At 69.4% G+C, this 230686-nt stretch carries 171 protein-coding genes, 1 tRNA gene and 4 pseudogenes (2 of these 176 only partly in view); 71 read left to right on the top strand and 105 right to left on the bottom strand.

Annotated elements, in window-relative coordinates; genetic code table 11:
- The 13 genes from RAB70_RS07455 to RAB70_RS07395 all read right to left on the bottom strand — a co-directional run.
- A protein-coding gene (locus RAB70_RS07455) for a septal ring lytic transglycosylase RlpA family protein (RefSeq protein WP_148829352.1) crosses the window boundary here: on the bottom strand, positions 1–1437 show its 5' portion. It extends 51 nt beyond the left edge of the window; 1437 of the gene's 1488 nt are visible here — the first part of the coding sequence; the start codon lies at positions 1435–1437; its stop codon lies beyond the left edge, outside the window.
- Entirely contained in the window at positions 1434–2570 is a 1137-nt protein-coding gene (gene mltB / locus RAB70_RS07450) for a lytic murein transglycosylase B (RefSeq protein ID WP_017914484.1), read from the bottom strand. Before mltB ends, RAB70_RS07455 begins: the two co-directional genes overlap by 4 nt.
- Before the next feature lie 196 nt (positions 2571–2766).
- On the bottom strand, positions 2767–4158 hold the full coding sequence (locus RAB70_RS07445) for an NAD-dependent succinate-semialdehyde dehydrogenase (RefSeq protein ID WP_148829353.1): 1392 nt from the start codon (positions 4156–4158) through the stop codon (positions 2767–2769).
- Between the two features lie 65 nt (positions 4159–4223).
- Positions 4224–5630 carry an NAD(P)(+) transhydrogenase (Re/Si-specific) subunit beta gene (locus tag RAB70_RS07440; RefSeq protein WP_148829354.1) on the bottom strand — a complete coding sequence of 469 codons (1407 nt, stop codon included), beginning with the start codon at positions 5628–5630 and terminating at the stop codon, positions 4224–4226.
- 4 nt (positions 5631–5634) lie between these two features.
- Positions 5635–5949 carry an NAD(P) transhydrogenase subunit alpha gene (locus RAB70_RS07435; protein ID WP_017909700.1) on the bottom strand — a complete coding sequence of 105 codons (315 nt, stop codon included), beginning with the start codon at positions 5947–5949 and terminating at the stop codon, positions 5635–5637.
- 3 nt (positions 5950–5952) lie between these two features.
- Entirely contained in the window at positions 5953–7092 is a 1140-nt protein-coding gene (locus tag RAB70_RS07430) for an NAD(P) transhydrogenase subunit alpha (RefSeq protein ID WP_148829355.1), read from the bottom strand.
- A 274-nt stretch (positions 7093–7366) separates the two neighbouring features.
- Positions 7367–8797, bottom strand: coding sequence for a glycoside hydrolase family 28 protein (locus RAB70_RS07425; RefSeq protein ID WP_148829356.1), 1431 nt, complete (start codon positions 8795–8797; stop codon positions 7367–7369).
- Entirely contained in the window at positions 8794–10134 is a 1341-nt protein-coding gene (locus tag RAB70_RS07420) for a virulence factor family protein (protein WP_148829357.1), read from the bottom strand. The genes RAB70_RS07425 and RAB70_RS07420 overlap by 4 nt, the downstream gene beginning before the upstream one ends.
- A 326-nt stretch (positions 10135–10460) precedes the next feature.
- Positions 10461–11567 carry a rod shape-determining protein RodA gene (gene rodA, locus RAB70_RS07415; RefSeq protein ID WP_017907587.1) on the bottom strand — a complete coding sequence of 369 codons (1107 nt, stop codon included), beginning with the start codon at positions 11565–11567 and terminating at the stop codon, positions 10461–10463.
- Entirely contained in the window at positions 11564–13624 is a 2061-nt protein-coding gene (gene mrdA / locus RAB70_RS07410) for a penicillin-binding protein 2 (RefSeq protein WP_148829358.1), read from the bottom strand. The genes rodA and mrdA overlap by 4 nt, the downstream gene beginning before the upstream one ends.
- 1 nt (position 13625) lies before the next feature.
- A complete protein-coding gene (gene mreD / locus RAB70_RS07405) occupies positions 13626–14111 on the bottom strand; it encodes a rod shape-determining protein MreD (RefSeq protein ID WP_010343694.1) in 486 nt (161 codons plus the stop codon).
- Positions 14108–15211 carry a rod shape-determining protein MreC gene (gene mreC, locus RAB70_RS07400; RefSeq protein WP_148829359.1) on the bottom strand — a complete coding sequence of 368 codons (1104 nt, stop codon included), beginning with the start codon at positions 15209–15211 and terminating at the stop codon, positions 14108–14110. Before mreC ends, mreD begins: the two co-directional genes overlap by 4 nt.
- Before the next feature lie 170 nt (positions 15212–15381).
- Complete coding sequence (locus RAB70_RS07395; protein ID WP_010343692.1) at positions 15382–16428, bottom strand: rod shape-determining protein; 1047 nt, start codon at positions 16426–16428, stop codon at positions 15382–15384.
- Positions 16429–16688: 260 nt separating this feature from the next.
- On the opposite strand from RAB70_RS07395, the gene RAB70_RS07390 reads away from it, so the two are divergent.
- The 4 genes from RAB70_RS07390 (at position 16689) to RAB70_RS07375 (ending at position 22724) form a co-directional block, all read left to right on the top strand.
- Positions 16689–17621, top strand: coding sequence for a carbohydrate kinase family protein (locus RAB70_RS07390; RefSeq protein ID WP_017911561.1), 933 nt, complete (start codon positions 16689–16691; stop codon positions 17619–17621).
- 505 nt (positions 17622–18126) lie between these two features.
- On the top strand, positions 18127–18639 hold the full coding sequence (locus tag RAB70_RS07385; protein WP_148829366.1) for a hypothetical protein: 513 nt from the start codon (positions 18127–18129) through the stop codon (positions 18637–18639).
- Positions 18640–18688: 49 nt separating this feature from the next.
- On the top strand, positions 18689–20434 hold the full coding sequence (locus RAB70_RS07380) for an XVIPCD domain-containing protein (RefSeq protein ID WP_148829360.1): 1746 nt from the start codon (positions 18689–18691) through the stop codon (positions 20432–20434).
- 307 nt (positions 20435–20741) lie between these two features.
- The gene (locus RAB70_RS07375) at positions 20742–22724 is read left to right on the top strand and encodes a sigma-54-dependent Fis family transcriptional regulator (protein WP_170268083.1); all 1983 of its coding nucleotides are present in this window, start codon (positions 20742–20744) and stop codon (positions 22722–22724) included.
- Positions 22725–23169: 445 nt separating this feature from the next.
- Here the strand turns inward: RAB70_RS07375 and RAB70_RS07370 are convergent, their stop codons facing one another.
- From RAB70_RS07370 to ubiE, 12 genes are all read right to left on the bottom strand, one after another.
- Positions 23170–25566, bottom strand: a complete 2397-nt coding sequence (locus RAB70_RS07370) for a TonB-dependent receptor (protein ID WP_148829361.1) — start codon at positions 25564–25566, stop codon at positions 23170–23172.
- Between the two features lie 16 nt (positions 25567–25582).
- The gene (locus RAB70_RS07365) at positions 25583–26686 is read right to left on the bottom strand and encodes an S-(hydroxymethyl)glutathione dehydrogenase/class III alcohol dehydrogenase (RefSeq protein ID WP_148829362.1); all 1104 of its coding nucleotides are present in this window, start codon (positions 26684–26686) and stop codon (positions 25583–25585) included.
- Between the two features lie 53 nt (positions 26687–26739).
- Positions 26740–27759: a beta-propeller fold lactonase family protein gene (locus RAB70_RS07360; protein ID WP_148829363.1), complete on the bottom strand. Its 1020-nt coding sequence runs from the start codon at positions 27757–27759 to the stop codon at positions 26740–26742.
- Positions 27756–28343, bottom strand: coding sequence for a c-type cytochrome (locus tag RAB70_RS07355; protein ID WP_148829364.1), 588 nt, complete (start codon positions 28341–28343; stop codon positions 27756–27758). The genes RAB70_RS07360 and RAB70_RS07355 overlap by 4 nt, the downstream gene beginning before the upstream one ends.
- Positions 28344–28420: 77 nt before the next feature.
- Positions 28421–30127 (bottom strand): quinoprotein dehydrogenase-associated putative ABC transporter substrate-binding protein, encoded by a 1707-nt coding sequence (locus RAB70_RS07350; RefSeq protein WP_225851675.1) that lies wholly within the window; start codon positions 30125–30127, stop codon positions 28421–28423.
- A 38-nt stretch (positions 30128–30165) separates the two neighbouring features.
- Positions 30166–32184, bottom strand: coding sequence for a methanol/ethanol family PQQ-dependent dehydrogenase (locus tag RAB70_RS07345; RefSeq protein WP_148830306.1), 2019 nt, complete (start codon positions 32182–32184; stop codon positions 30166–30168).
- A 405-nt stretch (positions 32185–32589) separates the two neighbouring features.
- A complete protein-coding gene (locus RAB70_RS07340) occupies positions 32590–33228 on the bottom strand; it encodes an HAD family hydrolase (RefSeq protein WP_017914832.1) in 639 nt (212 codons plus the stop codon).
- A 5-nt stretch (positions 33229–33233) separates the two neighbouring features.
- Positions 33234–33953, bottom strand: coding sequence for a hypothetical protein (locus tag RAB70_RS07335; RefSeq protein WP_017910020.1), 720 nt, complete (start codon positions 33951–33953; stop codon positions 33234–33236).
- Complete coding sequence (locus RAB70_RS07330) at positions 33950–34969, bottom strand: alpha/beta fold hydrolase (protein ID WP_043094688.1); 1020 nt, start codon at positions 34967–34969, stop codon at positions 33950–33952. The genes RAB70_RS07335 and RAB70_RS07330 overlap by 4 nt, the downstream gene beginning before the upstream one ends.
- 33 nt (positions 34970–35002) lie before the next feature.
- Positions 35003–35353: a cupin domain-containing protein gene (locus RAB70_RS07325; RefSeq protein WP_148830304.1), complete on the bottom strand. Its 351-nt coding sequence runs from the start codon at positions 35351–35353 to the stop codon at positions 35003–35005.
- Positions 35354–35772: 419 nt separating this feature from the next.
- The gene (locus RAB70_RS07320) at positions 35773–37713 is read right to left on the bottom strand and encodes a M1 family metallopeptidase (protein ID WP_148830303.1); all 1941 of its coding nucleotides are present in this window, start codon (positions 37711–37713) and stop codon (positions 35773–35775) included.
- A 677-nt stretch (positions 37714–38390) separates the two neighbouring features.
- On the bottom strand, positions 38391–39152 hold the full coding sequence (gene ubiE, locus RAB70_RS07310) for a bifunctional demethylmenaquinone methyltransferase/2-methoxy-6-polyprenyl-1,4-benzoquinol methylase UbiE (protein WP_017910016.1): 762 nt from the start codon (positions 39150–39152) through the stop codon (positions 38391–38393).
- A gap of 113 nt (positions 39153–39265) precedes the next feature.
- Here ubiE and RAB70_RS07305 point away from each other — a divergent pair, with 113 nt between their 5' ends.
- The 3 genes from RAB70_RS07305 (at position 39266) to RAB70_RS07295 (ending at position 42584) form a co-directional block, all read left to right on the top strand.
- On the top strand, positions 39266–39721 hold the full coding sequence (locus RAB70_RS07305; RefSeq protein ID WP_010341927.1) for a nucleoside deaminase: 456 nt from the start codon (positions 39266–39268) through the stop codon (positions 39719–39721).
- A gap of 244 nt (positions 39722–39965) precedes the next feature.
- Complete coding sequence (locus tag RAB70_RS07300) at positions 39966–41153, top strand: DUF1624 domain-containing protein (protein ID WP_148830302.1); 1188 nt, start codon at positions 39966–39968, stop codon at positions 41151–41153.
- A gap of 66 nt (positions 41154–41219) precedes the next feature.
- A complete protein-coding gene (locus RAB70_RS07295) occupies positions 41220–42584 on the top strand; it encodes a DUF2252 domain-containing protein (protein ID WP_148830301.1) in 1365 nt (454 codons plus the stop codon).
- 736 nt (positions 42585–43320) lie between these two features.
- Here the strand turns inward: RAB70_RS07295 and hslU are convergent.
- The 9 genes and pseudogenes from hslU to RAB70_RS07250 all read right to left on the bottom strand — a co-directional run bounded on the left by hslU (position 43321) and on the right by RAB70_RS07250 (position 51725).
- A complete protein-coding gene (gene hslU / locus RAB70_RS07290) occupies positions 43321–44685 on the bottom strand; it encodes an ATP-dependent protease ATPase subunit HslU (protein ID WP_017912058.1) in 1365 nt (454 codons plus the stop codon).
- 113 nt (positions 44686–44798) lie between these two features.
- Positions 44799–45350 carry an ATP-dependent protease subunit HslV gene (hslV, locus tag RAB70_RS07285; protein WP_010341232.1) on the bottom strand — a complete coding sequence of 184 codons (552 nt, stop codon included), beginning with the start codon at positions 45348–45350 and terminating at the stop codon, positions 44799–44801.
- A 160-nt stretch (positions 45351–45510) separates the two neighbouring features.
- Positions 45511–45555, bottom strand: a pseudogene (locus RAB70_RS07280) (hypothetical protein); the annotation flags it as partial.
- 150 nt (positions 45556–45705) lie between these two features.
- Positions 45706–46536, bottom strand: coding sequence for a tyrosine recombinase XerC (xerC, locus tag RAB70_RS07275; protein ID WP_230979400.1), 831 nt, complete (start codon positions 46534–46536; stop codon positions 45706–45708).
- Between the two features lie 176 nt (positions 46537–46712).
- Positions 46713–47378 (bottom strand): DUF484 family protein, encoded by a 666-nt coding sequence (locus RAB70_RS07270; RefSeq protein WP_148829757.1) that lies wholly within the window; start codon positions 47376–47378, stop codon positions 46713–46715.
- Entirely contained in the window at positions 47375–48232 is an 858-nt protein-coding gene (gene dapF, locus RAB70_RS07265) for a diaminopimelate epimerase (protein WP_148829758.1), read from the bottom strand. Before dapF ends, RAB70_RS07270 begins: the two co-directional genes overlap by 4 nt.
- Complete coding sequence (lptM, locus tag RAB70_RS07260; protein ID WP_017914634.1) at positions 48225–48476, bottom strand: LPS translocon maturation chaperone LptM; 252 nt, start codon at positions 48474–48476, stop codon at positions 48225–48227. The genes dapF and lptM overlap by 8 nt, the downstream gene beginning before the upstream one ends.
- 61 nt (positions 48477–48537) lie before the next feature.
- The gene (locus RAB70_RS07255; protein WP_017910007.1) at positions 48538–48918 is read right to left on the bottom strand and encodes a YbaN family protein; all 381 of its coding nucleotides are present in this window, start codon (positions 48916–48918) and stop codon (positions 48538–48540) included.
- 716 nt (positions 48919–49634) lie between these two features.
- Positions 49635–51725 (bottom strand): S9 family peptidase, encoded by a 2091-nt coding sequence (locus tag RAB70_RS07250; protein WP_192578956.1) that lies wholly within the window; start codon positions 51723–51725, stop codon positions 49635–49637.
- Positions 51726–52182: 457 nt separating this feature from the next.
- Between RAB70_RS07250 and RAB70_RS07245 the strand changes: the two genes are divergently transcribed.
- Together RAB70_RS07245 and RAB70_RS07240 are read left to right on the top strand one after the other, a co-directional pair.
- Positions 52183–53394, top strand: a complete 1212-nt coding sequence (locus RAB70_RS07245; RefSeq protein WP_148829251.1) for a pyridoxal phosphate-dependent aminotransferase — start codon at positions 52183–52185, stop codon at positions 53392–53394.
- Between the two features lie 38 nt (positions 53395–53432).
- Positions 53433–53915, top strand: coding sequence for a GNAT family N-acetyltransferase (locus RAB70_RS07240; protein WP_225851666.1), 483 nt, complete (start codon positions 53433–53435; stop codon positions 53913–53915).
- Between the two features lie 162 nt (positions 53916–54077).
- Here the strand turns inward: RAB70_RS07240 and RAB70_RS07235 are convergent, their stop codons facing one another.
- Both RAB70_RS07235 and RAB70_RS07230 read right to left on the bottom strand, forming a co-directional pair.
- Positions 54078–56183: a prolyl oligopeptidase family protein gene (locus RAB70_RS07235; RefSeq protein WP_148829253.1), complete on the bottom strand. Its 2106-nt coding sequence runs from the start codon at positions 56181–56183 to the stop codon at positions 54078–54080.
- Between the two features lie 67 nt (positions 56184–56250).
- Positions 56251–56550 carry a hypothetical protein gene (locus RAB70_RS07230; RefSeq protein WP_017912049.1) on the bottom strand — a complete coding sequence of 100 codons (300 nt, stop codon included), beginning with the start codon at positions 56548–56550 and terminating at the stop codon, positions 56251–56253.
- 125 nt (positions 56551–56675) lie between these two features.
- Here RAB70_RS07230 and RAB70_RS07225 point away from each other — a divergent pair, with 125 nt between their 5' ends.
- Together RAB70_RS07225 and RAB70_RS07220 are read left to right on the top strand one after the other, a co-directional pair.
- Entirely contained in the window at positions 56676–57263 is a 588-nt protein-coding gene (locus tag RAB70_RS07225; protein WP_017912048.1) for a lipocalin family protein, read from the top strand.
- 243 nt (positions 57264–57506) lie between these two features.
- Positions 57507–57923, top strand: a complete 417-nt coding sequence (locus tag RAB70_RS07220) for a helix-turn-helix domain-containing protein (protein WP_017907669.1) — start codon at positions 57507–57509, stop codon at positions 57921–57923.
- A gap of 97 nt (positions 57924–58020) precedes the next feature.
- Here the strand turns inward: RAB70_RS07220 and RAB70_RS07215 are convergent, their stop codons facing one another.
- Positions 58021–58992 carry a YafY family protein gene (locus RAB70_RS07215; RefSeq protein ID WP_010341069.1) on the bottom strand — a complete coding sequence of 324 codons (972 nt, stop codon included), beginning with the start codon at positions 58990–58992 and terminating at the stop codon, positions 58021–58023.
- 180 nt (positions 58993–59172) lie between these two features.
- Here RAB70_RS07215 and RAB70_RS07210 point away from each other — a divergent pair, with 180 nt between their 5' ends.
- Positions 59173–59967 carry a YdiY family protein gene (locus tag RAB70_RS07210; protein WP_017907670.1) on the top strand — a complete coding sequence of 265 codons (795 nt, stop codon included), beginning with the start codon at positions 59173–59175 and terminating at the stop codon, positions 59965–59967.
- Positions 59968–60325: 358 nt separating this feature from the next.
- Here the strand turns inward: RAB70_RS07210 and hemC are convergent, their stop codons facing one another.
- The 4 genes from hemC to mdoH all read right to left on the bottom strand — a co-directional run bounded on the left by hemC (position 60326) and on the right by mdoH (position 64798).
- Complete coding sequence (gene hemC, locus RAB70_RS07205) at positions 60326–61249, bottom strand: hydroxymethylbilane synthase (RefSeq protein WP_148829254.1); 924 nt, start codon at positions 61247–61249, stop codon at positions 60326–60328.
- Between the two features lie 59 nt (positions 61250–61308).
- Positions 61309–62040: a LytTR family DNA-binding domain-containing protein gene (locus tag RAB70_RS07200; RefSeq protein WP_017907672.1), complete on the bottom strand. Its 732-nt coding sequence runs from the start codon at positions 62038–62040 to the stop codon at positions 61309–61311.
- Positions 62041–62143: 103 nt separating this feature from the next.
- Positions 62144–62809, bottom strand: coding sequence for an alpha/beta hydrolase (locus tag RAB70_RS07195; RefSeq protein ID WP_017907673.1), 666 nt, complete (start codon positions 62807–62809; stop codon positions 62144–62146).
- A gap of 39 nt (positions 62810–62848) precedes the next feature.
- Positions 62849–64798, bottom strand: a complete 1950-nt coding sequence (gene mdoH, locus RAB70_RS07190; RefSeq protein ID WP_043085478.1) for a glucans biosynthesis glucosyltransferase MdoH — start codon at positions 64796–64798, stop codon at positions 62849–62851.
- A 293-nt stretch (positions 64799–65091) separates the two neighbouring features.
- On the opposite strand from mdoH, the pseudogene RAB70_RS07185 reads away from it, so the two are divergent.
- Positions 65092–65613: pseudogene (locus tag RAB70_RS07185) on the top strand (isochorismatase family cysteine hydrolase); the annotation flags it as partial.
- Between the two features lie 107 nt (positions 65614–65720).
- Here RAB70_RS07185 and RAB70_RS07180 read toward each other — a convergent pair.
- Positions 65721–67028 (bottom strand): nitrogen regulation protein NR(II), encoded by a 1308-nt coding sequence (locus RAB70_RS07180; protein ID WP_148829255.1) that lies wholly within the window; start codon positions 67026–67028, stop codon positions 65721–65723.
- A gap of 115 nt (positions 67029–67143) precedes the next feature.
- On the opposite strand from RAB70_RS07180, the gene RAB70_RS07175 reads away from it, so the two are divergent.
- Complete coding sequence (locus tag RAB70_RS07175; protein WP_148829256.1) at positions 67144–67518, top strand: response regulator; 375 nt, start codon at positions 67144–67146, stop codon at positions 67516–67518.
- Between the two features lie 65 nt (positions 67519–67583).
- On the opposite strand, the gene RAB70_RS07170 is transcribed toward RAB70_RS07175, so the two are convergent.
- Complete coding sequence (locus RAB70_RS07170; RefSeq protein ID WP_198526560.1) at positions 67584–67808, bottom strand: hypothetical protein; 225 nt, start codon at positions 67806–67808, stop codon at positions 67584–67586.
- 408 nt (positions 67809–68216) lie between these two features.
- On the opposite strand from RAB70_RS07170, the gene glgA reads away from it, so the two are divergent.
- The 7 genes from glgA to glgX all read left to right on the top strand — a co-directional run bounded on the left by glgA (position 68217) and on the right by glgX (position 80999).
- Positions 68217–69842 (top strand): glycogen synthase GlgA, encoded by a 1626-nt coding sequence (glgA, locus tag RAB70_RS07165; protein WP_309252730.1) that lies wholly within the window; start codon positions 68217–68219, stop codon positions 69840–69842.
- Positions 69839–72085 carry a 1,4-alpha-glucan branching enzyme gene (locus RAB70_RS07160; RefSeq protein WP_148827651.1) on the top strand — a complete coding sequence of 749 codons (2247 nt, stop codon included), beginning with the start codon at positions 69839–69841 and terminating at the stop codon, positions 72083–72085. Before glgA ends, RAB70_RS07160 begins: the two co-directional genes overlap by 4 nt.
- Before the next feature lie 2 nt (positions 72086–72087).
- Entirely contained in the window at positions 72088–73875 is a 1788-nt protein-coding gene (treZ, locus tag RAB70_RS07155; protein ID WP_192578897.1) for a malto-oligosyltrehalose trehalohydrolase, read from the top strand.
- 148 nt (positions 73876–74023) lie between these two features.
- Entirely contained in the window at positions 74024–75991 is a 1968-nt protein-coding gene (locus RAB70_RS07150; RefSeq protein ID WP_148827653.1) for a 4-alpha-glucanotransferase, read from the top strand.
- On the top strand, positions 75988–78603 hold the full coding sequence (treY, locus tag RAB70_RS07145) for a malto-oligosyltrehalose synthase (protein WP_148827661.1): 2616 nt from the start codon (positions 75988–75990) through the stop codon (positions 78601–78603). Before RAB70_RS07150 ends, treY begins: the two co-directional genes overlap by 4 nt.
- A 14-nt stretch (positions 78604–78617) precedes the next feature.
- On the top strand, positions 78618–78824 hold the full coding sequence (locus RAB70_RS07140; protein ID WP_148827654.1) for a DUF2934 domain-containing protein: 207 nt from the start codon (positions 78618–78620) through the stop codon (positions 78822–78824).
- Positions 78825–78833: 9 nt separating this feature from the next.
- Positions 78834–80999 carry a glycogen debranching protein GlgX gene (gene glgX, locus RAB70_RS07135; protein WP_148827655.1) on the top strand — a complete coding sequence of 722 codons (2166 nt, stop codon included), beginning with the start codon at positions 78834–78836 and terminating at the stop codon, positions 80997–80999.
- A gap of 151 nt (positions 81000–81150) precedes the next feature.
- Here the strand turns inward: glgX and RAB70_RS07130 are convergent, their stop codons facing one another.
- Positions 81151–83058: a PEP/pyruvate-binding domain-containing protein gene (locus tag RAB70_RS07130; protein ID WP_225851519.1), complete on the bottom strand. Its 1908-nt coding sequence runs from the start codon at positions 83056–83058 to the stop codon at positions 81151–81153.
- A gap of 339 nt (positions 83059–83397) precedes the next feature.
- Between RAB70_RS07130 and RAB70_RS07125 the strand changes: the two genes are divergently transcribed.
- Positions 83398–84381 carry an NAD(P)-dependent oxidoreductase gene (locus RAB70_RS07125; protein ID WP_148827656.1) on the top strand — a complete coding sequence of 328 codons (984 nt, stop codon included), beginning with the start codon at positions 83398–83400 and terminating at the stop codon, positions 84379–84381.
- Between the two features lie 954 nt (positions 84382–85335).
- The gene (locus RAB70_RS07120) at positions 85336–86058 is read left to right on the top strand and encodes a hypothetical protein (protein ID WP_148827657.1); all 723 of its coding nucleotides are present in this window, start codon (positions 85336–85338) and stop codon (positions 86056–86058) included.
- 600 nt (positions 86059–86658) lie between these two features.
- On the opposite strand, the gene RAB70_RS07115 is transcribed toward RAB70_RS07120, so the two are convergent.
- From RAB70_RS07115 to RAB70_RS07085, 7 genes are all read right to left on the bottom strand, one after another.
- The gene (locus tag RAB70_RS07115) at positions 86659–87924 is read right to left on the bottom strand and encodes an MFS transporter (RefSeq protein WP_148827658.1); all 1266 of its coding nucleotides are present in this window, start codon (positions 87922–87924) and stop codon (positions 86659–86661) included.
- Between the two features lie 146 nt (positions 87925–88070).
- Positions 88071–88742, bottom strand: coding sequence for a hypothetical protein (locus RAB70_RS07110; RefSeq protein ID WP_148827659.1), 672 nt, complete (start codon positions 88740–88742; stop codon positions 88071–88073).
- 97 nt (positions 88743–88839) lie between these two features.
- Positions 88840–89631 (bottom strand): hypothetical protein, encoded by a 792-nt coding sequence (locus RAB70_RS07105; RefSeq protein WP_309252729.1) that lies wholly within the window; start codon positions 89629–89631, stop codon positions 88840–88842.
- A gap of 288 nt (positions 89632–89919) precedes the next feature.
- Complete coding sequence (locus RAB70_RS07100; protein WP_148827698.1) at positions 89920–91257, bottom strand: sigma-54 dependent transcriptional regulator; 1338 nt, start codon at positions 91255–91257, stop codon at positions 89920–89922.
- Positions 91242–92678 carry a HAMP domain-containing sensor histidine kinase gene (locus RAB70_RS07095; protein WP_148827697.1) on the bottom strand — a complete coding sequence of 479 codons (1437 nt, stop codon included), beginning with the start codon at positions 92676–92678 and terminating at the stop codon, positions 91242–91244. The genes RAB70_RS07100 and RAB70_RS07095 overlap by 16 nt, the downstream gene beginning before the upstream one ends.
- A gap of 75 nt (positions 92679–92753) precedes the next feature.
- Positions 92754–94463 (bottom strand): ubiquinone-dependent pyruvate dehydrogenase, encoded by a 1710-nt coding sequence (gene poxB / locus RAB70_RS07090; RefSeq protein WP_192578899.1) that lies wholly within the window; start codon positions 94461–94463, stop codon positions 92754–92756.
- Positions 94464–94590: 127 nt separating this feature from the next.
- Positions 94591–94929 (bottom strand): hypothetical protein, encoded by a 339-nt coding sequence (locus RAB70_RS07085; RefSeq protein WP_148827695.1) that lies wholly within the window; start codon positions 94927–94929, stop codon positions 94591–94593.
- Positions 94930–95126: 197 nt separating this feature from the next.
- Between RAB70_RS07085 and RAB70_RS07080 the strand changes: the two genes are divergently transcribed.
- On the top strand, positions 95127–95354 hold the full coding sequence (locus RAB70_RS07080; RefSeq protein ID WP_148827694.1) for a hypothetical protein: 228 nt from the start codon (positions 95127–95129) through the stop codon (positions 95352–95354).
- Between the two features lie 79 nt (positions 95355–95433).
- On the opposite strand, the gene RAB70_RS07075 is transcribed toward RAB70_RS07080, so the two are convergent.
- The 3 genes from RAB70_RS07075 to RAB70_RS07065 form a co-directional block, all read right to left on the bottom strand.
- Entirely contained in the window at positions 95434–95865 is a 432-nt protein-coding gene (locus tag RAB70_RS07075; protein ID WP_017910123.1) for a low affinity iron permease family protein, read from the bottom strand.
- A gap of 165 nt (positions 95866–96030) precedes the next feature.
- A complete protein-coding gene (locus RAB70_RS07070; protein WP_148827693.1) occupies positions 96031–97155 on the bottom strand; it encodes an acyl-CoA desaturase in 1125 nt (374 codons plus the stop codon).
- Positions 97156–97166: 11 nt separating this feature from the next.
- Positions 97167–98243, bottom strand: a complete 1077-nt coding sequence (locus RAB70_RS07065) for a ferredoxin reductase (protein WP_148827692.1) — start codon at positions 98241–98243, stop codon at positions 97167–97169.
- Positions 98244–98336: 93 nt separating this feature from the next.
- Here RAB70_RS07065 and fabR point away from each other — a divergent pair, with 93 nt between their 5' ends.
- The 5 genes from fabR (at position 98337) to RAB70_RS07040 (ending at position 102567) form a co-directional block, all read left to right on the top strand.
- Positions 98337–98981: an HTH-type transcriptional repressor FabR gene (gene fabR, locus RAB70_RS07060; protein WP_017912841.1), complete on the top strand. Its 645-nt coding sequence runs from the start codon at positions 98337–98339 to the stop codon at positions 98979–98981.
- 146 nt (positions 98982–99127) lie between these two features.
- Complete coding sequence (locus RAB70_RS07055) at positions 99128–99994, top strand: SDR family oxidoreductase (RefSeq protein WP_017910119.1); 867 nt, start codon at positions 99128–99130, stop codon at positions 99992–99994.
- 454 nt (positions 99995–100448) lie between these two features.
- The gene (locus RAB70_RS07050) at positions 100449–100961 is read left to right on the top strand and encodes a ferritin-like domain-containing protein (RefSeq protein WP_017910118.1); all 513 of its coding nucleotides are present in this window, start codon (positions 100449–100451) and stop codon (positions 100959–100961) included.
- Positions 100962–101032: 71 nt separating this feature from the next.
- Entirely contained in the window at positions 101033–101539 is a 507-nt protein-coding gene (locus RAB70_RS07045) for a ferritin-like domain-containing protein (protein ID WP_048491450.1), read from the top strand.
- Positions 101540–101664: 125 nt separating this feature from the next.
- Positions 101665–102567, top strand: coding sequence for a manganese catalase family protein (locus RAB70_RS07040; RefSeq protein WP_017912845.1), 903 nt, complete (start codon positions 101665–101667; stop codon positions 102565–102567).
- A 255-nt stretch (positions 102568–102822) separates the two neighbouring features.
- Here RAB70_RS07040 and RAB70_RS07035 read toward each other — a convergent pair whose 3' ends face one another.
- The 3 genes from RAB70_RS07035 to RAB70_RS07025 all read right to left on the bottom strand — a co-directional run bounded on the left by RAB70_RS07035 (position 102823) and on the right by RAB70_RS07025 (position 106600).
- Positions 102823–105087 carry a methyl-accepting chemotaxis protein gene (locus tag RAB70_RS07035; RefSeq protein WP_225851525.1) on the bottom strand — a complete coding sequence of 755 codons (2265 nt, stop codon included), beginning with the start codon at positions 105085–105087 and terminating at the stop codon, positions 102823–102825.
- A gap of 133 nt (positions 105088–105220) precedes the next feature.
- Positions 105221–106024: a YiiX/YebB-like N1pC/P60 family cysteine hydrolase gene (locus RAB70_RS07030; RefSeq protein WP_148827690.1), complete on the bottom strand. Its 804-nt coding sequence runs from the start codon at positions 106022–106024 to the stop codon at positions 105221–105223.
- Positions 106025–106129: 105 nt separating this feature from the next.
- Positions 106130–106600 (bottom strand): hypothetical protein, encoded by a 471-nt coding sequence (locus tag RAB70_RS07025; protein WP_039728364.1) that lies wholly within the window; start codon positions 106598–106600, stop codon positions 106130–106132.
- A gap of 391 nt (positions 106601–106991) precedes the next feature.
- Here RAB70_RS07025 and RAB70_RS07020 point away from each other — a divergent pair, with 391 nt between their 5' ends.
- The 6 genes from RAB70_RS07020 to RAB70_RS06995 all read left to right on the top strand — a co-directional run bounded on the left by RAB70_RS07020 (position 106992) and on the right by RAB70_RS06995 (position 113530).
- Positions 106992–107846 (top strand): IclR family transcriptional regulator, encoded by an 855-nt coding sequence (locus RAB70_RS07020; RefSeq protein WP_265531397.1) that lies wholly within the window; start codon positions 106992–106994, stop codon positions 107844–107846.
- Between the two features lie 104 nt (positions 107847–107950).
- Positions 107951–109363, top strand: coding sequence for an MFS transporter (locus RAB70_RS07015; RefSeq protein WP_309252728.1), 1413 nt, complete (start codon positions 107951–107953; stop codon positions 109361–109363).
- Positions 109364–109472: 109 nt separating this feature from the next.
- Complete coding sequence (locus RAB70_RS07010; protein ID WP_192578994.1) at positions 109473–110402, top strand: dihydrodipicolinate synthase family protein; 930 nt, start codon at positions 109473–109475, stop codon at positions 110400–110402.
- 364 nt (positions 110403–110766) lie between these two features.
- Positions 110767–111987 carry a carbohydrate porin gene (locus RAB70_RS07005; RefSeq protein ID WP_170268220.1) on the top strand — a complete coding sequence of 407 codons (1221 nt, stop codon included), beginning with the start codon at positions 110767–110769 and terminating at the stop codon, positions 111985–111987.
- A 118-nt stretch (positions 111988–112105) separates the two neighbouring features.
- Entirely contained in the window at positions 112106–113095 is a 990-nt protein-coding gene (locus tag RAB70_RS07000) for an MBL fold metallo-hydrolase (protein ID WP_148829965.1), read from the top strand.
- A gap of 195 nt (positions 113096–113290) precedes the next feature.
- Positions 113291–113530, top strand: a complete 240-nt coding sequence (locus tag RAB70_RS06995) for a DUF1653 domain-containing protein (RefSeq protein WP_148829966.1) — start codon at positions 113291–113293, stop codon at positions 113528–113530.
- Positions 113531–113569: 39 nt separating this feature from the next.
- Here the strand turns inward: RAB70_RS06995 and RAB70_RS06990 are convergent, their stop codons facing one another.
- Positions 113570–114514, bottom strand: a complete 945-nt coding sequence (locus RAB70_RS06990) for an IS481 family transposase (protein WP_265529716.1) — start codon at positions 114512–114514, stop codon at positions 113570–113572.
- Between the two features lie 83 nt (positions 114515–114597).
- The gene (locus RAB70_RS06985) at positions 114598–114753 is read right to left on the bottom strand and encodes a hypothetical protein (protein WP_017910105.1); all 156 of its coding nucleotides are present in this window, start codon (positions 114751–114753) and stop codon (positions 114598–114600) included.
- A gap of 422 nt (positions 114754–115175) precedes the next feature.
- Here RAB70_RS06985 and RAB70_RS06980 point away from each other — a divergent pair, with 422 nt between their 5' ends.
- The 3 genes from RAB70_RS06980 to RAB70_RS06970 all read left to right on the top strand — a co-directional run bounded on the left by RAB70_RS06980 (position 115176) and on the right by RAB70_RS06970 (position 117667).
- Entirely contained in the window at positions 115176–115769 is a 594-nt protein-coding gene (locus RAB70_RS06980) for a TetR/AcrR family transcriptional regulator (protein ID WP_148829739.1), read from the top strand.
- 44 nt (positions 115770–115813) lie between these two features.
- Positions 115814–116404 (top strand): cytochrome b, encoded by a 591-nt coding sequence (locus RAB70_RS06975; protein ID WP_148829740.1) that lies wholly within the window; start codon positions 115814–115816, stop codon positions 116402–116404.
- Positions 116405–116719: 315 nt separating this feature from the next.
- Entirely contained in the window at positions 116720–117667 is a 948-nt protein-coding gene (locus RAB70_RS06970; RefSeq protein ID WP_148829741.1) for a hypothetical protein, read from the top strand.
- A gap of 76 nt (positions 117668–117743) precedes the next feature.
- On the opposite strand, the gene RAB70_RS06965 is transcribed toward RAB70_RS06970, so the two are convergent.
- Both RAB70_RS06965 and RAB70_RS06960 read right to left on the bottom strand, forming a co-directional pair.
- Positions 117744–118859 (bottom strand): ATP-binding protein, encoded by a 1116-nt coding sequence (locus RAB70_RS06965; RefSeq protein WP_148829742.1) that lies wholly within the window; start codon positions 118857–118859, stop codon positions 117744–117746.
- Complete coding sequence (locus tag RAB70_RS06960; RefSeq protein WP_051064810.1) at positions 118856–119587, bottom strand: response regulator; 732 nt, start codon at positions 119585–119587, stop codon at positions 118856–118858. Before RAB70_RS06960 ends, RAB70_RS06965 begins: the two co-directional genes overlap by 4 nt.
- Positions 119588–119677: 90 nt before the next feature.
- On the opposite strand from RAB70_RS06960, the gene RAB70_RS06955 reads away from it, so the two are divergent.
- The 5 genes from RAB70_RS06955 (at position 119678) to RAB70_RS06935 (ending at position 129844) form a co-directional block, all read left to right on the top strand.
- Positions 119678–120886 carry an efflux RND transporter periplasmic adaptor subunit gene (locus tag RAB70_RS06955; protein WP_225851703.1) on the top strand — a complete coding sequence of 403 codons (1209 nt, stop codon included), beginning with the start codon at positions 119678–119680 and terminating at the stop codon, positions 120884–120886.
- Positions 120887–120901: 15 nt separating this feature from the next.
- On the top strand, positions 120902–124033 hold the full coding sequence (locus tag RAB70_RS06950) for an efflux RND transporter permease subunit (protein ID WP_148829743.1): 3132 nt from the start codon (positions 120902–120904) through the stop codon (positions 124031–124033).
- Between the two features lie 494 nt (positions 124034–124527).
- The gene (locus RAB70_RS06945) at positions 124528–125610 is read left to right on the top strand and encodes a macro domain-containing protein (protein ID WP_225851704.1); all 1083 of its coding nucleotides are present in this window, start codon (positions 124528–124530) and stop codon (positions 125608–125610) included.
- A gap of 264 nt (positions 125611–125874) precedes the next feature.
- The gene (locus RAB70_RS06940; protein ID WP_148829745.1) at positions 125875–127275 is read left to right on the top strand and encodes a 3' terminal RNA ribose 2'-O-methyltransferase Hen1; all 1401 of its coding nucleotides are present in this window, start codon (positions 125875–125877) and stop codon (positions 127273–127275) included.
- 16 nt (positions 127276–127291) lie between these two features.
- Complete coding sequence (locus RAB70_RS06935; protein WP_148829746.1) at positions 127292–129844, top strand: polynucleotide kinase-phosphatase; 2553 nt, start codon at positions 127292–127294, stop codon at positions 129842–129844.
- A gap of 126 nt (positions 129845–129970) precedes the next feature.
- Here RAB70_RS06935 and RAB70_RS06930 read toward each other — a convergent pair whose 3' ends face one another.
- The 7 genes from RAB70_RS06930 to RAB70_RS06900 all read right to left on the bottom strand — a co-directional run bounded on the left by RAB70_RS06930 (position 129971) and on the right by RAB70_RS06900 (position 143342).
- Positions 129971–131275, bottom strand: a complete 1305-nt coding sequence (locus tag RAB70_RS06930; RefSeq protein WP_192578979.1) for a sorbosone dehydrogenase family protein — start codon at positions 131273–131275, stop codon at positions 129971–129973.
- Entirely contained in the window at positions 131268–131711 is a 444-nt protein-coding gene (locus tag RAB70_RS06925) for a DUF2231 domain-containing protein (protein ID WP_148829747.1), read from the bottom strand. Before RAB70_RS06925 ends, RAB70_RS06930 begins: the two co-directional genes overlap by 8 nt.
- A 184-nt stretch (positions 131712–131895) precedes the next feature.
- Positions 131896–133071, bottom strand: a complete 1176-nt coding sequence (locus tag RAB70_RS06920) for a LacI family DNA-binding transcriptional regulator (protein WP_225851705.1) — start codon at positions 133069–133071, stop codon at positions 131896–131898.
- 75 nt (positions 133072–133146) lie between these two features.
- Entirely contained in the window at positions 133147–135591 is a 2445-nt protein-coding gene (locus RAB70_RS06915; protein ID WP_148829748.1) for a GH92 family glycosyl hydrolase, read from the bottom strand.
- A 139-nt stretch (positions 135592–135730) separates the two neighbouring features.
- Entirely contained in the window at positions 135731–138832 is a 3102-nt protein-coding gene (locus tag RAB70_RS06910) for a TonB-dependent receptor (protein WP_170268197.1), read from the bottom strand.
- A 247-nt stretch (positions 138833–139079) separates the two neighbouring features.
- Positions 139080–139852 (bottom strand): IS5 family transposase gene (locus tag RAB70_RS06905; RefSeq protein WP_148830478.1). Its coding sequence is split into 2 segments (ribosomal slippage): positions 139080–139510 and positions 139510–139852, totalling 774 coding nucleotides; the frame shifts between segments, so codons are not numbered across the junction.
- A gap of 97 nt (positions 139853–139949) precedes the next feature.
- Complete coding sequence (locus tag RAB70_RS06900; protein ID WP_408068864.1) at positions 139950–143342, bottom strand: GH92 family glycosyl hydrolase; 3393 nt, start codon at positions 143340–143342, stop codon at positions 139950–139952.
- A gap of 499 nt (positions 143343–143841) precedes the next feature.
- Between RAB70_RS06900 and RAB70_RS06895 the strand changes: the two genes are divergently transcribed.
- The 3 genes and pseudogenes from RAB70_RS06895 (at position 143842) to RAB70_RS06885 (ending at position 145737) form a co-directional block, all read left to right on the top strand.
- Entirely contained in the window at positions 143842–144252 is a 411-nt protein-coding gene (locus tag RAB70_RS06895) for a hypothetical protein (protein WP_148829830.1), read from the top strand.
- A 282-nt stretch (positions 144253–144534) separates the two neighbouring features.
- A pseudogene (locus RAB70_RS06890) lies at positions 144535–145060 on the top strand (RNA polymerase sigma factor).
- 20 nt (positions 145061–145080) lie between these two features.
- Entirely contained in the window at positions 145081–145737 is a 657-nt protein-coding gene (locus RAB70_RS06885) for a serine/threonine protein kinase (protein ID WP_148829829.1), read from the top strand.
- Positions 145738–145936: 199 nt separating this feature from the next.
- On the opposite strand, the gene RAB70_RS06880 is transcribed toward RAB70_RS06885, so the two are convergent.
- Positions 145937–146194: a helix-turn-helix domain-containing protein gene (locus RAB70_RS06880; protein ID WP_148829828.1), complete on the bottom strand. Its 258-nt coding sequence runs from the start codon at positions 146192–146194 to the stop codon at positions 145937–145939.
- A 380-nt stretch (positions 146195–146574) separates the two neighbouring features.
- A complete protein-coding gene (locus tag RAB70_RS06875) occupies positions 146575–147006 on the bottom strand; it encodes a SymE family type I addiction module toxin (protein ID WP_170268186.1) in 432 nt (143 codons plus the stop codon).
- A gap of 237 nt (positions 147007–147243) precedes the next feature.
- On the opposite strand from RAB70_RS06875, the gene RAB70_RS06870 reads away from it, so the two are divergent.
- Positions 147244–148359: a hypothetical protein gene (locus tag RAB70_RS06870; protein WP_148829826.1), complete on the top strand. Its 1116-nt coding sequence runs from the start codon at positions 147244–147246 to the stop codon at positions 148357–148359.
- 182 nt (positions 148360–148541) lie between these two features.
- On the opposite strand, the gene RAB70_RS06865 is transcribed toward RAB70_RS06870, so the two are convergent.
- Both RAB70_RS06865 and RAB70_RS06860 read right to left on the bottom strand, forming a co-directional pair.
- Positions 148542–148967: a type II toxin-antitoxin system VapC family toxin gene (locus RAB70_RS06865; RefSeq protein WP_148829832.1), complete on the bottom strand. Its 426-nt coding sequence runs from the start codon at positions 148965–148967 to the stop codon at positions 148542–148544.
- On the bottom strand, positions 148967–149221 hold the full coding sequence (locus RAB70_RS06860; RefSeq protein ID WP_148829825.1) for a type II toxin-antitoxin system Phd/YefM family antitoxin: 255 nt from the start codon (positions 149219–149221) through the stop codon (positions 148967–148969). Before RAB70_RS06860 ends, RAB70_RS06865 begins: the two co-directional genes overlap by 1 nt.
- Before the next feature lie 724 nt (positions 149222–149945).
- Here RAB70_RS06860 and RAB70_RS06855 point away from each other — a divergent pair.
- The gene (locus tag RAB70_RS06855; protein WP_230979401.1) at positions 149946–150281 is read left to right on the top strand and encodes a DUF3883 domain-containing protein; all 336 of its coding nucleotides are present in this window, start codon (positions 149946–149948) and stop codon (positions 150279–150281) included.
- A 100-nt stretch (positions 150282–150381) separates the two neighbouring features.
- On the opposite strand, the gene RAB70_RS06850 is transcribed toward RAB70_RS06855, so the two are convergent.
- From RAB70_RS06850 to RAB70_RS06830, 5 genes are all read right to left on the bottom strand, one after another.
- Positions 150382–150457: transfer RNA gene (locus tag RAB70_RS06850), tRNA-Ile, on the bottom strand.
- A gap of 239 nt (positions 150458–150696) precedes the next feature.
- Positions 150697–151062: a hypothetical protein gene (locus RAB70_RS06845; RefSeq protein ID WP_225851708.1), complete on the bottom strand. Its 366-nt coding sequence runs from the start codon at positions 151060–151062 to the stop codon at positions 150697–150699.
- Positions 151063–151182: 120 nt separating this feature from the next.
- Positions 151183–153366, bottom strand: a complete 2184-nt coding sequence (gene glgB, locus RAB70_RS06840; RefSeq protein ID WP_148829824.1) for a 1,4-alpha-glucan branching protein GlgB — start codon at positions 153364–153366, stop codon at positions 151183–151185.
- The gene (gene treS, locus RAB70_RS06835) at positions 153363–156716 is read right to left on the bottom strand and encodes a maltose alpha-D-glucosyltransferase (protein WP_148829823.1); all 3354 of its coding nucleotides are present in this window, start codon (positions 156714–156716) and stop codon (positions 153363–153365) included. Before treS ends, glgB begins: the two co-directional genes overlap by 4 nt.
- Positions 156713–159874 carry a maltotransferase domain-containing protein gene (locus RAB70_RS06830; RefSeq protein WP_148829822.1) on the bottom strand — a complete coding sequence of 1054 codons (3162 nt, stop codon included), beginning with the start codon at positions 159872–159874 and terminating at the stop codon, positions 156713–156715. The genes treS and RAB70_RS06830 overlap by 4 nt, the downstream gene beginning before the upstream one ends.
- 1001 nt (positions 159875–160875) lie before the next feature.
- On the opposite strand from RAB70_RS06830, the gene RAB70_RS06825 reads away from it, so the two are divergent.
- Positions 160876–161898 (top strand): IS5 family transposase, encoded by a 1023-nt coding sequence (locus RAB70_RS06825; protein WP_148829423.1) that lies wholly within the window; start codon positions 160876–160878, stop codon positions 161896–161898.
- A gap of 318 nt (positions 161899–162216) precedes the next feature.
- On the opposite strand, the gene RAB70_RS06820 is transcribed toward RAB70_RS06825, so the two are convergent.
- Positions 162217–164568, bottom strand: coding sequence for a GH92 family glycosyl hydrolase (locus RAB70_RS06820; RefSeq protein ID WP_148829384.1), 2352 nt, complete (start codon positions 164566–164568; stop codon positions 162217–162219).
- A 131-nt stretch (positions 164569–164699) separates the two neighbouring features.
- On the opposite strand from RAB70_RS06820, the gene RAB70_RS06815 reads away from it, so the two are divergent.
- The 3 genes from RAB70_RS06815 (at position 164700) to RAB70_RS06805 (ending at position 168427) form a co-directional block, all read left to right on the top strand.
- Positions 164700–165749, top strand: a complete 1050-nt coding sequence (locus RAB70_RS06815; protein ID WP_148829385.1) for a LacI family DNA-binding transcriptional regulator — start codon at positions 164700–164702, stop codon at positions 165747–165749.
- On the top strand, positions 165746–167050 hold the full coding sequence (locus RAB70_RS06810) for a sugar MFS transporter (protein ID WP_148829386.1): 1305 nt from the start codon (positions 165746–165748) through the stop codon (positions 167048–167050). The genes RAB70_RS06815 and RAB70_RS06810 overlap by 4 nt, the downstream gene beginning before the upstream one ends.
- Positions 167051–167140: 90 nt before the next feature.
- Complete coding sequence (locus RAB70_RS06805; RefSeq protein WP_148829387.1) at positions 167141–168427, top strand: AGE family epimerase/isomerase; 1287 nt, start codon at positions 167141–167143, stop codon at positions 168425–168427.
- Between the two features lie 260 nt (positions 168428–168687).
- On the opposite strand, the gene RAB70_RS06800 is transcribed toward RAB70_RS06805, so the two are convergent.
- From RAB70_RS06800 to RAB70_RS06750, 11 genes are all read right to left on the bottom strand, one after another.
- A complete protein-coding gene (locus tag RAB70_RS06800) occupies positions 168688–174372 on the bottom strand; it encodes an SdrD B-like domain-containing protein (protein WP_170268145.1) in 5685 nt (1894 codons plus the stop codon).
- Between the two features lie 107 nt (positions 174373–174479).
- Positions 174480–175517, bottom strand: a complete 1038-nt coding sequence (locus tag RAB70_RS06795) for an OmpA family protein (RefSeq protein WP_148829389.1) — start codon at positions 175515–175517, stop codon at positions 174480–174482.
- A gap of 56 nt (positions 175518–175573) precedes the next feature.
- A complete protein-coding gene (locus RAB70_RS06790) occupies positions 175574–178933 on the bottom strand; it encodes a hypothetical protein (RefSeq protein WP_148829390.1) in 3360 nt (1119 codons plus the stop codon).
- 561 nt (positions 178934–179494) lie between these two features.
- Positions 179495–180196 carry an aquaporin Z gene (gene aqpZ / locus RAB70_RS06785; RefSeq protein ID WP_148829391.1) on the bottom strand — a complete coding sequence of 234 codons (702 nt, stop codon included), beginning with the start codon at positions 180194–180196 and terminating at the stop codon, positions 179495–179497.
- Between the two features lie 290 nt (positions 180197–180486).
- Complete coding sequence (locus RAB70_RS06780; RefSeq protein WP_148829392.1) at positions 180487–180687, bottom strand: hypothetical protein; 201 nt, start codon at positions 180685–180687, stop codon at positions 180487–180489.
- A 121-nt stretch (positions 180688–180808) separates the two neighbouring features.
- Positions 180809–181690, bottom strand: a complete 882-nt coding sequence (locus tag RAB70_RS06775; RefSeq protein ID WP_148829393.1) for a LysR family transcriptional regulator — start codon at positions 181688–181690, stop codon at positions 180809–180811.
- Positions 181687–183144, bottom strand: a complete 1458-nt coding sequence (locus RAB70_RS06770) for a HAMP domain-containing sensor histidine kinase (protein WP_148829394.1) — start codon at positions 183142–183144, stop codon at positions 181687–181689. The genes RAB70_RS06775 and RAB70_RS06770 overlap by 4 nt, the downstream gene beginning before the upstream one ends.
- Positions 183141–183650 (bottom strand): Rab family GTPase, encoded by a 510-nt coding sequence (locus RAB70_RS06765; RefSeq protein ID WP_039729381.1) that lies wholly within the window; start codon positions 183648–183650, stop codon positions 183141–183143. The genes RAB70_RS06770 and RAB70_RS06765 overlap by 4 nt, the downstream gene beginning before the upstream one ends.
- Entirely contained in the window at positions 183647–185332 is a 1686-nt protein-coding gene (locus tag RAB70_RS06760; protein WP_170268146.1) for a hypothetical protein, read from the bottom strand. The genes RAB70_RS06765 and RAB70_RS06760 overlap by 4 nt, the downstream gene beginning before the upstream one ends.
- A gap of 9 nt (positions 185333–185341) precedes the next feature.
- A complete protein-coding gene (locus RAB70_RS06755; protein ID WP_148829395.1) occupies positions 185342–185998 on the bottom strand; it encodes a hypothetical protein in 657 nt (218 codons plus the stop codon).
- A 19-nt stretch (positions 185999–186017) separates the two neighbouring features.
- Positions 186018–186434: a transposase gene (locus RAB70_RS06750; RefSeq protein WP_167522089.1), complete on the bottom strand. Its 417-nt coding sequence runs from the start codon at positions 186432–186434 to the stop codon at positions 186018–186020.
- Between the two features lie 303 nt (positions 186435–186737).
- On the opposite strand from RAB70_RS06750, the gene RAB70_RS06745 reads away from it, so the two are divergent.
- Together RAB70_RS06745 and RAB70_RS06740 are read left to right on the top strand one after the other, a co-directional pair.
- Positions 186738–187346, top strand: a complete 609-nt coding sequence (locus tag RAB70_RS06745; RefSeq protein WP_148829397.1) for an ECF-type sigma factor — start codon at positions 186738–186740, stop codon at positions 187344–187346.
- Positions 187339–190155, top strand: a complete 2817-nt coding sequence (locus tag RAB70_RS06740; protein ID WP_148829398.1) for a serine/threonine-protein kinase — start codon at positions 187339–187341, stop codon at positions 190153–190155. The genes RAB70_RS06745 and RAB70_RS06740 overlap by 8 nt, the downstream gene beginning before the upstream one ends.
- 266 nt (positions 190156–190421) lie before the next feature.
- Here RAB70_RS06740 and rpoD read toward each other — a convergent pair whose 3' ends face one another.
- Together rpoD and dtd are read right to left on the bottom strand one after the other, a co-directional pair.
- Positions 190422–192284, bottom strand: a complete 1863-nt coding sequence (gene rpoD / locus RAB70_RS06735) for an RNA polymerase sigma factor RpoD (RefSeq protein ID WP_010340704.1) — start codon at positions 192282–192284, stop codon at positions 190422–190424.
- 114 nt (positions 192285–192398) lie between these two features.
- Positions 192399–192839 carry a D-aminoacyl-tRNA deacylase gene (gene dtd / locus RAB70_RS06730; RefSeq protein ID WP_017911891.1) on the bottom strand — a complete coding sequence of 147 codons (441 nt, stop codon included), beginning with the start codon at positions 192837–192839 and terminating at the stop codon, positions 192399–192401.
- Positions 192840–193013: 174 nt separating this feature from the next.
- Here dtd and RAB70_RS06725 point away from each other — a divergent pair, with 174 nt between their 5' ends.
- The gene (locus RAB70_RS06725) at positions 193014–193928 is read left to right on the top strand and encodes a lauroyl acyltransferase (RefSeq protein ID WP_148829399.1); all 915 of its coding nucleotides are present in this window, start codon (positions 193014–193016) and stop codon (positions 193926–193928) included.
- Positions 193929–193964: 36 nt separating this feature from the next.
- On the opposite strand, the gene RAB70_RS06720 is transcribed toward RAB70_RS06725, so the two are convergent.
- Positions 193965–194486 (bottom strand): GNAT family N-acetyltransferase, encoded by a 522-nt coding sequence (locus RAB70_RS06720; RefSeq protein WP_148829400.1) that lies wholly within the window; start codon positions 194484–194486, stop codon positions 193965–193967.
- Positions 194487–194766: 280 nt separating this feature from the next.
- On the opposite strand from RAB70_RS06720, the gene ribA reads away from it, so the two are divergent.
- The 3 genes from ribA (at position 194767) to RAB70_RS06705 (ending at position 198110) form a co-directional block, all read left to right on the top strand.
- Positions 194767–195891, top strand: coding sequence for a GTP cyclohydrolase II RibA (gene ribA / locus RAB70_RS06715; protein WP_148829401.1), 1125 nt, complete (start codon positions 194767–194769; stop codon positions 195889–195891).
- A gap of 150 nt (positions 195892–196041) precedes the next feature.
- Positions 196042–196575 carry a PH domain-containing protein gene (locus tag RAB70_RS06710; protein WP_225851677.1) on the top strand — a complete coding sequence of 178 codons (534 nt, stop codon included), beginning with the start codon at positions 196042–196044 and terminating at the stop codon, positions 196573–196575.
- Complete coding sequence (locus tag RAB70_RS06705; protein ID WP_148830394.1) at positions 196572–198110, top strand: PH domain-containing protein; 1539 nt, start codon at positions 196572–196574, stop codon at positions 198108–198110. The genes RAB70_RS06710 and RAB70_RS06705 overlap by 4 nt, the downstream gene beginning before the upstream one ends.
- A gap of 22 nt (positions 198111–198132) precedes the next feature.
- Here the strand turns inward: RAB70_RS06705 and RAB70_RS06700 are convergent, their stop codons facing one another.
- From RAB70_RS06700 to def, 8 genes are all read right to left on the bottom strand, one after another.
- Positions 198133–199170 (bottom strand): CDP-glycerol glycerophosphotransferase family protein, encoded by a 1038-nt coding sequence (locus RAB70_RS06700; RefSeq protein ID WP_148829199.1) that lies wholly within the window; start codon positions 199168–199170, stop codon positions 198133–198135.
- Positions 199170–200003 carry a glycosyltransferase family 2 protein gene (locus RAB70_RS06695; protein WP_148829200.1) on the bottom strand — a complete coding sequence of 278 codons (834 nt, stop codon included), beginning with the start codon at positions 200001–200003 and terminating at the stop codon, positions 199170–199172. The genes RAB70_RS06700 and RAB70_RS06695 overlap by 1 nt, the downstream gene beginning before the upstream one ends.
- A gap of 82 nt (positions 200004–200085) precedes the next feature.
- Entirely contained in the window at positions 200086–201360 is a 1275-nt protein-coding gene (locus RAB70_RS06690; RefSeq protein ID WP_148829201.1) for an O-antigen ligase, read from the bottom strand.
- A 54-nt stretch (positions 201361–201414) separates the two neighbouring features.
- Positions 201415–202449 (bottom strand): glycosyltransferase, encoded by a 1035-nt coding sequence (locus RAB70_RS06685; protein ID WP_148829202.1) that lies wholly within the window; start codon positions 202447–202449, stop codon positions 201415–201417.
- A 70-nt stretch (positions 202450–202519) separates the two neighbouring features.
- Positions 202520–204235: a glycosyltransferase family 39 protein gene (locus RAB70_RS06680; RefSeq protein WP_148829203.1), complete on the bottom strand. Its 1716-nt coding sequence runs from the start codon at positions 204233–204235 to the stop codon at positions 202520–202522.
- Positions 204236–204260: 25 nt separating this feature from the next.
- Entirely contained in the window at positions 204261–205580 is a 1320-nt protein-coding gene (gene rsmB, locus RAB70_RS06675; RefSeq protein ID WP_148829204.1) for a 16S rRNA (cytosine(967)-C(5))-methyltransferase RsmB, read from the bottom strand.
- A gap of 171 nt (positions 205581–205751) precedes the next feature.
- Positions 205752–206675 carry a methionyl-tRNA formyltransferase gene (fmt, locus tag RAB70_RS06670; RefSeq protein ID WP_148829205.1) on the bottom strand — a complete coding sequence of 308 codons (924 nt, stop codon included), beginning with the start codon at positions 206673–206675 and terminating at the stop codon, positions 205752–205754.
- Between the two features lie 109 nt (positions 206676–206784).
- The gene (gene def, locus RAB70_RS06665; RefSeq protein ID WP_148829206.1) at positions 206785–207297 is read right to left on the bottom strand and encodes a peptide deformylase; all 513 of its coding nucleotides are present in this window, start codon (positions 207295–207297) and stop codon (positions 206785–206787) included.
- Between the two features lie 138 nt (positions 207298–207435).
- On the opposite strand from def, the gene RAB70_RS06660 reads away from it, so the two are divergent.
- The 9 genes from RAB70_RS06660 to RAB70_RS06620 all read left to right on the top strand — a co-directional run bounded on the left by RAB70_RS06660 (position 207436) and on the right by RAB70_RS06620 (position 217338).
- A complete protein-coding gene (locus RAB70_RS06660; protein ID WP_148829207.1) occupies positions 207436–208569 on the top strand; it encodes a LysM peptidoglycan-binding domain-containing protein in 1134 nt (377 codons plus the stop codon).
- Between the two features lie 96 nt (positions 208570–208665).
- Entirely contained in the window at positions 208666–209805 is a 1140-nt protein-coding gene (gene dprA / locus RAB70_RS06655) for a DNA-processing protein DprA (RefSeq protein ID WP_192578953.1), read from the top strand.
- Between the two features lie 43 nt (positions 209806–209848).
- Positions 209849–210322: a DUF494 family protein gene (locus tag RAB70_RS06650; RefSeq protein ID WP_010340686.1), complete on the top strand. Its 474-nt coding sequence runs from the start codon at positions 209849–209851 to the stop codon at positions 210320–210322.
- A gap of 21 nt (positions 210323–210343) precedes the next feature.
- Complete coding sequence (locus RAB70_RS06645) at positions 210344–211066, top strand: pilin (protein WP_148829209.1); 723 nt, start codon at positions 210344–210346, stop codon at positions 211064–211066.
- Between the two features lie 39 nt (positions 211067–211105).
- Positions 211106–212047, top strand: coding sequence for an RDD family protein (locus tag RAB70_RS06640; RefSeq protein ID WP_148829210.1), 942 nt, complete (start codon positions 211106–211108; stop codon positions 212045–212047).
- 238 nt (positions 212048–212285) lie between these two features.
- Entirely contained in the window at positions 212286–214772 is a 2487-nt protein-coding gene (locus RAB70_RS06635; protein ID WP_148829211.1) for a DNA topoisomerase I, read from the top strand.
- Between the two features lie 288 nt (positions 214773–215060).
- Positions 215061–215621, top strand: coding sequence for a Sua5/YciO/YrdC/YwlC family protein (locus RAB70_RS06630; protein ID WP_148829212.1), 561 nt, complete (start codon positions 215061–215063; stop codon positions 215619–215621).
- A gap of 305 nt (positions 215622–215926) precedes the next feature.
- On the top strand, positions 215927–216682 hold the full coding sequence (locus tag RAB70_RS06625; protein WP_148828656.1) for a DUF4124 domain-containing protein: 756 nt from the start codon (positions 215927–215929) through the stop codon (positions 216680–216682).
- Entirely contained in the window at positions 216682–217338 is a 657-nt protein-coding gene (locus tag RAB70_RS06620; protein ID WP_148828657.1) for a DUF4124 domain-containing protein, read from the top strand. Before RAB70_RS06625 ends, RAB70_RS06620 begins: the two co-directional genes overlap by 1 nt.
- A 243-nt stretch (positions 217339–217581) precedes the next feature.
- On the opposite strand, the gene RAB70_RS06615 is transcribed toward RAB70_RS06620, so the two are convergent.
- The gene (locus RAB70_RS06615; protein ID WP_017914851.1) at positions 217582–218355 is read right to left on the bottom strand and encodes an SDR family oxidoreductase; all 774 of its coding nucleotides are present in this window, start codon (positions 218353–218355) and stop codon (positions 217582–217584) included.
- Positions 218356–218421: 66 nt separating this feature from the next.
- On the opposite strand from RAB70_RS06615, the gene RAB70_RS06610 reads away from it, so the two are divergent.
- Entirely contained in the window at positions 218422–218649 is a 228-nt protein-coding gene (locus RAB70_RS06610; protein ID WP_225851611.1) for a hypothetical protein, read from the top strand.
- Positions 218650–218731: 82 nt separating this feature from the next.
- Here RAB70_RS06610 and sppA read toward each other — a convergent pair whose 3' ends face one another.
- From sppA to RAB70_RS06595, 3 genes and pseudogenes are all read right to left on the bottom strand, one after another.
- A complete protein-coding gene (gene sppA, locus RAB70_RS06605; RefSeq protein ID WP_017911991.1) occupies positions 218732–220630 on the bottom strand; it encodes a signal peptide peptidase SppA in 1899 nt (632 codons plus the stop codon).
- A gap of 76 nt (positions 220631–220706) precedes the next feature.
- The gene (locus RAB70_RS06600) at positions 220707–222077 is read right to left on the bottom strand and encodes an MATE family efflux transporter (RefSeq protein WP_148828658.1); all 1371 of its coding nucleotides are present in this window, start codon (positions 222075–222077) and stop codon (positions 220707–220709) included.
- A gap of 655 nt (positions 222078–222732) precedes the next feature.
- A pseudogene (locus tag RAB70_RS06595) lies at positions 222733–223695 on the bottom strand (hypothetical protein); the annotation flags it as partial.
- Positions 223696–224392: 697 nt separating this feature from the next.
- Here RAB70_RS06595 and RAB70_RS06590 point away from each other — a divergent pair.
- Complete coding sequence (locus tag RAB70_RS06590; protein ID WP_148828659.1) at positions 224393–226582, top strand: primosomal protein N'; 2190 nt, start codon at positions 224393–224395, stop codon at positions 226580–226582.
- Between the two features lie 253 nt (positions 226583–226835).
- Here RAB70_RS06590 and RAB70_RS06585 read toward each other — a convergent pair whose 3' ends face one another.
- A complete protein-coding gene (locus RAB70_RS06585) occupies positions 226836–228569 on the bottom strand; it encodes a VanW family protein (RefSeq protein ID WP_225851613.1) in 1734 nt (577 codons plus the stop codon).
- Between the two features lie 194 nt (positions 228570–228763).
- Between RAB70_RS06585 and RAB70_RS06580 the strand changes: the two genes are divergently transcribed.
- Together RAB70_RS06580 and RAB70_RS06575 are read left to right on the top strand one after the other, a co-directional pair.
- Positions 228764–230068 carry an NAD(P)/FAD-dependent oxidoreductase gene (locus RAB70_RS06580; protein WP_148828660.1) on the top strand — a complete coding sequence of 435 codons (1305 nt, stop codon included), beginning with the start codon at positions 228764–228766 and terminating at the stop codon, positions 230066–230068.
- A 57-nt stretch (positions 230069–230125) separates the two neighbouring features.
- A protein-coding gene (locus RAB70_RS06575) for a trimeric intracellular cation channel family protein (RefSeq protein ID WP_026143642.1) crosses the window boundary here: on the top strand, positions 230126–230686 show its 5' portion. It continues 57 nt past the right edge of the window; only the first 561 of its 618 coding nucleotides appear in the window; the start codon lies at positions 230126–230128; its stop codon lies beyond the right edge, outside the window.

Below are 230686 nucleotides of genomic sequence, written 5' to 3'. Positions count from 1 at the left end.
GGCCAGCTCGGCGGCGCGCCCATGGTCCTCGGCCGCCACCCGCAGCCGCCACAGGGTGCGGCCACCGGAGACGATGTCGCTGATGCTGGCGCCGACGATGCCGGCCGAGGCCAACTGCGACAGCGCGCGGTTGGCGTTCTCGCGGCTGGCGAAGCTGGCCACCTGCAGCAGGATGCCGAGCGGCCCGCGCGCGCTGTCGTCCTCGCGCGGCGCGGCGGCGCTGGCGACCGGTGCGGGAGGCGCTGCCGGCGTCGCCACTGCGACGGTCGGGGCGGCCACGGCGGCAGTAGGCGCGGCAGTGGGCTTGGCCGTCGCGGTGCCGCGGGATCCGCGCACCGGGGTGTTCGCCGCGGCCACGCTGGGCGCGGGCGTGGCCGGCTTGCCGGTGGCCACGCGCACACCGCGCGACTTCATCCAGGCGTCGAAACGATCGGCATCGCCGACCCGGCCCGGCGCGTCCTGCACGCGATAGCGCCAACGCTCGCCTTCCGGCAGCGCCGCGGCCGTGGCGGTCGCCGCGGCGGCGGTAGGCGCAACGACCGCCGCCACCGGCACGGCGCGCGCCGGCACGGTCGCGGCGGCGGCCACGCTGCCGCCGGCCGATCCGACCGACGTCGCCGGCAAGGTCTTGACCAGATTGTCCATGTCCGCCGCGCGCCGCACCGCCGCGGGATCGCGTGTGGCGGTGGCGGTGGACGCGCTGGCCAGCAGCGTCGCAGGGCGCCGGCCGGTGCCGCGCCGCGCCAGCAGGTCGCCGTTGTCGGCCGGAGTGAGTCCGCGCACTTCCACGCGGCCGGTGCCCTTGCCGGTGATGCCGAGCTTGACCGCCGCCGCGTAGCTCAGATCGATCAGCCGATCGTCGTGGAACGGGCCGCGGTCGTTGATCCGCACCACCACCGACTCGCCGTTGTCCAGGTTGGTGACCAGGGCGAAGCTGGGCAGCGGCAGGGTCTTGTGCGCGGCGGTGAACGCGTACATGTCGTAGACCTCGCGGTTGGAGGTCAGCCGGCCATGGAACTTGCTGCCGTAGTACGAGGCGGTGCCGCGCTCGACGTAGCTGTGCGGATCGTCGATGACCACGTACTCGCGGCCCAGCACCATGTACGGGGAGCGGTTGCCGATCGCCGAGCGCGGTTCGTCGGTGACCAGCGGCTCGGGAATGCAGGCGACGTTGGGCACGTAGTCCGGGGTGCTGTCGCGCACGCCGGGCGCATACAGGCCGCCGGCGGTGTAGTTGCCGCGCTTGGACGGATCTTCCTTGGCCGGCGCGTAGGGCGAGGTCGACGGACAACCGGTGGCGACGTGCGCCGGCCCCTTGCCCTCGACCCGGATGCCGGGCCCGGCGCCGCCGGCGGTCTTCTTCGGGGCGCTGCTGCAGGCGGCCAGCGCCAGCACAGCGACGACGGGAGCGATCCGGAGCAGCGCGTTCGGGTTCATGCCGGGGGTAACTCCTTGCCGGCGATGGCCTGGGACAGTTGGTAGACGGCCATCGCGTACATCTTGGAATTGTTGTAGCGGGTGATCGCGTAGTAGTTCTGGAAGCCGAGCCAGTACTGCTTGCCGGCGCTGCCGTCGAGCGTGATCGGCGTGGCGCCGCCAGCGGCTGCCGGCACCGGCGCGGTCGGCGTGTAGCCGCGCGCGGCCAGGTCGGCCAGGGTGTAGGTCGGCGTCCAGTCGGTCGGATTGAATTCCTCGGCGCCCGGGCGCAGCGTCGCCGGCACCGCGACCACGCCGTCGCGCACCCAGCCGCCCTTCTTGACGAAGTAGTTGGCGATGGACGAGAACGCGTCGTCGTAGTCGGTGAACAGATTGCGCTTGCCGTCGCCGTCGCCATCGACCGCGAACTGGCGGTAGCTGGACGGCATGAACTGGCCCAGGCCCATCGCGCCGGCGTAGCTGCCGATCAGGCCGGTGATGTCCAGGTTCTCCTCGCGGGCCAGCGCGAACAGTTGGCCGAGCTCATCGCGGAAGAACAGTTCGCGGCGCACCTCGCGCTCGAGCTTGGCTGGATCGCCGCTGCGCGGATAGCGGAACGCCAGCGTGTACAGCGCATCCAGCACGCGGTAGGAGCCGGCGTTCTTGCCGTAGCTGGTTTCCACGCCGATGATCGCGACGATGACCTCGGCCGGCACGCCGGTGCGCGCCTGCACCCGCTGCAGTTCGTCGCGATGCGTGGCCAGGAACGCACGGCCGCCGTCGATGCGCGCCTGGCTGATGAACATCGGCCGGTACTCGCTCCACGGCTTGACCCGCTCGGCCGGGCGCGACATCGCCGCGACGATCGCATCCTTGAACTGGGCCTGCGCCAGGGTCGCCTCGATCTGCGCCGGATCCATGCCGTACCTGGCCGCGGTGTCGCGGACGAAGTTGGCGCGGGCGACCTCGAACGGGACCGGGGTCAGGTCCACCGGTGGCGCCTGCACCACTTCCGGCGCGGCCTCGGCCGGCGGAGCCGGACGCGGCGCAGGCGGCGGCGCGCTGGCCTGCGGCGGCGACGGAGGCGCCTTGGGCTGGGTCGCGCATGCGACCAGGCCAAGCGTGAGCAGGCAAATCAGCGAGCGTCGGATCATGCCGGCAGACTAACAGATTCAAGATGAATTTCTACCAATAACGCCATGAAACAAAAGAACTTTGCTCCAGGTCAAGTGCGCCTGCAGCATGACCTGCCGGCATGCACCGGGCACGCGCCCCGACCCGGGCGTGGCGACGGCACAAAAAAGCCGCCGGGGTTGCCCCCGGCGGCCTGGCCTGACGCATGACGCCCACTCAGAACGGCGCGTCGATGTCGACCACGTCGATCAGCTTGTGATTGACGAATTCCTTGATGCCCAGCCCGATCAGTTCGCGCCCGTAGCCGGAACGGCGCACGCCGCCGAACGGCAGGTCGGCCTTGACCATGGTCGGGTGGTTGACGAACACCATGCCGGTGGAGATGCGCCTGGCCACCGCCACGCCGCGCGCATCGTCGCCGGTGAACACCGAGCCGCCCAGGCCGAACGGCGAATCGTTGGCGATGCGTACCGCGTCGTCCTCGTCCCGGGCGCGGAACAGCATCGACACCGGGCCGAAGAACTCCTGGTGGTAGGCCGGGTTGTCCGGGGCGACGTCGGTGAGGAAGGTCGGCTGCACGAACGCGCCATGCACCGGCACCGGCGGCCCGACCTCGGTCGCGGTGGCGCCATGCCTGACCGCCTCGGCGATCTGCCGCTTCAGGTCGTCGGCGGCGCCCTGCGAAGACAGCGGCGCCAGGGTGGTCGCCGGATCCATCGGATCGCCGGCCCGCAGCGCCGCCACGCCGGCGCGGTAGCGCTGCAGGAACTCCTCGTACACCTCCTGCACCACGATCATGCGCTTGGACGACACGCAGACCTGCCCGCCGTTCCAGTGGCGGCCGAACACCGCCCACTTCACCGTCTTCTCCAGCGGCGCATCGTCCAGCACCACGAAGGCGTCGGCACCGCCCAGTTCCATGGTCGACTTCTTCAGCGCCTTGGCCGCCTGGGCCGCGACGATGGCGCCGGCACCTTCCGACCCGGTGAGCGCCACACCGTGCACGCGCGGGTCGTTGAGGATGGTCTCCACCTGGCCGCGGGTGGCGTAGAGATTGACGAAGGCCCCGGCCGGCAGCCCGGCTTCGGCCATCAGCGCTTCGAACTTGGCCGCGCACTGCGGCACGTTGGAGGCGTGCTTGAGCAACACGGTGTTGCCGGCCGACAGTTGCGGGGCGATGATCCGCGCGATCTGGTAGTACGGGAAATTCCACGGTTCGATCGCCAGCAGCACGCCCAGCGGCTCGTGCACCACCATCGCCCTGCCCTCGGCCGGATCGGCCACCGGCAGATGCTCCGGCGCCAGCAAGCGCTCGGCGTTGACCGCGTAGTACTCGAAGATGTCCGCCGACAGCCGCACCTCGGCTTCGGCCTCGCCGATCAGCTTGCCCATCTCCAGCGTCAGCAGGCATGCGTACTCTCGGGTGTTGGCGCGCAGCAGCCGCGCCGCGGCATGCATCACCCTGGCGCGTTCGGCGAACGGGGCCTGCTTCCATTGCTGGAACGCGGCGTCGGCGGCATCGATCGCGGCCAGTACCTGCGCATCGGTGGCCTCCGGGAAGCTGGCGAGCAATTCGCCGGTATAGGGATTGCGGGTCGCATAGGTCATGGTGGTGTCCTCGTGGAAGGTCGGAAAGCGCCGGACGCCTCGCGCCGGCGCGGGAAGCGGTTGGGTCAGGCGGCCAGCTCCTTCACCGCCTGCACCATGCGGTTGAGCACCGCGGCGGCGTCGCCGTAGACCATGTCGCAGTTGTCGCAGTAGAACAGCAGGTTCTCCACGCCGGCGTAGCCCTTGCCCTGGCCGCGCTTGATCACGTAGACCTGATGCGCCTGGTCGGCGTTGAGGATCGGCATGCCGTAGATCGGCGACGCCTTGTCGGTGCGCGCCGCCGGGTTGACCACGTCGTTGGCGCCGATCACCAGCGCCACGTCGGTGCTGGCGAAGCTGTCGTTGATGTCCTCCATGTCGTAGATCAGGTCGTAGGGCACGCCGGCCTCGGCCAGCAGCACGTTCATGTGCCCGGGCATGCGCCCGGCGACCGGATGGATGGCGAACTTCACGTCGACGCCGGCGGCCTGCAGCAGCTTCACCAGTTCGTATAGCCGCCCTTGCGCCTGCGCCACGGCCAGGCCGTAACCGGGCACGATGATCACGCTGGAGGCGTAGCGCATCGACGTCGCCGCATCGCCCGGCTCGACCGCGGTCATGCGGCCCTGCACGTCGCCCTGCACGACCGCGGCGCCGTCGCCGAAATTGCTGAACAGCACGTTGCCCAGCGAGCGGTTCATCGCCTTGGCCATCAGCACGGTCAACAGGGTGCCGGCGGAGCCAACCACCATGCCGGCGATCATCAGCGCCGGGTTCTGCAGGGCGAAGCCTTCCAGGCCCACCGCCAGGCCGGTGAAGGCGTTGTACAGCGAGATCACCACCGGCATGTCGGCGCCGCCGATCGGCAGCGTCATCAGCACGCCGAAGCCCAGCGCGGCGATGAAGAACGCTGGCGCCGCCCAGGCGCCGCCCGTGCCGGTGACCACCAGCGTGCCCAGCACCAGCGCGGCCAGGAACACCGCAGCATTGAAGGCGCTCTGGCCCTTGAACCGCCACGCGGTGTCGATGCGGCCATCGAGCTTGGCCCAGGCGATCACCGAGCCGGACAGCGAGATCGCGCCGATCAGCGCACCGAGCACGGTCACCGCCAGATGCAGGCCGCCCTGCTGCGGCTGCCGCGCGGTCAGCGCGACCCCGGCCACGGCCGCGGCGGCGCCGCCGCCCATGCCGTTGTACAGCGCCACCATCTGCGGCATCGCGGTCACCGCGACACGGCGGCCGCTGCGCCAGGCCCAGGCACCGCCCAGCAGCAACGCCAGCAGCGCCAGTGCCAGGTTGGTCAGCGCGTGCGGACGCGCCGCGGGCTGCAGGTCGGCGAGATAGCCGAAGGCGGCGGCCACCGCCACCAGCATGCCGATCCCGGCCAGGACGATGCCGCGCAGCGCGGTCACCGGCGAGGACATGCGCTTGAGGCCGAGGATGAAGAGCAACGCGGCGGCGAACCCGCTCAGTTCCACCAGGAGCGAGAGCATGGCGCTACTCCTTCGCGGCTGGCGCGGCGCTGGGCTTGAACATCGCCAGCATGCGGTCGGTGACCACGTAGCCGCCGGCGGCATTGCCGGCGCCCAGCAGCACGCCGACGAAACCGATCGCCTGGCCGGCGACGGTGTCGGCATTGAACAGCGCGTGCATCGCGCCGACCACGACGATGCCGTGGACGAAGTTGGACCCGGACATCAGCGGCGTGTGCAGGATCGACGGCACCTTGCCGATCACTTCGTAGCCGGTGAACGCGGCCAGCATGAACACGTACAACGCGATCAGCCAGCTCATCGACAGATCGAGAGACATGACTCAGGACTCCTTGGTGGGAACGGGCGCGGCGGCCGGCACCGGTGGGTGGCAGAGGCGGCCGTCATGGGTGAGCGCGGTGCCGGCGACCACCGCATCGTCGAAGTCCGGCGCCAGTGCGCCGTCGCGCACCAGCAGGTCGAGCAGCCCCAGCAGGTTCTTGGCGTACAGCTCGCTGGCGTGCTGGGCCAACGCCGAAGGCACGTTGCGCGGGGCGACGAGGGTGACCGGTCCGACGTCCACGGTCTGCCCCGGCACGCTGCCTTCGCAGTTGCCGCCGCTGTCGGCGGCGAGATCGACGATCACCGCGCCGGGCTTCATGCCGGCGATCTGCTCGCGGTCGATCAGGATCGGCGCGGTGCGCCCGGGCACGTTGGCGGTGGTGATGATCAGATCGGCCTGCTGGATGTGCTGGGTCAGCACCGCCGCGGCCTTGGCCCGCTCCTCGGCGCTGAGTTCGCGCGCATAGCCGCCCTCGCCGCGTGCGTCGATGCCGGTGTCGACGAAGCGCGCGCCGACCGACTGCGCCTGCTCGCGGGTTTCCGGACGCACGTCGTAGCCTTCGGTGATCGCGCCTAGCCGGTGCGCGGTGGCCAGCGCCTGCAGGCCGGCCACGCCCAGGCCCATGACCAGCACGCGCGCGGCGCGCAGCGAACCGACCGCGGTGGTCATCATCGGCAGGATGCGCGGCAGATGCACGGCGCCGAGCAGCGGCGCGTAATAGCCGGCCAGTGCGGCCTGGCTGGACAGCACGTCCAGCGCCTGCGCACGGCTGATGCGCGGCACGGTCTCCATCGCGAAGGCGGTGATGCGGCGTTCGCACAGCAGCTCCAGCAGGCCGGGCAGCTTGGCCGGGTACAGCATCGCGATCAGCATGCTGCCCGGGCGCAGCGCCGCCACCGTGCGCAGCGATGGCGCCTGCACGGCCAGCAGCAGGTCCGCACCGGCCACCACCTCTTGCGCATCGTCGAGCACGGTGGCGCCGGCATAGGCCGCATCCGGCAGTCGCGAACCGCTGCCGGCACCGGCCTGCAGGCGCAACTGCGCGCCCAACTTGGCCAGCTTCGGCAGCACCGCGGGCACCATCGCCACGCGGCGCTCCTCGGCCTGTTCTTCCCTCAGGACTGCAACAGTGAACGCCATGATCGCGGCTCGCTTGGAGGACGCGTGCACTGTGCGCGCCGGCCGACGCGCGGGCATTGATCCGGATCAAGCGCGCTGCCGCATCACGCGCAAAAGAACGCGCGCGATGTCCGCAGCTAGGCGGCGGAACGCTGCGGTGTGACAGGGCGATGGCATCACGTGCGGACGATTGCAGTGCGTGGCGGCGCACGCCATCAAAGCCGCAAGACGCGGGCACCGACCGCTCGCGCCACGCGGGCGCGCGCCGGGTGGCTGCCGGCGTTGCGCGCGCGGGCTACAGGGCCGGGAACACCGGCGCGCTGCTGCAGGCTGGAATCGACCCGGCGAGCGTGGTCGCATAGGTCGAGGCCGCGCTGCTGTCCTCGCTCAAGCGCAGGTCGGATTGGTCCACGCCGATGCGCGCATTGCTGGCATGCAGCGTGGCGACATCGGCGGCCACGTGCGCCAGCACCAGCTCGAGCGGTGTCGCGGCGCTGTAGCCCTGCACCGTACTGCCCTTGCCGGCGGGCGTGTCCTGCGCGCGCAATCCGTCGACCACGATCCCGGCGAAGGTCGGCACGCTGCCGCTGCGGCTGCCGCCGTGGTCGTGGCCGTACAGCGGCGTGATCACCAGGGGCTTGGCCACATCGAACAGGCAGGTGTTGCGGTAGAGCACGTCGCGCACCGGTCCGCCCTTGGCCAGGCCGGTCTTGATGCGCAGGCCGTTGCTGTCGGTGGCGACGATGCCGTCGGCGTCGTGGCCGACCAGGCGATTGCCGTCCACCAGCACGTTGCCGACGCCGTACATCACCTCGCTGCCGATGGAGATGCCGTGGGTGCCGTAGAAGCGCGAGTCGCGCACGGTGATGTCGGCCGAGCGCGCGGCGCTGGTCTTGATCGCGATGCCGTCGTCGCCGGCCATCACGTCGTTGTCGGCCAGGGTCGCATTGCGCACGCTGTCCAGATCCAGGCCGTCGGTGTTGGGGCTGTTGGCCGGCGCCCGGACCCGCACGCCCCACACGGTGACGCCGTCGCCGCCGTGCACGAAGACGTGGAAGTACGGCGCATTGACCAGGTTGACGTGGTAGAGCTGCAGATCGGCGACGTCCTGCGCGCGGATCAGGTCGGGCGCGTTCTGGGTCTGGCCGGCGGCCTTGGCGCTGCGCGCGAACTGCCACCAGCTGTCGCTGCCGCCGAGCATCGGCAGGTCGCCGCGGCCGTCGATAGTGCCCTGGCGGCCGGCGCCGTCGCGCACGCCCATCACCCCCAGGCTGCGCCCCTGCAGGGCGATCAGCGCCCGGCAGCCGCCGCTGCGCGCCGCGGCCTGGCCGCAGGCGTTGCGGCCGGGCACCTGGTAGTCGGCGGGCTGGCGCGAGGCGAACAGGGTCACGCCGCTGTCGATCGCCAGCGTGGTGTCGCTGCGGATCGTCAACGGTCCGCTGAGGAAGGCGTTGCCGCTGCCGGCGCGCAGCAGCACCGCGCCGTGCGCACCGGCAGCGCAGCGGTCGAGCGCGGCCTGGATGCGCGCAGTGTCCGGCGCGCTGCGCTCCTGCGCGTCGGCGAAGCGGCGCTGCTGCGCCTGCAGGGTGGCATCCAGCGCCACGCACACCGGCGGCAAGTGCGGTTCGACCACGTGGCGGGAATCGCCGGTCGCGGCGGCGCTGACGAACGCAGCGGCGGCGAGTACGCCGCCGGACACCAGCGCGACGCGCACAGGCTTGCTCATTGCCGGAGCGCGGCGTGCGACGGCGGCAGCGTGGCGGCGGGCGACGCCGCGGCAGCCGCAGGACGCGGCTCCGGCAGCTCGGCGACCGGCAGGCGCGCGTCGGCGGACAATTGCTGCCAGCGGTCGTCGACGATCGTCGCCAGCCCGGCCGGGTGTTGATCGAAATGGTGACCGCCGTGCAACACCACCACCTCCGCTCCGCGCGCGCGCAATTGCGGGCAGAGCGTATCTTTTTCCTTGTCGCCGTACACGCACAGCAACTGCGCCGCGGGAATGCGCGCCAGTTCCGGCTGCACCGGCAGTGCGTCGTCGTCATCGCCGAGGTTGAGCCAGCCGCGCACGCGGATCTGGAAATCGGCCTTGTGTTCCAGGCCCAACAACGCGACCAGGCCGACCTGCTCGCGCTGCGCCGGTGGCAGCCGGTTGACCATGAACGGCAGGGTGGTGGCGCCGAAGGAATAGCCGACCAGCAGGATCTTCTGCGGACGCCAGCGCTGCTGGTAGTAGGCGATGACCCGGCTCAGGTCGGCGCTGGCCCGCGCCGGCGGCTTGGCCCGCCAGAAGTAGCGCAGACTGTCCCAGCCGACCACGGCGATGCCGCGGCGCTGCAGCGCTTCGGCCATGCCCTTGTCGATGTCGCGCCAGCCGCCGTCGCCGGACAGCACGATGGCCAGCGGTGCGCCCGGGGTCGCCGAGGGCAGCTCGGTCAGCGGCAGATCGTCCAGCGCCCCGCCACGGCCGCGCGCATGCAGATGCGCGGCGACCCGCGCGGCCAGCGCGGCATCCACGCCGCCATCGGCCGGCGCGGCCACGGTGTCGACAAAGCCCTGCGCAGCGGTCGCGGCGGCGGTGCCGGCACAGACCTCGGTGGGTGCCGGCGCCACGCCGATCGCGCCTCCCAGGGTCGCGGAGGGCGCCGCGCCGACGATGCGCGCGGCCAGGGTCGCGGCGGTGCCGGTGCCAGCCAGCACCGGCAGGTAGTAGCTGTCGCCGTGCAACTGCCGCTGCAGCCGCCGGCTCAGCCGTTCGGCATCGTGCCAGGCCTTGTCGCAGCCGTGGCCGCCACGGCGCAAGTGCTTCAGATAGCGCTGGCCGTCGACCACCGCGACCAGCGCGCCGCTGGCGGCGATGCGCCGCGCGGCGTCCTGCCGCTGCGCCGGGCTGCCGCTGGCCAGCAGGATCACCAGGCCCTGCGGCGCCCCCTGCGGATGCACCAGGGTCGTGCGCCCGTAGCCACGGGCGTGCAGCGCCCCCGGCGGAAAGTAATAGCGCAGCAGTGCATAGCCGCTCAGGCCCAGCACCACGCTCGTCAACAGCAACACGCGCAGGAATTTCATCGACACGCATCCATCCCGGCCAACGCCGAGCCTCTGGACAACCACGGGAACGACGAGGCAGCGGCGGACGACGCAGACGGGTGGGCCGGAGCCCGGATCGGCGGATGCGCTGCGGAGGATGCCTCGGCGATGTGGGCTGGGATGGATGCGCGGGGTCGCACCTGCCTACCCGGAAGTTCCTGCACACCTGTGGGCCGGGGGGGAGCGGCGCGCGTCACGTGGCATCGACGCGCATTGTGCGGATGCACGACATGCGCCGCAATAATGCCGTCACCTGCCAGCAAGGTTGCGGTTAAGCCAGCGCGCGTCGAACGCTGTGCGCTGGTTCAGTAGCCGTGCACCGGACGGTGCGCCTTCACCGCCATCACCAGGCCCAGCCCGGCCAGCAGCGACACCGCCGAGGTGCCGCCGTAGCTCATCAGCGGCATCGGCACGCCGACCACCGGCAGCAGCCCGGAGATCATGCCGCCGTTGACCAGCACGTAGACGAAGAACGCCAGGCCGGTGGCGCCGGCCAGCAGCCGCGAGAAGGTGTCGCGCGCCTGCGAGGCGATCCACAGGCAGCGCCCGATCACGATCAGGTACAGGGTCATCACCGTGGCCACGCCGATCCAGCCGAACTCTTCGCTGAGCACGGAGAACGCGAAGTCGGTGGTCTGCTCGGGAATGAAGTTCAGGTGCGACTGCGAGCCCATGCCCCAGCCCTTGCCGTGCAGGCCGCCGGAACCGATCGCGATCTTGGACTGGATGATGTTCCAGCCGGCGCCGAGCGCGTCGTTCTCCGGGTTGAGGAACATCATGATGCGGTCCTTCTGGTAGGGCCGCAGCAGCCACAGCCAGGCCACCGGCGCGGCCGCGGCGACGCCGCCGACGGCGATGCCCACCCACCACCACGGCAGGCCGGCCAGCAGCAGCACGAAGCCACCGCTGGCGGCGATCAGCACGCCGGTCCCGAAGTCCGGCTGCAGCATGATCAAGGCGGTGGGAATGCCGATGATGACCGCGCTGACCAGCACGGTCGGGATGCGCGGCGGCAGCGGCATGCGGTGCAGGTACCAGGCCACCATCATCGGCATGCTGATCTTCAACAGCTCGGCCGGCTGCAGGTAGAACACCTTCAGGTCCAGCCACTGCCGCCCGTACTTGCCGGTGCCCAGCACGAACACCGCCAGCAACGGCAGCATCGACAGCGCGTAGATCAGCGGGGTCCAGGCGCGCAGGCGCAGCGCCGACACCCGCGACAGGCTCCACATCGCCGCCGCACCGATGGCGAAACGCGCGCCCTGCGCCATCACCAGGTGCATGCCACCGGCGCTCTTGAGCACCGCCAGCCCCATCGCCATCAGCGCGCCCAGGGCCAGGCACAGCGGCCAGTCCAGGGTGCGGGTGAAGCGGCCGCCGATGTCGACCAGCCAGCGCAGGAAATCCTTCATCGCTCGTCCGGAATCTCGTCGGGGATCGCCGGCGGCGCAGCCGGCAGCGGCACCGCCGCGGCGTCCACCTCGGCCTGGCCGATCAGCACCGGGCGTTCGCCGGCGGCCAGTGCGACCGCGTCGGCGGCGGCGCGCGAGCCGGGATCTTCTGCGTAGTACAGGTGGCTGCCGAACGCGGTGGCGCCGCGCAGGCTGTCCAGCGGCTCGACCCCGGGCGGCAGCCGGCCGAGCAGCCAAGCATCGAAGATCTTGCGCGCGATCGGTGCGGCGGTGCTGGCGCCGTAGCCGCCGCCTTCCACCGCGATCGCCAGGGCGATGGTCGGCCGCTCCGCCGGCGCGAAGCCCTCGAACAGCGAACGGTGGCGCAGGTGCATCGGCAGGCTGCGCGGATCGACCGCCGCCAGTCCCTTACGGCTGACCACCTGCGCGGTGCCGGTCTTGCCGGCCATCTGGTAGGGCGCGCCGACGGTGATCGAATAGCCGCTGCCGCCCGGGCGCATGGTGTCCATCATGCCTTCGCGCACCGCCTGCAGATTGCTGGGGTTGTCGCTGATCGGCTTGCTCGTGCCCGGCTGCACCGGCGCCCAGGGCTGGTCGAAGGCCTGGCGCGTGGCCATCACCAGGTGCGGCGTGCGCAGTTGCCCATCGGCGAGGCCGGCGACGCCGCGCACCAGTTGCAGCGGGGTCACCTTCCAGTCGCCCTGGCCGATGGCGATGTTGACCGTGTCGCCGGGGTACCAGGCTTCCTTGCGGCTCTTGGCCTTGTACGCCGGCGAGGGCACGATGCCGCCGGTCTCGCCGACCAGGTCGATACCGGTGGGCACGCCGAAGCCGTAGCGGGTCATGTACTGGTCGACCTTGGTGATGCCCATGTCGATGGCCAGCTTGTAGTAGTAGGTGTTCACAGACTGCGCGATCGACTTGCGCAGGTCGGTCCAGCCGTGGCCGCCGCGGTGCGAGTCGCCCCAGCCGCGGCTGACCCCGGGCAGGTAGAACATGCCGGTGGAGAGGATCTTGTCCTCCGGGCGGCGGGTGCCGCTGTCCAGGCCGGCCAGGCCCATGAACGGCTTGATGGTGGAACCGGGCGCCACGCCACCCAGCACCAGGCGGTTGAACTGCGGCCGCGACGGGTCGCTGTTGAGCGCCTGGAAATCGGCGTGGGAGATGCCGTTGACGAACAGGTTGGGGTCGTAGGACGGCAGGCTGACCATGGCCAGGATCTCGCCGGTGCGCGGATCGATGGCGATGGCCGAGCCCTGGTAGTCGCCGAACGCGGCGACCATGGCGCGCTGCAGGTCGGCGTCGATGGACAGGCGCAGGTCGGCGCCGGACTGCGCCGGCACCCGGCCGACGGTGCGGATCGCGCGGCCCTGCACGTTGGTCTCGACCTGCTCGTAGCCGACCTTGCCGCGCAGTTGCTCCTCGTAATAGCGCTCCAGCCCGGACTTGCCGATGTGGGTCAGCGCGGCGTTGCCCTCGCCCAGCGTCTCCAGGTCCTTCTCGTCGATACGGCCGACGTAGCCGATGATGTGCGCGAACAGGTCGCCGTAGGGGTAGTGCCGGGTCAGGTAGGGTTCCAGCTCCACGCCCGGGAAGCGCCAGCGGTCCACCGCGAAGCGCGCCCGCTCCTCCTCGCTGACACGCAGCTTCAGGGTGATCGGGCGGAAGCTGCGGCTGGCCTTGCGCGCGGCCTGGAACCGCTCGATGTCTTCAGGCGACAGCGCGATGACCTTGCCCAGCTCGGCCAGCAGCGCGTCCATGTCGGCGACCTTGTCCGGGGTCACGTCGAGCCGGAACGCGGGCACGTTCTCGGCCAGCAGGCGGCCGTTGCGGTCGTAGATCATGCCGCGCCCGGGCACCACCGGCCGTGGCTTGATGCGGTTGGCGTCCGAGCGGGTGGCGTAGATGTCGTGGTCCAGCACCTGCAGCTTGAAGTACCAGCCACCCAGGCCCAGCAACGCCAGCAGCACGGCGAGGAAACCCAGCGCCGCGCGGCGCCGGAACTGCTCGGCCTCGGCGTGCGGATTCTTCTGCGCGCGGCGCGGATGCAGGGCCATGCTACTTGCTCCGCCGGCCCAGCCGCAGCGCGTCCAGCAGCACGAACAGCGGCGGCCACAGCGCCATGCCCAGCAGCGGCGCCCACCAGTAGTTCCACGGCAGCGTCGGCTCGCCGACGGCCAGGTGCACCGCCGCGGCGACGATGCGGTCGTTGACCAGCAGGCCGCCGATCGCCAGCGCCTGCTGCGACATCGGGAAGAAGCGGATGCGCGCGCGGAAGCGCTGCAGGATGAAGCTCAGGATCACCAGGCGCAGCGCCTGCTCGCCCAGCACCCCGCCGTACAGCAGATCGGCCAGCACCCCGACCGCGAAGGCGAAGCCCAGCCCGACCTTGTCCGGCGTCTCGATCACCCAGTACGCCACCACCAGCGCCAGCCAGTACGGCCGCAGCGGCTGCACCACCAGCGGCAACGGCATCAATCCCAGCAACAGCGCCACGATCACGCTGACCGGGAGCACCCAGCCTTTGCTGCGCAGGCGGCTCATTGGCCCGTCTCCTTTGGAGCCGGGCGGGAATCGGGATTCGGGAATCGGGAATCGGATGTCGCGCGTGCCGGCTTGGTCGGCGGCGGGGTGGTCGCGTTGCCGGACGGGTGCGCGCTCGGCGACGCAGTGACCGCAGCTCCGGCTGCGGCCGGAGCCGCGCCCTGCGCTGGCTTGGTGTCACCGCCTTGCGCTGCTCCAGCCACGGGCGAGGCGCCTTCCGCTGCCGCGGACGCCGGCTTCGCCAATTCCCGATTCCCGATTCCCCACTCCCGGCTCTTCAGCAACAACACATCCCGCCCGCGGTCCAGCTTCGCCGCCGGCTTCAGTTCGCCGACTAGGAAGGCGTGGGTGTCGTCCGGGCGCAGGGCGGAGATGGTGCCGACCGGGAAGCCGGCCGGGAAGCGGCCGCCCAGCCCGGAGGTGACGATCTCGTCGCCCACCTCGACGCCGGCGCTGAGCGGGATGTCGCGCAGTTCCAGGCTGCCGCCGCGGCCGTAGACGATCAGGCGCACTCCGTTGCGCGCCACCGTCACCGGCACCGCGTGGTCGGGGTCGGTCAGCAGCAGCACGGTGGAGTGCAGCGGGGTCACCGCGATCACCTGGCCCATCAGGCCGCCGGCGTCGATCACCGCCTGGCCGACGTGCACGCCGTCGCGGCTGCCGGCATCGAGCACCAGGCGCTGCCGGGTCGGGTCCAGGTCGATGTCCAGGATCGGCGCCAGTTGCACGTCCAGGCCGCGGCGCTCGGCCACGCCCAGCAGTTCGCGCAGCTGCGCGTTGTCCAGCGCCGCGGTCTGCAGCCGGGTCAGGCGCGCCTTGGCGATCAGCAGTTCGTTGCGCAACGCGCGGTTTTCCTTGACCAGCTGCGCGTGGCTGGCCGCGTTCTCCTGCACCTGCGACCCCAGCCGCCCGGGCAGGCCGGCCAGCGCCCAGATCGGCTGCACCAGCACCGTGGCCTGGCTGCGCAGGCGGGCCAGCCAGTCGGCCTGCGCGTCGAGCACGATCAGCACCAGCGCCAACGCCAGGTAGGCCAGCAGGCGCGGCGTGCTGGCGGATTCGCCGGGGCGGGCGGTGACGGGAGGACCGGCGTAAGGAGGCACGGGCTAAAGCCGGGAATGGGGAATCGGGAGTGGGGAATCGGAAAGCAACGGCGCGCTCCCGGCGCGATCGGGCCGGGGCGCGGATATGGCGGTGAACGCGGGTACTGGGGCATCGGTGCGGATGGGGCATTCGATTGCCCATTCCCCATTCCCGATTCCCAGCCTCACCATCACTCCGGCGCGAAGAACTCGTTGCCGTGCATGTCCACCAGTTCCAGCGCACGGCCGCCGCCGCGGGCCACGCAGGTCAGCGGATCGTCGGCAACCTGCACGTGCAGGCCGGTTTCCTCGGAGATCAGCCGGTCCAGGTCGCGCAGCAGCGCGCCGCCGCCGGTCAGCACGATGCCGCGCTCGGCGACGTCGGCGCACAGTTCCGGCGGGGTCTGCTCCAGCGCCAGCTTGACCGCCGAGACGATGCCCGACAGCGGCTCGTGCAGCGCTTCCAGCACTTCGTTGGAGTTGATCTTGATCATCTTCGGCACGCCCTCGGCGAGGTTGCGGCCGGAGATCTCCATCTCCTGCACCACCGCCTGCGGGTAGGCGCAGCCGATTTCCAGCTTGATCCGCTCGGCCGTGGCCTCGCCGATCAGCATGCCGTGGTTGCGGCGCACATAATTGGTGATCGACTCGTCGAAGCGGTCGCCGCCGATGCGCACCGACTGCGAATAGACGATGCCGTTCAGCGAAATGACCGCGACCTCGGTGGTGCCGCCGCCGATGTCGATGACCATCGAGCCGCGCGCCTCGGTGACCGGCATGCCGGCGCCGATCGCCGCGGCCATCGGTTCCTCGATCAGGTACACGTCGCGGGCGCCGGCCTCCTCGGCCGATTCCTTGATCGCGCGGCGCTCGACCTGGGTGGAGCCGGCCGGCACGCACACCAGCACGCGCGGGCTGGGGCGCAGGAAGCGCGACTTGTGCACCTTCTTGATGAAATGCTTCAGCATCGCCTCGGTGTAGGTGAAGTCGGCGATGACGCCGTCCTTCATCGGGCGGATGGTGGTGATGTGGCCCGGCGTACGGCCGAGCATCTGCTTGGCCTCGGCGCCGACCGCGGCCACCGAGCGGGTGCCGCCGATCGCCCGGTCCTGGCGCACCGCGACCACCGACGGTTCGTTCAGCACGATGCCCTGGCCACGCACGTAGATGAGGGTGTTGGCCGTGCCCAGATCGATGGACAGGTCGTTGGAGAACATGCCGCGGAGTTTCTTGAACATCGGGGGATTGGGTCCTGGGGCGCGCGCCGTCGCCAGAATGGCGAAAAAATGGGCAGAAAACGAAGTCCGCTAGCCTAGCAACCCGCCTGGGTGCGGGCAAGGAAAATTCTCGCTAAAACCACGCGTTGCGTGGTATCGGCGGGACCGCGATGGATCGTGGTTCTGGCCCTGCCGGGCCGCAGCCGTTACCCTTTGCGCCGCGGCGACCCCGCCCCTCGCCCGCCTGAATGCGGGCTCATTCCTCCGCCAAGGCCTGCCCGATGTCTGCACTGATCTGTGGTTCTCTCGCTTACGACACCATCATGGTGTTCCCGGACCAGTTCAAGAACCACATCCTGCCGGACAAGGTGCACATCCTGAACGTGTCGTTCCTGGTGCCGCGGATGCGCCGCGAGTTCGGCGGCTGCGCCGGCAACATCGCCTACAACCTGCACCTGCTGGGCGGCCACCCGATCCCGATGGGCACCGTGGGCCAGGACTTCGGCCCGTACCGCGAGCATTTCCAGGCGCTGGGCATCGACCTGTCGCGGGTCAAGGTGATCGAGGAGCTGTTCACCCCGCAGGCGTTCATCACCACCGACCACGACAACAACCAGATCACCGCGTTCCATCCGGGCGCGATGATGCGCAGCTACGAGAACCACGTGAAGGACGTGCCGGGCGTGACCCTGGGCCTGGTCGGCCCGGACGGGCGCGAGGGCATGATCCAGAACGCCGAGGAGTTCAGCGCCGGCGGCGTGCCGTTCATCTTCGACCCCGGCCAGGCCATGCCGCTGTTCAACGGCCCGGAGCTGCGCCAGTTCATCGAGCAGGCCGACTACGTGGTGGTCAACGACTACGAGTCCAACCTGCTGCAGGAGCGCACCGGCTGGAACGAGAAGGACATCGTCTCGCGCGTGCAGGCCTACATCACCACCCAGGGCCCCAAGGGCGCCCTGGTCCACACCCCCGAGAAGACCTACGACATCCCGCCGGCGCACGAGCGCCGCGTGGTCGACCCCACCGGCTGCGGCGACGCCTTCCGCGCCGGCCTGATCTTCGGCATCCAGCGCGGCTGCGACTGGCTGACCATCGGCCGCATGGGCAACCTGATGGGCGCCCTGAAGGTCGAGCACCCGGGCACGCAGAACCAGCGCTTCGACTTCGACGAATTCAACGACCAGTTCAAGCAGCAGTTCGGTTACGCGTTGTAAGGCTGGGGCACTACCGGCGGAACGGCAGCGTCGACACCTGGCCATCGCGCTTGCCGGACGCTTGCCCGGCGGGCCGCCGTTCCACGACCGATTACGAGGCGGCATCCAGGCTTGCGGCGCCGATCCGGGCGGGGCTAGACTCGGCCGCCCGCGTCGATGGAATGATCGGATGGACACCGCGCCTCGCTGGACCGCCAGGATCCTGGCCGCCGCACCGATCCCGCGTGGACTGCTGCTCTCCCTGTGCTGCGCGGCGACCCTGTGCGCCTGTGGCAACGCCGCCCAGGCACCCGCGAGCGCGACGCCCTCCGTGCCCCCGACCGCCCCCGCGCCTGCCGCGAACGGCCTGACGGCGCCTGCTGCGACGCACGATGCGGCGGCCGCGCAAGTGCCCCCCGGCCACTATGCCACCCAGCCCGGCTGGGGCCAGCTGACCGTGCAGCCCGATGCGCGCTTCACCCTCGAAACGCAGAATGTCGATGCCGGTTGCAGCTTCAGCGGCACGCTGCACGGGACCCAGGCCGCGGTCGACGACGGCACCTGCACGCTGCAGTTCGCACCCAAGGCAGACGGCGTGGCGGTGTCCGCCACGGCCGGCGCCGAGAGCGCGTGCCGGGAGTACTGCGGCGGCAACGGCAGCTTCGCAGGCGACTATCTGAAACAGGCTGCGACCTGCACGCCTGAAGTCATGCAGCAAACGCGCAAGGCCTTCCAGGCATCCTACGATCGCAAGGACTATGCGGGTGCCGAAGCGGCGCTCGCGCCGCTCTATCGCGACTGCGTGGCGGCCCTCAGCTTCAGCGACGCCGGCGCCATCCGCAACGACTACGCGCTGACCCAGCATAAACTCGGCGACGATGCCGGATGCCGGCAGACGCTGGCGCCCTACCAGGACGACGCCAAGCGCAGCGACGACGCCATCAGCGATGGCATGACGCCCGCCCTCGTCGACGATTACCTCCGCGTGATCCGCGCCGCACGCACCAACCTCAAGCTCTGCGGAGAAGGCAGAGGCTAACGCGAACGCAAGCGTCTACAGGGACGACACACCATCGGGGAACAGCGACATGTCCGATCCAAACACCGCCCCCACCGCGGCAAGGCCGCAACTCACCGACGCGCAACTCAAGACCTTGGGTTACTTCGCCATCGGCGTGGTCTCGGAAGGCAGCCTGGGCTCCAAGAATGTGGCCTATCACCTGTCGTTCGCCGGATCGGTCGAGGGCAACACGCTCAAGCCGGTGGCCAACAGCGGCTTCAGCATCGGCACGCTGCAGACCGACCTGGGCGCACATCCGGACGTCGTCCCGACGCTGGTGGATGCCTACCAGACATGGGCCGCCCGGCAGACTCCGAGCCTGGCGCTGTCGGAAAACCAAAGAACACAGACGATCTCCGATCTGCAGCGCAATGGCGATGCCATCCGCGCGGACAACGGCCGCGCACCCGATGCAACCGTGCTCAAGAACCTCAATAGCTTCCTGGCCTCCGATGCAGGCGTGCAATTCGTACACGATCGCGACCGCACGCAGATCGACCATCTGATGCGCGAAGGCGACGGCAAGAAGGACCCTGGCGGCGCGCTGCACCAATTGCGCCAGACGGAGTTGTACAAGAACGCGAGCCTGGACGACCAGGCCAAGTACGCCACCGTGCTGATGAAGCTGGAGAACCAGGCCGGCAAGAGTCAGTATCCGAAGATCCTCAAGGACATCAACGACGGCAGCCTCGGCAGCGTCGAGGACGTGGTGAACAAGGTCGACGCGCTGCTGCCGAACAAGACCAACAAGAAAGGCGAGGTGGTGCCCGACTACATCGAGAGCGGCGTCCACCACGCGCTCGCAGGTACCGAGGTGTTCAACAAGCTCCGTGCGGCGCAGCCCGGGAATCCCCTGCATGACGCTTTTGCGGCGGTCTCCGCCGACCCATTGCGCAGCCCCGTCGACCTGAAGGGCGATACCGCCCACGCGGATGCGCTGCATCAGTACAACGCGACCAAGACCCTGTTCCTGCAGAACGGCCAGTCGCCAAAACTGATCGGCGCCCTCGACCAGGACAGTGCGTTCGGCTACAACCTCAAAGGCCGGAACGGTAAGACGGTCGCGCAGTCGTCGAGCCTGTTCGGCGCGGACAACGATGTGGTCGTCTTCGATGGGAACGGTCACGGTACCGCCTTCGTCGGCGGCAAGTGGAGCGCGGTGCAGCGCGACGAGGTCAAGCGCGTCGGCAATGCCGATCAGAGCGTGGATCTTCAACTGCGCAAGGACGGCAAGAGCGAAACGCTGCTGCACGTACCGACCCCGGCGCAGTTGCGCGAACGCAGCGAGCAGCAGCAACCGCAAACGCCTGCGCCGGATCGCGCTCCGGCGTCGGCGCCCGGCCCGAACGACGCCAGCCACCGGAATCATGCGCTGCTCGAGCAGATCCGCGAGGGCGTCAGAAGGATCGACCAGGATCTGGGCAAACCGTACGATGCGGCCAGCGAACGCCTGAGCCGTGCTGCGCTGGCCGCTTGCCGGGACAATGGCGGCCCCGGCAACGCGCCGCTGGCGTCGAACGCACTGGAACGGGCCGATCGCGTGGCGCTCACCGAGAAGGGCCATCTGGTGGTGGTCGAAGGTGAACAGCGCGACCCGGCGCAAAAGCGCGCCAGCGTGGATGTGCAAGTGGCGCTCGCCACTCCGGTGGAGCAGTCCGACCAGCGACTGCAGGCCGCGAACCAGGCGATCGACCGCGAACGGCAACTCGCGCAACAGCAGGAATTGGCGCGCGAGCGGGACGCACCGAGCCGCAACGGCCCGGCACTGGCATAACCCGACTTCGGCCGGGCGCATGCGGCAGCGCGCATCGCGCCGTCTGCGTAGCAGGCGATGCGGCACTCGATTCGCCCCGTCGCCGTTCCCCCCGCGCGACGGTGGATGCGGATGCACTACGACAGGGCGCTGCCGGGGCGCGGCGCGTCCTGCACACCCACCGACAGTCATGATGGAGCGAGGCTCCCAGCGCGACCGGGGGATCGACGGCGGGCAACGCCATCGCTTTGCTGCACTGCGGGTTGAGCCCAGGCCTGGTTTGTGCGTCACTTGCGCAAGGGCCCCTGGGGGGGACGAGAGCGCGCCCATGTCCGAGTCGACTGTCGCCAGCCTCGCGCAAGCCAAGGTCGTCGCACCATCCGCCACCGAGGCCGACTGCGCGCCGCTGGCGCGCATGCGCCATTTCCGCCAGATCGAGTCCTTGCCGCCGGCGCTGGCACGCTCGTGGCGGCGCTGCCTCGACGAGTACGGCCTGGCCCCGGACACCCACCCCTCGCCGATGGTCCATGACGACGGCGAGCTGCGCGAGCGCCAGCAGCGGCTGGAGGCGCTGCTGCGCATCGCCAAGGTGGAGATGGAAAATCTCTACGAACAGATCGCCGGCGGCAGCTACGCGGTGGTGTTCGCCGACACCGAGGCCACGGTCCTGCACAGCGTGCAGGATCCGGCGCTGCTGCGTGCGTTCCGCGAGACCGGGCTGTTCTGTGGCGCCAGTTGGGCCGAACGCTACCAGGGCACCAACGGCATCGGCACCTGTGCGGTGGAGGGCAGTGCGCTGAGCGTGCACCGCGGCGAACACTACCTGGAGCGGCACCTGCCGTTGTCCTGCAGCGGCGCGCCGATCCTGGACCCGCAAGGCCATCTGCTGGCGGTGCTGGACGCCTCCACGCCCGACCCGCGCGACACCAAGCTGGTGCAATGCCATACCGGCGCGCTGGTGCGCATGTCGGCGGCGCAGATCGCCCGCGCATACTTCCTGGAACAGTACCGGCATGCGTGGATCCTGCGCTTCCACAGCCGCCCCGAGTTCGCCGGGCTGCTGCACGAGGCGCTGATCGCGGTCGGCGGCGACGGCCGCGTGCTCGCGGTCAACGAGGCCACGCTGGAACAGCTCGGCAAGCCCGACCGTTCGCCACTGGTCGGGCGCGACATCGCCCAGGTGATGCAGCTGGATTTCGACACGCTGGAGCAGCGCGCGCGCAAAGACGCCAGCACGTTGTGGTCGATCCGCTGCGCCTGCCACGGCCGCCGCTTCTTCGCCCTGGCGCAGCCGCCGCGTGCGCGCAGCGCTGCCGGACGAACGCGCGCCGCGGGCGGGGACGGCCAGGCCGCGCGCGCCAACGATCATGTCGGTTCCGATCCGCGCATGCTGCACAACCTGGACAATGCGCTGAAGCTGGCCAAGCACCGCGTGTCGATCCTGCTATGCGGCGCCACCGGCACCGGCAAGGAAGAGTTCGCCAAGGCGGTGCACCGCAGCTCGCCCTGGGCCGACCGCCCGTTCGTGGCGGTGAACTGTGCGGCGATCCCGGAAGCGCTGATCGAGAGCGAGCTGTTCGGCTATGCGCGCGGCGCCTTCACCGATGCCGCGCGCGAAGGACGCCACGGCAAGCTGTTGCAGGCCAGCGGCGGCACCCTGTTCCTGGACGAGATCGGCGACATGCCGCTGCCGCTGCAGACGCGCCTGCTGCGGGTGCTGGAGGAACAGAGCGTGACCCCGCTGGGCAGCGACCGCGCGGTGCCGCTGGAACTGCACGTGATCAGCGCCAGCCACCGCGACCTGGCGCAGATGGTCGGCAGCGGCGGCTTCCGCGAGGACCTGTACTACCGCCTCAACGGCGTGGTGCTGCACCTGCCGCCGCTGCGCGAGCGCAGCGACAAGGCCGAACTGATCCGCACCCTGCTGCGCGAGGAGAGCGGCGAGCAGACGGTGCGCATCAGCGAGGACGCCCTGCACAAGCTGCTCAGCTATGCCTGGCCCGGCAACCTGCGGCAGCTGCGCAACGTGCTGCGTACCGCGGCGGTGCTGTGCGCCGATGGCGTCATCCGCATCCCCAACCTGCCGCAGGAAATCGTCGATGCCGACAGCGGCCCATGCCTGCTCGGCGACGATGCGCATGCCGGCGACGGCATGCCCGGCCGCGTCGCCCTGGACAGTGCCGAGCGCAGCGTGCTGCAGCAGCAGCTCGAGCGTCACCGCTGGAACGTCAGCCGCACCGCCGATGCGCTGGGCATCAGCCGCAACACCTTGTATCGCAAGCTGCGCAAGCACGGGTTGGCGACGGCTTGAGTGGCGGCGGCATCGCGATTCAATGGAGTTGCTGCGCGTCGCGAATGAAGCCTCGCCTGTCGCGGCCTGCCATTCGGTAGCGGCGTGAGTGCTGTGGGGTATTGGCGTCCCAACCGTTGAGGCCGCTGGAGGATGCCGGGCTTCGGTGTCGCGGCTGAAGCAGCTCCCACGACATCCGTTTTTACGACAACAGCTTGCGGGCCGCTGAGATCGCACACTGTGGAAGGGACTTCAGTCCCGACTGCGTTCGACGCCGGATAGGTTCCGTCCGAGGTCGCGGCTGACACCGCTCCTGCAGGAAGCCATGCGCCGGTGACCAAGCGCGGACCCAGGCAGGAGCGGCGTCAGCCGCGCCAGTCGCCCGCGCCGACTGGCGTGCAGCCGTGTTGGACACGGCGGATGGCACGCGCCGAGCGGTGCCACCACACGAACCGCAAACCGCCCGCTAGAAACGCCAGCGCAAACCGACCTGGTACTGCCGCGGGGCGCCGGGGGCGACGAAGCGCGAGGGGCCGTCTTCGACCGCAGCGTCCTGCGGGCGCGCCAGGACGCCGCCCGGGAACAGATCCTCGGCGATCGCCGCATACGTCTCGTAGCGGCGGTCGAACACGTTGTTGACCCGCAGGTACAACGACAGGCCTTCGGCGAGCTCCCAGGTGCCGTGCAGGTCGAGCAAGGCATAGCCGCCGGTGGACAGGTCGTGGCGCGCTGGCGCCTCGCCTTCCTCGGGGTCCTCGACCAGGCCGTCCTCGTTGCCGCTGGCCACGCGCCGCGACACCGCGCGCAAGTCGGCCCCCAGCGTCAGCTGCGCCAGCGCCTGCCAGTCCACGCCCAGCTTCAGCGTGTTGCGCGGCAGGCCAGCGATGCGCGTGCCCGGCCGCAAGGTCACAGTGCGCTCGCCGGAGAGCAGTTCGCCGGCGCTGCGGTAAGTGGCGTCCAGATAGCTGTAGCCGGCGAACCAGCGCAGCGCGCCGTGGCTGCCGCGGTAGCTGAGGTCGGCGCCCTGATAGCGGGTGCGGTCGACGTTGTCGAAATAGCCCTGCTGGGAATTGGGTGCGCGCAGGAACAGGATGTCGTCGCGGTTGTCGGCGCGGTACAGCGAGGCGTTCAGCGTCTGCGCCGGCGTCGGGTTCCAGCGCAGGCCGAGCTCGTAGGTGCGCGAGACGATCTGCTCCAGGCGCGGGTCGGCCTGCAGCCCGGTCGGCAACCGGCACGGCTGTTCCGGGTCGGCGCAGCCGAGTTCGATCGCGGTCGGCGCGCGGCTGTTCTGCGAGGCCGAGGCGAACGCGGTGAAGCCGTCGCCTAGGCGCTGGGTGATGCCCAGCGAGGGATTGGCCTTGGCGAACACGAAGCGCTCGCGCGGCAGCACGCCGTCGTCGGCGGTGGACAGGGTGTTGGCGACGGCGACGCGGTTCCAGCGCAGCGCGGCATTGAGGTGGGTGGCCTCGCTCAGCTCCCAGGTATCGGCGGCGAACAGGCCCAGGGTGCTGCTGCGCCCGTCGACGCCGGAGAAGAACTCCCGATCCTCGTCCGGATCGGCGACCACCGAGCGATCGTCCTGCACGAACGCCTCCTGCTCGTACTGCCGGTAGCGCACGCGGTTGCGGTCGTAGGTGGCGCCGATGCTCAGCGCGTGCGCGCCGGCCTGGTGGCTGAGGTTCAGTGCCACGCCCTCGGCGTGCTGGCGCATCTGCGTGGTGTTGAGCACGCCGCTGTGCAGCGCGTCGGCATCGGCGCGCGACACCGTGCAGCCGGCGTCCAGCGGCGTGCCGTCGGCGGCGTAGCCGTCGGCGCAATCGTCGACGAATTCCTCGTAGTCGTCGTTGATGTCGCCGTTGACGGTGTCGCGCCGCCCCTGGCGGTAGTAGGCGAGCAGGTGCAATGCGGTGCGCTCGTCGAAGCGATGGTCGAACTGTCCGGTGAGCAGCGTGTTGCGGTTGCGGGTCAGGTCCGGCGAGGTGTAGACCGCAGCGCGGTCGGCTTCGTACAGCCCCGGCTCGGTGCCCTCGTCGGTGTAGCGGTAGCTCGGCAGCAGGCCATTGCCGACCAGGCGGCTGCGCCCGTGCAGCAGCGACACGTCCCAGTCGGTGCGCTCGCCCTGCCGGCCGAACTTGCCGAACACGGTGCCCAGGCGGCCGGCGGAGGCGTCGCGCCAGCCGTTCTCGTCGAAGCCGGTGACCGCGACGAAGGCATGCAGGCCGTCGCGGCCGGCGTAGCCGTAGGACGCATCCAGGCGCTTGCGTGCGCCGCTGCCCACCGACAGGTCGGCGCGCAGGCCCGGCGCGGTCAGGCCGGACTGGGTGGTGAAGGCCAGCGCGCCACCGAGCGTGTTGGGACCGAACAGCGGGTTGGAGCCCGGCATCAGCGCGACGCTGCGGATCGCTGCTTCCGGCATCATGTCCCAGCTGACGATGTCGGCGAACGGCTCGTTCATGCGCACGCCGTCCAGGTACACCGACACGCCCTGCGAGGCGCCGGGCAGCGCCGAGGCGCGGAAGCCGCGGAAGGTCAGATCGGTCTGGAACGGACTGCCCTGCACCTCGTTGGTGTCCACGCCGTTCATCTCGCGCAGCAGGAAGTCGGTGAGGTTGCCGGCCTGGCTGCGCGCGATGTCGTCGGCATTGGCGGTCTGCACCGTGTACGGCAGCAGGTCGGCATCGATGAGCGTGCCGGGAATCGGTGTGGCGGTGACCTCGACCCGGTCCAGCGCGGTGATCTGCGCATCGTCGGCGTTGACCGTGGTCTGCGCGCGCGCCGGTGCGGCGAGCACGCCGATGGCAGTGGCGACGGCCAGGGCGAGCAGACTCGCCGACGGGGTGCTGCGTCCTGGGGTATGGGGCATGCCGGTTCCTTGAGGTTCAGTAGAGAACGATCGATTTGATGCCGCGGCCGGCGCGCATCGCCTCGAAGCCGCGGTTGATGTGGTCCAGCGGCAGGGTTTCGCTGATCAGTTCGTCGATGCGGATCTCCCCGGCCAGGTAGCGCTCGGCATAGGCTGGCAGTTCGCTGCGGCCCTTGACCCCGCCGAAGGCGCTGCCGCGCCAGGCGCGGCCGGTGACCAGTTGCAGCGGCCGCGTGCTGATCTCCTGCGCGCTCGGTGCCACGCCGAGGATGATGCTTTCGCCCCAGCCCTTGTGGCAGCACTCCAGCGCCGCGCGCATCGCGCGCACGTCGCCGACGCAGGCGAAACTGTGGTCGGCGCCGCCGTCGGTGAGGTCGACGATGACCTGCTGCACCGGCGCGCCGAAATCCTTCGGGTCCAGGCAATCGGTGGCGCCCAGCGCGCGCGCCAGCGGGAACTTGTCGCGGTTGATGTCGACCACGATGATGCGTTCGGCCTGCGCCATCACCGCGCCCTGCACCACCGACAGGCCGATGCCGCCCAGCCCGAACACGGCCACGCTCTCGCCCGGACGCACCCGCGCAGTGTTGAGCACCGCGCCGATGCCGGTGGTGACCGTGCAGCCGAGCAGGCAGGCCTTGTCCAGCGGCGCGGCCGGATGGATCCTGGCCACCGCGATCTCCGGCAACACGGTGTATTCGGCGAAGGTGCTGGTGCCCATGTAGTGCAGCAGCGGGCGCCCGTGCAGCGAGAAGCGACTGCTGCCATCGGGCATCAGCCCGCGGTCCTGGCTGCTGCGGATCGCCTGGCACAGGTTGGTGCGGTTGGAACGGCAGTACTTGCACACGCCGCATTCGGGCATGTACAGCGGGATCACGTGATCGCCCGGGCGCACGCTGGTGACGCCGACACCGACTTCCTCGACCACGCCGGCGCCTTCCTGGCCCAGGATCACCGGGAATGCGGTATCGGCACCGGACAGGGCGATGTCGTCGCCGTGGCAGATGCCGCTGGCGACCATGCGCACCAGCACCTCGCCGGCCTTGGGCGGCTGCAGATCCACTTCCTCGATGGCCAGCGGCTGGTTCGCCGCCCAGGCGACCGCGGCTCGCGTCTTCATTCCGGCTCTCCCCGCCTCCCGTCGCGGCGCCCGAGAGCGCCGCTCGCCTCACCTCACTGCGCCACGATCACACCCCATGGCATCTCGCCCACCGCGATCTGCTTGATCTCCTTCATCGCCGCCGTGTCGATGACACTGACGCTGTCGGAACGGCCATTGGCCACGTACAACTTTTTGCCGTCCGGGCTCAGCGCCGGGTTCCAGGGCCGCTGCCCCACCGGGATCTCCGCCAACGCACGGCGCGCGGCCGGATCGATCACGCTGACCGTGCCGGCGCCATTGGACGCGTACACGCGGCTGCCGTCGCGGGCGATGGCGATGCCGGCGGTACGCTGCCCGGCCGGAATGCTGGCCACGCGCGTGCGCGCCGCCAGGTCGATCACGTCGACCACGTTGGCCGCTTCCTGCGCCACGTACGCCGTCTTGCCGTCCGGCGCGAACGCCATGCCGCGCGGATGCCCGCTGGTGGCGATGACGCCGGTGGACGCGCCGGCCTTCAGGTCGATCACGTCGAGGTCGTTGGAGCCTTCGTTGCTGGTCAGCAGCAGCGCGCCATCCGGCGTGTAGACGCAGTGTTCCGGCGCCTGCCCGCGAGTGGCGATGTGCGCGTCGATGGTGAAGCTGGCCGGGTCGATCAGCATCACCTGGTTCTGCCCCTCCACGCACACCGCCAGCTGGCGGCCGTCCGGCGATGCGGCGACGCCTTCGGCGTTCTCGCCGATGTCGACGCTGCGCAGCACCCGGTCCTGCACGGTATCCAGGTCCAGCAGGCGATGGCCCTGCGCGTCGATGACGTACAGATGCCCGGGCGACCCCGGCACCACCTGCTGCAGGCGCTTGCCGAGCTGCCCCTGCGCCGACAGCGTGCGCACCACCTGGTCGCTGCCGGTGTCGATCACCGAGATGGTGCCGCTGCGCTGGTTCGGCACGTAGGCCAGCGCCGCGGTCGCGGCCGCAGGCGCTGGCGCGGCCGCCGCCGCATCGGCCCCCGCCGTCGGCGCGGCGGTGCGCTGGCACGCAGCAGCGAACAGCGACAGCGCGACGATGGCGGACACGCGCAACGCTTTCCTCATTGCGTGGCGCCCGCGGTCTTGTTGATGGAATGGATGAAGGCCAGCAGCTTCTCGGTATCGCCCGGCTTGAGCACCGGACCGAACGGCGGCATCTGCCCGACCACCTTCTCGTGGCCGATCCGGGTCTTGCCGTGCGCGGTCATGCCGGCGGTGCCTTCGGTGATCAGCGTACGCAAGGTGTCGTCGTCGCTGCCGTACACCCAGATGTCGTTGGTCAGCGGCGGACACATGCCGCCACCACCGGTGCCGCCGTGGCAGGCGGTGCAGCCGGCGGAGTTGAACAGCGCCTTGCCTTCGGCGACCAGCTCCGGGGTGACCTTGACCGGCGGTCCCTTCGGAATCGGCGTCACCGCCGCAGCGGGGGCCGGTGCGGCGGCAGGAGCGGCGGCAGGAGCGGCGGCGGGCGCGGTCGCCGCCGGCGCAGAGGCCGGTGCAGGCGCCGGCGCCGCAGCCGGCTCGGGTGTGGCCGCTGGCGCGGCGGGCGTCTCCTGCTTGCCGCAGGCGGCCAGCAACAGGAGCGAGGCGAACAGGGACGCGGGCAACAGCACGGAGACGGCACGACGACGGACGGAAGCAGAGCGCATGGGAGCAGAACCTTTGCGGAGTGCACGATGGGAGGAGCAGGCCGCGCGAGCGGCGTGTACGGAACGGCGGAAAGCGGTCATTGCGTGCGTCGGTGCTGGGCCTCCGTCAGCAGGTGGGCGAGTTCGGCATTGCCGCGTTGCTGGGCCAGCGCCGCCGGGGTCTTGCCGTCGGCGTCGCGCGCATCGGCGCTGGCGCCGGCGGCGAGCAGGCGCCGGGCACTGTCCTCGCGGCCGGCAGCGGCAGCCAGCATCAACGGCGTGACGCCGGCGCGGTTGGCACGGTCGGCTTCGGCACCGCGCTTGAGCAGCAGATCGAGGATCTTCGGGTCGTTGCGCGCCACCGCGAACATCACCGGGGTGAAGCCGGCCGGGTTGGCACGGCGCACGCTGGCACCCGCGGTGAGCAATGCCTGTACCAGGTCGGCGTCGGCGTAGGAGATGGCCAGGTCCAGCGGCGTCCAGCCGTCGGCGGACACCGCCTCGACCTTGGCGCCATGCGCCAGCAATTGCGCGGCGCTCTTGCCGTCGTTGGACCAGGCCGCCTTCATCAACGGCGTCCAGCCATTGCTGTCGCGGTTTTCGACCTTGGCACCGGCGGCCAGCAGCTCACCGACCAGCAGCGGCGCCTGGTTGCGGATCGCCTGCTGCAGCGGCGGCTCGCCGAGCAGGTTGGGCTTGTCGGCGCTGGCGCCATGCCGCAGCAGCCAGGCCACGCGCACGCCATCGCCGGCGTCCAGCGCATGCGCCAGTTCCTCGTTCGGATCGGCACCGCCGGCGATGCGCAACTGCAATTGCGCCAGCATGTCCGACGAGGCCTGCGCGCTCGGCGTATCGTCCTGGTCGTCGGGCACCGCGTAGGAGCCGTGCGAGCGCAGATCGCCGGCGACGATGCAATCGGCGCAGTCCACCAGCGGCACGTGATACTCGCGCAGGATCGCGCCGATCTTGCCGGCGCTGCGCTGCATCGCCGCGTTCAGCGCATCGCGCAGTGCCGCGTTCTTGCGCGACACCGCCCACGCCATCGAATACTCCAGCACCTCGTTGTCGATGACGTTCAACGGCACCACGCCCAGACCGCCGCGCGCGGCGTAGTAACCGGCCACCGGCCCCCAGGATTCGGCGGCATCGAGCTTGCCGGCGGCGACCTGCTCGGCGAGCTTGCCGGGATGCTCCTGCGGCGCGCTGGCCGAATCGTAGAACAGGTACTGCACTTCACCCTGCACGCCATGGTCGAACAGCGCCTGCCGCGCCGGCGAGCTCTGGAAAACGCCGACCTTGAGCTTTTTCAGCGCCGGATCGTCCAGCGAGGCAGGACGCAGGTCCAGGCCCTTGCGGGTGACCAGCACATAGGTGGAGCGATACAGCGGGCGCGTGGGCAGGCCCATTTCGAAATCGCTGTTCATGTCCATCAGCACGTCGCAGCGCCCGGCGTTGATCGTGCTGCGCGCCAGGCCGCGCTGGTAGTAGCTGCGCCACTCGTACTCCAGGCGCCGGCCCATCTCCGCGGCCACCACCTGGGCGATCTTGTTCTGGAAGCCGTCGCCTGCGCGATTGGACAACGGCATGTTGCCGGGATCGGCACAGACCCGCAGCACCGGCGCATCGGCCGGCAGCGTCGTGGCGGGCGCGGCGGATGCCGGTGCCGCAACGGCGGGCGGGGCAGCAGGAGCGCGAGCCGTCGCGGACGACGGCTCGCGCGTACAGCCTGCGGCGACGAGTCCGAGGCTGCACAACAGCAACACGGCGCGCGCGCCCGCAGGCAGGCGCCGCGAGGCGGGTGCCATGCGGCACCCGCTCGCACCCTGGACGCGGCGCCGCCGGCTCATCGCACCGACTTGGCGGCGACCGCCGCGCTGCCACCGCCGCCGGCCGTCGTGGCGGTCGCGTTGGGGGTCGGGGTGACGGTCTTGCCGGCGCCGTCGATGCGGAAGGTGTGGACCATGCCGCCCAACGGGATCTTGTCGAAGCCGTTGCTGAAGGCCAGGCCGGCCGCACCCAGCGCACCGTACGGATCGCCCGGATCCAGGCCGGCGGCGACCGGCAGGCCGATCCAGCCACCGATGCCCGAGAACACCGCCACGTACTGGTGGCCGTTGGCCTTGTAGGCGATCGGGTTGCCGATGATGCCCGAGGGCAGCTTGGTCTCCCACAGCTTCTTGCCGGTGTCCTTGTCCACCGCGCGGAACCAGCCGTCCAGCGTGCCGTAGAACACCAGCCCGCCGTCGGTGACCAGGGTGCCGCTCCACACCGGGAACTTCTCCTTGATCTCCCACTTGGACTTGCCTTCGACCACGTCGAACGCCTTGACAATGCCCAGCGCACCCGGCTCGTTCGGCTTCATCAGCACGTTGGCGAACACGTACGGCAGGCCCATCATGGTGTTGCCGCGCTCCTGCGGGTCGAGCTCCATGTGCCAGTTGTTGGTGCCGCAGAAGAACACCGCCGAATTGGCCGGATCCACCGAGCACGGCTGCTGGTCCTTGCCGCCCATCGCCGACGGGAACGCCTCGACCTTGCGGCCGCGTTCCAGCGGCGAATGCGCCGCGACCTTGACCGGACGCCCGGTCTTCATGTCGATGCGCTCGGCCCAGTTGGCCGGGACGAACTTGTTGGCGCGCAGCAGCGTGCCGTCGCGGCGGTCGAGCACGTAGGCAAAGCCGTTGCGGTCGAACTGCACCACCGAGGGCACCTGCTTGCCGTCGATGGTCAGGTCGACCAGGATCGGCTCGTTGATGCCGTCGTAGTCCCACTGGTCGAACGGGGTCTTCTGGTAGCCCCACACCGCCTCGCCGGTGTCGATCTTGCGCGCGAACAGCGTCATCGACCACTTGTTGTCGTACTCGCCGGTGTCGCATTCCTTCTGCGTGGTCTTGCCGCAGCGGTACGACGGGCTCCACAGGCCGGGATTGCCGGTGCCGTAGTAGACCAGCTTGAGTTTCGGGTCGTAGCTGTACCAGCCCCACGCCGCGCCGCCGCCGCGCTTCCAGCCTTCGTCGGGATAGGTCTTCTGGCCGAGGTCGCCGAGCTGGCCGTGCTGCGGATTGGCCTTGTTGAAGTCCGGGCCGAGGCAGATGTCCTTGTCGGTGCCGGTGGCCTCGCAGGACCAGGCCTGCTTGCCGTCGGCCAGCGCGTACGCGGCGACGCGCCCGCGCACGCCGAACTCGTTGCCGCTGATGCCGGCCACGACCTTGCCGTCGGCGATGATCGGGGCCATGGTGATGGTCTCGCCCTTCTCGGGATAGGCGAGCTTCTGCTTCCACACTTCCTTGCCGGTCTTGGCATCGAGCGCGATCACGTCGCCGCTGAGGCTGCCGAACACCACCTTGCCGTCGGCGTAGGACGCGCCACGGTTGACCGTGTCGCAGCAGGCCACCGCGACGGCGCGCTCGTCCTGCTGCGGGGTGTACTTCCACAGCACCTTGCCGGCGTCTTCCTGCGACAGGTCGATCGCGAACACGTTGTTCGGATAGGCGCTGACCATGTACATGGTGCCGCCCACCACCAACGGCTGGCCTTCATGGCCGCGGGTGGCGTCGGTCTTCATCTCCCACGACATCTTCAGGTTCTTGACGTTGTCGCGGTTGATCTCGGCCAGCGGGCTGTGCCGGGTCAGGCCGAAGTCGCGGCCGATGCCGCCCCAGTTGTCGGGGTTGGCGGCATTGCTGGCGAACTCGCTGTCGGTATCGGCGACCGCGGCCGGCGCAGCGGCCGGCGGTTGCTGTGCGGCGGCCGGTGCGGCCGGCGCCGGAGCCTCTTCCTGCTTCTTGCAACCCGCCAATGCCAGCGCAGTGGCCAGCGCGAGCAGCGTACAAGCCTGTGTATGACGTGAATGACTGTGCATCGTTCTACTCCCCTCGTTGAAGAGCCGCGTCACTTCACCTATCGGCGTGTGCCACGGAACCTGAAGCGTGGATGTATACGAGCAACGTCCATGCCATCGCGGCGCTGCGATGCAACATCCCTTGAGGTACGGATCACGACGCCGGTTGTCGTCGCGGAGACGCCCACCAGCGCTGTCGAAGGCGTCTCGGAAACGTGACACTTTGTGCCACACGGTTGCATCGGGCGTGGCGCAGTGTGAGCACATGTGCCGGTGGCACACCCTGCGCCATCGCTGCGCTTGCCACACTGGTGCACACGGATGCGCACGGCGGGGCGCGCGAAGGGGAGTGCGCATCCGGCACGCCTGCACCGATCTCGCTAAGGAGGGTGCGGCGCGCGGCGGCGGTCAGCCGCCGCGCAGCTGTCAGTGCGACTGCGGCCCGACGCGGTCCTGCCACCACGCCAGCAGCGCGGCGCAATCGGCGAAATGCAGGTCGGCCAGCGCCGGCCAGGGATTGTCCGGATGCAGCAGCACGGTGGTGGCGCCGGCATGGCGCCCGCACTGCAGGTCGTAGGCGTGGTCGCCGACCATCGCCAGTGCCTGCGGCGCCACGCCCCAGTGCTCGGCCAACTGCAGCAGGCCGCCGGGATGCGGCTTGGGCGGCGCCTCGTCGCGGCCGAGGATGGTGACGTCCTCGAACAGGTCGTCGACCTCGATCTCTTCCAGGGTCAGCTGCGCCAGCTCGCGCGCGTTGCGGGTGAGCACCGCCAGCCGGCAATCGGCCGCATGCAGGGTACGCAGCAGCGCCGGCGCGCCGTTGGCCGCGGTGGCCTCCTGGGCCAGCACGCGCTCGTGCTCCAGCAGCCAGGCGTGCTTGCTGGCGCGCTGCGCATCCGGCAGCGCCGCCAGGTGCTGCAGGATGTCGGCCTGCGGCGGGATCTGCAGTTCGCGGCGGATCAGCGCGAAATCGTGCACGGCGCGGGTCAGGGTGCCGTCCATGTCGAACACCCAGTGGCGCACCTGGCACAGCGCCTCGGCCGGCGGTGGCATGGCGGCATGCATCGCGCTCAATCCCAGCCCGGCATCTGCGCGCCGTCCAGGCCGCCGGTCTCGAACACCGCGGTGCGGGTGCCGCCGGCCTTCACCGGGAAGGTGATCTGCAGCACCGTGGTCTTGCGCGCCAGCTTCCACAGCGCCTTGTCGTCGCTGATGAACATGGCGATCGCCTCGTCGGTCTTGGGCCGCCAGGCCGCGGCAGCGTGCGGCGGCGCGTCGTCGGCCTTCAGTTCCACCTTGCAGCCGCCGGCGCAGCGGAAATCGCCGGACTGCAGCACAAGGTAGGCGCTGCGCTTCCATTCCGGATGGTCGCGGAACACCAGTTGCACCGGCTTGGGTCCGCTGCCGTCCACATCGACCTTGTCGCGGCTGTACAGCATCGCCGAGCGCTGCACGCCCTTGCCGGCCGGCACCTGCGAGTACTGCCAGGCCGCCTGCATGCGCCGCAGCTCGCGCGCCGCTTCGCCCTTGGCCTTGACCTCTGCGTAGCCGGGCTGGATGCGTTCGGCCGCGTCCGAGCCGGGGTACTGCTGCAGCAGCGCCGCGCCGTGGATCCGGGCCAGGTCCCAGTTGCCCGACTTCACCGCGGCGTCGTACTGCTTGGCCAGGTCGTCGGCGGCCTGCGCCTTGGCCTGCGCTTCGGCCGCGGCCTGCGCCTTGCGCTCGGCCTCGTGATCGCCGCAAGCGGCCAGGGCGACGGCGCACAGCGCGCCGAGCAGGATGCGTTTCATCGTGGGGTTCCTCGTTGGATCAGGGTGTCGATGGCCTGCGCGACCTCGGCGGGCTTCTCGACGATGGACATGTGGCCGCTGCCGTCCAGCAGTACCTGGATCGCCTGCGGCAGGCGTTGCGCGTACAGCGCCAGCGCGCTGGCGTCGATCACCGCGTCCTGCACGCAATTCAGCAGCAGCGCCGGCTGGCGGATGCGCGCGGCCTCCTCGAACGGCAGGAACGCCTCCTCGCCGCGGCCGATGCGCGCCAGCACCTGCTGCTCGAAATCGGCCTCGCGGCGACGCCAGGCCACCACCGCCGGCACCGCCCAGCGCGGGATGCGCGGCTTGGCGCGCTCGAGCAGGAACACGGTGTCGATGTAGCGCTGCAGCGATGCGGCATCGTGCACCGCGAACGGATTGTGCCCGTCCAGCACCGCCTGGCCGAACACGTTGTCGGCGAAGCGTACGCCGGCGGCGTTGAACAGGCCGACCCGGTCGAACACCGCCGGATGGCGCGCCGCGGCCAGCGCCGCGATGCCGCCGCCCATCGAATGCCCGAGCAGCACGCATTCGCTGCCCGCACGGCGCGCGCACTGCATGGCGAACGCGGCCACGCGCTCGGCCTGCGCCACAAAGCCGTAGTCCTGCCCGGCGATGCGCTGGCTCTCGGCCCAGCCGGGCAGATCCGGGATCACCAGGTGATAGCGCGTGCCCAGCGCGCGCGCCAGCGGCAGCCAGTTCTCCTTGCTGCCGGTGAAGCCATGCACCAGCAGCAGGGTCGGCGCGGCGGGATCGGCCGCGGCGCGCACCAGATAGGTCCAGGTGTGCCCGGCGACCTGCGACTGGCGCCGCCGCAGCCCGCTGCCGCGACGCTGGCGCAGGCTCTCCAGGCGCACCAGCAGGAAGGGATCGCGCGCCACCAGCAGCGCCCCGATCGGCATCGCCACGAGCGCCACGCACAGTAGCGACACCAGCAACGCCAGGGCGCCAGCCAGCAGCAGCAGCATCATCAAGACCAGGGTCGCCATCACCATGGGGACACCGCAGCGCGCAGGCCGGTCATGCGCTCACGCCACCACGTCGGCTTCGCCGAGATGGAGGGCCAGCCACACGGTCGGCTGCCCGGGATCGGTGAAGGTCACCCAATGCGGCGTATCGGCCGGGATGAACAGATGGTCGCCCGGCGCCAGCGCGACCTCGCGCTCGCACAGCGCCACCCGCGCGCGACCACGCAGCACCAGCACCCATTCGTCGTGCGCCTGCAGGTACGGCGACTCCTGCGGCGTGGTCTGCCCGTGCGAGACGATGCGCTCGACGCGGCAACCGGAGCGCCGCAGCAGTTCGGTGAAGATTTCGCCACCGCGGGCATCGGGCAATGCGTCAAGCAAGGAACCGGACAGCACGGGCGCGTCGGTCATCTCAGCAACCCCTCGGGAGGCGCACGCAGGCCCGCGCGCATCGGCGCCGGCAACGATCTGCCATGGCACTGGCGCTTGCAGCGGAGACCGGGGCAGCGGTGGCGAACGATGTCATGCGCGCATGGACCGAGGACCATCGGGACTGCCGAGGATATCGCGAATGCGTGGCAGCAGGTCGTGCTGATCGACGGCGGTGCGTGTGGAATCCGTTAAGGCGGCACTGCACAGGCACGCGCCTCATGCCGGCGTCGCATGCGACGCCGCAGATGACGACGTCCTGCAACGCGGGCGCGGCCATGCCGCCACCATCGCACCCTCCCCGCGCGACGCGATCGTCGCCACACGCCGGCCGCACACACGCACACGGCGCCGGGAGTGCTCCCGGCGCCGTGTGCGCGGTCTTTCGCGGGCGACTTGCGTCAGTGCGCGGTGCTGCCGGCCTTGGCCTTGTCCAGCATGTCCTGCACCGACACCGTGGTGATCGGGTGGTAGCCGGGCTTGGCCTTGGCGAACACCTCTTCGGCGAAGGCGAGCCCGTCCGGCGTCTTCACCAATTCGGCGTAGATCGGCAGGATCAGCTTGCGGCGGCCGACGCGGGCGATGAACTCGCCGGCGGCCGGGCGCGCGTCCACGTAGCCGCTGCGGATCGCCAGCGGATACCAGCGCATGGCGATCTCGCCGTTGGCGGTGCCGGTGAAGTGGTAGGCGTCGTCAAGTTGCTTGAGCTGCGCCGGGGTCAGCTTCTCGCCCAGGCCGCTGAGGAAGCGCGTCCACTCCTGGGTGCTCCAGGCGTCGGTCACCTGCTTGCCCGGCAACGTGCCGCTGCCGGTCCAGGCGATGCGCGCGGTGTCGACCATGGCGAAGTTGCGCGAACGCGCCTTCTGCGCGAACGCCGGAATGCCCGGCTCGTCCAGCCACGCATGCAGTTCCTGCGCGGTCACCGCATTCGGCTTCTTGGGCAGCAAGTGGGTCTTCAGGTAATCGACGAACTGGTCGGTGTTGGCGCTCTGGAACGCGTGGTCGTCGAACCAGCCGCGCAGGAACGGATCGAAGGTGTCGCGGCCGAAGCGCTGCTCCAGGAACTGCAGGAACCATGCGCCCTTGACGTAGGCGACCTGGCTCAGCGCCTCGTCCGGATCGCGTTCGGTCAGCGCCGGCAGCGCCAGCGCCTGGTCGGCCGGGCTCATGCCCTTCAGTTCGGCCAGCAGATCGGTCTGGTCGATCTCGCGCTCCATCTCCGCCGCTTCGGGGCCGTACAGCGCCTCGGTGATGCGCGCCTGCACGTAGGTGGTGAAACCTTCGTTGAGCCAGATGTCCTTCCAGCTGGCGTTGGTCACCAGGTTGCCGGACCAGCTATGCGCCAGTTCGTGCGCGATCAGCGACACCAGCGACTTGTCGCCGACGATCACCGTCGGGGTGGCGAAGGTCAGGCGCGGATTCTCCATGCCGCCGAACGGGAACGACGGCGGCAGCACCAGCATGTCGTAGCGGCCCCAGCGATACGGGCCGTACAGCGTCTCGGCGGCCACGATCATCTTCTCGGTGTCCTCGAACTCCTTGGCCGCCTTGTCGACCATCGCCGGCTCGGCCCACACGCCCGAGCGCGCCGAGATCGGCTTGAACACCAGGTCGCCGGCGGCGATCGCCAGCAGGTAGGACGGGATCGGCTGCGGCATCTTGAAGCGGTAGTCGCCGTTGCGCACCGCCTTGGGATCGTTGTCGGCGCTCATCAGCACCATCACGTCCGGACGCGAGACCACGTGCGCGCTGTAGGTGAAACGCACGCTCGGCGTGTCCTGCAGCGGCACCCACGAACGTGCGTGGATCGCCTGCGACTGGCTGAACATGAAGGGCAACTTCTTGCCCTCGGTCATCGACGGCTCCAGCCACTGCAGGCCCGAGGCGGTCGGCGCGGTGTGGTAGGTGATGCTGATCGTCTGCGGCTGGGTCGGCGCCTCGATGGTCAGCTTGCTGCCGTAGATCTTGTCCGCCGGCGCCAGCGCGTACTGCAGCGGCGCCTGCTGGCCCTTGCCGTCGTCGGCCTGCACCTTCTCGATGGTCAGGTCGCGCGTATCCAGCACCAGTTGCTTGGCGCTCTTGTCCTTCCAGTCCAGCGTGTAGGTGGCGGTGCCGCCGATCTGCTTGCTGTCGAAATCCAGCTTCAGATCCAGCGCCAGATCCTTGATCACGACCTTGGACGGCTCGGCGTAGGAGGTCTCGTCGTGGCTGCGGTCGGCCGGCTTGGCCGCGGCGGGTGCCGGCTTGGCGGCAGTGGCGGCCGCATCGGGCGCGGACGCTTCACGGGAACACCCGGACGCGATCACCGCGGCCAGGGACAACAACAGGAACGGGGAACGCATGGCAGTAACCGGTTCGAGGAAAACTCGCAGTCTACCGGAAGGCCGGGATTGGGGATTCGGGATTGGGGATTCGCAACAGCGGTGCGATGCGCACTGACGAATCCCGAATTACCACTCTCCAATCCCGGATCCACTCAGATCTTGTCGCCCGAATGGATTGCCACCATACCGCCGGCCAGGTTCTTGTGGTGGCTGCGGGCGAAGCCGGCCGCTTCCATCATCCCCTTCCGCGCGTCCTGTGGCAGATGCTTGCGCCGGCACCGTCGGACCGCGTCGGGACTGAAGTCCCTCCCACAAGAACAGCCCAGCGCCGCGATCGGCCTGCAACCGATCGTCCGCTTTTGCGATTCCCGAATCCCGATTCCCAATTCCCGGCTTTCTGTGGCAGATGCTTGCGCCGGCACCGTCGGACCGCGCGTCGGGACTGAAGTCCCTCCCACAAGAACAGCCCAGCGCCGCGATCGGCCTGCAACCGATCGTCCGCTCTTCCGATTCCCCAATCCCGAATCCCGAATCCCGAATCCCTGCTTTCTGTGGCAGATGCTTGCACCGGGCACCGCCGGACCGCGCGTCGGGACTGAAGTCCCTCCCACAAGGACGACACAGCGCCGCGATCAGTCAGTACCCGATCGCCCGCCTTTGCGATTCCCGAATCCCGATTCCCAATTCCCGGCTTCTCAGATCCTATAGCCCGAGTGGATCGCCACGATGCCGCCGGTCAGGTTCTTGTAGTGGCTGCGGGCGAAGCCGGCCTCTTCCATCATCGCCTTCAGCGCGTCCTGCGGCGGATGCTTGCGGATGCTTTCGGCCAGGTACTGGTAGCTGTCGGCGTCCTTGGCGAACAGTTGGCCCAGGCGCGGCAGCACCTTGAACGAATGGAAGTCGTACAGCGGCTTGAACCAGTCGGCGGTGACCTCGGAGAACTCCAGCACCCGCGCCTGGCCGCCGACCTTGAGCACGCGGTACATCTCGCGCAGCGCGGCGTCCTTGTCGGTGACGTTGCGCAGGCCGAAGGCGATGGTCACCAGGTCGAAGCTCTGGTCCGGGAACGGCAGCGCCTCGGCGTTGCACTGCACGTAGTCCAGGCCCGCGACCAGGCCGCGGTTGGTGAGGCGGTCGCGGCCCACCGAGAGCATGCCGGCGTTGATGTCGCCCAGCACGATCTCGCCGTCGGCACCGACCCGGTCCTTCAGCAGCGCGGCGATGTCGCCGGTGCCGCCGGCCAGGTCGAGCACGCGGTCGCCCGGCTTGACCTGCGCGGTGGCGACGAAATAGCGCTTCCAGACCCGATGGATGCCCATGCTCATCAGGTCGTTCATCAGGTCGTAGTTGCCGGCGACCGAAGTGAAGACCTCGCCGACCAGCTTCTGCTTGTCCTTGGCGGCGACGTCGCGGAAGCCGAAATGGGTGGTGCCGGATTTGTAGGGGGATTCGCTCATGCCGGGATTATCGCACTGCCGGCCGCTCCGTGCCGGTGAAGCGCCGCCCGGGATGACAGCCGCCGGCCGCCTGCGCCAGACTGCCGGCCGACTCCCTTTCCCCCGGCCATCCCATGCTGACCACGCCCGACTACCGCGCCCTGCTCGACACCGCCATCGCCGAAGCCCGCCAGGGCCTGGCCGAGGGCGGCATCCCGATCGGCGCGGCCCTGTACCACCGCGACGGCCGCCTGCTCGGCTGCGGCCACAACCGCCGCGTGCAGGAGGGCGACCCGTCCGTGCATGGCGAGACCGACGCCTTCCGCAAGGCCGGGCGCCAGCGCCGCTACAAGGACACCATCATGGTCACCACGCTGGCACCGTGCTGGTACTGCAGCGGCCTGGTACGGCAGTTCAACATCGGCACCGTGGTGGTCGGCGAATCGGTGACCTTCCAGGGCGGCATCGATTGGCTGCGCGAGAGCGGCGTGGAGGTCATCGACCTGCACAGCCAGGAGTGCATCGACCTGCTCGGCGGCTTCATCGCCGCGCACCCGGACGTGTGGAACGAGGACATCGGCGAGGACTGAGCGTCCCGCCGCGGGCGCCGCGCTCGGCCCACCGGGCTGGACGCCCACCGACGCGCCCACGGGCCGACACCAGGCCATGCCGAGCGACACCAACCTGGCGCGCCGGCTTGCCCCGCCCGAGCCTCGCCGCCGCCGCGCCAGCACCCCGGCGCGGCCAAGCCTCAGTACCCCAGCGCCAGCAGCGGCGGGAAGGGCTCTACGCCCGAATGTTATATTGTTTCAAAATTAACACCGATCGCACCGCATGCCGTCTGTTGCCCTCGCTTCGCCCGCATCCCTCGCCGTCCCCGCGACGCCCGCCGCGCGACTGGCCCCGATCGACCTGCTGCGCGGCACGGTGATGCTGCTGATGCTGCTCGACCACGTGCGCGAGACCTTCTACCTGCACCACCCGGTCGGCGACCCGATGGAGGTGGAGGGCACGGCGCCGGCGCTGTTCGTCGCGCGCACCCTCGCCCACCTGTGCGCGCCGGTGTTCGTGTTCCTCACCGGCCTGTCGGCCTGGCTGTACGCGTCCCGGCAGGCCGACGGACGCGCGGCGGCCGCCCGCTTCCTGCTCAAGCGCGGCCTGTTCCTGATCGTGCTGGAGCTGACCCTGGTCAACCTGGCTTGGAGCGGCGCCTTCCCGCCGCAGGCGCTGTACCTGCAGGTGATCTGGGCGATCGGCCTGAGCATGCTCGCCCTGGCCGCACTGCTGTGGCTGCCGCGGCCGGCGCTGGCCCTGCTCGGCGCGGCCCTGGTCGCCGGCCACCACCTGCTGGACGACGTGCAAGTGCAGGGCGACGGCCCGCTCGCGGCGGTCTGGGCGGTGCTGCACGACCGGCGCTGGCTGGAGTTGGGCGAGCTGCGTCTGCGCACCTCCTACCCGGTGCTGCCGTGGATCGGGGTGATCGCGCTCGGCTACGCCGCCGGCCCCTGGTACGGCGCCGCCGCCGAGCCGGCACAACGCCAGCAGCGCCTGCTGGCCTGGGGGCTGGGCGCGCTGGCCGGCTTCCACCTGCTGCGTTGGCACAACGGCTACGGCGATGCGCCCTGGCAGGCGCAGGACGACCTCGCGCATACCGCGATGAGCTTCTTCAACGTCACCAAGTACCCGCCGTCGCTGCAGTTCCTGCTGCTGACCCTGGGCGTGGGCCTGCTGTTGCTGCGCCTGTACGAGCATCCCGCCGTGGCCCGTACCCTGGCGCCGCTGGCGACGATCGGCGCGGCGCCGATGTTCTTCTACCTGCTGCACCTGTACGTGCTGAAGCTCGCCTACCTGGCCGCGCTGGCGCTGTGGGGCGCCAACCAGGGCGACCTGTTCGGCGTGGACAGCGTGGCCGCGCTGTGGGCGATCGCCGCCTTGCTGGGTCTGGCCCTGTACTGGCCCACCGCCGCGTTCGCGCAGCTGAAGGCGCGGCGCCGCGACCTGGGCTGGCTGCGCTACTTCTAGGTTCATCCGCGTGCAATGCAGGCGTGGTCGACTGCCGGTTCCCTCGTCCGCGCCTGGAGACCTGCGATGTCCACCCGCCTGCCGCAGTTGCTGCTGATCGGCCTGACTCTCGCCGCCTGCGCCGGATGCGCGACCGCGGCGAGCAAGCGCGACGCCTGGGTGGTGCAGCAGATCCACGACTACAACCATCCCTACGCCGCGCAGCACGCCGAGCTGGATACCAAGATGGCGACCATGGCCACCGGCGCCTACGCCTTCTACCGCGGCACCGACCACATTTTCTACCAGGACATGAAAACCCTGCCGGGCTCGCTGTGGACCTCGCCGCAGACCGGCTACACCTGGCTCGGCGGCGACACCCACCTCGGCAACTTCGATGCCGCGCGCGACAGCAGCGGCAAGGCGGTGTTCAAGGTCGCCGACTTCGACGAAGGCCACCTCGGCCAGTACGTGTGGGACCTGCGCCGGCTGGCCGCGAGCATGGTGCTGGCCGGGCGCGACAACGGCCTGTCCGACAGCGACATCGGCGACGCCATCGACACCATGGTCGGCGCCTACCTGGACAAGATCGCCGATTTCCGCGGCAGCGACGCCGAAGAAAGCTTCCAGCTGAGCAAGCGCAACACCAGCGGCGCGGTGGCCAAGATCATCGACAGCGCCGACGGCAAGAGCCGCAGCAGCCTGCTGTCCAAGTACACGGTGGTCAACGGCGGCAAGCGCCAGTTCCAGAACCTGGACAACCTGGTCGCGGTGGACGCCGGCACCGCCTCGGCGGTGGCCGCGGCGATGAACGGCTACATCGGCTCGATCGCCGCGTCCAAGCGTTATGCGGCCAGCTACTACAGCATCAAGGACGTGCGCCAGAAGCTGGGCTCGGGCACCGGCAGCCTCGGCCGCCTGCGCCTGTACGTGCTGATCGAAGGCCCGAGCGCGTCGACCAGCGACGACGTGATCCTGGAGTGGAAGCAGGAAGCGGCCAGCGTGGTCGCCGTGGCCGCGCCGTCGCAGATGCCGGCCTCCACCTACGACAACAACGAAGGCGCGCGGGTGGCGCGCACCGCCAAGGCGCAGACCATCGACGCCGACGTGCTGGTCGGCTACGCCAGCGTCGACGGCACCCCGTTCTACGTGCACGAGAAATCCCCGTTCCAGCAGGACCTGGACCCGACCGCGCTGGACAGCGCCGGCAAGCTCGCCACCGCCGCCACCTACCTGGGCCAGGCCCTGGCCTCGGCGCACGCCCTGGCCGACCAGGACTACGACCCGAACGTGGTGCCCTACAGCATCGACAAGCAGATCGACCAGGCGGCCAGCAGCAAGAGCGGCCTGAAATCGGAACTGCGCCAGTTCGCGTTCGACTACGCCGCGCAGGTGCAACTGGACTGGCAGTCGTTCGTGGCTGCGTACAAGGCGGGCACGCCACTGTATTGAACGCGGCGGGGGTGGCCGGGATCGCCCACGCCGTCTTGGCGCTGCGGGAAACATACCCCGGCCTGCGGCACGCTCTCCTGTCGGAGCGATTCTCGTCCCCTTTTGTGGGATCCCAGTCGCGACGAGGCCTTACCGGCAAGTCCCGTCACGACGGAAGTCGCTCCTTGTATCTGGACATGGAGCCCTGATGGCGTTATGTCTACCGTTCTTCTTTTCGTCCGACACGCAAATCTCAAGCGAAAGCAAAGGCTTTCTCCCTGACGGGCGAGTTACTTTTCTTTGCTCGCGCAAAGAAAAGGTAACCAAAAGAAGCGCTTTACCACAGCCGAAGGCTGGTCAAGCGCGCCCTGCCTCGCGCCCTCCGCGCTAACGCGCTCCGGGTCCGCGTCCATCACGGGGATCCGCGGAAGGGGCATCCTGCCCCTGCCGCGGACGGCGCACATCCCTGTGCGCCGCCCTTCGGGTTTTTCCCCGCGATGGCCGCCGCTTCGGAAGGGAACCCAGTAAGTCAAAAGCAAGGGCAAGGGCAAGAGCCAAAGCCAAGCGACCGCGACTCCCACACGGACTCGTGGTGATCGCTGTCCGGGCGCGATGTGGGAGGGACCTTCGTCCCCTTTTGTGGGATCAGGCACGACGGCTTCCGAGGCCAGATCGTCCGCCTACGCAGTTCGTCGTGGTTGCATGACAGTTGACTCCCACAAAGGGGAACGCATCGCGGGCGTGCGTCGACCCGGAATTACAGGATGTACCGGCTCAGATCCGGGTCCTGCACCAGTTCGCCCAGGTGCGCATCGACATAGGCCGCGTCCACGGTGACGCTCTGCCCATCGCGGTCCGGGGCTTCGTAGCTCAGCGTGTCGAGCAGGCGCTCGAGCACGGTGTGCAGACGCCGCGCACCGATGTTCTCCTGGCGCTCGTTGACCAGGAACGCGATCTCCGCCAGGCGCGCGATGGCGTCGTCGGTGAAGCGCAGGCTCACGCCCTCGGTCAGCAACAGCGCTTCGTACTGCTTGGTCAGCGCCGCTTTCGGCTCGGTGAGGATGCGGATGAAGTCGTCCTTCGACAGCGCCGACAGTTCCACGCGGATCGGGAAACGGCCCTGCAGCTCCGGGATCAGGTCGCTGGGCTTGGCGAGATGGAACGCGCCGGAGGCGATGAACAGGATATGGTCGGTCTTGACCGTGCCGTACTTGGTGCTGACGTTGGAGCCTTCCACCAGTGGCAGCAGATCGCGCTGCACGCCTTCGCGCGACACGTCGCCGCCGGTGGCGCCGGCCTCGCTGCGCTTGGCCACCTTGTCGATCTCGTCGATGAACACGATGCCGTGCTGTTCGCAGGCCTCGATCGCCGCGGCGCGCACATCGTCCTCGTTGACCAGCTTGCCGGCCTCTTCCTCGATCAGCAGCGGCCGCGCGGCCTTGATGGTCAGCTTGCGCGACTGCGACTTGCCGCCACCGAGGTTGGAGAACATCTGCCGCAACTGCTGGCCCATTTCCTCCATGCCCGGCGGGGTCATGATGTCCATGCTGACGTTGACCGCGACATCCAGTTCGATCTCGCGCTCGTCCAGTTCGCCGGCACGCAGCATGCGCCGGAACTTGCTGCGGGTGTCGCTGTCCTGCGCCGAGGGCTCGTTGCGTGCGGCTTCCGGATCGAAGCCGATGCCGGCGCTGCGCCGCGGCAGCAACGCATCGAGGATGCGGTCTTCGGCGCGCTCCTCGGCCTGCGTGCGCACGCGGGTCTTGGCCTGCTCGCGGTACAGCTTGACCGCGGTATCGGCCAGGTCGCGCACGATCTGCTCCACGTCCTTGCCGACGTAGCCGACCTCGGTGAAGCGGGTCGCCTCGACCTTGACGAACGGCGCATTGGCCAGCGTCGCCAGGCGCCGCGCGATCTCGGTCTTGCCGACGCCGGTGGGGCCGATCATCAGGATGTTCTTCGGCATCACTTCGTTGCGCAGCGCATCGGGCAACTGCATGCGCCGCCAGCGGTTGCGCAGCGCGATCGCCACCGCGCGCTTGGCCTCGTGCTGGCCGACGATGTGGCGGTCCAGCTCCTGCACGATCTCGCGCGGGGTCATGGTGCTATGGGTATCGGTCATGGTCGGGAAATCGAAGAGGGAATCGGGAATGGAGAATCGGGAATGGGAAAGCAGGCGTCATCGGTGACGGAGACGGGAACCGCTGTTGCGATTCCCCAGTCCCCATTCCCGATTCACAGCTCTTCCACCACCACGTTGCGATTGGTGTAGATGCAGATGTCGCCGGCGATGTTCAGCGCTTCGACGGCGATGGTGCGCGCGTCCAGCGTGGTGTGGCCGAGCAGCGCGCGCGCCGCCGACAAGGCGTAGGAACCACCGGAGCCGATGGCGATGATGCCGTCCTCCGGTTCGATCACATCGCCGGTGCCGCTGATGATCAGCGAGGTTTCCTTGTCGGCGACCGCCAGCAGCGCCTCGAGCTTGCCGAGGCGGCGCTCGGTGCGCCAATCCTTGGCCAGCTCCACCGCGGCGCGGGTCAGCTGGCCGTGCTTCTCCAGCTTGGCCTCGAACAGTTCGAACAGGGTAAATGCATCGGCGGCGGCGCCGGCGAAGCCGGCCAGCACCTGGCCCTCGCGGCCGAGCCGGCGCACCTTGCGCGCATTGCCCTTCATCACGGTGTGGCCCAGGGTCACCTGGCCATCGCCGGCCACGGCGACGCGACCATCGCGGCGCACCGACAGGATCGTGGTGGCGTGGAAAACATTGGGGTTCTGACTGGGATCCATGCGGCCTCCGGAGCGATGACTCAGGTGTGGGGGCTGGCGGCGCGCGGTTCAAGCGTCGCCGAGCCGGGCATGCGCCGGCCGTGCCGGAACCCAACGCGACGTACCAGTCCCCGCCCTGGATTTCGATCGGATGCAGGGTGCGCCCGGCGCCGTTGCCGCAGGCCAGGTCGTGTGCCGCGCAATCGCGGTCGCAGCCCCAGCACAGCCGTTCGGGGCGGCGCGGCGGCAGCGGAAAGGTTTGGCCATCGGTGAGCCCTTGCGACTTGGGAGGACAGTGTCCTCCCGCCTTTGCCGACTCGCCTTGATCCAGAACAAGCGCGGGTGCGATGGCAACCGTGCGGTCGCGATGCGGCGCTCAGGACTTGCGCTTGGCCCGCGGGTGCGATGCGTCGTAGACCTTGGCCAGGTGCTGGAAGTCCAGATGCGTGTAGATCTGCGTGGTGGCGATGTCGGCATGGCCGAGCAGTTCCTGCACGCCGCGCAGGTCGCCGGAGGATTCCAGGATGTGGCTGGCGAAACTGTGCCGCAGCATGTGCGGATGCACGTGCTTGAACAGGCCCTGGCGCCCGGCCAGTTGCTTGATGCGGATCTGCACCGCGCGCGCGCCGATCGGCGCCCCGCCACGGCCCGGGAACACCGGCGCGGCAGCCTCGCCCCGGCTTTCCTCGCGCCACGCCAGCAACGCGGCGCGCGCATGCGAGCCGACCGGCACCAGCCGCTGCTTGTTGCCCTTGCCCAGCACGCTCACCATGCCGGCGACGAAATCCAGATCGCGCCAGCGCAGCGCGCACAGTTCGCTCAGGCGCAGGCCGGAGGAATAGAACAGCTCCAGCAGCGCGCGGTCGCGCAGGCCCAGCGGCGCATCGGTCGGCACCTCGACCAAGCGCACCGCCTCGTCGGCGTCGAGCACCTGCGGCAGTTTGCGCGGCGCCTTCGGCGCGCGCAGTGCCGCGGCCGGGCTGCTGGCGATGTGGCCGTGCTTGAGCAGCCACGCATAGAAACTGCGGCACGCAGACAACCGCCGCTGCAGGCTCTTGGGCGACAGCCCGCGGCGGTGCTCGGCGGCGATGAAGTTGCGCAGTTGCGCGGCATCCAGCGCGGCCGGTTCGCCAAGCAGGTTGGCGGCCGCCCACGCCTCCAGCGCCGCCAGGTCGCGGCGGTACGCGTCCAGGGTATGCGCGGACATGCGCCGCTCGACCTGCAGGTAGGCGAGGAACCGGGACGCGGGACCCGGGACCCGGGACCCGGGAGACGTGGCCTCGCTTGCGGTGACAGCAGTGCCCTGCCCGGCTTGGTGATCGGCAGCGCCGGTTCCGGCGCTGTCCCGGGCCCCGGGTCCCGGATCCCGAGTCCCGGCCCCACTCATCGCTGCAACGCCACCGCCAGCGCCTCGCCCATCATGCGCAGGAACAAGGTACCCATGCCGGGATAGAACCGGTTCGGGTCGCGGCTGCCGACCGCGATCAGGCCCAGGCCGGGCAGCGGCAGCAGCGCGGTGGATTGCACTTCGTCCACGCGCTCGCCGTACAGCAGCGCCTGCTTTTCCGGTTGCAGGCGGCCGCAGATCGGCTCGCCGTCCTTCAGGCAATCGCGGAACGGCGCCAGCCGCGGATCGTCGGCCGCCAGCACCTGCAGCCACGGCGCCGGTTCCAGGCCGGGCAAGGGCTGCAGCAGCACGATGCTGACCAGGTCGCCCTGGAAATCCTCCTGCAGCGACGCGGCCATCGCGCGCACGCTGTCGGCGGCGCTGTGCTGGCGCATCAGCGCCAGGGTCAACTGATGGGTGCGCACCGCCAGCCGCTCGTTGACCTGCGCGTTGGCGGCCAGGTCGGCCAACCGCCGCGACAGTTCGCGGTTCTTGTCGCGCAGCACTTCCAGCTGGTAGCTGGCCAGCGACGCGGTGGGACCGTCGTCGCGCGGTACCACCAGGGTCAGCGCCAGGTCGGGAAACTGTTTGAGGAAGCCGGGATGGCGCCGCAGCCACGCCGCCACCTCGTGCGCACCGAGCTTGTCGTGGCTGTCGCTCATCGGATCCATTCTCCATCGAAGACGAACGTCGCCGGCCCGGACATCACCACCGGTGCGGTGTCGTCCGGCCATTGCACGCGCAGCTCGCCGCCCGGCAGGCTGACGCGCACGTCGCGCTCGACCCGGCCGCGCTGCATCATCACCGCGGCCGCCGCGCAGGCGCCGCTGCCGCAGGCCAGCGTCTCGCCGACACCGCGCTCGTACACGCGCAGGCGCAGGTGGCCGCGGTCGATCACTTGCACAAAGCCGACGTTGACCGAATCCGGGAACGAGGCGTGCTGCTGCAGCAACGGCCCCAGGCGTTCCACCGGCGCCGCATCGACCAGGCCCACTTCCAGCACCGCGTGCGGGTTGCCCATCGACACCGCGCCGAAGCGCACGCTGCCGCCCTGCAGCGGCAGCACATACTCCTCGCGCGCACGCGGGAAGCCGACCAGCGGCACGTCCTCCGGGGCGAAGCGCGGCACGCCCATCGCCACGGCGAATTCGCCGGTGGCGCTACGGGTGATGTGGTGGCTGCCGGCGGGGCTTTCGATGACGAAATCGTCCGTGGCCGGCGCACTGCCGTCGCGCACCAGCCAGGCCGCGACGCAGCGTGCGCCGTTGCCGCATTGCCCGGCGGCGCTGCCGTCGGTGTTCCAGATGCGGTAGCTGGCGACCGCCGCGGCGTCGCGCGGCGGTTCGATGGTCAGGATCTGATCGCAGCCGACGCCGAAGTGGCGGTCGGCCAGGCGCACCGCCAGTGCGGCGTCCGGCGGCGGGGTGCCGTCGCGCAGGTCGAGCACCACGAAATCGTTGCCCGCGCCCTGCATCTTGCTGAAACGCAGGCGCGCGTCGTGGCGGGCCTCACTCATTCCCATTGGTGGGCATGGTGGTGTCGTTTGCCGGCGGGCGCTGCCCGTCCACCGGCTGTGCCTGCCCGGCGGGATCGGTGGTCGCCGGCGGCGTCGCATCCGGCGCGGGCGTGGCGGGCGCGGCTTCCACCGGCACCGGCTTCTGCGGCATCACCAGCGGACCCTTGTTGCCGCAACCGGCCAGGGCCAGCAACGCAGCGGCGGAGAGAACGAGACGGATCGGAGAAGAGGACGATGTGCTCATCCGCCGAGTATAGCCACACCGGCATGAACCGGCTGTGCCGCGGTCGCGTGACGCGGCGCGCTCACGCGCGCGGCGGTTCCGGCCGCCACCACAGCCACAGCGCCACCGCGCTCATGCAGCCGATCGCCAGCACCTGCACCCACAGCCGGTGCACGAACAGCAGCAGCACCAGCGCGCATGCGGCCATGGTCAGCGTCGCCATCCACTTGCCGCGGCGGCTGACCGCGCCATGCCGTTCCCAGTCGCGGATGCTGCGGCCGAAACGCGGATCGCGCAGCAGACGCCGGCGCAGCCGCGGCGAACCGCGCGCGGCGGCGTAAGCGGCAATCAGCACGAACACCGTGGTCGGCAAGCCCGGCACGAAGATGCCGACGATGCCGGTCGCCAGGCTGGCATAGGCCAGCAGCCACCAGGCCCAGCGGAAACGGGAGTGCGTGCGCATGGCGGCATGATAAGCCTGCGCTGGCGCGGGCAGGTGGCGACCACCCGCCGACGCAACCGAGGTAGCCGTGCGGCAGCGGCTGTGGGAGCCGCTCCGGCCGCGATGGAAGAAGCCACCGGTGCGTCCGACTCTTTGCAGTCGGGACTGAAGTCCCTCCCACAAGGCATTGCCAATGCCGTCAGCGCTGCTGCATGGCATGGCGCACAGCCCATCGACCCTTCAGGTCCGAATCGGCCGCCATGCTCACTGTGGGAGCGGCTTCAGTCGCGACGCGCGAAGCCACTGGTGCATCTGATCTGATTGCAGTCGGGACTGAAGTCCCTCCCACAAGGCATTGCCAAGCCGTCAGCGCTGCTGCATGGCATGGCGCATCCGCCATCGACCCTTCAGGTCCGACTCGGCCGCCATGCTCACTGTGGGAGCGGCTTCAGCCGCGACGCGCGAAGCCGCTGGTGCGTCTGATCTCACAGCAGTCGGGACCGAAGCCCTCACACAAGGTATTGCCAATGCCGTCAACGCTGCTGCATGGCATGGCGCACCGCCATCGACCTTCAGGTTCGACTCGGCCGCCATGCTCACTGTGGGAGCGGCTTCAGCCGCGACGCGTGAAGCCACAGGCCATCCGCCATCCAACCAAACATCGGGATGGGCCGGCGTCACGCCAGCCCCTCACCTGCGCATCGGCCAGCCCGCAGGCCGGCCGATGCGCATGGCCCTCACTTGGTCGGCTGCTCCACGCCCAGCTGGTCCAGCATGAAGGCATAGGACTCGGCCATTTCGCGGTAGCGACGGAAGCGGCCGGACTTGCCACCGTGGCCGGCTTCCATGTTGACGCGGAACACGATCGGCTGGCTGCCGGTGTCGTTCTCGCGCAGCTTGGCCACCCACTTGGCCGGCTCCCAGTACTGCACCTGCGAATCCCACAGGCCGGTGCCGACGTACATCGCCGGGTAGGCCTGGCGGCTGACGTTGTCGTAGGGCGAGTAGCTGAGCATGTAGTCGTAGTACGCCTTCTGCTCCGGATTGCCCCACTCGTCGTACTCGTTGGTGGTCAGCGGGATGCTCGGGTCGAGCATGGTGGTGACCACGTCCACGAACGGCACCTGCGCCACCAGCACGCGGTAGTCCTTGGGCGCCATGTTCGCCACCGCGCCCATCAGCAGGCCGCCGGCGCTGCCGCCGGCCGCGGCGACGCGATCCGGTGCGGCGTAGCCCTGCTGCACCAGGCCGCGGGTGACGTCGATGAAGTCGGTGAAGGTGTTCTTCTTGTGCAGCAGCTTGCCCTGGTCGTACCAGTCGCGGCCCATTTCCTGGCCGCCGCGGATGTGCGCGATGGCGTAGACCACGCCACGGTCGAGCAGGCTCACCACCGGCAGGTTGAACGCCGGATCGGTGGACATGCCGTAGCTGCCGTAGGCGTACTGGTACAGCGCGGCGCTGCCGTCCTTCTTGAAGCCCTTCTTGTAGACCAGCGACACCGGCACCTTGACCCCGTCGCGCGCGGTCACCCAGACGCGCTCGGTCTGGTACTTGCTTGCGTCGTAGCCGATCACCGGCTGCTGCTTGAGCAGCTTGCGCTCGCCGGTGCGGGTGTTGAGTTCGTAGGTGGTGGCCGGGGTGGTCAGCGAGGTGTAGCTGTAGCGCAGCCACGGCGTGTCCGGCTCGGCATTGATCGACAGGCCCATCGAGTACGCCGGCTCGTCGGCCTTGACGTATTCCTCCTTGCCGTCGGCGAAGTGCAGGCGGATCCGCTCCAGGCCGTCGGAGCGCTCGGCGATGGCGGTGAAGCCGTCGAACAGTTCGAAGCCGTCGATGAACACCTTTTCGTCGTAGGGCAGCCAGCTCTGCCACTGGTCGCGCGAGGTAGCACCATCGGGCGCGGTCATCAGCGCGTAGTTCTTGGCCTTCCAGTTGGTGCGGATCACCCAGCGGCCGTCGAAATGATCGGCGTGGTACTCGACGTCGCGCTCGCGCGGCGCCAGCACGGTGAAGCGCTGCGGATCGGCGGCCGGCGCATAGCGCTGCTCGGAGGACACGGTGCTTTCGACGCCGATGACGATGTACTTGTCGTCGCGGGTGCGGCCCACGCCCATGTAGAAGCTGTCGTCCTTCTCCTCGTACACCAGCGCGTCCTGCGCAGCGGGCGTGCCGAGCACGTGCTTCTTGACCCGCACCGTCAGCAGCGTCTCCGGGTCGTTCTCGACGTAGAACAGGGTCTTGTTGTCGTCGGCCCACACCACGTCCGGCGACACGCCGGGGATACGGTCGGCATAGACCTCGCCGGTGTCCAGGTTCTTGAAGCGCACCACGTACTGGCGACGGCCGACGTCGTCCTCGGTCCAGGCCAGGATGCGGTTGTCCTGGCTGACCGCCGCGTCGCCGACGCTGAAATAGCCCTTGCCGGCGGCCATGGCGTTGACGTCGAGCAGGATCTCCTCCGGCGCCTGCATGCTGCCCTTGCGGCGCGCCTGGATCGGGTAGTCCTTGCCGCTCTCGTAGCGGGTGTAATACCAGTAGCCGCGCTCGCGGTACGGCACGCTGCTGTCGTCCTGCTTGATGCGCCCGACGATCTCCTCGTACAGCCGGTCTTCCAGCGGCTGCAGCGGCTTCAGCACCTGGTCGGCGTAGGCGTTCTCGGCGTTGAGATAGGCCAGCATCTGCGGGTTCTTGCGCGTGTCGTCGCGCAGCCAGTAGTAGGCGTCCTGGCGAACGGCGCCGAACGGCGCCTTGACCGCGTGCGGTTGCTTGGCCGGATGCGGCGGGGTCGCCGCGGCGGCGGAGGCGGAGGAAGCGAAGGAGGCGGTCATGAGCAGGACGAGGCTCGCTAGCAAGGGGCGGTGAGGCATCTAATGGGGCTCCGGCGGCAGTAACGCAACGGGACGCGCCGCCTTGGCCGGGCGGCGGCAGCGGGCGGGCGCCGCGCAGTGCCGGCCGAGTCTCCCTGCAACGCTGCGCCGTGGCAAGCGTGCCGAGGCAGTGCGGCCTGTGACGCAGGGCAATCGGCGGGCCGTGGTGCCGCGATGGCATCGCGGCGGGCAGCCGTGGCCAGCGAAGCCGAATGGCGCCGCATCGCACGGCACACGACCGATCACCAGGAAAGCAACGCCAGATGCACGGGGGTGCACGGCCCCGACCCACGCCCGATTCGCCCAGGTCCAGCGCCCATCCCGGGTCGCGCCGCCACAGCCACCGCGCAATCTGCCGGACCTCGCCGACTGGACGCGGCTAACACGCTCGGGAACACGCTCCTCTATCATCGGCCGCATGGCTTCCCTTCCCGGCGACACCCTCAGCGCCTCACCCGCCGCGTCCGGCTACAGCCGGCGCAGCCGCGAGATCGAACCCTTCCACGTGATGGCCTTGCTGGCCCGCGCCAACGAACTGGAACAGGCCGGCCACGACGTGATCCACCTGGAAATCGGCGAGCCGGACTTCACCACCGCCGCGCCGATCGTCGCCGCCGGCCAGGCCGCGCTGGCTGCCGGCCATACCCGCTACACCGCTGCGCGCGGCCTGCCGGCCCTGCGCCAGGCGCTGGCGGACTTCTACCGGCAGCGCCACGACGTCGACCTGGATCCGGCGCGCATCCTGATCACCCCCGGCGGCTCCGGCGCGCTGCTGCTGGCCAGCGCGCTGTTGGTCGATCCCGGCCGCCACTGGCTGATGGCCGACCCCGGCTACCCGTGCAATCGCCACTTTCTGCGCCTGGTCGAAGGTGCCGCGCAGTTGGTGCCGGTCGGTCCGGACAGCCGCTACCAGCTGACCCCGGAGCTGCTGCAGCGGCACTGGAACGCGGACAGCGTCGGCGCGCTGGTGGCGTCGCCGGCCAATCCCACCGGCACCGTGCTGTCGCGCGCCGAACTGGCCGCGCTGTCGCAGACGCTGCACGCCCGCGGCGGGCACCTGGTGGTGGACGAGATCTACCACGGCCTCAGCTACGGCATCGACGCGCCCAGCGTGCTGGAAGTCGACGACGACGCCTACGTGCTCAACAGTTTCTCCAAGTACTTCGGCATGACCGGCTGGCGCCTGGGCTGGCTGGTGGCGCCGCGCGCGGCGGTGCCGTCGCTGGAGAAGCTGGCGCAGAACCTGTACATCAGCGCGCCCAGCATCGCCCAGCACGCGGCGCTGGCCTGCTTCCTGCCGGAAACGCTGCAGATCCTGGAAGCGCGCCGCGCCGAATTCGCGCAGCGCCGCGACTACCTGCTGCCGGCGCTGCGCGCGCTCGGCTTCCGCATCGACGTCGAGCCGGAGGGCGCGTTCTACCTGTACACCGACGTGTCGGATTTCACCGACGATGCGCAGGCGTTCTGCGCGCACTTCCTGGAAACCGAGCACGTCGCGTTCACTCCGGGCGTGGATTTCGGCCGCCATCGCGCCCGCCAGCACGTGCGCATCGCCTACACCCAGAGCCTGCCGCGGCTGCAGGAGGCGGTGGCGCGGATCACGCGTGGGCTGGGGCGCTGGGCGCGCTGAGGCGACCAGCGGCGGGGGAGACGCGAGTGAAGCCAGCCTTGCTCATCTATCGCGAAGCCATCGAATCCGATCTGGCTGCCATCTGCGCGCTCGGCGAGGAAGTGAACGCTGTCCACCATGACGCGTTTCCCCACATCTTCGCCGGCCCAGGCGAGGCGGACCGCGACGTGGCGCACTGGAAGCGCAGCATCGGCCAGGACAATGCCACCACCATCGTCGCCGAAGCGCAGGGCGTCCTCGTCGGTTTCGTCACGGTCGGCATGGTGTCGGAATCGCACTCACTGCTGCAGCCCATGCGCTTCGGCCGGGTGGGCAGCGTGGGCATCACCCAACGCCATCGCGGCCAGGGGATCGGCCCGGCGCTGATGCAGCGTGCGCACGAGTGGGTGGCGCTGCGCGGCGGTGTCGAAATGCGCCTGAATGTCTGGGCCTTCAACACCCACGCACTACAGGTTTACGAAGAACTGGGTTATGACGTCCGTTCGCTGACCCTGGTCAAGTCGTTGGCCGACGGGGCCTGAGCACCCGCTGCGGCGACGACCTGAGATCACCTTGAGAACGCGGACAATGCCGGCTCGATCGTGACGCAACGCGACGCATTGCGCGCAGGCTCGACCGCTCATTGGATGGCGCGCCAGGCCAGGAGATGGTCCGCGCCCCAGCCGGGACGCGGACCACACCACTCACTTGGACAGCCGCTCCCACAGGAAGCTGTACGCCAGCGCCTGCATGTGCGCCGCCTGCGCATTGTTGGCCGCGCCGCCATGACCGCCTTCGATGTTCTCGTAGTAGGTCACGTCCTTGCCGGCATCGATCATCTTCGCCGCCATCTTCCGCGCATGGCCCGGGTGCACGCGGTCGTCGCGGGTCGAGGTCAGGAAGATCACCGGCGGATAGGTCTTCTTCGGATCGAACAGGTGATACGGCGAGAAGGTCTGGATGAACTTCCAGTCGTCGGTGTCCGGGTTGCCGTACTCGGCCATCCACGAGGCGCCGGCCAGCAGGTGGCTGTAGCGCTTCATGTCCAGCAGCGGCACCTGCACCACCACCGCGCCGAACAGCTGCGGGTACTGCATCAGCATGTTGCCGGCCATCAGCCCGCCGTTGCTGCCGCCCTGCACGCCCAGGTGCTTGGCCGAGGTGATCTTGCGCGCGACCAGGTCCTGCGCCACCGCCGCCATGTCCTCGTAGGCCTTGTGCCGGTTCTGCTTCAGCGCCGCCTGGTGCCAGCGCGGACCGTACTCGCCGCCGCCGCGGATGTTGGCCAGCGCGTACACGCCGCCTTGGTCGAGCCAGGCGCGGCCCAGGCTGCCGGAGTAGAACGGGGTCATCGAGATCTCGAAGCCACCGTAGGCGTACAGCAGGGTCGGCGCGCTGCCGTCGGCCTTGAGCTGCTTGGGCCGGACCAGGAAGTACGGCACCTTGGTGCCGTCCTTGGACACGGCGAAGTGCTGCTCGATCTCGTCCTTGGACGCGTCGAAGAAGCTCGGCATCGCCTTCAGCGTCTCGATGCTCTTCGGCCCGCGCTGCACGTCGGCCAGCATCAGCGTGGTCGGGGTCAGGAAGTCGGTGGAGGTCAGCCACACCTGGTCGTTCTCGTCGGCATCCACCGCATCCACGCTGGTGCTGCCGAAGGCCAGGTCGCCGACCGGGAACGCTGCACGCGCCCATTCGCCCTCGCCCGGGGTCAGCACCCACAGGCGGCTCTTGACGTCGTCGAGCACGTTCAGCACCAACCGCGACTTGGTCCAGGCGAAGGACGCCAGCGACGCGGTCTCGGTGGGCGCGAACAGCACCTGGAAGTCGCGCTTGCCGGCCATGAAGTCGTCGAACTTGGTCACCAGCAGCGCACCGGCCGGGTAGGTCGTGCCGCCCACCGTCCACGGATCGCGCAGTTCCAGGGTCAGCCACTGGCGGTGGACGCCCTTGTTGGCCGAGTTGGGCACGTCGATCTTGGTCAGGCGGCCGTCGGCGCCGCGCAGGTACATCTCGTCGTTGTAGAAGGCCAGCGTGCGGCTGACGAAATCGCGCTCGTAGCCGGGCGTGTCGTCGTGCATCGCGGCGATGTACATGTCGTCCGGCTTGCCCTCGTAGACCAGGGTGGCGCTGGTCATCGGGGTGCCGCGCTTCCACTGCTTGACGATGCGCGGGTAGCCGGAGCTGGTCAGCGAGCCGGGGCCGAAGTCGGTGTACAGGTAGACGGTGTCGGCATCGATCCAGCTCAGGCCGCCCTTGGCCTCGGGCCGGAAGAAGCCGTCCTTGATCCACTGCTTGGTGCTCAGGTCGAACTCGCGGGTGACGTCGGCGTCGGCGCCGCCGCGCGACAGCGCGATCAGGCAGCGGCGGTACTCCGGGCGCAGGCAGTTGGCGCCATGCCACACCCAGTTCTCGCCCTCGGCCTTGTTCAGCGCGTCCAGGTCCAGCACCGTCTCCCACTTCGGCTCGGGCTTGCGGTACTCATCGAGCGTGGTGCGGCGCCACAGGCCGCGCTCGTGGGCGCGGTCCTTCCACAGGTTGTAGTAGTACGGGCCGATCTTCTGCACGGCCGGGATCTTGGCGTCGGAATCCAGCACCTCGCGGATGCCGGCCTCGCGGGCCTTGAAGGCGGGGGTCTCGGCCAGCCGCGCCTCGGTCTTGGCGTTCTGCGCCTTGACCCAGTCCAGCGCCTTGGTGCCGGTGACGTCTTCGAGCCAGGCGTAGGGGTCTTGGGGCATCGCGGTTTCCTTGGCCGCGGCGGTGCCGGCGGCGAGCAGGCCGGCGATCAGGCAGGCGTGTGCGAGTGAGGACATGTTCGGATCCGTGGAAGGACAGCGCCGCACCGTAGCACGCAGCATCGCCGCCCTCCCCTGCCGAAGGTCAGGCCGGGCGCGCGGTCCGCAGCGCCGGCCGGCGCCGCCGCGCCTGCGCCCGCGGCCTGGCCCGCCACTGCCCCCACAGACGCCGCAGCGGCGGCAGCGGGAAACGATGCAGAGCCCACCAGGCACTCAACGGCATGCCCAACAGCCACAGGGGCCGCCAGCCCAGCCATTCGCTGTGGCCGCGCGCGGCCGGCCACACCAGGACCAGGGCCAGCCCGGCCAGGATCGCCTGGCGCAGCAGGCGGCGCAGGCCCGGGTGCGGGACGTGGGTGCGCGGGGAGGACGGAACGATCGGCATGACGGCAGCTCCTGGAAGTCGAGGCGCGCAGGTTGCCGCCACGACATCTCAGGGGCTGCGACGCACCATTGACATGGCGCACGCGCATACTTCACTGGCGTTCGCCCTTCGCCCCGGAATCTCCTATGCGCCTGCTCTCCCTGTTCGCTTCCGTGCTGCTGCTGGGCATGGCCGTCCCGTTGCCGACGGCCCGCGCCAAGGCGCCGGACCCGGAGCAGGAACCCGCGCAGCCGCCGATCGACCTGCAGCGCTTCATGGGCCGCTGGTACGTGATCGCCCACATCCCGTACTTCGCCGAGCGCGGCCACGTCGCCAGCAGCGACGAGTACACCCTCAAGGAAGACGGCAAGATCGCGGTGCGCTACGAGTACCGCAACGGCTTCGACGAGCCGGTCAAGGAGCTCAACTCGCGCGCCACGGTCAAGGAAGGCACAGGCAACCGCCGCTGGACCACCTGGTTCTTCAGAATGGTGCCCACCAAGTACCGCATCCTGGAAGTGGCGCCGGACTATTCCTGGGCGCTGATCGACTATCCGGGCCGCGATCTTGCCTGGGTGTTCGCGCGCTCGCCGAACATGAGCCACAAGCAGTACCGCGAACTGGTCGACAAGCTGGACCACCAGTACGGGGTCAACATCGACAAGCTCAAGCGCGTGGCGCAGCGCCGCGACCAGGTCGGCAAGCTCGGCTTCGAAGTGCCGAACAAGCCCTGAAGCAATTCCCGTCGCAGCCGGCTGCGACGCGGACGACCCGATCCGCATTGCGCTGGGCCGGCGCGCGCCGCGCGCCCGTGTGCCGTTCGGGCCACATCAGGCCCCTTACTGCGACCATCCAACGCCACCACGCCGCCGCACCGGGCATGGTCTGCACCGGCACCACGATCATCCTTCGCTCAGCGAAGCACCCGGCGCGGCCCGTATGATCGGGGCGCCCTCCCCCACAGACAGGTGCACCGCTTGGCCAGCGTCCTCTCCGAACCTCTCGACGAAGCACCGCGCGGCTGCGCGGACGCGACCCAGCTGCGCGGCCAGGTATTCGCGCAGAACTGCCCGTCCCGGGCCGTGCTCAGCCACGTCACCAGCCGCTGGGGCGTGCTGGTGCTGGTCGCCCTGCGCAAGGGCACCCATCGCTTCGGCGACCTGCGCCGCAGCCTGGAAGGGGTCAGCGAGAAGATGCTGTCGCAGACCCTGCAGGCACTGGAAGCGGACGGCCTGGTGCAGCGCACCGCCTATCCCGTGGTGCCGCCGCACGTGGAGTACGACCTGACCCCGCTCGGCGAGGAAGCCGCGGCGCACGTGCACGCGCTGGTGGACTGGATCGAACGCAACATCGGCGTGATCCTGGGTGGCGGCGCGCCACTGGATGCGGCGTAGGCGTCGACCTCCAGGCTGCGACACGCATTGGCGGTAAAGCCGCGGTCGCGGCTGGAGCCGCTCCGACGCGGGCTATTGCAGCGCGCGCGGCGACGCCTCAGTCGTCGCTGTAGTTGCTCAGCGCCAGCGACAGCAGCGCCTTGGCCTGCTCGCGTAGCGAGCGCGGCTCGACGATCTCCGCATCCGAGCCGTAGTGCAGCACGTCCATCAGCAGTTCGCGCGAGACGCTGTAGGGCACCTTCAGTTCGTAGCGGCCATCGGCCAGGAACCGGCCCTGCTGCTTGGAATGCCAATGCTCGTCGGCGACCCAGCGCGCGGCCTTGGGGCTGAACACGATGGTGGCCCAGCCCTTGGGCGCGCCGGAGAAGATGCCGTAGCTGGCCGCCAGCTGCGAATCCAGTTCGGCGTCGGCCACGTCCTGCGCCGGCTGGTCGAGCAGGCGCGCGTGGTTGATGCGGTCCACCGCGAAGCTGCGCACCGCGTCGCGACCATGGTCCCAGGCGTCCAGGTACCAGTTGTCGCGGTAGTGGGTGATGCGCTGCGGCGACACCGTGCGCTTGGTCGATTCGTCGGTGGAGCGGGCGCGGTAGTCGAAGGACAGGCGCTTGCGCTCCAGCACCGCCGAGGCGACGGTGCGGAAACTGGCTTCGTCGAGCTTGCGGCCGCGGTGCGGGATCACCCGCACCCGCTCCACCGGCCAATGGGTCGCCCCGGCCTGGGCGGCGAGCAGGCTCTCGATGCGCTGCTGCAGCGGCGCCAGCACCGAGGACAGCACCCCGCCGCCGGTGCGCGCCAGCAGTTGCTGCGAGGCCAGCAGCGCGTGCAGTTCCTCCGAACTCAGCCACAGCCCGGGCAACTCGAACCGGTCGCTCTCCCCGGACTCGTAGCGGAAGCCGGCCTCGCCGTCGCCCTCCACCGGCGCCATCAGCGCATCGCGCAGGAAGGCCAGATCGCGGTAGACGGTGGCGCGGGAGCAGCCCAGTTCGTCCTGCAGCCGCGCCACCGTCACCGGGTAGCGTGCGGACTTGAGCAGGCGGTGCAGTGCGTTGATGCGTTCGTAGCGGTCCATGGCCCCGATTATGTCTGAGTCGACGGCGGAAAACGCCTGCCTGGCGCGGCAGCCGGCTGCGCGCCCGAACCGCCGATGAAGCCGGCGCCCGGGGCCGGCCAGGGTGTCATGTGGATCCGGTATGATGAAATCGTTTCCATTTCGTTAGCCGAAGGCTGCGTCCTCATTCCCGGAGAAGCCATGTCCCGCCGTGCCACCCTCGTATCCGCCATCGCTTTGTTGCTGCTGAGCACGTCCCCGGCCTGGGCCGCCGACGTCGCCACCTCACCGACGGCCACGGACCCGGCCAGTTCGCCGTGGAGCGGATCGGGCGAACTGGGCTTCGCCTCCTCGCACGGCAACAGCACCAACGAAAGCCTCAACGGCCGGCTCAAGGGCCAGTACGTGGACGGCGACTGGATCCACAGCCTGGACCTGCTCGCTCTGCACGCCAGCGCCGAGTACACCGACACCAATCCGGACGGCACCACCTCGCGCAAGCGCCAGACCACCTCCAACCGCTACACCGGCAGCGCCGGCAGCGCGCTGCAGCTCGGCGAGCACCGCCAGCTGACCGCCTCGCTGCGCTACGAGCGCGACGACTTCGCCACCTACGACCGCCTGGCGACGATCGGCATCGGCTACGGCACCCGGATCATGGACGGCGACCGCCGCAGCATCGACGTGCAGATCGGTCCCGGCGTGCGCCGCGCCCACGACGTGGTCGAGGACCGCACCGAAACCGGCCTGATCGGCCGCGGCCTGGTCGACTTCAAGTACGGCCTGACCAGCAACACCGAACTGGGCAACACCCTGCTGGTCGAGTCCGGCGCGTACAACACCTTCGCACAGAACGACCTGGGCATCTCGGTGAGCATGAACGAGCGCCTGGCGCTGAAGGCCGGCTGGCAGGCGCGCTATAACAGCGACGTCAGCGACGACAAGAAGAAGACCGATACCTTGACCACGATGAATCTGGTCTACAAGTTCAAGTGAGCCGGGATTGGGGAGAGGCGGCGCGGCGCGGCGCGACGCCGCAGGGCTGACCCGTTGATTCGCTTCTCGCAGGAACCGCTGCAGCCGCGCCCCGCCAGCACGGCACGCAATGGCGTTGGCGCGCAGGGACCAATGCACCTCACCTGCAGGAGCGGGGTCAGCCGCGACAGGCTTTCCCGGTAACGCCTATCGCGGCTGCAGCCGCTCCCCCACGCGCGCAACCGGCACTGCCGGGATCTGCACTGTGGGAGGGACTTCAGTCCCGACGACGGAGGGTGTCAGTCCGCTTTCGGCTTCGCTTGTCGCGGCTGCATGACAGGTGACCGCCACCGTCGCTGGCGCGGCACTGCGCACGCCCTCAGGCCGGCAGATCGACATCCAGCAGTTCGCGCGCGCCGGCACCCAGCAGGGCCTCGGCCACGGCCTGGCCCAGCGCCTGCGGATCCTGCGCACTGCGCTGCAGGTCGGCGCGCACCAGGCGCCCGTCGGCGACGCCGCCGACCAGGCCCTGCAACAGCAGGTCCTCGCCGCGCCATTGCGCGAAGGCCGCCACCGGCACGTGGCAGCTGCCGTGCAGGGCGCGGTTCATCGCCCGCTCGGCCTCCACGCAGATGCGGGTCGGAGCGTCGTCCAGCGCGGCGAACAATGCCAGCGCGGCACTGGCGTCCTCGCGGCATTCCACCGCAATGGCGCCCTGCGCCGGGGCAGGCAGCCAGTCCGGCGCCTGCAGACGCTGGGTGATGCGCCCCTCCAGGCCCAGCCGCTGCAGGCCGGCGCAGGCCAGCACGATGCCGTCGTAGCCGCCGTTGTCGAGCTTGGCCAGGCGCGTGTTGACGTTGCCGCGCAGATCCAGCAGTTCCAGGTCCGGGCGCCGCGCGCGCAGCTGCGCCTGCCGCCGCAGCGAGGAGGTGCCGACGCGCGCGCCGAGCGGCAGCGCGTCCAGCGAGGCGTAGAGGTTGGAGATCAGCGCATCGGCCGGATCGGCGCGCGGCAGGATCGCCGGCAGCACGAACGGCGGATCCAGTTCCATCGGCACGTCCTTGAGCGAATGCACCGCGCAATCGGCTTCGCCGCGCAGCATCGCCAGCTCCAGTTCCTTCAGGAACAGGCCCTTGCCGCCGATCGCCGCCAGCGAGCGGTCCAGGACTTCGTCGCCGCGGGTGCTCATCGGCACCAGCACCACGTCCAGGTGCGGGTGCGCGCGGCGCAGGCAGGCGGCGACATGCTCGCTCTGCCACAGGGCGAGCGGACTCTTGCGGGTAGCGATGCGCAGGATCTTCATGCGCGCATTATCGCGGAAAGCCGGCGTCCGCCGCTGCACGCGGGCGCCCCCGGGCGGCGTCAGCGCTGGTGGATCTCCTTGCGCAGCTGCGCCACGCAGCGCCGGCTGACCTCCAGCGGCTGCTTGCCATGGCGCAGCACCGCCTGCACCTGGCCCTCGCCGAGCCGGCGCAATTCCACCAGTTCGTGGCGCGCGACCAGGCAGTTGCGGTGGATGCGCACGAAGCGCTCGGCGAACTCCTCCTCCAGCGCGCGCAGCGATTCCTCGATCAGGTCCTCGCCGCGCGCGTGGTGCACGACCACGTACTTTTCCTCGGCCTGCAGGTAGTGGATGTCGTCCACCGGGATCAGCCGCAGGCTGCCGCGCAGGCGCGCGCACAGGTGGGTGCGGCGCTGCGGGGCCGGCGCCGCGGCGTCGCCGTTGCCGCGTCCGGCCATGAAGGTACGGGCGCGCTGCAGGGCCGCGGCCAGGCGCTCGGCGCGCACCGGCTTCATCAGGTAGTCGATCGCCGCCGCCTCGAACGCGGACAGCGCATGCGCGTCGTAGGCGGTACAGAACACCACGGCCGGGCGCGGTTCGAAGGTGGCCAGGTGGCGTGCGGCCTCCAGGCCGTCGAGACCGGGCATGGCGATGTCCAGCAGCACCAGGTCCGGCTGCGCCGCGGCGCAGGCGTGCAGCGCGTCCATGCCGTTGTCGGCTTCGGCCACCACTTCCACGCCGGCATGCGCGGCCAGCAGCGTGCGCAGGCGTTCGCGCGCCAGGGGTTCGTCGTCGGCGATCAGCACCTTCACCCAGACCTCCCTCACTCGACTGGCGTGCGCTGCGGCCGATACTAGCCCTGGTTCTGCACGCCCGCCATCGGCATCGCACCATGCCGCCACGCGGCCGCTGCAATCAGCTGCCGGCGAGGCAGGCGTCCATCCAGTCGCCCAGGTCGGCGATTTCCTCGGCGCAGACCTGGTGCGCCATCGGATAGCGTCGCCACTGCACCGGCATGCCCAGCGCCTGCAGGGTCTGCGCGGTACGCTCGGCGTACGTCTGCGGGATCACCGGGTCGCCCTGGCCATGCGCCATGAACAGCGGTTGCCGCAGGGCCGCCGGGACGTGCCAGTTGGCGACGCTCTCCAGTTCCGGCAGGTAGGTGGACAGCCCGATCAGGCCGGCCAGCGGCCGTTCGCGGCGCAGGCCGGCGGCCAGGGTGATCGCGCCGCCCTGGGAAAAGCCGGCCAGCAGCAGGCGCTCGGCCGGCACGCCGCGCGCGTCCTCGCGCGCGATCAGTTCCTCGACCTGCGCCACCGATTCGGCGACGCCGGCACTGTCGGCGCGGTTGGAGAAGTCCATGCTGACGATGTCGTACCAGGCGCGCATGCGCACGCCGTTGTTGACCGTCACCGGCCGCACCGGCGCGTGCGGGAACACGAAGCGCAGCGCCGGCCAGTGCGGCCGCACCAGTTCCGGCACCAGCGGCGCGAAGTCGTTGCCGTCGGCGCCCAGGCCGTGCAGCCACAGGACGGTCCAGCGCGGCGCGGCGCCGGTCTCGTGTTCCACTGTCTCCAGCATGTCGGTTCCCGATGAATGAGGCCGGATAGTATGCCGGCCTCAGCCCTGGGCCTGCGCCTCGGCCTCGGCCCGGCGTGCGGCGGCCTCGCGGCGCAGTTCGGCGGCACGCAGCAGCACCGCTGGCGGCTGCGACTCCTCGGGAATGGCGAGGATGCGCAGCTTGCGCAGCCACAGGCCAGCGGCGCGCGAGGAGCTGATCGCCACCACCGGCACCGCCAGCGCCATGCCGATCACCACCGGCGCCATCCATGCCGCCAGCGACGGCGACACGGCATAGGCCATGCCGCCCATCAGCAGGCCGAACGCACTCAGTCCGCCGTAACTGCGCAACAGCGCCGACCACGAAATGCGCCCATCGTCGCGCTGCTGCGCGTCCCAGCCCGAGTCCTTGCCGGCCAGCACCTCGGCCACGCCGCGCGACTGCACGTACATCACCACCGGCGCCATCAGCGCGGCCAGCAGGGTTTCCAGCAGCATGCTGGCGAAGGCGCGCAGCCCGCCGCCGCAGCCGCGGCGTTCGCCGGGCTTGAGCAGCATCGCGAAGTAGCCCATCACCTTGGGCGCCAGCAGCACGAACATGGTCACCGCGAATACCCAGGCCACCCGCGTGGAGTCCTGCTGGTGCCAGTAGCGCGCCGGCGAGAACGGCGAGATCACCGAGGCGACCAGGTCGAAACCGCCGTTCTGCAGCGGAATGGCGATGCCGATCAGCATCAGCATGCCCCACATCGGTGCGGTGAAGTAATGACCGATGCCGATCAGCATGTGCATGCGGCTGACCCAGTGCAGGCCGCGCGCGCGCACCACCTTGGAGTGCTGCAGGTTGCCCTGGCACCAGCGGCGGTCGCGCACCAGCAGGTCGGTCAGCGTCGGCGGGCCTTCCTCGTAGCTGCCCTGCAGGTACGGCACCATGTGCATGGCCCAGCCGCCACGACGCATCAGTGCCGCTTCGACGAAGTCGTGGCTGAGCACGTGGCCGCAGAACGGCTTGCGCCCGGGCAGCGACGGCAGGCCCGCCTGCGCGGCGAAGGCCTCGGTGCGAATCATCGCGTTGTGGCCCCAGTAGTTGCTTTCCGCCCCGTGCCACCAGGCCACGCCGAAGGCGATCACCGGGCCGTAGACGCGCCCGCCGAACTGCTGCATGCGCGCGAACAGGGTGTTGCCGTTGACCACTTCCGGCAGGGTCTGGATCAGGCCGACGTCGGGGTTGGCCTCCATGCCGGCAGCCAGGCGCACGATGCTGTCGCCGGTCATCAGGCTGTCGGCGTCCAGGATCAGCATCTGCGGATAGGCGCCGCCGAAGCGGCGTACCCAATCGGCGATGTTGCCGGCCTTGCGCCCGGCATTGCTGGCGCGGCGCCGGTAGAACAGGCGGCCTTGGCCGCCGACGCGCTCCACCAGCTCGGCGTACACCTTCTCTTCTTCCGCGCCGATGGCCGGGCGCGTGGTGTCGCTGAGGATGAAGAAATCGAAGCGCTCGATCTGGCCGGTGGCCGCCACCGACTCGTAGATCGCCTGCAGGCCGGCCATCAGCCGGTGCGGATCCTCGTTGTAGGTGGGCATCAGCAGCGCGGTGCGGTTGCGCACCTGCGGCAGCGGCGCGTCCGGATCGATGCCGAGCTTGCGGCCCTTGCCGAACACCAGGGTGAAGAAGCCGGCCAGCGCGCTCACGAACGACAGCGCGATCCAGGCGAACAACGGGATGAACAGCACCATCAGACAGGCTTCGAGCACGCTCACGCCGCCGATCACCAAGACCTTGCCGATCAGCCAACTGGCGTAGGCGGTCATCGCCGCGGTGGTGCCGAACACGTAGAAGCGCCGCCAGCCGATCCCGACCGGGGTGCTGGGCAGGCGCGTGTTGCGCAGTTTGCCTTCCTGCAGCGACTGCAGCGGCATGGCCAGCGGCGCCTCGGGCGGCAGGACCGCGTGGCCGGCATCCAGGGGAGCATCGACGTGCACGGCCGGTGTGGGGGCGACCGTGCTCATGCGATCCGCCGACCGCGTCCGGCGCCGTAGCGCCATCGGGAAGTGCCGCGGGCGGACGGCACGGCGGATGCCGCCGCGGCCACGCGCGCCTGGTTGTGTTCGCCAGTTGGTACCACGTGCTCTCCTGTCGACGGGCAAGGACGCCGGTCAATGTAAACCCTAAATAGTAAGCTTTCGCGAAGGTGGCCAGCGGCGGCGCCGAGGTGGCGCCGGCCGATCCGTTCAGCCATGCCGCCGTCACCTGCGCTCACCCGCGTTTCACCCGTCGCGCCGACCATGAAGCCAGTCCGGCAATGGAGGATCGACGCATGCGCCAGCCCGCCCGGCGACGCACAGGCACCCAGCGGCAACCCGCGACGCCGCACGGAGCGCCGGCGCTGCTGATCGTGGACATGATCAGCCGTTTCGACTTCCCGGACGGCGCACGGCTGGCGGAGGCCGCACTCCCGGTGGCCGCGCGCATCGCCCAGCTCCGCGCGCGCTTCCATCGCCGCGGCTGGCCGGTGCTGTTCGCCAACGACAACTTCGCCGACTGGCGCACCGATTTCGAAGGCCTGTGGACGCTGTGCGCTGACCCGAAGCAGCGCGGCGCACGCATTGCCGCCTGCCTGGCGCCGCGCCCGCAGGACTACTACGTGCTCAAGCCCAAGCACTCGGCCTTCCTCGGTTCGGCTCTGGCCCTGCTGCTGGCGCGGCTGCAGACCACCCGCCTGCTGGTCACCGGCATCGCCACCGACGCCTGCGTGCTGGCGACCGCGATCGATGCGCGCATGCGCGATTTCCAGGTGCAGGTGCCGCCCTCGTGCTGCGCGGCGCTGGATGCCGGGCGCCAGCAACGTGCGTTGCAGGTGCTGCGCGAGGCCTTCGCGGTGCGCATCAGCGACCGGCTGCCGGCGCGCGCAGGCGGAGCGGATGAGCGGGGTTACTCCACCGTCGACACCGGCATCGGGTCGGCGCCCTCGCCCTCGTCGCCGAGCGGCCGCGCCACGAACGGGAACGCCAGGGTGATGGTGGTGCCGCGTCCCAGTTCCGATTCGACGTCGACGAAGCCGCCGGCCTGGCGCACCAACCCATAGACCTGGGCCAGCCCCAGGCCGGTGCCCTTGCCCTCGGGTTTGGTAGTGAAGTACGCCTCGAACAGGCGCGACTTGACCGCATCGGACATGCCCTCGCCCTGGTCGCTGACCGCCAGGGTCACGTAGCGGCCGGGCTGGCGCATCGCCGCCGCGCGCGACGGCGGCACCTCCAGCGCGCCGCAGCGGATCGTCACCGCATCGCCGGGGCGACTGGCGTCGCGCGCGTTCAGGGCCAGGTTCATGACCGCCTGCTCGACCGCGTTGCGGTCGGCATAGGTCGTGGTCACCTCGGCACATGCGAGCAATTGCAGGCGCATCTCGCCGCCCAGCGCCTGCGCCAACAACGGCTGCATCTGCGTCACCAGCGCGTTCAGGTCCAGCCAGATCGGCTTGACCGGGTGCGCGCGGGCGAAGCCGAGCAGGCGCCGGGTCATGCCCGCGCCGTGCTGCAAGGCCTCGTTGGCGATGGCGAGCAGCCGTTGCTGGTCCGGCTGCAGGCGCTGCGGATGGTCGGCGACCATGCTCACCGAGGTGATCGCCGTATGCAGCATATTGTTGAAGTCGTGGACCACGCCGGCAAGCATCTGCCCCACCGCCTCGCCCTTCTGCGCCTGGGTCATCGCGCGCTCGGCCACGCGCTGCGCGGCCAGGGCGATGTCCAGTTGCCCGCGCAGCTGCGACTGCTCGGTCTGCCAGCGATGGCCCAGCGCAGCGGCATCGTCGGCGTCCATCGTGTCGCCCCGGCCCTCGATCGGGGCGAGGTGACCCAGCGCGCGCAGGGCCTGTTCGACCTGGTGCTGCTGGGTGACGTCGCGGCTGATCACCAGCACGCTTTCCACCCGCGCCGAGGCGTTGGCCAGCGGACTGACCATCACGTGCCACCAGCGCCGCCGTCCATCCAGCGACGGGCGCTCCGCCCAGAATTCACGCTGCTCGTTGCCCAACGCCGCAGCAAAGGCGCCCTGGGTCAGCGAGCGCATGTCCTCGGGCCACAGCTCGACCCAGTTGTGGCCGACGACGTCGGCGGGGTCGGACACGCCGAGCAGGGCCAACCCGTGGGGATTGATCGAGCGCACGACGCCGTCGCGGCCGACTTCCTTGATGCAGTCGTGGGAGAGCTCGACGATCTGCCGATAGTGGGCGTGCGTGGTCAAGCTGCGTCTCGCAGTAAGTAAGGTCGAGAATATCGGGATTTGCGGGACGTCACCAGCGCTTCACCGACGAATCGTGAAGCTGCAGTGGATTATTTATTAATGCGATCCCTGCATTATGCGCGTCACCTCCGCCTCCACCACCATTCTTCTGGTGGAGGACGACCAGACGATCCGGGAGTTGGCCGCCGCCATGCTGGCCGCCGACGGCTACCGGGTCCTGTCGGCGGCGACCGCGCAGGAAGCACTGGCGGTGCTGGAACGGCATCCGGACGTGGCGTTGATCTTCAGCGACGTGCAGATGCCGCGCTGCGACGGCTTGAGCATGGTGCGCCAGTTGCGCCGCCGCGGCATCGTCACCCCGGCCCTGCTGACCTCCGGCATGCACGCACCGGAACCAGGGATGCTGCCGGAGCACACCGGCTTTCTGCCGAAACCTTACCGCCGCACCGATCTGCTGGCGGCCTTGGATCGTCTGCAGACCGGAGCCTGAGCGGGGCGCCATCCCATACCGCTTCACCGCGGCAATCGCACCCGGCAGATGGCCGGCCAGCGAACTCAGGCGAAGACCAGCTTTCCGTACCGTGCCGAACGGATCGCGGCCAGGCGCTCGGCGACGAAATAGGCCCCAGCGTTGGCATCGCGGAAATACACGCCGTCGAACGCATGCCGGCCGAGCACCGCCCCATCGTGGCCACTGATGCAGATCTGCGGCTCGAGCACGCCATCCGGGCACGCACGCAGCAGCCCGTCGAGGACGAAGCCGTCCAGCTCGCGGCGCATCTGCGGTTTCAAGACTGTCATGAGCACACTGCACCATAGACCGCATGAAGCTCGCACAACGGAGGTGGCGACCACGGTCGCACAGGGAGCGCGGCACGTGTCCGGCAACGGAAGCTAAACAATTCATTCGCACGTGCAACGCGATCCATGCTTGCGGCGTCTGACGTTCGGCAAATCCACTATGCGCCGCACTCTCCATTTCGCCGTAGACAAGCGCGCGCTTCACGCCTCTTTTATCGCGCCATTTGTACTTTGCTCGTGCATTATCGCACTGCAACATCGCCGTTCCGTTTCGACGCTGCCGTGCCTCTTTCTTCGTTTCGCGTCGCGCGCCCGCCAGGACGCGCGTCGGCAGTCGCTTTCCGCTTTTCGTGTGCCCCGTCCTCCCCCTTCCCAGACGGAACCGCCATGTCGCCCCCCACCCCCGCCGACCTGACCGACAGACAACGCGATACCCATCCGGTGCTGCATGCGCCGCGCCGCCGCTACCGCGATGCGCGCGGCCGCTTCGTCCGCAATGCCGAGGTGACCGTCAAGCTGCACCCGGCGCCGCGCCGGACCAGCCTGTTCGTGACCTCCGAGATGGCCGACTTCATCAAGGCCGGCGGCCTGGGCGACGTGGCCGCGGCCTTGCCGCGCGCGCTGCGCGGCAGCTGCGACATCCGCGTGCTGATCCCGGGCTACCCGGCGGTGCTGCGCACGACCGGGCCGCTGGAGATCGTCGGCCGCATCGCCGCACATGCCGGGCTGCCGGATTGCGCGCTGGGCCGGGCCGAGCGTCCGGATGGTCTGTGCGTCTACGTGCTGCTGTGCCCGCAGCTGTTCGAGCGGCAGGGTTCGCCGTACGTGTGCAGCGAAGGCCGCGACTGGGAAGACAACGCGCTGCGCTTCGCCACCCTGTCCCACGCTGCCGCGCAGATCGCCGGCGGCCAAGCCGGGCTGGACTGGACGCCGGAGCTGCTGCACCTCAACGACTGGCCGTGTGCGCTGGCCGCGGCCTACGTGCGCTGGTCCGGCGGCCGCACGCCTTGCCTGCTGACCATTCACAACCTCGCCTACCAGGGGCTGTTCCCGTATGCGATGGCCGGCGCCCTGGGCATCCCCGCCGAGGGCCTGCAGGACCTGGAGTTCTACGGGCAGATGTCGTTCCTGCGTGCCGGCATCGTCCACGCCGACCATGTGAACACGGTCAGCGTCAGCTACGCGGCGCAGATCACCGGCCCGGCGCAGGGCTGCGGCCTGGACGCGCTGCTGGCACGGCGCGCTGCCAGCGGCCGCCTCAGCGGGATCGTCAACGGCATCGACGCCAGTTGGGACCCGCGCACCGACACGCACCTGCCGGCGCACTTCGGTGTCGGCCAGATCCAGGGCAAGCGCGAGAACGCGGCGCAGGTGCGCCAGGCGTTCGGCCTGCTCGACAGCGACGGTCCGCTGTTCGCGGTGGTCTCGCGGCTGGTGCACCAGAAGGGCCTGGACCTGATCTGCGAGGTGGCGCCGCAGATCGTCGCCGCCGGCGGCCAGATCGTGATCATCGGCGGCGGCGAGCCGCAGATCGAGCAGGCGGTGGCGGCGCTGGCGCGGCGTTACCCCGGTCATGTCGGCGCGCACATCGGCTTCGAAGAGCCGCTGGCGCGGCGCATGTTCGCCGGCTCCGACTTCCTGCTGATGCCCTCCCGCTTCGAGCCCTGCGGTTTGAGCCAGATGTACGCGCAGCGCTTCGGCAGCCTGCCGATCGCCCACGCCACCGGCGGCCTGATCGATACGGTGGACGACGGCGTCACCGGCTTCCTGTTCGAGGAAGCCTCGGCCGACGGCCTGCGCCGCTGCCTGCAGCGGGTGTTCCGCACCTTCCGCCTGCCGGGTCTGCTGCAGGCGATGCGTCGCGCGGCGATGCTGCGGCCCAGCGGCTGGGAGTTGGCCGGGCGCAAGTACATGGCGCTGTACGAGCGCACCGCCGCCACGACCGCCGGCAACATCCCGGCCGCGGCCAGCGCCACGGTGTCGGCCACCGCGAGTGTCATGGCCGCCGCATGAGCGATCGGGAACACGCCGTGGACCCGGCCGCCGGCGGGGACCCGGCGGCGGACACGGAAGACGACGGCGACGGCCTTGCCCTGCAGGCACTGGCACGCGGCGAGGCGATCGATGCGTTCGCCTGGCTTGGCCCGCATCCACAGGCCGACGGCACGGTGCGGGTGCGTGTGCTGGCGCCGGGCGCCGAGGCGCTGGGCCTGCTCGATGCGCAGGGCAAGCTGATCGCGCGGATGCGTGCCCACCCGCAGGCCGATGGCCTGTTCGAGGGCGAGCTGAAGCAGCCCACGCCCTATCGGCTGCGCATCGTGTGGCCGGACGCGGTGCAGGAATGCGACGATCCCTATGCCTTCGAGCCGATGCTCGATCCGGCCTGGCTGCAGGATCTGGCCGCCGGCGACGGCGCCGCCCTGCGTACCGCGCTCGGCGCGCATCACGCCCGCGTCGGCGAGGTGGAGGGCGTGCGCTTCGCGGTGTGGGCGCCGCAGGCCAGGCGGGTGGCGCTGGTCGGCGACTTCAATGGCTGGGACGCGCGCCGGCATCCGCTGCGCCTGCATCCGGAGGCCGGGGTCTGGGAACTGTTCGTGCCCGGGCTGCACGGCGGCGAACACTATCAATACGAATTGCAGGCCGCCGACGGCAGCGTGCTGCCGCGCAAGGCCGATCCGGTGGCGCGCTGCAGCGCCCTGGCGCCGTCCACCGCCTCGGTTGTGCCGTACGCCGACAGCCACACCTGGGGCGATGCCGCCTGGCTGGCGCAGCGCGAGGCCCAGGCCGGCAGCGCGCAGCCGCTGAGCGTCTACGAGCTGCATGCCGGCTCCTGGCGCCACGACGGCAACGGCCAGCCGCTGCACTGGGATGCGCTGGCCGCCGAACTGATCCCCTACGTGCGCGGGCTCGGCTTCACCCATATCGAGCTGCTGCCGATCGCCGAGTACCCGTTCGGCGGCTCCTGGGGCTACCAACCGCTGGGCCTGTACGCCCCCACCGCGCGCCACGGCGACGCCGACGGCTTCGCGCGCTTCGTCGATGCCTGTCACCAGGCCGGCATCGGCGTGCTGCTGGACTGGGTCGGCGCGCACTTCCCCGACGATGCGCACGGCCTGCAGCGCTTCGACGGCAGCGCCCTGTACGAACACGCCGACCCGCGCGAAGGCGTGCACCGCGAGTGGAATACGCTGGTCTACAACTACGGCCGCCCGGAAGTGGTGGCTTACCTGATCGGCAGCGCGCTGGAGTGGATCGAGCGCTTCCACGTCGACGGCCTGCGCGTGGATGCGGTGGCGGCGATGCTGTACCGCGACTACGGCCGCAACGCCGGCGAGTGGATTCCCAACGCCCATGGCGGCCGCGAGAACCTGGAGGCGATCGCCTTCCTGCGCCGGCTCAACGACGAGATCGCGCAGCGCTTCCCGGGCGTGCGCACCATCGCCGAGGAATCCACCGCGTGGCCGGGTGCGACCGCGCCCACGGCGCAGGGCGGCCTGGGCTTCAGCCACAAGTGGAACATGGGCTGGGCGCACGACACCCTGCGCTACCTGCAGCGCGATCCGCTGCACCGGCAGCACCACCACAGCGAGATGAGCTTCGGCCTGGTGTACGCGTTCTCCGAGCATTTCGTGCTGCCGCTGTCGCACGACGAGGTGGCGCGCGGCAAGGGCTCACTGCTGGCGCGCATGCCCGGCGACGCCTGGCAGCGCTTCGCCAACCTGCGCGCCTACCTGGCCTTCATGTGGGCGCATCCCGGACGCAAACTGCTGTTCATGGGCTGCGAGTTCGGGCAGTGGCAGGACTGGGACCACGACCGGCCGCTGGACTGGGTGCAGGCGCAGCAGCCCGAGCACCGCGGCGTCGCGCGCCTGGTCGCCGACCTCAACCGGCAGTTGCGTGCGTTGCCGGCGCTGTACCGCAGCGACCGCAGCAGCGACGGCTTCGAATGGAGCATCGCCGACGATCACCACAACAGCGTCTTCGCCTTCGTCCGCCACGATCGCGATGACGATACGCCGCCGCTGCTGGCGGTGAGCAACTTCACGCCGACCGTCCACCACGATTACCGCGTGGGGGTGCCGCGTGGCGGACGCTGGCGCGAGATTCTCAACAGCGACAGCGGCTATTACGGCGGTTCCAACCAGGGCAACGGCGGTGTGCTGTCGACCCTGCCGCATCCGATGCACGGGCATGCGCAATCGCTGGCGCTGACCTTGCCGCCGCTGTCCACCCTTTGGCTGCAACCGGACCTTTGACCATGGCCACGACCGCTGTCTCGACCGACTCCCCTGCCGCCCCGCGCGCGGCGCTGCGCCCCGGCGCCTGGCCGGGCGCCAACGGCGAGGTCGCCTTCGCGCTGTGGGCGCCGGATGCCGAGCGCGTGGAGCTGGTGTTCGGCGACGATCGGCGGCAGCCGCTGCAAGCGATCGGCGACGGTTATTTTGCTGCCACCCTGGCGTGCGCGCCCGGCACCCGCTACCGCTACGCCATCGACGGCGGCACGCCGGTGCCGGATCCGGCCTCGCGTTGGCAGCCGGACGGCGTGCACGGCGCCAGCGCGGTGCTGGCCACCGACGGTTACGCCTGGCGCCACGGCGACTGGCGCGGCCGGCCCTGGGCCGAGACGGTGTTCTACGAACTGCACGTGGGCACTTGCGGCGGCTACGCCGGGTTGCGCGCGCAGCTGCCGACCCTGGCCGCGCTCGGCGTCACCGCGATCGAACTGATGCCGCTGGCCGAATTCCCCGGCCGCCACAACTGGGGCTACGACGGCGTGCTGCCGTACGCGCCGGCCTCGGCCTACGGCCATCCCGACGAACTCAAGGCACTGATCGACGAGGCCCACGGCCTGGGCCTGAGCGTGTTCCTGGACGTGGTCTACAACCACTTCGGCCCGGACGGCAATTACCTGGGCCAGTACGCCTCGACCTTCTTCCGCGAGGATGCGCCGACGCCCTGGGGCGCGGCGATCGACTTCCGCCTGGCGCCGGTGCAGCGCTACTTCATCGACAACGCGCTGATGTGGCTGCACGAGTACCGCTTCGACGGCCTGCGCCTGGACGCGGTGCACGCGATCGTGCCCAACGCCTTCCTCGACACCCTGCGCGAGGCGATCACGGCCAGCGTGGCCGACGGGCGCCACGTGCACCTGGTGCTGGAGAACGAGGCCAACCAAGCCGGCGTGCTGCAGCGCGGCTACAGCGCGCAGTGGGACGACGACTTCCACAACAGCCTGCACGTGCTGCTGACCGACGAGCACGAGGGCTACTACGCCGGCTTCGCCGACGCGCCGGCGCAGCACCTGGCACGCGTGCTCGGCGAAGGTTTCGCCTTCCAGGGCCAGGCCGACCACCGCGGGCACGCGCGCGGCGAGCCCAGCGGCCATCTGCCGCCGCACAAGTTCGTGATCTTCGCGCAGAACCACGACCAGATCGGCAACCGCGCCCGCGGCGACCGGCTGATCACCCAGGTGAGCGAACCGGCGCTGCGCGCGGCGCTGGCGCTGACCGCGCTGACCCCGATGATCCCGCTGTTCTTCATGGGCGAGCCGTGGGGCAGCCGGACCCCGTTCCAGTTCTTCACCGACTTCGCGCCGCCGCTGGACGAGGCGGTGCGCGAGGGCCGCCGCCGCGAGTTCGCGCACTTCGCCGCCTTCGCCGACCCGGAACAGCGCGCGACCATTCCCGATCCCAACGCGCCGGGCACCTTCCAGGCGTCCATCGCCGACATCGGCGACGCCACCCACGGCGACGGTGCGCGCTGGCGCGACTGGTTCGCGGCGCTGATGGCGCTGCGCCGCCAGCACTTGGTGCCGGCGCTCGGCCAAGCCAGCGCGCTGGGGGCGCGGGTGATCGGACCTAAGGCGATCGCCGCGGGCTGGCGCCTGGGCGACGGCGAATGGCACGTGGCGGCCAACTTCGGCGACGCGCCGGTGGCGCTGGACCTGCCCGGCAGCACCGTGCATGCGGAGAACGCCGGCGACGACGCCGCGCAGTTGCCGCCCAACGCCTTCGTCGCGCGCTACCGGCCCGGCAACGCCGCATGAGCGCCCGCTGTCGCGACGCCATCGCGACAGCGTCCCCGGCACGCTGGCCGCCTCGTTCGCTGCCCACCGCCGCGCACGCGCCGCCGGCGCGTGTGGGCGGGACCGCGGCGGATCCCTCTTTTGCCTTGCTGCCCGGTTCGCCCTGCCCATGACCGACACTTCCCTGCACACCCTGGCCGACGCCGCCGGCCTGCTGGTCGACTGGATCGATGCCGGCGACACGCCGCGCACGGTCGCCGACGACACCCTGCGCCACGTGCTCGGCGCACTGGGCCTGGACGCGCGCGACGCGGCCGCCTGCCGCGACAGCCTGCGCCGGCTGCAGGCCGATGCCGCGCTGCCGCCGCTGCTGACTGCCGACGTCGACGCGCCGGTCGAAATCGGCGCTGCCCCCGGCACGGCGTACCGGCTCGACAGCGAGGACGGGCGCGCACTGCACGGCCACTGCGACGCGCAGGGCCGCCTGGTCGCGCCCGATACCGCCGGTTACTGGACGCTGCAGCATGGCGACCGCCGCACCACCCTGGCGGTGGCGCCGCCACGCTGCTACGGCGTCGCCGACGCGGTGGGTGCGGCGCAGCCACGGCGCTGGGGCCTGTCGCTGCAGGTGTACTCGGCGCCGGGCGGCTACGACGCCGGCATCGGCGACGCCGCTGGCACCGCCGCCTGGGCCGCACGCATCGCCGCGGCCGGCGGCGATGCCATCGCGCTGAGCCCGGTGCATGCGGCGCGACCGATCGGTGCGCACTACAGCCCCTACTCGCCCAGCGACCGCCGCTTCCTCGATCCGCTGCAGGCGGCGCCGGCACGCGTGCTCGGCGCCGCCGCCGCGCAGCGCGCGCTGAATGCAGCCGGGCTGGCGCAGGCCTTCGCCGAGGCGCAGGCGCGGCCGCTGATCGACTGGCCGGCCTCGGCTGCGTTGAAGTGGCAGTGGCTGCGCCAGCTGCACGCCGACTTCGGCCAGGCCGACGCGGCCCTGCACGCCGACCTGGCCGCATTCGAACGCGACGGCGGCAGCGCCCTGCACGCGCATGCCGCGTTCGCCGCACAGGACTTCGGCGATGCCGATCCGGGTCTGCACCGCTTCGCGCAGTGGTTGGCCGCGCGCAGTTGGGCCGACGTGCAGCGGCAGTCACGCGCCGACGGCATGGGCATCGGCCTGATCGCCGACCTGGCGGTCGGCTTCGACGCGCAGGGTGCCGAGGCCGCGGCGTGGCCGCAGGCGGTGCTGCAGGGGCTGGAACTGGGCGCGCCGCCGGACGCGTTCAACGGCGACGGCCAGGCCTGGGGCATCTGCGGCTATGCGCCGATCGCGCTGCGCGCCAGCGGCTTTGCGCCGTTCATCGAACTGCTGCGCGCGGTGATGCGCGATCGCGGCGGCGTGCGCATCGACCACATCCTCGGCCTGCTGCGGCTGTGGGTGATTCCGCGCGGCGCACCCTCCTCCACCGGCGTGTACCTGCGCTATCCGCTGCACGACCTGCTGCGCCTGCTGGCGCTGGAATCCTGGCGGCACCGCGCGATCGTGATCGGCGAGGATCTGGGCGTGGTGCCGGACGGCATCCGCGCGGAACTGTCGCGCCGCGGGGTGATGGGCATCGACGTGCTGCTGTTCACCCGCGACCGCGCCGGCGCGTTCCTGCCGCCGGCGCAGTGGCGCCCCGACGCACTCGCCACCACCACCACCCACGACCTGCCGACTCTGCGCGGCTGGCGCCGCGGCGAGGACATCGACTGGCGCCGGCGCCTGCAACTGAGCGACGCCGCGCAGCAACATGCCGACCACCAGGCACGCACCGACGACGTCGCGCGCATGGACCAGGCGGTCGCCGCGGCGCTGCCGCCCGCCGAGGCCGCCGACCCGGAACTGGGCGCGCTGCGCTTCGTCGCCGCCACGCCGTCGCCGCTGGCCCTGCTGCCGGCCGAGGACGCGCTGGGCCTGGACCAGCAACCCAACCTGCCCGGCACCGTCGACGGCCACCCGAACTGGCGCCGGCGCCTGCCCGCGCCCGATGCCGCCGCGACCGCGGCCACCCTCGCCACGCGCCTGGACGCCTTCGTCCAGACCCGCCAATCCACCTCCACCGCCGCGCAAGGATCCGACGCATGCGCATGATTCCCCTGCGGGCCACCGCCCGCCTGCAGCTGCATGCCGGTTTCACCCTGCTCGATGCCGCCGCACAGGTGCCGTATTACGCCGGGCTGGGCATCAGCCACCTGTATCTGTCGCCGATCGGCACCGCGGTGCCCGGCTCCACCCACGGCTACGACGTCACCGACCCGCGCCAGGTCAATCCCGAACTCGGCGGCGAGCCAGCGCTGCTGCACCTGTCCGAGCGCGCGCGCAGCCACGGCATGGGCCTGATCCTGGACATCGTGCCCAACCACATGGCCACCCACCCGAGCAATCCGTGGTGGTGGGACGTGCTCACCCATGGCCGGCGCAGCCGCCATACCGGCTGGTTCGACATCGACTGGCGCGCGCCCGGGCGCGAGGGCAAGCTGTGGTTGCCGGTGCTGGACCGCCCCTATGCGCAGGCGCTGAGCGAAGGCGCGCTGCAGTTGCAGGTGGCCGAGGACGGCAGCGTGGTCCTGCTGCACCACGACCAGCGCTTCCCGATCCGCCTGGACGGCGCCATCGCCCAGGAACCGGCCAGCGCGCGCCCGGCCTGGGCGGCGCGGCTCAACGACGCCGCACGGCTGGGCGACGACGCCCTGCACCGGCTGATCGAACGCCAGTGCTATCGCCTGGCCTGGTGGCGGGTCGGCAACGACATGCTCAACTACCGCCGCTTCTTCGACATCACCTCGCTGGCGGCGTTGCGCGTGGAGCAGAACGACGTGTTCGCCGCGGTCCACGAGCTGCCGCTGCGGCTGGTCGCCGAGGGCCATCTGGATGGCGTGCGGGTCGACCACGTCGATGGCCTGGCCGATCCCACCGGCTACGTGCAGCGGCTGCGCACACAACTGGACCGCGCCGGCCGCCGCCGCGGCATCGCCCCGGGCGGCATCGCCCTGTATCTGGAAAAGATCCTGGCGCCGCACGAGCAGTTGCGCAGCGACTGGCCCTGCGACGGCACCACCGGCTACGACTTCATGGATCAGGTCGCCGCGGTGCTGCACGACCCGGCCGGCGCCGAACCGCTGACCGCGCTGTGGCGGCGCTGGAGCGGGCGCAGTGGCGACTTCGGCCAGGAGCAGCGCGCCGCGCGCGACGAGATCCTGCAGGGTTCGCTGCAGGCCGAGTTCGTGCGCACCGTGCAGGCGCTGGGCGCCGCCGCGCACCTGGATCCGCTGACCCGCGAGTTCAGCCCGCAGATGCTGGCGCGCGGGCTGATGGCCTTGCTGCGGCACTTCGAGGTGTACCGCACCTATGCCGGGCCCGATGGTCTGGACGACGACGACGCGGCGCGCCTGGCCCAGGCCGCGCAGCGTGCGCGTGCCGGCGCCGAGCCGCGGGTGTGCGCGGCGATCGATGCGATCGAACGCTGGAGCCGCGACGGCCGCGGCACCGGCAAGGCGCAGGTGGCGCTGCGGCGGATCGTGCGCCGGCGCCTGGAACAACTGTCGGCACCGCTCAATGCCAAGTCGGTGGAGGACACGTCCTTCTACCGCCACGGCGTGCTGCTCTCGCGCAACGAGGTCGGCAGCGAACCGGACGTGTTCGCGCTGACGCCGGAGGCGTTCCACGCGGCCAACGCCCTGCGCGCGCAGCGCTATCCGCGCGCGCTGCTGGCCACCGCCACCCACGACCACAAGCGCGGCGAAGACGTGCGCATGCGCCTGGCCGCGCTCAGCGCGCAGGCGCCGTGGTGGGAGGCGCAGGTGGCGCGGTTCCAGGCGCTGTCGGCCGACCTGCTGCCGGCCGGCAGCGCCGCGCCGCTGCCGGGCGACCTGCTGATGCTGTGGCAGATGCTGGTGGCGGCGTGGCCGCTGGAACTGGCGGTGGACGACGCCGACGGCCTGCGCGACTACGCCGAGCGCATCGGCGCCTGGCAGCTCAAAGCCGCGCGCGAAGCCAAGCTGCGCACCCACTGGACCTGGCCGGACGAGGACTACGAGCGCAATGCGCGCGCGCTGCTTGATGCGGCACTGGTGCAGCCAGCCGGCGCGGCACTGCGCGAGGCGCTGGCGCAGGCGGCCGCGGCGCTGGCCCCGGCCGGCGCGCTCAACAGCCTGGTGCAGACCACCCTGCGCCTGACCCTGCCCGGCGTGCCCGACCTGTACCAGGGCAGCGAGGGCTGGGATCTGTCGCTGGTGGATCCGGACAACCGCCGCCCGGTGGACTACGCGCTGCGCCAGGCCTGGCTGCGCGATGCCACCGCAGCGGACGCGCTGCTGCGGGACTGGCACAGCGGCCACGTCAAGGCCTGGTTGACCGCACAGCTGCTGCAGCTGCGGCGCGCGCATCCGGACCTGTTCGCGCACGGCCGCTACACGCCGCTGCAGGCGCAGGGCCCGCAGGCCCAACACGTGCTCGGCTTCGTGCGCGAACACGAGGGCGTCTCGCTGGTGGTCGCGGTACCGCGGCTGGGCGCGGCCGCGCAGGCGCCGCGGCCGGACGCGACGCTGCGGGCGCAGTTCGATTGGCGTAACACGGTTCTGACACTGCCGCAGGCACAGTATCGCCCGGTGCTGGCCAGTGCTACCGTCGACGCGACGTCGGCCATTGCGGTGTCGGCGCTGTTCGCCGAGTTCCCGGTGGCCGTGCTGGTCGCCTCCCCCTGATCTCGCAAGAAGCCATGGACGCAGAAACACGCCAACGCCGCATCCGCCAACTCGCACACGAAATCTGGGAAGCCGAAGGGCGACCCGATGGCCACGCCGCCCGCCATTGGGCCATGGCCGAACGCCTGGTGGCCGCGGAAGCGGCCGCCGAAGCCGATGCCGAGGCGCTGCAGCCGTCGCAACCGCGACGCAGCGCAGGCAACGGCAGCACCTCTTCCTAAGGATCCTTCATGCCCGTGCGCAAGCTCACCCGCCGTTCGCGTATCCGCGAGGGCCTGCCGTATCCGCTGGGCGCCACCTGGGACGGCCTGGGGGTGAACTTCGCCCTGTACTCGGCGCACGCCACCAAGGTGGAGCTGTGCCTGTTCGACGATCGCGGCCGCGAGATCGAACGCATCGCCCTGCCCGAGTACACCGACGAGATCTGGCACGGCTACCTGCCCGACGCGCGCCCCGGCCAGCTCTATGGCTACCGCGTGTACGGTCCGTACGCGCCCGACGCCGGGCACCGCTTCAATCCCAACAAGCTGCTGCTCGACCCCTACGCCAAGCAACTGGTCGGCGAACTGAAATGGGCGCCGGCCCTGTTCGGCTACACCATCGGCCACAAGGATGCCGACCTCAGCTTCGACCGCCGCGACAGCGCCGCCTACATGCCCAAGTGCGCGGTGATCGATCCGGCCTTCACCTGGGGCAAGGACCAGCGCCCGCAGACGCCGTGGGACAGCACGGTGATCTACGAGACCCACCTGCGCGGCACCACCATGCGCCACCCCTCGGTGCCCGAGGCCTGGCGCGGCACCTTCTCCGGGCTGAAGGTGGACGAGGTGGTCGAGCACATCAAGCGCCTGGGCATGACCGCGGTGGAACTGCTGCCGGTGCACGCCTTCGTCGACGACGAATACCTGCTCAAGCAGGGCCTGCGCAATTACTGGGGCTACAACACCATCGGCTTCTTCGCCCCGCACCCGCGCTACATGGCCACGCGCACGGTGTCCGAGTTCAAGCAGATGGTAGCCCGGCTGCACAGCGCCGGGCTGGAAGTGATCCTGGACGTGGTCTACAACCACACCGCCGAAGGCAACGAACTGGGGCCGACGCTGTCGTTCAAGGGCATCGACAACGCCAGCTACTACCGCCTGGCCGAGGACCGCCGCTTCTACATCAACGACACCGGCACCGGGAACACCTTCGACCTGACCAATGCCGGCGCGCTGCGCATGGTCAACGACTCGCTGCGCTACTGGGTCTCGGAGATGCACGTGGACGGGTTCCGCTTCGACCTGGCCACCATCCTCGGCCGCGAGCACCACGGCTTCGATCCCAAGGGCGGCTTCCTCGACGCCTGCCGCCAGGACCCGCTGCTGAGCCAGGTCAAGCTGATCGCCGAGCCGTGGGACGTCGGCCCCGGCGGCTATCAGGTCGGCGGCTTCCCGCCGGGCTGGTCGGAGTGGAACGACAAGTTCCGCGACAACGTGCGCGCGTTCTGGCGCGGCGACGAAGGCCAACTGGCGGAACTGGCCACGCGCCTGACCGGCTCGGCCGACCTGTTCCACCACCGCGGCCGCCGCCCCACCGCCTCGGTCAACTTCGTCACCGCCCACGACGGCTTCACCCTGCACGACCTGGTCAGCTACGCGCACAAGCACAACGAGGCCAACGGCGAGCACAACCGCGACGGCTCGGACAACAACATCTCCGCCAACTATGGCGTGGAAGGCGAGACCGACGACGAGCAGATCAACGCGCTGCGCCTGCGGCAGATGCGCAACATGCTGGCCACCCTGCTGCTGTCGCAGGGCACGCCGATGCTGCTGGCCGGCGACGAGTTCGGCCGCAGCAAGGGCGGCAACAACAACACCTACTGCCAGGACAACGAACTGACCTGGCTGAACTGGGAAGCCGGCCCGCGCGCGCATCAGCTCAGCGCGTTCGTCTCGCGCCTGACCCACCTGCGCGCGCACTACCCGCTACTGCACCGCGCACGCTTCTTCGACGGCGTCTACGACGAGGAACTGGGCATCAAGGACGTGACCTGGCTGGCCCCGGACGCCGAGGAGATGACCGAAGCTTCCTGGCACGACCCGCACGCACGCGCGCTGATGATGCGCCTGGACGGCCGCGCCCCGTCCAGCGGCCTGCGCCAGGCCGCGTCCAACGTGACCCTGCTGATGATCGTCAACGGCGCGGTCGAGGACGTCCCGTTCACCCTGCCGCTGGTCGAAGGCGAACACTGGCGCGTGCTGATCGACACCGCCGAGCGCAACGGCGAACACGGCCTGCCCGGCGGCTCGCAATGGCACGGCATCGGCCGCTCGCTGACCCTGCTGGCCGCCGAGCGCGACAGCAAGTCCACGGCCGCGCATCACCGCAATGCGGATGCGCCGACGGCGTGAGCTGATGGGAGCGCCCGACGATCTGCCGGGCGCTGCGGGTCGCGGCTTCAGCCGCGACCAGAGCTCGATGGAACTCAGATACCGCCGTAGCGCGCAGCTGCCCACCGCAAGCGGCCGCACCGATAACGCCTCCGGCAGCCACTGAGGGGGTTCACTGGCGCCCACCCCGCTCCACATACGGCCGCGCCTGCAGGATCACCACCTCGTCGCCGACAACCGCCCACTCGATGTCCTGGTCGGCGCCGCCCAGCGCCTGCTTGGTCATCGCGCCGACCTTGGCCAGTCGCGCGATGAGGGCATCGGTCAGTACCTGGCGGGTGCCGGTGATCGGCACCTCACGGACACCGCCGGCAGCGTTGGCCACGAGCTGGGTGTCCTCGGCCGAGCGGCTCAGCACCTGCACCGCCTTGGACCAGCTCGAATACATCACCTGTTCGGCCTGGCGCTTGCCCTCGACCACGCGGATGCCCAGGCCGCGCTTGGCCGAAATGTAGGTGACGTGGCGGCGCGCGGCATCGAACGGATCGCGGGTGATCATCACCCCGGAACTGTCGGACGGCGCGGCCAGCTGCACCAGTACCGCCATGGCCACCGCGTCCTGCGGCAAGCCGGCGGCGGCGCGCGCTTCGTAGGCCTCGAAGTTGTACACCGACGCCCACACCGTCTGCACCGCCTTGGCCAATGCGTCGGCATGGGTGACGTTGGGCACGGTGGTGTACAAACCGGCGCCGCTGAAGCCGGGCAGATCCTCGGAGTTGGACGAGCTGCGCACGAACACGCCAGCGCCGTGCAGTTGCGCCTGCCACTGCGCCTCCAGCGCACGCACGAAGGCGGGATCGGGCACGGCGTCGGCGATCTCGGCACGCAGCGTCGCCAGCGCGGCGCGACGCACCTCCGCATCGGTGGCGAAGCCGGGGCGTCGCTGCAGGTCGCGCAGGCGCTGATCGACCTGCAGACGCTGCAGCGTCGCCTGGTAGAACGCGAACGGAATGCAGAAGCCGTCCGGCACGCGCGCGGCCGGCGGCAGCACCGCCTTCAACGTGCCGAGATTGGCGGCCTTGGTCCCGCAGGCGCGGCTGTCGCGGGCGCGCAGCGCCGCCAGCGGTTTGAGCACGGCCACGCTTAGGTCCGGACGCGGCAGCGCGCGGGCCGCGGTGCGGGGAGCGGCAGCGGGTGCGGCCGCCGGCGGACCCGCCAGCGCTGTCACCCGGTAGTCGTTGTGGGTGACATCCAGTTGGACCCAGCGCCCGTCGTACTGGCGCAACGCCGCCTGCGCATCGCGCACGTACACATTGGGAATGCCCCAGCCCTTGGCCAGCAGGTTGACGTGCGACAACAGCGTGGACGGGCGCTGCGTGACCAGGCCGGCGACCGGTGCCAATGCGATCGGCACCTCGTCCAGCACCGGGATATCGCGCGGCGACAGGGCACGGAACTGCGCCTCCGAACGCACGATGCGCAGCCGTCCCTCGGCATGGCCGGTGTTCAACGGCAGGAAGCGCTGTTCGCGCAGCAGCGCTTCCTGTGTCACGAAGGCCAACCCGGCGGACTTGGCCACCTGTTCATGCAGCGTGGAGTTGGTCTTGAACCGCAGCGTGTCGAAGAACGACGCGCGCAAGGCGGCATCGGTCTGCTGCAACAAGGACGCGGTAAGGACGTCGCCCTCCCAGAACTCGTAGGTGTAGCCCGGCATATCCTGCTGCCAGCTCAGGGTGCCGAACAGGAAGCGGCGCTGCGGATCGCGGTACTGCGCCTTCAGCGCCGTCTTGCCCATGCCCGGCGCCAGGCGCTGGCGCACGAATTGCTCGTGCAGCGCGAAGCGCGGGGTGTTGAGGTAGTAGACGCGTCCACCCTGCTGCCGGTCGATCACGAACAGCAGATGCGGCAGCTCCAGCGCGGTGCCGGCGTTGTAGACCCGCGCGAGCTGCAGGAACTGCGCACGGCTGTCCAGGCGCGGCAGGGAATCCGGTCCCGTCGCCGGCTGCACGGTGGCATTGCTGCCAGGGCGTTGCTCGTAGGCCGACGGCTTGCGCGCGGTCTGCGCCAGCGTGGGTGCCACCTGCCACAGCAGCGCGAAAAGGACACACCACGCCGACACGCGTGGCCACGAAGGGGACGGACGGGCTCGATCCATGATGCCGGTTCGGAAGGGCGACGAGCGCGGATCATACGCCAGCGCCTGCGCGTTGGTTGCGCGGCGAGGCGCTGCCGGGCATGGTTCGGCGTTTGGTGCCGCCGCGGGCCGTTGGGATGACGGGGGAGAATGACATCCGCTGCGGACAGCTCCACCAGGCCGTCCTTTCGGTATCGTTGACCGACAGAACGCTTCGCAGCCGCGTGCGGTCCCGCCACGTGCCTGCCCGCGACCTGACGCACCTCGCCCCAGCCAGGAGTCCGCATGCCGCTGTATCCCCTGTTCGCCGACCTGGCCGGACGCCGCGTGCTGGTCGTGGGTGGCGGCGAGGTGGCGATGCGCAAGATCGAGGCGCTGCTGCACGCCGGCGCCGACGTGCTGGTGTACGCGCACGCGCTCAACCCCACCGTGGCGCAGTGGCTGGCGCAGGGCCGCCTGCAGCGCGCCGACGGCGCCTTCGACCCGCAGTGGCTGGACGAGGCCTGGCTGGTGGTGGCGGCCACAGACGACGACGCGTTCAACCGGCAACTAGCCGAACAGGCCGGGGCGCGGCGCAAGTGGGTCAACGTGGTCGACGACGCCGCGCTGTCGACGTTCCAGGTGCCGGCGATCATCGATCGCGACCCGCTGTTGATCGCGATCTCCTCAAGCGGTGCGGCACCGATGCTGGCGCGGCGCCTGCGCGAGCGCTGGGAAACCGAACTGGACCATTCCTACGCCGAACTGGCGCAACTGTTCGCGCGCCACCGCGCCGCCATCCGCGCGCGCCTGCCGGACCTGCCGCAGCGCCGCCGCTGGTTCGAACAGGTACTGGAGGGACCGGTGCAGACCCTGCTGCAGAGCGGCCAGCGCGATGCCGCCGAACAGGCCTTCGCCGAAAGCCTGCAGCGCAGCGACGCGGTGCCGCGGCAGGGCAGCGTGTGGCTGGTCGGCACCGGCAATGGCGACCCCGGCGCACTGACGCTGAAGGCGCTGCGCGCGCTCAACCAGGCCGACCTGCTGCTGGTCGGTGCGCAAGTGAGCGCGGCAGTGCTGAGCCTGGCGCGCCGCGATGCCAGCCGCCAGCCGCTGCCGGACGATCCGGCCGCGCATCTGGCGCTGCTGATCGAACGGGCGCAGGCCGGACAGCGCGTGGTCAGCCTGTTGCCGGGCGATGCGTTCCGGAAACCGCCACACTCGGCGCTGGCAGCGCAGTTGGCCGCCGCGGGGGTCGCCTGCGAGGTGGTGCCCGGAGTGGCATTGGATTGAGGCATGGCAGCGTAGCTGGCGCACTTGGCGAAGACCGTCGCACGGCGCAGACTCTGCACACTGCGGCGGCAACTCGGCGTCCACCATGTCAGGCAGCACTAGAGACCCGTGAACCGACTACTTCCCGCGTTGGGCTTCCTGCTTCTCTTGACCGGGTGCGATCAGGCCCGGGAGCACTGTCGTAAGGTCAAGCCTGGAATGACCCTTTCCCAGGTGACCGCGGCGATGGGTAAGCCTAGAGATTCTTTCCTGCTTGGAGACCCCCCTGTCGGCATTATGCTGATCTATGGCCCGAAGACCCGCGACAGGTGGCCACAAGACGCAAACGGCCCGATAGCCATCGAGATGCAGGACGCACCGTCACGCGACCCAGCTGACAGGATCGTGGTGGAGACATATTGCCGCGCCAACTGACACCGACCCAACAATCGTTCAAGCAGAAATTGAACCGCCACGCCAGCCACATGGCAGCAAGCACCAGCTATTTGTCCAGCTACGCACTGCAATTCGGCCTGAGTTATATGCTAGGCCGCATGCGAATCTTTATAGCAAGACCGGGAGTTGGCACGCATTACTCAGAAGATTTCTTCGATCGCATTAAAGAGTTGCTTGTTGCAGCACGCTCAGAGCCGGCTAATTGGGACCACGGCGCCCCGGGTCAGAGCTATCCTTGTTGAATCGGCTTATGCCGAGGACTGTGACGTGGGATGAGCACGAATCCCGGGGAAATCCATTGGCAGATATGCCACACAACGCATTACCTATATCATCGCAAAGAGCAATGGACGGGGCCCTCAGGCAGCCCTTGCTCAAATGAAGCTAGCTTTCTTGGAAAACATGACCTACAAAGAAAAAATCTCTCTGGCGGTTACGTTGACTAGCAGGCCATATAGCTATTCGTTCGAATCGATTCCGCCTCGTGGCACTTTTTAACTCAGGCGTTAGCGTGCAAAGATGACTACTCGCACATCGAAGGTAGAAGCCATCGCATCTCATCTTCTTGACGGCTACCTGTTGCTTCGCGAAAAGGTGGCACTGCTAGAGCCCATGCTATTTGATCAAAATGTGGTGACTCGTCATAGCCAGGGCTTCGCCAGGCGCGGGTTCAACACACTGAGGCACACACTGTTCCTAAGTTGCGTTCAAGACATTACCAAGCTATGTAAAGACGCCGATGCACGCTCCCCAAGCATTTGCAACGTCGTGCGCACGCTGCGGGATGGAGCTATTTGCAAAGACCTTCGCGATAAGTTCTCTATTTGGGGCCCACCGCTGGCCGAACCAGAAACGGACCCTCTTATTCTGGAGGCATTACATCGCATCAACCTACGGGAACAGGCCCAGCGCAAGGAGCAGTTCGATGAACTCCACGCTGAACTGGAATCACGGTGGGAAGAGCTGAACCAGTCCACCGTCCTTGGCGCGTTCCGCCAGGTACGCGATAAGGTCTCTGCTCACACCGAGATCCGACAGGTTGCAGACCAGTACGCGCCTGTGGATATCAGTTCGCTCGGCATCAAGTGGGGGCAGATCGGAGAGACCACTAGGAGAATGGAGCGCCTGGTGGAACTATGCGGGCTTCTCGTTCGAAACACGGGCTTTGCCTGGGAAGCGCTAGAGTCACAACTCACCCGCACTTCTTCTGGCTTCTGGCTCGTCGAAACGGGTGCACGCTAACAATTTTTCCAAGCCGAAGCCGCTTCGCAGCGCTGCTTAGTTCGAGTATTAATCCGCAGCGGATCGATAAGCACTGGTTCGTCAAAGCCAGCGAGCGGCGCCCGCTTACCGCAGTGCGCAGGACACCGTATCTTCTCCATCGAGAGCCCTCATCGTGGCGGGATCGCTCCCGGAAAAAACACACACTCGGCCCTCGCGCACGCCCACCATATAGAACAGCTCAAGCGAGTACTCGAAATATCCGCACCTCTAGTTCGCGATCAGCCATTCGCGATCGACGGCGTACCCGGGGTAACAGGGACACGAGGCGTCGGAAAGCATCGAGTAGATCAAGCCGACTTTTTAGCCGCTGACCTCAGCAGGGCATACAGCTATCCTTCTTGTGCTCGATGTGCATGAGCATCAGCTCCACCACATTCCCGTCGGGGAGCTCGCGGCGCAGGATCTTGCTTCTATGCAGACCTGCGCGTACTCCACTGCCTTCTGCGTACCGGTCAATCGACGCGTCGTTCGCCACGGCGTGGTCCATCCTGCGCATCGCGCCGTCAGCGTAACCGCGGCGTGTGCGGCAGCGCCATCGACGAGGCCAAGTAACGTGGATTAGGCCGGCAGCGGCGGCACCGGTTCGTCGGCCGTGCGACCCCGCTTCGCCGTCACCAGGTGCTTGCGCATGCCCACCCACAACGCCAGCGACAGCAGCGAGATGCCGCCCAGCAGCATGAACGCGGCACGGTAGCCGAACCCTTGCGCGATCCAGCCGCCCAGCGCGGGACTCAGCGCCGCGCCGACGCCCTGCATCGTCATCACCGCGCCCTGCCCGACGTTGACCCGGCCGGTGCCCTGCAACAGGTGCGCCACCAGCGCCGGCACTGCCACGCTCTGCAGGCCGGCGCCGACGCCATCGAGGATCTGCACCGGGAACACGCCCCAAGTGTGGATGACGCTGGCGGCGATCAGCCCGCGCAACGGCAGCGCCAGGAAGGTCAGCAGCAGCACCCACCAGTGCCCGCGCACGCGGATCAGGCGCATCGCCAGCAGCGAGGCGAGCACCATCGTGGACTGGGCGACGATGATGGTGGTGGCGGTCAGCGCGTTCGGGTCGCCCTGATGCGCGGCCACCACGGCCATGCCGTACAGCGGCAGCATCGCCGCATTGCCGAGGTGGAACAGCGCCAGCGCCGCGGCCAGGACCAGCAAGGGCTTGCAGGTCAGCAGTACCGACCAGCCGCTGACGTGGGCGCCGTTGTCGTCCTCGTCCTCGGCCTCGGCCATGCCGCGCGCCGCACGGTGATCGATCGCGTCGCGCGGAATCATCAACACCGAGACGATCGCCAGCACGCCGAAGCAGCCGGTCAGCACGAACACCGCGCCGAAACCGAATTTCCAGCCGAGCAAGCCCGCCAGCGCCGCCGCCACCACGTTGCCGGCATGGCTGCCGACCTGGTTGCGCGCGATCTGGTGATCGAAGCCGGCCTGGCGCACCAGGCCCAAGGTGATGCCGGACAGCGCCGGCCCCAGCGCGGCGGCGGCGAGCGCGGTCATCACCTGCGCGGCGATGACGCCCGGCAGGGTCGGCGACCACCACAGCAGCGCCGAGGCCAGCAGGATCATGCTGCAGCCGATCACCACGATGCTGCGCTTGCGCTTGGTCGCATCGACCAGCGCACCGCCTGGCGTGGTGGCGAGCATGCCGACAATGCCGCCGGCGGTCATTACCGAGCCGATCGCGCCGAGCGACCAGCCCTTGGATTGCAGGAACACGCTCAGGAACGGGCCGAGCCCGTCCTGCACGTCGGCCATGGTGAAGTTGAGCGCTTCCAGCGCGCGCGTGCCGCGCGGGCGCTGGCGCTTCTCGGCGCCGCTCATGTGCGCACCGCCGACGAGCGCGGCGACAAAGACAGGAGAGCGTGGTGCTGCGCAGGCGCGACGGGCGGCATGACGGTGTCCTGGATGAGCGCGGGAAACACAGGCGCGGCGGTGGCCAGGGGCACACCGCCGCGACGACTCGTGACTCAGTGGGGCTTGGGCTTCGGTTTCGGCTTGGGCCCGTCCTTCGGCGCAGCATCATCCGCATGCGCGTGCAACGGCTTGTGATGAGGCTTGGGCGGCTTCGGCTTCAACGGCTGCAGCGTCGCGTCGCTGGCGCCCAACGCCTGCGCATGCAGCACCTGGCCATGCGCGGACTCCAGCAATTCGCCCTGCGCCGTCAGCGGCTTGCCGGCGGCGAGCCAGCGCGCCGATTCCGGCACCGCGTGCGGCGGGAAGCGCACGATCAGCCCGTCCTCCAGCAGCGCGCCATGCACCTGCCCGTGCGGGCCGTGCAGCAGCCGTGCGATGGTGCCGGCGTGACGCACCGCGTCCTGCGCAGGTTTGTGCTTGGCCGGCGGCTTGGGCTTGGGTGTGTGCGGACCGGCATGCGGACCTTCATCGACGATGCGCGCGGCCCCATCCGGGTCCACCGCCAACGCCACCAGCACATCGGCGCCGCGCGGCTTGAGTCCGCGTACGCCGAGGCCGGCGCCCGGACGCAGCGCCTTCAGCAGTTGCGCCGACAGGTGCGGCGGGGTGTGCACTTCGGTGCCGTCGTCGAACAGCAGGCCGTCGACGTCGGCCTTGGGGTTGAGCAGGAAGCGCGCGAGCGTGCCACGGGTTTCCGGCAGGGAATCGGGATCGACCCAATGCATTGCATTCTCCAGACGAACAAGGGATGCCGGCGGGGGCCGGCAGCGCCCGCCGCGAGCGGCGGGCGCTGGGGTCAGGCGCGATGGAACCGCGCCCGGATCAACGCGGGGCTGGCGGCGGCGGCGGGGCGGCCGGCGCACCCGGCGCGCCCGGCGGCGGCGGAGCAGCCGGCGGCGCAGGCGGGGCCGGCGGCGCGAACACCGCCTGCAGCGAGTTGCGGTCGCGGCCGACCTGGGTGGCTTCCACCGAGCGACCCACCTGGGTCAACACGCCGAAGCCGTTGACGCTCAGGCGCGCGCCGGGCCGCAGCAACTCGCTGTACTGCACGGCGGCGTGCGGCGGCATGCGCACCACGGTGCCGTCGCTGAGCAGCACGCCGGCGGTGTCGCCGCGCGGGCCATAGACCAGCCGCTCGATGCGGCCATCGGCCTGCAGCGGGGTCAGGGCCGGCGGTGCCGGGGGCGCCGGCGGCGGCGTCATCGGGTTCGGCGGGCGGTCGATCACCTGCTTGCCGCTGCGGCGCGCGGTGACGGTGTTGGCCTGCAGCAGCGGCAGGCTGCCCAGGCGATAGCCCTGCACCGAGATCGCATCGCCACGACGCACGGCGGCCTGCAGATCGGCCGACAGGTGCGGCGGGAAGCTCACCTGGGTGCCGTCCATCAGCCACAGGCCATCGACGTCGCCGTTGGGGTTGAGCATGAAACGCTCGACAGTGCCGTCCACGCGCACCGGCGTGGCAGCGACGGGGGTCGCGGGCGGCGGCGGGGGTGCCGGGACACTGCCGGGCGCCGGCGGGGCGGGAGGTGCGGGCGGCGCCGGTACCTGCGCGGTGGCGGCAGCAGCGGCGGTGGCCAGCACCAGGGACAGAGCGAGTGCGCTACGACGGATCATGGGAGTTTCTCCTGAGCGGCAAGGGGGCGCCGCTCGCAGGAGAAATAATGCAGAGGCCGTGCCAACTTTTAAGTCATTGATTTTTAAATGAATCGAGTGCCGACCTGGCTTTGGCAGCGTCTCCATTCCATCCACATCTGTCCGCTTTGCGGACAGGTGTGGATGGAAGGGGATTGGGGATTAGGGATTGGGGATTCGTAAAAGCGGGTGTCGCGGCCTGATGTCAGGCGCTTTCACGAATCCCCAATCCCCAATCCCCAATCCCGGCGGCGCGCGCCAGCGCGCCGCCTACAACCCATACTCGTCGAGCTTGCGGTACAGGAGCTGGCGATGGATGCCGAGCCGGCGTGCGGCCTCGGCGCGGTTGCCGTGGGCCTGGGTCAGCGCCGCCTGGATCATCTGCCGTTCCAGTTGCGCGATCGCCTGCGGCAGGGTCAGCGCCTCGGTGTCGAGCGTCGTGGGCGTCTCGGCGGGCTGGGCCAGCAGTTCGTCCAGGTCGTGCGCCTCGACCACCGGTGCACGCACCAGCACCTGGCAGCGCTGCATGGCGTTGCGCAACTCGCGCACGTTGCCCGGCCAGGGATAGGCGCGCAGGCGCGCCTGCGCTGCCGTCGACAGGGTCTGCGGGGTGCTGGCACCGGCGGCGAGGAAGTGCTGGGCGAGCAGCAGGATGTCGTCGCCGCGCTCGCGCAACGGCGGCAGTTCGATCGGCACCACGTTGAGCCGGTAGCGCAGGTCGCTGCGGAAGCGCCCGGCGTCCACCGCCTGCAGCAGGTCGCGGTGGGTGGCGGCGATCACCCGCACGTCCACCTTCTGCGCGCCGCGCCCACCCAGCGGCGAGACCTCGCCTTCCTGCAGGAAACGCAGCAGCTTGGCCTGCATCGGCAAGGGCATGTCGCCGATCTCATCGAGAAACAGGGTGCCGCCGTCGGCGTCGCGGATCAGGCCGTTGCGGTCGCTCACCGCGCCGGAAAACGCGCCCTTGCGGTAGCCGAACAGTTCGCTCTCCATCAGCTCGGCGGGAATCGCCGCGCAATTGATCGCCACGAACGGCTGCGCGGCACGGGCGCTGGCACGGTGCAGTGCGCGCGCCGCCAGTTCCTTGCCCGTGCCGGTTTCGCCGGTGATGAGCACAGGCAGGTCGGACGCGGCGGCCAGGCCGATGCGCTTGTGCACGGTGCGCATCGCCGCGCTGTGGCCGAGCAGCGCGTCGTCTTCCTCGGCCGGCATCGCCGCTGCGGCGTCCGGCGCGGCGTCGCCGCGGCTGCGCAGGGCGCGCTCGACCACCTCGGCGATGTCGGCACGGCCCACCGGCTTGACCAGGTGATCGAAGGCGCCGAGCTTCATCGCCTCGATGGTGTTGCCGCTGGAGGCATGCGCGGTGAGCATCACCAGCGGCACGCGCATGGCCAGCGTATCGTCCTGGCGCGCACGCATCAGTGCGATGCCGTCCATGCCGGGCATGCGGAAGTCGACGAAGGCCAGGTCGAGCCCACCCTCGCCCAGGCGCGCCAGGCCCTCGCGCGGGTCGGCCACGGCCACCACCTCGTGGCCGAACGAGCGCAGCGTGGCCTGCAGGGTGCTGAGGAAGGCCAGGTCGTCGTCGATGATCAGGATGCGCGCCATGGCAGCTCCAGGCTGAACTCGGTGATGCCGTCGCGATGCGCGTAGTGCGCCTCGCCGCCATGGGCGCGGGCGATCTCGCGGACCAGCGCCAGGCCCAGGCCATTGCCGTCGCTGCGGCCGCTGGCGAACGGTTCGAACAGATGCGCGGCCACCGGCGCCGGCACCGGCTCGCCCTGGTTGCGCACGTGCAGGTGCAGCAGGTCGTTCTCGGCCTGCGCCGCCAACGTGACCTCGGTGCCGGGCATGGCGTGCTGCAGGGCGTTGCGCAGCAGGTTGTGCAGGGCGCGCGCGGCCTGCTGCGGATCCAGCATCCACTGCGCTGGCGCCGCTTGCAGGCGCAGCGCGATCGGCGGCGTCTGCCCGTCCCAGTCGGCCGGGTCCAGCAGCGCCTGCAGCCACGGTTGCAGCGCCACCGTCTGCCGGTGCAGGCGGATCGGCTGGACCATGCCGAGCAGGCTTTCCACCACGCCGTCCAGGCGCTGGATCTGCGCCAGCATCAGTTGCGCCTGGGCGTCGTCGGCGCCGTCCGCGTGCGCGGCGATCTGGTTTTCCAGCGCCAGGCGCAGGGTCGCGATCGGGTTGCGGATTTCGTGCGCCACGGTCGCGGTCATGCGCCCCAGCGCGGCCAGGCGTTCGTGCCGCGACAGCTCCTCGCCGAGCCGGCGGGTCTCGGCCAGCGCCTGCGCGTTGCGCTGCGCATAGTCGGTGACCGCGGCGCCGAGCCGGTCCAGCTCCGGCGCGCCGGTCTTGGGGATCTGCGGCACCTCGGCCGGCGTCGCCAGGGCCTGCTGGATGCCCTGCAGGCGCTGGCTCCAGCGCCGCACCACCCAGCCCAGCGCCAGCGCCGACACCACCACCAGCGCCAGGATCAGCGCCATCCCCAGCGCCAGCGGCAGACTGGCGGCGGCGTCGCTGGAAGCCACGCGGGTCATGGCCCAGGCCGCGGCGTTGCGGTCCAGCGGGCAGGCCGCGATCAGCAGGCTCTCGCGCTGCCCGTCGCGGCGGTAGTCGACCGGGTGCTGCGCCTCCACCCCGCGCTGCACGGTGGACACGATGACGTTGCGCTCGGCCGAGGGCACGTCGGTCTTGTGCTCGGTCCCGTCGTAGGTCGGATAGGCATAGGCGACGAAGCCGCGCTGGCGGTCCCAGAAGCCGCCTTCCACGCCGGCGGCATCGGCCAGCACCAGCTGCGACACCACCGCCGCCAGGCCGGTGCCGTCGCTACCGTGGGCGGCGGCGCTGGCGCCGTTGTAGCGCTGCACCATGCGCGTGCACACCTCGCGTAACCCGGCCTGCGCGCGTTCGCTGCGCACGCCCTCGCTGTGCCGGTACAGCCCGACCAGCACCACCGCCATGCCCACGCAGGCGGCGACGATGACGATCCAGATCAGCAGCAGTTGCCGCAACAGCGAACGGGGCATGGACGTCCTTGGGCGCGACGGAAGAGGCGGGGCGAACCGCGGCGATCGTAACCGCGCCGCGGTGCCTGCGGCGACTCAGCGCAGGTTGGTCTTGACCAGTTCCAGCACCTCGTCGCCGCGTCCGCTCATCACCGCGCGCAGCAGGTACAGGCCCATGCCCTTGGCCTGTTCCAGCTTGACCGCCGGCGGGATCGCCAGTTCCTGGCTGGCCACGCGCACGTCCACCAGCGCCGGGCCGGGATGCGCGAACGCCTCGCGCAGGGACGGCTCCAGTTGCGCCGACTCGTCCACGCGCAGACCCAGGATGCCCATCGCGTTGCTCATCGCCGCGAAGTCCGGATTGCTCAGGTCGGTGCCGGTATCCAGGTAGCCGGCCGACTTCATTTCCATCGCCACGAAGCCGAGCGAGCCGTTGTTGTAGACCACCACCTTCACCGGCAGGCCGAGCTGGGCCAGGGTGATGAAGTCGCCCATCAACATGGTGAAACCGCCATCGCCGGACAGCGAGATCACCTGCCGGCGCGGGAACTGCGCCTGCGCGCCCAACGCCTGCGGCATCGCATTGGCCATCGAGCCGTGGTTGAACGAGCCGAGCAGGCGGCGCTGGCCGTTCATGGTCAGGTAGCGCGCCGCCCACACCGTCGGCGTGCCGACGTCGCAGGTGAAGATCGCATCGGCGTCGGCGAGCGCATCGACCATGCGCGTGACGAACTGCGGATGCAACGGCTCGCCGGGGGCCGAGGCCACCGCTAGGTCGTCAAGGCCCTCGCGCGCCTTGCGGTAGTGAGCCAGCGACTTCTCCAGGAAGCCGCGATCCTCGCGACGCTGCAGGCGCGGCAGCAGCGCGGCGATGGTCTCGCGCACGTCGGCGGCGATGCCCAGTTGCAGCGGCGTGCGCCGCCCCAGCGCTGCCGGGTCGTTGTCGACCTGCACGATGGTGGCGTCCTTGGGATAGAACTGCCGGTACGGGAAATCGGTGCCGAGCATCAGCAGCGTGTCGCAGTTGAGCATGGCCTGGTAGCCGGAACTGAAGCCGATCAGGCCGGTCATGCCGACGTCGAACGGGTTGTCCCACTCCACATGTTCCTTGCCGCGCAGCGCATGCACGATCGGCGCGCCGAGCGCGTCGGCCAGCGCCACCACCTCGTCGTGCGCGCCGGCGCAGCCGCTGCCGCACAGCAAGGTGGTGGCCTTGCTCGCCTTCAGCAGATCGGCCAGCTTCGCCACGTCGGCGTCGGCCGGCAGGATGCGCGGCGCGGCCAGCGCCGGCCACGTCGTCGGCGTGCCCTTGGGCATTTCCTGCAGGGCGACGTCGCCGGGGATCACCACCACCGCCACGCCGCGGCGCAGGATCGCGGTGCGCATCGCCCGCTGCAGCACTTCCGGCATCTGCGCCGGGTTGGTCACCAGTTCGACGTAGTGGCTGCACTCGCGGAACAGTTCCTGCGGATGCGTCTCCTGGAAATAGCTCAGGCCGATCTCCGAGGACGGAATGTGCGCGGCGATGGCCAGCACCGGCTGGTGGCTGCGGTGGCAATCGAACAGGCCGTTGATCAGATGCAGGTTGCCCGGGCCGCAACTGCCGGCGCACACCGCCAGCTTGCCGCTCACCGCGGCTTCGGCGCCGGCAGCGAAGGCGGCCACTTCCTCGTGGCGCACGTGCATCCACTCGATGCTGTCCATCTGCCGCAGCGCGTCGGTCAAGCCGTTGAGGCTGTCGCCGGTCACGCCCCAGATCCGCTCCACGCCCGCGCTGTGCAGGGTTTCGGCGAGCAGGCGAGCCATGGTCTGCCTGGACATACGTGCTGATCTCCGGGTGGGGAGCGGCATGGTCGCACCGCGCGCGTTACCGACGCGTGGCGCAGCAGATGCAGCCCGCGCCTGCCGCCCCCATGTTCAGCGCACGGTGCGGCTAGTCTTCGCCGCGTGCAGCGGCGGCATCGTGTACCGCATCGCCATCGTCCTCGTGATAGCGGCCGGGCGTGGCCGCCTTGCCGTGTGCGCCGCCGGCATGCTCGCCAGTGGCGCCGTAGGTGGCGGCCTGGCCGAGGTTGGGCTGGCTGCGCCCGCTGCGGTCCTCGCCGTGGTCCTGCGGTGTCCGTGCGTGCGGCGACGGCATGGGCTGCGACGGCACGCCGCGGTCGCGGCCGCGCGGCACGCCGCTGTCGGCGGACGCATCGCCCTGCGTGCCGCGGTAGGCGGCCTGGCGGACATCGTGCGTGCCGGTGGGAGGTGAAGTGCGCTGCGCCATGACGATCTCCTGCAGAAGCCTGGAAACTCGTCACGCTAGGCCGGCAGGTGTTAGCCAACCCGCAAGGCGCCATGAAGAGCACGCGAGCAAGCACTGCGCTGCGAATCCGCGCCACCACGCCGCACGCACGTAACCTGCACGCCTGCGCCACCCGCGCTGGCCGACGCTGGCCGTTCCTTCCACATTGGAGCCCTGCGATGTCCGGTCTACTCTGGAAACTTGCCCTGGCCGGCACGGCCTATGCCGCCATCCGCGCCTATCGCCGCAACACCCACACCACCATGGCCGACGCGGCCTCGTCCATGCCACCAGCCGAACTGGATGACGGTCGGGCCACGCCGCCGCACGGCGACACCCTGCATGGCGCCGAGCGCGCCTCGACGACTGCGACCACAGACGATCCGGACGGCGCCGTGCCGGCCTGATCCCTGCAACGCGCAGCGGCGTGTCGCGCGCTCACCGCCGACACGCTGCTTCCGCCGTCCGCAGGGCGCGGGCGTCAGCTCAACCTTTGGGGCGATCGTGGGTTTCGCGGCCATCGCCGTGGCGCGCATTGCGCGCACGCAGTTCCTCGCTGGCCTTGCGCGCCAGTTCCTCGTATTGCTTGCGGATTTCTTCCAGCCGCTTCTCGTCCAGCTCTTCCAGGTCCAGCAGCTCGTTGTTGGCCTTGGCGCTCACCCGGATCAGCTCGTCGAGCTTGATCTGCATCGCCGCGGTGTCGGCGTTCTGGGTGTGCTGGATCAGGAACACCATCAGGAAAGTGATGATGGTGGTGCCGGTGTTGATGACCAGTTGCCAGGTGTCGTTGAAGCCGAACACCGGGCCGCTGAGGCCCCACACCAGCACGATGCATAGCGCGATGCAGAAGGTCCAGGGCGTGCCGGCGGCATACGACGCCTTCTTGGCGACGACGTTGAACAGCTTGGCAGGTTTCATCGCAGGCCCTCGCTCGACGGGAGACGCCTGCACTGCCGCCGGCGTCTGCAGGCGGCTAAGGATGATCGACAGCCTCCCGTGAGCGAGACGTGCACATCGCGCCAGCGCCGGGCCAATGAAAAAGGCGGGGTCGCCCCGCCTTTTTGCTTGACCTGTGCGCGAGGCTCAGCCGGCCTGTTGCGTCGCCGGCTGCAGCGCCCGCACCGGGCGCGGCCGGCTTGGGAAGGCGTGGCGCAGGATCCGCCACACCACCTGGCCGAACTGCTTGGGCAGCGAGCCGGTGTTGTAGTGCTGGCCGTAGCGCGCGCAGATCTCGCGCACCTGCACCGCCAGCGCCGCATAGCGGTTGGCCGGCACGTCCGGGAAGAAATGGTGCTCGATCTGGTGGCTGAGGTTGCCCGACAGCACGTTCAGCAGCTTGCCGCCGGCCAGGTTGGAGGAACCGCGCAGTTGCCGCAGGTACCAATGGCCGCGCGACTCGTTCTTGATCGACTCCTTGGGGAAGGTCTCGGCGTCGGCGGTGAAGTGGCCGCAGAAGATGATCACGAAGGTCCAGATGCTGCGCAGCACGTTGGCGGCCAGGTTGCCCAGCAGCACCGGCAGGAAGAACGGGCCGGCCAGCGCCGGGAACAGGATGTAGTCCTTGAAGATCTGCCGGCCCATCTTGCGCCCGACCGGCAGGAACGTCCGCTTCAATTCGCCGCGCTTCATCTTGCCGGCCAGCCAGCGGCCCAGGCGCAGGTCCTGGATCGCCACGCCCCATTCGAACAGCAGCGCGAACACCACCGCGATGAACGGCTGCGCCAGGTAGAACGGGCGCCAGCGCTGCTCGGGGAAGATGCGCAGCAGGCCATAGCCGATGTCGTCGTCCATGCCGCGCACGTTGGTGTAGGTGTGGTGCTTGAAGTTGTGCGTCTTGCGCCAGTTGTCGCCGGTGGCGACGATGTCCCACTCGTAGGTGTTGCCGTTCAGGTGCGCATCGCCCATCCAGTCGTACTGGCCATGCATCACGTTGTGGCCCAGTTCCATGTTCTCCAGGATCTTGGACAGGGTCAGCAGCAGCACGCCGGCGATCCACGCCGGCACCAGCACGCTGTGCACGAAGGCGCCGAGGAACAGCAGCGCACGGCCGGCCACGCCGGTGTAGCGCACCGCGGCGACGATGCAGCGGATGTAGCGCGCGTCGCGCGCGCCCAGGTCGGCCAGGGTGCGCATGCGCAGCGCATCCAGTTCGTCGCCGAAGGTCTGCAGTTCGGCCGGGGTGAGTGCGCGGTTGCGGGGAGCCGCCATGGGAAAGTCCTTCAGAGGTCCAGGGTCAGGTCGCTGCTGGCGCTGTTGACGCACAGCTTCAGCGAACCGGGTTCGGCGGCGTGGGCGCCGCTGAGCAGATCACGGGTGATGCCGGCCTGCTTGCCGCAGGCGCAGCTGTTGCAGATGCCCATGCGGCAGCCATGCTTGGGCCGCAGGCCTTCGGCTTCCAGCGCGGTGAGCAGCGACTGGCCGCGCGGCAGCTGCAGCACGCGGCCACTGCGCGCCAGGGTCACCGCCACGGTGCCCTGCTCGACATCGGCCGGGGCCGGTGGCGGGCTGAACGCTTCGGCCTGGAAGCGGGCCACGCGGTGCTGCAGGCGCGCGCGCGCCGCCTGCACGAAGCCGCCCGGGCCGCAGGCCAGCACCTGCGCCTGCCCCAGGTCGCCCAGGGTATCCAGCGGCAGCGTGTCCACGCGCGGCGCCGGCGTCTCGCCTTCACCGGTGATGGCCAACTGCAGGCGGAAGCGCGGATGCGCCGCGGCCAGCGCCTGCAGTTCGTCGCGGAAGCAGACCTGGTCGTGGCGCCGCGCCCAGTACAGCAGGTCGACGTCGGCCGGCATGCCGGCATCGGCCAGTTGCCGCAGCAGCGCACGCATCGGGGTGATGCCGCTGCCGGCGGCCAGCAGCAGCCAGCGGCCGTGCGGCGCGGTCGGCAGCACCATCTCGCCATAGGCCTGGCCGAGTTCGAACACCTCGCCGATGCGCGCGGCGCCGGCCAGGTACTGGCTGACCCGACCGCCGTCGATGGTCTTGACCGTGATCGCCAGGCGCCCGCCCGGCAACGGCGTGGGACTGTAGCTGCGCAGCAGCCGGCGGCCGTCGATCTCCACGCCCAGTTCCACGTGCTGGCCGGCACGCAGGCCGCGCCAGTGGCGGTTGGGCTGCAGCACCAGGGTCACCGCATCGCTGCTGGCGGCCTCGCGCTGCACCAGGCGCGCACGTGGGCGCTGCCAGGTCCACAACGGATGCAGCCGGGTCGACCAGAAATCGAACACGTCCGGCTTGACCCAGGCGCGCAGGGCGCGGGCGGCAGGGCGGAGTTTGGCAGGACGGCGGGCAGCGTTCATGGGGTCCACTATACAGATGAAGATACAGATGTCTATACAGTTGTGCATTCAGCAATGGCGTTATCATCCCCCATTGCCTGGCCCGGTCTGCCCATGACGACGCTCTCCCCTCCCCCGTCCGCGGACACGCCGAACGCTCGCAAGGGTGCGATCTCGCGCGAGGACCTGCTGGCCGCGGCGCTGAAGCTGATCGGGCCGCACCGCAGCGTGTCCACGCTCAGCCTGCGCGAGGTGACCCGCGAAGCCGGCATCGCCCCCAACAGCTTCTACCGCCAGTTCCGCGACATGGACGAGCTGGCGGTGGCGCTGATCGACCTGGCCGGCAGCTCGCTGCGCACCATCATCGGCCAGGCGCGGCAGCGTGCCGCCGGCAATCGCCGCAGCATCATCCTCAGTTCCGTTGAGACTTTCATGGAACAGTTGCGCGCCGACGACAAGCTGCTGCACGTCCTGTTACGCGAGGGCACGGTCGGCTCGGACGCGTTCAAGCATGCGGTGGACCGCGAGCTGAACTATTTCGAGGACGAACTGCGGGTGGACCTGATCCGCCTGGCCGCGCTGGAAGGCGCGCCGCTGCACGAGCCGGCGCTGGTGTCCAAGGCGATCACCCGGCTGGTGTTCGCGATGGGCGCCACCGCGATGGACCTGCCGCCGGAGAAGGATCCGGAGCTGATCCGGCAGATCACCGCGATGCTGCGCATGATCATCGTCGGCGCGCGCACGCTCGCCGCCGGCTGAGTTCGCGGCGCAGCGGCGTCGCCACCGCAGACAGCCATCGGCACGGGCGCTTGCCCGCATCGTGACATGCCGCCGACATGGCCTTGGCCCCGGCTTTACCTGCGCCTGCCCACCCTCGTCGGACACTCCCCCAACGAGGCATGCACATGGCCGTTCCGAACTATCCCTCGCCGCCGTTCAAGGCGCAGCAGCAATCCTTTCCCGGCAAGACCCAGGCCATGGATCCGAAACCGGACCACGGTGAAGACAGCTATGTCGGCCACGGCCTGCTGCAGGGCAAGCGCACCCTGATCACCGGCGGCGACAGCGGCATCGGCGCCGCGGTGGCGATCGCCTATGCGCGCGAAGGCGCCGACGTCGCCATCGCCTATCTGCCCGACGAGCAGGACGACGCCGAGCGCATCGGCAAGCTGGTCGAGGATGCCGGCGTGCGCGTGCTGCTGCATCCGTGCGACATCAGCGACCGCGCGCAGGCCGAAACCCTGATCAAGACCGTGACCGACGCCTTCGGCGGCCTCGACGTATTGGTCAACAACGCGGCCTACCAACGCTATTTCCATAGCTTCGACGAGATCACCCTCGACGAATGGGAGAAAACCTTCGCCACCAACGTGCATGCACCATTCCACCTGGTGCGGCTGGCACTGCCGCACATGCCCGAGGGCGGGTCGATCATCAACACCGCCTCGGTGAACTCGAAGAAGCCCACGCCCAACATCCTGCCGTACTCGGCGACCAAGGGCGCGCTGGCCAACCTGACCATCGGCCTGGCCGGCCTGCTCGCCGAGAAGAAGATCCGCGTCAACGCGGTGCTGCCGGGCCCGATCTGGACTCCGTTCATTCCCACCGGCATGGATGAGGAATCGGTGCGCACCTTCGGCGAGCAGACGCCGTTCGGCCGTCCTGGCCAGCCAGCGGAACTGGCCTCGGCCTATGTGCTGTTGGCTGCGGACACCTCGAGCTATACCTCGGGCACGTTGCTGACCATCTCGGGTGGCGCGGTGACGCTGTAAGGCCGGGAATCGTAAGTGGGGAATCGGGAATGGGAAAAGCGCTGCGGGCTGGCGGCGCTGTAGGTGCGGCTCTCGCCGCGAGAGGCCTTCTCCTGATGTTGTCGCTGTGATCCTCACGCAAGCACACGCATCGCGCCTGCGGCTGTCTCGTTAGCAGGCCACAGATCCAGCGCACTCCCCTCTTCAGGAGCGGCTTCAGTCGCGACAGGCATTCCCATGAAGGCCTGTCACGACCGAAGCCGCTCCTTCGAGCGCAAGCGCAAAAGACATGCAGCACCCGCGCATCACGCGTATCGCCACCGTGTACATCTCCTCACACGGCATCTCGCACGGCATTCACTCTGCGCTGCAACTGCTCTAACGGCGGCGAGTCTAGGTTGATCGCACAGGGGAAAAACACACGGACGCGCGATGCGATGCAGGTGCGTCGCGCACACCATCTGGAGCGATACCCATGACCCGAAGCAACACCGAACGCTTGTTGAAGTGGCTGCAGGACGCCTACGCCATGGAGCAGGAGGCCAACACCATGCTCACTGCCACCGCCGGCCGCCTGGAGCACTACCCGCAGCTGAAGGCGCGCATCGAGCAGCACGTCAACGAAACCCGCGATCAATCCGAACAGGTCAAGCGCTGCATCGAGATCCTGGACGGCTCGATCCCGACGATCAAGGGCACCGTCGCCAGCGTGATGGCCTCGGTGCACGCCGCCGGCAATTCGATGATGAGCGACGAGGTGGCCAAGAGCCTGGGTGTGAGCTACGCCTTCGAGCATATGGAGATCGCCAGCTACCGCTCCCTGGTGATCGCCGCCAAGGAAGCCGGGCAGACCGAGATCGCCGACATCTGCGCCGCCATCCTCGACCAGGAAATCGCCATGGCCGAATGGCTGATCGAGCACCAGGAAGCCACGATCCTGGCGTTCCTGAAGCGCGAACGCACCGAAGGCGAAACCGCCAAGCACTGAGCGTCGTCGTGCACCGCACGACGCGTGCGCATTCCCCCGCAGCACCCACCATCATCGACCGGAGACTCCCCATGGCCGTCAAGACCATCGACGAATTGTTCATCCACGAGCTGTCGGACATCTACAGCGCCGAGAAGCAGCTGACCAAGGCCCTGCCGCGGCTGGCGCGCGCCTCCACCAACCCGGCGCTGCGCGCGGCGTTTGAAGCGCATCTGGAGGAAACCCAGGGCCAGATCGAACGCATCGACCAGATCGTCGAGAAGGGCAACCTGCGCCTGAAGCGGATCAAGTGCGCCGCCATGGAAGGCCTGGTGGAAGAAGGCAAGGAAGTGATCGAGTCGATCGAAGCCGGCCCGGTGCGCGATGCCGCGTTGATCGGCGGCGCGCAGAAGGTCGAGCATTACGAGATCGCCTCCTACGGCACACTTGCCGCCATGGCCAAGCAGTTGGGCATGGACGATGCGTTGAGCCTGCTGTTGGAAACGCTCAATGAAGAGAAGTCCACCGACGAGAAGCTGACCCTGCTGGCCGAGCAGGGGGGCAACGAAGAAGCGGCACGCAAGCGCAAGGCGGCCTGACCGCCCCGGCTGCGGCCCGCCGGCGCGGGTCGCAGCGTCCGTCCCAGACGCCTATCCCCCACGCGCGACCGTCGGTCGCGCCATTGCGTCGTCACGACGTTCGGGCGGGACTCCAGGAGAACCCCATGTTCATGCACAACAAGCGGCTGATGTACACGGTCCGCGTGGCACAACCCGATCCGGCGCTGGCCTCGCTGATGCTGGAACAGTTCGGCGGCCCGCAAGGCGAGCTCGCCGCGGCGATGCGCTACTTCACCCAGGCCATCGGCGAGGTCGATCCCGGCCGCAAGGATCTGCTCTACGACATCGCCACCGAGGAGCTCAGCCACCTGGAAATCATCGGCTCGATCATCGCCATGCTCAATCAGGGGCCGAAGGCGGTGCTGTCCGAAGGCATGGCCGAAGCCGAGGACATGCGTAACCTCACCCTCAACAACAACACCAGCCAGACCCAGCAGATTCTCTACGGCGGCGGCCCGGCGCTGGTCAATTCCAGTGGCGTGCCGTGGAGCGCGGCCTACGTGGACAGTATCGGCGAGCCGACGGCCGACCTGCGCTCCAACATCGCCGCCGAAGCGCGCGCCAAGATCGTCTACGAGCGCCTGATCAACGTCACCGACGATCCGGGCATCGTCGATGCGCTGACCTTCCTGATGACCCGCGAGGTAGCGCACCAGAAATCCTTCGAGAAGGCGCTGTACGCGATCGAGCCGAACTTCCCGCCAGGCAAGCTGCCGGGCGATCCGGCCTTCACCGACCGCTACTACGACATGTCGCAGGGCGACGGCGACATGCAGGGGCCCTGGAACAGCGGCAGCCAATGGGAGTCCATTGCCGACCGCAATCGCCAGGTGGCGGTGGATGGCGGCAGCGGGATGCCCAGCGTGGGCCTGAGCGAACTGGAACAGAGCGCAGTGCAGGCGCTGGCGGCGCGTACGCTGTCGCAGCCGGACAGCGACCCGACCACCGGTGCCGATCTGGGTGCCGGCCCGGGTGCCGGTTCGACCAAGGGCAGCGTGGCGCGCTAGCGCGCCATTGCAGGCCCCCTCGCACGAACTCCGCGATGCGCAAGCATCGCGGCGTTCGTGCGAGAGAGCATGGGCTGTGATCGCCCCTTTCGCGGCAGCCCCCGTTCAGTCGCCGGTCTGCCGGTGCGGCACATGCACCGGCTTGGATTGCCAGCCCCAGCGAGATGCATGACCTCATCGCGCGTTCGCCAGCCCCTGGCATGCAACGACTGGGCGAAAACGGCGTGGCGGCAGGCGCCACCACGCCGCACTGGCTCAGAACTCTTCCCACTCCGCGCTGTCCGCCGGCACGCCCTGGATCGGGCGCGGCTTGGCCGCCGCTTGCCGCACCGGGACCGCCGGCTTGGGCTTGGCGGCGGCAGCGACAGCCCGCATTGCCGGCCTGGCCGGCTGCGGCCTTGCCGCGAAGGCCGGTGCCACGCTGATGGCGGCACCGCCGGCGAGGCGGAACACCGCCACCGCGCGTGCCAGTTCCGCCGCCTGGTCTTCCATGCTCTTGGCCGCCGCGCTGGCTTCTTCCACCAATGCCGCGTTCTGCTGGGTGCCCTCGTCCAGCTGCATCACCGTCTTGCTGACCTGGTCGATGCCCGCGCTCTGCTCGGCGCTGGCCGCGGAGATCTCGGCCATGATGTCGGTGACCCGCTTCACCGAGGCGACCACCTCGGTCATGGTGGTGCCGGCCCGGCTGACCAGGGTCGAGCCCTGCTCCACTTCCTGCACCGAGTCGGAGATCAGGGTCTTGATCTCCTTGGCCGCGGCTGCCGAACGCTGCGCCAGCGAGCGCACTTCCGAGGCCACCACCGCGAAGCCGCGGCCCTGTTCGCCGGCGCGTGCCGCTTCCACCGCCGCATTGAGCGCGAGGATGTTGGTCTGGAAGGCGATGCCGTCGATCACGCCGATGATGTCGGCGATGCGCGCGGACGCGGCGCTGATCGAGGCCATGGTCGCCACCACTTCTTCCACCGCGCGGCCGCCGTGCTCGGCCACCTCGCCGGTGCTCAGCACCAGCTGGTTGGCCTGGCGCGCGCTGTCGGCGTTCTGCTTCACGGTGGACGTCAGTTCCTCCATCGAGGCGGCGGTTTCTTCCAGGCTGGCCGCCTGCTGCTCGGTGCGTACCGACAGGTCGCTGTTGCCGCTGGCGATCTCGCTGGCGGCGGTGTTGATCGAGCCGACCGCGCGCTGGATGCCCTGCACGATGCCGGTCAGTTGCTCGGCGGTGCGGTTGGCGGCGTCGGCGAGCTTGCCGAACGCGCCTTCGTAGCGCACGTCCACGCGCTGCGACAGGTCGCCATCGGCGATCGCCCCCATGATCCGGCCGACGTCGGCCAGGCCGCTGTCGGCCTGGCGCATCAGCCGGTTCAGCGCTTCCACCATTTCCTTGAACGCGAACGCGTAGCGCGCCTCGTTGCCACGTGCAGTGAAGTCGCCGCGGGCGGCCGCGTCGGCCAGCCGCGCGATGTCGCCGTTGACCGCCGACAGGTTGGCCTTGACCACGTCCAGCGCCTCGTGCAGTGCGGCGCGCTGTCCCGGCAGCCGGCGCATGTCGCGGCGCAGGTCGCCGCGACCGTACTCGTCCATGATCGCCATCGCCTCGACGATCGCGTCCAGGTGCTCGAACAGCGCCGTGTTCATGCCGTGCGCGAGCGTGCCGTAGTCGCCGGGGAAGTCCTCCGGCATGCGGTGGCTGATGTCCTCGCCCTGCTGCAGCCGCACCAGGGTCTGCATCTCGCCGTTGAAGCGCTGCAACTGGGTCTGCATCTGCTGCATGCTGGCCATCAACTGCCCGGTCTCGTCGCGCGACTCGACCTTGATCGGATTGTCGAAACGGCCGGAGGCGATCGCCTCGGCGGTGCGCGTGGCGCCGCGCAGCGGCGCGACGATGGCGCCGGCGATCAGCCAGCACAGGCCCACGACCAGCGCCACCAGGCCACCACCGATCACGGTGAGGATCTTGGTGAAGCCCATCGCCTGGGCCTGGATGTCCTCGGCATACACGCCCATCGCCAGCACCCAGTTCCACTGCGGGTACAGCGCGGCGTAGCTGATCTTCGGCAGCTGCACCGACTTGCCGGGCTTGGGCGCGGTGTAGTAGCTGAAACCGTCGCCGCTGCGCACCGCCGTCTGGATGTCGCGGTACACGTACTCGCCGGCATCGCTCCTGTAGCCGCTCATGTCGGTGCCGACCGCGCGCTTGGGATGCATGACGATGCGCATCTGCGGGTCGACGATGAAGAAGTAGTCCACGCCGCCGTTGGTCTTCATGTCGGCCAGCGCGCCCTTGGCCGCTGCCTGCGCCTGCGCCTGCGTCATCTCGCCGCGCTTGGCCAGATCGGCGTAGTGCTGCATCACGCTCAGGCCCATGTCGACCTGGGTCTTGACGCTTTGCTTGCGCGCATCGATCAGGTTGAGATATTGCAGGCGCGCCGCGGCAACGGCGAGCAGGATCACGCCTAGCGCGATCAGCGTGCACAGCACGATGAACTTGCGCGCCATGGGCAGATTGGCGATATGGCGGCGCAGAAATTGGATGGGATTCATGGCGTAGAAAGCAGAGAACGGAATTTTGTATCGGCCAGCGCGCGCTCGAACTTGAACTGCGAAGTGCTTCGCCAGAGCAACGCGCACCACAGTTTCACGCTGCAGCCGGCTTCCGTCAGGCCAGTGCGGCATCCATCGGCGCGCTCGCGGACGGCACGCCGGCGGCGTGCGGCTCCCACACCAGGCGATGGAAATCGAAGCCCTGCTGCAAGCGCGGCTTGACCACGTTGAAGTACGGCGAGACGTCGAAATCGCGCGGCAGCGTCAGGCTGTGATGGCGCGGATGCAGGATCTCCACGTCTTCTCCGGCATCGCTTCCCGTCGGCGGCGCCTGGTCGATTTCCGGCAGGATGGGATAGCGGATCGCGCCGAACGCCTGCGCCAGCAACGTCGAGCAGATCGCCCGGGTCGGCTCGCCGCTGCCCAGCTCCAGGAAGCGCCGCTTCACCGACGACGGCAGCGGCGGCGTGCGGATCAGGTAGCGCGCCAAATCGAAGATGTTCTTCAGGTCGTAGCTGTTGCCGACCCGCGAGACCATGTACTCCACCACGGTCTCGATCTCCTGCACGCTCAACCCGACCGGACGGCAGATGCGGGTGTGCAGGCCGGCGAACTCGCTCAATCCCACCAGGCGCACGCCGACGTTGATGTCGACATCGCAGAACAGCGGCGCTTCCTCGCCGGGAAGCGCGTCCACGTGGTCGCCGATGTACAGCGCCGCGTGCGACCAGGTGGACTGGCTCAGGTACTTGATGGCGGTGGAGAAGCGGCTGTTGCCCTCGACCAGCAACACGTCGCCCTTGCGCAGCGTGGCACGCAACAGCTGCGGCGGGCTGGTCGGCAGTTGCGAGCCATGGCGGCGCGGCTTGGACAGGAACTTGGCCAGGTGGCGGCCCAGCAAACGTGGCAAGGACAGCATGCGCGTTCCCCCGAGGGACGGCCGCTTCGGCGAAACGGCTCCGCTATCCGCAATGGCGGCCATGCGCTGGATTTCTTGAATGGCGTGCCGGCGCCAGCGACCGGCTCACGGTTGCCGCAGGATCGACAGCTCCACGAACTGCGCGCTGCTGGAACGCAGGTAGACCGCATAGCGGCCACGGCCCGGCACTTGCACCAGAAAGCGGTCTCCCGGCACCGGCTGGAGCTTGTCGACCGCGGCCGCACCCAGCGGCGCGATCCGCAGCCGCACCTTGGCATCGTCCTGCGCTGGCGTGAGATTGGCGATGGTCAGCGCGCCATCGAAGAGGGTGCGGCTCTCGCCCGGCAACAGACTCAGCATCAGCGACATCGCCGCGGCCTTGGCGTCGCAGGCACCGGCCTGCGCCTCGGCCAGCTGCCGCTGCAGCGGCTTGACCTCCACGTACTGCACGAAGCCGTAGGTCGCGCCGATCACCACCAGCACTGCCGAGACCTCGGCGGCGGTGCGCTTGAACGAGAGTGCTTGCCACCATGTCTGCGCCGGCGGGGGCGGCGTCTGTCGGGTCGTTCGAGCCATGCATCACGGTATCGATGCCGCCATGCCGCTGTCTGCCAGCACGGCTGACATCGCCGCGCACGGCCGCGTTCGTCTACCTGGCGATACAGACGCGACGCCACGTGCCTCGCGATAGGCGCCGCCCCAAGCACGGACATCGCGCGATGGCGCGGCATGGCCTCGCGCCTACGCAACTCCCAGCAGGCGATGACGCGTCTTTCGGAGGTTTCGAAACCACGGATCGTCAACCGCCCACGCATGTTGCGCCGCAACTTGACGCATCGAGCGCCCGGGCGGAGTCTTGGCATGAAATTTCGAAATTATTTTCGCAATCCGAAATTCACTTGTCAAGCGACAGGATCGGGCGGGTCGAGCAAGCTGGCGATTCCCCCGGGTCCTCCAGGAACTGCAGATGATCAAGACGACTTCCCAGCGCGCGGCCGGCGCCGCGCCCGACGACGGCGACGAGGCCGGGGACAAGAAGCTGCGCAGCACCGTGCAGTCGCTGGCCAAGGGCTTCCGCGTGCTCGAGGCGTTCTCGTCCGAGCACGAGGAACTGTCGCTGAGCCAGATCGCGGCCCTGGCCCGGCTCGATCCCGGCACCACCTTCCGCATGCTCAACACCCTGGTCGAGCTGGGCTACGTGCACCGCGTGCCGGAGAGCCGCCGCTTCCGCCTGACCCTGAAGGTGCTCGACCTCGGCTTCCACGCCATCGCCCGCCGCGATCTGCGCAGCGTGGTGCGGCCGCTGCTGCGCACGCTGGTCAGCGACGTCAACGAAGCGGCCAGCTTCGCGGTGCTGCAAGGCCCCGACGTGCTCTACATCGAGCGCGTGCGCGCCGGCATCACCCGCCTGGGCGTGGACATCCGCATCGGCACCACCGTGCCCAGCACCCGTACGGCGATCGGCCTGGCGATGCTGGCGCACCTGGCGCCGGCGGAAGTGACGCGGGTGACCGGGGTCGACGTGCAGGGTGCGCAGACGCCGGAGATCGCCACGATCCGGCGCACCTTCGACAGCATCCGCCGCGACCGCTACGTGATCCTGGAGTCGATGCTGACCGAGGGCCTGCGCGTGCTGGCGGTCCCGGTGCTGGATGCGGACGACTATCCGCTCGGCGCGATCAGTGTCGCCGCGCCGTCGGTGCGCACCAGCCACGCCGAACTGCTGGAAACCGCCCTGCAGCCGACGCTGCAGGCCGCCAAGGACATCGCCTTCGCGATCCAGGCCAGCGGGAGTGTTGCCGTGACCGCCCCCAGCACCTGATCCGCCCGGGCCACCGCCCGGCCCTCCCTGTCGGTCTCGCTGCGTGGACGCTTCGGCGCCCGCGTCGGGGTCCCCTTGTCCTGCGAAAGGCAGCCACGATGCTCATGCCCACCACAGCCCCTGCCCCCACCGCCAACGCCACCGCCACCGCCCGCACCCCCTCCATCGCCGAGGCGCAGGCGGAGATCGGCGCACGCCTCGAACGCCTGCCGATCACCCGCAACGTGTGGTGGGCGCGCAACATCGTCGGCGCCGCCACGTTCTTCGACGGCTACACGGTGATCGCCATCGCCTACGCGATGCCGGTGCTGACCAAGGAATGGCAGCTATCGCCGGCACAGATCGGCACGATCCTGTCGGCCGGCTACCTGGGCCAACTGCTGGGCTCAGTGTTCTTCGGCTGGCTGGCCGAGCGCATCGGCCGCCTGCACGTGCTGCTGTTCACCATCCTGCTGTTCGTGTCGATGGACGTGGCCTGCCTGTTCGCCGGCAGCGCCGCGGCGATGATCGCGTTCCGCTTCGTCCAGGGCATCGGCACCGGCGGCGAGGTGCCGGTGGCCAGCGCCTACATCAACGAACTGATCGGTTCGAAGAAGCGCGGCCGCTTCTTCCTGCTGTACGAGGTGATGTTCCTGCTCGGCCTGGTCGCCGCTGGCGGCATCGGCTACTTCCTGGTGCCGGCCTACGGCTGGAAAGCGATGTTCATGGTCGGGCTGATCCCGGCGGCGATCATGATTCCGCTGCGCTTCTTCATGTTCGAATCGCCGCGCTGGCTGGCCGCCAAGGGCCGCTACGCCAAGGCCGACACCATCGTCGCCGAACTTGAACGCAGCGCCGAGCGCCGCCATGGCCCGTTGCCGGCGCCGGTGTTCGACCGCAGCGCGCTGCCCAAGGCGCAGCGCTCGGACTGGCGCGAGCTGTTCGGCAGCGTCTATCGCAAGCGCACCCTGGTGATCTGGAGCCTGTGGTTCTGCTCCTACCTGGTGGCCAACGGCATCATCACCTGGCTGCCGACGCTGTACCGCACGCACTTCGGGCTGTCGCTGCAGCAGAGCATCGCCTATGGCTTCTTCACCTCGCTGGCCGGCGTCGCCGCCGCAGTGGCCTGCGCGCTGTCGATCGACAAGGTCGGGCGCAAGCGCTGGTACGGGCTGGCGTTCGCCGCCGGCGGGCTGCCGCTGCTGGCGCTGGCGGCGCTCGGCGGCACCTCGGCGCCGCAGGTGCTGGTGTTCGCGGCGCTGGGCTACGCCGCGGTGCAGACCATCACCTTCTCGCTGTACCTGTACTCGGCCGAGCTCTACCCCACCCGCATCCGCGCCATCGGCACCGGACTGGGCAGCGCCTGGCTGCGCCTGGGCTCGGCCTGCGGGCCGCTGCTGGTCGGCGCGGTCGTCGCCGGACTCGGCATCCGCTACGTGTTCGCGGCCTTCGCTGCCGTGCTGCTGGTCGGCGCCGTCGTGACCTGGCGCTTCGCCCTGGAAACCAAGGGCAAATCGCTGGAGCAGCTGTCGCCCTGAGCGTATCGCCGGCACTGCCGCCGGCGCATCGCACAACACCTCCGCACCACCCCCGTCGGACCCCGCGTTCGATTCCATCCCCCGTTGATCCAAAGAAGAGGAAATGAGCATGAGCACCATCGACCTGAAAGGCCTGGTCCCCGCCCCGGTCACCCCGTTCACCCGCGACGGCGCCGTCGACTATCCCGCGATCAAGCGCATCGGCGCCTGGCTCGGCGGCATCGACGGGGTCAAGGGCCTGACCGTGCTCGGCCACGCCGGCGAAGGCACGTTCCTGGAGCGCGACGAACAGGCCAAGGTGATCACCGCCTTCCGCGACGCCGTCGACGGCCGCATCCCGATCATCGCCGGCATCACCCTGGAAGGCACCCGCGTCGCCGCCGACGAAGCCAAGCGCGCGGTCGCCGCCGGCGCCTCCGCCGGCCTGATCTATCCGTCGCACGGCTGGCTGCGCTTCGGCTACCAGAAGGGCGCGCCGCAGGACCGCTACAAGGCCATCCACGAGGCCAGCGGGCTGCCGATGATCCTGTTCCAGTACCCGGACGCGACCAAGGCAACCTACGACCTGGAGACGTTGCTGGAGATCGCCGCGCTGCCGGGCGTGGTCGCGATGAAGAACGGCGTGCGCAACATGAAGCGCTGGGACACCGAGATCCCGGTGTTCCGCAAGGAGCGCCCGCACGTGCCGGTGCTGACCTGCCACGACGAGTATCTGCTGCACACCATGTTCGACGTGGATGGCGCGCTGGTGGGCTACGGCTGCATCGCCCCGGAGCCGCTGCTGGAGATGATCGCCGCGGGCAAGGCCAAGGACTACGCCAAGGCGCGTGCACTGCACGACCGCCTGCTGCCGGTGACCAAGAGCGTCTATCACCGCGGCTCGCACATGGAAGGCTCGGTGGCGCTGAAGTGGGCGCTGGTCGCGCGCGGCCTGCTCGACCACGCCACGGTGCGTTCGCCGCTGCTGCCGCTGGCCGAGGGCGCCGACAAGGAGATCGCTGCGGCGATGGCCGCCGCCGGCCTCGGCAAGATGGGCTGACCCGCACGGGTTGCCTCCAGCTCGATGGGCCGCGCAGTTGCGCGGCCCATCCGCTGCGGCGATGGCGTGCGCCTCGGCGCCGCGCAACGCGTTCCGGTCTGCCCTCGCGTTTCTTTGCCGGTCCCCCACAGGTCTGCACACAGGCGTGCCCGTCGCCGACGGACGCGACGCCGTGCTGCGGCTCCACGACCGGAAGGTGTCTTCCCTTCGCGCACTGCCGCGTCGCCGCGCACCCACCGCGCACGTCCGGCGAGTGCTTCGTCTCGTCCGTGGAGCGTCCCATGTCCCGTTCTCTTTCCTGCGTCTCGTTGCTGGCGGCTGCGGCCGCCCTGCCGGCCTCCGCCATTGCCGCCGACACCACGCAATGGCTCGACGACCACGGCATCGCGCCGCGCCTGGTCTGGTCTGGTCCAACGACTATGCGCGCAACGTCGACGGCGGCCTGTCGCGCGGCGACCGCAACGCCGGCGGCGTGGTCGCCGGCGCGGACCTGGATCTGCAACGCCTGTTCGGCATTTCCGGTGCCACGCTACACGCCACCGGCGCCCGGTACTACGGCGACAGCCTCTCGCAGCGGCAGATCGGCAACGGCGTCAAGGTGCAGGGCTATTGGTACCCGCAGCAGCAGGCGCAACTGGCGCAACTGACCTGGGAACAGACCTTCGCCGACGGGCGCTGGCAACTGGTCGCCGGGCGCATGAACACCACCTGGCAATTCGCGCGCAGCCGCTACGGCTGCCGCTTCGTCAGCGCCTCGGACTGCCCGTTCCAGCTGAGCCAGGCCGATGGCGGCTTCGTCGGCTTTCCCTACGTGAACTGGGGCGCGAAGCTGCGCTACAAGCCCGAGGCCACCTATGTCTCGGTGGGCGCATTCGAACTGAACCCGCAGCGCAAGAACAACCACGGCCTGGACTGGAGCACCGCCGACAGCACCGGCGTGCTGGGCACGCTCGAGGTCGGCTACGAACCCGATCCCGCACGGGGCAAGGGCGCACCGCGCTACCTCGCCGGCCTCTGGTACAACTCGGCCGACTACAGCGACCTGCGCTACAACCAGGCCGGCGGCTTGCGCGGGCTGGTCGGCGGCCCCGCGCGCCTGTACGACGGCGGGCGCTGGGGCGCCTACGCGCTCGGCGAACGCGCGCTGTACCGGCCGCAGGGCATGGCCAGCAAGCGCATGCTGGTCGCCTTCGGCAACATCACCGCACCGTTCGACAAGCACCAGGTCTACGACCTGCAGGTCACCGCCGGCCTGTACTACAGCGGCCCGTTCGCGGCGCGGCCCGGCGACGGCATGGGCGCGATCGCGCATTACTACCGCTTCAGTGCGGACCAGCAGGGCTACATGAACGACCTGCTGCGCAAGCGCGGCGCGGCCGCGGAAATCGCGCGCAACGAACTCATGTTCGAACTCAACTACAGCTACCGCATCGCGCAGACGCCGCTGTTCCTGGTGCCGAACGTGCAGTACATCGTCCATCCCGACATCCTGGGCAATCCCGCGGCGCGCCGTGCGCCCGACGATGCGTTGGTGATCGGCTTGCGGGTGATGCTCAACATGGGTGGGCTGGGCACGCCGAAGTGAGGCCGCACTTGGCACCGGCCGGGGACCGATATCGCGGCAGCCGAGGCAGGCGCGCACGCACGCTTGCGCCGCTGGCGGTTAACCTTCCCTCCCCTTGCGTCATCCGGATCGCGCCTCAATGGCCAACCCCTACTACCGCGGCCCCGTCAGCGACCATTTCGACGGTGTGCGTTTCTTCAACCCCGGCCAGCCCACCATCGACAACGCGCTGGGCAAGGTCCTGCGCTGGAAAGCCGCCATGGGCGCGGTGCGCTGGCCCGCGCAGGTCGCGGTGACGCCGGCCATGCCTGCACCGCGGCACGACGGCCTGCGCATCACCATGGTCGGCCACGCCACGCTGTTGATCCAGGCCGCCGGCCTCAACCTGCTCACCGACCCGGTGTGGTCGCAGCGCGCCAGCCCTTCGCAGATCGCAGGGCCCAAGCGGGTAACGGCACCGGGCATCCGCTTCGCGGACCTGCCGCCCATCGATGCGGTGCTGCTGAGCCACAACCACTACGACCACTTCGACCTGGCGACCTTGCGCACGCTGCACGACGCGCACCAGCCGCTGTTCGTGATGCCGCTGGGCAACGACGTCCTGCTGCGCAAGCGCGTGCCCGATGCGCGCATCGCCACCGGCGACTGGCACGACCGGCTGCCGATCGGCGACACCGCGACGGCGACACTGACCCGCGCCAACCATTGGTCCAGCCGCGGCATCGCCGACCGCAGGATGGCCCTGTGGTCCGGCTTCTTCGTCGAGACCGCGCGGGGATCGGTGTGGTTCGCGGGAGACACCGGCTACGGCGATGGCGCCATCTTCCGCGAGATCCGCGACCGGCACGGCGCGCCCGACGTGGCGTTGATCCCGATCGGCGCCTACGCGCCGCGCTGGTTCATGGCGCCACAGCACATCGACCCCACCGAAGCGGTGCGGATCTTCCGCGACACCGGCGCGCGGCGCGCGCTCGGCATCCACTGGGGCACCTTCCAGCTCACCGACGAAGGGCGTGATGAGCCGCGCGAAGCGCTGGCCGCCGCACTGTACCTGGCCGGCATCGCCGCAGCGGACTTCGTCGCCGCCGAGCCGGGGCAGGCGTTCGACTTCGGCGATTTGGTGCCTTGACGTGCGCAGAAGTGAAGCGTGCGGGCGACAATGGACGCTGCTTCTTATAAGGCCGGTTGCCTGAGATCCCCCCGTAGGAGCGTTCCGTCGTCACGACGCGGCGAACCGCCGGGGTCGCGCAATTCGCCCTCGCGACGCAGAGAGAGCGCAGGTGCAGACCGCTACACTCGCGCTCCCGCCCACCAGGACACCGTCATGCTCGACCTCAGCCCGCTGCCTTCCATCGCCCTCGGCCGCTACCGCCACTTCAAGGGCGGCGAATACGAGGTGCTGGGCATGGTCCGCAGCAGCGAAACGCTGGAACCGCTGGTGCTGTACCGGCCGCTGTACGGCGAAGGCACGCTGTGGGTGCGGCCGTATCCGATGTTCGTCGAGCAGGTGGAGATCGATGGCGTACGCCGCCCGCGCTTCGCGCCGATGGACGCGGACGCCTGAGCACGGCGCAGGCGACCGCGCCGCGCCCGACGCGAGACGCTAGCTGTGTAAACCCACCACGTTGTTCAGTGGAATTCGGGAGATGGGCGGTTTGTAGCCGAGGCTGGCGTGTGGTCGATGCCAGTTGTAATGATGCAGCCAGCCCGAGAAGGCGTTGGCGCGTTGCGTGGAGTCGATATAGGAGCGCGCATAAGCCCATTCTCGCAGGCTGGTCTGCACCAGCCGCTCGGCCTTGCCATTGGTGCGTGGCGTGTAGGGTCGGGTTCGCAGATGGCGCAGGCCGAGCCGTCGGACAAGGCGTCGAAAGCGGCGTGATTTGTAGCAGGCGCCGTTGTCGGTCAACACGCGCTCCAAGCGCACGCCCAGGCTGCGGTAGTAGCGAACCGCCTGCATCAGGGCCCTGCAGGCACTGAAACCGCGCTCATCGGGCTCGATGGTGCCGAAGGCCACGCGCGAGTGATCGTCGATGGCTAGGTGGACGTACTCCCAGCCAATGCCACGGGAGGTGACCGTCCGATCATCGGTCACGCGGTGGCCGGGCTGGCGGAAACGGGCCAGCTTCTTGATGTCCAGATGCAGCAGTTGGCCGGGTTGGGCGTATTCATAGCGATTGTCCGGCAGCGCCGGTTCCAGCTCGGCCAGCCGGTGCAGGCCGGCGCGGCGCAGCAACCGGGCGATGGTGCTCGGCGCCACAGGCAGCTGCTCGGCGATCTGCCGATACGTGTGGCGTGAACGGCGCAGCGCGATGACCTGATCCACCACGCCCCGAGGCGTGGCATGGGGGCAGTCGTGAGGCCGGGAGGTGCGGTCGCTCAGCCCTTGCGCCCCCTCTTCCTTGAAGCGCTTGAGCCATTTGTAGGCCGTTCGGACGCTCACACCGGCCGCATGCGCCGCTTCTTCCACGCGCAGCCCATGAACAAGGATGCGATCCACCAGCAGGGCTCGACCGCGAGGGCTCAAACGGGCATGTTTATGCAGGTTCATCCGGGGCTCCTGGGGCTGGGTTGGCTTGGTAACCCCCATCTTCCAGAGATGCCCCGGATGAACAACCTACTGAGAGATCACAGCTAGCGCTTGGCGGCGCTGTCCACGTCGCTCTTGGTCGCGGCGTGATCCTGTGCCGGGCGGTTGCGGTTCTTCTTGGCGCGCGTGACCAGATACAGCATCGCGGCGATGAGCAGGACGAACAGTCCGGCGACCCAGGGCATCAGCGTGGTGTCCATTCGACACTCCAATTCGGTTGCACAGCGGTCACCAGACCACACCCGCAGTGAAGGCCTTGGCTAGTGCGACGGTGCGTCGGCGTCATGCCGGTGCATCGCATGCGCACGATGGGCGGTTCCGTCGCGCAGTCCTGAGCCGCCGCGACGGCGCCCTTTACGACGGCCTTCGCGACAGGCACCAGCATCATTTGGGTTTGCGACCAGGCGCATCCCACACGCCGCCGCGATCGCGCTGTCGATGCCTGAGAGGCGCTGGCCGAGACGTTCGCAGGACGGGCAAGCCACTCGAATCCCAGGCCTTCGGAGCGCACCGGCTGCCGTGCCGGCCAAGCCGCCCAGCGCACGCCGAATCGACCGTGACACATTGACATACGCCCTGTACGCAAATAACGTACGCCACGTATGTGAATGAAGGCCCGCCCATGCGCCAGCGCCGCAGCCGCCGCGAGATGATCGAGACCACCCGCGCCAGCCTGCTGGCTGTGGCGCGGCAGGCGTTCGCCACGCACGGCTTCGCGCACACCTCGATGGACGTGTTGACCGCCGAGGCCGGTCTTACCCGCGGCGCGCTGTATCACCACTTCGGCAGCAAGGACGGCCTGCTGATCGCGGTCATCGAGCAGATCGAGGCCGAGGTGGGCCTGCGCCTGCAGGCGGTGTCCGACGCCGCGCCCACGCCGTGGGACGGTTTCCGCCGCCGCTGCCGCACCTACCTGGAACTGGCGCTGGAACCGGAGATCCGCCGGATCATCCTGCAGGACGCGCGCGCCGTGTTCGGCGACGTGCCGCCGGCGGCGCAGTCGGTGGGCATCGCCGCGCTACAGGCGGCGCTGGAAGCCCTGATCGCCGCCGGCACGGTGGCGCCGCTGCATGCCGGGGTGATGGCACGCATGCTCTACGGCGCGATCACCGAGGCGGCGTTCTGGATCGCCGAGCCGGACGCCGACCTGCACGCACGGCTGGCCGACGCGCTGGACGCCCTGGACCGGCTGCTCGACAGCCTGCGCACGCCCTGATTCCGCAGCACTCCCCGCCTCGCCACTCGACCAGGATCACGCACATGCACTGGCGCAATACCGAACAGCGCTTCGGCGCCCTCGCCAAGCTGTTCCACTGGACCACCGCCGCCGCCTTCATCGGCGCCTATGCGGTGGTGTACTACGTCATCTGGTTCATGGACGACACGTCGGACGCCTCGCTGCCGGTGCTCAACCTGCACTGGGTGCTGGGCCTGCTGGTCGGGTTCCTGGTGCTGCCGCGGCTGTTGTGGCGCTGGCTGGACGTGCAACCGGACGATCCGCCGGGCTCGGCGCTGGAACACCGGCTCGCGCATCTGGCGCATTGGGGTCTGTACGCGCTGCTGATCGTGATGCCGCTGACCGGCTACATCGGCACCGGCGCGCCGACCGACCTCGGCCTGTTCCGCATTCCCGGCTTCAACGAGACCGCGCTGTTCGCCTGGATCAGCCGCACCTGGCACCTGAGCTGGGAGGCGTTCGAAGCGCCGATCGACGTGGTGCACCACTTCATCGGCAAATGGATCGCATGGGTCGTCGTACTGCTGCACGTGGCCGCCGCGCTGTTCCATCACTGGGTCCGCCGCGACGAGGTGCTGACCCGCATGCTGCCGGGGCGTATGCCATCTCCATGATTGCAGAGCAACATGGCGCACTGCACGCCGCGCTGCGAGATCGTCCTTGACGTGGTTGTGGCGGTGTTGAATGACCGCAACTTGGCTCGTTCACAAGACAGCCTATCGATAGCGAACCGTACGCGACAGCATCCCATGCCAACTATGCACTCCCAGCAGGAGCGCAGGCCTTCCCTGGGAGGCAGCAAAGCGTTGCCATGCTCACTCCGCATGCGGTAGAACAGGCAAGACACGTCGCTGCCGCCGCATGGCAACCGGTGACGAGGGTTCGTCAATCTGACTCAAGCACATTGCGTTGCAGGACGCCAAACGCCAATGGGAAGAATCTTAGACCTCGTTCTTTTCGCGGGAGCCCTTCTCTTCCTCGAGCAAGCCCAGGCATCCCAGCATTTCTGGGTCCAACCCGATGGCAAAGGCCTGAAAGACGTCGTTGTTGCCAACGACGAAGGAGGAGGCGCCGATGGCTTCTACACTTACAGCTTCGGGAAAGCCATGCAGCGTCACGCAAGCTGGAATGTCGGCGATTTTTCGCATCTGAACACGCCCACCCCCTGGTCAGATTTTCAGGCGTCGATCGATCCAAATGGATACGGCTCGACATCGGTGCAAAAGCAGGGAGCCCAGGCGACCATTCACTTGCATTCCTACAGTCTGCCCAATCCATCCCCGATGGGGTGGTATTACGTAGGCTGGAACCACCAAGTAAACCGACGCCCCTGGGATTCCAACCAATTCGGTTCCGATCCGAAGATGTGTCTGGAGCACTCGGAGACCGTCATCGACAGCTATAGCGAAGGAGCCGTCTTCTACAACGGTGTCGTCTTGTGGCTCACGGACAAGAATGGGAGGCCCTTCAGCTACAGCATCAAGACCTGGGATAGCCGCTGGCCCGACATCGGAATCAGCGAAGGTGCCTATTATGACGCTGGGCTCTCCAGCTATTACGTGGGAAGCGCTTACACCGAAGGCAGAAAATATCTCTCGCTAATGCCATTCAGCCATGCCGTGACCGGTGCCAAGGGCGAGGATCTGAGATGGTATGGCATGTGCATCTCGAAAGAGCAACTCGCCCTCGCGATCGCGGACATGAACGCAAAAAACAGCGATTCACAAACGCAGCTGGATGCCGATACCACTGGCTACCAGGTCACGGCAGTGCAACTGTCTTCCGAGATCGCGAATCTCAGCACCCCCAAAGCCCAGGGCGGCGCCGGCTGGTATACGAGCCGGTTCGCCGGGATCTATCTTTACACCGACTATTGAGGGCGAGCCACGCGTCGACAAACCGCCGTGTGCCACCAACGAGCGACGACGACAGCTAGCACACGCCCCTGGTAACTCACATAGCGTGCCGGCTCGGCGATGTCCGCGACTGGGAAGTACCGCTGGCCTCCAACGAGACCAGCGGCCAGCGCACTTCGAATCGTGTCCCGCTGCCGGCCGGCAGACACAGCGCATCGCCGCCATGCGCCACGGCAATGGCCTTGACCACCGCCAGGCCCAGGCCGCTGCCGCCGCTCTTGCGCGAACGCGACGGATCGCCGCGGCGGAACGCATCGAACACCCGCGCGGCGATCTGGGGCGCGATGCCGGGGCCGGTGTCTTCCACGAACAGCACGCATTGGCCGGCGTCCGCCTGCACGCCCACCCGCAGCGGGCCCGGCTCGGCATAGTGCTGCGCGTTTTCGAGCAAGGCCATCAGCGCCTGGCGGATGCGCACCGCATCGCACAGCACCGGCGTGCGCAGCGCCAGCACGGGTTCCAGCACCAGCCCGCGCGCGTCCAGGCTGGCACCGAAGGCATGCAGCACGGCCTCCACTTCCCGCGCCAGGTCGGCCGGCGCCGGCTGCAACTCCAGGTGCCCGCTGTCGGTGAGGCTGAGCACGCGCAGGTCCTCGATCAGCCGGTTCAGGCCTTCCACCTGCCGCAACAGGCTCTCGAACGCCGCCACGTCCGGCGCGAACACGCCCTCGGCCAAGCCCTGCAGGCGCCCGCGCAGGATCGTCACCGGCGTGCGCAGTTCGTGGGCGACGGCGGCATTCCAGAATGCGCGCTCGCGGGTCATCGCCTGCAGGCGGTCGGCCATGGCGTTGAAGTCGCGCACCAGCTGCGCGGTCTCGCCCAGCGCATGCGCATCCATGCTCGCGCGTGCGTGCAAGTTGCCCTGGGCGACTTCGCGCAGGCTGTGCGCCACCGAGTTCAACGGGGTAAGGATGCGCCGCGACAGCCGCACCGCCACCGCCACCGCGATCGCCACGGCCAGTGCGGCGGTGGCGCCGATCCACATCATCTCCACCCGCGACGGCACCCAGGTGTCGGAGATGCTGCTGGGCTGGTAGGCCGCCGCCAGCGCGTAGAACACGTAGGAGCCGACCACCGACAGCAGGATGATCCACAGCGCCAGCGCGCCCAGCGACAGGATGACCTGGCGGCGCAGCCCGGGGGCGCGGCTCATGCGCCGGATCCGAACCGGTAGCCGACGCCGCGCACGCTGGCCGGCGTGCCCTGCACGCCCAGCGCCTCCAGCTTCTTGCGCAGCTTGCTCATGTGGCTGTCGATGGTGCGCTCCTGGGTGTCGCCTTCCGGCAGGCAGGCGTCGAGCAGTTCGGCGCGGCTGAACACCCGCTTCGGCGCGCGCATCAGCCGCACCAGCAGCTTGAACTCGGTGAGCGTGAGGTCCAGCGTGTGCCGCTGCTCGCCCACGCGCACGCTGGCCTCGTGCTGGTCCAGATCGACATGGAAGGCGCCCACGCGCAGGCTGCGCGCCTCCTCGGCGCCATTGCCGCGGATGCGCCGCAGCACCGCCTGCACCCGCGCCACCACCTCGGCCGGGTTGAACGGCTTGACCACGTAGTCGTCGGCGCCCAGGCGCAGGCCCATCAGCTTGTCGATGTCCTGGTCCAGCGCGGTGAGCATGATCACCGGGGTCTCGCCCCGGTGGCGCAGTTCGGCAAGCACCTTCCAGCCATCCGCCGCCGGCAGTTGCACATCCAGCAGGATCAGATCCGGATCCAGCGCCAGGTGCAGGTCCAGCGCGGCGCGGCCATCGGCGGCGTGGGCGCTGCGCAGCCCGCTGCGCGCCAGGTAGGCGCTGAGGATCTCGGCGATCTCGCTCTCGTCTTCGGCGATCAGGACCAGCGGCGCGGACGCGGGCACGGCGGCGCCCGGAGAGGAAACGGACATGGAGGCAGCGAAGGCGCATCGGCCCGGACGGGCGGATCTCCATCATATCTCCACATCGCATCGAACGCCGCGCAACCCGCGGCCGCGACCATGCGCGGCTTTGGCGTCCGCCGCATCCGCGGCGGCAGCGACGAGGCACGAGGCATGGGCATGCGGCAACAGGTACGGACTCTGGGACTCGGCGGCGCGCTGGCGTTGGCCCTGGCGGGCTGCGGCGGCGGCGCGCAGCCGCAAGCGGTGGCCGCGCCGGTACAGGTCACCGCGGTGACCCTGCACCCTGCGTCGATGACGGTGAGCGTGGACCTGCCCGGCCGCGTGGCCGCGCTGCGCAGCGCGCAGATCCGCCCACAGGTCGGCGGCATCGTGCAGCGTCGCTTCTTCGAGCAGGGCGCCGATGTGCGGCGCGGCGACGCGCTGTTCCAGATCAACCCGGCACCGTTCAAGGCCGACATGGACACCGCCGCGGCCGCACTGCACCGTGCCGAGGCCGCGCAGGTGCTGGCCGACGTGCAGCATGCCCGGCTACAGCGGCTGGTCGAATCCGGCATGGTCAGCCGGCAGATGTACGACGACGCCGCCTCGCAGCGCAGCCAGGCCGCCGCGGCGGTCGCCGAGGCCAAGGCGACGCTGTCGCGGCGGCGCCTGGACCTGGCCTTCGCCACCGTCGACGCGCCGATCGACGGCCGCATCGACCAGGCACTGCTCACCGAGGGTGCGCTGGTCTCGCCCAGCGACAGCGCGCCGATGGCGGTGATCCAGCAGATCGACCAGGTCTACGTCGACGTGCGCCAGTCCGCCAGCGACCTGGATCCGCTGGATCCGGCCGCGCGCGCGCAGGCCACCGGCGACGACGGCCTGCCGGCGCAGATCCTCGACCGCAGCGGCACGCCCTCGGGACTGAGCGGGCGCGTGCTGTTCTCCGGCATCAACGTCGATGCCGGCACCGGCGATGTGCTGCTGCGCATCCTCGTCGACAACCCGCAGCGGCGCCTGTTGCCCGGCATGTACGTGCGGGCGCGGGTGCCGCGCGCCCACTACGCGCAGGCGCTGCGCGTGCCGCAGCAGGCGGTCACCCATGTCGGCAAGCGCGCGCAGGTGTGGGTGCTGGACGCCAATGCGCAGGTGCGCAGCGCGACGGTGCAGCTGGGCGAACTGGTGCAGGGGCACTACCGTGTCGTCGCCGGCCTGCAACCCGGGCAGCAGGTGGTGGTCGAAGGCATCGACCGGCTCAGCGCCGGCGCCCGGGTGAAGGCGCGTGCGTGGCAGCCGCCGGTGGTCGCCACCGCCGCCGCGGACTGAACCGGGAACGCCGCCATGCCACAGTTCTTCATCGAACGCCCGGTCTTCGCCTGGGTGATCGCGCTGTTCATCGTGCTGTTCGGCACCCTGGCCATCGGCCAGCTGCCGGTGGCGCGCTATCCCTCGGTGGCGCCGCCCTCGGTGTCGCTGATCGCGTCCTACCCCGGCGCCACGCCGCAGACCCTCAACGATTCGGTGGTGAGCCTGGTCGAGCGCGAGCTGTCGGGGGTCAAGAACCTGCTGTACTTCGAGTCCACGGTGGACACCTCGGGCAGCGCGCAGATCACCGCCACCTTCAAGCCCGGCACCAATGCGGAGCTGGCGCAGGTGGACGTGCAGAACCGCATCAAGGCGGTGGAGCCGCGCCTGCCGCAGGCGGTGCGGCAGAACGGCCTGCAGGTGGAATCGGCCGCGTCCGGCTTCCTGATGCTGGTCGGCCTGACCTCGCCGGACGGCCGCTACGACGAGGTGGCGCTCAACGACTACCTGGCCCGCAACATCGTGCAGGAACTGCGGCGCATCGACGGCGTCGGCCGCGTGCAACTGTTCGGCGCCGAGCAGGCCATGCGCGTGTGGGTGGACCCGGACAAGCTCGTCGCCTACGGCATGACCATGACCGAACTGGCACAGGCGATCGAACAGCAGAACGCGCAGATCGCGCCTGGCCGCCTCGGCGACGAGCCGACCGTGCGCGGACAACGCCTGACCGTGCCGCTGACCGTGGCCGGACAACTGACCACGCCCGCGCAGTTCGCCGCCATCGTGCTGCGTGCCGACAGCGGCGGCGCGCGGGTGACCCTGGGCGACGTGGCGCGGGTGGAGCTGGGCGCACAATCCTATGGCTTCTCCAACCGCGAGGACGGCGCTCCCGCCACCAGCGCGGCGATCCAGCTCTCGCCCGGCGCCAATGCGGTGCGCACTGCGCAGGCGGTGAAGGCACGGCTGGCGGAACTGGCCGCGAGCATGCCGACCGGCATGCGCTATTCGATCCCGTTCGACACCGCGCCGTTCGTGAAGCTCTCGATCAAGCAGGTGGTCAAGACCCTGCTCGAAGCGATGGTGCTGGTGTTCCTGGTGATGTACCTGTTCCTGCAGAACGTGCGCTACACGCTGATCCCGGCCATCGTCGCGCCGATCGCACTGCTGGGCACCTTCGCGGTGATGCTGCTGGCCGGTTTCTCGATCAACGTGCTGACCATGTTCGGCATGGTGCTGGCGATCGGCATCATCGTCGACGACGCCATCGTGGTGGTGGAGAACGTCGAGCGGATCATGGCCAGCGAAGGCCTGCCGCCGCGGGAAGCCACGACCAAGGCGATGCGCGAGATCACCGGCGCGGTGGTCGGCATCACCCTGGTGCTGACCGCGGTGTTCATCCCCATGGCCTTCGCCAGCGGCTCGGTGGGCGTGATCTACCAGCAGTTCACCCTGGCGATGGCGGTGTCGATCCTGTTCTCGGCGTTCCTGGCGCTGACCCTGACCCCGGCGCTGTGCGCCACCCTGCTGCGCCCGATCGCGCCCGGCCATCACGCCAAACGCGGGTTCTTCGGCGCATTCAACCGCGGCTTCGAGCGCCTGACCGGCAGCTATGCCGCACGCGTGGCGCGGCTGCTGCGGCGCAGCGCGCGTGTGCTGGCGGTGTTCGCGGTCCTGTGCGTTGCGCTGGCCTTCGCCATGCGCGTGCTGCCCTCGGCGTTCCTGCCGGAAGAGGACCAGGGCTACTTCATGACCTCGATCCAGTTGCCCACCGATGCCACCAGCGAGCGCACGCTGGCGGTGGTCGAGGCGTTCGAGCGGCACGTCGCCACGCGCCCGGCGCTGGCCTCCAACCTGGTGATCCTGGGTTTCAGCTTTTCCGGCTCGGGCACCAACGCGGCCATGGCCTTCACCATGCTCAAGGACTGGGACCAGCGCGACGGCGCCACCTCCAGCGACGAAGCCGACCGCGTGCAGCAGGCCATGGCCGACCTGCCCGAGGGCACGGTGATGAGCCTGCTGCCGCCGGCCATCGACGAGCTCGGCACCTCTTCCGGCTTCACCCTGTACCTGCAGGACCGCGGCAACCGCGGCGAGGCCGCGCTGATGGCGGCGCAGGCGAAGCTGCTGCAACTGGCCGCGGACAGCAAGGTGGTCAGCGGCGTGTATCAGGACGGCCTGCCGCCGGGCAAGAGCATCCGCCTGGAGATCGACCGCCAGCATGCCGAAGCCATGGGCCTGCCGTTCTCCGCGATCAGCAACACCTTGTCGGCGGCAATGGGCTCGCTGTACGTCAACGACTTCCCCAATGCCGGGCGCATGCAGCAGGTGATCCTGCAGGCCGACGCCGCGTCGCGCATGCAACTGGACGACGTGCTGGGCCTGCGCGTGCGCAGCACCGAGGGCGGCATGGTGCCCCTGCGCGAAGTGGTGACCGCCACCTGGACCGACGCGCCGCAGCAGCTGGCGCGCTTCCAGGGCTTCCCGGCCGTGCGCATCACCGGCGGCGCCGCGCCTGGCGTGTCCAGCGGCGCGGCCATGGCCGAGATGGAACGGCTGGCCGCGCAACTGCCGCAGGGCTTCGCCGTGGCCTGGACCGGGCAATCGCTGCAGGAGCGGCAGTCGGCCGCGCAGGCGCCGCTGCTCATGCTGCTGTCGGCGCTGGTGGTGTTCCTGGTGCTGGCGGCGCTGTACGAGAGCTGGACGATCCCGCTGTCGGTGATGCTGGTAGTCCCATTGGGCCTTCTAGGCGCGGTGGCCGCGGTAATGCTGCGCGGCCTGCCCAACGACGTGTTCTTCAAGGTCGGCCTGATCACCATCATCGGCCTGTCGGCGAAGAACGCCATCCTGATCGTCGAGTTCGCCCGGCAACTGCACCGCGACGGCCAGGGCCTGCTCGAGGCGGCGACCAACGCCGCACGCCTGCGCCTGCGCCCGATCCTGATGACCTCGCTGGCCTTCGCCCTGGGCGTGGTGCCGCTGATGCTGGCCAGCGGCGCCAGCGCCGAGACCCAGCACGCCATCGGCACCGGCGTGTTCGGCGGCATGGTCAGTGGCACGGTGCTGGCGATCTTCTTCGTGCCGGCATTCTTCGTCTGCGTGGTGGGACTGCAGGAGCGGGTGGCGCGCTGGCGTGCGCGACGCGGCGGGGGTGCGTCTGCCGAGAACTAAACCGGCGCTGCCGCTGCCATTGTGGCCGTCGACTGTCGTGCAGCCGGGCCGCTCGACGTGGTGTGCTTTTCCGATGGCGCAATGCGTCGGGACTGAAGTCCCTCCCACAGTGCACACGACTGGCTCGCCGCAAGCGCCTGCGGGAGCGGCTTCAGCCGCGACGAGGCATTACTGGGAATGCCTGTCGCGGCTGAAGCCGCTCCCACGAAAAAGAATCGCTGCCATCGATCGGCGCTGAGCCGCAACTCTTCTCCTGGCCTCGCCCGATCTCAGGAGGTGAGACGCCGCTGCCGCATGCTTGCGCGCTCCCCGCTGCTGCCCTGGCCGCCCCTTGCTGCAGGACAGCCAGGTGCGCACATGCGCTGACGTCGGCAGCACCTCGCCAGGCCTCTCTCGGCCAGGCGGTAGGCAGCGCTATCCGCACACGCGGTGCCCTTCAGTGCGGGCAAGCGACAGGCGCCACCACGGGGATCTCTTCATCGATGGATCGCACCATGTTCAAGGCACGAATCGGCGACCTGTTCGCCAGCCACGCCCACGTCCACGCGAATGCGGTCAATTGCGCCGGCATCATGGGCAAGGGCATCGCGCAGGCGTTCAAGCGGCGCTATCCGGCGATGTTCGAGGACTATGCCGTGCGCTGCCGGGAAGGCCGCGTGCGCATCGGCGAGCCCTATCTGTACGACGACGCCAGCGGCATCCGCATTATCAACTTCCCGACCAAGCGCCATTGGCGCTCGCCGTCGCGGCTGGAGGACATCGCGGCAGGGCTGGACCACCTCGCCGCGCATCTGCGCGAATGGGACGTGCACAGCCTTGCCCTGCCGCCGCTGGGCTGCGGCAACGGCGGACTGGCCTGGGAGGAGGTCGGCCCGTTGATCTACCGCACGCTGGCGCACCTGCCGGTCGACATCGAGGTCTATGCGCCGTACGGCACGCCGCTGGCGCAACTCGAAACCGCCTTCCTGACGCGGCCGGCAAACGCCTCGACCGAGGGCGTTGGCAAACGCACGGCGCCCCAGCCGGGCTGGATCGCGATCATGGAAGTGCTGCGGCGGCTGCAGGCCCGGCCGGAGGCGCGGCCGATCGGGCGCACGCTGTTCCAGACGCTCTGCTGGGCCATGACCGAACTGGGCGTACCGACCGGGCTGACCTTCGGCACTGCCGGCCGCGGCCCGCGCCAGGGCGACGTCCGGCCGATCCTGACCGACCTGGCCAACCGCAACTGGCTGCAGGAGCAGCCGCAGGGGCGGACCATGGCACTGCGGGCCTCGCCGCAGTACGACAAGGAGCATGCGCGATTCGCCGCGGCGTATGCGCCCTACGACACCGAGATCGCGAAAGCCGTGGACCTGTTCGCACAGATCAGGAACATCGACCAGGCCGAGGACATCATGACGGTGTTCCAGGCCGCGCGCCGGCTGCAGGTGGCGCATCCCGAACAACGGCACGATGCACAGCAGCTCCTTGCCCTTCTGCGGGATGCAAACACGAACGGGGCGTCGGAAGAACAGCAGCGCACTGCGAAAACGGCGATCGATACGCTACTGGCACTGGATTGGATTCGCTTGCGCTGAGCGCGGCGCTGCAAGGTTCGCCGACACGCATTCAATCCAGCGCGAATTGCGGCAAGGTGCCACCGCATCGCGGCGACTGCGGGTCGACAATCGGCACCCTCGGTCGGCCTGACAGACACGGCCGAGTCACCGGTGGCGTGCCACATCCGGCGCCATGCGGACTCGCCATCCAAGCCAGCAGTGGCCAGCCCACCTGCCCAGCCCCCGCACATTGGCAATGGCAGCACGGTAGACTCACGGCCTTTCTCGCGAAGCCATCACACCGTGCTGCTGTCCCTGTCCACCACCACTCAGCCCGCCACCGATCTCGGCTACCTGCTGGTCAAGCATCCCGAGCGCGCCCACGAGGTCGACCTGCCGTTCGGCACTGCCCGGGTGTTCTACCCGCAGGCCGACGACACCCGTTGCACCGCAGTGCTGATGCTGGACATCGATCCGGTGGGACTGGTGCGCGGTCGCGGCGAAGCCGAAGGCAGCCTGTCGCAGTACGTCAACGACCGGCCGTACGTTGCCAGTTCCTTCCTCTCGGTCGCGCTCAAGCGCGTGTTCGGCACCGCCATGGCCGGCACCAGCAAGAATCGCCAGGCGCTGGCGGACACGCCCATTGCGCTGGAAGCGGAGATTCCGGTGCTGCGGTGTCGCGGCGGCGAGCAACTGCTGCAGGCCTGGTTCGAACCGCTTGGCTACACCGTAACGGTCGAGCGCCTGCCGCTGGATCCGCGCTTTCCCGAGTGGGGCGACAGTCCGTATGTGCGCCTGCAGCTCGCCGGAACCGTCCGCCTGCAGGATCTGCTGACCCACCTGTATGTGCTGCTGCCGGCCATCGATGGCGACAAGCACTACTACGTCGGCCACGACGAAATCGAGAAGCTGCTCGACAAGGGCGGCACCTGGCTGTCCGCGCACCCGCAACGCGAGGCGATCGTCGGCCGCTACCTGCGCCGCCACAAGCCGTTGGTGCGTGCGGCGCTGGCGCGCCTGCTGGACGATGAAGAGGAGGCGATCGACGCCCAGGAAGAGCGCAAGGAAGCGGCCGAGGACGCGATCGAACGTCCGCTCAGCCTCAACGACCAACGCATGCAGACCGTGGTCGAGACGCTGCGCACCCTGGGCGCGCGGCGCGTGGTCGACCTGGGCTGCGGCGAAGGGCGCCTGCTTGGCCTGCTGCTCAAGGAGCCACAGATCGAGCACCTGCTCGGCATCGACGTGTCGCTGCGCTCGCTGGATCATGCTGCCGATCGGCTGCACCTCGAACGGCTGCCGCCGCTGCAGCGTCAACGCATCACCCTGGCCCACGGCGCGCTGACCTACCGCGATCGCCGTATCGAAGGCTTCGATGCGGCCTGCGCGATCGAGGTGATCGAACACATGGACGCGCCGCGCCTGCCGGCGTTCGAGCGCGCCCTGTTCGGTTTCGGCAGGCCGCCTGCAGTGGTGATCACCACGCCGAACAGCGAGTACAACGTGCGCTTCCCGACCCTGCCGGCCGGGCGTTTCCGCCACCCCGACCACCGCTTCGAGTGGACGCGCGCGGAATTCCGCGCCTGGGCCGATGGCGTGGCGCAGCGCAACGGCTACAGCGTGCGCCATGCCCCCATCGGCCCGGACGATCCGGAGGTCGGCCCGCCGACCCAGATGGCGGTGTTTACCCGCGACATGGCCTGACCTTTTCGGCATCCTCATGACGATACGCATTCCCAAGCTCAGCCTGGTCGCCCTGATCGGCCCGTCAGGCAGCGGCAAGTCCACCTTCGCCCGCACCCACTTCCTGCCGACCGAGGTGATCTCCTCCGATGCCTGCCGCGGCCTGGTCGCCGACGACGAAAACGACCAGACCGCCACCGGCGACGCCTTCGAGGTGCTCTACTTCATCGCGCGCAAGCGCCTGGCCGCCGGCCGCCTGACCGTCGTCGACGCGACCAACGTGCGCCCGGAAGACCGCAAGCGCCTGGTCGAACTGGCGCGCGAGTTCCATGTCCTGCCCTGCGCCATCGTGTTCGACCTGCCCGAGCGCGTATGCCAGGACCGCAACAGTGCGCGTGCGGACCGCAACTTCGGCCCGCACGTCATCCGCAACCAGCAACAGGCGCTGCGCAAGGGCCTGCGCGGCCTGGAACGCGAGGGCTTCCGCCACGTCAGCGTGCTGCGCTCGGTGGAGGACGTGGCGGCCGCCACGATCGAACGTATCAAGGTCTGGAACGACCGCCGCGAGGAGCACGGGCCGTTCGATCTGATCGGCGACGTGCACGGCTGCCGCGACGAACTGGTCGCCCTGCTCGGCCGCCTGGGCTACACCGTCGGCGGCACCCGCGAGGCACCCGAGGTCGCCGCGCCGGAAGGACGCAAGGCGGTCTTCGTCGGCGACCTGGTCGACCGCGGCCCGGATTCGCCCGGCGTGCTGCGCCTGGTCATGCACATGGTCGGCAACGGCACCGCATTGTGCGTGCCCGGCAACCACGACGTGAAGCTGCAGCGCAAGCTCGCCGGACGCGACGTGCGCATCAGCCACGGCCTGGCCGAGACGTTGGAACAACTGCAGGCCGAGCCGGAGGATTTCAGCCGCGAGGTCGCCGCCTTCATCGACAAGCTGGTCAGCCACTATGTGCTCGACGACGGCAAGCTGGTGGTCGCCCACGCCGGTCTCAAGCAGGAGCTGCAGGGCCGCACCTCGCAACGCGTGCGCGAGTTCGCGCTGTACGGCGAGACCACCGGCGAGATCGATGCGTTCGGCCTGCCGGTCCGTTCCGACTGGGCGCGCGACTATCGCGGCCCGGCGATGGTGGTGTACGGCCATACGCCGACGCCGGAGCCGGAATGGGTCAACCGCACCATCTGCCTCGATACCGGCTGCGTGTTCGGCGGCAAGCTCACCGCGCTGCGCTATCCGGAGAAGGAACTGGTGTCGGTCGCGGCCGCGCGCGAGTACTACGCGCCGGTCAAGCCGCTGCTTCCGGCCGAGGACGCGAGCGCCGCGGCCATCACGCCGCGCGAGGCCTTGCTGCTCGACCTGGACGATGTGGCCGGCAAGCGCGTGATCGACACCCGCGCCTTCCGCAGCGTCACCATCCGCGAGGAGAACAGCATCGCCGCGCTTGAGGTGATGAGCCGCTTCGCCATCGATCCGCGCTGGCTGGTGTACCTGCCGCCGACCATGGCGCCGCCGGAGACCGCCAAGTCCGGCGACCTGCTCGAACGCCCGCAGGAAGCGCTCGACTTCTATCGCCAGGAAGGCATCGCCACGCTGGTGTGCGAAGAGAAGCACATGGGCTCGCGTGCGGTCGTCGTGCTGTGCCGCGATGCCGGTGTCGCGCAGCGACGTTTCGGCATCGGCGACGATGGCCGTGGCGTCGTCTACACCCGCACCGGTCGCCGCTTCTTCGGCGAGCGCGAACTGGAAAACGCCCTGCTCGACCGCCTCGACGCGGCACTGCAGCACGCGGGCCTATGGGAGGAACTGCATACCGACTGGATCGTGCTCGATGCGGAACTGCTGCCGTGGTCGGCCAAGGCCCAGGAACTGCTGCGCGAGCAGTACGTACCGACCGGCGCCGCCGCCACCGCGGCGCTTGCCACCGCCCGCACCTGGCTGGACGCGGCCGCCGCGCGTGGCATCGACGTGCAGTTCTGGCAGCAGCAGGCGCAGGCGCGCCACAGCGACGCCAGCCGCTTCGTCGATGCCTATCGCCGCTACTGCTGGGCAGTGAACGGCCTGGAGGACCTGAAGATCGCGCCGTTCCACGTGCTGGCCTGCGAAGGCGTGGTCGGCCTGGAGCGCGACCACCGCTGGCACCTGGACATCGCCCGTCGCCTGGCCGACGTCGAACCACTGGTGCGGCTGACCCGGCACGTATTCGTCGATCTGGCCGACCAGGCCAGCGTGGCCGACGCCATCGCATGGTGGGAGGCGCTGACCGCACAGGGCGGCGAAGGCATGGTCATCAAGCCGGTCGAAGGCCTGGTGCGCAGCAAGCGTGGGTTGGTACAACCGGCGATCAAGTGCCGCGGCCGCGAGTATCTGCGCATCATCTACGGACCCGAATACACCGAACCACAGAACCTCGACCGGCTACGCCAGCGCGGCCTGCGCACCAAGCAGTCCCTCGCCATCCGCGAGTTCGCGCTGGGCCTGGAAGCATTGCAGCGTTTCGTCGCGCAAGAACCGCTCTACCGCGTGCACGAATGCGTGTTCGGCGTACTGGCGCTGGAAAGCGAGCCGGTGGACGTGCGGCTGTAATTCCATGTCGGTGCTGTTCCGCCATCCAGCCACGCGCCCGGGCGATCCACAGACCGCACCGCGCCCAGGCGGCATCGCGTACAGACGACGCCACCCACATACCGGTGGGCGGCGTCGTGCACCCGGTCAGAAGCGCACGCGCCAGACGCTGTTGCCGACGTCGTCGGCAATCAGCAACGCGCCGTCCTTGTCCTGCGCCAGGCCGACCGGGGCGCCGTATAGCTGCGACTCGTCCTGCGAGTGGAAGCCGCTGACCACGGTCTGCGGTCGGCCGACCGGCCGGCCCTGCTGGAACGGCACGTACACCACCTGATAGCCGCTGAGCGGCGAGCGGTTCCAGCTGCCGTGCTCGGCCACGAACGCACCTTCGCGGTACTTCGCGGGCAGCGTATCGCCGCGGGAGAACCACAGGCCCAGCGCGGCCACGTGCGAGCCCAGCGCGTAGTCCGGCTTGATCGCCTTGGCCACCAGGTCCGGGCGCTGGTCCTTGACCCGCACATCCACGTTCTGTCCGTAGTAGCTGTACGGCCAGCCGTAGAAGCCGCCGTCCTGCACCGAGGTCAGGTAGTCGGGCACCAGGTCGGCGCCGATCTCGTCGCGCTCGTTGGCGATCGCCCACAGCTTGCCGGTGCGCGGCTCCCACTGCAGTCCGGTCGGATTGCGGATGCCCGAGGCGAAGATGCGGCTGCTGGCCGAGGCCACGTCCACTTCCAGGACGGTCGCGCGGCGGTATTCCACATCCAGCCCGTTCTCGCCGATGTTGCTGTTGGAGCCCACGCCGACGTACAGCTTGCGTCCGTCGGGGCTGGCCAGCAGTGCCTTGGTCCAATGGTGTTCGATCGTGCCGGGCAGATCGGCGAACAACGTGCCGGGCGCGGTGATCTCGGTCTGGCCGGGGACGTAGGGGAACTTCATGATGTTGTCGGTGTTGGCGACGTACAGCGCATCGCCGATCAGCTGCACACCGAACGGCGAGTGCAACCCCTTCAGGAACGCATGCTGTTCCCACTTGCCGTCGGCGGTCCTGCGCAGCAGGGTGATGCGGTTGCCGCCCTTGGCGCTCTTGCCGGAGCGGCTCTGGACCAGCCCTGCGATCAGTTGCTTGGGCGTGGTGACGGGCTCCATCCCCGGCGAATTGGCCTCCACCACCAGCACGTCGTCGTTGGGCAGCACGTACAGCTGGCGCGGATGTTTCAGGCCGCCGGCGATCTTCTCGATCTTCAGGCCAGCCGCCACGGTGGGCGCCTGCCCCTCCTTCCAGCCTACCCCCTCGGGAACCTGCATCGGCGGCAGCAGGAAGTTGCGCGGCTGCGGCAGCGGTGGCGCGTTGCCCGCCTGCTGGGTGGGCTCGAGCGAGGCCTTGCCGCCGCAGGCGGCCAGGGCCAAGGCGCAACTCAACGCGAAAACCGACAGGCTCAGGCGCTTAGCCATGGACGTAACCCTCGCGCGGCGTGGTGCGGATGGCGATGAGCACATGCCCGATCGCCAACAGCGCGACCGTGACGATCGAAAGCCAGAGCCCGGCCGGGACTACCGCATACGCGTCGCGGCTGTGCACGAAGGAATTGAAGATGGCGGCGACGATGGCGAGCAGGTTCAGCCAGAAGTCGAGCCGCTCCACCGGCAGCGTGGAGCGCCGCGCAGTGATCCAGACCTGCACCAGGTTGATCAGGCGCGGCACGATGACGATGACCAGCCCGATCGCGATCAGCCAGGCCGCCGCCTTGGTCCACAGGATCACGCCGCTGCGGGCATAGACGATGTCGAAGATCAGCGCGGCGACGAAGCAGCCGAACGGAATGGGATTGAGCAGGCCGTAGAAGGCGTTGGCCACCACGGAACGGCGCGGTGCAGTCTGCAGATGCATGAGACGGCTCTCGACGAAAGGAAGAAGGGAGCGAAGCGCTCACTCGGCACGAACCCGCGGGACGCGCCGCTGTGAGGGTGCAACCCACTATCTGCCCGCCTCTGTCTAGAGGGCGTCGCGATGGCACTGCGCGCACCGAGTGCCATCGCGCATCGTCGCGGCGGCCGCCGCCGCGTTCGCCGCGCTAGGTACGCTTGCGCGCGATCGGCGCGCCGCTGCTCTCGCGCACCGACAGGCGCACCGGCACGATCGTCCTGCGCGGCGGTACGGCCGCATCCAGCCGCTCCAGCACCAGTTGCGCCGCCTGGCGGCCGCGGGCGCGCGGCTGCGCGGCGAGCGTGGTCAGCGCGGGCGTGCTCACCGCGGCCTCGGGGATGTCGTCGAAGCCGGTGATCGCGAAGTCCTGGCCCGGACGGATGCCGCGCGCGAGCAGGCCCAGCATCAGGCCCAACGCGACCGTATCGTTGTAGCAGACCGCTGCGGTGGGCGGTGCGTCGTGGGCGAACAGGTCACCGTGGCGCGCCGCCGCTTCCAGGCGATTGGGCGCGGACTCGATCAGCCAGGCCGGATCGACCGGCAGCCTGGCCTGCCGCATCGCCTGCGCGTGGCCGGCGCGACGCTGCCGGCAGGAACTGGAATCGGCGTGGCCACCGTAGAAGGCGATGCGGCGGTGGCCGAGCGCGATCAGGTGCTCGGTGGCCAGTTGCGCGCCGCACTGGTTGTCCAGGCCGAGGAAACCCCAGTCGTCGGCGCCGGCAAGTTCGCGGTTGAACAGCAGCACGTTCGCGCGTGCGTCCAGCACCGTGTGCAGTTCGGCGGCGTCGCTGCCCTCGGCCGGCGACAGGATCACGCCGGCCGGCGTGTGTTCCATCAGCGAGGCCAGTACGGCCTGCTGCCGCGCGGGCGATTCGCCGGTGCTGCCGAGCAGGGTCACGTAGCCCTGCTCGCCCAGCGCTTCGTCCACGCCGGCGGCGAATTCGGCGAAGAACGGATTGGCCAGGTCGTTGATGACCAGGGCCACGCAGGTCGAGGTGCGCCGGCGCAGATTGGCGGCGCCGCGGTTGTAGACGTAGCGCTGCCGCTTCAGTTCCGCTTCCACGCGCGCACGCGTGTCGGCATGCACCAGCGGGCTGCCGCGCAGCACCAGCGACACGGTCGCGCGCGAGACGCCGACCGCATCGGCGATGTCGGTGACGGTCACCACCCGCTGGCGGTCGCGCGCGGCGGAGACAGGTGCGGTCTTTGTGGCCTTTTTCCCCTTGTCCGCATGCTCCGCCGCAACCGGCGCCGCCTTGCGCGCGGCGGCCTTGGCAGCCTTGGAACCTGCGGATCCGGTTCCGGGTGGACGCTTCTGGCTCATCGGATCGCTTCCCTTCGGACGAGACGCGCAGCGTAAACCATCGGCTGCGCGCGCCTGCCGCGCGACGGCACGGACTCAGCGCCAGCCCAGGCTGGCGGCGGACGGCGGCGCCGCGCACGGCGACACCGGCAGGTCCTGCGGCTGCGTGCCCCAGCCCTGCGGCTGCGGCGCGTCGCGCAGGTCGAAGCGCAGACGCCCGCCCTGGTGCAACTGCGCCCAATCCAGCCACACCGGCGCGTGCGCGCGGCCGTCCAGCGACACGCCACCGACGTAGCGCAGCTTGCCGTCGCCGGCCTGCGGCGCATCGATACGCAGCGTGCGGCCCGGCCCCACGTCCAGTTCGATGCGCGAGAAGCGCGGCGCGTGCAGCAGGAACTGCCCGGTGCCGGGCACCGCCGGGTACAGACCCATCACGCTGAACAGGTACCACGCCGACATCGTGCCCAGGTCGTCGTTGCCGGTCACGCCGTTGGGCGCGTTGGTGAACAGCGTCTGCGCCGCATGCAGCACGGTGCTGGTCTTCCACGGCTGGCCGATCAGCGTGTACATCCACGGCGCATGCAGGTCCGGTTCGTTGTTGGGGTTGTAGCGGAACTGGCTGTAGTAGCTGTACGGCCCCATCACCCATTCCTTGCGCGCGGCGCCAGCCGGGTCGGCCAGCAACGCGTCGTAGGCGAAGAAGGTATCCAGGCGCCGCGCGGTCTGCTCCGGCCCGTGCATCGCCTCCACCAGGCCCGGCACGTCCTGCTGCGCCAGCCACTGGTACTGCCAGGCCGTGCCCTCGTGGAAGCCGTGTTGCGAACGCGGATCGTAATGCCCATCCGGCGGCGTGTACCACGCCCCGTCCTCGGTGCGCGGCCGCGGGAAACCGGTGAAGCCGGTCTGCGTATCGCGCACCGACGGATCCCAGATCGAACGCCAGTTGCGCCCGCGCCGGTTCAGCACCGCCGCGTCCTCGGCATGCCCCAGCGCACCGGCCATCGTCGACAGCGCACAGTCGGCCAGTGCGTACTCCAGCGTCGCCGAGCCGCCGTGATGAGGGTCGACATCCATGCCCTTGGACGGGAACGCGCGGTCGTACTCCACGAAGCCCTGCGCCAGGTAATTGGCATTGCCGGAACGCCCCGCGTGCCGCGAGTTCATCGGCGGCATCTCGAACGCATTGCGGCGCAGCGCGGTATAGGCCTCGGCCTCGCGCCCCTGCAGCGCGCCGAAGCGCCACAGGTCGACCAGGAACGGGGTGACCGGATCGCCGGTCATCACGTTGGTCTCGAAGTTGGCATAGCCCCAGCGCGGCAGCCAGCCGCCTTGTGCATTGATCGCCAGGATCGAGCGGCCGATATCGGCGGCGCGCTGCGGCCGCAGCAACGCCAGCAACTGGTTCTGCGCACGATAGGTGTCCCACAGCGAGAAGAACTCGTGGTAGGTCCAGCCGTCGGCGTGGTGGATGCCGTCGTCGTAGCCGCGGTAGCGGCCATCGGCGTCGCTGCCGGTCAGCGGCTGCAGCAGCGCGTGGTAGAGCGCGGTGTAGAACACCACGCGGTCGTCGCCGCTGGCGCCTTGCACGCGCACGCTGGCCAGTTCCTTGTCCCAGGCCTGCTGCGCGCGGGCGCGCATCGCATCGAAGCCGAGCAGGCGGCCATTGGCCATGCCCTCACTGCGCAGGTTGTTGCGCGCGCCCTCGGCATCCACGTGCGAGATCGCCGAAATGGCGGTCACCGCGCGGCCCTTGCTCAGGTCGAAGGTGAGCCACGCGCCGCTGGGCTTGCCCTCGCCCTCCATGCCATGCCGCGATCCGGGCACGCCGCCGGCCTCGCCCCAGGTGCCGAAGGCCTTGAACGGGCGGTCGAACTCCAGGCGGAACCAGGTGGTGTACTGGTGGCCGCCGCAGAAGCTCTGGGTCACCAGCTTGCCTTCCACGACGCGGTCGCCGACCACGTCCAGGGTGCTGCCGGTGACCGTGTGGCGGGCGTTGGCCTGGCCGATGTTGACCAGCACGTGGCCCTCGCCCGAGGTGGAAAAGGTGTAGCGCTCGGCCGCGGCGCGGGTCAGTGCGGTGGCTTCGGCGTCGATGCCGCCGTAATCGGTCAGCCGCACCTTGTAGTAGCCGGCCTGGCCGCGCTCGCCGTCGTGCTGGTAGCGCGCGCCGTAGCGGGTGTGGTCGAACGCCTTCGGGTCGCCCGTATCGAACTCGCCACCGGGGCCGATGCGCCCGGTGACCGGCAACACCGAGACCTGCCCGCCCTGCTCCCAGCAACCGGCGCCGGACAGGAAGGAATGGCCGAAGCCGCGGATCTGCGGATCGTCGTAGCGCCAGCCGGCGTAGTGCGCACCGATCGGGCTGACCTGGATCATCCCAAACGGAGCGGACGCACCGGGGAAGGTGTTGCCGTCGTCCTTGCTGCCGATGAAGGTGTTGACCTCGGCACTGAGCCGCGGCGCGGCGGCCAGTGCCGGCGTCACCAGCAGCAAGGACAGGGCGAACGTGCGCAGCAGGGAGGGCAGCGGGGAAGACGTCATGCGATGGATCCTGTAGTGGACGACCGCGGCAAGCGCGACGGCGCGGTCGTGGACGGCGAAAACGTTGGCCCAGCCGTCGCCGGACCATCGCGCCCATGCCGACCGCCGCGCGGCAGGCATGGGCACGACAGGCTGCAGCCTAGAACTTGTAGGTCAGCCCCAGGTACGCCAGCCGCCCGGCGTAGCCGCCGGTGTAGAAGCGCGTCCGGGTGTCGTCGCCCAGGTGCTGGCGCGACTCCTGCTTGGTCAAATTCAGCACCGACGCGGTGAGACTGAGCGCCGGGGTGATGTTGTACGCCGCATTCAGATCGATCTGGTAGTACGGTTCCTCGTAGACGTTCAAGCCGTTGACCAGGCCCTGCACCAGCTCGCCGCGACGGTTGTACGAGGCGCGCAGCAGCAGGCGGTCGGTCTCGTAGAACACGGTGAGGTTGGTCTGGTTCTTGGCGCTGCCCGGCATCGAGGTCTTGCCGACCTCGGTGCCGTCCTCCAGCCGCACCGCGGCCTTGCTGGCATCGTTGTAGGTGTAGTTGAACTGCACGCCGAGGCCGGAGGGCAGCGTGTGCTGCGCGTACAGCTCCACGCCCTGCGACACCGCGTCCTGGCCGCCGGCCTTGGTGCTGTAGTTCTGCACCGTGACCGTCTGGCCGTTGATCAGCATGTTGACGTCGCTGATCACGTCGACCGAGAAGTTCTCCACGTTCTTGCGGAACAGCCCCACGCCCGCCACCGAGCCCGGCTGGAAGTACCACTCCAGCCCCAGGTCGAACTGGTTGGCCTTGTACGGCTCCAGCTTCTTGTTGCTGCCCGAACCGTACCAGCCCTGCTCGCTGGCGCCGCCGGTCAGGCGCCGGTCGGCCACGTATTCCGGGCTGTAGTACTCCAGGCTGCCGGGCGCGGCGATGGCGTTGTAGCTGGGCCGCGCGATCACCTTCGACGCCGCCGCACGCAGCAGCAGGTTCTCGGTCAGGTCGTAGGCCAGGTTGAAGCTCGGCAGCACGTCGGTGTACTTGCGGTCCAGCGCACTGACCACGAACGACTCGGTGCGCTGCTCGGTGTCGGACAGCCGCCAATAGCCTTCGGTGCCGCAGTAGGTATCGGCTGGCGCGCCCGCGGGCATGGCCGCGCCCTGCTGACAGGCCAGCGGATTGCCGTCGGCACCATCGAAGAAATAATCGTTGTAGGCGGTCACCTTGTCGGTGGAATCGGCATGCTGACCGGTGCGCGCCACCCGCACGCCGACGTTGCCGCGCAGGCGCTCGGTATGGAAGTTGAGCTGCAGGTAGGTCGAATAGATCTTCTCGTCGACGTTGTAGACGAAGTTGTCTTCGTTACGGGTCTGCATCGCGCCGTAGGTGTTGTTCAAGTAGCCGATGTAGCCCGGGAAGTTGATCGCCGGGAACGCGCTGGACTTCACCCCGCCGGCCAGGTTGTCCAGCGGGAACAGCAGATCCGGCGAGAACTGCGTGGCCAGCGCGTTGCAGCGCCCGTTCCAGTAGCGGTTGTTGTAGTCGCTCGGGTCGGTGCCCGGGCACACCCAGTAGTTGTTGCCGGTGTTGCGGTGGATGCCGCCGTCGCGGCGCTTGAGGCCGAACTGCAGCGAGTCGAAGAACTCGCCGTCCATGTGCCAGGTGGTATCGATCTGCGCGTACTGCTGCTGGTTGGTGTTGCGGGTCCAGGACGAGCCGGTCGAACCCAGGTCGACCTGCAGGATGCCGTCGCGCAGGTTCTGCATCAGTTCCGGCGAGAAGATCATGGTCGGCGTGCCGGTCAGGTCCCAGGCGCTGGTGAAGTTGCCGTTGCTCCAACTGCCGTCGGCGTTCTGCCGGCGCGGCTTGATCGGCAGCGAGAACTGCAGTTCCGGCCCGCCCTTGGCCCAGGTGCGGCCGGCCTTGAACGACACGTCCACCTTCTCGCCGCGCCACTCGCCGCCCAGGTCCACCGTCTGCGACAGCGACTTCTCGATGTTGTAGCTGCCGGTGATCTGCGGCGTGGGCACCGTGCAGTCGTCCGAGCCCCAGCCGCCCGGCGGCAGGCCAGCGGCGGCGGCCTGCGCCTCGCTGCAGTAGTAGGCCTTGCCCGGATGCAGGCTGTAATTGGCGCCGGTGACGATGGTGCCGCTTGGATCGAACTGCAGCCCGTCGAGCAGGCGGCCGCCGCGCCAGTTGCCGTCGCCGTAGTAGCGGGCGATGTTCCACTCGGGGATCTTGACCGTGTTGGTCTGCGAGTTCTGCGACAGATCGAAGCGGAAGTAGTTCGCGGTCAGGGTCAGGTCGTCGGTGGGCTTGAACTGGAAGGTCAGCTGACCGCCCTTGCGCTCGCGTTCCTCCTGCTTGACGTCCAGGCTGACGGCCGTCGGCATCATGAAGCGAGTGTAGTACTTGCCGTTCTGGTCCCAGAAGCCGGTGCCGCCCCACCAGTTGGCGTTGAAGTCCGACGGATTGCCGTTGACGTCGACCGCCGGGCCGCCTTCGTCGCGGCCGTACCACTGCCAGCTCTCGGTACTGGCGTTGAGCGTGCGCGCGGTGCGCTTCTGCTGCGTGTAGCCGACGAACACGCCGAAGCGGTTGTCCTGGTCGTGCCACGAGTACGAGCCGGAGAACTGGCCGTCGGTCTTCTTGCTGCTGTCCGACCACACGCCCTCGGCAGACAGGAAGCCGGAGTTGGGCTCCAGCTCCAGCGGGCGCCGCGTCTGCAGGATCACCGTGCCGCCGATGCCACCTTCGTCGATGCGCGCTTCCGGTGTCTTGTACAGCTCGGCGCTGCCGAGCAGGTTCGATGGCAGCAGCGTGTAGTTGAACGAGCGCGTCGGGTCGCCGTTGGACTCGGCGGTGGCGATGTAGTTGCCGTTCAACTCGGTCAGCACCAGCTCCGAGGACAGGCCGCGTACGCTGACGTTCTTGCCTTCGCCGCCGTCGCGGGTGATGACCACGCCGGGCACGCGCTGCAGCGCATCGGCCACGTTCTTGTCGGGGAACTTGCCCACGTCCTCAGCGGTGATCACGTCGACCACGGCGTTGGCGTTGCGCTTCTGCTCCAGGCTCTTCTCGATCGCGTAGCGGTAGCCGGTGACCGTCACCGCATCCAGGTCGGTGGCCTTTACCTCGGCCTGACCCGTGGGGGCCGGCGTGCCGTCGGCCTGCTGGGCGAAGGCGGTGGTGGAGGCGGCCGTCGCGAACAAGGCGATGGCGATGCCGGCGGACAGCGTGCTGCGGTTGCGTGCGGATGGCATGCAGTTCATTTCAATCATCCTCTCCCAAAGATTGATCGGCTGCGGCGGGTTTCTATCGATCCAAGGATCGGGCGAGAACCCCGCGCGGTGTGACACGAAAACTCTCCGGCGCCCTTGCGGCAAGCCGGCTTCCCTACGTCTCCCTCCCCCTTCTGCGCAGATGCGATTGGATCGTTCTAATACTGTGGAAAACTAAGTATCACAGCCCATGCAGCAGCGCATGTTGCCGCGCAACAGGCCTAGGCTGTATCGACATTCATTTCAGCCACATTGGGATAGAGGCCAGATACAGGAAAGCCAAGAAATGAGTTGGCTTGCGATCGAAGCGCGTGGCGATACGGCGGAACTGTTTGAGCTTGGCGAAGCAACGTTCGATGCGATTGCGTAACCGGTAGCGTGCTTTGTCGTAGCGGCGCGGCCGCTGGCAACTGCGTGGAGGGATCACCGCCTTGGCGCCTCGTGACCTGATCAACGCCACCAGTTCCCGACTGTCATAACCCTTGTCGGCTAGCACATATTTCGGCTTGAACCCGGCCAACAAGGCGCGCGCTTGCGTGATGTCGTTACGCTGCCCACCTGTCAGCACGACCCGCACCGGCCGGCCCTGGCTGTCCACGGCCAAGTGGATCTTTGTGCTCAGGCCTCCTCGGGAGCGCCCCAGAGCCGAGTCCGAAGCCCCCCTTTTCCGGTCGCCGCTTGTGCATGCGCCCGGACGATGCTGCTATCGATCATCAGGTACTCGTTGTCTCGAGCCCGAGTCAGGCTCTGGAAAATCCGCTCCCAGACGCCCTTGGCGGCCCAACGGGTAAAGCGTTTGTGCACGCTTTTGTAGGCCCCGTAGCGCGGCGGCAGATCACTCCAGCGTGCGCCGGAGCGCAACACCCACAGCACGCCATTGACGAAAGTCCGGTTGTCCGCTGCTGTGCGGCCCGGGTCACTGGCTTTGCCTGGAAGCAAGTCTTCGATCCGCTCCCATTGGCTCTGGGTCAATTCATAGCGGCTGGGCCGCGACGTGATGGTCTTCGACATCCCCAAAAAATACCGCTGAATGTCGATACAGCCTAGTACGTCGTACTACGTCCGCCAGGCGCGGCAGGCAGGATGCGCTCACCGCGTTCGCACGCGGTCACGGCATGGCCTGCCGCGTCACCGGCTGCAGCAATTCGATCTCGGCCAGCGCCACGTCCTTGCCCGCCTCCAGGCGCAGGCGGTAGGCGCTGTACGCGCCGGGCTTGGCGATGCGGAACGGCCGCAATTGCCGCGCCCAGGCGAATGTCTGCGCGCGTCGCTGGTCCAGCGTGGTCCAAGCGCCGTCTCCGTTGCGGCCTTCCAGCGTCCATGCCAGGCCGGACACCGCGGCATCGCCGCTGGTCAGCGTGTAGTGGGTGGCGCGCTGTGGCGCTGTGAAGCGCAAGTCGACACTGGCACCAGCCGGCAGCGGCAGCGCCGTGGTCGCATCGTCGTCGATCAGTGCCGTGGCCTTGGGTTGCCCTTCCAACGACACCGCCACGGCCTGCGACGCCACATCCTCCAGCCCGCGCGGCGCGCTGCCCGGCGGCGTCAGCGACGGCGGCAACGCGTCCGCGCCGCTGCCCCAGCGCGACGGCGTCGCCCCCATCACGAACTCCAGCGTGGCGCCGTCGGCGATGTCCTGGTGGCGCAGCCAGGCGGTGTTCCACGGCTTGCCGTTGAGCGTGAGCGACTGCACGTACACGTTGCGCGCACTGTTGTTGCGCGCGATCACTACAAGCTTGCGACCGTTGCCGAGATCGACCTCGGCGCGCGGAAACGCCGGCGAGCCGATCACGTACTCCGGCGCGCCCATCCGCAGCGGATACAGCCCGAGCATGGCGAACAGGTACCACGCCGACATCTCGCCGTTGTCCTCGTCGCCCGGATAGCCCTGGCCGATCTCGCTGCCCAAGTACAGGCGGCGCAGCACCTCGCGGGTGAGGCGCTGGGTCTTCCACGGCTGCCCCGCGGCCACGTACATCCACGGCAGATGATGCGAGGGCTGGTTGCTGTGCGCGTACATGCCCATGCGCACGTCGCGCGCCTCGGTCATCTCGTGGATGACGCCGCGGTAGCTGCCGGCGAAGCGCCTGTCTGCGGTCTCCGGCGTGGCGAAGAGTTCGTCCAGGCGGGCCGCCATGGCGTCCTCGCCGCCCAGCAACCCGGCCAGGCCGGCCGCGTCGTGCGGCGTGGTGAAGGCGAAGGTCCAGGCATTGGCCTCGGTGTAGTCGCCGCCCCATACGCGCGGATCGAACTTCGACGCAGGCGTACTCCACTGGCCAGCCGGCGTGCGCCCGCGAAAGAAGCGGGTGGCGGGGTCGAACAGGAACACGTAATCGGTGGCACGCGCCCGGAAGTACTCGGCTTCCTCGCGGTAACGCTGCGCCTGCTGCGGCTCTTTTTCCTGGTCCGCCAGTGCCTGCGCCATCTGCGCCAGGCCGAAATCATTGAGCGCACCCTCCAACGTCCACGACAGCCCTTCGTGCACGTCGTTGGCCGCGTAGCCGCGGTACATCGAGCGGGCCAGGCCCTTGCGGCCGACGTTCGACACCGGCGGCACCACCGTGGCATTGCGCAGCGCCGCCGCATAGGCCTCGTGCGCGTCGAACCCACGCACGCCCTTCAGCCAGGCATCGGCGAAGGCCACATCGGAACTGGTGCCGACCATCAGATCCGCATAGCCCGGCGAGGACCAGCGCGCCACCCAGCCGCCGTCGCGGTACTGCTGCAGGAAACCATCGATCATCGCCCCGGCCTGCTCCGGCGCGAACAGTGCATACGCCGGCCAACTGGTGCGGAAGGTGTCCCAGAAGCCGTTGTTGACGTAGACCTTGCCCGGCACGATCAGCGCCGCGGTGCGTTCGGCATCGCCGCCGGCGTTGTCCTTGGACCAACTGTTCTGGTCGGCATGCCGCCAATCCGGATGCGCCGCGTCGCCGAGGTTCTCGTGGGCGACGTTGGGATACAGGAACAACCGGTACAGATTGGAGTACACCGTGACCCGCTGGTCGTGGCTGGCGCCTTGCACCTGTACCCGGCCCAGCACCGCGTCCCACGCGTCCTGCGCACGCGACTGCACCAGCTCGAACCCGGCGTCGCCGATCTCCTGCTGCAGATTGCGCTGCGCCTGCTCCACCGAGATCAGCGAGGTGGCGATGCGCATCACCACCGTGCGGTCCGCGCCCGGCGCGAACTTCACATAGCCGGTCGGGCGCCCGGTGGCGATCTTGCCGCTGGCCGTCCACGGACGGTCGAAGCGCGCATACACGAACAAGCGCGTGGCGCCATTGGACAGGCCGCTACGCGTGTCGGAATAGCCACGCAGGGTCTGCGTCGCCGCGTCCAGGGTCAGCCCGCCACGCGCGTCGACGTTGTCGAAAAGCAGGTTGGCATCGCCGCCCTCGGGAAAGCGAAAGCGGAAGATCGCCGCCCGCTCGCTCGGCGCCAACTCGGCGCGGATGCCGTTGTCGAAGTCCACCCGGTACAGATGCGGGCGTGCCTCCTCGCGGTCGTGGCCGAACGACAACGCACGCTTCGCACGGTCCGCCTCCGGCACCCCACGCGTGGACGAGGGCATCACCTGGAAGGTCTGGCGATCGCCCATCCACGGGCTGGGCTCGTGACTGATCGACAGCGCCTGCAGCCGCGGCCGGTTGTCGTCGCCGTTCTGCTCGTTCCAGCGGTACAGCCAGCTCAGTGAACCCGCATCGGTCACCGGCACCCAGAAATTGAAGCCATGCGGCATGGCCGTGGCCGGGATGTTGTTGCCGCGCGAAAACGTGCCATTGGACTGCGTGCCGCGCGTGGTCACCACCTCGTCGCTGGGCCGGCGCGCCGCCTGCGGCGCTGGTTCGCGTCGCACCGCGACATTGTCGATCCAGCCCGACGCCAGCTTGCCGGCGCCGGGCTGCACCTGCAGCTCGATCGCACGGATGCGCCTGCCGCGCAAGGCTGCCACCTCACCCAGCCGCACCTGCTTGAACGCCCACTGCTGCGGATACAGCGTCTTCGACGCCGCCTGCCCCGCCGCACCGACCAGCGCACCATGCTGATCCTCCACGCCCAACTCGGACAGGCGGCGCCCATCGTCGAACAGCAGATCCACCGCCACGCCGGTCGACGCCACCGTATCGCCGTCGACGATCTCCGGCAGCACCATCCACGACAGCACCGTGTCCGGCTCCACCGGCAGATCGACCGCAAACAGCTGCGCGCGCCCGTCCGCAGTGGCGCGATAGTGCAGCGCATGCAGCCCGGTGTAGCCCATGCCGGCCTTGGCCGCATAGGGCTGCTCGGGCCCATTGCCGATGGCGACCTGGAGACCTGTTTTGTCGGACTGCGTGGCCGACGCTGGCGCAGGTTCGCCCCGCTCGAACGAAGACGCGAAGCCGGGATCGGCCGCGCATGCCGCGCCGCTGCCCGCGCACCACAGCGCCGACGCCGCGGCGGACGCCAACCATCGGCGCGAAGACTCAGGCGGATGCGCGAAGCGCGGGCGGATTGGCATGGCAGTCTCCCCAAACTCTCTCGATCGGCTGTGCCGCGACGCGTGGCGTCACGCACCTCCGGTGGCAACGGCGCGCAGCGAAGGCACGCAACGTGGACCGGATCGACCCGGTGAATCGCAGCGCAAGTCAGCATCCGGCACCGCTTCACGTCCGCAGCTGCATGCGGACGGAAGAGCAGGCCTCAGCAAACGCGTAGCACGCGATCCCTACCCGCCGTCTCCCCCAAGGATGCGCTGCATCAACGGCTTTGGATCGATCCAACTAAGCTAGAAGTAACACGCCTTTTGATGAGTTGCATGCTGCTGCGCAACAGTTCGCCTCCAGATCGACACGCAATCCAGCATCGATCGCGTTGCGTTGAATACGAAGCGGGAGACGCTGAAACGTCACGGGGCAAGGAGCGATCGAAGGCGATAGGGCGCCCTGCCTGACTGACGATCAACGGCTACACTGGGAAGCGCTGGATCGCTCCACACACACAGGGGATTTCAAAATGAAATGACCACACTCGCACTTTTGATTGGACTTCTGGCCACGTCGAGCGCACTTGCCGACACAACACGCTGCTCGACGGACTCTTACGGCAACACCACGTGCCGCGGCGACGACGGAAGCGTGACGCGCACCAGCAAAGACTCCTACGGCAATACCACAACCCGTGACGACCAGGGCAACGTGATTCGCTGCTCCTCGGACTCGTACGGCAACAAGACCTGCCGGGGCGACGACGGAAGCGTGACGCGCAGCAGCACGGACTCCTACGGCAATACCACGACCCGTGACGACCGGGGCAACACGATTCGCTGCTCCTCGGATTCGTACGGCAACAAGACCTGCCGCGGCGACGACGGAAGCGTGACGCGCAGCAGCACGGACTCATATGGCAATACCACGACCCGTAGCGATTAGCGCAACGCGGTTCGCGGCGCGACGCACTCTTTTCGGCAACACGACGTGTCGCGACGACAAGGGCAGCGCAACGCGCTGCAGCACCGTCAGCTTTGGCATTGCCACTTGCCGACAAACAGCCTGACGCTGCATTCAAGCCGACGCCGCGCTGCCGCGCGGCTTGATCCAGCAACGTCCTTCCGCGCGATGACCAGTTGAAGATTCTTGCTGGCGCGGTGTGAGATTCCGTGCGCTGACGCGAATCATGGTGTCGAGGGGTGCGAAGGCCGCGCCGGTAAACCAATGGATACCATCGCAACCGCCATGCCCGCCAACGACGCCCAAGACGCCTTCAGCGCGCTGCTGCAGCGCCATTCCGGTATCGTGTTCAAGGTCGCCGGCAGCTATGCGCGCGGCGCCGAGGACCGCGCCGATCTGGCCCAGGAAATCGCGGCACAGCTCTGGCACGCCTGGCCGACGTACGACCCGGTGCGCAGCGTCAGCACCTGGATGTACCGGATCGCGCTGAACGTGGCGATCAGCCACCTGCGCAACCGCGAACTGCGGCAGCGGCACGACGCGATGCCGCTGGACGAAACCCTGCACGACGTGGCCGACGGCAACGCCGCGGACCCGGAGAACGAACAGCGGCTTCGCCTGCTGCAGGACGTCATCGCCCGCCAGCCGCCGCTGGACCGCGCACTGTTGCTGCTCTACCTCGAAGACCGCCCGCAACGCGAGATCGCCCAGATCCTCTGGCATCACCGAAAGCAACGTCTCCACAAAGATCGGACGCCTGAAACAGCGCATCCGCGACGAATTTCGCTAGACCACGCCATGGAGACCATGATGGAACTCGACGATTTCAAATCGGCCTGGCAAACGCTGGACCGCCGGCTGCAACTGGACAACACGTTGAAGCTGCACGAACTGCGCGAGCGCAAACTCGACAGGACGCGCGGCAGCCTGCGCCCGCTGTACTGGGGCCAGGTGCTGCAGATCCTGTTCGGCATTGCGTTCGTCCTGCTCGCGTCGCTGCTGTGGATGAGCAAGCCAGCACATGCTTCGTCCATCGTCGCCGGCGTGTTGGTGCAGGCGTATGGCGTGCTGACGATCGTCGCGGTCGGTGTGGTGCTGGGGCGACTCGGCAATATCGATTACTCGCAGCCGGTACTCGGCATCCAGAAGCAATTGTTGCGCGCACGCACGCTGTACATCCGCAGCGGCATGGTCGCCGGTCTGCCGTGGTGGTTCCTGTGGATCGCGGTCTTGCAGACCTTGGCTGGCCTGGGCGACGTCGATCTGCTGGCCAAGGTCCCCGCGCTGGTGTGGAGCGGCTACGGCATCGGCATCGCCGGCCTGCTCGGCACCTGGTGGTTCCACCGCTGGGCGCGCCGCCCGCACCGCGCCGAGTTCGGCCGGAAGATGGACGATTCCTTGAGCGGCGGCAGCCTGCGCAAGGCGCTGGCGCAACTGGACGAATTGCAGCGCTTCGAGCGCGACTGAGCGCGCTTTCCCACGGCCGTCACCATCCACAAATGTCGCTTGGTCCAACTACCGGCTTACCCCTGCCGCCTGTGAGCAGCGCTCCCAGTCCGCGTCGTAGTGCAGTTCCATCTCCCCGCGCGCAGGCAGCGTACATCGCGCCACGCGAACGCCATTGGTCCAGATGGAGAGGCTGCGACTGTGCGATCGACGCCCCATCTCACCACTCCACTTGCTTGGTGGCGGCGGTGGAGTCGTCGCGGGTGCCGATGGTCAGCTCCAACCCCAGCGCCGCGCACCAGGCCAGGAGTTGTTCGACGCTCAACGCATGAACATTCAACTCCAGATGAGAAACCCGCGACTGGCTCAGGCCGAGACGGCCGGCCAGTGCAGCCTGAGTCAGCCCCTTGGCCTTGCGTGCGGCCTGCAGTGTTGCGCCTAGTTGCGTTGCGGTGACCAGAACGTGGCGTGTCGACATTGCAGTAATACCCGTTATCCCGCTAATCGCAAGATACCCGCAAAACGAATAAAGCTCACATAGCTGATATCCAGGTAGAGCTGTTCGCTGCCGGCTAGTCCTAGCGCTGGTGAATACGGCTTTTCGCACCGCATGAAGCGGTGCCGATTGCCCACTTCGCTGAGGCACAATCGCCGGCACCTTCTGCGGTGATTAGGGCAGCCAATCGCCACATAACATCCGCATTGCCCGCAGGGGACGGCGATGTACGCCGTACGAGGAGGCTACTCCGTCAAAGGGGACGGCGTGTAGTGACGACGCGGCAAGCACCGCGCCGCCGCCCCTCGAGCGATTCGGTAAGAGCCGGCCACCCCAGCAATGCCACTGCCAGAACCGAGCGGCTACGGTGCCACCCTGGACGTGCGTCGCGCCTTCGCCGCGGGCGGCGGCGCCACCTGCACGGCCGTGATCAGCAGGGCGCCATTGGCCATCGTGATGCGCACCTTGCCGCCCACCGCGAAGCCAATGCCTTCCAGCCATAGGCCATACAAGCGCAGGCTCGGCACCTGCCGCCCGACCCGCATGCCATTGCGGTCCACGTCGTGGTAGCGGTAGCCGATGGTGCATTGCGTGGGGCGGCGCGGGATCGAGCGCCTGGGCACTGGGTTCTTGTCAGCGTCGGGATGCAACGGTGGCGCCGACGCACCAGGCAGCGTCTCGGCGATGATGGCATCTAAGGGATCGGGGGACTCGAGCTTGAGCCAGCAGGGCTTTGCCTTGACGGCACGGCGAGGAGATTTGGTCTTTGAACCAGCGTCTGCACTACCGGACATGACGTCCTCCATTTGAGTGGGAGTCGCCAAGTGATTTCGGGAGACCAAACCCGGCCGCGGAATTTGCTGTAGCGAATAGATAATTGCTCGCCCCAAAGAAGCTGTCAATGCTTAAAACAGAACATCTGTAGACATCTGCAGGAAATCGCGCCGGTGCGGATTAAGTTAACCTGGCCCCGATATCGGGCGCGCAAGTGTAGTCTTCCCCTATTTTCAGAAAACGAACGAGGACCACTAATGAGCGAGGCCCAGGCGAACCGCTTCGATTACATCACCGCACAACCATACCGTATGCTCTTGGAAGCTGATTTCGCCGAGATGCAGGCGTGCTTGGAAGCCCGAGCATGGAAGGCAGCCATGGTCCTTGCCGGAAGCCTCATTGAAGCAGTCCTCGTCGAACACATGGAATGGCTGTCACCTGTGACTGAAGCATTGCGAATCAGGAAACTTATGCTTCAACAAGTCATCTCCGAGTGCGAAGACCAGCATGTGATTACCGAGACTACCGCCAAGCTCTGCAGCGCAATCAAGGACTATAGGAACCTTATCCATCCAGGGAAGGTAATGCGTGATAGCGTCGCCGCGCCGGACCAGAGCAATGCTTTGATCGTCACAGCATTGGTAGGGAGGATAGTTCTAGAGGTCGCGGCATCGCGCAAAGCGAAAGCGGGACTGACAGCCGAGCAGCTCCTTCGGAAGATCCAACGGGACAGCGGCTCAATCGCAATTCTTCCGCATCTTCTTCGCGACATTGCGGATAAGGAGAAGCAGCGCTTGATGCTTGACGTGCTTCCGAAGGCATATGCGGAAAGCCTCATATACGATGACTTCGAATGGGATGCTGCACTTCCTGAGAGAATTTCTGCCGCCTATCGGCTAGCTATCAAGGAAAATCCGGAGCTCGCGGGCGTGACGACGCTCCAGTTCTACACCCTAATTCGGAACGGCGAAGCGACAGAGATCGCCCGTCATCGCACTGCATTCTTCCGCCCTACCGATCTGGAGCACCTGGACGAGCTCAAGCGACCGGTCGTAATTGACTACCTGATCGGTTTCTTGATTGAGCAAGGAGATAGTATTCCCTTCGGCGAACTGGCAGGAGTTGGGCCATTTCTCACTGTTGAAACGCTCCCGAAGTTCCTTAGCCCTATGCTTCGATACATTCGAGCGGCGAAGGCTTCCACGCTGGCCGTGCGATATGTCGCGAATGAGCTTGCCAAGCTTCCGGAGGATGTAAAGCCCTCCGCTCGCGAACAGATCACTCGGTTGATCTCCATGCACAAGAATCGAGGAAACAGCAAGCATGCTGCTGAACTCGAAGAGCTCATAGAGTGGATCGATATTCCGTTCTGAACCTGTCACTACAGGTGTTGCGCTTGCTTAAAACAACGCGAGAACTTGGATGTCGTTGCCCTCGGTGTGCCTGCGGCCGACGACCAGTGATCGACAAGAATGGGTCAGGTTGACTTCTAATCGTCGCGTCTCTTCATAGCAAGCAACTTACCAATTGCCTTTGCGCATGAATCCACAAGCGGTCATAGCAACGGCTCCCACGGATTGACGATGGGAACTCCCGTGGGCTCGAAATCAGAGACGTTGCGCGTAACCACCGCCATACCATGCACCAACGCCGTCGCCGTGATAAGCGCATCGCGCTCGCCTCGCTTGTCGGGTATATGCAACCGGGCGCAGCGTTGCGCCACAGCGATATCGATCGGCAATGTACGCCCGGAGAACTCGGGCAATACGTGCTGCTCTAGCCACGAGCGCAGCATGCCGCCCTGGGTAGCGTCCTTGCGTTCGATCGACAGAACGCCAAGCTCCAGCTCCATGACGGTGATGGCCGAGATGAAGAGATCGGCGGCATCGACGCTTTCCGCCCACGCCGCCACGTTCGCATCCGCCCTGCCGAGCCGCACCTTGCGCAACTCAGACAGCACGTTGGTGTCCAGCACGTACATCACGAAAGATCAGCCGGCCGGACCCCAATCGTCACGCGCGGCGGCTCGAACTCGATGTCTGCAATGCCCGGCATCGCCAGCGCATCGGCAATGTTGCGCCGCTGCCTGGTCAGCCGTTGATAGTCTTCGAAGCTCAACAGCACGTGCGCAGGCTTGCCGCGGTCCGTGATGAACACCGGACCGCTCTTGGTGGCCTTCTTTGCCCGCGTCACGTCCTGATTCAGTTCCCGACTTGATAGCGTTGTGATGGTCACAAGGCACCTCCTAGATCCGCTGAATGTAGTTACGTTACTACAACGACGTTTGAGGGGCAAATGACGGATCAACACGGCGACAAGCGCCTCAGCCAGGCAGCCGCTCCTGTCGAGAACGGGCCGGGTTCTCTCCTAACATCCGCTATTTTCAAGAGCGGACAACATGCAGCCGCCGTTGCATGCTGCTGGTAGACCACTAGCAATCGCTACTGCCCGCATCACATCGCCCCACAGAGCTATCGCTGCCAGGACTAGCTCCCCACACTTCTGCTAGTTAACCTGGTGACACGCGAGAGGAGCTATATGGCACGAGGCACAGACTGGTCGCATGAAGAAGTGGAGGCCTGCGTCGCCGACTACTTGCACATGCTCACGCTCGAACTGAACGGCCAGCGGTATAGCAAGACCGTCCATGCACGTGCGCTGGCCGAGCGGCTCGACGGGCGCAACAGGGCCGCCATCGAGTTCAAACACTGCAACATCAGCGCAGTCCTTCTCGCACTCGGCTACCCGTACATCGATGGCTACAAGCCGCGTGGCAATTACCAGACCCTGTTGTTCGACGTGGTGGGAAGTCAAGCGCAGTCGAACGATGCACTACAGGCCGCTGCTCAATCCGCCGTGCTACGACCCGCAGTGATGATCGCCCCAGAGGATACGGAAGCCGTATGGGTTCCGGCACCCACAATCGTTGGGCCGGGCCGGCGAGTTGTTCGTAATAGAGTTGGAGACCCGCCGCCTTCATGCAGCTGGCCAGAAACGCCTGGCCAATCGGGTCGAGCACATAGCCGCTTCTCAAGGCGATGGCCTAGGCTACGACGTACTCTCCTACGAGACCGATGGCCGAGAACGACTCATCGAGGTAAAGACCACCGCGTTCGGCATCCTGACTCCATTCCATGTCAGCCGCAACGAACTGGCACGCTCGGAAGTCGATGCTGACAAATACCGCCTCTATCGTCTCTTCGACTTCCGCGCAAAGCCACGCCTATTCGATCTGCCCGGCGCCATCGCTTCGCATTGCCTTCTCGAGTCAACCATGTACATCGCGCGCTTCTAAGACGACGGCCTCACTAACACTACAAGAATGGGGTCGGGCTCACTTCCAACGTCCGCTCATCTTGAAAAGCAGACAGCATGCAATTGCCTTTGCATGCTGATGGTGGGCCCACCAGGATTCGAACCTGGAACCAAAGGATTATGAGTCCTCTGCTCTAACCGTTGAGCTATAGGCCCGGATGCGTCCGGAGCGGGCGGGCGATGCGTCGGCCGCCGGCTTGGCGCCTCTGGCGTACTCGCTGGGGAGGCGCCGAAGCAGCGTGAGTTTACAGTTCGACGTGGCGCGCTGTCTTCCCGGGACGGGAGCGTCGGGGCTCCCACGCAGCTTACCCCTACGCGTGAAAACGGTAGCGGGCCGTGCTGACGCCCATCAGCAGGGGCCGCAACCTTCCGCAAGCCACAAACAGCGAGCGCCGCTACTGGCCCCCAATGCCAGAGAACATGCTCGCGACGCAAGCAGCGACCTGCTGCGCCTGCCCCTCCGGCACAATGATCTTCACGACTTTACTGCCGGTCCAGTGGAACACGTGGTCATCCAGCAGTTCGATGGCGAGTACGTTCCCGTTGAACGCGTATCTCGCCCGCCTGGTCGCGAATCCATGGATCTGGTCGTCCACCTCGATGTAGAGGCACCCGGGATCCTCGATCTCGTCCCGGCAGAGCCCGATGTTGTACGGCAGGCCGGCATGCTCTTGGTCGATCAGGAAGCCCAGCGAAAAGTAGCCGTCGTCGCTTTCCTGGTTGTCGACGTCCACTCGCAGCGACTTCAGGATGTCATCCACGCGCCCTCCCATGCGTCCCCTGCCCCGCCAAGTGGTGCGAGCCGGCACCAGGATAGCGTGTGCCCGCGACACCATGGCCGCGCACGTCCACGCCGTACCGCATACGATCAACTGCGACTCCTAGTCCTCCACTCCCAGCACCAGCACCGCCAGCGGCGGGATGGTCAACGCCAGCGACGCCGGATGGCCATGCGCGCCGACGTTCTCGGCGCGCACGCTGCCGCCGTTGCCGGTGTTGCTGCCGCCGTAGATCTCGCTGTCGGAGTTGAGCAGTTCGCGCCAGCGGCCGGCGCGGGGCACGCCGATGCGGTAGCCGTGGTGCACCTGCGGGGTGAGGTTGGCCACCACCAGCAGCGGGGTGTCGCCGCTGCGGGCCTTGCGCAGGTAGGCGAACAGGCTGTTGCCGGCGTCGTCGCCGATGACCCAGGCGAAGCCTTCCGGCTCGTCGTCGCGGGCGTGCAGTGCGGGGTGTTCGGCGTAGAGGCGGTTGAGGTCGCGGACCAGGCGTTGGATGCCGCGGTGGTTGGGTTGGTCGAGCAGGTGCCAGGGCAGCGCGGCGTCGTGGTTCCACTCGGTGGGCTGGGCGATTTCGCAGCCCATGAACAGCAGTTTGCGCCCGGGGTGGGTGTACATGTAGCCGAGGTAGGCGCGCAGGTTGGCGAAGCGCTGCCAGTCGTCGCCGGGCATGCGGCCAAGCAGGGAGCGCTTGCCGTGCACCACTTCGTCGTGGGAGATGGGCAGCATGAAGCGCTCGGAATACGCGTAGACCATACTGAAGGTCATCTCGCCATGGTGGTAGCGGCGGTAGATCGGGTCCAGTTCGATGTAGTGCAGGCTGTCGTGCATCCAGCCCATGTTCCACTTGTAATTGAAGCCCAAGCCGCCATGGGCGAGGTCGGCGGTGACGCCGGGCCAGGCAGTGGATTCTTCGGCGATGGTCATGGCGCCGGGTGCCTGCTCGGCCACCACCTGGTTGAGCCGGCGCAGGAAGGCGATGCTCTCGTAGTTCTCGCGGCCCCCATGGATGTTGGGCACCCACTCGCCGGCGTTGCGGCTGTAGTCGCGGTAGAGCATGGAGGCGACCGCGTCCACGCGCAGGCCGTCGACGTGGTAGCGCTGCAGGAACTCCAGCGCGCTGGCGATCAGGAAGCCGGAAACTTCGCGACGGCCGTGGTTGTAAATGAGGGTGTTCCAGTCGCGGTGGAAGCCTTCGCGCGGGTCGGCGTGTTCGTATAGGGCGGTGCCGTCGAAGTGGGCCAGGCCGTGCGCGTCGGTGGGGAAATGCGCCGGCACCCAGTCGACGATGACGCCGATGTCCTCGCGGTGGCAGCGGTCGACGAAGCGGGCGAAGCCGTCCGGGCTGCCGAAGCGGGCGGTGGGCGCGAACAGGCCCAGCGGCTGGTAGCCCCAGGAGCCGCCGAACGGATGCTCGGTGACCGGCAGCAGTTCGATGTGGGTGAAGCCCATGTCGGCCACGTAGGGAATCAACCGCTCGGCCAGTGCGTCCCAGTCGAGCATGCTGCCGTCGGCGGCGTGCATCCACGAGCCGGCGTGCACTTCGTACACGCTGATCGGCGCCTGCGGGGCGTGGCGGCGCGCGCGGGTGGCCATCCAGGCGTCGTCGCGCCATTGGAACGGCGCGGGGTCGGCGACGATGGAGGCGGTGCCGGGCGCCAGTTCGGCCTGGCGCGCGACCGGGTCGGCCTTGGCCGGCAGTTCTTCGCCGCGCGGGCCGCGCAACGCGAATTTGTAGCGGGCACCGGGAACGACGCCTGGCACGAACAGCTCCCACACGCCGGCCTGGTGGCGCAGGCGCATCGGGTGGCGGCGCGCGTCCCAGCTGTTGAAGTCGCCGATCACCGCCACGCGCGAGGCGTTGGGCGCCCACACCGCGAAGCGGGTGCCGCGTTCGCCGTCGACCTCGACCACGTTGGCGCCCAGCGCATCGGCCAGGTGCAGGTGATGGCCTTCGGCGATCAGGTGCAGGTCGAAGTCGCTGAGCTGCGGGCCGAACGCGTAGGCGTCGGCGGTGTCCTGCTCGCCGCCGGACCAGCGGATGCGCAGGCGGTAGCGCCCTTCGCCCGGCAGTTCGGCATGGAAGAAGCCTTCCGGTCCCTGCTGCAGCGGCACCTCGCTGCCGTCCTCCAGCACTGCCAGCACCGCATCGGCGCCCGGCTGGTAGCTGCGCAGCACCCGCGCCTCGCCGAGGCGATGCGCGCCCAGCACGGCGAACGGGTCGCCGTGGCGGGCGTTGGCGAAGGCGCGTTGCGTCGCGTCGTCCCAGACGTGGACGGCATCACTCATCGAATCGACTCCTGGGGCGCGGGAAAGCGGTCGAGTATGCGCAACAGTCCCTGTATGGGCACCATGATCCATGCCGGGCGGTTGGCGGCCTCGTAGCGAATTTCGTAGCAGGCCTTCTCGATCAGGAACAGCAAGGTGGTAGCCTCGAACGCGGCCGGCGCCACCCACGGGTGCGGGCTGGCGTCGAGCACGGTGCGGTAGGCGGCCAGGAAGGCGGCGCTGGCGCGGCTGCGGAACGCGGCCAGGTATTGCTCCTGCGCGGTGTCCAGGCCGGCGCCGACGCGTGCGGCAGTGCCCTCCTCGCCGCGCGCGGAGACCTCGCTGGCGTAGTCCAGCGAGCGCAGGAAGCCGGCCACGTCGTGCAACGGGCTGGCCTTGGCGCGGCGTTCGTCCAGCGACTTGGCCGGCTCGCCTTCGAAGTCGATCAACACCACGTCGTCGAACGCGACCAGGATCTGGCCGAGGTGGAAATCGCCATGCACGCGAGTCAGCAGCGCACCGGACAACAGCGACGGCGCCTGCCGCAGCCAGGCATCCAGGCGCGCGCGTTCGGCCAGCAGGCTGTCCACCGCGGCGTGTTCGGCCGGGTCGTCGTTGGCGTCGCGATGCGCGATGAGCGTGTCCCACATCGCCTGCACTTCGTGCACCACGCCGTCCACCACCTGCTGCGCGGCGGCCGCGTCCACTGGCTGCGGCGCGAAGGCCGGCGCATCGGTGGGCTGCGCCAGTACCGCGTGCAGCTCGGCCAGGCGCCGGCCGACCAGCGCGGCGAAGGCGTCGTAGCCGGCCACGCTCTCCAGCCGCGCCGCCTCGTCCTGGGCGGCATCGTATTCCTCGGCGCCGCGTGCGAGATGATCCAGGGTCCAGCGCCAGGCATCGCCCTGGTTGCGCACGAAGCCCTGCAGCAGGGCCAGCGTGGTCTCGCTGCCGTCGGCCTCGACACGGGCGACATGGCCCAGCAGCGGCGCGGCGTTGGCGTAGCCCAGCGCAGTGAGGCGCTCGCCGATCTCGATCTCCGGATTGATGCCGGCCGACACGCGGCGCAGCAGCTTGAACACCGCCGCGTCGCCGACGATCAGCGAGCTGTTGCTCTGCTCCGCCGACAGCCAGCGGATTTCCGGATCGGCGGGAATGTCCACGCGCTGCAGCGCCGGTGTCGGGCAGAAGCGGATGCGCTCGGTGCCGGCTTCATTGCCGGCCTCGCCATCCACACGCAACTCCGCCTTGTCGCGCAACGCGGCGAGCATGCTCAGGGTGAAGGGCTTCAGTGCGAAGGCATCGGTCAGGTAGCCGACCTCGCGGCCGTGACGCACGCGCGCCAGCGCCAGTTGTTCGGCCAATACGCTCGGCTGCTCGCGCTCCCAGACGATGCCCAGCGGCAGGATGTAGCGCTCGTGCGCGCCATCGTCCAGCTCCGCCTCGATCTCCAGCAGGGTCAGGCCGTCACCACCGGACAGCGGCGTGCGCCGGGCGATGCGCACGCTGCGCAGCGCGCGGTCCTTGGCGGCGAACCAGCGCCGCGTGGACAGCCACGCCGGCAGGATGTCGCGCTCCAGCGTCGGCAGGTGCGGTTGCAGGCCGGCACTGTCGACCGTACTGCGCAGCACCAGCGTCTGGTAATCCGGCAGCGGCACCGGCGCCGGCACGTGCCAGTCCGGCAGCGTGGCGTTGCCGACCAGTTGGAAGGCGTAGAAGCCGAACGCCGGCACGGTGAGCAGGTAGGTCAGGCGCCCGATCGGCGGGAAGCTGCCGCCGCCGAGGATGTCCACCGGCACCCGGCCCTCGAACTCGGACAGGTCCAGCTCCACCGCCTGCAGCGTGTGCGAGAGGTTGGCCACGCACAGCACGGTCTCGTCCTCGTGGCAGCGCAGGTAGGCGAGCAGGCGGCGGTTGCCCGGATACAGGAAGCGCAGGGCGCCGCGGCCGAAGGCGCGGTAGCGCTTGCGCACCGACAGCACGCGGCGGGTCCAGGTCAGCAACGAGTACTGGTCGCGCTGCTGCGCCTCCACGTTGACCGCCTGGAAGCCGTACAGCGGGTCCATGATCGGCGGCAGCACCAGCGCGGCTGGATCGGCGCGCGAGAAGCCGCCATTGCGGTCGATCGACCATTGCATCGGTGTGCGCACGCCGTCGCGGTCGCCGAGATGGATGTTGTCGCCCATGCCGATCTCATCGCCGTAGTACAGCACCGGCGTGCCGGGCATGGTCAGCAGCAGCGAGGTCATCAGTTCGATGCGGCGGCGGTCGCGCTCCAGCAGCGGCGCCAGGCGCCGGCGGATGCCGAGGTTGATGCGCGCGCGGCGATCCGCGGCGTAGGTCTGCCACAGGTAATCGCGCTCGGAGTCGGTGACCATCTCCAGGGTCAACTCGTCGTGGTTGCGCAGGAAGATCGCCCACTGGCAACTCTCCGGGATCTCCGGGGTCTGGCGCATGATGTCGGTGATCGGGAAGCGGTCCTCGCGCGCGATCGCCATGTACATGCGCGGCATCAGCGGGAAGTGGAACGCCATGTGGCATTCGTCGGCGTTCTCGCCGAAGTACTGCTGGGTGTCTTCCGGCCACATATTGGCCTCGGCCAGCAGCATGCGGTCGGGGTATTCGGCATCGAGCGTGGCGCGGATGCGGCGCAGGATGGCGTGGGTCTCGGGCAGGTTCTCGTTGGAGGTGCCCTCGCGCTCGATCAGGTACGGCACCGCGTCCAGGCGCAGGCCGTCCACGCCTAGGTCCAGCCAGAAGCGCATCACTTCCAGTACGGCTTCCATGACCGCCGGGTTGTCGAAGTTCAGGTCCGGCTGGTGCGAGTAGAAGCGGTGCCAGAAGTATTGGCCGGCTTCCGGGTCCCAGGTCCAGTTGGACTTTTCGGTGTCGCAGAAGATGATGCGGGTGCCGGCGTAGTCCTGGTCGCTGTCGGACCACACGTAGAACGCGCGCTCCGGCGAGCCGGCCGGGGCCATGCGCGCACGCTGGAACCAGGGATGCTGGTCGGAGGTGTGGTTGATCACCAGTTCGGTGACGATGCGGATGCCGCGCGCGTGCGCCTGCTCCACGAAGCGCTGGAAGTCGGCGATGCTGCCGTAGTCCGGATGCACCGCCATGTACTCGGCGATGTCGTAGCCGTCGTCGCGGCGCGGGCTGGGGTAGAACGGCAGCAGCCAGATCGTGTCCACGCCGAGGTCGGCGATGTAGTCGAGCTTGGAGATCAGGCCGGGGAAGTCGCCGATACCGTCGTCGTTGGAGTCGAAGAACGACTTGACGTGCACCTGGTAGATGATCGCGTCCTTGTACCAGCGCGCATCGCCGGCCGGGGCGCGCGGCTCGAGTTGGGGAGACGACGGCGCGGCGACATTCATGCAGGGACTCCGGCGCGGATGCGCCACAGAGAGAACGGCCGCGACGGATCGAGGCGGATGTGTTGGGTCTTGCCGTACCAAGTGAAGTCGTGGCCGTCCCACAGGTCGCGCACGGCGACGCTGGCGTGGTCGGGCAGGCCCAGTTCCCACAGCGGCACTTCGATCTGCGCGTTCTGCGCCGCATGCGGATCCAGGCTCACCGCCACCAGCACCAGGCTGCGCCCGCGCGCCAGGTGCGCTTCATCGAGGAACTTGCCGAAGTACAGCACCTGCTCGTTGTGCGCGACGTAGAAGCGCGTGCCCAGGTGCGACTGCAGTTCCGGATGCTGGCGGCGCAGCAGGTTGAGGCGGGTGATCTCCTCGACGATGTCGCCCGGCGCGCGCTCGGGCCACACCCGCAACTGGTACTTCTCCGAGTCGAGGTATTCCTCCTTGCCCGGCAACGGCGTGGCCTCGCACAGCTCGAAGCCCTGGTACATGCCCCACAGCCCGGACAGCGTGGTCGCCAGCGCGGCGCGGATCAGGTGCCCGCTGCGCCCACTGTGCTGCAGGAACAGCGGATTGATGTCCGGCGTGTTGACGAAGAAGTGCGGGCGGAAGCACTCGCTGGGCGCGCCGCTGTTGAGCTCCTCGATGTAGGCCTGCAGCTCGGCCTTGTGCTGGCGCCAGGTGAAATAGGTGTAGGACTGCGAGAAGCCGACCTTGGCCAGCCGGTACATCGGCTTGGGCCGGGTGAAGGCCTCGGACAGGAACACCACCTGCGGATGGCGCCCGCGCACTTCGGCGATCAGCCATTCCCAGAACGGGAACGGCTTGGTGTGCGGGTTGTCGACGCGGAACAGGGTGACGCCCTCGTTGACCCAGAACAGCACCGCATCGCGCAGCGCGTTCCACAGCGCCGGCACCGCGCCGCTGGCGTAGAAGTCGACGTTGACGATGTCCTGGTACTTCTTCGGCGGGTTCTCCGCATACGGGATGGAGCCGTCGGCGCGCCAGGTGAACCAGTCGGGGTGGTCGCGCAGCCAGGGATGGTCCGGCGCGCACTGGATGGCGAAATCCAGGGCCAGTTCCAGGCCGTGCGCGGCCGCGGCGGCACGCAGGCGGCGAAAACCGTCGAGCCCGCCCAGCTCGGGATGCACCTCGGTATGCCCACCCTCGGCCGAGCCGATCGCATACGGGCTGCCGGGTTCGCCCGGCTCGGCGGTCACCGCGTTGTTGCGGCCTTTGCGGTTCTTCTCGCCGATGGGGTGGATCGGCGGCATGTACAGCACGTCGAAGCCCATCGCCTGAATGTGCGGCAGCCGCGCGATCACGTCGTCGAAGGTGCCGTGGCGCTGCGGATCGCCGCTCTGCGAGCGCGGGAACAGTTCGTACCAGCTGGCGAAGTGCGCGGCGCGGCGTTCGGCCTCGACCCGGAAGGTCATCGGGTATTCGGTGCGGAACGGCTTGGCGTCGGCGCGCGCCATCGCGTCGGCGGTGTCGGGTTCGAGCAGCAGCTGCGCCTTCTCGGCCAGGTCGTCGGTGCGGGCGATGCGGGTGGCGATGGCCTTCAACCGCGTGGCGAGCGCGCCGCGGCTACGCCCTCGCGCCGCTTCGACCTGGGCCAGCGCCTCCTGCACATCCACCGACAGCAAGGTGCCGGCGGCGCGCTTCTTTTCCAGGTCGGCGTGGGTGGTGGCGTAGACGTCGCGCCAGGCTTCGATGCGGAACTCGTAGCGGCCCAGGCGCTGCAGCGGGAACTCGCCGCGCCAGCGGTCGTTGCCGAGCGCGCGCATCGGCGCGCTCGACCAGGTACGCGCATCGGCGGCGCGCCACAGCAAGGCAACGGCGATGCGGTCGTGGCCGTCGCAGAACGCATCGGCTTCCACGCACACGCGATCGCCGACCGTGCGTTTGACCGGGAAGCGCCCGTCATCCACCGACGGCGTCACCGCCTCGATGCACACCCGCGCCTCGCCGGCGGCGACCTCGGCCGGGGTGCGTGCGCGCGCCGCGGTCAGCACCGGGCGCGCCGGCAGGCTGCGATAGATGCGCACCTCGCCCGCTTCCAGGGTGCCGCCCTGCTCGCCCTGGATCGGCTCGCCATGGTCGCTGAGCAGACCCTCGCTGTCGCCGAGCAGGCGCAGCAACGCCGGCCCGGGCACCGGCAGCAGGTGGTCGCGGTCGCTGTTGAGCAGCACCAGCCATGGCGCGACGTCCAGCGGTTCCACCGCCACCGCGGTGAGCGCGCCGTCGCGCAGCAGCGGGCGCAGGCGCAGCGACGTGGTGGCGTCGGGCAGCGATTCTGCCGGCGTGGACGCATCCCCCTCGGATATGCCGTGCTGCGCAGGCACGGGCTGCCCGTATTCTGTCGATGTGTCCTGCGCGCCGATCGCCCAGGCCCCACCAAAGGCAGCCGCCAGGCGCTGCCGCTGCGCGCGCGGCAAGGGCAGTGGCGTATCCGAGGCCGTCTCGGCATCGACGGTGGCGACCACGCAGCGCGCCAGCGCACGCAGGGCGCTGTCCTCGTCGAAGAACCAGTCGCCACGACCGTCCCACCAGGCCAGCGAGGAGAACGCGGCATCGAAGCCGGCACCGGCCAGGCCGCGCAAGGCGTCCAAGCCCAAGCCGGGCGTCCACGCCAGCAGCCGCGCCTGCGGCGCCTGTGCGTGGACCCCGTCGATCAGCGTGCGCCACAACGGCGCCGGAATGCGCTCTGGCTGCAGCACGCGGAAGCCGGCCACGCCGCTGCGCAGCCAGTCGACCAGACGCGCACTCCACCACTGCGCCAATCCCGCCCCTTCTTCGGCGGAGGCGAAGCGGCCCACCGCAATATCCGGCGCGGCACGTTCGGCGCGCGGATCCGGCAGCGCCGAGCTGCGTGCGCGGAACCAGTGCGGATGTTCCTGCAGCAGACGGCTGCCGCCACCGATCTCGTCGATGCGCAGGTCCAGCAGCACGCGCAGGCCGTGCTGTTCGGCCCGCTGCAGCCAGTGGTGCAACTGTGTCTGGCCCGCCGCGTCGTCGGCTGCGGGGTCGTGCAGACGGCCCTGCGCATCCTGTGCGAACGGATTGGGCAAGACGATGTGATCGCAGCCCTGTGCCTGTGCCGCCGCCATGGCCGCGTCCAGCGCGGCCGCATCGTGAGGAGGAGAGAGAGACAGCAGGCAGACATGCATTCGGAAGATCCCGTTCGACGAATGAGAAGGACACGTCGCCTCTGCGCGCCGTTGCCGGCAGCGCGGACTGCGCCGTCGCATGGCAAGGGCGTCGGAACGGGATGCGCCTGCACGCGGTCGCGCTTCCAGAGATGGCGACGGCGCCGGCGCACCCGGTCCGCGCGATGCGATGCAGCCGCGCTACAAGACCACGAACGCCGCAAATGGAATGTGTGGATGACATTAAATGCGCGTGCATGTGATGCGACGCGCTGTGACAGGGTGTGGCGGCGCACGCTGCGCGACGCCATACGCAATGCAGGTCATGCCGAATTCACGCGATGCTGACGCTCGCGCTTGCGTCGCGCACGAGGCCGTAGTGCGGCGCAGAGGCCTCGGCCGTCTTCCAGGTGCAGACTCACGTCGGCGCGGCTTCAACGCATCTACGAACTTACTGCCACCACACTCCATCCGGATGCCGCTGGCCCCTGGAACCCAACTGTCATGACGCCGCGACGCGCGAAGTGATGTGCTTTCCGATGCCGCAATGCGTCGGGACTGAAGTCCCTCCCACAGTGCACCCGACAGACTCGCCGTAAGCCCTTGTGGGAGCGACTTCAGTCGCGACGAGTGAAGCCATCCAATGACCGATTGCTACAGCAGTCGGGACTGAAGTCCCTCCCACTGTGCACCGGGCAGGCGCACCGTAAGCCCCTGTGGGAGCGACTTCAGTCGCGACGAGTGAAGCCATCCAATGACCGACTGCGACAGCAGTCGGGCCTGAAGCCCCTCTCACAATGCACCCGGCAGGCTCGCCGTAAACCCACGCGGGGATCAACTGTCATGCCGCCGCGACGCTAGAAGTGATGTGCTTTCCGATGGCGCAATGCGTCGGGACTGAAGTCCCTCCCACTGTGCACCCGGCAGGCGCACCGCAAGCCCCTGTGGGAGCGACTTCAGGGCACCTCTAAAAACCCCGCCTTTGGCATCATTGGTCTGGAGAACACGCCGAGGACGCCACGATGATCAGCCTGTTTGCCGGCCACGAACGCGAAGCCAAGCGGCAGCAGATCGGCGATCCTCTGGCTCTGCTGTCACGGCATATCGACTTTGCCGGGATTGCTCACGTCGTAGACGCGAAGCTGTCCTTGGGTACTGGCAAGCGCGGTGGCCGTCCGGCTTGGCCGACGCAGGTGATGATCAAGCTGCTGCTGTTGCAGCAGTTGTACAACCTCTCCGACGATGCGCTGGAGTACCAGGTGCTGGATCGGCGCAGCTTCCAGCAATTCCTCGGACTGGAACACAGCGGCAAGGTGCCCGACGCCAAGACGATCTGGGTGTGGCGCGAACGGCTCAAGACCAAGGATCTGATGGGCGACATCAGCGCGGCGATCGGTGAGCAATTGCAACGTGCCGGGTTCATTGCCCGCGGCGGTCAGATCATCGACGCCAGCATCGTCAGCGCTCCGATCCAGCGCAACACGCGCGAAGAGAACGCGCAGATCAAGCAGGGCGATGACGTCGGCCAGGACTGGAGCGATGCCAAGCGTGCGCAGAAGGATATGCAGGCACGTTGGACCAGGAAGCATGGGGTGGCGTTCTACGGCTACAAGCTGCACGCCAGCACGGACCGTCGCTGGGGCTTCATCCGCCGCTACGACGTGAGCGCGGCCAACGTGCACGACAGCCGTCACTTCGAGCAGGTGCTGGACCCGGACAACACCGGCCGCACGGTATGGGCCGATAGCGGGTATGCCGATGCAGCGCGGGAAGCAGACCTGAAAAGGCGTGGTTACCGCCCCGCGATCCAACATCAAGGGCATGCGCGCAAGCCCTTGAGCGAGGCAGCAAAGCGCCGGAACCGTCGAATTGCCAAGGATCGGGTGTTCGGCGAGCACCCGTTTGCGCGCTTGGCCCAACAAGGCGGCAAGTTCGTACGCTGCATCGGCTTGGCGCGGGCAAAGGTGGTGATCGGGCTGAAGGTCGCCAGCCATAACGTGATGCGGCTGGCACGGCTACAGGAGCGGGCCATGGCGCCAGCGTGATCGGCTGAGGTAGCCCAGCGGCCACCTCAGCCTCCCAACCACCACGATCAGGCGCCGCTCTGGTGCCGTTGCGACAGATGCTACCCCTGGCTCCAGGTCGTGGCAGGTTGTTCGAGGTGCCCTTCAGTCGCGACGAGTGAAGCCATCCAATGACCGATTGCTACAGCAGTCGGGACTGAAGTCCCTCCCACTGTGCACCCGGCAGGCGCACCGCAAGCCCCAGTGGGGCGGCTTCAGCCGACAGAGCTCGACCGGGAATGCCACGTCGCGACGGAAGCCGCTTTTAAGGAACATCTCCCGAAATAGGTGGAGCGCCCTTCACTCGCTCATCGAATAGGCGCGCTCGGCGCCGGCCGCCGCCCACGCGGTGTTGGGCGTAGCCTGCAGGGTGAAGCGCAGTTCGCCGCCGGCCATGAGTTCCTCGTGGCGCAGGAACGCGCGGTTCAGCGGCCGCCCGTTGAGGGTGACGCTGCCGACATAGGGATGCGCGTCGTCCAGGCCGTCGGCGATCACCGTGAAGCGCTTGCCGTTGGGCAGCGCCAGGGTGGCGCGCGGCAGGAACGGGCGGCCGAGGATGTACTGGTTGCTGGCCGGCGCCACCGGGTAGAAGCCCAGCGCGGTGAACACGTACCAGGCCGACATCTGCCCCATGTCGTCGTTGCCGGCCAGGCCGTCCGGGCGCGCCGCGTACTGGCTGCGCATGATCTGCTGCAGCCGCGCCTGGGTGCGCCACGGCTGCCCGGCGTAGGCATACAGATAGGCGACGTGGTGGCTGGGCTCGTTGCCGTGCGCATACCAGCCGATCAGGCCGGTGATGTCCTCCATGTGCGCGAACACCTTGGGATCGACCTTGGCGTCGAACACCTGATCCAGCCGCGCCAGCAGTTTGTCGTCGCCACCGTGCGCACGGGCCAGGCCGGCCACGTCCTGCGGCACGTACCAGGAGTACTGCCAGGCGTTGCCTTCGGTGTAGTCGGTGCCGTAGCCGCTGGCGTCCGGATCGAACGGTGTGCGGAAGGCGCCGTCGCGCTTGCGCGCGCGCATGAAGCCGGTGTCGGGGTCGAAGGCGTTGCGCCAGTTGCCGGCGCGCTTGGCGAAGGCGGCGGCGACCTCGCTGCGGCCCATCTCCTTGGCCATGCGCGCGATGGTCCAGTCGTCGAAGGCGTATTCCAGGGTCTTGGAGGCGGCCTCGCCTTCCTCGTCGATCGGCACGTAGCCCAGTTCGCGGTACTGGGCGATGCCGTCGTAGGGGCCGTAGTTGGCGCTGGCCACCATGGCCTTGAGCGCGGCGTCGGTGTCGTAGCCGCGGATGCCCTTCATGTATGCGTCGGCGATCACCGGCACCGCGTGGTAGCCGATCATGCACCAGGTCTCCAGGCCGTGGAACGCCCACACCGGCAGCACACCGTAGGGGCTTTCGCGCTGGTGCGCGAGCAGCGAGTTGACGATGTCGTTGGTGCGTTGCGGCGGCTGCACGATGGTCAGCAGCGGATGCAGCGCGCGGTAGGTGTCCCACAGCGAGAACGTCGAATAGTGGGTGTAGCCCTGCGCCTGGTGCACGGCGTTGTCCGGCCCGCGATAGCGGCCGTCGCTGTCCATGAACAGAGTCGGGCCGAGCAGGCTGTGGTACAGCGCGGTGTAGAACTGGGTGCGTTGCGCGGGCGGCGCGTCCACCTCCACCGCGCCCAGCGCCTGCGCCCATTGCGCGCGTGCCGCGCGGCGCACGCCGTCGAAATCCCAGCCCGGCACGTCGGCGTCGAGATTGGCGATGGCGCTGTCCTCGCTGACCGGCGAGATCGCCACCTTGACCAGCAGCGGCCCGCGCAGGGCGTCGCCGAAGTCGAACGATCCCACCAGTTGCCGGCCTTCGATCTGCGCGCGCTGGGTGGGGTCGTTGTCGCCCGGCGGCGGAAAGCCCTTGTAGGGAATGTCCTGCTCGGTGTTGTGGAAGGCGTGGCCGCGCAGCGGCTGCGAGAAGCGCAGGGCGAAGTACAGCTGCCGCCCCGGCGCCCAGCCGCGGGTCTCGCGAAAGCCGGTGACGGTGCCGTCGGCGCGCAGGCGCAGCCGCGACCAGCTGATCTTGCCCGGGTAGTCGTACAGGCTGGTACGCAGGTCCAGCAGCACGTGCGCCGGCTGGCCGGCCGGGTAGGTGTAGCGGTGCACGCCGACGCGGGCGCTGGCGGTGAGTTCGGCGCGCACTTTGTAGTCATCCAGGGTCACCGCGTAGTAGCCCGGCTCGGCGCGCTCGTCGTCGTGGCGAAAGCGCGCGCTGTAGCCGCTGCCGGGTGTGTCCGGGTCGCCACGCTCCAGGCGCACCGCACCGCTGATCGGCATCAGCAGCACGTCGCCCAGGTCGGAGTGGCCGGTGCCGGAGAAGTGCGTATGCGAGAAGCCGACCAGGCTGCGGTCGTCGTAGCGGTAGCCGGCCGCCCAGCCGTAGGCGTCCTTGCGCGGCTGGATGCGCGTGTCCGGGCTCAACTGGACCATGCCGAACGGCACCGTGGCGCCAGGATAGGTGTGGCCCTCGCCGCCGGTGCCGATGAAGGGGTCCACCGCGGCCACCGCACGTTCGCCGGCATCACCGCCCGCCGCTGCGACGGCGGATGCGATCGGCCACAGCGCGGCAAGCAGCAGCGCGGCAACGCCGCCCAGCGTCCTCGAGCTGCGCATGGCAGGCTCCCCGTATCGAATCGATCCAAACGGATAGCACAAAGCCACCGCAATGCCTTGCTGCACTGCAAAATGCGGATCGGATCACGACGGCGCAGGATGAGCGACCTTTTGAACCGGTCTAATCCGCCGTGGCGCCGTCTCCCGCCGACAAACGCGTCACCGTGTCCGACATCGCCGCCGCCTGCGGCGTGTCGCGGGCGACCGTGTCGCTGGTGCTGCGCAACAGCCCGCTGGTGCATGCGGACACGCGCGCGCGGGTGGCGGCGGAGATCGCCCGCCAGGGCTATGTCTACCACCGCGGCGCGGCCAGCCTGCGCGGCCGCGCGTCCAATGCGGTGGCGCTGGTGGTCAACGACCTGGCCAATCCGTTCTTCGCCGAGTTCGCTGGCGGCGTGGACGCGGCGCTGGCCGAGGCCGGCTACGTGATGCTGATGGGCAGCACCGGCGAATCGCCGGAGCGCCAGCAGACCGTGCTGGCCTCGCTGATCGAGCACCACCCGGCGGCGATGATCCTCTCGCCCACCGAGAACACCGACGCGGCGCGGTTGCGCCAGTTGCTGGGGCCGCGCCTGCCGGTGCTGCTGTTCAACCGCGCGCTGGACGGCGACTGGCCGCTGCTGGTGCTGGACAACCGCCGCGGCGCGCGCATGGCCACCGAACACCTGCTGGCGCAGGGCCACCGCGCCATCGCCTTCTTCGGCGGCCACCGCCAGTCCAGTTCCTGCGCCGAGCGCCGTGCCGGCTACCGCGAGGCGCTGGCCGCCGCCGGCATCGCGGTCGACCCGACGTGGCTGATCGAATGCGCGCCGACCCGGCTGGAAGCCGCGCGCCAGGCCGGCGCGCTGTGCGCGCGCGACCCGCTGCCGACCGCGCTGGTCTGCTACAACGACGTGGTCGCGCTGGGCCTGGCCAGCGGCCTGGCCGAACGTGGCCGCATCGCCGGCCGCGACTACGCACTGATCGGCTTCGACGACATTCCCGAGGCCGCCGTCGCCACCCCGCCGCTGTCCACCGTCGCCGTCGCCCCGCGCGAGCGCGGCATGCAGGCCGCGCGCCTGGTGCTGGACGCACTGCGCCACCGCCAGGCCCTGCCTGCGCTTACCATCGCCCCCGCCCGGCTGTGCCTGCGCGCCAGCAGCCGGGTCGCCCTCTCGCCCGTTCCCGGAGTCGCTGCATGAGCCGTCGCCCGCTGTCCAACACCGCCGCCATCGCGGTGGTCAGCATGATCTTCTTCACCTGGGGCGGCCTGACCAGCCTCAACGACGTGTTGATCCCGCATCTGAAAGCCGTGTTCCAGATGAACTACGCGCAGTCGATGCTCATCCAGTTCACTTTCTTCGGCGCCTACTTCCTGATGTCGGTGCCGGCCGGCGCGGTGGTGTCGCGGGTCGGCTACAAGGCCAGCATCGTCATCGGCCTGGTGGTAGCTGCGATCGGCGCGGCGATGTTCTACCCGGCCGCGCGCCTGCCCTCCTATCCGCTGTTCCTGACCGCGCTGTTCGTGCTGGCCAGCGGCATCACCCTGCTGCAGGTGGCGGCCAATCCGTACATCAGCCTGATCGGCGCGCCGGAGAAGGCGCCGAGCCGGCTCAACTTCGCCCAGGCGCTGAACTCGCTGGGCACCACCGTGTTCCCGTGGCTGATCGGCCCGCTGATCCTGGCCGGCGCGGTGCTCGGCGCCGACCAGCTGGCGGCGATGAATCCCGAGCAGTTGTCCGCCTATCGCATCGAGCAGGCGCGCTCGGTGGAAATCCCCTACCTGATGCTGGCCGGCGGCCTGCTGTTGCTGGCGGTGTTCGTGCTGGTGATGCGGGTGCCGTCGCTGCGCGAGGACAACGATGCCAGCACCGAATCGCATCACAGCTTCGCCGACGCGCTGCGCCACCCGCACCTGCTGTGGGGCGTGGTGGCGATCTTCATGTACGTGGGCGCGGAAGTGTCGATCGGCAGCTTCCTGATCAATTACATCTCCGGCCCCACCACCGGCGGCCTGACCGAAGCCGCTGCCAGCCACTACCTGCCGTTCTACTGGGGCGGCGCGATGGTCGGCCGCTTTGCCGGCGCGGCGCTGCTGCAGTTCGTCCCGGCCCGCAAGCTGCTGGCGACCTTCGCCGGTATCGCCTCGCTGCTGCTGATCGCCACCATGCTCAGCACCGGCCACGTGGCGATGTGGAGCGTGATCGCGATCGGCCTGTTCAACTCGATCATGTTCCCGACCATCTTCACCGTGGCCATCGAGCGCCTGGGCGTACTCACCAGCAAGGCCTCCAGCCTGCTGATCATGGGCATCGTCGGTGGCGCCCTGGTGCCGCTGGCGCAGGGCGCGCTGGCCGACGCCATCGGCATCCAGCATGCCTTCGTGATCCCGCTGCTGTGCTACGCCTACATCGTCTGGTACGGCCTGCGCGGTTCGCGCCTGTCGGCGGAGCTGGCGGCGACCGCACCCACCGCCGCGCCGACCGCGCGCGTGATGCACTGATCCGCTGATCCGTTCCCGGCACGGCGGCGCACACGCTGCCGCCGTGCGCCGCTGTCTTCCCTTCCCTCACCCAGTTCGCCAGTCAACCGCATGAATCTGCCCGCCACGCCCCTGCCCGACTTCGCCGACACCGCCGTCCTGCGCGCGCACATCGCCGACACCATGGCCTTCTACCACCCGCGCGCGATCGACCCGGCGGGCGGTTTCTTCCACTATTTCCGCGACGACGGCAGCGTGTACGACGCCGGCCATCGCCACCTGGTCAGCAGCACCCGCTTCGTCTTCAACTACGCGATGGCGGCGATCGAGTTCGCCGACTCGCCGCTGGCCGCCGAGTACCTGGACGCCGCGCGCCACGGCCTGCGCTACCTGCGCGAGGTGCACCGCGATACCGCCAGCGGCGGCTACGTGTGGACCCTGCGCGACGGCGTGGCCGAGGACCGCACCCAGCACGCCTACGGCGCCGCCTTCGTGCTGCTGGCCTACGCCACCGCGAAGAAGGCCGGCCTGGACACCGACGCGTGGATGGACGAGACCTGGCAACTGCTGGAAACCCGCTACTGGGATGCCGCCGCCGGCCTGTACCGCGACGAGGCGACGCCGGAGTGGACGTTCTCCAGCTACCGCGGCCAGAACGCCAACATGCACCTGTGCGAAGCGTTGATCGCCGCCTACGAGGCCAGCGCCGAGCCGCGCTACCTGCAGCGTGCGCTGCTGCTGGCCGACCACATCACCCGCCGCCAGGCGGCGTTGGCCGGCGGCCTGGTGTGGGAGCACTACGACGCCGACTGGCAGGTGGACTGGGACTACAACCGCGACAACCCCAAGCACCTGTTCCGGCCGTGGGGCTTCCAGCCCGGCCACCAGGTCGAGTGGTCCAAGTTGCTGGTGTTGCTGCACGGGCACCTGCAGGCGTCCACCGGCACCGCGCCGGCGTGGCTGCTGCCGACCGCACGGCACCTGTTCGACACCGCCCTGGCGCACGGCTGGGACGCGCAGCATGGCGGCATCGTCTACGGCTTCGCCTCCGGCACCGAAGAGGCGCCGGTGGTCGGCGTGCCCGACGTGGCCGCGGCGCCGACCTACTTCTGCGACGACGACAAGTACTTTTGGGTGCAGGCCGAAGCCATCGCCGCGGCCTCGCGGCTGCTGGCCGCCACCGGCGATGCGGCGTATCGCGCCGCCTACGACAGGCTGTGGGCGTATTCCTGGGAGCACCTGGTCGACCACCGCTACGGCGCCTGGTTCCGCATCCTCAGCCGCGACAACCGCAGCTACAGCGACGAGAAGAGCCCGGCCGGCAAGACCGACTACCACACCATGGGCGCCTGCCACGACGTGCTGGCGGTGATGCGCGGCAGCAAGGCGTTCGCGTAACGCGAACAGGTTGGTGTGTCGTTGGGCGTGCTGTGGAACGCCGGGCTTGACCCGCCTAGCGTTTCGCGCGCGTCGCGTCGGGGCCGTAGCCCCTCCCAGGGGAGGATGGCCCAGCGACGCCCGTTTGGGAGCGCCGCCAGTCAACCGACCGCGCGCCGAAGCGCCCCGCCGTCGCTGGGGAACGAACGTTGGCTGCTGCATCTGGCTCGTCGTTCTGCGCCACACGCCCCGCGCCGCGGGGCGTATTCGCCTTTGCCGGTCTACGGCGTCCTATCCTCGGCCGCCGGCTTGGCGTCGTTCGTCCTGGCATCTCCCTGTGCCGGCCGCTGCCGCACCTGCTCGATCGGCTGATTAGCCGAGTCGGTGCCCTGCTGCAATGGGTCGCGCTGCGGCGCGGGCTTGCTCTCGAAGGTCAACGGCGGCTGGCCGACCTCGGTCTGCACGCTGCCGATCTCGCCCTGTGCGCGCCGCGCCTTGACCTGCTCGATCACCGGATTGCTGCACGAGCCTTCGATGAAGTCGGCGCGCTGCAGCTCGCCGTTCTTCATGTCGACGAAGACGCTGCCGGCGTCGGCGGCGTTGCGCGTGCTGCTGGTCACCATCCGGCTGCCGCGCGGCAGGGTGCGCGGATCGATCTTGATCACGTGGGTGGTCGGACGGACGCCGCAGTAGCTGTACTTGCCCTCCGAGTCGGCAATGAAGTAGGTGCCGTCCTCCATGTACATCCGCGCGCCGGGGATGCCCAGCTCCTCCGGATCCTTCACCGAGTTGCCGTTGCAATCCACGAACACCTGCCCGACCACACAGCCTTCCTCGCCGAACACACCGCCGCTGATGTCCACCTTCCAGCGCGACTCGTTCGAGCAGACCTGGCTGGGACCCTGCACGCGGGTGCGACACTCGGCCTGGGCGCGGTTGATGCCGTCGCCCTGCATCGCCCCCACGCCCAATCGCACGCGGTAGGCCACGACGACCTCCGCGCCAGGATCGATGCGCTCCACTTCGATGCGCAACACCGGCCCGGGCGCACCCTGCACGCTCAGCAAGGTGGCGCCACGTGCGCGAACGCTGCCCTCGACCAGACGGAAGCCGGCAGGCAGGCGGTCCACCAGCACAGGGCGCAAGGCGATGCCGGTACCGCTGTTGCGGATGCGTACCGTGTAGCCGACCAGATCGCCGACCTCGCCCTGGCGGGTGGATCCGGTCTTCTCCACCGACAGCAGGTTGGACAGCACCGGCTTGGGCGTCTCCACGCAGGCGTTGTCCTGCAAGCTGCCCTGCGCCGCGGACAGCGTGGCCAGGTTGAACAGGCCATGCTGGGGCGTGCCGGCGACGCAGGCGTCGTCGTCCTGGTTGCTGCCGGCGGCGACCTTCAGGTGCAGATCGAGCAGATACGTTTCGCTGCCGCCAGCGGCGAGCGTGCGCTTGCTGGCCAGTGCCCACGCCCCGCTCCCCTCCAGGCTCACGGCGCTTTCGCTGCCGCGGGTGGAGGTGGCGCTCAGGAGGCGCGCATCCGCATCGAACTGCGGCGTATCGGTGAGCGCGTACTCGCCGGCGCTGCCGCCGATGTTGGCCACGTCCAGCCGGTAGCGCACGCTGAACTCGTCGGCCGTGCCGGGTACCAGTTGCGGCGTGCCCACCACGCGCTTGGTGACGGTGAAGATGGCGCGGATTGCATGCTGCGTGCGGCACTGTTCGGGGTTGATGCAGGCCGGGTTGTCCGCACCGCTGGGGACCACGACGTTGCTCACGGCACCCGTGGCATCGGCCGCGACCTTGGCGCTGTAACCGAACACATGGCTGCCCGCCGCGGTCCCGCTCGCCAGCGTGCACGTGAGGATCTGTCCCGCCACGCTGCAGGTGCCGCCGCTCGGCGTCATGATCGAAGCAACGTCCAGACTCAGCTTCTCGCTCAGCGTATCGGTCAGAATGACCGGCGCCGTGGTCGCCGCGCCGGTGACGTTCACTGCAAGGCGATAGGCGATGCGGTCGTTCGGCGCGACCTCGCTGCCGCTGGCCGGATCGGCGGACTTGCTGACGGTGATGCGCGCATCTGGATCGTTGACCAGGTCGCAGTCGATCTCCACGCCACCGACCACCTCGGCCGCCGGCACCGTATAGGTGCGCGATGCGCTGTCCAGGCTGCCGACCACGCGGTTGCCGATGCTGCAGCGGGTCTCCGCAGCGGAGAGGTGCCAGCCGGCCACCGCGGTTTCGGTGATGTCGACCGCGCGCCCCAACGTCGATACCACGAACGCCTGCGTGCCGGCGCTGGCGGCGTCGCCGTCCACCTGCACCGCGCTGCCGCTGGCACTGGTGGTGACGCTGCCGCTGGCCTGCGCGGTATTGCTCAGGGTGAAGGCGAAGCTGCCGGTGCCGCCGCGCGAGGTCTTGCGCAGTACCAAGGTGGCGCGGGTGAGCAGTTCGGCGAAATCGTAACGTACGCCGTTGCCCTGGCGCGGGACCAGGATGTCGCTGATCACGCTCGGCACCGTCCCGACCGCATTGGCGGTCCCCCCGAGGCTGCCGACATGGCGCTTGCCGTCCGCGTAGCCGGCCGGCTGCGCCTTGACCAAGCGGTAACGGCCGCTGATCACGTTGGCGAACAGGTAGTCGCCCTGCGCATCCGTGCTGGCGGACCGGTTGACCGGCACGTCGTCGCCGGCGCAGGCGATGGCCCCGCTGACCGGCAGGCTGGCGGTCTGCACGATGCCGTCCGGGCCGCTGCTGCAGCCTTCCAGCGTCACCTGCACCGCGGCGATGCCGGCATCGCTGCCGTCGAACTGGCCATTGTCGTTGTCGTCGCGGAACACCTTGCCCGACAGCGCCCCGGCCACGACGCGGGTCGCCGCCGCCGCCGACACCACGGCCCGGGTGAACGGCACGTTGCCGCTGACCCCGCGCATGGTGAAGTCGTTGCTGAACACATCGCCGTCCGCATTGCCTTGTAGGCGCAGCACGATCCGCGCACTGCGCACCTGGCCGTCCGGCTGGCGTACGCCGGCGGCGCTGACCACGCGTACGGCGGTCACCTGCGTCAGCGACGCCGGGCAACCGGCATTGCCGAATTGCGCCTGTGTGCACCAGCGCGTGCTGCCGCCATTGAGGGCATTGCTGGACGCATCCGGATCGCGCTCGATGCTGGCCGCTGCGGCGCTGCTGTAATACACGGTGGACGCGGGACTGCCATCGCCGCTGATCGCGCCCACCGCCGCGGCCAGGCCGGCACTGCCGGTGACCCGACTGGCGCGCGCATCGCCGGTGTACGGCAGTACATCGATCAGATCGCTGCTTTGCACGTCGCCGCCGACGCTGATCCAGCGCAGCGTGTAGCCGATCGCCTGATCCGGCTCCACCACGTCGTTGTCGGCGCGCTTGCTGATCTGGAAGCCGCCGGGATTGCTGATGGTCAGATCGCGGCGCGCCGCCAGACGGCACAGCGTGCCGGTCACCGCGCCAGTCGCGGGATCGACGCTGTAGCCGCTGTTGAGAATGCCGTCGTAGACCCCACCCGAGTTCTGGCAACTGCCGGCGTCGAGCGGGCTGCTGACCACGGTGAAGTTGGGCATCACCCGCGCGTTGGCCGACGCCACGTCGACATTGATCTTGAAGCGGATCGGCGTGATGGTCTGGCCGGTGGTGACGCTGGGGAGATCCCAGACCAGCGTGGTGTAACCGGACTGCGGGATGTTGGCCTGCACGCTGCTGGGTGCCAGCGAGGCCGAGCCGGCGACGTACTGTGCTTCCGGCGGCAGCACGTCGCGCACCTGCATGGTGGTGGTGGTGGGGGTCGTGCCGGGCGAACTCAGCACCGGCCGCAGTTCGTACTCCACCTGCTGACCGGCCATCACCGCGTTGATATTGTTGGCCGGGGTCACCGTGGCCTTGCTGATGGACGCGCGCGCGGCGATCAGCGTGACCACGTCGCCCCAGGCGGTGCTGGTGGCGAAGCGGCTGGTGTCGTCGCCCAGGCCGATCCAACGCACCCCCTCCGCATCGGGCGCACTGCCATCCGGCACATTGCGGCTGCCGATCGCGCCATAGTTGTAGACCGCCGTGCCGTTGTCCCACACATGCCCGGCAGCGACGCCGTAGCCGGAGACCGGTGCGGTCCGCGTGGCCTTGAGCGCCAGTTGCAGCGATGCCTGGGCGCTGGCCGGCATCGGTACCAGCACGCGTGCGCGTACCTTGGTGATCCGCGCCGCGCCGCCCGGCACCGCATTGAAGTCGGCGTACCAGGTCGGCGACTGATCGTTGCCGCAGGTGGCATTGGCCTGATCGTCGCGGCTGGCCCAGCCGTCGCCGACGCCGTTGCGGCCGCCGGTTCCGTATTCGATCACCACATTGCCGTTGGCCCAGCCCTGTGGCTGGCTGCCGGCGATCGGCGCCGCCGCGCCGGTGAGCTGGTACTTGGTGGTGTCCAGTTTCTCGCACAGCACCAGCCCCTGGATCGGGGTGCTGCTGGTGTTGAGGGCATCGACCCCGGCGCCGAAACTGGACCCGTCCTGCACGGTGCCGTCGGCGGTATGCCAGCCGCTGGCGCCTGTGTTCAGATACTGCTTGCTGCCGCCGACCGACACGGTCTTGGTGAAGTTCAGGCTGGCCGCATTGTTGGCGGTATCGTCGGCGCTGAGCGATTGTCCGCTGATGGTGCGCCCACGCACGTTGCTGTAGGTGTTGGTGACGGTGACCGCGGACCCATTGATCATCGGATCGAAGCCGCTGGCCGGAATCCAGATGCTGACCATGCGGGCCGCAACGTAATTGTCGCCGGGACTCAGGTCGTTGTACTCGGTGCCCTGGCGCGGGAAATAGGTGCCGTCGCTGGACAGGTAGGTCCCGCTCCAGGGCGCATCCTTGATGGCGACGTTGATCGGCGCGCCCGGGCCGGACTGGGTGGCGGTACAGGTGCCGCTGTCGCGCAGTTGGTTGGGGGTGCGGCCGGTCCCGCCGTTGGGCATGCCGAAGAAGCCGACGCTGCCGCTGTTGGCGTCGTTGTTGAGCGCGCAGTTGCCGGCAGGCCAGCTGTACAGCACGCCTTGGGTGCGGATCGCGTTCTGCAGCGCGGCCGCACCGTTCGGATCGTTGCTGCTGGTCACCACAATGTCGCCGAGGTTGTCGGTCCAACTGATGCCGTCGGCATCGATCTGCTCCAGCCCTTTGCGCCCGCCGGGCGCACGGATGCCCGCGGCATAGCTCATCACCCAGCCGTCCTGGCCGTTGAGCTGGGTGAACACCCAGCGGTTGCGGCTGCCGTTGGACTGCGGCTGCTTGACCACGTCATAGGCGCCGCGCGCGCGCACCGTGACCACGGCGTCGCCGCTGTCGGTGGACAGATAGCCGGTCGTTGGCGGCGTCGCCGTTTGCGGACTGGTAAAGGTGGTGGCAGGCGGCGTCAGCACCGCGCCGTTGGGGGCGTTGGGTAGCACCAGCACCACGGGCAGGATACTGCGTGCGCCGGCATCCATCGGGCCGTTGATCACGCAGGTCAGGGTCAGGCCATCGGCGCTGATGCCGCTACCGCTGCCGTCGCACTGCAGCGGCAGCGCTTGCCAGGCGAAGATGCGGTCGCCGCTGGCGCAGCCGGTGGTGCCGGCGGCACAGGTCGGCAGGACCGAGGTGATGGTGACCTGGCTGTCGCCGCCGTCGGTGTAATACTGCAACGCATAGGTCACGGTGTCGTTGCTGCGCACATCGCCGTTGTTGCCGGCCGTATCCAGGTTGTCGTAGGGCGATGTTCCGGTGATGGCCGCGCCCGAGCCGGTGCGCACGGTGCCGGCGGTCACCGCCGCCAATACGGGGACCGCGTAGACCAACACGCTCAACAACAGCACACGGCGTGCGGCGGTGCGTACGCAGGGGCGTGCGGCCAACCAGCGCAGCAGCCGGCAGCGCGGACGAGGGTGGGACGGCGGCAGCGGCTGGGCGCGTTCGACGGAAGCCATCGTGATGCTCGTGGTGATGGGAGGGCAGAATGCGGGAGCGCGATACGCCGCCAGCACGCGGCGCGGCGACGCGGCCGCAGCGGGAAGAAAGCCAGACGGCCGGCGCATCAGCGGGCCTCGCGCTGGCGGCCGACGATCTCGACCGAAACCCGACGGTCGGGCTGCAGGCAACGCGTCAACGCCGGAGTGGCCCTGGTGCCGACGCACTGCGCGGTAGCCGCGCTCGGTTCGCGTGCGCCGACGCCCTCGGCCTGGATCGGCGCGGCGATGCCATGCTGCTGCAGATACTGCTTGATCGTCCAGGCGCGCTGTTCGGACAGGCGCTGGTTGTAGGCCTGCCGGCCCAGGCGGTCGCTGTGGCCGACCAGGCGAATGCGTTCGATGCTGGCGTAGTCCGCCGTCAGGCGCTGCACCATGCCGTCGAGCGCCTGCTTGCCCTGCGGCAACAGCCCGCCCAGGTCGCCGCGATCGAACGCGAACAGCGCATCGGCATCCAGATCGAAACGCTCGGACGGCGCCGGTGGCAGCGCCTGTGCCGGCGCCGCGGCCGGGCACTGCGCGGCCTGCGCTTCGGCGCGGCTGGTCAGGTCTTCGGCGATCTGCAGATACGGCTTGGCATGACGCCAGCCGCCATCGTGGATCTCGTTGCCGGCATGCACCAGCTCCACTTCCGCGCAGGCCGTGGCCTGTGCCGCACAACGAAAGCCGCTACTGCGCTTGAGCGCGTCGTACCGCGCCCACAGATCGGGCCGCAGCTTTTCCGCCCGGTTGACCAACGGAGTCTCCATGCCAGGATCGCGCCCTTCCTCCAGCGCGCCGATCAAGGCAGCCGCTTCGCTCAGCGCCGCCTGCGGATAGCCGCCGCGGTCGTTGCGGCTGTATTCGTGGAAGCTGGTGTCCAGCCAGCACTGCGCCTTCGCCAGCGCGTAGTCGTCCACCCGCACGCCCTTGTCGTTGAGCGCCTTGATGCGCGCCTGGGTGGCCTGGTAGACACCATGATCGGCATGGATCGCCTGTGCGCCGATGCGCTGCGGCGGCGGTTGCAGGGCGGCGGCCTTCTCTGCCGCGACGCAGGGCAACACCCACGCGCCCAGCACGACGACCAACACCGCGTGGTGCGGAAATGAAATGGAACGAGTCTTCATGGCAGTCCCCGATTCGTTGCGGCGGAGGCAGTAGTGGACGCAGCGGAAGGACACGGTCATCGCGGCAACGCCGGATTGACCGCCGGGTCCTTGCCGCGGAACAGGTCTTCGTCGAACTTGAAGCGCAGGCGCAGGAACCCACCCTGGTTGGTGTACTCGGCGCCGACCATGTCGTCGTCGCGGAAACCGCGCCAGTTCCAGCCGGCCGACAGCCACAGATTGGCGGTGAGCAGATAGCCGACTTCCAGGCCCTGGGCCGATTGCGCGGCGCCTCCGGGACTCCACATGCGATAGGCCATCGCGCTCACGTCCCAGCGCTCGCTCAGGCCATAGGTGCCGCGCCCGCCGAGCAGATACGCGGTGTAGCGGTCGCGGCGCCCGTCGATGCGATCGCTCTGGCGCTTGCCGGCGACGCGTGCGGTCCACCACCACACCCGGTTCGGATGCCAGTCGGCGACCACCGCGACCACATGCTTGTCGTAGCCGCCGCTGGGCGCGAGCAACTGGTCCTGCGCGAGCCACTGCGACAGATCCGCATCGCGGCGCGTCCAGTACTCGTACTTGCCCAGCAGGTTGAAGCGGTTGCGATCGGTGTCGCGATACGCAAGGCCGAACTGGAAGCGATCCTCGTAGCTGTCCTGGCGGGTATCGTCGTAGTCGTTGCGCAGGTAGTAGTTGCGCGCCAGCGCGGTCCAATCGCGGCTGAGCTTGCGCGCCGCCGTCGAGGTCGACAGCCAACTGTCGTAGCCGCCGCCGAGCCAGCCCTGACTGGGCAGCGCGGTATCGCTGCGGGTGGGCATCGCACCGGTCCGACGCCATTCCAGGCGCTGGTTGAGCAGCCACAGTTCGTCCGGACGCCATTCCACTGCCACCGTGGCCGAGGTGGCGCGCTGCGTCTGGCCTTCCAGCGCCTCCAGCCGCTCGGCGCCGGTCTGCAGGGTCAGCGTCGGCCCCAGATGCCACAGGTTGCGCACGCCGCTGGCCCACTGCGCCTGACGCGCGCCGAAGCTGTCGTACATGCGGTATTCGTTGAAGACGGTGCCGCCCTCCATGTACTGCGTGTCCAGGCCGAACACGAAGGCGTTGCTGTCGTAGGGACTGGGCCGACGCTGTCCGGTCGCCGGATCGACCACACTCGCGCTGGTGGCGACCGTGCTCAAACCGGTATTCCATTCGTAGCGCGTATACAGACGGGTCTGCGCATGCACCTGGTAGCCGACGCCGAACGCCGCGCGCCGATGGTCGCGATGCGCCACGTCCTGCTCCACTTCGCCGCTGAGGTCGAGCCTGGGCAGCGGCCGCCAGCGCGTGGCCAGGCGCAGCGCGGTGTATTCCACCGGCGCGCCGGCCAGGCCGTTGCCGACCCAACTGCCGTAGTTGCCGCTCCAACCCGCACCCGTGTTGTACAGCGTCTGCCCGCTGCCGGGATCGAGCGCATTGGCCATGCCGCCAGCGAAGCCTCCGCCGATCCCACCGCCGATGCCCGGCGTCACCAGGCCGACGCCATAGGGTGCGCCCAGATTGCCTGGCAGGCTCAACCCATTGCCGAGGCCGCCGTTGCCGGCATGCTCGTCGACGTGATTGGCGCCGATCTCCACGCTGAAGGCATCGTCTCGCGCATAACGCACGCCCAGCTGCGCCTGGCTACGCTCGGCCGCGCTGAGCCGGTCGGCGATCCACGTCCCTTTCGCATACAGCCCCCAGGGGCTTCGGGCATCGCCACTCAGATCCCCGCCCAACGCCAGCTTCGCATCGAGACCCGCCTGGCGACGTCCCCCCAGGTAGGACGAAGCGGGATTGTTGAAATTCGCATCGCTCTGTCCGTACCAGGCCAGCAGGGAGCTGCGGCGGTCGCGATGGCCGAATTCGGCGCGCCAGGCGTCGCCAGCGACGGTCCTGCCCGACGCGGCAAACGGATCGATGGTATAGATGGTTCCGTTGGCCGAGTTCAGCGCACTTTCCGTACGCGCGTACTCGCCACGCAACCAAGTCTGCTCGCCGAGCTGCAAGGTGCCGTTGACGCTGGCCAGTTCGAACCGCGCCAGCGGGTTCTGATCCTTGACGTAGCTGCCGCCCAGTTCCAGCGCCGGCAGTACCTTGTACTGGCCGTTGAGGCCGTACACCCAGTAATTTTCGCCCCCCTGGTCGACTTCGTAGGTGATGCGCACCGATACCGGGTTCAGCGATTCGTCCACGGACGGCACCGGCCTGGTGAACAGGATGCGGCCGCTGAACGGCTCGAACGTGTAGTCGCTGAAGCGCACCATCGGCGTGGTCTGCAGGATTCGCGACGGCGCATCGCGATCGCGCACCACGATCTGCACTTGTTCGCTGCCCAGCACGGCATGCGTGCTGTTGCTGACGGTGTAGGGGCCGGACAGGCCGCGGCCCGGGAACTCCTCGACCACCTGGCGCAGATGATCGTCGGCAGCGAACGCGTCGAGCGTGCCGCGCGCGCCTTCCAGATGACCGCGCACGCCGGTCAAGGTGCGGGTGTATTGGCCCAGGTCGCGAACCTGACCGCTGGCGACCTCGCCCTGTCCCGCGCGCTGGCTGAAGCCGTCGCCGGTGGCGATATCGCCGTACATCAGGTAGTTGCGCTGTCGGTCCAGGCGCAAATACAGGCGGCTGTTGCTGCGCGCTTCGAAGCCGACCATCGACGCATCGCCGTTGACCGGAAACCAGCGCTCCGGATCCAGATCGCGAAACAAGCGTGCGTTGCCCGGCTTGTCGCTGTCGTAGGCCATGGTCAACAAGGTGTCGGTCGCGACCTGGCCCTTGAGGAAGAACGCGCTGCGCAAGGCGACGTTGCGTTTTCCATCGCCGCTGCTGCGCGACCAACTGTCGATGCGCGCTTCGAAGCCATCGTCCGGGCGCGCCTGCTGCAGGGAGAACGGGTTCTTGCGATCGAAATCGACGATGCCGTCGACGACGCCGACCGCCAGCATGTCGCGCAGCTCCGGCAGGAACGCGATGCGGCCCTTGGCCACTGCCGCACCGGCGCTGACCTGCACATCCACCGACTGCGCCTGCACCGGCGCCAGCAACCACACCTCCACCTGTCCATCGTGCACGACGACCTGCATGCCGGGCATCACCCGGTCGGCGTCGCGCGGGGCCAGGCCGGCCTCGTCGCTGTCGGCACCGGGCACCTGCAGGCGTCCGGCGGACGCCTCGACGGTGACCATGGTATCGGGCTGCAACGGCCGACTTTGCCGGTCGAACAGACGGATCCTCAACTTCGCCGGTGTCTGCCCATCGGCCGGCAAGCCATCGCGCTCCACCTCCACGGCGATACGGTCGACGCCGGCAGCGCGCATGTCGAACGGTGGGCGCGGTGGCGACCGCAGTTCGAGCGCCTGCGTCGCTGCGCCGGCCGAACCCAGGCCGAGCGCCGACGCGATGGCGAGCGCCAATACGGAAATGCATCTGCGCTTGCGGAAAGAAGCTGTCGCCATAGTCATGTCGTCGCTGCCTGGCAGGTCGCCACCCGCCACGGATCGGTGGCAGTTGGCTGCACTTAATGAGAAATCCGCTCACCCCTCGGCCCGCCCAAGCGAATCGGCGCCGCTGGACCGGCATTCGCCCACGTGCCACCGCCATGCCGGCGCGCAAGAAGGCGAGGACTGGCGTGCAGCGATTCTTTCGCGTACCAGGCGCGGCGATGTACGCGATGACACAACCTCATGTTCTCGATCGCGCAACACGACACCCGCCGATACCGTGCTGCGGCGTTCCCCGTCCGCGCATGGCAACCGGGGAGCGCCGGACCCGCCTGGCTGGCGGGAAGGACCGATGCGCCTGGAGCCGTCATCGAGTCCCTGGCAGGCCCTGGCCGTCGCGCAGGTGTGGCGATCTGCCGCGCCGACGCAACGTAGCCAACGACCAGTCGAAACAGCGCCTCGCCAGGCGCACGCCCCCGCTGCGGAACACGTCGAATGCCCGGGCGGCGCTGCGCATCGCCAGTGGCGATGTCGCTACCCGCGGTGGCGCCGCGGCTGCAGCAACCAGCGCGCAAACACCCCACCGAGTGCGCCGCCCAGTAACGGCGCCACCCAGAACATCCACAGTTGCTGCATCGCGCCGTCGCTGGCGAACAGCGCCGTCGCGGTGGAACGTGCCGGGTTCACCGAGGTATTGGTCACCGGGATGCTGACCAGGTGGATCAGCGCAAGGCACAGCCCAATGGCCACCGGCGCCGCCGCAGGCGCAGCGCCGCGCCGGGTCGCGCCCATGATCACACCCACGAATACCGCGGTCAGCACGGTTTCCAGCAGGAACGCCGACACCGCGCCATAGCCGTCCGGCGACAGGTCGCCATATCCGTTGCTGGCGAACGCGGCAGGTGTCGCCGCCTGGAACGCCTCGGCCACGGACCCGTGGTGGACCAGATAGAGCAGCGCGGCGGCGCCGATGCCGCCGACGAGTTGCGCCAGGACATAACCTGGCACCTGCCGCAGCGGAAAGCGGCCGCCGGCCCACAGCCCCAGGCTCACCGCCGGATTGAAATGGCCGCCGGACAAATGTCCGAGCGCATACAGGCCGGTCAGCACGCTGAGCCCGAACGCCAGGGCGACGCCGAGATTGCCAATGCTGCCGCCAGCCAACAGCGCCGCGCCGCAGCCACCCAGTACCAGCCAGAACGTGCCGGCCGCTTCCGCGAGGAGATTCTTGAACATCGCACTTCCCTAGATGGTCGGATCGAGTCATATCCGCGCGCAATGCGTGATCGCACAGCAAGGCCGCGGCGCATACGAGTTCCGTGGCGAAGCCATCGCCGGCGCTCCTTCGACGGCGACGGCCGGGGGTGCATCCTGCAGATCCGTGCTGCTGCCGAACGGCGCATCCAGCGCGATCCGGCAGCAATCGCCCGGGACACAGCGTCGCCGTTGCGCGGACGCGCGCAAACGGCGAAACGCGCAACCAATGGTTGCCGCGGCGCGCACATCGCCACGCGATACGCGTGCGCTCAGTCGTCGTATTGCCCCTCTGGGAAGTACGCACGCAGGGCTTGCTCGATGGCCGCGCCGCACAACACCGCCAGCGCCTTTGCCATCGCCGCACCGTGGCTTTCGACCACCAGGGTGATCCTGCCATGGGACGTGGCAAGCACATGCTCGGTCCGGATCGTTTGCGGGATCGGATCCTGGCGTTCGCCCGTCGATTGCATCGTGTCCTCCTTGCGCCGTCTGTCCGCGGCGAAAGCGGACGGAATGAGACCAGCATCCATGCCGATGCGACAGACCGCGAGAGGCGTTGCGACAACCTTCGGTTCGCGCCCCCACAACCGCTCAGGCGTACAAATGCGGCGCCTGCTCCATCAGAAAAGCGACGAAGCGCTGAATCTTCTGCGAGTTCCTACGGTTGCCCGGATACACCACGGACAACGCCAGCATCGGTAGCGCCACGCCTTCCAGGACCGGCAGCAGCCGTTGCGCGGCCACCGCCTCGGCGACGAGGAAGCGCGGCGCCGCGACGATGCCGAGGCCGGACTCGGCAGCCGCCAGCAGGTGCTGCAGCGAATCGCTGCGCAGACGCTCACGGACACGGCAGGCATGCCACTTGCCGCCTTCGCAATAGCGCCAGGCACGTGCATCGCCGCTTTCCACCAGCGCCGCGTGCGCCTCCAGTTCCCGCGGCTGGGCGGGTGCGCCATGCCGCTGCAGGTAATCCGGACTTGCGTACAGCGCATAGCCGACCTGCGCGATCTGCCGCGCGACCAAACTCGAATCCTCCAGATCGCCCAGACGCAGGGCCACATCGAAATGCGCCTCACTGACCGTGGGTTGCTCGTACTCCACGTGCAACAGCACATCGGGATAGTCCACGGCAAAGCGGCTCAGCACCTCGCCGATCCGGCGCTCGTCGAACGTGCGCGGCACCGCAAGGCGCAGCCGGCCCCGGATCTGGCCTTGCGTGCTGGCGACGAAATCGTTGGCCGCATTGAACGACTCGAGCAGGCGTACGCATTTGGCGTAGTACACCGCACCAACGTCGGTGGCGCGCACACTGCGCGCACTGCGGTCCAGCAGCGGCGCACCAAGCTCGCGCTCCATTTCGCTGATGCGCCGGCTCACCACCGACTTGGCGGTCTGCAGACGCCGCGCGGCGTCGGTGAAGCTGGCTGTTTCCACCACCGCCACCAGCGCCCGCAGATCGGCGATCTCGATCATGCGCGGGGGTCCAGCATCTCGGCGGCGAGCAGATCGTCCAGTACCGCTGCCAGCGTGGCGTCGCGCGCGTCGGCGCCGAGCTGCACGCAGAACCCGCTGTCCTGATCGCCCCAGGCCGCATCCCCGATCAGCAGCAGCACGGTGTCTGCGGCGATGCCAAGGCGTTCGCGCAAGGCCATGACCGATGCGCCATCGTCGCCTTGCGCAGTGATCGCCAGCGCCAGTGGCCCGTCTCCAGCGCCACGCCGCTGCGGATCGATGGTGCGCCTGCCACGTTCGACCAGGATCGCCTCGATGCGCTCGGCCAACCTGCCTTTTGGCAGCGCGAGCAAAACATCGCCAGGCATGCCAGGTGGGTTCGGCGCGTTTGCCGCCCGGTCGCCACGCACCGGCACGCGGCACCACAGATCGCAGCCCCCATCCTGGCGCCGGACCAACTCGACCTGTGCACGCAACTGCCGCAACAGCGTCTGGCTCACCGCAAGCCCGAGGCTGCCTTCAGCGTGATGCAGCAACAGATCGTGCGTGGTGACCAGGGGGCCGAAGCGCTCAGCGGCGAAACCGTCCGGCTCGCAAGCCAGTTCCATCTCCAGGTAGCGCGCGCCGGCCTTGAGATCCAGCGTCAGCCGCACGCCGCGCAGGCCATCCAGGGCGTGCACCAGCAGATTGGTCAGGATCTGGCGCACCGCCAGCGGATCGACCAACACGGCCTCCGACCCGCGGCTGACCCGCAACTGCAGTTGCACGCCCGCCTCGCGCGCCTGCAAGGCAAAGGTGTCCTGCAGCCACGCCGCCAGTTGCGGCAACTGCACCGCGCCGCGTCCGTCGCTGTCGGCGGACAGTCGCCCCAACCCCACCAACGCATTGCGCGATAGCGCATCCAGTTGTACCGCCGCCTGCTGGATGGCAGCGACCGAGGCCGAGGCCGCCGGTTCCTCAGCGAGTTGCCGCGCCAACGCCTTGGCGTGCGCCGACAGCATCGCCAGCGGCGCACGCATGGCGTAGGCGATGCCTGCGAACAGGTTGCCGGTACGGCGGAACGGCTCAAGGGTGAGTTGGCTGCGCACATCGCGCGGCGGTGGCCGCCCCAGCGCCCGCAGTTGCCGCTCCTGCGACAGCGCCGCTTCGTTGCCGAGCTGCTGGTAGTCGCGCAAGGCCAGCATGCCGTCGCTGTTGCCAAGCAGCACCATGTGCCGCAACGCATCGCCTTCCTCGACGATGTGCACGTCGACATAGCGGTCCTGACTCAGCTCCACCCCGGACAACGTGACCGGCAGGACAGCACAGCCCACCAACAGGTCGCGCAAGCGCTGGATGGTCGCCGACTGCGGCTCCGCGTCGCCAAGCAACTGGGCCAGATCGCCGACGATATCCTCCACCGCACCGCTGGCATCGAAGCTCACCACCACCGGCTGCTGCGCAGCCACCGCAGCGGCCCGACGTCGTCGCTTCATGGCGAACGCTCGAGTTGCGCCGCGAGCGCCGCGAAGGCTTCCTCCACGCCGTGGCCGACCCGTGCGCTGGCGCTGAAGGTCGGCAACTGCTCGGCCAACTTGCGCACGTGCGCCGGTGTGACGTCCCATTGGTCGGCCATATCGCACTTGTTGAGCACCAACACCGCCGGCAGCGAACGGCCTACGATCCTCTCGGCCTGCTCGCGCAGTTCCAGCACCGTATCGAGGGTATGCGCGCGCGTTCCGTCCGCCACCAGCAACAGGCCATGGCTGCCGATCAGGTAGTGGCCGCGCAGTTGATCGATCAGGCTCGCACCGGCGATGTCCCACAACACCATGCGCAACTCCTGCGATGGCGAGAGTGCGACGGCCTTGCTGTCGACCTTGACCCCGACGGTGGTCAGGTAGTGCTCCGAGAACGTATTGCGGACGGCACGCGCCACCAAGCTGGTCTTGCCGACGGCGAAATTGCCCAGCAACGCGATCTTTCGGGATAGGGAGATCATGGCGATACCGCAAAGAGAGTGACGATGAGGGAGGTGGCGCGGCTGTCGCTGCGGTGAGGCAGCGTGGCGAGCGCGTCTTCGTCCAGAACGATCGTGTTCGGTGGACGCAGTTCGCGCATCAGTTGCGTGGTCAGCCATTCGGCGCGGCGTCGGCGCAGGTCGCGGTTCTGCGCATAGCTGCCCGGGTCGTCGGTGAAGCCGCGTGCGACCAAGCGGAAGCCGATGGCGTGCGCCGCGCCCGCATCCTGCAGTGCCTGCACGCGCTCGATCATCGATGTCAACGCCGCCGACATATCGTCGCGCGGCTGCGCCGTTCCCGGCTCGAAGACGATCTGGATGGCCTGGATCTGCGCGACGAGCGCGGCGATGCGCGCATGCCCCGGATAGGTCAGCTGCGTGGTCTGCAGCCGCAGTCCGGGCAACGGAGACGGTTGCGTCCGCAGCCATTGCCACTGGGCGAATCCGACCTCGCCGACCAGCCGCAGCGTGCCATCGGCATCGGGCGCCTGCACGATCGCCAGCGGCAGATTCAGGCTCTGCGCCACGCGGCGGCGCAACGGCAATGGCTGCAACGACATGAACGGCTGCAAACGCCATGTCGCCGCGACCTGCGGGTGAGCGCGCGCCAGCCAGGCCGCAGGATCGTCCGCAAGCGGATCCAGCAACCCGGCAATCCGCAACCGCCCGCGCCGCGACGCATCCCAGTCGGAGAGCGACAGTCCCGGCCAGCGCGACAGTTCGCGATGCACCTGCCGCGCCTGCGCCGACCAGCGGGCGGTCAGGCCGGCGTGTACCGCCACGACCATTGCCACCAAAGCCACCGCCGCATAGGCATAGCGGCGGTGACGCCGCGCGCGCGGCGACTGCCAGGTCGGCACACCGGGATTGAGGGCATCCAGCGACACCTGCTGCAGATACCCGGCCCCCGCCTGCCCGCCCTGCGCCGTATCGGCGAGCGACGCGCCATGGCGCCGATGCAGCGCTTCGCAGATCGCATCCAGGCGTTGCGCGAATCCGCTCGGTGGGAGCCCACGCACGAAAGCCACCAGCCAGCAGCAGGGAGACTCGCTGACCGCCAGGCGATAGTCGCCGACCGTGGCCGAGCCGAGTCCATCGGCCTCGCCCGCGACCGCATCGCGCACGAACCGGTGGATCGCACTGAACATGCCAGCCACCGCGTCGGCGTCCAGCGCTTGCGCTCCTTCCGCACCAAGGTAGCCGAGCAACAGACCGTTGTTGCGCTGGATCAGGAACAAGTGCTCGACACGGTAGCGCGCACTGTGCCGCAGCGCGATCTGCGCATACGGCACGCCGCCGCGCCAGGCCAGCCAACGCCACCACAGCGAGCGCGGACTGAGCGGGCCGCCCAACGCCCGGTCCAGGTCCTCGCCGATCTGGCGCATGGCTTCGCTCAGCGCGCGGCGGATCGTTGCGCCGATCAGTGGATACAGCGCTTCCACTACCGTGTGTGGCCGATGCCGCACCGCCGCTTCGAGCGCTTCGCCGCTCAGCGCCGACAGCGCCTCGCGCAGCCGCGATGGCGCGGCCGGCACGGCGGCGTCGCGCTCCACTTCCTCGGCCAGCAGATCGGCGAATTGCGCCAGCCGCGCGTCCAGGCGTCGCAGCCGCTCCCATTCCGGTTGCAGCAACAGTTCGCGAAGGCGCTGATAGTCGCCGTGCATTTTCCACGCTCAGCGTTCGCCGAGCGCCGCTCCCGGATCGCGCAGACGCAGCGCGACCTCGGCGAGCAGATCGGCCAGATCGTGCCTGGCCAGCTTCTGCGCGTCCAGGACCGTGCGCGTCTCGGCAAGCGCCTCGCGCACTCCGGCGATCGCCTCGTGCTGGATCTGGCGCAGATCGGCCAGCCCAGCACGGTGCCTCGCCTCGGCGGCGTCTGCATCGCGCTCGTGCCGCTGCAACGCCGCGGTGATCTCCGCGCGCCTGGCCCGCGCTGCCTGTTGCCAGCGCAACTGCATGTCGTCGATCGCATTGGCGCGGTTGTCGACCTCTTGGTGCAGTTGCGCCTGCATGCGCTCGTTCTGCGCGAGCAAGCGCGTTTCCAGTTCCAGCAGCTGCCGTTCGCCGCGCTGCGCGAGTGCGGTCAGTTCCTGCTGCAGATGCTGGCGCAGTTGCTCCAGCCGCGCGTCGAAGTCTCGTACCACACTGCCGAACATCAGTTCGCGCAATTGTTCCATGCGCGGATCGCCCGGCGCCGACGGAGAAGGATCCGTGCGTTCGGCCGGTGAAGCAGGGATGCTCTGGCCGGGAGCATCGGAGTCGGTTGGGGCGGGCGTCATGTACGTCTCTCGGTAAGGCGATGCCGGCTGTCGACAGCGCGAACGAAGCAAGGCAAACCTGGCGCAGCGCTCAGGCCGGGCCGCTGCATGCAGAACGCTCGGCTGGCGCTCGCGCTGCCGCACCTTCCAGACGCAGCAACAGATCGCGACGCTGCCGCCGGTCCAGGTAGGCAGCGACCAAGGCGGCGAGCGCGCCGCGCAGCGCCTGCTCCTGCAGCGCATCCTCGACCTGCCGCCACACACCCTCCTGCGCCCAACGCACGAAGCGTACGTATGCGCCGTGCCACCGTCCGAACGCATCCGGCGGCATGCGGTTCCAATGCAAACCCGTGTCCGCGACCCACAACACGGACTCGATGAAGCGCCGCGTATCACCGGCATGACGGGCACGGGCGCGACGCCGCCCAGGCAGCACGGCCGCGATCCGCTCCCAATCGTCCTCGGTCAGACGACGCGTGCATGCCCACTGCACGGGCAGATCCGACACGCCGGAAGTCGCTGTCTGCGCTGCCCCGCTCATGGACCCGGCACCCGCTTGCGGCCGCGAGCGGGCGCACTCGTCTGGCGCGAGCGACCGCCGCTGCAAGCGCATCGACCAAGCCGCACCCACCGATTTCGCCGCGTTACGTCCAAGACCGCCTCTCCCGTCGTCCGACTCTCCGACACCCATGTCTACGCCCCGCACAGTGGGTGGCGGGGTTGCTTACAAGGAATTCGTGCTTGATGTCAGAATGAGGACAGCGCATCTTATGAACACATTCACGAAGCGTGATGCCGTCTAGGGGGATCCATGCCCACATCTCACCTACCCCCCCACGACGACGCGATCACGCAGTTGCTGGAAAGTGCCCAGGCCGGCCAGGCCCACGCCTGGGACCGGATCTATGCCCTGCTCTACCAAGACCTGCACCGCATCGCCCGATCGCAGGCGCGGCGGCAACGCGACCTCGCCATGTCGCCGACTTCGCTGATCAGCGAAACCTGGCTACGCTTGGTCAACGCCGAGGTGGCCGCAGCGACTCGGTCGCACCTGCTGGCATTGCTGGCCCGCGCCATGCGCTTCGTCCTGGTGGACGAGGCGCGGCGCATGTTGACCGACAAACGTGGGCAGGGCCTGGTCCTGGTACCGCTGGACGCGCAACACGACGCCGCCGAGACGGCGCATGCGCCGGACTACATGCTCGCGCTGAATCAGGCCCTGGAAGCACTGGCCGCGCTCGATCCGCGGCTGGTCAAGGTGGTGGAACTGCGTTACTTCGGCGGGCTCAACGAAGCCGAGATCGCCGACCTGTTGCAGATCAACGAGCGAACGGTACGGCGCGACTGGCGCAAGGCGCGCGCCTACCTGTCCCACCACTTGAACGTCCAGGCGACAACGGAGCTGTCCCGCCATGCATGATCTGCAGGCCCGGTCGCTCGCCCTGTTCGACAGCCTCGTCGCGTTGCCGGCATCGCAGCGCACCGAGGCACTGGCCCGTCTGCGGACCGAACAGCCGGATCTATTTCCTTTGCTCGACGCATTGCTGGAGGCCGATGCGCGCAGTTCGCCGCTCGACCGGCCGGCACCATCGGCGCTCGCCGGCGACGCGGCCGACGCCGAGCCCGATCGACGCCTGCACCGCCAACTCGGCCCGTGGAAGATCGAACGGGTGCTCGGCGAAGGCGGCATGGGCACCGTCTACGAGGCCAAACGCAGCGACGGCCAGTACGAACATACCGTGGCGTTGAAATGCCTGCGCATGGCCGTCGCATCGCCAGCATTGGTCGAGGCCTTCCGCACCGAACGCAACACGCTGGCGCGGCTGGACCATCCCGGTATCGCTACCTTGCTCGACGGCGGAGTGGATGCCGACGGCCATCCTTGGTTCGCCATGCAGAAAGTCGACGGACAACCGATCGACCAGTGGTGCGACGCGCGACGGCTGTCGCCGCGCGCGCGGGTGCAACTGTTGCTGCAGGCGTGCGAGGCGGTCGCCTATGCGCATCGCCTCGGCGTTCTGCATCAGGACATCAAACCGTCGAACCTGTTGGTCGATGCCGAAGGCCGCCCACGCCTGTTGGATTTCGGGCTGGCACGGACCCTGCAGACCGAGCGCAGGCCGATCGCCATCAGTCACGGTTACACCGCACCGGAAGCCTTGCGCGAAGCGCGTCCGGCGCGCACGTTGGATATCTATGCGTTGGGCGTCGTGCTGTACCGCCTGCTGTGCGGCGCCGGCCCGGCACCGTTGCACGCACTCGGCACTCCTTCCCTGCCGACGCCCGCGGCGCCGCGCAACCCCAGTGCGCTGGCCGCCAGTGCGGACGCAGCGGTCGCGCAGGCGCGCGGGCTGCGCCATCCACGTGCGCTCGCTGCGGCGATCGGGAACGACATGGATCGGATCGCACTGCGCTGCGTGGCGATCCTGCCAGAGCAACGCTACGCCAGCGTCGAAGCGCTGCAAGCGGACCTGCAACGCTGGCTGGCGCATCGCCCGGTGACCGCCGCACCCGCCAGCCGCGCGCACCGCATCCGACTGTTCCTGCGCAGGAACGCGCTGGCCGCGACCCTGGGCGGCATCGCCGCTGCGGCGCTGCTGATCGGCGGTGCCGTCGCGACGCTGCAATTGCAGCGGGCACGGCAGGAGGTCCGCTCGGTCGCCGCACTGGATCGCCTGTTCGAGCGCACCCTTGGCAGCACCGCGCTCTCCGGATTGGGCGATACGCCGCTGACCCCGCAACGCCTGCTCGCCGACACCGAACGGCGCCTGCGCGATCCGGCGTTTCCGCACACCGCCACCAGCCGGGCCCTGGGCCTGGCCGCGCTGGCGCGCAGCTACAACGTCATCGGCAACGACGCGCATGCGGCGAGCCTGGCCGCCGAAGCCATCGCCTTGCGGCCGGACGACGCGCGCATCGCGGCGATCCTGTCGAGTCTGCAGAACCAGCAGGCCGACTATCCGCGCGCCGAGCGCACCGCATTGCGCGGCCTGCAGCAGGTGGACGCGACTGCCGAGCAGGACGCAGAGCGGCGGCGGCTGCGCGCCTCGTTGCTCGCCGAGCGTGCCCGCGCACGCTGGGGCCAGGCCGACCGGGACCAGGCCAATGCGCTGCTCGAACGGGCGCTGGCGCAACTGCCGGCTGGCGGCGCCGACACCACGCTGACGCACGCCGAACTGCTCACGCTGCGCGGCTATTGGCGCACCCAGGAATGCCGGTTGGCGGCTGCGGAGCAGGACCTGCGACAGGCGATCGGCATGAGCCAGCCGCTGGATCCGGCCGTCGCCGACGACGCTCGGCGCTACCTGGTGCGCACGCTCGGTCTGCAGGACCGAGCGAGCGAAGCTCACGCGCTGGCCACCGCATTGCTGGCCAGCCGGCGCCGCATGTACGGCGAAGACCATCCGCAGACCGCGCGGGCACTGGTGACCTACGCCGAGTCGCTCATCTACCAGTCGGACCTCAAGCAGGCGCTCGCCTACACCGACCAAGCGCGCGCCATTTTCCACGCCAGCGTCGGCGACGATCATCCCGACATGGCCGAGGCGTTGCGGTTTTCCTCCTACGCACGCACCGGCACCGGCGATGTGGCCGGCGCCATCGGCCAGGCGCGCGAAGCCCTGCGCATCCATCTGCGGGCGAACGGCCCGCACCATGAACTCACCCTCAAGTCCAAGAACAATCTGGCCGCCGAACTGATCTACTTCGGTCAGTTCGCGCCGGAAAAGCGAAAGGACTACAACGACGAAGCGCTGGCATTGTTCCGCGACGTCGTCGCCGAGGGAACGCGGCAGCGCCTGCCGATGCCAGGCATCCGCCTCAGCTACGCGTTCGGTCTGGTGGTCAGCGAGCATCCGCACGAGGCCGAGCAGCAACTGCTGCTGGCCAACCAGGAGATCGTCGCCCATCTGGGCCGGCAGCACAGCTATCTGTCGGCAACCCGGTACTCGCTGGGCCTGCTGTACGTGCAGTTGAACCGCGACGACGATGCCAAGCGCGTGTTTCAGGCGCTGGTCGACGACTTGGGCGACCCGGACAAGGCGTCGTACATGCGCACGATGAACGCCTTTGGGGCGCTGGATGGCCTGGGCGACATCGAACAGCGCAACGGCCGCCCAGACCAGGCGCAGGCCTACTGGCGACGCGCCGTGGCGCTGGGGTCGCGCATCTACGGCCCCCAGGGCAGCACGCTGCTCGAGGTGAAGCGGAAACTCGCCGCAGCGCGTTGAGGACGAGGGCTGGCCGCGCAGACCGCCTGCGCCTGTACGTCGACGCAGCGCATCGCGCTCAGGGGAATCGAACCAAGCCGACCACCAGGCAACCTGAGCCGGCGTGGCATCATGGCAGGCCCAGTGACGTCGGTATTCGGACATCTGCTGATCTGGCACTTACCGGCGACGACGACCACGCCTTCCCCGCCACGACCGAATCGCGCGAAACAACGAAAAAGCCCCGCACATGGCGGGGCTCTGTCGTGACCGCGAACCGCGCGCGATCAGTCGATGTCGAGGAAGCTGCGCAGCTGTTCCGAACGGCTCGGGTGACGCAACTTGCGCAGCGCCTTGGCCTCTATCTGGCGGATGCGCTCGCGGGTCACGTCGAACTGCTTGCCGACTTCCTCGAGGGTGTGGTCGGTGTTCATGTCGATGCCGAAGCGCATGCGCAGCACCTTGGCTTCGCGCGGGGTCAGCCCGGCGAGCACGTCGCGCACGGTCTCGGACAGGTTGATGTTGGTGGTGTTCTCGATCGGGGACTCCACGTTGGTGTCCTCGATGAAGTCGCCCAGATGCGAATCCTCGTCGTCGCCGATCGGGGTTTCCATCGAGATCGGCTCCTTGGCGATCTTCATCACCTTGCGGATCTTGTCCTCGGGCATGTCCATTTCCTTGGCCAGCTCCTCCGGGGTGGCCTCGCGGCCGTACTGCTGGAGCATCTGCCGGGAAATGCGGTTCAACTTGTTGATCGTCTCGATCATGTGCACCGGGATGCGGATGGTGCGCGCCTGGTCGGCGATCGAGCGGGTGATCGCCTGGCGGATCCACCAGGTGGCATAGGTCGAGAACTTGTAGCCGCGGCGGTACTCGAACTTGTCCACCGCCTTCATCAGGCCGATGTTGCCTTCCTGGATCAGGTCGAGGAACTGCAGGCCGCGGTTGGTGTACTTCTTGGCGATGGAGATCACCAGACGCAGGTTGGCCTCGACCATTTCCTTCTTGGCCTTGCGCGCCTTGGCCTCGCCGTAGGCCATGGCCCGGCTGATTTCCTTCAGCTCGGCCAGGCTCAGGTAGGTGGCCTGCTCGACCGCCACGGTGGCCTCCTGCTCGGCGATGATCTGGTCCTTGACGTCGCGCAGCGCCGACGACCACTTCTGCTTGCGCTTGAGCGCGTCGTCGACCCAGGCCACGTTGGTCTGGTTGCCTTCCCAGGAACGGATGAAGTCCTTGCGCGGCATGCGTGCCACGTGGGTGGCCAGGTGCAGCACGCGGCGCTCGTGGTCCTTGACCTGGGCCATGGTGTCGCGCAGCTTGCGCACCAGCACGTCGGTCAGCGGCAGCGGCAGCTTCAGGGTGACGAACACCTCGGCGATGTCGTTGCGCAGCTTGGTGACCAGCTTGTGCTCGGCGCCGTTCTTGGCGTGGGCCTTCTTGAACTTGGCGTATTCGGTGGCCAGCACTTCCATGCGCCGCGCGACCTCGGCCGGATCCGGACCGGTCGGGCCGGCATCCTCTTCGGCGGTGTCGACGTCTTCGTCGTCATCCTCGTCGGCATCGGCATCGGTGGCGCTGTCGTCGTCGGACACCGCGACCGGCGGCGCCGGCTCTTCCTCGATCAGGTCGTTGAAGCCGACCACGATCTCGGCCAGGCGCTTCTTGCCTTCCTTGTGCTGTTCGTAGTCCTCGAGCAGGGTCTCCACCGCCAGCGGGAACGCGCCCAGCGCGGCCTGCACCTGGCCGAGACCTTCCTCGATGCGCTTGGCGATGGCGATCTCGCCTTCACGGGTCAGCAGTTCTACTGTGCCCATCTCGCGCATGTACATGCGCACCGGGTCGGTGGTGCGACCACCCTCGGTGTCGAGCGCGGTCAGCGCCGCGGCGGCTTCTTCGGCCGCGGTATCGTCGACTTCGCGGTTGCCGGTGTTGCCGTCGTTGAGCAACAGGGTTTCGGCATCGGGCGCAACTTCATGGACATCGATGCCCATGCCGTTGATCATGCCGATGATGTCTTCGATCTGTTCGGGGTCGACCAGATCGTCGGGAAGATGGTCGTTGACTTCCGCGTAGGTCAGATAGCCCTGTTCCAGGCCCTTGCTGATCAGTTGCTTGATGTCGGATTGCTGGGCAGGACGTTCGTTGGCCATGAGTGCTCGCGCCACCGGCAGGTAGGTGAATGAGTGAACCTAGCATTATAACAGCCCGGACCGCCGCTTGCCGGACGAGGAGCCTGAACGGCTCCGCCAGGAACGCGCCGGCGTCTACGGCCGGAGCAGGAAAGTGACCGGGCCGTCGTTGACCAGGCTGACGACCATATGGGCACCGAAGCGGCCGGTTTCCACCCCTGGCGGGTGCTGCGCGCGGCACACCTCCACCAATCGGTTGAAGCCGCGTTCAGCCTCGGCCGGCGGCGCCGCGGTGGTGAAACTGGGCCGCATCCCCGAGCGCGTGTCGGCGGCCAGGGTGAACTGACTGACCAGCAGCAGGCCGCCGCCGGTGTCGCGCAACGAGCGGTTCATGCGCCCGCTGTCGTCGGAGAACACCCGGTAGCCGAGCAGGCGCTCGGCCATGCGTTGCAACTTGGCCTCGTCGTCGCCCGGCTCCACCGCCACCAACGCCAGCAGGCCGGGCCCGATCTGGCCCACGACCTCGCCATCGACGCTGACCGAGGCCTGGGTGACGCGTTGGATCAACGAGAGCATAGGGTGGGAATTGGGGATTGGGGATTCGTTACTGGCCGCACCGCGACGAACGGTTGCGATCGTGCGGCATCATCGCCGAATGGGCGAGATTGAGAAAGCGACAGCGCACGCGGCCGACGCGACCCGCGATGCCGGTCGGGCGGGCTAGATGCGCCAAGCGGATAAACTGGGCCGATGAAACCCGCCACGCTCGCTTCCCTGCTGTACCGCTGCGCCGCCGCCGTGGCACGCCTGCCGTGGCCGTGGCTGCGCCGCCTGGCCGACGGCCTGGCCGGGCTGTGGCTGCGCCTGGATGCGCGCGAGAGCCGGGTGGTCCGGCGCAACCTGGAGCTGGCCTATCCGGAGCTGCTGCCCAGCGAGCGCGTGGCCCTGCAGCGCGACGTGCTGCGCTCGACCGCGCGGCAAGCGTTCGAGACCCTGGCGCTGTGGACCCGGCCGCCGGAACAGAACCTGGCGCGGCTGCGCCTGCGCCACGGGCAGGAGCTGTACGACGCGGCGCTGGCCGCCGGCCGCGGAGTGATCGTGGCCGCACCGCATTTCGGCAACTGGGAGTTGCTCAACCAGTGGCTGGCCTCGCGCGGCGACATCGCCATCGTCTACCGCGCGCCGGAGTCGGCCGTGGGCGACGCCTTCCTGCAGTTGGTGCGCAGCGGCGAGCGGGTGCGCCAGGTACGCGCCGAGGGTCCGGCGGTGCGGCAGTTGTTCAAGACGCTCAAGGACGGCGGCGCGGTCGGCATCCTGCCCGACCAGCAGCCCAAGGCCGGCGATGGCGTGTTCGCACCGTTCTTCGGCATGCCGGCGCTGACCATGACCCTGGTCAACCGCCTGGCCGAGCGCACCGGCGCGACCGTGCTGTTCGCCTGGTGCGAGCGCGTCGGCAACGACCTGGAGTTCGCCCTGCACGTGCAGCCGGCGCCGCCGGACATCGCCGATGCCGACCCGCTGCGCGCGGCCACCGCGCTCAATGCGGGCGTGGAGCGGGTGGCGCGGCGCGACCCGGCGCAGTATCAGTGGACCTACAAGCGCTACACCCTGCGCCCGGACCCGGCCGAGCCCAATCCCTACGCCACTGAGCGCCATCCGCACTAAGAGCGACTGAGGCGCTCGCCCCTGACAAAGCCCGCGCTAATCGTCGTGCGGCTGCGCCGGGCCGGCGAGGATGCGCTGGTAGAACGCCAGGTCCAGCCAGCGCCCGAACTTGAAGCCGGCCTCGCGCACGGTGCCCGCATGCACGAAGCCCAGTTGCTCGTGCAGGGCGATGCTGCCGGCATTGCTGGCGTCGATGCCGCCGACCAGCACGTGCACGCCGCGCGCCTCCGCAGTCTCGATCAGCGCCTGCAACAAGCGCCGCCCCGCGCCACGGCCGCGATGGTCGCGGTGCACGTAGACCGAGTGCTCGACGCTGTACTTGAACGCCGGCCAGGCGCGGAAGGTGCCGTAGCTGGCGAAACCGAGCAGGGTGCCGTCGGCGTCCTCCAGGCCCAGCACCGGGAAGTTGCCGGCGCGCTTGGTCGCAAACCACGCCGCCATGCTCTCCGGCGGGCGCGGCCGGTAGTCGTACAGCGCGGTGGAATGGGCGATGGCGTCGTTGAAGATCTCCAGGATCGCCATCGCGTGGCGCGGTTCGGTGCAATCGACGAGCTGCATGCGGGGGCCGGAGCGGACGCGGTGCCGCACAGTAGCAAGCAACCGGCGGCACGTGCACACCCACCCAGCGCCGGTGCGTTGCCGCAGCCGCCGATTTGGTTGCATCGGCGGCGCGCGCGAGCGGGCACAGTGCGTTCCATCGCCTGCAGGCTGGCGCGTCCGGCAAAGCGCGCGACAATGGCGCCGGGCGCCATGCGCCTGCCGGCGCCGCGCCGGTGCCGCCGCGACCGGATGCGGCAGCCTTGAAGCGGCGCCGCCGATCCCCCATCTGGAGTCGTGCATGACCAGCCCCACCGCCCCTTCCGCGCACGCCTTCGGCGATCCTGCCGCGATCCGCAGCGAACGCGCGGCATCGGAGTTGCGTGCCGGGCGCCCGGTCCTGCTCGAAGACGGCAACGGCCGCACCCGCGCGGTGATGGCGCTGGACAGCAGTACCGAACCGTCCTACCTCGGTTTCGCCGAGGCCACCGGGCAGCGGCACTACCTGTTCGTGACGCCGCCGCGGGCGCAAGTGCTGGGCCTGGATGCGCCGCAGGGCGCGCGCATCGCCCTGGCCGGGCACTCCTACGACGCGCTGGCGGCGCTGGCCTACCTGCGCGACGGCCCGGTGCCCGCGCACTGGCTGCCCGGCGACGCGCTGGATGCCGGCGCCGCCGAGATCGCGCGCCTGGGCCTGCTGCTGCCGGCGATGGTCGCGGCGGACCTGGGCGCGGACAGCAGCGCCTTCCAGGGCTGCCAGTCGCTGCGCCTGGACGACCTGGAACACGGCTGCGCCCTCGCCGCCTCCGACAGCTACACCCTGGTCACCCGCACCCAGGTGCCGCTGCGCGACCTGGGTCCCGGCGAATTCGTGGTGTTCCGCGGCGGCGTGGCGCAGCGCGACCAGGTCGCGATCGTGATCGGCCAGCCCGACCTGAGCGCGCCGGTCCCGGTGCGCGTGCATTCCTCCTGCCTCACCGGCGACCTGTTCGGCTCGCTCAAGTGCGACTGCGGCGACCAGTTGCGGCACGGCCTGGCCAAGCTCAAGGCGCTGGGCGGCGGCGTGCTGCTGTACCTGGACCAGGAAGGCCGCGGCACCGGCATCGCCACCAAGATGCGCGCCTACGGCTACCAGCACGACGGCCTGGACACCATCGACGCCGACGCGCAACTGGGCTTCGGCGCCGACGAGCGCCGCTACGGCAGCGCCGTGGCGATGCTGCGCGGGCTCGGCATCGGCCGCGTGCGCCTGCTCACCAACAATCCGAACAAGGCCGAGCGCCTGCGCGCGGCTGGCATCGAGGTGACCGAGCGCATCCCGGTCACCGGCACCATCACCGCCGAGAACGAGGGCTACCTGCGCACCAAGGCCACCCGCGCCGGCCACGCGCTGGACGTGGACGCGCTGCTGCGCGCGGCGCGCTGAACCACCGGCGCAGGTCGGCCCCACACCGCCTGCGCGGATCGGGACGGAAACCGGGCGGCGGGCAGCGCACGCCCGCCGTCGCCGCGTTAGGATCGCAGGCCACGCCGCGCGCCCGCGCCCCGAGACCCCGACGTGATCGCACCGCCGCCCATGGACGACACCCCCGCCGCGCCCAGCGCTTTCGCCGCCTCCCCGGCGCCCGCGGACTGGCCGCCGGCCGACTGGCAACCGGTGCCGTTGCGCGGCGCCTGGCTGGCCGCGCTCGGCGGCGGCTGCATGCTCGGGCTGAGCCTGGTGGTCGCCGCCGGCATCGTCGGCCTCAGCCTGCACAGCCTGCATGCGCTGGCCCTGGGCGCGGTGGCGGCGGCGGTGGGCAGCCTGTGCGGCGCCTGGGTCGGCTTCGTCCGCCACCGGCGCATCCGCTGGCGGCTGAATGCCCAGGGCCTGGACGTGTTCCGCGGGCGCCTGTGGCAGAGCGAGACGCACGTCCCGATCTCGCGCGTGCAGCACCTGGACCTGCGCCGCGGCCCGCTGGAACGCGCCCTGCGCCTGGCCACCCTGGTCGTGCACACCGCCGGCACCCGCCATACCGCGGTCGCCGTGCCCGGTCTGGATCAGGCCGACGCCGAACGCCTGCGCGAGCGCCTGGCGCACCAGCTCGACCACGACGACGACGCGCTGTGAGCGGCCTGGCCGACGCTGAACACACCACGCCGGTGCGGCGCCTGCATCCGTGGTCGTGGCTGTTCGTGCTGCTGCAGCACCTCAGGCACTTCCTGCTGCCGTTGCTGGCGCTGCTGGTGTTCGGCAGCCGCGACGGCCACCGCGATCACGCCGATCACCTGGTGATGCTGGCGGTGTGCAGCGGGCTGGTGGCGGTGTCGCTGCTGCGCTATCTCACCTACCAGTACCGCATCGGCCACGACAGCCTGAGCATCCGCAGCGGCTGGCTGGAACGCAGCCTGCGCGAGATCCCGTTCGCGCGCATCCACAACGTGGTGGTGCACCAGTCGCTGCTGCATCGGCTGTTCGGCGTGGCCGAGGTGCGGCTGGAGTCGGCCGGCGGCACCAAGCCCGAGGCGCAGATGCGGGTGCTGCGGCTGGACCAGGCGCTGGCGCTGGAACAGCAGATCCGCCACCGCGCACCCGCCGCCGACACGATCGCCGCGACCGATGCCGACGCTGCACCCGCTGCCGCGCCGGACAGCGAACTGCTGCTGGCGCTGCCCACCACCGAGGTGCTGCGCCAGGGGCTGATCTCCAACCGCGGCATGGTGGTGCTGCTCACCGCGTTCGGCGCCACCTACCACCTGTTCCCCGAGCGCATGATCTCCAACGCGATCGAGCACTACGGGCGGCAACTGTTCGGCTACGCCACGCACCTGCAACTGGGCTGGATGGCGGGCGCGGTGACCTTCGCCATGATGCTGGCGACGCTGTTGCTGCTGATGCGCGCCTTGTCGATGGGGCTGGCGCTGGTGCAGTACCACGGCTTCCGGCTGAGCGAGAGCGAGCGCCGGCTGACCGTGGAGCGCGGCCTGCTGACGCGGTTGCGCAGCAGCGTGGCGCGGCGCCGGATCCAGGCCTGGACCCTGCACGAGAGCGTGCTGCAGCGGTTGCTGCGACGGCGCAGCCTGCACATCGACACGGCGGTGATCCAGTCGCACCACGGGCACGGGCACGACCACGCGCTGACGGAACTGGCGCCATTGGCCACGCCGGCCGCCTGCGATGCGCTGCTGCAGCGGCTGCTGCCGCAGATCGCCTGGCCGCCGGCGCACTGGCACGGCATCGCCACGCGCTACTGGTGGCGCCTGTCGCTGCCGGCGCTGCTGCTGGTGCCGCTGCTGTGCGCGGGGCTGTGGCCCACCCTCGGCGCCTGGGCCGCGCTGCTGCTGTTGTGGCTGCCGTGGTCGGCGTTCAAGTCCTGGCGCCAGGCGCAGCGCATGGGCTACGCGCTGGATGCGCGCTACGTGGCGGTGCGCGGCGGCTGGTGGCGGCGCTGGTGGCGGCTGGCCGAACTGGACAAGCTGCAGACGCTGCACCTGAGCCGTTCGCCGCTGGACCGCTGCTGCGGCACCGCGACCCTGTGGCTGGACACCGCCGGCGCCCGCCACGGCGAACCGCCGCTGCGCATGCGGCTACTGCCGGACGCGCAGGCGCGGGCACTGTACGAGCAACTGGGCACAGCGCTGGCGCAGCGACGGCTGCGCTGGTGAACGCGCGCGGCGGCGCTGCGCGTCAGCGACGCGCGCCGCGTCCCCAGTAGCCGATGCGGCGGCGGATCTTCAGCTTGCGCCACAGGTTCAGCGGCTTGCGCCGCGGGTTGCGCGCACCCTCGGCGACGAACTCGTCGATCGCTTGCAGCACGCGCTCGCTGGACTGGCCGTCGCGGTAGGGATGCAGGCCATCGGCGAATTCGCGGATCGCCGCCATCAGTTCCGGCGGCCGCTGCAGCGCGCGGCGGATCGCCGGTTCGAACTGCGCCGGATCGTCGATGTCGATCAACTGCGGCCCCGGACGCCGGTTCTTGAAGGTCACCACCGGCTTGTAGGTGAGCAGGAACTCGTTGAGCGCGGACGAGGTGTCCGAGCACATCATGTCCACCTGCGGGAACAGCTCCAGGATGTTGTCGTTGTCGGCGAAGTGCAGGTACTCGCTCTCCAGCGCGCGGTAACGGGCGACCATCGCCGGGTCCATCTTCGGATGGAAGGTGACGATCCAGCGCCATTCGCCGCTGCGCGAGAGCCGCGCGACCTCGTCGTAGAGGATGCCGGCCGCGCTCCACGACGGCGAGAACGTGGAGTGGTACAGGATCACCGGCGGCTGCCGCACCGGCGCCAGCTCCGCGCCGATCTCGCGCATGAACGGGTCGATCTTGGGGAAGCCGGTCTCCTTGACCGCGAAGTGGCCGAGCTTGCGCGCCAGCGCGCCGAACGCGGCGGTGTCGCGCGGGCCGGTGGTGCAGTACAGGTCGAAGAAGCCGCGCACGTAGATGTGCCGCGGCTTGCCGGCATCGAAGCCGTGGAAGGTCTCGACCTTCACCCCGGGGAAGAAATGCGGCACCGCGTTGCTGGAGGTGATCACCGCGTACGGATTCCACGCCAGCACCTCTTCCACCGTCGCCAGATGGCGCTCGTCGGCGCTCAGATCCTCGGCGCCGGGGCCGTCGAAGAACCATGCCGCCTCGTCGCCGCGCGCGCGGATCGCCGCCTGCAGCGGGCGCAGGATCGCCAGCGCATAGCGCTCGGACCCGTACAGCAGATAGTGCTTGCTCATCAGTGCTCCAGATCGTGCCGTTGCAGTTGCGCCCGTGCCTGCTCCACCGAGGCCGGGTTGATCTGCATCTCGTAGTAGCGCATGCGCTTGTACAGCGCGTAGCTGGCCGCGGTCTGCGCCACCACGAAGCCGCGCCAGCCGTCGAGGAAGGCCAGCCGCAGCAGATAGTCCTTGAGGAAGGCGCCGGCGAACACGAACGGGCTCTGCCACATTCTCACCGGCTTGCGCTTGTCGCGCCAGCCGAGCGCCTTGAGTTCGGCGTAGCGCAGCACCTTGAGCTGCTTGTGCACCAGCGTCGGGTTGTGCAGGTGGTTGAACGGCGGCGCGAACGTGGCGCTGGCGCCGTCGAAGCGCAGCGATTCGTGCACCCGCGCATCGCTCCAGCGCGCGCGGCCGCGGTGGTACAGCCGCGCCAGGCGCTCGCCGACCATCGGTTTGTACCAGCGCATCGGCGCGCCCATGTACCAGGTGCTGCGGCGCAGCCACACCGCGTCCACGCGGTCCTCGGCGAGCAGTTGCGGCAGCCGCGCCTGGCATTCGGCGCGCAACGCGTCGGACAGGAATTCGTCCGCGTCCAGCACCAGGATCCAGTCGTGCGCGGCCTGGGTGGAGGCGAAGTTGCGCTGCGGGCCGAAGCCCAGCCAGGCCTGCTCGACCACGCGCGCGCCGTGCGCGCGGGCGATCGCCACGGTGTCGTCGGTGCTGCCGCAGTCCACCACCAGCTTGTCGGCGGCGAACGGCACGCTGTCCAGGCAGCGCGCGATGTTGGCGGCCTCGTTGTAGGTCATCACCACCAGGCTCAGCGGCAGGGTGGCGGCGGCAGCGTCGGCCATGGCGCGCGGTATCCGGAAGTCAGGCGCGGTGCCGGCGGTCGGCGCCAGGCGCCGCGCCGCCCGGCGATGCGGGATCGGCAGTCTACCGGCTTCGCGCGGCGCCTTCAGCGCCCTGTGCCGGCACCGCCTCGCGCGCCGCCAGCCCGATCAACACGCCCACCAGCGCCACGTAGAAGCCGGTGCTCACCTGGTGCGCGAACATCGACTGGGTCATGCCGCACAGGATGTAGGCCGCCACCACCATGATCCCGGCTGCCGCCGCGCCGTGGAAATGCGGCTGCGGCCGGCGCCGGTACAGGCGCAGCAGCAGCCACAGCGGCACGCCGTACACCATCAGGATCAGCACGGTGCCGGGCAGGCCCTGGGTCGCGCTCCACTCGGCCAGGTCGTTGTGCGCATGGCCCAGGTGGCAGCGCTCGACGAAGCCCTTGCGGCAGTCCGGCAGGCGCAGCATGGCATTGTCGAAGCGGCCCACGCCGACCCCGACCACGGGGTGTTCGACGAAGGTCGCCGCCGCCACCTGCAGGCGTTCGATGCGCGCGCCGGCCGAGGAATCGCTGTCGCCGCGCTCGTAGCGCTGCACGTCGTGATGCAGTTCGGCTAGGCGGGTCTGCTTGGTCAGCGCCGGCACGCTCAGTACCAGCACCGCCGCCAGCGCGGTGCACGCGCCCAGGATCATCAGCCGCGTCGCGCTGTCGCGCCAGCGCAGGCACAGTGCGCTGACCACCAGCAGCAACAGCACGCCCAGCCACACGCCGCGGCTGCCGCTGAGCAGGATGACGATGCCGCCGGCCACCACCGCGGCCACGGCCCACGGCCACTGCCCGCGCGGCCGGCAGAACACCGCCAGCACCATCAGCATCAGCACCACGTCGGCCAGCACGATGGCGTTGGTCCAGCCCTCGGCACGCGGCTGGCCCTGCAGTACCTGCACGCTGGCCAGCACCAGGGCGGCGAGGATGCCGAGCAGCGCGCCCCACCACAGCAGGCGCTGCGGCGGCCGCAGGGCGTAGGTCCACAGCGCCGCCCACGGCAGCACCAGGAAGCGGGTGCGGTTGTCGATGTCCTTCAGCGGCTGGCCGAAGTACAGCACCGAGCACAACGACAGCCCGATCACCAGCACCGCCAGGATCCACAGCCAGCGCAGCGACGGCTGCATCGGCGCCACCGCCTGGCGCAGCCGCGGCAGGGCCAGCAGGCTGGTCGCCAGCAGCAGCAGGCCGAACGGCAGCAGGCCGCTGGGGATGCTGATCACCAGCGCCGGCAGGCACAGCAGCGCGAGCGCCGCGCCGCGCTCGGCCAGGGACTGGCGCGAGAACGCGGAAACGGCATGGCGTGGCGCGATCGGCTGGGACATCAAGGAGGGAAGACCGTGGAGAGGGGGTGGTCGGCGATGATCCGGGGCGCTTCCCTAACCCGGCCTGACCTGCTCGCGATCGGCGCCATGGCTGGCCGGCACGGCGGGCGGCGGCGTTTCCCCGAGCAGATCGGCCACCGCCGCGCGCAGGCGCTCGCCGAACTCGCGCCGGCGCGTCTCGAAGAAGCCGCGCGCGGCCGTGCCCAGGGCGTCGCACTGCATCGGCGACAGCGCCAGCGCCTGCCTCATCGCCTGCTCGAGGCCGGCGGCCTCGATCCGGTAGCGCACGCCGAAATTGTCCGGCCCCTCGCCGACCGGATCGATCAGCACGCCGCGCTCGGCGCTCACCAGTTCGTTCATCGGCGCGCCGTTGGTGGTGATCACCACCGCGCCCACGCTCAGCGCTTCCATGATGTAGTGGCCGAAGCCCTCCACCTCGGAGGGGCAAAGGTGGAAGCGGTGCGCGTTCTGCAGCCGCCGCAGTTCCTGCTGGTCGAGGTAGCCGGTCAGGTAGTCGATGTTCTCGGCCTCGATCGGGTGGGACTTCTTCGCGCTCTGCACCACCGTCAGCCGCGGCCACTCGGGGTGCCGCGCCCAGGTCTGCAGCAGCAGCGCCGTGCCCTTGGCCGAACTGCGCCCGGCCACATGCAGGCAGGCGCGTTCGCGCGGGACCTCAGGACGGTAGCAATCGTCGCTGCAAAAGCCGATGAAGGCGGTCGGCGCCATCGTGGAGAACCGCTGCTCGGCCTGGCGGGTCTTGCACAGCACCTGGGCGAAGCGCGGCAGGCAGCGCAGCCACTTGTGCCGGAACCACTCCGGGTTGGGGATCAGGGCATTGCGCAAGCCGCTGCCCAGGCAGCGCGGATACACCCGCTCCAGGAAGATCTGCAGGTCGGCACGCCCGAACAGCAGGCTGCGCAGGAACAGGCGCAGTTCGCGCAGCCGATTGGCCATGCGCACGGTGCCGAAGCCCAGCACCTCCACGCGGTAGCGGCCGGTCTCGCGCAGCAGGTCGGCGACCACCTGCAGGTCGCGGCTGAGGCCGCCGCCGTTGTCGCGGCTGATGACCCGGATCAGGCGTGGCGGCACGCGCGTCTCCCTGCCCGCGCAGCGCGCCGGGCGCCAGCGGCACCACGCCGCCGCAACGCGCGGAGGCGGCTCATTCGAAGCGGTCCTTGTCCTGCTCGCGCAGGCGGTCGCGGTCGTCCTGGGTGACCACGCAGTGGCCGTGTATCGCACTGGCCGGGACCAGCCACCAGTCGCGCCGGTTGGACACGCCGGCCAGGGTGCTGGCGTTGCGGTCCACACAGCCCAGCATCGCCGCCTCCTGCACCAGCAGCCAGCGCCGCTGCGGCGCCTGCGCCTGCCAGGCGATGCCGCGGCGCAGTTGTTCGTCCCAGGGCACCACGAAGCCGAAGGTCGTCGCCGGGCGGTCGGCCATCAGCAGGTTCTGCTCCTTCCAGGCGACCAGGCCGAGTTCGGCCTCCGGGCCGATGCGGCGCCCCACCGACTCCATCACCCCGCGCGCCGAGCTGGACATGTTGATCAGCGGGTACACCAACAAGCCTGCCATCACCCAGACCATGGTCAGGGTCGAGACCGTCGCCAGTTCCGGGCGGCGCCGCGCGAATGCGGCCAGGCTGGCCACGCCCCACAGGCCGATCGCCAGCAGGATCCAGGCCAGCACCTGCACGGTCGCCAGATCGATGCCGCGGTCTTCCATCATCTTCGCGCGGAAGCCGTGCCCCAGCAGGATCGCCGCGCCCACGCCGCCGAGCGCCAGCGTCAGCAGCGCGGTGAACGCGAGCAGCAGGCGCTTGACCCCGGGCTTGCGCAACAGCCCTGGAATGAGCGGCCCCATCGCCAGGCATAGCATCGGCAGCGCCGGCAGCACGTAGACGTCGCGCTTGCCGGTCGGGATCGAGAAGAACAGCACCACCAGCGCCCACCAGGCCAGCGGCAGCAGGTAGCGCGCGTCGCGCCGACGCAGGCGCCGCGCCCAGGCGGGGATCGCCCACGGCAGCGCCAGCAGCACCGGCAGCCACATGCTCGGCATCACCCCGAAGAAGTACAGCGGCCCGTGCGCGTGGTCCCAGGACTTGGCGTAACGGCCGGCGGTCTGCCGGAACAGGATGTCGTTGAGGTAGGCGCGGTACTCGGGGGCGTTGCTCGACAGCGCGGTGGCGACCATCGGCACCAGCCAGATCGACACCGCCGCCAGGAACGCCAGCGGCCCCAGCCAGAAGCGCGGATCGCGCAGGCCGACCCGCACCCCGCGCCAGTGCGCCAGCGACGCCGCCGCGGCCGGCAGCAGCATCAGCAGCGCCAGCACGCCCACGCCCTTGGTGATGGTGCCCAGCCCCGCGGCGAACCAGCCCAGCGCCCACAACCGCCAGTCCGGCCCGCGCAACAGGTGGCGCAGCAGCGCGTAGTTGGCCAGGGTGATGAAGAACACCACCAACGGGTCGATCTGCGCCTTCTTCGCCTGGTAGGTGAAGTGGAAGGCGAACAGCAGCGCGTAGGCCGCGTACATGCCGACGCGGCGCGTCCACAGGCGCCGGCCGAGGTCGTAGACGCAGGCCAGCGTGCCCAGCCCGGCCAGCAGCGACGGCAGCAGGAAGGCCACCCGCCAGTTGCCGAACAGCGTGTAGAAGCTGGCCTGCAGCCACATCAGCATCGGCGGCTTGTCCGAGTACAGCTCGTTGCCGCGGTGCGGGAACAGCCAGTTGCCGCTCTCCACCATCTGCTTGGCGACCAGTGCGAAACGCGGCTCGTCGGCCGGGTGCGGATCGCGCAGGCCCAGGCCGGCGCCGAGCACCAGCACGGCCAGGATGGCCAACAACCAGAACTCTCGGGAGGCGCGGGTCTTCAGCATGGGACGCGATGATACCGGGGCCGGTTCATGCCGTCTTGCGGAACCTTGCGTAGTAGAAACCGTCGCAGTACTGCTCGCCGGGGAAGCGCTGGCGGCCACCGCCGGAAGCATGCCCGCAGCCCGCGCCCGGATCCTCCAGCGCAGCACCGGGCTGCCGCGCCAGCAACGCCTGCACCTGCCGCGCGTTCTCGTCCTGCAGCAGCGAGCAGGTCGCGTAGACCAGCACACCGCCCGGCCGCAGCACCTGCCAGGCGGCGTCGAGCAGGCGCACCTGCAGCGCCTGCAGCGCGATCACGTCCTCGCGGCGGCGATGCAGCAGCACGTCCGGCTGGCGGCGCACGATGCCGGTGGCCGAACACGGCGCGTCGAGCAGCACCGCGTCGAACGGCACACCGTCCCACCAGTCCTGCGGCTGCGCCGCGTCGGCGACCTGCAGCTGCGCCTGCGCACCGGCGCCGGTGCGCGCGAAGGTCTCGCCGACCCGCGCCAGGCGCCGCGCATCCACGTCCAGCGCAGTCAGGCGCAGACTGGGATCGCGTTCGAGCAGGTGCGCGGATTTGCCGCCGGGCGCCGCGCAGGCGTCGAGCACGCGCGCACCGGGCGCCGGCGCCAGCACGTCGGCGACCTGTTGCGCCGCGCCGTCCTGCACCGACACGCGCCCGTCGGCGAAGCCCGGCAGGGCGCCCACCGCCAGCGGCGTCTCCAGGCGGATCGCATCGGCCAGCAGCGGCGAGGCCTGCGCGGCGATGCCGGCCGCGGCCAGCTCCTGCAGATAGGCGTCGCGGGTACCGCGCTGGCGGTTGACCCGCAGCCACAGCGGCGCCGGCTGCTGGCTGGCGGCGAAGATCGCCTCGGCCTGCTGCGGCCAGTCGGCGCGCAGCGCGTCGCGCAGCCACAGCGGCCAGCCCGCGTCGGCGGCCACCGCCGGCAGCCCGTCGCGCAGCGCGCGCCGCAGCAGCGCGTTGACCAGCCCGGCCTGGCGCGGCCGATCCAGCGCGCGCGTCGCCTCCACCGTCGCCGACAGCGCCGCATGCGGCGCCAGGCCCAGCGCATCGAGCTGGGCGAAACCGGCCAGCAGCAGGCCGCGCAGTTCGGCGTCGCGCTGCGGCAACTGCTTCTGCAGCCACATCCGCAGCGCCGCTTCGTAGGCCGAGCGACGGCGCAGCACGGCGAAGCAGATCGCCTCCACCAGCGCGCGGTCGCGCGGATCCGGCAGCGTCGGCAACGCGGCGGCCAGTTCGGCCTTGAGCGAGCGGCCGCGGTCGATCACCGCGGTCAGCACGCGGGCGGCAAGCACCCGCGGGGCCACGCCCGGCGGCCACGCAGCGGCGGGCGTCGCGGTCATCGGCGGGCGCTCCGGGAGGTGTCAGGCTCTAGCGCGCATGCCGTGTCGTGGTTGCGCGTGCGGATGATGGGAGTGCGCGACGCAGTGGACGCCCGCCCGCGCCGCAGCGCGCAGGCGGCCACAGCCGCGCTTGCCAGGCCCAACGCGGCGTACGCAGGCATGGTCGACGCCTCAGGCCAGGACCGGCAGGTCGCGCCGTGCGTTGAGGTAGTCGGCGGCGGTGATCGCCTTGCCGCCGTCGCGCTGCAGCACGCGCAGGCGCAGCGCGCCCTGGCCGCAGGCGATGTCGATGCCCTGCTTGGACGCGGTCAGCACCGTGCCCGGCTGCTGCGCGTGGGCCAGGTCCAGCGCGATCGCACCGTGCACCCGCACCCGCTCGCCGGCCAGCACCGCCTCGGCGACCGGCCACGGATCGAAGGCGCGCACCTGCCGCGCCAGCTGCGCCGCCGGCTGCTGCCAGTCCAACCGCGCCTGCGCCTTGTCCAGCTTGTGCGCGTAGGTGACGCCGGCCTCCGGCTGCGGCTGGGCCACCGGACGCAGGCCGGCGCGCAGCAGGCCCAGGCCGTCGGCCAGCACCTGCGCGCCGAGCGCGGCCAGGCGGTCGTGCAACTGCCCGCCGGTCTCGTCGGCACCGATCGGGGTCCGCTGCGACAACAGCACCGGGCCGGTATCCAGACCCGCTTCCATCTGCATCAGGCACACCCCGGTCTCGCTGTCGCCGGCTTCGATCGCGCGCTGGATCGGCGCGGCGCCACGCCAGCGCGGCAGCAGCGAGGCATGCACGTTCCAGCAGCCATGGGTCGGAATCGCCAGCACCGCCTTGGGCAGGATCAGTCCGTAGGCCACCACCACGATCAGGTCCGGCTGCAGCGCGCGCAGCGCCTGCAGCGTTTCCGGCGCGCGCAGCGTCTGCGGCTGCAGCACCGGGATGCCGCGCGCCACCGCCTCCAGCTTGACCGGCGACGGGGTCAGCCCGCGGCCGCGCCCGGCGGGCCGGTCCGGCTGGGTGTAGACCGCGACCACTTCATGGCGCTGCGCAGCCGCGCGCAACGACGGCACGGCGAAGTCCGGCGTACCGGCGAAGACGAGTTTCATGGAGGCTGGGAACCGGGAATGGGGAATGGAGAATGGGAAAAGCGCGAACCCGGAAAGGCCACGGGTACCGCACTTACGATTCCCGTTTCTCCATTCCCGGTTCCCCGCTTCAAGCCACGTGCTTGCGCGCCTTGGCCAGCTTCTTGCGCACCATTTCGCGCTTGAGCGGGGACAGGTAGTCGACGAACAGCTTGCCGTCGAGGTGGTCCATCTCGTGCTGCACGCACACCGCCAGCAGGCCGTCGGTGCTCAGTTCCTGCGGCTGGCCCTGGCGGTCCAGGTAGCGCACGGTGATGGCGTCGGCGCGGGTCACGTCGGCGTAGATGCCGGGGATCGACAGGCAGCCTTCCTGGTACACCTGTTCGCCGTCGCGCTGCACGATCTGCGGGTTGATGAACACCTGCGGGGCGTTCTTCTCCTCGCTGACGTCGATGACCATGAAGCGCTTGTGCACGTCGACCTGGCTGGCGGCCAGGCCGATGCCGGGCGCGTCGTACATGGTCTCGAACATGTCGTCGAGCAGGCGTTGGAAGGCTGCGGAGGTGACCTCGGCGGCGTCGACCGGCACCGCCTTGGTACGCAGGCGCGGATCGGGGAATTCGAGAATGGGGAGCAGGGCCATAGCGGTACCCAAGATGGGGGCGCCGGACGATTCGGCAAGACCTGCGGATTCTACCCGTTTCTGCGCCCGCCGCTTGCGCCCGCACCAGGGTTCTGCACTATAGTGCGCGAACCTGTTGGGGAATCAGGCTCCGCGCTCATGTTCAATCGACTCCGTACGGTCGTCGCCGTGGCGATGCTCACCGTGGCGACCTACGCTGCTTCCGCCAGCATGGCCGCCGAACACCCCGACACCTACGTGGTGCGCAAGGGCGATACGCTGTGGGACATCGCCGGGCGCTTCCTCGGCAAGCCCTGGCTGTGGCCGGAAATCTGGCAGGCCAATCCGCAGGTGCACAACCCGCACCTGATCTACCCCGGCGACGTGCTCAGCCTGGCCTACCTGGACCGGGTGGCGCATGCCGAGGTCAAGCCGGGCCCGCGCCAGGACGCGCCGATCGACGCGATCCCGCTGGCGCAGGTGGAGCCGTTCCTGAAGAACCTGCGCGTGGTCGACCGCATCGACAACCTGCCCTACGTGGTCGGCACCGAAGACAACAGGCTGCGCGCCACCGACGGGCAACTGGTCTACGCGGTCGGCCTCGGCCAGGCCCAGGCCGGCCAGCGCTACGCCGTGGTCCGCCCGACCGTGCGCTACCTGCTGCCCAAGCTCAGCGACGACCTCGACGCCGAAGGCCGCAGCATCCCCGGCAGCGGCAACCTGTGGCAGACCTTCGTGCCGCCGGACAAGCGCCGCGAGACCCTCGGCTACGAACTGGCCCAGGTCAACATCGGCACCGTCGCCCGCGTGTCCGCCGACGGCCGCCAGGCCACCGGCCTGCTGCTGCAGGACAACGGCCGCGAAGTGCGCGCCGGCGACCGCCTGATTCCGGTCGAGGCGCAGCCCTACGACCTGCAGTTCGTGCCGCATCCGCCGTCCGAGCAGGCGATGGCCGCCGGCCTGCGCGTACTGGCGGTGGCCGACGCGTTCAGCGCGGCCGGCCCGCGCGACGTGATCGCCATCTCCGGCGGCCGCCGCGAAGGCATCGACAACGGCACCGTGGTGTCGCTGTGGCGCCATGGCACCCGGGTCAACGACCGCGTGCGTCACCCCAATACCTCTCGCGCCGACGACGGCTTCACCGGCGGTAGCGGCACCGTGGCGCTGCCGGACGAGTACGCCGCGCACGCGATGGTGTTCCGCACCTTCGACAAGGTCAGCTACGCGCTGGTGATGGACGGCATCAAGCCGACCCGGATCGGCTACGACGTCAAGCACCCGGACGCGCGCTGACCCGCGGCTGGGGACTCCCCCTACAGCGATTGCAGACGGCGCCCGAGGGCGCCGTCCGCGTCTGCGGCCTAGGCTGGGCGCATGTCCAGTCCGGCCATCGCCCCTACCCACGCACCCACCGATCCGGCCCTGCTGCACCTGTCGCTGGCCGGCGGCGCCAGCGCCCCACGCCGACGACTGCTGGAGCAACACGGCAGCCCGGCCGCGGCGCTGGCCGCCGGTCCCGCCGGCTGGCAGGCCGCCGGCCTGGATGCGGCGCAGATCGCCGCGCTGCAGCGGCCCGACCGCGCCGCGCTGGACACCGCCGAGCACTGGCTGGCGCAACCAGGTCGGCACCTGCTGGGCTGCCACGATGCCGACTACCCGGCCCTGTTGCGGCGCACGCCCAATCCGCCACTGGCGCTGTACGTGGACGGCGATCCCACGGTGCTGTGGCATCCGGCCGTGGCCGTGGTCGGCAGCCGCGCCCCCAGCGCCGGCGGCCGCGACAACGCCTACGGCTTCGCCCTGGCCCTGGCCGCGGCCGGCTTTGCGGTGACCAGCGGCATGGCCAGCGGCGTGGATGCCGCCGCGCATCGGGCCGCGCTGTCGCGCGCGGACGGGCTGACCGTGGCGGTGGTCGGCACCGGCCCCGACCTGGCCTACCCGCGCCAGCATGCCGCTCTGCACCGCCAGATCGCCGAACGCGGCGCGGTGGTCAGCGAGCACCCGCCCGGCACGCCGGCGCGGGCGGGGCACTTCCCGGCGCGCAACCGGATCATCGCCGGGCTGAGCCTGGCGACCCTGGTGATCGAGGCGGCCACCCGCTCCGGCGCGCTGATCACCGCGCGGCTGGCCGCCGAGGCCGGGCGCGAGGTCTTCGCCTTGCCCGGCTCGATCCACAATCCGCTGGCGCGCGGCTGCCATCGGCTGATCCGCGACGGCGCCGGGCTGGTGGAAAGCGCCGAGGAGGTGCTGGCCGGGGTCGCGCCCCTGGCCGCCGAACTGGCCGACGCCTTGCGCGGGCGCCTGAACGCCCCCACACAGGGAGCCAGCACCGCGCGCGCGGCCACACCGGCCTTCCCCCACCCCGACTACCAGCGCTTGTGGCAGGCGCTGGGCCACGACCCCATCTGTATGGATTCAGTGATCGCACGCAGCGGATTGACGGCCGCAGCGGCGTCCTCCATGCTGCTGGCCATGGAACTGGATGGCTACGTGGCGGTCGAACGCGGTCGTTACACCCGCAAACCCTAGTTTCTTCACCTCCACAGCGTCTCGCGACGCAGGCCGAGGGGCAATGAAAGAGAGCATTCTGGATGTCCTGCTGTACCTGTTCGAACACTATTTCAGCGAAGACGCGGATCCGGTCCGCGATCGCGACTCCCTCCAGAATGGCCTGATCCAGGCCGGTTTCAGCCCCACCGAGATCAGCAAGGCGTTCGACTGGCTCGACGCCCTGGCCGACCAGCGCCCGGCCGTGGCGCAGCCGCGCATCGATGGCCCGATCCGCATCTACCACGGTCCGGAACTGGACAAGCTCGACGTGGAATGCCGCGGCTTCCTGCTGTTCCTGGAGCAGCACGGCATCCTCGACAGCGACCAGCGCGAGCTGGTGCTGGACCGGGCCATGGCCCTGGATCAGGACGAACTGGATCTGGACGACCTGAAGTGGGTGGTGCTGATGGTGCTGTTCAACCAGCCTGGTGCCGAGGCGGCGTACGCGTGGATGGAAACGCAGATGTTCGTCGACGAGCCGGAGCCGGTTCACTGAGTCGCTGACGGTCGCGCACGGATGCACGAAGACACTTCCCCATTGGCGATCTGGTACTACGTCGATGCCGCGCGCGAGCGGCACGGCCCGTTGCCGGCGTCCGCCCTGCTGGAACGCCTGCACGACGGCCGCCTGCAGCGCGAGACCCTGGTCTGGCGCGAAGGCCTGCCGGAGTGGCGGCCGCTGCACGCGGTCGCCGCCGAACTGGGCCTGCCCGACGCCCCCACCCCGCCGCCCTTGCCGCCACCGCTCCAGGCGGCCGCTCCCGTAGGCCCCGCTGCCACCGCCGCGCCGCGCAGCGGCCTGTCCGGCTGCGCGATCATGGCCATCATCGGCACCATCGTCGGCGTGCTGCTGGTGGCGTTCCTGGGCATCGCCGCGGCGATCGCCCTGCCCGCCTACCAAGACTACCTGGCACGCGCGAAGGTCGCGCAGGCGCTCGACCACCTGGCGCCGCTGAAGGACCAGATCGCCGCCTTCAATGCGCAGGAGCATCGCTGCGCGGTCAACGGCGACACCGGCTTCGGCGCACCGCAGAGCTATGCCGGCGACACCATCGCGCAGGTGAGGGTCGGCCGCTTCGACAACGGCCACTGCGGCCTGGAAGCCACCCTGCACCTGCCCGACCACAAGCGCCTGGATGGCAAAGCGCTGTGGCTGGACTACGATGAGCGCACGTCCGCCTGGAGCTGCAGCTCCGACCTGGACGACCGCGTTCTGCCGGTCCACTGCCGCGGCGGCTGACCGGCGCACCGTTTTCGACTGCAACTCCCGGGGAACAGAATGACTGAGTGGTACTACGCCGACGCAGCGCAGCAGCGCCATGGGCCGCTAGCGGCCGCCGACCTGCAGCAGCGCTTCCAGCGCGGCGAGATCGGATTGTCCACCCTGGTCTGGCGCGAGGGCCTGAGCGAATGGCGCACCCTGGCCGAGTTCGTCGACGAACTCGGCCTGACCCAGGCGCCGGCGCCGGCGATTGCCCCGATCGAGGTTGATGGAGAGACTCCTCCTCCGCCCCCGGCCGCGACCGTCCCCGACGCCTGGACCGCGCCCGCGCCGGCCGTGGCGGCGTCGCCCTACGCGGCGCCCAGCGCCGTGCTCGACGGTGGCGCGCGGGTGGTCGGCGGCGGCGAGGTGGTGCAGGCCGGTTTCTGGAAACGCGTGGCCGCCTACCTGATCGACGCGTTCTTGGTCGGCATCGTCGCCAACGTGATCCAGTTCGTGGTGATGCTGGGCTTCTTCGGGATCACCGGCTTCGGCAAGCAGCCGGACTTCAGCACTGCCGCGGGCATCGTCATGCTGCTCCTGCTGTACCTGCTGCCGATGGCGATCGCGGCGCTGTACTACGGCCTGTTCCACGCCTCCACCAAGCAGGCCACGCTGGGCAAGATGGCGGTCGGCATCAAGGTGGTGCGCACCGACGGCAGCCGCATCACCGTGTCCCGCGGCGTGGGCCGCTACTTCGGCTTCATGCTGAGCAGCCTGACCCTGGGCATCGGCCTGCTGATGGCGGCCTTCACCGAGCGCAAGCAGGCCCTGCACGACATGCTCTGCGACACCCTGGTGGTGGACAAGTGGGCCTACACCGACCACCCGGAATGGCAGCAGCGCAAGCTGGGCACGGTCACGGTGGTGATCCTGGCCCTGTTCGGCCTGCTGTCGGCGGCGGCGCTGCTGGTGGTGGCGCTGGCGATCGGCGTGGCCGCCAAGGGCGGCTGGCACTGAGTCCGGCGGGCTCCGGGAACCCCGCTGCCGCCTGCGCGCCTGCCCGGCCGGCGGGCGCCGGCTTGACAGCGGGCGCCGGACATGCCCACTAATAAATAAGCGCCGTAGCTGAACGCCCGGGGGTTCCATCCCGGGCGTCGGCTTCTCTGCGAGACCGCAACGCTTCACTAACCGGAGCAATTGCGCCACCCTACCGCCCCCAGGGCGTCCGCCCACGCCCATCGAAGCCCGACCCGCCATGTCCAAGCACCTGCTCATCGTCGAATCGCCCGCCAAGGCCAAGACGATCAACAAATACCTCGGCAAGGATTTCCACGTCCTGGCCTCGTATGGGCACGTGCGCGACCTGATCCCGAAGGAAGGCGCAGTGGATCCGGACGACGGCTTCGCGATGCGCTACGCGCTGATCGACAAGAACGAGAAGCACGTGGAGGCCATCGCCAAGGCGGCCAAGGCGGCCGAAGACATCTACCTGGCGACCGACCCGGACCGCGAGGGCGAGGCGATCAGCTGGCACATCGCCGAGATCCTGCAGGAGCGCGGGCTGCTCAAGGGCAAGCCGCTGCACCGGGTGGTGTTCACCGAGATCACCCCGCGCGCGATCAAGGAAGCGATGGCGCAACCGCGCCAGATCGCCGGCGACCTGGTCGATGCGCAGCAGGCCCGCCGCGCGCTGGACTACCTGGTCGGCTTCAACCTGTCGCCGGTGCTGTGGCGCAAGGTGCAGCGCGGCCTGTCCGCCGGCCGCGTGCAGTCGCCGGCGCTGCGCATGATCGTCGAGCGCGAGGAGGAGATCGAAGCCTTCATCGCCCGCGAGTACTGGTCCATCGCCGCCGACTGCGCGCATCCCTCGCAGCACTTCAACGCCAAGCTGATCAAGCTCGACGGGCAGAAGTTCGAGCAGTTCACCATCACCGACGGCGACACCGCCGAATCTGCGCGCCTGCGCATCCAGCAGGCCGCGCAGGGCGCGCTGCACGTCACCGACGTCGCCAGCAAGGAGCGCAAGCGCCGCCCGGCGCCGCCGTTCACCACCTCCACGCTGCAGCAGGAAGCCTCGCGCAAGCTCGGCTTCACCACCCGCAAGACCATGCAGGTGGCGCAGAAGCTGTACGAAGGCGTGGCGATCGGCGACGAAGGCACGGTCGGCCTGATCTCGTACATGCGTACCGACTCGGTCAACCTGTCGCAGGACGCACTGGCCGAGATCCGCGACGTGATCGCCCGCGACTACGGCATCGCCTCGCTGCCGGACCAGCCCAACACCTACCAGACCAAGTCCAAGAACGCCCAGGAAGCGCACGAAGCGGTGCGTCCGACCTCGGCGTTGCGTACCCCGTCGCAGGTGGCGCGCTTCCTGACCGACGACGAGCGCAAGCTGTACGAGCTGATCTGGAAGCGTGCGGTGGCCTGCCAGATGATCCCGGCCACGCTCAACACCGTCAGCGTCGACCTGTCGGCCGGCAGCGAACACGTGTTCCGCGCCAGCGGTACCACCGTGGTGGTCCCCGGCTTCCTGGCCGTGTACGAGGAAGGCAAGGACAACAAGAGCGCCGAGGACGAGGACGAAGGCCGCAAGCTGCCGGCGATGAAGCCCGGCGACCGCGTGCCGCTGGAACGCATCCTGGCCGAGCAGCACTTCACCCAGCCGCCGCCGCGCTTCACCGAAGCGGCGCTGGTGAAAGCGCTGGAAGAGTACGGCATCGGCCGTCCCTCGACCTACGCCTCGATCATCCAGACCCTGCTGTTCCGCAAGTACGTGGAGATGGAAGGCCGCAGCTTCCGCCCGTCCGACGTCGGCCGCGCGGTGTCCAAGTTCCTGTCCAGCCACTTCACCCAGTACGTGGACTACGACTTCACCGCCAAGCTCGAAGACGAGCTGGACGCGGTCTCGCGCGGCGAGGAGGAGTGGATCCCGCTGATGTCGCGCTTCTGGGAACCGTTCAAGGAACTGGTCGAGGACAAGAAGGAATCGGTCGACCGCGCCGAAGCCAGCGGTGCGCGCGAGCTGGGCACCGACCCCAAGACCGGCAAGCCGGTGAGCGTGCGCCTGGGCCGCTTCGGGCCGTACGCGGCGATCGGCAGCACCGCGGAGGACGCCGAGGACAAGCCCAAGTTCGCGTCGCTGCGTCCCGGCCAGAGCATGCACACCATCACCCTGGAGGAGGCGCTGGAGCTGTTCCTGATGCCGCGCAGCCTCGGCCAGGACCAGGGCGAGGAGGTCAGCGTCGGCATCGGCCGCTTCGGCCCGTTCGCCAAGCGCGGCAGCGTCTACGCCTCGCTGAAGAAGGAAGACGATCCCTACACCATCGATCTGGCCCGTGCGGTGTTCCTGATCGAGGAGAAGGAAGAGATCGCGCGCAACCGCATCATCAAGGAATTTCCCGGCAGCGACATCCAGGTACTCAACGGCCGCTTCGGCCCGTACATCAGCGACGGCAAGCTCAACGGCAAGATCCCCAAGGATCGCGAGCCCGCCTCGTTGAGCCTGGACGAAGTGCAGAAGCTGCTGGAGGAAACCGGCAAGCCGGTGCGCAAGGGCTTCGGCGCCAAGAAGGCCGCCGCCAAGAAGGAAGCCGCGCCGAAGAAGAGCGCGGCGAAGAAGGCCGCGGCCGACGCCCCGGCCAAGCCGGCGGCGAAGAAGGCGGTCAAGAAGGCCGCGAAGAAAACCGCCAAGAAAACGGTGAAGAAGGCGGCGAAGAAGACCATGGCCAAGGGCGGCTGAGCCGCTCTGCTGATGGCCCAGGGCGGCCCGATGCACCCCCTCGAATAGTACGAGCGCGGGCGCCGAGCCGCCTTCTCACGGTGCCGACGGCGTCTCTCAGCGCCTGAAGATCCGCGACAACCCGGTTTTTCTGTGGGAGGGGCTTCAGCCCCGACGCTTTATCGGCAAGGCGTCGGGGCTGAAGCCCCTCCCACAGAAAAGCGGCGGGCCGGAGACTTGCGAAAATCCCGAGTCCTGCCCAACCGACCCTCATTGTCCTTAGACGAGGACGTGCCGCATGATGCGCGCATGACCGACCTGTCCCTGAGCCATGCCGTCGCCCTCCTGCGCAAGGGCGGCGTGATCGCCTATCCCACCGAAGCGGTGTGGGGCCTGGGCTGCGATCCGCACGACGAGGCCGCCGTGACCCGCCTGCTGCGGATCAAGCAGCGACCCGTGGACAAGGGCCTGATCGTGGTCGCCGCCGAACTGGACCCGTTGCGCCCGTTGCTCGACCTGTCGGCCCTGCCGCCGGACCGGCTGGCCGCGGTGCTGGCCAGTTGGCCCGGACCGCATACCTGGATCCTGCCCGCCGCCGCGCACGCGCCGCCCTGGATCACCGGCGCGCACCAGGGCATCGCCGTGCGGATCAGCGCGCATCCGCTGGTGGCCGCCCTGTGCCGTGCCTGGGGCGGCGCGCTGGTCTCGACCAGTGCCAACCGCGGCGGCGAGCCGCCGGCACGGCAGCGCAGCGAACTGGATCCGCTGGTGCTGGGCGACCTCGACGGCCTGCTCGACGGCGACACCGGCGGCCTGGCCCAGCCCACCCCGATCCGCGACGCCGCCAGCGGCGAGATCCTGCGCGCCTGAGGCGCTGCTCTTCGGCGCGGCACGCCTGTCTTCCGCCGCGTCGGCGTCTGGCGGCAATGGCGCGATGGAACCACGCGGGCGCTTCGCGCACCGGACCCTCACCCCAACCCCTCTCCCGGCGGGAGAGGGGCTTTGGCTTCTCCCTTCTCCCACCGGGAGAAGGTGCCCCGCAGGGGCGGATGAGGGTACGGGCGAAGCCTCGCAGCGACAGATCAACACGGCAGCACTGCCGCGACGCCACGCGCCCTGAATCACGCACACCCACCACCCTTTCCCTGGCTGCCCAAGGCGCGCAAGATGCGCGCATGCGCCTCCTTCTCCGCCCATTGCTGCTGCTGAGCCTGTCGCCCTGGATCGGTGCCGGCTGGGCGCAACAGACGCAGACGGTCAGCAGCGACGGCAGCAATGCGTCGGTGCGCATCTATCGCTGCATCGCCGCTTCCGGCGCGGTCAGTCTGCAGAACGCCCCCTGCGAGAACGCGCGCCAGCAGCAGGTGCTGGACATGCAGCGTCCGCGCGATCCGCCGCCGCGGCCGACCACCACCATCAGCACCGATCCGGCTCGCACGCAGGCCTCGCCGGCGCCGCTGCCGCAGCGCGAACTCCGCATCGTCACCGTGCAGCCTGCGCAGCCGATGTACGAGTGCGTCACCCCGGAAGGCGCGCGCTACACCAGCGACGACAACGCCGGCAATCCGCGCTGGGTGCCGCTGTGGGCTTATGGCTACGCCGAGGGCCCGTACGCACGGCCATCCGGGCGCGGCCCCGATGGTCGCTCGCCCGGCCCGCCGGGACCGCCTCCGCCCGGCGGCCCGCGCCCGCCCGGTCCACCGCCGCCAGGGGTGGCCGCCGGCGCCGGCGTGATCGTGCCGGCCGGCAGCACGATGATCCGCGACACCTGCACCGCGCTGCCCGAGCAGGAAGTCTGCGCGCGCCTGAGCGACCGTCGCTGGGAGCTGATCCGTCGCTACAACAGCGCGCTGCAGAGCGAGCGCCGCGCAATGGAAACCGAGCAGCGCGGCATCGATGCGCGTCTGGCGCGCGACTGCGGCGGCAGCTGATGCGGCGCGCACTCTGCCTCGCCGTGGTGCTGACCTGTGCCGGCGCCGCGCGCGCCGAACCGGTGGTGTTCTATCGCTGCACCGACGCGCAGGACAACCTGACCATCCAGAACCAGCCCTGTCCCAAGGGCATGCGCCAGCAGAAGAAAATCATGCAGGGCGTCAGCAGCGCCGCACTGCCGACCACGCTCGTGGCCAAGCCTGCGCCATCGTCGCCACCGGCGAGCGCCGCGAACGATGCCACGCCTGCGGACGCGCCGGCCACGGCCGACACCGCGGCAGCTGCACCGCAACCGACACCGCCACCGCCTCCAAAGCTGCCCCCGCCATCGCTGTACACCTGTACAACCCGCGAGCAATCGTCTTACATCGGCGAGGCCGCCGAACCGCCGCCGCGTTGCGTACCACTGCACACGACGGACCTGGACGGTGGCCCCAACCAGGCCGGCGGCAGCGCCTGCGAAGTGCTGCGCGACCAGTGCCAGCCGCTGCCCGCCGAGCAGCTGTGCGATGCCTGGAAGAATTACGTGGCCGAAGCCGAGACGCACTGGCGCTTCGCCGTGCCCGAGCATGCCGAAGCGCTGCACGCGGAGTTCGAACGCCGTCAGCACCTGCTCGAGGCCAGCAACTGCGGCGCAGAACAGCCAGCGCCGTAATCCATCTCGCTCCCGCGTGGGGTGCGCCTGGTTGAGTAGGAGCGGCTTCAGCCGCGACCGAGCGTTATCGGGAAAGCCTGGTCGCGGCTGAAGCTGCTCCTACGGATTACCCCGCAACCGATCCACCGCAGTAAGCGCGCACCCACCTTGTGGGAGGGACTTCAGTCCCGACGACATACGCCCGGGGCCTGGCTGCACTGCGCCTTTCGGCCGGCGTCCGGCGCACGCGGCCGCGCACAGCCGCTAGAACCCGTAACGCAAGAACCCCCCATCCACCGCGATGCATTCGCCGGTGATGTAACTGGCCGCCGGCAGGCACAGGAAGCCGACCGCTGCCGCCACTTCCTCCGGTTCGCCGATGCGGCGCATCGGCGTGCGCTCGATCACCTGCTCGTAGTAGTCCGGGTCCGACAGCGGACCGGAGGTGCGGCGGGTGCGGATGTACCAAGGCGCCACCGCATTGACCCGGATGCCGTCCTCGGCCCATTCGGCGGCGAGGTTGCGGGTGAGCTGGTGCAGCGCTGCCTTGGTCATGCCGTAAGGCGCGCCGCTGCGCACGTGGGTCAGTCCCGACACGCTGCCGACGTTGACGATCGCCGAGGCCGCATGCTGCGCCAGCAGCGGATGCGCGTAGCGCGACAGTTCGAACGCGGAGAACAGGTTGGTCTCGAAGATGCCGCGCCATTCGTCCTCGGTGTAGTCCACCGCGGCCTTGCTGACATTGCCGCCGGCGTTGTTGATCAGCAGGTGCAGGCCATCCGCATGGTCCTCGACCCAGTCCAGGATCTCGCGGCGGTCCTCGTCGTCGGCGACGTCGGCGGCCAGCGCCAGGATCTCGCGCTCGGGAAAGGCCTCGCGCAACTCGTCGCGCGCCGCTTCCAGCGCGTCGAGGTCGCGCGCCACCAGCAGCAGGTCGGCGCCGAACCCGAGCAGTTCGCGCGCGATCGCCAGGCCGATGCCGGCGCTGGCGCCAGTGATCAGCGCGGTCTGTCCGTCCAGCCGCCAACGGTGCTGCATGCGCGTGCCTGTCTGCTCACATGGGAGGCGTAGGATGATACCTCCACCCTCGAGGAGGTCGCCGCCATGTCCGCATCACTGCACAGGATGACGTTGGCATTGCCGCTGCTCGCACTGCTGGCCGCATGCAAGCCGGCACCGCCGCAACCGCCCGATGCGCCGCCACCACCGAAGGCCAGCGCATTGCGCAGCGCCATCGCCCAGCCGCTGGATCGCGCCAGGCAGACCCAGGCCACGCTCGACCACGCCGCGGCCGCGCAGAACGCCGCGCTCGACGCCGCGACCGCGCAATGAACAACGCCGGCCACGGGGGCCGGCGTTGCAGGAAGCAGGCGACGCGCTCGCAGGAGCGCGCCGCTGCCGGCGCAGGGCCGGCTTACAGACCGCAGAAGCAGTAGGCCAGCGCCTTCACCGGTGCGCCCGGACGGGTGTCGGCCGCGTCCTTGACGAAGCGCAGCTGGGTGTCCAGTTCCGGCAGGCTGCGCGCCAGCAGGGCATGGCCCAGCGCCGAGTCGCTCAGCATCCACACGCCCAGGCGGCTGCCGGCGAACCCGCTGACGAACTGCGCGAACGGCGTGGCCGGCTTCTCGACGTAGCGCACTCGGTACTTGTCCGGGCCGCCCAGCTTGGCGCGCGCCGCGGCATCTGCCACCGCGTCCTTGAAGCCGCCGAACGCGTCCACCAGCCCGCGCTCCTTGGCCTGCGCACCGCTCCAGACGCGGCCGCGCGCGACCTGGTCGATGGCCTCGACCGACTTGCCGCGCGCCTGCGCGACCTTGCCGGTGAAGTCGGCATAGCCCTTGTTGATCACCGACTGGATCAGTTGGCCCACCGCCGGATCCATCGGCCGGGTCATGTCGAAGGCGCCGGCGAAACGGGTGGTGCCCACGCCGTCGGTATGCACGCCGATCTTGTCCAGGGTGCGGGTGATGTTGGGGATCATGCCGAAGATGCCGATCGAGCCGGTGATCGTCGACGGGTCGGCGTAGATGCGATCGGCGTTCATGCTGATCCAGTAGCCGCCGGACGCGGCCAGGTCGCCCATCGACACCACCACCGGCTTGCCGGCAGCCTTCAGCGCCACCACCTCGCGGCGGATCTGCTCGGAGGCGAACACTTCGCCGCCGGGCGAATCCACGCGCAGCACCACCGCCTTGACCGCGTCGTCGTCGCGCGCCTGGCGCAGCAGCGCCGCGGTCGACTCGCCACCGATGCGGCCGGCCGGCTGTTCGCCGCCGCTGATCTCGCCCGCGGCGACCACCACCGCCACCTGCGGACGCGAGTCCACCGGCGAACGGCGCAGGTCCAGCTGCTGCAGGTAGCCGTCCAGGTCGACGTTGCGGTAGCCGGTGTCGGCATCGTCGTCGGCCACGCCACGCTTGGCCAGCAACTGCTCGACGTCCTCGCGGGTCTTCAGGCCGTCCACCAGCTTCTGCTGCAGGGCGAACTTGGCCAGATCGCCGCCGGCGGCGGCCACGCCCTCGGGCATGGTGTCGATGCCGGCGTTGATCTGCTCCGGCGCCAGCTTGCGCGCCTTGGCGATGTCGGCCACATAGCGCTGCCACACATCGTTCATCCAGAACAGGTCGGCTTCCTTGGACGCCGCCGAGGCCGCGTCGAGCACGTACGGCTCGGCGGCGGACTTGTATTCGCCGACCTTGAACAGGTGCACGTCCACGCCGAGCTTGTCCTGCAGGCCCTCGCGGAAGTACTGGCGGTAGCGGCCCAGGCCTTCCAGGGTCATCGAGCCCATCGGGTCCAGGTAGACCTCGTTGGCCTGCGCGGCCAGCAGGTACTGCCACTGATTCAGATTGTCGCTGTAGGCGACGATCTGCTTGCCGGAGCTGCGCAGGTCCTGCAGCGCCTTCTCCACCTCGCGCATCGAGGCGAAGCCGCTGGGCTGCAGCTTGTCCAGGCGCAGCGCCACGCGCTCGATCTTCGGGTCGGTCTTGGCCGCCTCGATCGCGCGCACCAGGTCGCGCAACTGGATCTCCTGCGCGCCCTTGTCGTTCATCGCCTTGGCCAGCGCGCGGCTGACCGGGTCGGCGCTGAACTGCTCGACCAGCTTGCCTTCCGGCGCGATCAGCAGCGTGGTGCGGTCGCGCAGCGCCTTGCCGCCGTCGCCGCGTGCCATGGCGAACACCATCGCCAGCAGGATCAGCAACAGGAAACCGAAGAACACCAGGTTGAAGATCAACCGGCGGGTGAAGTTCATCACATCCCACAGGCCGACGAAGAAGTTGGCGACGGGGCTGCGACGCACGGGTTGGTTCATGGAAAGCTCCGAAAGGAAGGCGTCTTGCGCCTGCGCAGCATACCGGCTGCGTCAGGCGCCGCACATGCGTCTGAAGTCAGGGGGCCGCCGGCGCCGCCAGCAGCCGCGCGCTGCTCCAGCGGAAACGCGCACCCATCATCACCGCCGCCGCGGTCAGCCCCAGGATCAGGCCGATCCACATGCCCTGCGGTCCCCAGCCCAGCCACAGGCCGAGGCCGGCGCCCAGCGGCATGCCCAGGCCCCAGTAGGAGCACAGGGCCAGCAACATCGGCACGCGGGTGTCCTTGAGGCCGCGCAGCGCGCCGGCCGACAGCACCTGCACGCCGTCGGGGAACTGGAAGGTGGCCGCGTACAGCAGCAGCGTGGAGGCCAGCGCCGCCACCGCCAGATCGCTGGTGTAGACGCCGACGATGGCGTCGTGGCCGACCAGCAGCACCAGCGCCGACAGCGCCTGGGTGCCGAGCACGATCGCATAGCCGGCCCAGGCCGCGCCGCGCACGCCTACCGCGTCGCCGGCACCGGCGGCGCGGCCGACCCGCACCGTGGTCGCCTCGGCCACGCCCATCGGCACCATGAAGCACAGCTGCGCCACGTTGATCGCGATCTGGTGCGCCGCCGCCGGCACCTCGCCGAGCCGCGCGATCAGCAGCGCGGTGACGATGAACAGGCCGCCTTCCATCAGGATGGTCACGCCGATCGGCAGCCCGGTCTTGAGCAGCCCGACGATCGCGCGCAGGTCCGGCGCCTCGAACCGCGCGAACAGGCGCAACGGCGCAAAGCGCCTGGACCGCGCCAGGTAGATGGCGAAGCACAGCGCCTGCGCCCACATCATGATCGCCGAGGCCATGCCCAGGCCACCGGCGCCGTGCTCGCGCAGGCCCCACAGGCCGAAGGTCAGCGCATAGCCGAGCGGCGCCAGCAGCAGCAGGCCGCCGAAGCCGAGCAGCATGGTCGGCAGGGTCCAGTGCATGCCTTCGCTGAGGTAGCGCATGCAGAAGTACAGCACCAGCGCCGGCACGCCCCAACGGATCGCAAGCAGGAAGTCGCGCGCGCCGGGCACGATCTCCGCGGCGATGCCCAGTTGCGGCAGCGCCATCGGCATCACGCTGAGGAACGCGAACATCAGCAGGCCCAGGCCGAGCGACAGCCACAGCGCCTGGCGGAACAGCGGCCCGATCTGCGCATGGCGCTTGGCGCCGTCGAGCTGCGACACCGAGGCGGTCAGGGCGATCAGGGTGCCGATCGGGATCATCATCGGCAGCCACAGCAGCGCGGTGCCGACCGTCACCGAGGCCAGCGTGCGGGTGCCGTGGTGGCCGGCGATCACGTTGTCGACGAAGCTGATCAGGCCGGTGGAGACGTGCCCCAGGACCAGCGGCAGGGCGAGCTGCGCGGTGGTGCGCAGTTCGCGGCCCCGGACCGAGGCCGGGGTGGAAGACGAAAACATTGCAAGACTCTGGCGATCCCGCCGACTGCGGCCGCGCAGACAGCGCCGGCACCGGGTGGCGGAGGCCGGGCATTCTACCCGCTGCGGCGGATCACTGCAGGAGAAGCCAGGACCTGAGGCCCGGGACCAGGTGCACGCAACGCCAGGCGCCGCGCGCAGTTCAGCGCGCGGCGCGCTGCTTCAGCCAGGCACCACGGCTGTCGGCGCCCTGCGCCAGCAGGTCGCGGCGCAAGGCGGCACGGTCCTGCGGCGGGGTGCGTTGCGACAGCAGCGCCAGATGCTCGCGCTGGTCCGCGGGCAGACCGCGCAACAGGCCCAGCAGTGCCTGCCGCTGCGCCTCCGGCACGTAGCCCAGCAGCGGCTGCAGCGCCCAGAACTCGGCGCCCAGTTCCGGGCCGAGCAACCAGCCGTGGCGCTCCAGGGCGTCCATCTCGGCGAACTGCGCATGCAGGCTGTGCTGCTGCTCGATCGGCAGGCCGGCGAAGGCCGTGGCGACCTGCCGCAGCCGCGCCTGCGCCGCCGCCGGCAGCGCGTCCCAGGCGGCCTGGCGCGCGCGCAGTTGCGCCGGGGTCAGCGCCGGTGGCGTGGTCGCCGCGGGCGCGACGGCCGGGGCAACGGTGGCCGCCGGCGGGGCTTCGGCGGCCTCGGCCAGGTCGGCGGCGCTGGGCGCGCTGCGCTCGATCCGCGGCGGCGGCGCGCCGGCCGCGTACCACGCATAGAAATCCAGGTCGTAGATCGCCGGCTCCGGCAGCGGCGCCGGCGGGTCGGCCGGCAGCGGCGGCGCGCTGGCGGTGTCCGATTCCGGCGGCAGCACTTCCACCTGCACCGGGCCGGTATCGCCCAGCGCCAGGCTCGCGTCGCTGCCACCGGCCGCGGTCGCGGCGCGGGACCGATGCCAGGGCAGGCGGTCCCAGAACACCGTCCCGACCAGGGCCAGGACCACCACCGCGATCACTGCCCCGGCCAGGCGCGTGCGCAGGGCCGAGCGCGCGTCGCGGCGGCGTGGACGCGCCGCGGCCGCGGCGGCGGCAGGGGCCGGCGCCTTGGCCGGCGCAGGCGAGGCCGTGCTCCCGGCGATCGCCGCATCGCGCAGTTGCGCCAGGGCCTGCAGCCGCGCCGGCGGCAGATCGCGCAGACACTGTTGCGCCGCGTCGGCCAGCGCGCGCCAGCCGGCCGCATCCGGACGCCCGCCGGCGTCGCGCGGACAGGCCCGCGCCAGCGCCTGCTGGTAGTCCTCGGCGGTCAGCTGCAGCACCTGCGCGGCCAGCGGCTCGTCCAGCCCGGCGACGATGCGCAACAACAGCGCCAGGCGGTCGGCCGGCTGCAGGCTGCGCAGATGCGCCAGCGGCGCCGACCAGGCACCGTCGGCGGCATCGGCCTGGCGCAGGGTGGGCACCGCAGCGAGCAGCTTCCAGAACCGCAGCGGCCAGTCGGCCATCGGCAGCGCCGCGGCGTGGCTGCGGAAGGCCCGCATCGCCGCCGCCAGGGCCGGCATGCCGCGTTCGGGCCGGCCGCTCTGCAGGTCGGCCAGGACCGCGGCGCGGCGTTCGATGCCGCGCAGGAACGCGGCCAGGGCGGGCGGTGCGGCCACGCCGTCGGAAGGGGACGTGGCGGTCATCGGAACTCCATCATCGGCGCGATGATAACGAGGCAGCCGCCACACCGCGCGCTTGACAGCGGCGTCCCGATCGGCTCACCCGCGGCTGTCGCGACGGCCGGTTGTGCACAGCGCCGGACATTGGCCTGCGACAGGTCTTGTCAAGCCCCCGCGAAACCATGTTGCATCTGTGTTTCACGGCCAAGTTGTTGTTTCGAAAAGAATAAATGCGATTGGCGCTTTTTTGTCCAACTCGTGGCAGAGGCTTGTGAGTCCGTCTTCACGGCGTGGAGCATGCCCGTCATACACAGCTTTATCCACAGCAGATGTGGATAAATTCGATTCCCCAAGCGCGGCGGCCATTTACGACCGGTTTATCACTTTGCGGGCAGCAATCGCGCGCAACTCCCGGCACCCGGGAACCCCCTTGCGGCGGCCGCTAGGGCGTGTCACCGATCCCCGAGCATGCCGCGCCGTGATTGCGCGTGCCTGTGGCAAGGAAGAGCGAGGAAGTGGACGTGCGTCCACGCCCGAGCGATGACGCGGCCACGGGCGTGCGCAACCGCGGCCCTTCGGGTTGGATCTGACAGGCGCGCAGCCGGCGCCGCGCGGCTTGACCTGACGGCCAGTTAGGCGCTGCGCCCGCAACGCCGGCTGCGCGCCTGCCAGACCCAACGCGGCATGCTCGGGGATTGGTGACACGCCCTAGACTAGGCGGATGCCCTCCCCCGCCGCCACGCTCCGCGTCGCCCTGCCCGTGCCGCTGCCGCAGGTGTTCGACTACCTGCCGCCGCCCGGGGGCACGGTCGCCGACGGCGACGTCGGCCGCCGGGTGCAGGTGCCGTTCGGCAACCGCGAACTGAGCGGGGTGGTGGCGGCGATCGGCCAGGTCGAGGACGCCGGCGGCCTGCGCGCGGCGTTGGCCTGGCTGGACCCGGTGCCCCTGCTGCACGGCGAACTGGCCGAGTCGCTGCGCTGGCTGGCGCGCTACAGCCATGCGCCGCTAGGCGAGGTGCTGGCGACCGCCCTGCCGGTGCCGTTGCGTCGCGGCGAACCGCTGCCCGACACCCACGCCTGGGCCTGGCGCCTGACCGAGGCCGGCGCCAGCCACCGCGCCCGCGCCGGCACCCGCCCGCACCGCTTCGCCGGGCTGCTGGCGGACGGCGCCATGGACGAGGACCGGCTGGACCAGGCGATGGACGACTGGCGCAGCGCCGCGCGCGCGCTGGCCAAGCGCGGCCACGCCGAGCGCATCGCGGTGCCGGCCAGCGCTGCGGCGCCGCAGCCACAGCCCGGGCCGGTGCCCAACGCCGAGCAGCAGGCGGCCATCGACGCAGTGGTCGCCGCCGCCGGCTTCGCCCCGTTCCTGCTCGACGGTGTGACCGGCAGCGGCAAGACCGAGGTCTACCTGCAGGCGATCGCCGCCTGTCTGGCGCGCGGGCGCCAGGCGCTGGTGCTGGTGCCGGAGATCGGCCTGACCCCGCAGACCCTGGCCCGCTTCCGCGCCCGCCTGGGGGTGCCGGTGCACGCGCTGCATTCGGGGCTCAACGACAACGAACGCGCCCGGGTCTGGGCCGCCGCCTGGCGCGGCGAGGCGCGGGTGGTGGTCGGCACCCGCTCGGCGGTGTTCGTGCCGCTGCCGCGGGCAGGATTGATCGTGGTCGACGAGGAACACGACGGCAGCTACAAGCAGCAGGACGGCATCCGCTACCACGCCCGCGATTTCGCTTTGGTGCGCGGCAAGGCGCTGGACGTGCCGGTGCTGCTGGGCAGCGCCACGCCGTCGCTGGAGAGCCTGCACAACGCCAGCGGCGGCCGCTACGCACACCTGCGCCTGACCCGCCGCGCCGGCGACGCCAGACCGCCGACGGTGCGCGTGCTCGACGTGCGCAAGCGCCCGCTGCAGGACGGGCTGTCGCCCGAGGTGCTGGCCGGGATCGGCACGGCACTGGCCGACGGCGGCCAGGTGCTGGTGTTCAAGAACCGCCGCGGCTATGCGCCGGTGCTGCTGTGCCACGACTGCGGCTGGACCGCGCCGTGCCAGCGCTGCAGCACCCCGCTGCACGCCACACCGATGACCGTGCACGCCGGCGGCCGGCGCCTGCAATGCCACCACTGCGGCGCGCGCCAGCCGGCGCCGCTGGCCTGCCCGGACTGCGGCAGCCTGGCCCTGCAGCCGCAGGGCATCGGCACCGAACGCCTGGAGGAGCGCCTGGTGCAGGCGTTCCCGGACGTGCCGGTGCTGCGCATTGACCGCAGCACCACCCAGCGCCGCGATGCGCTGGAGACGCAGTTGGCCACGCTCGGCACTGCGCCCGGCATCCTGGTCGGCACCCAGATCCTGGCCAAGGGCCACGACCTGCCGCAATTGAGCCGGGTGGTGGTGGTGGGCATCGACGAAGGCCTGTTCTCGGCCGATTTCCGCGCCAGCGAGAAGCTTGCGCAGCAGCTGATCCAGGTCGCCGGGCGCGCTGGCCGCGCCGCGCGCCCGGGCGAGGTCTGGCTGCAGACCCACCACCCCGCGCATCCGCTGCTGCAGACCCTGGTGCACGGCGGCTACCACGCCTTCGCCGCCGCGGAACTGGAGCAACGCGAGGCCGCCGGCTTCCCGCCGTTCGCGCACCTGGCGCTGCTGCGTGCCGAGGCCAAGCAGGTCGAACACGCCAACGCCTTCCTCGCCGCGGTACGCGCACTGCTGCCGGTGCAGGACGAGGTGCAGCGCTTCGGCCCGATGCCGGCGCCGATGCCGCGCCGCGCCGGTTTCCAGCGCACCCAGTTGCTGCTGTCGGCCAACACGCGGCGCGCGCTGCACGCGTTGCTGGACGCGGCGGTGCCGGCGATCCACGCGCTGCCGCAGGCACGGCGGGTGCGCTGGTCGCTGGATGTGGATCCGCAGGATCTGTACTGAGGCGGCGAGTGGTGGCAGCTCGGCAGAACCGACGCGCTGTCCAATGCCGTAGAAGCGACTTCAGCCGCGATGAGGCGTTACCGGGAGTGCTTCGTCGCGGTTGAAGCCGCTGTTACGAGGCATGAGGCAATGGCGCGTATCGCGACACCACCCGTATTCCCCCCGGAGCCGCTCTAGAGGAACAGCGCATCCGCTTGACGCGTAGCGAGGCAGGCGGGCAACGCGCCAGCGGCCGTGACACCTCGTGCGTTGCTCAGCCCGCCAGACCCAAGGCGTCGATCACCTGCGCGCGCAGCGCAGCACTGTCGCCGGCCTCCACGCAGCGCCACGCGCCAGCGTCCGCGGACAGGCCGCAGGCGGCGGTGGCGATCACCGGTTTGCCCAGCGCCATGGCCAGCAACAGGCCGCGCGGCTGTTGCTCGATCCACGCCGGCAGCAGCACCAGGCAAGCAGCGTGCACGCCTTCGGCCATCGACGCGACCCGCTGCACCGCGATGCCGCTCCAGAAGTCCGGCGTCTCCTGCGCACCGGGCGGCAGCAGCAACACCAGCGGCAAATCACGCACCGCCTCACGCAGTTCGTAGGCGCCCTTGCGCGCCAGCGCCGAGGCCGCCAGCAGTACCCGCGGTACGGCGTCCGCCGTGATGGCCGCATGCTCCGCCGCGGCTGCCGGGAGCGCCGGCCGTTGCCATTCCAGCGCGAGGCCACGGCTGCCGGCCAGCGCCAGCAGTTCGCGATGCGGCGTGATCCAGTGCCGCGCCTGCGCCAGTGCCGCACGCTCGGCGGCGACCAGCGCCGGATCGGCGCGGAAATCGCGCAGGGTGGGACTGTGCGGATGCCGCTGCGCGGCCACGTCCAGGCGCGCCTGCAGCAGATGCATCGGCAAGGCGGTCATGTACACGTCCCAGCGCCGGCCCTGCAACTCGCCGGCCAGCCATAGCTCCGGCAACAGGCTCTGCGGCACCACCAGGTCGACATCGCGCGCGCCCAGGCGCCGCCGCAGCGCCTGCAGGCGGATGCGCTGCGCGCGCTGGCGCGCCTGCGGCAACGGCATGCCGCGCCACAACCACCAGCGCCTCAGCAGCGCCGCGCGCAAGGCCGCGACGCTGGTCCGCGGCAGCGCCAGCACGCGGTCGCCGGGTTGCTGCCGGCGTCGGCGGTCCGTGGCGAACTCCGGCCAGTCCTCATCGACCAGCCAGGTGCGGTGCAGCCCATCGGGCACCGCTGGCACATGGCGATGGCAGGCACTGCGGCCGCAGCGGGTGCAGTCGTTGGCGGCGTCGACACCGGCCGGCGCGGTAGGTCGCTGCAGCGGCGGCAACGGCAACGCCGCCGGCGCCACGGCACCGCCACGGATGCGCACATGCAGCGCTTCGCCGTCCAGCCACACCTCCAGCCGCCACGGCGCGGCGGCGCGCAGGCGCAGGTCCACGTAGTTCCAGAACACCACCGCGTCGCGGTCGCGCTCGGCCAGGGAGCCAGCAATCACCTGGGTGTGGCGGTGCCGCTCGACGATCTCCAGGCCCTGCCGCAGCGCCGCGTCGTAGATCGCATTGGACACCTGGCACAGGCCGCCACCGATCGACGGCACCAGGCAGCCCTCGCGCAGTTCGCGGCCGGCGACGAAGCCGCGGCGGCGGGTGGCGCGGCCGAGCTGGCGCCAGAAACCGAAGGTCGCCCCGGCCGGCACCTCCACGCCGTGCAGCGCACGCGCGGCCAGGCGCAGGTTGTGGATCTTGCCGGCCACCAGCTGCGGTGCGGTCTCCTCGCTGTCGGGCCACAGCGCGGTGACGGATTCGGCACAGGTGCCGTCGGCGATCGCCAGGCCGGCATCGCGGCGATGCCGGCGCGGACCGTCGCGCAGATCGTGCAGCGCACGGCGCAGTTGCAGCGCACGGGTCTTGGCCCAGAACAGCAGGCTGCGCCAGCGCGACGGCAGCGGCGCCGGCGGCGGCGCCGATGCGCGCGGCTTCACTGTCGCTGGCATGAGCGTGCGTCCTCCCTGTCGCTGACCGCGCTTGGCATCGCGCTACTATACGGACATGCAGGTCCGGCCCTCGACGAGCGCGCAGCGCCTTTTCGGCAGCGCGCGTTCCGGCGGATCGGTGCGCGCGCGACTGCGAGGCGACCGCCGCGCCGATACCGGACGCTCTCCTCTTTCTCCCGCTCCTGGAGTCCTGCATGAACGACACACCCGTGCCGCACCTGATCGTGGTCGGCGGTGGCTTCGCCGGCTTGTGGGCCACCCGCGCCCTGGCCAGGACGCCGCTGCGCATCACCCTGATCGACCGCCGCAACCATCACCTGTTCCAGCCGCTGCTGTACCAGGTCGCCACCGCCGGCTTGTCGGCGCCGGACATCGCCGCGCCGCTGCGGCAGATCCTGCGCCACCAGGACAACGTCGAGGTGCGCCTTGGGGAAGTCGTCGACATCGACAAGCAGGCGCGGCAAGTGCGCCTGGCCGATGGGCAGGCGCTGGCCTACGACTACCTGCTGGTCGCCACCGGCGCCACCCACGCCTATTTCGGCCACGACGACTGGGCCGCGCACGCACCCGGCCTGAAGACCCTGGACGATGCCCTGCAGTTGCGCCGGCACCTGCTGCTGGCGTTCGAACGTGCCGAGGCGGAAACCGACCCCGCCGCGCGCGCGGCCTGGCTCAGCTTCGCCATCGTCGGCGGCGGCCCCACCGGGGTCGAGCTGGCCGGCACCCTGGCGGAGATCGCGCGGCACACGCTGAAGCACGAGTTCCGCCGCATCGACCCGGCCGAGGCGCGGGTGCGGCTGATCGAGGCCGGCCCGCGGGTGCTGTCCTCGTTCCCCGAACACCTCTCGGCCAAGGCGCAGAAACAGCTGGAGAAGCTCGGCGTGGACGTGCTGACCGGGGTGCCGGTCGCCGACATCGACGCCCATGGTTATCGCCTTGGCGACGCCTTCGTGCCGGCGCGGACCGTGGTCTGGGCCGCCGGCGTGGCCGCCTCGCCGCTGGCGAAGACCCTGCAGACGCCGCTGGACCGCAGCGGCCGCGTGCAGGTGCAGCCGGACCTGAGCGTGCCCGGCCATCCGGAGCTGTTCGTGGCCGGCGACCTGGCCGCGCTGCAGCAGGCCGACGGCCGCCCGGTTCCCGGGGTGGCACCGGCCGCCAAGCAGATGGGCCGGCACGTCGCCGACACCCTGCGCCAGCGGCTGCGCGGCGACACCGCCAGCGTGCCGTTCCGCTATGCCGACTACGGCAACCTGGCCACCATCGGGCGCATGGCCGCGATCGTGCACCTGGGCCGGCTGCAGCTCTCCGGGGTGCTGGCCTGGTGGTTCTGGCTGGCCGCGCACGTGTTCTTCCTGATCGGCTTCCGCAACCGCGTGGTGGTGCTGCTCAACTGGGCCTGGGCGTACTGGAGCTACCAGCGCGCCGCGCGCATCATCCTCGGCGACCCGCCCGCGGCGGAGGACACGCAGGCGCAGCCCGCACCGCCCGTGGACAGGTGACACTGCAAGGCCGGGCTGCGATCCTAGCCGGCCTTTTTGCTGCAGCGCAGTGCCGTTTTGGCCACCTTCCTGTTCCTGCTCGACCTGCTGGGCACCTTCGTGTTCGCGATCAGCGGCGCCACCGTCGGCGTGCGCCACCGCCTGGACCTGTTCGGGGTGCTGGTGCTGTCGTGCGCGGCCGCGGTCTCCGGCGGCATCGCCCGCGACGTGCTGATCGGCGCCACCCCGCCGGCGGCGCTGGCCGACGTGCGCTATCTCGGCGTCGCCTGCCTGGCCGGGCTGCTGGCTTTCTACAGCCACCACACGGTCGAGCGCCTGCGCAATCCGGTGCAGATCTTCGACGCGATGGGCCTGGCGCTGTTCGCGGTCTACGGCACCAGCAAGGCGCTGGCGTTCGGCCTGGGCCCGCTCAGCGCGCCGCTGCTGGGCATGCTCAGCGGCATCGGCGGCGGCATCGTCCGCGACCTGCTGGTGGCGCGCACGCCGGTGGTGTTGCAGGCCGAGCTGTACGCGGTGGCGGCGCTGCTCGGCGGCGGCGTGGTGGCCGCGGCGCAGGTGCTGCACCTGCCGCAGCCCTGGGGCCTGGGGGTGGGTGCGGTGCTGTGCTTCGGCCTGCGC

The sequence above is a fragment of the Xanthomonas sontii genome (assembly GCF_040529055.1).
GTDB lineage: Bacteria > Pseudomonadota > Gammaproteobacteria > Xanthomonadales > Xanthomonadaceae > Xanthomonas_A > Xanthomonas_A sontii.
Note: the sequence above shows the minus strand (reverse complement) of the source record. Positions and strands in the feature narration are given on the sequence as shown.

What these genes read in the sequence shown, in the direction of transcription:
- mltB (WP_017914484.1), bottom strand. Translation starts at nt 2,570, where the DNA reads ATGATCCGACGCTCGCTGATTTGCCTGCTCACGCTTGGCCTGGTCGCA.
- RAB70_RS07445 (WP_148829353.1), bottom strand. Translation starts at nt 4,158, where the DNA reads ATGACCTATGCGACCCGCAATCCCTATACCGGCGAATTGCTCGCCAGC.
- RAB70_RS07440 (WP_148829354.1), bottom strand. Translation starts at nt 5,630, where the DNA reads ATGCTCTCGCTCCTGGTGGAACTGAGCGGGTTCGCCGCCGCGTTGCTC.
- RAB70_RS07435 (WP_017909700.1), bottom strand. Translation starts at nt 5,949, where the DNA reads ATGTCTCTCGATCTGTCGATGAGCTGGCTGATCGCGTTGTACGTGTTC.
- RAB70_RS07430 (WP_148829355.1), bottom strand. Translation starts at nt 7,092, where the DNA reads ATGGCGTTCACTGTTGCAGTCCTGAGGGAAGAACAGGCCGAGGAGCGC.
- RAB70_RS07425 (WP_148829356.1), bottom strand. Translation starts at nt 8,797, where the DNA reads ATGAGCAAGCCTGTGCGCGTCGCGCTGGTGTCCGGCGGCGTACTCGCC.
- RAB70_RS07420 (WP_148829357.1), bottom strand. Translation starts at nt 10,134, where the DNA reads ATGAAATTCCTGCGCGTGTTGCTGTTGACGAGCGTGGTGCTGGGCCTG.
- rodA (WP_017907587.1), bottom strand. Translation starts at nt 11,567, where the DNA reads ATGAAGGATTTCCTGCGCTGGCTGGTCGACATCGGCGGCCGCTTCACC.
- mrdA (WP_148829358.1), bottom strand. Translation starts at nt 13,624, where the DNA reads ATGGCCCTGCATCCGCGCCGCGCGCAGAAGAATCCGCACGCCGAGGCC.
- mreD (WP_010343694.1), bottom strand. Translation starts at nt 14,111, where the DNA reads ATGAGCCGCCTGCGCAGCAAAGGCTGGGTGCTCCCGGTCAGCGTGATC.
- RAB70_RS07395 (WP_010343692.1), bottom strand. Translation starts at nt 16,428, where the DNA reads ATGTTCAAGAAACTCCGCGGCATGTTCTCCAACGACCTGTCCATCGAT.
- RAB70_RS07390 (WP_017911561.1), top strand. Translation starts at nt 16,689, where the DNA reads ATGTCTGCACTGATCTGTGGTTCTCTCGCTTACGACACCATCATGGTG.
- RAB70_RS07380 (WP_148829360.1), top strand. Translation starts at nt 18,689, where the DNA reads ATGTCCGATCCAAACACCGCCCCCACCGCGGCAAGGCCGCAACTCACC.
- RAB70_RS07375 (WP_170268083.1), top strand. Translation starts at nt 20,742, where the DNA reads ATGTCCGAGTCGACTGTCGCCAGCCTCGCGCAAGCCAAGGTCGTCGCA.
- RAB70_RS07370 (WP_148829361.1), bottom strand. Translation starts at nt 25,566, where the DNA reads ATGCCCCATACCCCAGGACGCAGCACCCCGTCGGCGAGTCTGCTCGCC.
- RAB70_RS07365 (WP_148829362.1), bottom strand. Translation starts at nt 26,686, where the DNA reads ATGAAGACGCGAGCCGCGGTCGCCTGGGCGGCGAACCAGCCGCTGGCC.
- RAB70_RS07360 (WP_148829363.1), bottom strand. Translation starts at nt 27,759, where the DNA reads ATGAGGAAAGCGTTGCGCGTGTCCGCCATCGTCGCGCTGTCGCTGTTC.
- RAB70_RS07355 (WP_148829364.1), bottom strand. Translation starts at nt 28,343, where the DNA reads ATGCGCTCTGCTTCCGTCCGTCGTCGTGCCGTCTCCGTGCTGTTGCCC.
- RAB70_RS07350 (WP_225851675.1), bottom strand. Translation starts at nt 30,127, where the DNA reads ATGGCACCCGCCTCGCGGCGCCTGCCTGCGGGCGCGCGCGCCGTGTTG.
- RAB70_RS07345 (WP_148830306.1), bottom strand. Translation starts at nt 32,184, where the DNA reads ATGCACAGTCATTCACGTCATACACAGGCTTGTACGCTGCTCGCGCTG.
- RAB70_RS07340 (WP_017914832.1), bottom strand. Translation starts at nt 33,228, where the DNA reads ATGCATGCCGCCATGCCACCGCCGGCCGAGGCGCTGTGCCAGGTGCGC.
- RAB70_RS07335 (WP_017910020.1), bottom strand. Translation starts at nt 33,953, where the DNA reads ATGAAACGCATCCTGCTCGGCGCGCTGTGCGCCGTCGCCCTGGCCGCT.
- RAB70_RS07330 (WP_043094688.1), bottom strand. Translation starts at nt 34,969, where the DNA reads ATGGTGATGGCGACCCTGGTCTTGATGATGCTGCTGCTGCTGGCTGGC.
- RAB70_RS07325 (WP_148830304.1), bottom strand. Translation starts at nt 35,353, where the DNA reads ATGACCGACGCGCCCGTGCTGTCCGGTTCCTTGCTTGACGCATTGCCC.
- RAB70_RS07320 (WP_148830303.1), bottom strand. Translation starts at nt 37,713, where the DNA reads ATGCGTTCCCCGTTCCTGTTGTTGTCCCTGGCCGCGGTGATCGCGTCC.
- ubiE (WP_017910016.1), bottom strand. Translation starts at nt 39,152, where the DNA reads ATGAGCGAATCCCCCTACAAATCCGGCACCACCCATTTCGGCTTCCGC.
- RAB70_RS07305 (WP_010341927.1), top strand. Translation starts at nt 39,266, where the DNA reads ATGCTGACCACGCCCGACTACCGCGCCCTGCTCGACACCGCCATCGCC.
- RAB70_RS07300 (WP_148830302.1), top strand. Translation starts at nt 39,966, where the DNA reads ATGCCGTCTGTTGCCCTCGCTTCGCCCGCATCCCTCGCCGTCCCCGCG.
- RAB70_RS07295 (WP_148830301.1), top strand. Translation starts at nt 41,220, where the DNA reads ATGTCCACCCGCCTGCCGCAGTTGCTGCTGATCGGCCTGACTCTCGCC.
- hslU (WP_017912058.1), bottom strand. Translation starts at nt 44,685, where the DNA reads ATGACCGATACCCATAGCACCATGACCCCGCGCGAGATCGTGCAGGAG.
- hslV (WP_010341232.1), bottom strand. Translation starts at nt 45,350, where the DNA reads ATGGATCCCAGTCAGAACCCCAATGTTTTCCACGCCACCACGATCCTG.
- xerC (WP_230979400.1), bottom strand. Translation starts at nt 46,536, where the DNA reads ATGTCCGCGCATACCCTGGACGCGTACCGCCGCGACCTGGCGGCGCTG.
- RAB70_RS07270 (WP_148829757.1), bottom strand. Translation starts at nt 47,378, where the DNA reads ATGAGCGACAGCCACGACAAGCTCGGTGCGCACGAGGTGGCGGCGTGG.
- dapF (WP_148829758.1), bottom strand. Translation starts at nt 48,232, where the DNA reads ATGAGTGAGGCCCGCCACGACGCGCGCCTGCGTTTCAGCAAGATGCAG.
- lptM (WP_017914634.1), bottom strand. Translation starts at nt 48,476, where the DNA reads ATGAGCACATCGTCCTCTTCTCCGATCCGTCTCGTTCTCTCCGCCGCT.
- RAB70_RS07255 (WP_017910007.1), bottom strand. Translation starts at nt 48,918, where the DNA reads ATGCGCACGCACTCCCGTTTCCGCTGGGCCTGGTGGCTGCTGGCCTAT.
- RAB70_RS07250 (WP_192578956.1), bottom strand. Translation starts at nt 51,725, where the DNA reads ATGACCGCCTCCTTCGCTTCCTCCGCCTCCGCCGCCGCGGCGACCCCG.
- RAB70_RS07245 (WP_148829251.1), top strand. Translation starts at nt 52,183, where the DNA reads ATGGCTTCCCTTCCCGGCGACACCCTCAGCGCCTCACCCGCCGCGTCC.
- RAB70_RS07235 (WP_148829253.1), bottom strand. Translation starts at nt 56,183, where the DNA reads ATGTCCTCACTCGCACACGCCTGCCTGATCGCCGGCCTGCTCGCCGCC.
- RAB70_RS07230 (WP_017912049.1), bottom strand. Translation starts at nt 56,550, where the DNA reads ATGCCGATCGTTCCGTCCTCCCCGCGCACCCACGTCCCGCACCCGGGC.
- RAB70_RS07225 (WP_017912048.1), top strand. Translation starts at nt 56,676, where the DNA reads ATGCGCCTGCTCTCCCTGTTCGCTTCCGTGCTGCTGCTGGGCATGGCC.
- RAB70_RS07215 (WP_010341069.1), bottom strand. Translation starts at nt 58,992, where the DNA reads ATGGACCGCTACGAACGCATCAACGCACTGCACCGCCTGCTCAAGTCC.
- RAB70_RS07210 (WP_017907670.1), top strand. Translation starts at nt 59,173, where the DNA reads ATGTCCCGCCGTGCCACCCTCGTATCCGCCATCGCTTTGTTGCTGCTG.
- hemC (WP_148829254.1), bottom strand. Translation starts at nt 61,249, where the DNA reads ATGAAGATCCTGCGCATCGCTACCCGCAAGAGTCCGCTCGCCCTGTGG.
- RAB70_RS07195 (WP_017907673.1), bottom strand. Translation starts at nt 62,809, where the DNA reads ATGCTGGAGACAGTGGAACACGAGACCGGCGCCGCGCCGCGCTGGACC.
- mdoH (WP_043085478.1), bottom strand. Translation starts at nt 64,798, where the DNA reads ATGAGCACGGTCGCCCCCACACCGGCCGTGCACGTCGATGCTCCCCTG.
- RAB70_RS07175 (WP_148829256.1), top strand. Translation starts at nt 67,144, where the DNA reads ATGCGCGTCACCTCCGCCTCCACCACCATTCTTCTGGTGGAGGACGAC.
- RAB70_RS07170 (WP_198526560.1), bottom strand. Translation starts at nt 67,808, where the DNA reads ATGCGCCGCGAGCTGGACGGCTTCGTCCTCGACGGGCTGCTGCGTGCG.
- glgA (WP_309252730.1), top strand. Translation starts at nt 68,217, where the DNA reads ATGTCGCCCCCCACCCCCGCCGACCTGACCGACAGACAACGCGATACC.
- RAB70_RS07160 (WP_148827651.1), top strand. Translation starts at nt 69,839, where the DNA reads ATGAGCGATCGGGAACACGCCGTGGACCCGGCCGCCGGCGGGGACCCG.
- treZ (WP_192578897.1), top strand. Translation starts at nt 72,088, where the DNA reads ATGGCCACGACCGCTGTCTCGACCGACTCCCCTGCCGCCCCGCGCGCG.
- RAB70_RS07150 (WP_148827653.1), top strand. Translation starts at nt 74,024, where the DNA reads ATGACCGACACTTCCCTGCACACCCTGGCCGACGCCGCCGGCCTGCTG.
- treY (WP_148827661.1), top strand. Translation starts at nt 75,988, where the DNA reads ATGATTCCCCTGCGGGCCACCGCCCGCCTGCAGCTGCATGCCGGTTTC.
- RAB70_RS07140 (WP_148827654.1), top strand. Translation starts at nt 78,618, where the DNA reads ATGGACGCAGAAACACGCCAACGCCGCATCCGCCAACTCGCACACGAA.
- glgX (WP_148827655.1), top strand. Translation starts at nt 78,834, where the DNA reads ATGCCCGTGCGCAAGCTCACCCGCCGTTCGCGTATCCGCGAGGGCCTG.
- RAB70_RS07125 (WP_148827656.1), top strand. Translation starts at nt 83,398, where the DNA reads ATGCCGCTGTATCCCCTGTTCGCCGACCTGGCCGGACGCCGCGTGCTG.
- RAB70_RS07120 (WP_148827657.1), top strand. Translation starts at nt 85,336, where the DNA reads ATGACTACTCGCACATCGAAGGTAGAAGCCATCGCATCTCATCTTCTT.
- RAB70_RS07115 (WP_148827658.1), bottom strand. Translation starts at nt 87,924, where the DNA reads ATGAGCGGCGCCGAGAAGCGCCAGCGCCCGCGCGGCACGCGCGCGCTG.
- RAB70_RS07110 (WP_148827659.1), bottom strand. Translation starts at nt 88,742, where the DNA reads ATGCATTGGGTCGATCCCGATTCCCTGCCGGAAACCCGTGGCACGCTC.
- RAB70_RS07105 (WP_309252729.1), bottom strand. Translation starts at nt 89,631, where the DNA reads ATGATCCGTCGTAGCGCACTCGCTCTGTCCCTGGTGCTGGCCACCGCC.
- RAB70_RS07100 (WP_148827698.1), bottom strand. Translation starts at nt 91,257, where the DNA reads ATGGCGCGCATCCTGATCATCGACGACGACCTGGCCTTCCTCAGCACC.
- RAB70_RS07095 (WP_148827697.1), bottom strand. Translation starts at nt 92,678, where the DNA reads ATGCCCCGTTCGCTGTTGCGGCAACTGCTGCTGATCTGGATCGTCATC.
- poxB (WP_192578899.1), bottom strand. Translation starts at nt 94,463, where the DNA reads ATGGCTCGCCTGCTCGCCGAAACCCTGCACAGCGCGGGCGTGGAGCGG.
- RAB70_RS07085 (WP_148827695.1), bottom strand. Translation starts at nt 94,929, where the DNA reads ATGGCGCAGCGCACTTCACCTCCCACCGGCACGCACGATGTCCGCCAG.
- RAB70_RS07080 (WP_148827694.1), top strand. Translation starts at nt 95,127, where the DNA reads ATGTCCGGTCTACTCTGGAAACTTGCCCTGGCCGGCACGGCCTATGCC.
- RAB70_RS07075 (WP_017910123.1), bottom strand. Translation starts at nt 95,865, where the DNA reads ATGAAACCTGCCAAGCTGTTCAACGTCGTCGCCAAGAAGGCGTCGTAT.
- RAB70_RS07070 (WP_148827693.1), bottom strand. Translation starts at nt 97,155, where the DNA reads ATGGCGGCTCCCCGCAACCGCGCACTCACCCCGGCCGAACTGCAGACC.
- RAB70_RS07065 (WP_148827692.1), bottom strand. Translation starts at nt 98,243, where the DNA reads ATGAACGCTGCCCGCCGTCCTGCCAAACTCCGCCCTGCCGCCCGCGCC.
- fabR (WP_017912841.1), top strand. Translation starts at nt 98,337, where the DNA reads ATGACGACGCTCTCCCCTCCCCCGTCCGCGGACACGCCGAACGCTCGC.
- RAB70_RS07055 (WP_017910119.1), top strand. Translation starts at nt 99,128, where the DNA reads ATGGCCGTTCCGAACTATCCCTCGCCGCCGTTCAAGGCGCAGCAGCAA.
- RAB70_RS07050 (WP_017910118.1), top strand. Translation starts at nt 100,449, where the DNA reads ATGACCCGAAGCAACACCGAACGCTTGTTGAAGTGGCTGCAGGACGCC.
- RAB70_RS07045 (WP_048491450.1), top strand. Translation starts at nt 101,033, where the DNA reads ATGGCCGTCAAGACCATCGACGAATTGTTCATCCACGAGCTGTCGGAC.
- RAB70_RS07040 (WP_017912845.1), top strand. Translation starts at nt 101,665, where the DNA reads ATGTTCATGCACAACAAGCGGCTGATGTACACGGTCCGCGTGGCACAA.
- RAB70_RS07030 (WP_148827690.1), bottom strand. Translation starts at nt 106,024, where the DNA reads ATGCTGTCCTTGCCACGTTTGCTGGGCCGCCACCTGGCCAAGTTCCTG.
- RAB70_RS07025 (WP_039728364.1), bottom strand. Translation starts at nt 106,600, where the DNA reads ATGGCTCGAACGACCCGACAGACGCCGCCCCCGCCGGCGCAGACATGG.
- RAB70_RS07020 (WP_265531397.1), top strand. Translation starts at nt 106,992, where the DNA reads ATGATCAAGACGACTTCCCAGCGCGCGGCCGGCGCCGCGCCCGACGAC.
- RAB70_RS07015 (WP_309252728.1), top strand. Translation starts at nt 107,951, where the DNA reads ATGCCCACCACAGCCCCTGCCCCCACCGCCAACGCCACCGCCACCGCC.
- RAB70_RS07010 (WP_192578994.1), top strand. Translation starts at nt 109,473, where the DNA reads ATGAGCACCATCGACCTGAAAGGCCTGGTCCCCGCCCCGGTCACCCCG.
- RAB70_RS07005 (WP_170268220.1), top strand. Translation starts at nt 110,767, where the DNA reads ATGGCTCGACGACCACGGCATCGCGCCGCGCCTGGTCTGGTCTGGTCC.
- RAB70_RS07000 (WP_148829965.1), top strand. Translation starts at nt 112,106, where the DNA reads ATGGCCAACCCCTACTACCGCGGCCCCGTCAGCGACCATTTCGACGGT.
- RAB70_RS06995 (WP_148829966.1), top strand. Translation starts at nt 113,291, where the DNA reads ATGCTCGACCTCAGCCCGCTGCCTTCCATCGCCCTCGGCCGCTACCGC.
- RAB70_RS06990 (WP_265529716.1), bottom strand. Translation starts at nt 114,514, where the DNA reads ATGAACCTGCATAAACATGCCCGTTTGAGCCCTCGCGGTCGAGCCCTG.
- RAB70_RS06985 (WP_017910105.1), bottom strand. Translation starts at nt 114,753, where the DNA reads ATGGACACCACGCTGATGCCCTGGGTCGCCGGACTGTTCGTCCTGCTC.
- RAB70_RS06980 (WP_148829739.1), top strand. Translation starts at nt 115,176, where the DNA reads ATGCGCCAGCGCCGCAGCCGCCGCGAGATGATCGAGACCACCCGCGCC.
- RAB70_RS06975 (WP_148829740.1), top strand. Translation starts at nt 115,814, where the DNA reads ATGCACTGGCGCAATACCGAACAGCGCTTCGGCGCCCTCGCCAAGCTG.
- RAB70_RS06970 (WP_148829741.1), top strand. Translation starts at nt 116,720, where the DNA reads ATGGGAAGAATCTTAGACCTCGTTCTTTTCGCGGGAGCCCTTCTCTTC.
- RAB70_RS06965 (WP_148829742.1), bottom strand. Translation starts at nt 118,859, where the DNA reads ATGAGCCGCGCCCCCGGGCTGCGCCGCCAGGTCATCCTGTCGCTGGGC.
- RAB70_RS06960 (WP_051064810.1), bottom strand. Translation starts at nt 119,587, where the DNA reads ATGTCCGTTTCCTCTCCGGGCGCCGCCGTGCCCGCGTCCGCGCCGCTG.
- RAB70_RS06955 (WP_225851703.1), top strand. Translation starts at nt 119,678, where the DNA reads ATGCGCGGCTTTGGCGTCCGCCGCATCCGCGGCGGCAGCGACGAGGCA.
- RAB70_RS06950 (WP_148829743.1), top strand. Translation starts at nt 120,902, where the DNA reads ATGCCACAGTTCTTCATCGAACGCCCGGTCTTCGCCTGGGTGATCGCG.
- RAB70_RS06945 (WP_225851704.1), top strand. Translation starts at nt 124,528, where the DNA reads ATGTTCAAGGCACGAATCGGCGACCTGTTCGCCAGCCACGCCCACGTC.
- RAB70_RS06935 (WP_148829746.1), top strand. Translation starts at nt 127,292, where the DNA reads ATGACGATACGCATTCCCAAGCTCAGCCTGGTCGCCCTGATCGGCCCG.
- RAB70_RS06930 (WP_192578979.1), bottom strand. Translation starts at nt 131,275, where the DNA reads ATGGCTAAGCGCCTGAGCCTGTCGGTTTTCGCGTTGAGTTGCGCCTTG.
- RAB70_RS06925 (WP_148829747.1), bottom strand. Translation starts at nt 131,711, where the DNA reads ATGCATCTGCAGACTGCACCGCGCCGTTCCGTGGTGGCCAACGCCTTC.
- RAB70_RS06920 (WP_225851705.1), bottom strand. Translation starts at nt 133,071, where the DNA reads ATGAGCCAGAAGCGTCCACCCGGAACCGGATCCGCAGGTTCCAAGGCT.
- RAB70_RS06915 (WP_148829748.1), bottom strand. Translation starts at nt 135,591, where the DNA reads ATGACGTCTTCCCCGCTGCCCTCCCTGCTGCGCACGTTCGCCCTGTCC.
- RAB70_RS06910 (WP_170268197.1), bottom strand. Translation starts at nt 138,832, where the DNA reads ATGAACTGCATGCCATCCGCACGCAACCGCAGCACGCTGTCCGCCGGC.
- RAB70_RS06900 (WP_408068864.1), bottom strand. Translation starts at nt 143,342, where the DNA reads ATGCCAATCCGCCCGCGCTTCGCGCATCCGCCTGAGTCTTCGCGCCGA.
- RAB70_RS06895 (WP_148829830.1), top strand. Translation starts at nt 143,842, where the DNA reads ATGACCACACTCGCACTTTTGATTGGACTTCTGGCCACGTCGAGCGCA.
- RAB70_RS06885 (WP_148829829.1), top strand. Translation starts at nt 145,081, where the DNA reads ATGGAACTCGACGATTTCAAATCGGCCTGGCAAACGCTGGACCGCCGG.
- RAB70_RS06880 (WP_148829828.1), bottom strand. Translation starts at nt 146,194, where the DNA reads ATGTCGACACGCCACGTTCTGGTCACCGCAACGCAACTAGGCGCAACA.
- RAB70_RS06875 (WP_170268186.1), bottom strand. Translation starts at nt 147,006, where the DNA reads ATGTCCGGTAGTGCAGACGCTGGTTCAAAGACCAAATCTCCTCGCCGT.
- RAB70_RS06870 (WP_148829826.1), top strand. Translation starts at nt 147,244, where the DNA reads ATGAGCGAGGCCCAGGCGAACCGCTTCGATTACATCACCGCACAACCA.
- RAB70_RS06865 (WP_148829832.1), bottom strand. Translation starts at nt 148,967, where the DNA reads ATGTACGTGCTGGACACCAACGTGCTGTCTGAGTTGCGCAAGGTGCGG.
- glgB (WP_148829824.1), bottom strand. Translation starts at nt 153,366, where the DNA reads ATGAGTGATGCCGTCCACGTCTGGGACGACGCGACGCAACGCGCCTTC.
- treS (WP_148829823.1), bottom strand. Translation starts at nt 156,716, where the DNA reads ATGAATGTCGCCGCGCCGTCGTCTCCCCAACTCGAGCCGCGCGCCCCG.
- RAB70_RS06830 (WP_148829822.1), bottom strand. Translation starts at nt 159,874, where the DNA reads ATGCATGTCTGCCTGCTGTCTCTCTCTCCTCCTCACGATGCGGCCGCG.
- RAB70_RS06825 (WP_148829423.1), top strand. Translation starts at nt 160,876, where the DNA reads ATGATCAGCCTGTTTGCCGGCCACGAACGCGAAGCCAAGCGGCAGCAG.
- RAB70_RS06820 (WP_148829384.1), bottom strand. Translation starts at nt 164,568, where the DNA reads ATGCGCAGCTCGAGGACGCTGGGCGGCGTTGCCGCGCTGCTGCTTGCC.
- RAB70_RS06810 (WP_148829386.1), top strand. Translation starts at nt 165,746, where the DNA reads ATGAGCCGTCGCCCGCTGTCCAACACCGCCGCCATCGCGGTGGTCAGC.
- RAB70_RS06805 (WP_148829387.1), top strand. Translation starts at nt 167,141, where the DNA reads ATGAATCTGCCCGCCACGCCCCTGCCCGACTTCGCCGACACCGCCGTC.
- RAB70_RS06800 (WP_170268145.1), bottom strand. Translation starts at nt 174,372, where the DNA reads ATGGCTTCCGTCGAACGCGCCCAGCCGCTGCCGCCGTCCCACCCTCGT.
- RAB70_RS06795 (WP_148829389.1), bottom strand. Translation starts at nt 175,517, where the DNA reads ATGAAGACTCGTTCCATTTCATTTCCGCACCACGCGGTGTTGGTCGTC.
- aqpZ (WP_148829391.1), bottom strand. Translation starts at nt 180,196, where the DNA reads ATGTTCAAGAATCTCCTCGCGGAAGCGGCCGGCACGTTCTGGCTGGTA.
- RAB70_RS06780 (WP_148829392.1), bottom strand. Translation starts at nt 180,687, where the DNA reads ATGCAATCGACGGGCGAACGCCAGGATCCGATCCCGCAAACGATCCGG.
- RAB70_RS06775 (WP_148829393.1), bottom strand. Translation starts at nt 181,690, where the DNA reads ATGATCGAGATCGCCGATCTGCGGGCGCTGGTGGCGGTGGTGGAAACA.
- RAB70_RS06770 (WP_148829394.1), bottom strand. Translation starts at nt 183,144, where the DNA reads ATGAAGCGACGACGTCGGGCCGCTGCGGTGGCTGCGCAGCAGCCGGTG.
- RAB70_RS06765 (WP_039729381.1), bottom strand. Translation starts at nt 183,650, where the DNA reads ATGATCTCCCTATCCCGAAAGATCGCGTTGCTGGGCAATTTCGCCGTC.
- RAB70_RS06760 (WP_170268146.1), bottom strand. Translation starts at nt 185,332, where the DNA reads ATGCACGGCGACTATCAGCGCCTTCGCGAACTGTTGCTGCAACCGGAA.
- RAB70_RS06745 (WP_148829397.1), top strand. Translation starts at nt 186,738, where the DNA reads ATGCCCACATCTCACCTACCCCCCCACGACGACGCGATCACGCAGTTG.
- RAB70_RS06740 (WP_148829398.1), top strand. Translation starts at nt 187,339, where the DNA reads ATGCATGATCTGCAGGCCCGGTCGCTCGCCCTGTTCGACAGCCTCGTC.
- rpoD (WP_010340704.1), bottom strand. Translation starts at nt 192,284, where the DNA reads ATGGCCAACGAACGTCCTGCCCAGCAATCCGACATCAAGCAACTGATC.
- dtd (WP_017911891.1), bottom strand. Translation starts at nt 192,839, where the DNA reads ATGCTCTCGTTGATCCAACGCGTCACCCAGGCCTCGGTCAGCGTCGAT.
- RAB70_RS06725 (WP_148829399.1), top strand. Translation starts at nt 193,014, where the DNA reads ATGAAACCCGCCACGCTCGCTTCCCTGCTGTACCGCTGCGCCGCCGCC.
- RAB70_RS06720 (WP_148829400.1), bottom strand. Translation starts at nt 194,486, where the DNA reads ATGCAGCTCGTCGATTGCACCGAACCGCGCCACGCGATGGCGATCCTG.
- ribA (WP_148829401.1), top strand. Translation starts at nt 194,767, where the DNA reads ATGACCAGCCCCACCGCCCCTTCCGCGCACGCCTTCGGCGATCCTGCC.
- RAB70_RS06710 (WP_225851677.1), top strand. Translation starts at nt 196,042, where the DNA reads ATGGACGACACCCCCGCCGCGCCCAGCGCTTTCGCCGCCTCCCCGGCG.
- RAB70_RS06700 (WP_148829199.1), bottom strand. Translation starts at nt 199,170, where the DNA reads ATGAGCAAGCACTATCTGCTGTACGGGTCCGAGCGCTATGCGCTGGCG.
- RAB70_RS06695 (WP_148829200.1), bottom strand. Translation starts at nt 200,003, where the DNA reads ATGGCCGACGCTGCCGCCGCCACCCTGCCGCTGAGCCTGGTGGTGATG.
- RAB70_RS06690 (WP_148829201.1), bottom strand. Translation starts at nt 201,360, where the DNA reads ATGTCCCAGCCGATCGCGCCACGCCATGCCGTTTCCGCGTTCTCGCGC.
- RAB70_RS06680 (WP_148829203.1), bottom strand. Translation starts at nt 204,235, where the DNA reads ATGCTGAAGACCCGCGCCTCCCGAGAGTTCTGGTTGTTGGCCATCCTG.
- rsmB (WP_148829204.1), bottom strand. Translation starts at nt 205,580, where the DNA reads ATGACCGCGACGCCCGCCGCTGCGTGGCCGCCGGGCGTGGCCCCGCGG.
- fmt (WP_148829205.1), bottom strand. Translation starts at nt 206,675, where the DNA reads ATGAAACTCGTCTTCGCCGGTACGCCGGACTTCGCCGTGCCGTCGTTG.
- def (WP_148829206.1), bottom strand. Translation starts at nt 207,297, where the DNA reads ATGGCCCTGCTCCCCATTCTCGAATTCCCCGATCCGCGCCTGCGTACC.
- RAB70_RS06660 (WP_148829207.1), top strand. Translation starts at nt 207,436, where the DNA reads ATGTTCAATCGACTCCGTACGGTCGTCGCCGTGGCGATGCTCACCGTG.
- RAB70_RS06650 (WP_010340686.1), top strand. Translation starts at nt 209,849, where the DNA reads ATGAAAGAGAGCATTCTGGATGTCCTGCTGTACCTGTTCGAACACTAT.
- RAB70_RS06645 (WP_148829209.1), top strand. Translation starts at nt 210,344, where the DNA reads ATGCACGAAGACACTTCCCCATTGGCGATCTGGTACTACGTCGATGCC.
- RAB70_RS06640 (WP_148829210.1), top strand. Translation starts at nt 211,106, where the DNA reads ATGACTGAGTGGTACTACGCCGACGCAGCGCAGCAGCGCCATGGGCCG.
- RAB70_RS06635 (WP_148829211.1), top strand. Translation starts at nt 212,286, where the DNA reads ATGTCCAAGCACCTGCTCATCGTCGAATCGCCCGCCAAGGCCAAGACG.
- RAB70_RS06630 (WP_148829212.1), top strand. Translation starts at nt 215,061, where the DNA reads ATGACCGACCTGTCCCTGAGCCATGCCGTCGCCCTCCTGCGCAAGGGC.
- RAB70_RS06625 (WP_148828656.1), top strand. Translation starts at nt 215,927, where the DNA reads ATGCGCCTCCTTCTCCGCCCATTGCTGCTGCTGAGCCTGTCGCCCTGG.
- RAB70_RS06620 (WP_148828657.1), top strand. Translation starts at nt 216,682, where the DNA reads ATGCGGCGCGCACTCTGCCTCGCCGTGGTGCTGACCTGTGCCGGCGCC.
- RAB70_RS06615 (WP_017914851.1), bottom strand. Translation starts at nt 218,355, where the DNA reads ATGCAGCACCGTTGGCGGCTGGACGGACAGACCGCGCTGATCACTGGC.
- RAB70_RS06610 (WP_225851611.1), top strand. Translation starts at nt 218,422, where the DNA reads ATGTCCGCATCACTGCACAGGATGACGTTGGCATTGCCGCTGCTCGCA.
- sppA (WP_017911991.1), bottom strand. Translation starts at nt 220,630, where the DNA reads ATGAACCAACCCGTGCGTCGCAGCCCCGTCGCCAACTTCTTCGTCGGC.
- RAB70_RS06600 (WP_148828658.1), bottom strand. Translation starts at nt 222,077, where the DNA reads ATGTTTTCGTCTTCCACCCCGGCCTCGGTCCGGGGCCGCGAACTGCGC.
- RAB70_RS06590 (WP_148828659.1), top strand. Translation starts at nt 224,393, where the DNA reads ATGCCCTCCCCCGCCGCCACGCTCCGCGTCGCCCTGCCCGTGCCGCTG.
- RAB70_RS06585 (WP_225851613.1), bottom strand. Translation starts at nt 228,569, where the DNA reads ATGCCAGCGACAGTGAAGCCGCGCGCATCGGCGCCGCCGCCGGCGCCG.
- RAB70_RS06580 (WP_148828660.1), top strand. Translation starts at nt 228,764, where the DNA reads ATGAACGACACACCCGTGCCGCACCTGATCGTGGTCGGCGGTGGCTTC.